Origin of the sequence: Parasaccharibacter sp. TMW 2.1884 (assembly GCF_023337695.1) — a bacterium.
Taxonomy (GTDB): Bacteria; Pseudomonadota; Alphaproteobacteria; order Acetobacterales; family Acetobacteraceae; genus Bombella; species Bombella apis.
Map to the genome: position 1 here is coordinate 570050 of NZ_QORR01000001.1, position 230686 is coordinate 800735.

A 230686-nucleotide genomic window follows, 5' to 3' on the forward strand; every position below is an offset into this window, starting at 1 on the left:
ACATCGACCGGGTCTGAGGAAGAGCTCCCCGTCCCTGTGCACATGGCGTACCCGCTGTCGGAAGCCTGGAGGGCATTGATGGAGAGCTGGTAACCGTTGGCCACGAGGGATGGCACAGTGATGGTGAAGCTGCTGGTCTGGCTGGCCCCGTCCGGGATGCTGACACTGTGGGCGTCGATGGCCAGCAGATGGCCACGGGAGCATGTTGTGAGGTTGAGCTTGCCGTTGAAATCGGCTCCCGTGGTGTTGGTCATCTCGATGCTGATGGTGGCCCTGTCTCCGGGCTGATAGAAGGCCCGGTCATCAATCACCCTCCTGATGAGGGGGCCGCTCAGGATACCGGCATGGGCGGACCCGGCCATGCCCAGCAGCAGGGCCGTGGCGGTCAGTGTCTTTTTCATCAGTCTTCATCCTCAATCTGATACCAGCCGGACAGGCTGATGGAGGCGGCATCCTCCACGTCACGGTCCGTCACGGCGTTGGCCGGCTCACCGGTGTCCTGTCCCTTGAAAGAGAAAGTTGATGGAGCAAGTATCTCAAGTTTGAAAGACGGTATACTGATACTATGTGTAGTCTAAATTTTATAAATGAGAATCTCAACAAAAGAGTAAAATTTATTAAATAAATAAGCTACAACTTAAAGTGTGTACGAAATACCCTATCGAGCCAAGGTACGCTAATAGCATAGTTATGCTCTTCAGTTCGATAATGATGAAGTAAATGGTGTCTTTTCCAAAGAGAAAAAGGAAAACGTTTCATTTGAAAGTTATGTGTTGCAAAATGTACAGAATCATAAAAAATATAACCAAGATAAAAACCTAAAAAGAGAGCACTCCCTAAACCAATTTTCAATAAGAAGACAAAAAGGGCCCAAATGACCAAACCAACGGGAAGGGTTACTATGACAGGCATCAAAGTACGATAAGGGTGATTGGGCTGAATGTGATGATTGCCATGGAAAATATAAACAAGACGTTGTATCATCTTTCTTTCACTTGAAAAGTGAAAGATAAAACGATGGAGTGTATATTCTGTCAAAAACCAGATAAACAAACCATAGACTATATATAGTATGGTATGCCAAAAGTGCACATTGTACTCTACTGTTATAGTTAACACTATGCTTTCAAATACAAAACAACAACACAGGAAGGTCCGAAAAGAGATAAATGTCAAAGACTCCATCCAATCCTGACGAAAAATTCGAACGGGAGGAGCTTTTTTTGAAAGCTTATGATGTGGAATCGAAGGCTGTGTTGGATCGGCTGTTCTAATAAGTCTGGAAGAAGATTCTGACATGACTACACTGCTCCAAACCGGCAACATCGACGATTATTAGCTACTTTTAGGATCGAAAGCTTACGCTCTTTGCGAGAATCCCGTCATAGGAAAACAGACTAATCCACCCTGCGTACTACTCAGAGTGACCTTCAATACCATATTTCAGATTCTTAACGAACACCATATAGACCAATAGTGGCGGCCTGTCCCATGAATGTGCCTATCAACATATCTATCTTGTAAATTGCATCCGTAGCAGCATCAGCAATCAAAATAGCATCATGATCCTTCATAGGAATTTTCTGAGCCAAGAAATATTGCGTAGGGTTCAGCATATCAATTTCATAAATGACTGGAGCTGAGTGCTCACCTTCCTTGATGGGTACCCCGAGACGACGACAAATTTCTGCATCTTCGTAGCGGATTAAGTAGACGGCATTTCCATCCGCTCTATTATCGGCTGGTCCGCCAATTCGAGCAATGGCTCCCGCTAAGCTTAGATTAGCCGTTCCAAACTGTACTTCGTTCCTTTGCTGGGTCTGTCCAACAGCTCCAAAAGCAGTGAAGGTTCGCGGTTGATAGATAACACGGATGCGGTCACCAGGATCAGCTCTAATATCTTCCTCAGGATGATCCTCGAGAGTTGCTAAATCAGTTGCGCCAATCTTGCCTTGTCGAACCAATTCCACCTGTGAATCTTTTGGTGGGTACTTGGCCCCTCCAGCGATAGCGATCACATCTGACAAATGTTCATTCGCTAGAGAAAGAACGACACGACCTGGGCGCAATATCTCTCCCGAAACTATTACAGTATTTCCTATATCATTCTGAATACGGACCATAACCTGTGGATCTTGAGATTTGTCTTTTAGATGACTTTGGATAATCATTGCCACTTGGCTTGGAGTTTTCCCCAAAACATTCATTCTCCCAACATATGGTACCATTATTGTACCATCTCCTTCCACTTGAGTGGGAGGGAGATTTTGCGATGAAATACGAGGTGCTGCGCCAATTACACTCTCACCATTGGAGCTGGTGCCGCTTACACTTCTGTCGGATGAAGAAAAGAGACCATTTCCTAGTTCGAATATAGTAATCCCCAAAATGTCTCCTGCGCCGATGTGGTCATTAAGAGAAACTCTAAGATTGCTTTTATCTAATGTCGAGATTAGTGGACGCACCTGGGAGGCGAGTATGTCGGCGATTTCGGGGGTTACGGGAAACAATCTATAATGAAGGGCCGTCGTATTGGCAGAAGATTTAGTATACTGGTGGACCTGTTTTTGTGTTGGGCTGGAGCGTGGAACCCAGCTGCAGCTGGCCAAAAGCAAAGCTGCCAAACCAGTTGTACCTCTGAAAAGCAACGCAGATGCTCTTACGTTATGAGCGAACGCTTTTCTACACGAGGAAAACCGGATCATTTTATCGTCCTGATGATGATAATTCTAAAAAGATGCCCCGTTCTTATCCATTTTTTATAAACGATGCAAGCCCAGCATGTATCGTCGGCATATAGGGAAGACCATATTAAGAGTGGTATTTTTGTAGGAAGCTTGACGAGTAAAGATTGGCATTGGTAAGAGCGTGCTGGCTACCGTCGGGATGAGTTCTGTGCGGATGATTGGGGAGGGCAGGAGATTGGGTGATACGGCTTCAGAGGTTGAAAGTGAGGGACGGATGATTTCTTCTCAGGAGAGAAACATTGAGCTTTCATCTGGATCTGCAAAATCAACAATCCGATACTTAGGTGAGTATGTGGTAAATGGGCTCATCATGAAGGTGCCAAGGTGGTTCCGCAAGCAATGGATGTTTTCTGTCGTTGTTTTGTTCCCAACCTTGCTGGTTGCTTCTTATTTGTGGTTTTTTGCCTCCCCCCAGTATGTTTCAGAAACACATTTTTTGGTACGTGGAAAATCATTAAATAGTTCAGGGTTTGGTGGAATGGTTGGTCTTTTGGAGGCTAATCATGGAGGTACGCAGGACACGTATGCTGTTCAAGATTATATGATGTCGCGTGATGCGCTGCGTATGCTGATTCAGAAAGTTGATCTAAGGGCTGTTTTTTCCCGGTCATATGCGGATTTTTTGGCTAAATTTCCTTCTATAGTTACCCGCAATGATTTTGAGAGCTTCTACTCTTTTTATTTAACACACGTGAAAGCCCAAATTGATGAGGAGACTGGGATTTCACATTTAAAGGTTCGTACGTTCTCAGCTGAAGACTCGCAAAAGGTGGCGCAAGCTCTCTTGGATGCTGGTGAAAAACTTGTCAATGAGATGAACGATCGGCAGCGCTATAATACTTTACACGCTGTACAGTCGGAGCTTGACGTAACCTTGAAGGAGCTGCACGAGACGGAGATGCAGTTGGCGGCTTATCGGTATAGCAATGAAACAATTGATCCAATGAAGCAGGCTGTTCCTATGATGGGAACAGCTCTTTCCTTAGAAGCAACGCTTTCCATGATGGAAGCCGAAAAAAAACAACTGGATCTTACGGCGCCGCATAGCCCTTTGAGGAAGGTATATGCCCAGCGGATTGCATCAATTCAAACGCAAATGAAAAATGCCCAGGCTCATATAACTGGTCATGAGATGAATTCTGGGTCGTTGGTACCTAAATTGCTTGGTTATGATGAACTGGCAGTCAAAAAAACGATAATTGAGAAAAAATTGGCAGCAGAGACGACGGCCTTGGAAATGGCGAAGGCTCAAGCGGATCGTCAAATGTTGTATGTCACGGTTGTAGCTCAACCCAGTCTGCCAGATTATGCTGCTTATCCACGAACTGCTGTATTTATTGTGTTGACCTTCATAACGATGCTGATTTTTTATGTTATTGGGTCTCTTCTTGTCTCAGGTGCGAAAGAGCATACTCTTCAGTGAGAGAAAAAATGGTTAATAAGAAGGTACGGAGCGCTAAAAAACATGTCAATTTGACATTGTCTCAGTCCATTTTAACGCAGTTGCGTGTGATTTATGCGTTAATTATGCGAGAAACGTTAACAAGGTATGGTCGTGAGAATATAGGATTTCTTTGGGTGGTGGGAGAACCTATTCTTTTTTGCGGAGGGGTGACAATTATGTGGACACTTGTTCGTCCTTCGCATGAGCATGGTCTTCGGATGACTGCTATGGTTGTTACGGGATATGTTCCTTTGGTACTTTTTCGGCATGCTGTTGTTAGATCAACGAAAGCTTATGCGGTTAATTCAAGCTTGCTTTATCATAGGTTGGTAACTCCTCTAGATATCATTACTGCACGTATTACTTTGGAAGTGATAGGTGTCATGATGGCTGCTATTCTTGTTCTCTGCGGTGCTGTTTCATTGGGGTACATGGAACTCCCAGAGGATTGGGCTTTAACACTTTCTGGGTTTGGATTTGTTGTTTTTTTTACTTATGGTATTTCGTTTATATTTTCCTATTTGACTGAACGTTCTGATTTGTTGGAGAAAACGGTTAGTGTTTTGACATACCTTGCCCTGCCGTGGACTGGGGCTTTTGTGATGATTGATTGGATCCCTCCAAAATATAGGTGGGTTCTTGAATATACCTCTCCTATAGCTAATGGAATTGAAATGATGAGGTCTGGATTTTTTGGTTCTAAAGTTGTTCCACATTATTCTATATGCTTTATGACTTATACGTCTCTACTTACGTTTATGGTTGGGTTGTATCTTTGTTTAAGAGTTAGACCTCATATAGAGTTATCGTAATATGGAGGCGAAGTTGATGGGTAAGTTGATATGTCAAGATCTTTCGAAAGCTTATCATGTTGGAAAAAAAAGAAGACTCATTTTAGATCGTGTAAATTTAGAGGTTAATTATGGAGATAGGCTGGGAATATTGGGACGAAATGGAGCAGGAAAATCTACTTTAATTAAGATGATTGGTGGAATTGAACAGCCGACTAGTGGAACAATTCATTATGGGATGACGGTTTCATGGCCGTTGGCTTTTGGAGGGGCTTTCCAAGGTAGTCTTTCTGGGCATGATAACTTGCGTTTTATTTGTCGTGTTTATCATTTAGATTATGAAGAGACCTTGGATTATGTGCAAGGCTTTGCCCAGTTAGGTAGACAGTTTTATGATCCTGTAAAAACATATTCATCAGGTATGCATGCGCGATTGGCTTTTTCGCTTTCTCTGGCGATAGAATTTGACTGTTATTTGATTGATGAAGTAATTATGGTTGGAGATGCACGTTTTGCGCAAAGGTGTGAAGATGAGCTTTTTGCAAAACGTGCGGATAGGACACTCTTGATTGTTTCACATAATACTGATTTTATTAAGCATACCTGCAATAGGGCCGCTCTGATTCATGACAAGAAGGTATTTCTCTCTTCTTCTGTTGACGAGGGAATTGAAAAATATTACAACTTATGAAAATTTGCTGAGGTGAGTGTTAATGAAAGCACATAAAATAGAAGCTGTTCATCAGATTTTAATTCTTGACAAGGGAAGTGGGAAACTTCCTGATTTCGTGAAAAATAATAGACAAGCGATCAAAAAGATATATCCGAAGGCGAAATATAGGCTGTGGAATGATAGGACGATTAAAAAATTTTTGAAGAAAAATTTTCCTGCTTCTGTCTTTGAGGCCTATGAGACGTTATGTCCATATGCTTATAAAGCAGATCTTGTCAAATATGCTTTGTTGTATGTTTATGGAGGGTTGTGTGTTGATATTGGTGTCTTGTTGTTAAAGCCTTGGAACATACCTTTCTCTAAGGATGTTGCGGCCTTTAAGGAGCCTTCTTTTATTTCTCCGAGTTGGTCGGCAATTCAAACTGGCCTTTTGTGGGCGTTGCCTCGACGGGAAGAATTCCGTTTGGCAATTGATCTCATAGTGGAAAACTGTCGTAAAAAATATTACGGCTTCAATCCGTTGTATCCGACAGGTCCGGTTTTGTTGGGAAAGGTCTTTTTGTCTGTCATGGCTTCTAGGAAGGATACTTTAGAAGCAGATAGTCAGTATGTAAGTCAGACACGTTGCGTTACTGCGGAGGCTGATATTATTAATATGACGTACGTATCAAGAGAGGGTATTGTTGTAGCGATTCGGAATAAGAAAACAGGTGGAGACTTGAAGGAGATAGGTCTCAAAAATTCTAATAATTATAATGAGTTTTGGCATACACGGCAGGTTTATGCTGAAAATCCTATGATATGGAATTCAGATGATCCTCTTATATTTGTAAAAGGTGGATTGAGTAAAACGGAAAGCGGGCAGATTATTTCCTTAGATAGGAAGGAGGGTATGACGTATGGGCCATACGTTTCTCTCCCAAAAGGGAGATATAGATTCTCTATTGTCTTTGAGGAGGAAAGTTTTTTTGATGAAATAAAGTTATCTATAGTGTCTAATTATTCTGAAATAGATCACCATTCTATTGTTTTTTCCTGTGATGAGCTTGTCTCCAATGTTTTTTCCTATACGTTTGATGTCGAGGAACTGTGGCGGAAGGTGGAATTTAAAATTTATACGCCAAATGGTTTTTTGGGGGGGATAAAGAAAATTCTAATAGAGAATCAAGAGAGGTCTTTTCCTCCCCCTCCAGGAGAAAGGGGGGTATCCTCTGGACTTTTAGGTGGTTTTTTAAAATTTGTGAGAGGAATTTAAAATGTCAAATGAGTTTCATGAAATAAAATATCTTCATCAAATATTTATTGTTGATGACTTTGTCTTGCCCCGTAGTTTTTCTCCTACTATTCAGCATCATATTGATGTGGCTCGTTCATTATATCCTCAAGCCGCATATAAAATGTGGTCTGGCAATGAAATAAGAGAATTTATTAAACGTCATTTTTCAAAAGATGTTTTGAAAGCTTTTGATACCTTAACGCCTTATGCCTATAAAAGTGATTTGGCTAGATATTGTCTAATGTATATTTACGGTGGGTTATATTTTGATCTTTCTATATACATGCTAAATAGATGGCAGATTCCGAGACAGTGTGGTGTAGCCGCTTTTTATGAAACATATGATGGAATGGAATGTTGGGCTAGTTTGCAAAATAGTCTTTTATGGTCTTTACCTAAACGCAAGGAGTGGAAGGTACTCATTGAAAAAATTGTAAGTAATTGTCGTAATAGATATTATGGTCCACATGATCATTATGTTACAGGCTCACCTCTTTTGGGACGTAGCTTTGCTACTGTTATTAGTGAGAATTCTAATATGTTGGATATCGACGATCAATATATTGGAGAAGTTAGATACATAACGCCTGAAAGGTTTGTGCAGAATGTTACTTTTGTAAGCCCTGATAGAAGGGTTGTCGCATTGAGAAACAAGAGCGTAGCGGGCAATATATCAGAATTGGGTGTTAAGGGAGCTAATAGTTACTGCCTTCTTTGGAAGCAAAAAAAAGTATTTGGAGAAAAAAATTATGAGTGGCTTGCTAGTGATCAGCATATTATTCCTATAGGGAATAAAAAAATAAAAAAGGAAAATGGGGTGATTTATGTTTCCCATGCTCGAGGAAGAGTTTTTTTTGGTCCGTATGTTGATTTGCCTGCGGGTAGCTATAAGATAACTCTTAACTTTTTGCCGAATACCAAGTATAGACGTATTTTTTTAGATATTGCAACCGAAAATACGATATATAGAGAATATGATTTTGACTATGGCTTTGTAAGTGAGCACAATAAAGAAGTTTTTTTCTTTAATTTTGATTCTAATAAAAAATCCGTTGAATTTAGGATGAGTGCTTTTGGAGATTTTTTTGGAGGGGTAACGGGTATAGTTATTGAAGATAATTCCAATTATGTTTGGGATGCTAGGCATCCTACTCTACGTCTGGCTGATGGAGGTAAGAAGGATGAGAATTCTATTCTTGTTACTAAAAAAGATCTTGGTAAGATTTTGTATGGCCCTCATGTTGATTTGGAAGCAGGATTTTATCGACTTAATATTAAATTCATTGAGGGAACAGTTTTTAAAAATCTAAAGATTGCAGTAACTGCTGCCTTTGCTCAGGAAACAATCGAAAATTTTGAAACCAGGTATCCCACTGAGGCGGAGCGTTCTGACGAGACGTATGATTTTTTTCTATCTGAGAGGAAAGAATTTGTTGAGTTCGTGTTGTACGTTGACGGGGATTTTCAAGGTGGAATTTCTCAACTCTCTCTTGAAAAGGTAAAGGCCGCCCCAGAGGAGAAATATGAAAAAAATAGTAAGTTTTCTTTCTTAAAATTTAGGACGAATCTATTTAGGTTTTCAGATTAGAAAAGGGGATGTTTTATGAAAATTGCGCCTAGAGTACTAGTTGATGGATTCAATTTAGCTCTTCCTAAAGGGACGGGGGTTGCTACTTACGGTCGCGTTCTTTCTAGGACATTGAGTAGTATGGGATTTAAGGTAAACGTACTATATGGACTAAATATCCCTAGGAGGTTGAATGAGAATTTACAGGAAGTTATGTTTTTTAATCAATTAGCTGCAGATATGCGATACAGGAGGCCTCGGCTGTATTCTCCTAGGTGGTGGCGACAAACGGCTTCCAATTTTTTGGGGCATAAAGCTGAGTTGATTAGATTTAATAATTGCGTGGAGGCACGATCCTTTGAGGAGCACATGCCTACGTTTGATTGTATTTTTAATATTCCTTTTATTTTCCAGATGGCAGCTGGTTTTTTTGAGAAAACTGGATGCTTTTTAAAAATAAAAAATACAATGAATCAAGATATAGTGCATTGGACGTATCCTTTACCTATTAAGGTTATTGGAGCAAAAAATATTTATACTATTCATGATATAGTTCCAATGAAGATGCCTTATACGACTTTAGATAATAAGATTTATTATTATAATTTAATGAATTCATTAGCTAATGAGGCTGATTATATCTGTACGGTTTCTGAATATTCTAAGGATACTATTGTTAATTTCTTTCCAAAGTTTCGAAATAAGATTTTCAATACATATCAATCGACACCATTTACTCTTTCTGATATCTCTTATGAACGGACAGAGCGAGAAATAAATAAACTATTTGGTATTTCTGATGGGGGGTACTTTATATATTTTGGCCAGCTTGAGCCTAAAAAAAATATCGGTCGTTTATTAGAAGCCTTCTTATTATCTGAAACTAATCGTCCTTTAGTATTGGTAGGGTCTAATGGGTGGAAAGAAGAAGAGGAATTGAGATTTCTTGAGCAGGGAATTGCTATGGGGGTGATTATTCATATTCCATATGTTCCCGTTAAATTACTAAGGTCTTTAATACAACATGCACGTGCTGTGTTATTCCCCTCCATATTTGAAGGTTTTGGTCTACCTATTTTGGAAGCCTTTAATTTAAAAACAGCTGTTCTCACCTCTAATACTGGAGCCTTGAAAGAAGTTGCTTCTGATGCAGCGCTATTGGTTGATCCATATGATGTTAATGCGATAAAAGCCGGAATCGAACGATTAGATAAAGATGATTTTCTTTGCAACTCATTAAAAGATAAGGGTAAGGAGCGTGCAGTTTATTTTGATGAAGAGAATTATAAAAAGAGGTTGTTGGAATTTTATAGTATAGTATTAGAAGGATAGCTTCTGATCTTTTCATAAAAAGAAGAAATATTTCTTTTATACAGGTTGGAAGAGAAGAATTTTGCTCTCTCTAATCCTGCCTTAATCATTCTTTTTTTGTCGTTCTCACTTAGCTGATCGAGTATATTTATGCAATTTGCCATCTCTACTATATTAGTAGGATCGCATAGCATGGCTGCATCACCGGAAATTTCTTCTGTAACACCTCCACGGCTGGTAAGAACTGGAACACCTAATGACATGGCTTCAATAATTGGAAGTCCAAATCCTTCTGCAAGGCTTGGAAAAAGAAGGGCTTTAGACTCTTGAAGAGTCCGTAACAGAGAGAAACGATTGCTCCATGGTAACCGAATTACTTGGCTACTTGAGCCATACGGCTTATAATTCGGTCTATCATCTCCATCAGGACCAATTAAAATAAGTGGGGTTTTTGTTCCACTAAGAGCATGGGCCTCCAATAATCTTTCAATATTTTTTCGATGTTCAATGCGACCATAAAATACAAATGAATCAGCTGGAGCAATTCGGGGAGCATTCGATATAGAATTTCTTACTTGTTTACTAAATTCAACGGGTTGATATAGAGTCGTTATACGATCTGGATGCACAGAAAGTAAATTAATTATTTGATTTCGAACTGTTTCTGAAACGGTGACAAAATGGACAGGACTTTCTATTAAAGAAGATAAAATTCTACGAAACCGAGTAGGATCGATACCTGTTAAGGAAGGATGTGTAAGCGGAATTATATCATGAATTGTAACTACATTTTGACATCCTTCCATAAAAAGAGGAAGCGGATATGTCCAGTGCATTATGTCTGGTGGAGAAAGAGGGGTTAGTCTTAAAAGTCGCTTATGATATCGATAATGAAGATGTGCTACACGATAGAGGTCGTTTGCTAGGAAAGCATCTCCCCAGACGGATTGAAACATATTGCTTATTGTAGGAGCACGGGAAAGTAGAGCAGCGATTATGCGAAATACAATCGATAGGCTAGAATATCCCTCCACGCTTTCTAATAGCCACGCTGTACTATAACCAAGTTCTCTAGTTACATTACTATGATTGATTGCGTAATACTGAACGCCAGTCCCATTTCTACGTCCAATATTGCGTCCATCAAACCATATTGTCGAGTGGCTTCTGTGGGATGAAAGAAAAGAATTATCCATTATTTTTATTAGTCGTTTTGGGTTAGTGTGAGACAGTGAGAGAGAGTAAGAGCTACGCTCTGAGACCATGAAAAGGGAGACCATTTTTTAAGGCGCTCTTTTTGAGCCTGCCATAGAGGGCCGTATTGTGAAAAGTCGTCTATTATTTTTTCCCACTCTGTTGCATCAAGTGGAGACACATAGGATGGAATATTTTGGCCTATCTCACGTAATGCAGGAATGTTGGAGCAAATACTGGGCACTCCCAGACTCATAGCTTCTGTGAGCGGTAAACCATAACCCTCTGTAAAGCTTGGGAAAAGAAGACCGTTAGAATGTCTTAATAAGGAGGCAACACATTCGTCAGAAAGACCACTTTCCTCTATAACAAGATTCTGCAAAGCTGGTGACCTTTCTAATAGGTCTAGAATATTTTCATTTTCCCATCCACGCTTACCAATAAGAATAAGATAAGGGACGGCCTCTTCCCCACGTTGCTGGACAAGGTAACGCCACAAATGGAGCAACAAAAGATGGTTTTTACGCGGTTCGATTGTACTGATATACACGAAATATGGCTTTTTATATCTATAATTTTTGCACTCTTGATTAGTATGATAGATGGCCTGCTTATGGACCCCATGTGGTGTTTTCCAAATAGGGATGCCATGGCGGTTTGCTTGGGAGAAAAATGGCTTTAATGATTCTCTCACAGAGTCAGTTGGTACAATTACAGCTCGAGCCAGTTCTATGACGCTATCAATACGGGCTTTGTGACGTATTTTTTCGCGAGGTCGTGAGTACTCTGGATATTCAATAGGAATAAGATCATGTACCATGGGTATGAAGTAGGATCCTGTCTTAGAAAGAAAATTTCTTATTATTTTTTTATGCATTAAATGATGGTGAGATACTAGAAAATAGAATTTTATACCATCAATATCAGGCAAAGAGTTAGGGAAAAACAAATATATTTTTAGTTTTTTTGCAATATTCTTTGCTTCCGCTATTTTCTCTTTGTGACCTAAATTCCATCCATTAAGTAAATTTGAGATAAACGTGGTAACAGTACTGCGTGGAAGTCTTCCAAGGCGTCCAGTTAAAGAAAGGGCGACAAAATAGGTTTGATCTTGATGATGTGTTAAAAGGTATTCAGCATAAGCGAGTTCAACTCGATCAATCCCCGTAGGAACTGCAGATCCTGCTCTTGAGAGCAAGCGTGATATGTCAAGAATAAATGAAATTGATGGTACTGTCATTTTATTGTACCCTTCTGCATGTGGAATAATTTTCCAAACGGGAAATGGTACTTAACGTCAGCTTTTCAAGCCCTTCTTCAGAGAAGAAACCTCCAGGGATTAGGCATTGATCTATCAGTACACGACGAAAAGCCGCAAAGATGAGTGGGTCAGGTCGCTGGGGTGCCTGCCAGAAAGCTTTCAATGTCGATTGCGCAGTCAGTCCCGGCATGTCGTAAATGGCGTGACCCAAGGTAATGACAGGGACATTATGAGCCAGAGCCAGGGTACCAGTCGTGCTGTTAACGGTTACGACCCCACGGGCATGACGCACAAGCCTGGCTATATCTCCAAGCTCCATGTAATCCACACGATTGCTGACACCATGCGCAGCAGCAAGTCGCTGGACAAGTTTCTTCCAGTCCTGCACACCATTGTCGAGCGGATGCTCTTTAATGACAAGACGCATCTCCAGTGGGGCATTTTTGGCAAAGGATACAAGAACTTCGGTGATGACTTCCGCCACGCCTGAATAGGAAGAATGCAGGCGTAGCTGGGCATCGGCATCCAGTTGCAGAGGGAGCAGCATGTAAGGCTTGGGCCCTTCAACCAGCCATTCAGTCAGTTCGTGACTGCGTTTTTTAGCCTTTTTACGGCGACAGAGGCGTCGCAACCACCCAACGCCTTCCACCAGGGGCGGCCAGGGACGATAATCTGTCCAATGCGGGAAACGCCACTTCAGAAGAATGGTGGCCGCATTATAGGCCACGCCTTCCAGTGCACGACGTGGGAAGGAAGAGGGGACAGGCTCATGTGGGGCGGCAGGAGGCAGCTGGCTGGCACGCTGATAGTACCAGTCAGGGTCTTTGGGTAGCGTGGAATTACCGTTAACGCCACCAAGTTCCAGGGTGACCCAGTCTGGCCGAATATAGCCTTCCTCAAAAACATGGACGGCAATATTCATTTCACGGCAGATGAGGATGGCCTGCCGATGGAGTTCCCGGCAGTCACCAAACAGCAGCACGTCCGTGATGTGATGTTTTTGCAGGATATGCCCCAGAAAGGCGGGCCATGTCCCATAATTGCTGCGGAAGGCAATACCACCTCCCAGACGCCAGAAAAGCTCATCCCCTCCATTGAAGTTGATCTTCCACACATTATGCCCCCGTTTTTTCAGGGCACGGCCAACTGATTGGAAAAAAGGCCCCATGAGCCCCTGGAGCAGCAGGAAATTGCGTTTTGTTTTTGGAGGGATCTGGAGCGACATGGGCACAAGCGTGCCGGTTTCTGTCAGGCTCGGATCTTCAAAAAAATTGGATGGATATTCGGCGTGTTCCGTCTCTTCGGGAGGGTGGCCAGAATATGTTGTCTGGGTATTGTCAAGCATGAGGGGCCCGGCATGATGAAATGAAATGTGTGAAACAACGGCGTAGCTGGCCCTGCTTCTGCCGTAATTTCATGGCGTATGTTGGCTTCCAGAGCTCAGTCTTGCCAAAACAGTCAATCAGCTCCTCCACGTCACATCGCTGTTCTGTCTCTGGATTGATATAGAGCGGATACAGAATAAGGGCGATTGCAGCAAGGTCTGTTACATCCAGTTGACGCCCCCGGCGGGGAAGAGATGGTCCCAGATGTGTTGTCAGTCCCCAGCCAGCGTAAAAGGGGGCACCGTATGTTGTAACCTTTTTGCCACGTATCAGCGCCTCAAAACCTGTCAGGGATGTGAGGGTGTGTACCTCGTCAACATGTGTAAGGAGCTGGCTCATGCTGCCACTGCGGTCAATGCTGTTGGCGTAGGCAAGAATGGTTGCTTCGGAAAGATGACCGGAACGATGGCCGGCCTCCACATCAGGGTGGGGCCGATAGATGATCCATGTTCCAGGATTCCTGCGGCGAACCTCACGCAGCAGGGCGAGATTATCCGTAATCTTGCCTCCGCCTCTTACGACAGACAGATCTCCAGCAACCTGCCCCGGAACCAGAATGACCGGCACGCCCTCAGGATGCTCTATTTTGGCGGGAGATGAATCAGGCGTAGCGGCATATTTGGAAACATGAAGCGTTTTGAGGCGCTCCATGAGAGTATCGGCTCTTCCACGGAGGGCCGGTGCAACCTTGATATCCCTCAGCATGTCCTCCAGATCACTGGGGTGGGAGGGATCAACATAAGCGCCCTGGCTGTCCAGGATAATGGAGCATGGAGGCAGAAACCCGCTTCCCAGCCCCATGGATCGGATGAAGCCATCTTCCACGAAGAAGAGGGGCACCCGCATGGCATAAGCCTGTGCCTGCAGGGCTGGTGTGATGCGGTTTGCCCAAACAGCCAGTCCAGCATTCTTTTTCCGGGCATAGGCCAGAGCCCGACGGGACGACCAGAAAAACCGGATGGGGTCTCTTCCTTCAAGAAAAGAACGAATGCGGCGCTGTTTCCACCATGCTATTCCATGGCAGGCTACGACAGGCCTGATGGCTCTGGCTCCAGACGCAGGGACATGGCATGACATGGTGAAATGGGGCCTTTTCCATACCGGACAGGTGGTAGAAACACTAGCTTGTTATCAGGAAGTCTTTTTTTTGGGAAGAGAGGGGTGGTGAATATAATTTAATTTCCACGGTTGAATAATAATTCGACCGATAAGTGGAGTTTATTGGCAAAATTTCCATTTCATTGATCAATCCATCTCTGAAATGTCCAGGGAAAACTTCATGAATCCGTGTATTCTGTCATTTATTTCGGAGTTTCAGTATCTTCAATGTCACATTATATTACAGAATTATGTTTGATGATTGTAGGGAGTCTTGTCATTGGAGAAGGTATCGACCTTTTTGTTCACCCTGTCCGTATTGTAAGAAAGCCCTCCCTGGTCCTTTTACGCTGTTTTCCAGTCATGATGGCAACCGGTATTTTTCTTTGCCTGACAGGTGTCATCTGGCTTTCCCTGCTGCTGAGTGCCATCCTGATGGGGGTGCTTGTAACGGCATCCAACCTGAAGCTGCGCCTGTTGAATGAACCTTTGGTTTTCACGGACTTTGCCCTGATCGATGCGTTCATGAAGCATCCACGTTTTTATCTTCAGGGCATTCCGCCTGCTGTGCGGTGTGTTGTCGTAGCTGGTGGTGCAGGGGTGCTCTACCTGCTTGCATGGGCTTCATCACTGTCTGTCGGGTTACGGCTGATGGGCTGTATCGAGGCAGTCGCCGTGGGACTATGCCTCTGGTGGCTCTTGGCAAGGGGAAGTCGTTCCGATGAAACAGGGCCGGACGTGTGGCGGGATGTGCGTGAGGGAGGGCTGCTGCCAACACTGCTGCTTTATGCCTGGCGCTGCCATGAGCTGGCACCGCTACCCGTCAGGCCTGCCTTGTTGCGGACGGCTGCCGCACCAGAGTCTGTCATCGTCATCCAGTGTGAATCATTTGCCGATCCTGCGGAGCTGAAGAATGAGTGGTCGCCTCTGCCAGAGCTCGTCCGATGTCGGCAGGAAGCGGTACAATGGGGAAGGCTCCTGCCTAGCGGATTAGGTGCCTATACGATGCGTAGTGAATATGGGGTTCTGTGTGGCGATGATGAGGAGATGCTCTCATATCGCCGGTTTGATCCATTCCTGACAGCGGATCAGTCTCCGTCCCATGCCCTGCCGAATCGTCTGAAACATTTTTATGAAACGGCTCTTTTCCTGCATCCCTATGATCTGCGTTTTTATGGTCGGAATCGTCTGCTGCCCTTATGGGGGTTCAATGACGTCATCGGGCGGGAATGTTTTTCCGAGCAGGACAGGGTTGGCCCGTATGTAGGTGATGCTGCGCTAACAGCACGGCTGCTGACATATCTCCAGAAAAACGATCATTTTCTGGCCTACTGTGTGACAATCGAAAATCATGGTCCCTGGAAGAAAGGGCGGTTGGAGCAATCGAGTGGTGCAGAAGCGTGGCATCAACACGTGCAGAATGGTGATGCCATGTTGCGGGAACTGCTTGCAGAGATCAAAGGGAGCGGGCGGGACATCATGCTGGTATTCTTTGGGGACCATCGTCCGGCGCTGGAAGCATTGCCCGCTGTTGAAGGACTGGAGAGGGGGACACCCTATGTCATACTGCGGCCCAATGGGCCAGAGGGAAGTCGCGTATCATCTGAGCCTGTAGATGTAACACCTGCCGAGCTCCATCGGAGCATTCTTCATCACGTCAGCTCCTGAAAAGATACGCTATAAAAAAAGGGCGCCTGATGAAGAGGCGCCCTTCTTCTTTTCATACGCCAGAGAGGATTACTTGGCTTTCCCCTGGTTGGCGACAGCTGCTGCCTTGGCAGCAATTTCCTCGGCATCACCCAGATAGTAGTGCTTGACCGGCTTGAAGTTCTCATCGAACTCATAAACCAGCGGCACACCTGTAGGAATGTTCAGGTTCAGGATTTCATCTTCCGTCATGTTGTCCAGATATTTCACCAGAGCACGAAGGGAGTTGCCGTGAGCAGCGATGATGACCTTCTCGCCCTTCTTGATGCGCGGCAGGATGGTCTTCTCCCAGTAGGGAATCACACGCTCAATGGTCAGGGCCAGGCTTTCCGTGACGGGCAGCTCATCAGCACTCAGATGGGCATAACGCGGATCATGACCGGGGAAACGCTCATCGGAACGCTCCAGAGCAGGCGGCGTGACAGCAAAACCACGGCGCCACTGCTTGACCTGCTCATCGCCATATTTCTTGGCTGTTTCAGCCTTGTTGAGGCCCTGGAGAGCACCATAATGACGTTCATTCAGACGCCAGTTCTTCTCAACGGGCAGCCATGCCTGATCCACACCGTCCAGAATGTTCCAGAGTGTATGGATGGCACGCTTCAACACGGAGGTATAAGCGTAATCGAAGGAATAGCCTTCCTTGTGCAGCAACTGGCCGGCAGCTTTGGCTTCGCTGCGCCCTTTCTCTGACAGGTCGACGTCATACCAGCCAGTGAAGCGGTTTTCCTGGTTCCACTGGCTTTCCCCGTGACGAACCAGAACAAGCTTTGTTACGGCCATGATGATCTCCTTAATGTATAAGGTTTTAGCAACACTGGGAGATTGCGCCACTACAGCCTGAACTGCAAGGGCTCAGCCTCACTTCATGCCGTCTGTCAGAGCATAGCCGTTATGAGGCATGACAGGGACGGAGAGAAAAAGGCCACCCGCAGGGGATGGCCTTTGTTCTGATCGGGCATGGAAGGGATGATCAGGGGGTTCCCTGCTTCTGTTCCTGCTCTTCGGTAAAACGGCGAGCCTCTGATGAAACGGTCAGTGTCATGGTCAGACCGGCGGTCAGCAGATAGATGATGGCAAATGTCCAGATGACGTAGGCCATGCCGACGCCGAAAATCATTTCGCAGAGGGAAACAATGGCAGGCCCTACCCATGTCGACGCTCCAGCGCCCAGCCCGAGTATGGACAGCGCAGCGGCTTTCTCCCGTGGGCAGATCTGGGGCATAAGACCGGAGAGAGGAACGAAGGCAGCGATGGAGGCTCCATAAAGTATGCCCACAACCGCAGCCGCTGCGAAATTGCCCGGATACCAGAGGGGAACATAATAGAAGAGGGGAATGGTGATGAAGCCACCGATACCTCCAAAAACAGCCACGACGAAGCGGTAGCCCATTTTGTCCGCCACCATGCCTGAAATCAGATTGACGATGATGTTGCTCAAAAAGATGAGTGACAGCAGGTTGAGCCACTGCCCGAGCGTGAACCCCAGATGATCGACAAAAAAGCCGGGCATGATGGCCAGAAAGGCATATTCCGATGATGTATCAACCGTGCGGACAATACCGGCAATGAGAGTTTTGGGCTCACGCCAGATGATGCTGATGGAGCCCAGAAAGATCTGTCGGGCAGGAACATCGGCAGGTAGAAGACGGCGATTGCCGGTTGGCTCCCTTGTGAAAAGCAGGGCGATCAGTCCGCCAAGAACAACCAGCCCCAGAGAGCACCAGAAGGTGTTGATTTCACCGATGGCAGGAATCGCAAAACGGGCAAACTGGGAGCCGAGAGTAGGCAGGCCGGCAGAGAAAGAGAACCAGAACCAGCCGGCTGCCGCTCCAAGCATGGATGTTGGTGTCGCTGCAGCAATCCAGACCAGGAAACCATAGGCGAACAGCGGGTAGGCAAACCCGCGGAGAGCATAGAACGTCAATATCCATGTACTGTTGTTGGGGGTAAGCCCAAAAACAAGGAAGCAGACCTCCAGGACAGCCCATAGGACCAGACCGCTCCACATGACCTTTTTAGGTCCCATGAGATCGGATAGTGGCCCGGCAAACCAGGCGGCAATCATCACGGTGATGCCGTAAAAAGTGAAAAGCTCGTTGACGAAACTCTGGGGGTGGCCGGTGTGCAGCATGAACGTATCCAGGTATCCCGCCTCGACACCATCGCCGACCATGAAGAGAAGCTGTCCGACAAAGGCCCAGAACAGGGCGGCCGGTATGCCTATTTTTTCAACAAAGTGTGGTTTCTTGTCTGGCGTGCCTGCCATGAAATCTCTCCATTGGTTGGGGAGGGATGAAAAAAGCCAGTCCGTGGCGCTTCATTCCTCAATAGATGATTGACTGGCCTTACGAGAGTGCTCAGGCCCCTTGAATTATCGTCCGTACAGGAAGCGTTTTATTAGAGCCCTGAAATAGGAATTCAGTATGCCTGTCCAGACGCAGAAGTATGTTTCTGATATCATAAAGATGATTTTTTTTCAATTTTGTATATTCAGCGACCAGTTCTCCCTTATCGCCCGGGATATCTGGCGAATGGTAGAGATATTCCATGGTCGTGTCATGAATCACTTTCTGTTTTCGGTGAAACCTGAATTTTTTCATACCCATTTCGCTATCATTCTGAAAAGCCTTCGAGAAAGAAAGGAGAGAATTAAGTTGCGAAAGAATGTCATTATCATTAGCGTCACAGGGGTGCAGCAGAATGGAAGGCGGGCTCCAGATGATTATATGCTCATGCAACGGATTGTCTGACAGGGACGTGCAGGCGGCCATTCAGGCCGGAGTTGTGAAAGTCTCCGAGGTTTACTCTGCCCGTAAGTGTCAGGTGAAATGCGGCAACTGTGTAAAGGGAGTCGCCTGCCTTCTGAAAGAAGCAAGGCGGAAAACCTGTCCCTGCCCGACAACTATGGCAATAGAGCAGGGGATGGCTGCACAGATAGCCAATGGTGATGACCCGATACAAAAAAAAGAAGCCTCCCTTTAAGAGAGGCTTCTTTCATCAGTCTGGCTTCTGACAGTGATCAGTGGCCGCTATTCTGGTCGGCGCTTTCAGAGTTCAGCGTAATGTAGCGTTCCAGGCCGATCTGCTTGATGAGGTCCAGCTGGGTGTCGATGAAGTCTTCATGGGCTTCTTCGTCAGCGAGGATGCGGAAGAGCAGGTCGCGGGACACGAAGTCACGGACGCTTTCGCAGTAGGCGATGCCCTCGCGGATTTTCTCCAGAGCCAGAGCCTCGACCTTCAGATCACATTCCAGGATCTCTTTGACATTCTCGCCAATGTGCAGCGGGTTCAGATGCTGCAGGTTCGGCAGTCCACCCAGGAAGAGGATGCGCTCGATCAGCCAGTCGGCATGACGCATTTCTTCAATGGACTCTTCATATTCCTTCTTGCCCAGCTTGGTGACGCCCCAATGGTTCAGGGTGCGGGAATGAAGGAAGTACTGGTTGATGGCTGTCAGCTCATTGGCAAGCTGAGCATTGAGATATTCAATTACTTTCGGGTCTTTTGCGGCCATTTTTCTCTCCATCGCATGAAGTATGAACTGTAGGATTATCTCCAACGAAGGTCGGTATAGTCTTCAACTTTGAGGATTGCAATATAAAAATTAAATTACGATGTATTCGTACTTGATAATCATTATCAAAGAGACTTTATAAGAAAGATTATCAAAATCGTACGGTGAGTATTTCATGGTTTTTCTTGTCATTTCGATATATATTTAAAAATCCTGTTTATCCCATAAGTTTTTCTTTTCATTGCTCCTGATGCCCACACCCCCCATCTTGATACTGGGAACAGGATGGAATCGTTTGCTGAATCCTTATTGTTTGATATAAATGGAACATATTCCCACATAACTGAAGGATGGATGTCATGGATCTTCTCCACGTTCTGAAAACACGGTACACGACCAAGGCCTACGATGCGGCTCGCCGTATCCCGGAGGAGACAGTGCAGCAGCTGCTGGCAGCCCTGCGGTACAGCCCGTCTTCGGTCAATGCCCAGCCTTGGCATTTCATCATTGCCGATGATGATGCAGGCAAGCAGCGTCTGGCCAAGGCAACACCAGATTCCGGGTCTCTGTCTTATAATCGGCCCAAGATCACGCAGGCCTCTCATGTAGTGGTTCTCTGCGCCCGCAATGAGCTGCCGGAATCTTATCTTGAGACAGTGCTCGACAAAGAAGAGCAGGACGGACGCTACGCTGATGCTGCGGCCCGTGAGGGTTTTGGTACAGCCCGTGCCGGGTATGTCCAGCAGCATCTGGATGCTGGCGATGTCGCCCACTGGAACCAGAAACAGGTTTATCTGGCACAGGGCTTTCTGCTGCTTTCCGCGGGGCTGTTGGGTGTTGATGCAACACCAATTGAGGGCTTCCTGCCGGATGTCATTTCAGAAGAATTCGGCCTGAAAGAAAAAGGGCTGACACCTCTGGTCATTGTTGCGCTTGGCTATCATTCTGACAAAGATGCCAATGCGACATGCCCGAAATCCCGCCTGGCACCTGAGAGCATCTTTTCGAAGGCCTGAGCAACACAAGGCTTCACCGGGGGATTACGATCTTCCGGTGGGGTCTACAGGCATGCACTCGGAGCGCTGAACGGAAAGCAGATTTTCAAGGGGAAGTGGCGGAGAGAGAGGGATTCGAACCCTCGGTACGCTATTAACGTACACACGCTTTCCAAGCGTGCGCCTTAAGCCGCTCGGCCATCTCTCCGCGAGCGATGGGGGGACAATACCATTATTCTTTGCGAGTGCAAGCCTTTTTCTGAGAATTTTTCACAAATTTTTCAATAAGAAGCGCAGACTTGATCCCAGGAGCTTCTTCCACTCCGGATGAGACATCAACGGCTTGGGCGCGGCTGACCCGTACAGCCTCGCTCACATTGTCAGGGGTCAGTCCACCGGCAAGAAGCCACGGAGCAGGAGCCTGCCACTGGCGTGTCAGCGTCCAGTCAAACACACGCCCCAGCCCACCGGGGCGGGTATCTCCTTTCTGGGCAGGTGCTTCGATGACATACCCATCCATGGCTTTCGAGACAGGCAGATCGTGCTGCTGGGCGACGCCACGGGCCAACCAGACGGGCCGACCTGTCTGCTCTTTCAGGGTGAAAGCAGTGGCTTCATCTGTATAGAGTTGCAGAATATCCAGAGGGATACGCTCCAGAACGGCAGCAATCTGCTCATGGGTTGGCCGCACAAAAAGCCCGACACGAAGAGGCCCCCCCGCAGAGGGAGACGCTATGGCCTCATGCAGCCGGGCTGCCTGTTCCGGTCGGACAAAACGGGGGGAGGCGGAATGGAACACAAGACCAACCCAGCGCACACCCGATACGGCACAGGCCTCCATATCTTCTGCCCGTGTCAGACCACAGATTTTGACATCAACCTTCACAAGGTCGCAGCCTGCAATTCATCCTGAATGGCCTGTGCGGCGGCGGCGGGATCATTCGCCCGGGTGATGGGACGGCCAACCACGATCCAGTCGGCACCAGCCCGTGCTGCCTGTGCTGGTGTCATGATGCGCTTCTGGTCATCCGTGCTGCTGCCTGCGGGACGAATGCCCGGAACGACAAGTTCTGGTCCGTCACCCAGAGCATCACGCAGCGCCGTAATTTCATGAGCTGAACAGACCAGACCATCAGCTCCGGCCCGGACAGCCATCCGGCCCAGCCGTACCACTTCCTTTAGCGGTGTGGTGTTGATGCCTATCTCCGCAAGGCTTTCCTCATTCATGCTGGTCAGTACAGTCACAGCAAGGAGCTTGGGGCGCTTCCGCCCGTCATCGAAAGCCTCTTCCAGAACTGCACGGGAGCGGCTGATCATCTCGGCACCACCAAGTGCGTGAATGGTCATCAGGCTCGGCTGGATGGGAGCCAGAGCCCGGAGGCCAGAGGCAACCGTGTTGGGAATGTCATGCAGCTTCAGATCCAGAAAAAGCTCCTGCCGGGCGGCCAGACTTTTTACGGCATCCAGCCCGCAGGCATAGGTGAATTCCAGACCAAGCTTGATGGCATCAACCTTGCCTTCCAGCGCTGCTGCCCAGTGCTGGGCCTGGTCGTGGGAGGCGGTATCCAATGCGGCAATGAGGCGGGTACGACGAATAGACATGAGGAAATGGTCTTATTTCTGTGAAGAAGGCTGGATCGCATCAGAAGTGGGAGCAACACTGCCCGCCTTGAGCTGGTCGAGCCGCTGATGCAGCTCGATCAGCTGTTTCTGGGATGTACGCAGCTGTGATTCGGCCTTGCGGGCGCGGCGACGCTGGCGCAGTTCGCCTGTCAGGCCAAGCAGCAGCCCCAGCACGAGGGACGGCACGGCAAGCAGGGTGATGAGTTTTCCCATTTTGATGGAGAAGCCGAATGACGCCAGCCAGACGGTGGCATCATCGAGATTGCTCATGGCGAAAATGGCCGTAAAAGCCAGAAAAAGAACGATGATCAGAAGGCGAATCATGCGGATTGCTCCTACCCTGCCTTGTGGCAGTAAACAAGATGGACCAAGAGGGTCATGAAGAATGCTGGTGAATGTTGTTGGCGGACTCTAGAAGAACTCGCCCATTCTGTCATCCATCTGTTTTGTCTTTACATGATCTTGATGAAAGGAGGTGTAGTTATCCTCCCTAAAAAGGGGAAACTCTGGTATTAGGCGCTCAGGCGTCGTCTCAATGCTGGAAAGGCTGGTAGAAGCAAGATGGACACGGATGGGACCTTTTTCGAGGCTGTAGCGAATGATCGGGCAAGGGCTCCTGTCTGGAGTGAATTTGATGCCGCCTGGTACCGTCGCCGTTATGCCCGGCAGCTGGCAGAGGCGGGGACGGTCTGGACGGACGGACAGCTTGCCGAGCGATGGCAGAGCGGTGAGGGACAGGAAGGAACTTCACCCAACAGGTATTTTGATGAAGAATGGTACCTGAATACCTATCCTGATGTCCGGCGTGGCGTGCAGGAGAAAGGTATCTTTCAGAGCGGGTTCCAGCATTATGTGGATGTAGGCTGCCAGAGCTGCTCTGGACACTGGCTTTTCTCGGCAGAATACTACTTCAAGGTGAATTCGGACTACAGTCTCCGGGCCATGCGTGAGGCAGGGTATGTCAATGCCTATGACCATTTTCTCCGTGTCGGGGATTATGGTTTCCGGTCGCCTCATTTCCTTTTCGATGCCGAACTCTTCATTCGTGAATGTCTGGGGAAAAACATTCCGTTTGATCCCTCCCAGGGGGCCTTCAGCCAATATCTGGCCCTCGAATCTCCTGACATGAAAACAGTCAGGACGTCCTGGTACTTCGATCCTGTCTGGTATCTTGAAAAATATCCCGATGTTCTCAAGCTGATAGAGGATGGCGTATTTACAGGGCCACTTCACCATTACATGGGATGTGACAATCCCAGCGCTTATGATCCGAACCCTTATTTTGATGAATCCTATTATCTGGCACAGAATCCTGACGTAGCTGATGCTGTGAAAAGCGGAATGTTCCGCAATGGTTATGCCCATTTCATCCGGGCAGGGATCAGTGAGCTGCGCAATCCATCGGCTGATCTGGATTTCAGGGCGTTTGTGGCCACGCTGGATATGCCCCAGTCACTCAACAAGGCACACGTGGACAATCCCTTTCTACTCTGGATTTTACAGCAGGAAGGGCGGACAGGCGTCGAAATTCCCGGGATTTCCATTACTTCCGCCAACAGGCTGGCGTTATGCAAGGTCGAAGCCAGTCTGCCCTCCCTGTTCAGGAAGCCTTTGAGATTCGTGAATCAGGCGTCTCCCCAGCTGAGTGTCGTTCTGTTTTCACAGGGCAATTATCTGCTCGATATTGCAACGCTTGCTTCCCTGCATGCGCAGGGTATTCCCGACATGCAGGTCGTCGTGGCCAGTACAGGCAACACCCTTTCCCGGCAACGGCTGGATCAGGCAGTAGAGGGGTTACGGCACGTTGTCAGCGACAAGCTCCAGCCCCTGGCGCAGCAGTTGCGGGAGAGTCTGCCTTTCCTTGCCGGTGAGCGCATCCTGCTTCTGGAATCCGGCGTGCAGCTGTTGCCCATGGCCCTGTCCTTTGCCATGGCTTCCATGATGGCTGAAGAAAGTGAGGGGGGCGGCAAACTTCTTACAAGCACCAATACCGTACTGGAAGCAGGTAGCGCTGTATGGCGTGATGGCAGCATCACGTGCCATGGTCAGGGAGAAAAAGGACAGGCCCAGTCTGTCAGTTTCCAGAAGATGGTGGAAGCCATTCAGGGGGGGCTGCTGTTCTGCCATCGCACAGCGATGGAACAGGCACTGCATTACCTGGAAGGGCACAGGGCGGAGCCTTTCTTTACCTGTTTTTCCATGGCGTTGCGGGCCACGGGGCGGACCCTGTCTTATTGGCCAACCGTACAGGCCAGACTGCTGAATGCCACGCCGGAAAGTTATGCGAGGCGGACCATGGGAAAGGATGCCTTGCGGCGTCTATTCCCCGTTTTTCTGCCCAGACATGCCGTGGCCCGAGGGGACGCCCGCATGGGCAAGAGCTATCGCCCTCTTGTCATGATGGTTTTCCCCCATCTTCCACGCCTGATTGAAGGTGGTTCAGCACGGCGGGTCATGCAGCAGATTGATGCTTTCCGTTGGCTGGGCTGGCAGGTGCTGGTTGTCGGTCTGGACCGGAAAGAAGAAGACAGGCTCGTCATTCCTCATGATTATCCAGCTGATGTGGAGTGCTGGCGAGGTGTGGATGATTTTTCATCCTTCCTGCGGGACCGCTTGACCGACATGAAACTGCTCTGGATTGGTGGAACGCATGTTCTGTCCCGTCTGGGGCCGGTTCTTGCCACAGGGGACATTTCCCTTCAGGACAAGCTGATCGTTCTTGATACTGTCAATCAGGACGGCACGGCCCTCAGAGCTGTGGAAGAGCATCTGCGACGTCTCGTTGGCATTGTGGATGAGCCGGCACGTCTCATGAGGGAAGCCAGAAAAGAACTGGATTATGCATGGCTCTGCCAAGGCATCGTGACGGGTGATGAGCAGACAACCGCACTGCTGCACAGGCTGGGCTACGGCAATGTCACAGCTCTGCCTTATGCTGTTTCGTGCCGGCAGCTGGGCAAACAGGACGAATTTGAACGGCGGCAGGGTATTTTGTTCCCTCTTTCCATCTACCGGGCAGGGGATTCCGGACATGACGGATTTGACTGGTTCTGCCTTGCCGTGATGCCCCACTTGCAACGTCATTTCAGTCTGCCACCTTCCATCGGGATCGGAGGGTATCATCATCCTTTGGTCGATCTGGGATTTTATGAGCGCCTGGCACCACTGGATGGCTTGGCCGAAATGGATACGCTGCCCAAGATGATGCAGCGATGCCGTATTCTCATGGACCCTTCGCGGGTCCCGGCCACACAGGCTACCGAGATACTGGAAGCCGCCGGTCAGGGCATCCCAGCCGTGCTGAACAAGGTTCAGATGGAACGTCTGGGCTGGAAGGATGAAGAAGAAGCTCTGGATGGTGGTTTCAACGATCCGCAGCATTTCGCCCGGCAGATCATCCGTCTGTATGAAGATCCGGCTCTCTGGGACCGGATACGGCGCAAAGCGCATGAAACGGTCAGGGAGAGGCACGGCCATGGTCGCCTGCATGAAGCTTTTGGGCGGTTCATCGAGGCATTGCTGAATGGGCCCGCTACGGTAGCCCCCCCTGCCGGGAAGGAAGGGGCACCGCTACATCGCTCCTTTGCACCGGCCCCTCTGCGCATCGTGTTGAAACCGGCTGGAGCCCCCCCTGCCGCCGAAGATAAAGATGAAGAGTCGGAAGACGGGCTGGAGGATGATTTCATGCCGCTTCCCACTCATCTGGGTGTGACATTGCCTGAAGAAGACCAGAATCAGAAGGAACAGGCTGACAATGACTGAACGTATGGCCGCAGTCCTCCAGCATGTGGAGGCCACCAAGGAGACGGCACTGGAGCGGCTTTGTGAACTGTTGCGGATTCCCAGCATTTCCACACAGAAGCAGCACAGGGATGATTGCCGGAAAGCCGCACGCTGGTTGGCGGAAGAATTGCAGGGGCTTGGCTTTACGACGTCTTTGCGGGATGTTTCATGGGCAGAACCGGGACATCCAATGGTTGTCGGGCATGATGATGCCAATGCAGAGAAGGTACGGAACGGGCAGACCCACGTTCTCTTCTATGGTCATTACGATGTTCAGCCGACAGACCCCGAAGCCCTCTGGTTAACGGATCCGTTCGAACCCTGCCTGAAGGAGACCGGCGATGGCCGGAAGGTCCTCGTGGCCCGGGGAGCGAGCGATGACAAAGGGCAGGTGATGACCTTCATCGAGGCCTGTCGGGCATGGAAAGCTGTTCATGGGGACCTCCCCGTGGCTGTCAGTTTTCTTTTGGAAGGTGAAGAAGAATCCGGTGGTGAGAATCTGCTTCCCTTTCTCAAGGAGAATCAGGAAGAGCTGAAAGCTGATATTGCCCTGATCTGTGATACCGCCATGCCGGACAGGGAAACCCCGGCCATCACGACCTCTCTGCGTGGCACAGTTGCCGAGGAAATCGAGCTCGTCGCTGCCAGCCAGGACCTTCATTCCGGGATGTATGGCAATGCTGCGGCCAATCCGGCTTTTCTGCTCTGCCAGATCATCAGTGGCCTGCGTGATGAGCAGGGGCGGGTCACACTGCCCGGTTTTTATGACGGTGTGACCGTGCCTGATGAGCATACCCGCCAGCAGTGGCGGACACTCTATCCTGATGATGCAGCCCTGCTGGAAGATGTCGGCCTGTCCCATGCTGCTGGTGAGCGGGGCTTCAGTGCCATTGAGCAGACATGGTGCCGTCCGAGTTTTGAGGTCAATGGCCTTGCTGGCGGGTATCAGGCGGATGGCTTCAAGACGGTCATTCCGGCTCGGGCTTCGGCGAAGGTATCATTCCGTCTGGTACCGGGGCAGGACCCACTCAGGATTCGGGACTCCTTCCGGGCTTATGTCCGTGCAGCCCTGCCGGAAGATGTCGAGGTTGTCTTTACGGGGCATGGAGCTTCATCCGGTTTTGCCGTGAATCAGGACAATCCCTTTCTTCTGGCAACATTGGACGCTCTGGGTAAGGAATGGGGCAAACAGGCCGTCATGACTGGTTGTGGAGGCTCGATCCCGGTAGCAGAGGAAATCCGTGAAGCTTTGGGCATGGATGCACTTATGGTGGGATTTGCTCAGGCTGATGATCGGATACACTCTCCCAACGAGCAGTATGGTCTTGATTCATTCTTCCACGGGATACGCTCATGGGTCCGCATCCTGGCTGCCCTGGCCCGATGAATCGTATAAGACCAGGCATGGCGCAACCTGTTGCCCTGACCATGGGAGACCCGGCTGGCGTGGGGCCGGAGCTGACACGCCGTGTCTGGGAGTGTCTCAGAACGGCTGGGCGACCTTTTTTCTGGATAGGGGACCCGGTGCTGCTGGGAGGCAACACACCCTACCGGGAAATAGGCCATCCGTCCGAGGCAGCCGCCTGTTTTGCAGAAGCCCTGCCCGTACTGGCGCTTTCCTGCCCGGAACCGGTCAAACCCGGGCATCCCTCAACAGGCAATGCCGTAGCGGTGATCGAGAGCATCAGAAAAGCTGTTCATTACGCTCTGTCAGGGGCAGCCGGAGCTGTCGTGACCAACCCGATTGCCAAGCATGTGCTGGCAGCTTCCGGTTTTCCCCATCCGGGGCATACAGAGTTTCTGGCAGCTCTGTGTGGTGCCAGTGGCAGGGAAGTCATGATGCTGGCCTGCCCGCAGCTCAAGGTTGCTTTGACAAGCATTCATGTCTCGTTGAGACAGGCCATCGAGACGCTTTCGGCAGACCGCATCATGGCTGTGAGCCGGGTAACGGCATCTGCCCTGCAACGTGATTTCGGTCTGGTCCAGCCTCGGCTTGCCATTGCAGGGCTGAACCCTCACGCAGGTGAAAATGGCATGATGGGGGATGAGGAAAGCCGCATCATAAAACCCGCTATAGAGGCCTTGCAGCGGGAAGGGCTGGAGGTAAGTGGCCCCATGCCGCCAGATACCATGTTCAGTGCCGCTGTCCGTCCCCGGTACGATGCGGCAATCTGCCTGTATCACGATCAAGGCCTCATCCCGGTCAAGACATTGGACATGGCTGGAGGTGTCAACGTCACACTGGGTCTGCCCATCATCCGCACATCGCCAGATCATGGAACAGCCTTTGATATTGCCGTCGGTCCGGGTGAGACAGGAAAGGCAAGCATTTCAAGCCTTTCATCAGCGCTTGCCATGGCCCATGATATGGCAAGCCAGCGTGTCATGAGTGATGCGCAGACTCCATGAAGAGGGAAAGGAACAGCCCATGATCCGTCTTGGTATCAATGTTGATCATGTTGCAACATTGCGGAACGCACGGGGTGAGCGCTACCCCGACCCTGTCCGTGCTGCTGAGCTGGCTCTGGAGAATGGGGCTGATGGTATTACGGCCCATCTGCGTGAGGACCGCCGCCACATTCGGGATGAGGATATCCGTCGCCTCCGGGCGCTTTCGGCTCCACTCAATTTTGAAATGGCTGTCACGGACGAAATGGTGACCATGGCCTGCGCACTGAAGCCCCACGCCTGCTGCCTTGTGCCCGAAAGACGGGAGGAATTGACAACAGAAGGTGGGCTTGATGTCGTAGGATTACGAGAAAGTCTGGCCCCGCATGTCAGCCGCCTTCTGGAAGCTGGCATCCGTGTTTCGCTGTTCATCGATCCAGAGCCGGAAGCCATTCGCACGGCGGCTGCTCTGGGAGCTCCGGTGGTTGAACTGCATACGGGAGCCTACGCTCTGGGGAAAGAAGGCGAGCTGGAACGTCTCCACAGGGCTGCCCATATGGCAGCTGAATGCGGGATTGAACTTCATGCCGGTCATGGTCTGACCTACGAGAATGTCTCTCCCATCACGAAACTGCCTGGGCTGAAAGAACTCAATATCGGCCATTTCCTGATCAGCGAAGCCGTCTTTGTCGGGCTGGGAGCTTCCGTACGGCGGATGAAAGATCTGCTTTCCTGAAGACTTCATCAACCGTCATGGAGAGGTCCCGTCACTGGGACCTCCCTCAGGATTCAGTTGGGCTGTGTGTTGAAGATGGGCAATCCATTATTGCCCTGCTGGATACTGAATAGCCCATTGTTACGACGGACCTTAGGGATGCTCCCGTCTTTAGGAGCTGGCTGGATAAGAGGTTCGTTCGGCTTATGATCGTAATTCGGAACAAATTTACTTGATTTGTCGGAATAGGTGGCCTCTGGCCGCTGCTCTTCCGTGGGCATGGAATGAAATGCCGAAATCGGCCCCATGGGCCAGACGCCCGGAGCATCACGCATTGTTCCTTCAGGCTGTCGTGCACAGCCGCGTGTCAGCATGGAGCAGATACCATCTTCGCCAATATATTCGTCATCGTCGCCCGCATAATGGATCTCGGCAACCCGATCATGATCCATACGGACAAGCATCCGGCAGCTTGAGCCAGCTCCACCGAAAATAGACTGATAGGCACTGATAGCCGAACTTACTGGAAGAAGGCCAGAGCTGGGGAGAGGGGCGATCGAACGGGAAATGTCGTATTCCCAGATCGCCGTACTGTCATTCAGTGATTTGGTCGAATTGGGAGCTCCCGCACAAGCCTGCAGATCATAGCTTGTCATGCCGATCATTTCATATTGAGCTTTGTGAGCCTCATGGGCATCCCAATAACCGCAGGCAGAGAGGCCGAGCGGCAGCATACAGGTAAGCCGGAACAGGATTTTCTGAAATGTCATTCTCTCTCCATCAGAGTAGAAAGGCAGGCAATGGGGGGACTGCTTTATCATGTTTTTCTTTCTGTCTGAAAGATGGGTTTTAGTCTCCAGTGCAATCGGTTAGAGAAGGAGGAGCCGTTTCCCTTTTTGGAGTTTGCTTTATGGCCGATATTTCCGCTGCTGAGGTTCCCCGCCTGCAAAAGGCACTGCGCCGTCTGCTGGGCTCTCCGGAGCTGACAGTTCAGGTCCCGCCACGCAAGGGCATGAGTGTGGAAATCGCAGTGGCTGGTGAAGTCGTGGGGACTGTGTATCGCGATGAGGATGAGGGCGAGGTCTCCTATGCCGTCAACATGACAGTGCTGGAAGAAGACCTCCCTCCTGCCTGACCTGTAGCGGTCTTACCGGTACAGCAGGAAACCTCTCATCCTTGATGGTGAGAGGTTTTTTTCATATGCAGGTACTGCTTTCAAAGCAGAGGTGCACAGCTCTGACGGAGCCACGGGTGCAGCTCATCTTCCAGCAGTGGCAGGAGCTTTTCCAGAACCGTGGCATGGTACTGGTCCAGCCAGTGCCGTTCTTCTGCTGTTAGAAGCTCCATGGCGATGAGACGGCGATCTATGGGGGTGTGGGTCAACACCTCGAACTCCAGGGAGGGCCGTACGGTTCCGGGCAGGGAACTTTCCCGAACGAGCAGCAGGTTCTCGATACGGATGCCGTAAGCGCCAACCTCGTAATAGCCCGGTTCGTTGGAAAGGATCATCCCTGGTACAAGGCCGGTCGGCCGTGGCGCTACGGAGATGGATTGAGGCCCCTCATGGACGGAAAGATAACTGCCAATGCCATGGCCGGTACCATGATCAAAATCCAGTCCCTGATTCCAGAGAGCCGCCCGGGCAAGAGTATCCAGCCTGTAACCTGCCAGTCCCATGGGGAAACGCTGGCGGCTCAGGGCAATATGCCCCTTCAGAACTGCCGTGAAAGCTTTCTGGATGGCGGCAGGTGCTTCATCCGGGCCAGTCCAGATAGTCCGTGTGATGTCCGTGGTGCCGAAAGGATATTGCGCCCCACTATCAACCAGATAGACGCTGTTTTTCTGGAGGATGCTGTCATGCCCGGCTTCGGCCCGGTAATGAGGGTAAGCGCCGTTGGGACCAGCCGCAGAAATTGTCTCAAAACTGGGGCCCCGATAATCAGGGGACATGGCCCGGAACGCCTCAAGGCGATCGGCCAATTCTGTTTCACGATGGCCGGGGCCATGTTCTTCCAGCCAGTGCAGGAACCGGGCCAGAGCGATGCTGTCCAGTTCATGCGCCCGACGGTTGCCATCCTGTTCCACGGTTGTTTTGATGGCTTTGGGAAGAGTGCACAGGTCCGGCCCATCAGCGATGTGAGCTCCGGCGTCCTTCAGGACCATGCTGAACCAGACTGGCGTCGTGGCAGGGTCCAGCCGTACGGTTTTTCCGGCCAGGGCCTGCAAGGCCTTCGACAGTTCGGAAGGAGGGAATGGACGTATGCCTGAATCTTCCGGGGCATCATGGAAACGGGTCACATCAGCAAAAATGTCGGCCGAACCATCAGCATGAAGCAGGCCGTACGCATGGGCGACAGGGGTCATGGCAATGTCACTTCCCCTGATGTTCAACAGCCAGGCGAGGGACGGGCAGTCCGCAAGGATCATGGCATCCTGCCCCGCTTCATGCAGCTGCCGGGCCAGACGATCCCGCTTGCTCCGGCTTGTTTCCCCTGTAAATTCGAATGGTTGGTGATGGATCAGATTGGCTGGTGAGGGAGGCTGATCATGCCATGACATATCTATTGGATTGTCAGACAGGGGTACGAGCTGAATACCATCCGTCTCCCATGATGAGAGGTCTCTCTGGCTGGTCAGCCGGGGGTCATACCCGATGCGCAGCCCTTGCGCTTTCTCAGCCAGCCACTGCCGGGGAGGATGCTGGCCGCCATGACGGGTTTCCCACAATGCGGCAGGAGCCTGCTCGGCCATCTGTACGGTGTAGCGGCCATCGGAAAAAACACAGCCGGTTTCTGCCAGCAGGATGGCAAGGCCAGCACTGCCCGTAAAACCGGTCAGCCAGGCCAGTCTTTCAGAATGGGGCGCAACATATTCCCCCAGATATTCATCACCCCGGGTGACGATGACACCGGAAATGCCAAGTCTGTCGAATTGCTGGCGGACGAGAGCAGGACGGTCCTGCAAAGGAATGGATGAAAGAGACACAGACGCCACCATGAAAAAACGGGAGAGAACAGTCAGGCTGGTTTCCGAAGGATCAAGGTACTCCAGGGGCCTTCCCTGAGCTGCTTTTCAAGGATCAGGCCCTGCCTCTGGTGGGCAACCAGCACCATGCGGGCCTGGGTATTGAGCAGTCCGGCCAGGATGGCTGTTCCCCCTGCCTGAAGGTTGCGGGCAAGATCCTTGGCCATGCGGCAGAGAGGACGAGCCAGAATATTGGCAAAAACAAGATCATAGGGAGCATTGCGGCGAACAGCTTCCGTATGCCAGCCATTGCCGAAGCGGCAGTCCAGCAGGGGGCCGAGCCTGTTCAGCCGGGCATTGGAAGCTGCAACACGGACAGACCATGGCTCGATATCCACGGCCAGAACAGGGCGATGCAGCAGGCGAGCCGCTGCCATGGCCAGAATACCGGACCCACATCCCATGTCCAGAATATGACGGGGGCGCCGATGGGCAATCTGTTCCAAGGCACGCAGGCACCCGCGGGTGGAACCATGTTCACCGGACCCGAAAGCGATCCCGGCATCCAGTATGATGTCCAGCCGATTGGAAGGTGACGTCTCCTTCAGATGTGTCCCCCGGATACAGAACCGCCGTCCGACATATTGGGGAGGGAAGGCTTCCTGCGTACGGGCCAGCCAGCCCTCGGCCTCGGTGTTCTGCCGGTGCAGGGGAGCGTCCACGCCTGTCATGGCACGGACAAGCGCCAGGGCGTTATCCAGCTCCTCCTCATTCCGCCCTTTTTCCTTGACGGCTTCCAGCCGCCAGTAACGCTGCTCATCATCCTCTTCGAACATGCCGACCGTGTCACAGACCCCAAGCAGGGCCTGCTCGAAAAGTGGAACGTGTATTTCCTCCACCACAATGGAAAGTGTCTCCAGCGCCCGGGCGTGGCGGGAACCAACATGGGTGGGGGCAATAGGGCTCTGTTTTGTCTTCACGATACGACCTCTATAAAACCGGCCATGATCCGCTTCAGACCGATATTTTCAAAATTGATGGACAGACGATCCCCTTCAACCCCGATGACCACACCTTCACCGTAACGGTTGTGGCGCACCGTCGCTCCGATGGGGACGGCAGGCTGCACAGCGGACGGTCTGGCCCGCTGCTGTCCTGACAGAACCTGAGCCCTGTGCCTGAAAAATGACCTTGAGGGCAGGGCGTGACCGGCTTCTGCAACATTCCGTAAAACCTGTTCTTCAGGCAGTTCATCCAGAAAGCGGCTTGGTATGGAATCCTGCCAGTTTGCATAAAGCCGACGACTGTTTGCATGGGATATGATTACCCGCTCACGGGCACGGGTAAGGCCGACATAAGCGAGGCGCCGTTCTTCCTCCAGAGCCTGGTTTCCACCTTCATCCAGAGAACGCTGGGACGGGAAAAGGCCTTCCTCCCATCCGGGCAGGAAAACCGTTGGGAACTCAAGCCCTTTGGCGGCGTGGAGCGTCATCAGGCTGACCTTGTCCGGATCGTCCTCGGCATTGTCGCTGTCCATCACAAGGGCGATGTGTTCCAGAAACGCATCCATTGTTGGAAACTCACCAATCGCCCGGATCAGCTCCCGGATGTTGTCCAGCCTGCCGGCGGCTTCTATGGTCTTCGGGTCATCCCGCCACATGGCGAGATACCCACTTTCTTCCAGCACCATGTCAGTGGCGACAACATGGCCTTCCTTGCTGACAGTGTCTCTGGCCCTGGAGAGGCTGTCCATCAGGTCCGACAACGTGGCGGCCGCCTTGCCCTTCAGCTGCCCCTGTTCCAGCTGATGCTGAAGCGTCTGTTGAAGGGACAGCCCCCTCTCTCTGGCAGCATTCCGCAGACGGGTCAGGGCAACACTGCCAAATCCCCGTTTGGGCAGATTGACGATGCGCTCAAAGGCCAGATCGTCAACGGGATACAGCACTGCCCGCATATAGGCGATGGCATCCCGTATCTCGGCCCGTTCATAAAAACGCAAACCGCCAATAATCTGATAGGGGATGCCCATTTTCATCAGGGCATCTTCAAAGGGACGTGTCTGGAAACCAGCCCGCATCAGGATGGCGATGGAACCGTAAGGATGACCTTTTGTGTGAAACTCCTGTATCCGGCGGCCAATGACACGGGCCTCGTCATCCGAGTCCGGCATGTTGATGACCTCGACAGGATCACCCTCCATGATGTCGAGCCCAGGCCGCAGAACCTTGCCCAACCGTCCCTCATTATGGGCAATGACCTGCGAAGCCACGGTCAGGATGCGGGGGGTGGAACGATAATTCTGCTCCAGCCGGATGATCCGTGCACCGGGAAAATCTTTCTCGAAACGGAGGATATTGGCGATGTCGGCACCACGCCATGAATAGATGGATTGATCGTCATCCCCGACGCAGGCAATGTTAGAGGGTTGTCCATCCTGCCTTCTGGCCAGAAGACGCAACCACAGATACTGGATGGTGTTCGTATCCTGATATTCGTCAACCAGAATATAGCGGAAGCGTTTCTGATACTGCTCCAGTACATCGGGATGCTGACGGAGGATGGTCACCACATGCAGCATGAGATCCCCGAAATCACAGGCATTCATTTCCTTCAGACGTATCTGATAGGCGGCGTAGATGGCCGGGAGCTGGCCATTGGCCAGTTCAGGTGTCTGCGCAGCAGTGATGCCATCGGGCAGCAGGGCCTGATCTTTCCATAACTGGATCTGATGCATGATCTGTGCCGGAGGAGAGCGCTTGAGGTCCAGTTTCCAGGGCTCTATGACCTGCTTGAGAAGACGGAGCTGGTCGTCCGTATCGAGAATGGTGAAGTTGCGCTCCAGCCCGACATGTGGCGCATGCTGCCGAAGCATGCGGGCACAGAGAGAGTGGAAGGTTCCCAACCAGAGGCCTTCCACTGGTCGGCCGAGGATGGCGCTGATGCGCTCCCTCATTTCCCGGGCAGCCTTGTTGGTAAAGGTCACGGCCAGTATCTGCTCGGGCCATGCCAGCTTTTCCAGCAGGATATGAGCGAACCGTGTTGTCAGAACCCGGGTCTTCCCGGTACCGGCACCAGCCAGAATCAGCAGGGGGCCTTGCGTCGTTTCCACGGCAAGACGCTGCTCTTCATTCAGCCCGTGCAGATAATCAGGACCGGAAGACGGAAAACGGGGGGAAAAAAGATCATCCATCACAATTATCTGGTATAATGCGGCTCATACCCGCTGGCTAGGACATAACCATAGATTGTGAAAAAAGCAGTTTCATCCAAACAGGGGCACAGGGCACGGATGAGAGAGCGCATCCTCACCCATGGAGCCGAGACCTTGGCCGACTATGAGCTCCTGGAGGTTCTGCTTTTCTACGCCATTCCTCGCAGGGACACCAACCCGCAGGCCAAAGCGCTGCTTTCCGCTTTCGGGTCGATAGGGAAGCTGTTGCAGGCATCTTCTGCCAGACTGGAGCAGCATGGTCTGAGCGAGCGCATCATGAGCCTTCTGGAACTGCCCGTATTGGCAGCACGCTCCCTCATGGAGAGTGATGAAGACATGCCGCTTCAGCTGGGCAATGCCAAGGCTCTGATGAATTATCTGAAAGGCACATTGCAAAGGACAGATGAGCCAGCCATCGGTCTGATCTGCCTGGACAGCAACAACGGCCTGATCATGGAAAAGCTGCTGCCAGCAGCCAGTAACCTTCATGCCCTCCACCGATCAATTGCACAGACACTTCTCAACTGCCACGCCACTGCGGCCATCGTCGTCTATTACCATCCACGCAGTCCAGCCACGGCACTGGCTCCAGAGGTACGGGGGCTGAGACAGGTCTTGCGGTCTCTGGATGTCATCGTCCATGAAGGCATCCTGATTGGTGAGGGATGGTATGTCAGCATGAGTGAATCCGGGCTTCTATAAGGAGGATGATCATTACGGACCGTCTGCCCTCCGTCAGGGAGAGCTTTCACAAAATCGCATCGTTTGTTGTTGCCGGGAAAGATGCCCGCAAGGAGCTGGTTGAGCGCCTTCTGCGGCATCATTCTTCACTGGCTGAACTCATTTCAGCTCAGCCAACGGACAGAAAGGCCATAAACCGGGATGATGTGCCTCTGGCCGTATTCTGTGCTGTGCTGAAAGAGCTGGCCCATCGGTATGGACGGTCCTTGCTGCCAGAGGGCAACCTGCTGGAGCAACCGGAATTGCTGAAGGACTATCTGATGGTCCAGATGGCCAGGGAAAGAGTGGAACAGTTCCGGCTGCTTTTTCTGGATGACAGGAAACACCTCATCCGCGATGAAGTGCAGAGCCACGGGACAATCAACCATGTTTCGGTCTATCCACGTGAGATAGCAAAACGATGTCTGGCGTTGGGCGCAGCCGGAATCATCATGGTCCACAATCATCCGGGAGGGCAGGTAAACCCATCCCGGGGAGACATCACCATGACCCAGGCCATTCAGAAGGCATTGGCTGTCATCGATGTCTGTCTGATAGACCATGTCATCATCACAAGAAAAACCCAGACCAGCTTCCGCCAGCTTGGGCTTCTTGATGATGACTGATCAGTCCTCAAGCTGGGGCTGATAGCGGGAAAGAACCATGCTTCCGGGCAGTCCTCCACGAGGGAAGATGCGGTTTACATGGCCCATCTTGCGCCCCGGGCGAGCTTCCTCTTTTCCATAGAGGTGGATGGAGGCATTTTCCTCCCCCACGATCTCTGGCAGGAGCGCCATGTCATCCGGGCCAATCAGATTATGCATGTAGGCATCAGAATGGCGTCGGGCAGGCGGCAGGGGCAGCCCGGTCACAGCCCGGACATGCATTTCGAACTGGTCTACCAGACAGGCACTCATGGTCCAGTGGCCGGAATTATGAGGGCGAGGCGCAATCTCATTGACAAGGAGCCTGCCATCCCGATCCTCAAACAGTTCCACCCCCATGATACCGATAAGCCCGAGTTTTTCAGCCAGCGTTGCGGCCAGGGTCTGCGCTTTTTCAGCCAGATCGGGCATGATGGGGGCTGGTGTGATGGAGACACGGAGGATCCCCTGGCGATGATGATTTTCCGTAACATCAAAGCAGCGCACAGTGCCTGCTGCATTGCGGACAACCATCACGCTGACCTCACGGGCAAAATCAATTTTCCGCTCCGCAACCAGCGGATAGGGGAGGGTGTCTGCCTCTGCTGCCAGAGAGTTGAAAGCGGCTTCATTCTCCAGACGGAACTGCCCCTTCCCATCATAACCGAAACGGGTTGTTTTCAGGATGCAGGGAAAGCCGAATAATGGGAGAGCATGAAACCCCTCTGCCGAACCGATTTCCCTCCAGGGGGCAACCGGCAGGCCGAAGGATTCCAGAGTGGTCTTTTCGGTGATACGGTCCTGGCTGGTTTCCAGAATATGACCGGATGGATGGACCGGACAGAACCGTGCCAGATGGGCCAGACCCTCTGCGCTGATATTTTCAAATTCAAACGTAATGACGTCACAGGAACGGGCGAACTGTTCCAGACACACCGGATCATCGTAAGCACCAACCGTGAAACGGGCCGATGTTTCCGCTGCCGGGCTTGGCTCACTGTTGGAGAGGATATGGACCCTGTAGCCCAACCGGGCAGCGGCCACGGCAGACATGCGACCAAGCTGTCCCCCACCAACAATGCCGATCCAGGCGCCAGGCTGTAATGCTTCCGTCTTCATCCTGCAGGAACCTCAGCCACGGAAGCCGTCTGCCGTACCCTGAAGGCTTCAAGCCTTTCGGCTATGCTGTCATCGGAGAGGGAAAGGACAGATGCAGCCAGCAGAGCTGCATTGATGGCTCCAGCCTTGCCGATGGCCAGTGTGCCGACAGGCACCCCGCCAGGCATCTGCACGATGGAGAGCAGACTGTCCTGCCCTTTGAGCGTGCGGCTTTCCACCGGCACTCCAAAAACAGGCAGGGTCGTCCATGCTGCACACATTCCTGGCAGATGGGCTGCGCCACCCGCTCCGGCAATGATGACCTTCAGGCCACGTTCACGAGCCGTTCTGGCATAATCAGCCAGCCGGTCCGGCGTCCGGTGGGCGGAAACGATCCGGGCCTCATAGGGGATGCCCAGAGCTTCCAGCTGCTCACAACCATGCTTCATGGTCTCCCAATCCGACTGGCTGCCCATGATCACACCGACTGACGGCGCTGGTGAGACACTCATCGTGTTCTGTCCTTCTTTGTCTCAGAAGCTGTTGCCGGTTTCATCACGGGACGGGAAGAGGCTCTCCGGGTCGATTGCCTCATGATCATTCTCAAGCGGCTTGCCTTCCCGGACGAGACGGTCATTGGCGGCCTGAACGGCAGCATTCAGGTCTGTCTGGGTGCAGAGGCCAAGGATGACGGGGTCACGAGGCTTGATGTTGGGGCTGTTCCAATGTTCACGGTTGCGGATTTTGGCAATCGTATCCTTGGTTGTGCCCAACAGGCGGACAATCTGGGTATCGTTCAGCTGCGGGAACTGGCGCAGGACAAAAGCGATGGCATCGGGGCGATCATGCCGCTTGGCCACTGGCGTGTAGCGTGCCCCCTTGGCACGACGGGCCACGGGATTGGGAGTGGCTGTCAGCTTGAGCCGGGCGGCGGGATTGGCCTCACAGCGCTTGATCTCGGCTTCAGTCAGCTGATTGTTTTTTACAGGATCATAGCCGTTGATCCCGCCGCCAACCTCACCATCAGCAATAGCCTGAATCTCCAGCGGGTGCATCCCGCAGAAAGTGGCGATCTGGTCAAAGGTAAGGCCGGTTTTCTCAATCAGCCAGACGGCAGTTGCCTTCGGCATTAGCGGCAGGGTCATGTCAACGCAGTCCTTTGCAGAGCGATAATATGGTCCGGCATCTGGCAGGGCCCGGGCCACTCTGGAAAAGAATCACCCGCCACCCGCATGAGGGGCGGTGCCTGCGACAATGCACGACAGTGCCGCCAAGATGCGTCAGAGACCATGAGAGGTCAAGATGGAAAGAAATAAAAAGAAACCCTCCACCCGAGGAAAAGGGTGGAGGGTTTCTCTATCCAGACATCCCGTAAAGGGAAACTGTCTTACTTCTTGATATTGCCAATACCGGAGAAGCGCTTGTTGAACTTGGCAACCTGCCCCCCTGTATCCAGAATACGCTGAACGCCCGTCCAGGCCGGATGGGTCTTGGGGTCAACGTCCAGACGCAGCTTCGCGCCGGGCTCGCCGTAGCAGGAACGCGTTGTATATTCGCTGCCATCAGCCATCACGACCGTGATTTCATGATAGTCGGGGTGGATACCGGGTTTCATAATATTTCCTGAACCTGATGAAAGAAGCTCCGATACCGACCGGAGCAGACGGAGCCCTCCATAAAGGATATGGCTCGGAAAATAAAGGTTGGGCATCATTCTTTTTGTTGATAAAGCGATTCTTAAAGACTTCATACAGTTTTGCCATAATACGCTGTATGCTACGGCAGGGCTCGGCTACATGGCACAGATCATGCCTGTCGTGCGGTCTAGATTCTTCAAATTTCAGGAAAAGGCTATATGAGTCCTATCAAAACACCTGGCTGGGTTTCTGATTTTCAGAAATTCATCATGCGCGGGAATGTCGTGGATCTGGCAATCGGTGTGGTGGTTGGCGCTGCTTTCAGCTCCATCGTCAACAGCGCCGTCAAGGATCTCCTGACCCCGATCCTGGGTCTTCTGACGGGGGGCGTGGACTTCAGCAACATCTTCATCACCCTGAAAGGGCCGGTCAAGGATACACTGGCAGAGGCACAGAAGGCCGGAGCCGTGACCATCAATGTGGGCCTGTTCCTCAATGCGGTCCTCCAGTTCCTCATCATTGCCTTCTTCATCTTCTGGGTAATGCGTCTGGTCGGCAAGCTGCACCGCAAGGAAGAAGCGCAGCCTTCCGCCCCGCCGGCTCCTTCCAAAGAGGAAGTGCTGCTGACGGAGATCCGTGACCTCCTGGCGGCACGCGCAGTAGAGAAATGACCCGTTTTTTCCCCATGAAAATGACGGCACGATGCGCCCTGGCGGGTCTTGCTCTGGCAGGCGTCCTGTCTGCCAGTTCCGCCAAGGCGGATGGTACAGCTTTCGGGGTCCCTCTGTCGCCCAATGCGCACCTTTATTCATATTTCATCATCAATGGAATGGCCCGTGGCGCTTTCCTTCTGGGCCAACTGCACCAGAAAGATATGCCCACGCTGATCCAGATGGATGAGGTGACCCGCAAGGCTGTGATCCACAATCTGGACTCACAGACAATCAGGTCGGACTTCAGGGCGGAACAGATACTGACCCGTTATCTTGGGCTTATCCTGAAATAGTTCCCGGGAGCTGGACAGGATACAGAAAAGGGGGCTCCAGAGCCCCCTTTTTTCTGACCATGTTCCGGTGAAAAGGCTGGTCTCAGCCTGCTTTGCGCAGTCGCTTCTGCCCCATCAGGAGCAGAAGTGGTGCGGCAATGAAGATGGATGATGATGTCCCCACGACAATGCCGAACAGCATGACCGTAGCAAAGCCGGTCAGCGTGCTTCCACCAAACAGTGCCAGAGGCAGAGCGGCAAGGAACACCGTCATGGACGTACCCAGTGTCCGGTTCAGTGTTTCATTGATGGAAAGATCCAGCAATTCCCGCAGAGGCATTGTCCTGTATTTGCGGAGATTCTCACGGATACGGTCATACACGACCACCTTGTCATTTGTGGAATAACCCAAGATGGTGAGCAGTGCCGCAACCATGACGAGGTCAAACTCGAACCGTGTAACTACTAGAAAACCAATGGTTTTTGTCAGGTCCAGCACGAGTGTGATGACAGCACTCAGGGCAAACTCGCGCTCGAAGCGGAACCAGATATAGATGAGAATCATCCCGAGGCTGAAGAGGAGGGCAAGCACACCATCCCGAAACAGTTCGGACGACACGGACCCGCCAACAGCATCAGCCCGCTGGATCTGGACACCAGGAACAGCCTGCACGATAACCGTGCGGACCTGATCCACCAGCTTCTGGGTAACATGCTCATCTTCACCCCCTGGCGGAAGGTTGATGGCAATGCGGACATCCTGCGGAGACCCGAAAGACTGTACGGAGGCCGCATTGATGTGACCAGCCTTGAGGACCTCCCGCATATGGGCAGGATCTTCCGCTGCTGGAGAGTGGGTTTCCACGATGATTCCACCCCGGAAATCAAGCCCCAGATTGAGGCCCGGCGTGATGAACAGCACCACAGAGGCGATGGAGAGAAGGGCGGAGACAATCAGACCGGCATGACGGCCACGCATGAAGTGGATCTGTCGGTCATCACGTACGAAACGGAGAAGAGGGCGAGAAAACATGGCGATCAGACCGGCAATTCCTGTGGACGTTTATGAGCATACCAACGGACAATCAGCATGCGGGACAGCACCAGCGTCGTGAACAGCGTGGTGACGATGCCAATGGTGATGGTCAGGGCAAAGTTGCGGACCGGCCCCGTACCAAAGACAAAGAGCATGACATGGGCGAGGAAGGCTGTAGCATTGCTATCGATGATGGTTCCTGTGGCCCGCTGGAACCCGGCCTGAAGCGCCTGAAGAGGTTTCCGGCCGTTCCTTACTTCTTCCCGGATACGCTCATTGATAAGAATATTGGCATCCACCGCCATGCCGAGGGTCAACAGGATACCCGCCATGCCCGGCAGGGTCAGTGTTGCTCCAAAAAGCGACAGGATGGCCAGGATCATGACCAGATTGGCAAACAGCGCAATGTCCGCATACAGGCCGAACCGGCCATAGAACAGCAGCATGAACAGTACGACCAGCACAAAGCCAGCCACAAGACTGACCACACCAGCATGGATGGAGGCCGCACCAAGGCTCGGCCCGATGCTGCGCTGTTCCACTACGGCAAGGGGAGCAGGAAGGGCCCCGGCACGGAGCAGCAGCGCCAGGTCGGAGGCGGAACGAGCCGTGAAGCGCCCGGTGATGATCCCGCGCCCCGCCGTGATGGGGCCGTTGATGACAGGGCTTGTCAGGATGTGACCGTCCAGAACGATGGCGAACGGCTTGCCGACATTCTCTGTCGTAATGCGGGCAAAGTCATCTGCACCTTTATTGTCAAACTTCAGTTCGACAACCCATTGCCCCTCATTCATTGTGGCAGCGGCGTCTGTCAGGTTGGCACCATCCACGTCGACCCTGTCCTCCACGGCGATTTCTCCACGCCCTTCAGGCAGGGGCAGCATGGTCGTGCCGGGACCAGCATGGAGCGGGTCTGGAGAGACGAGATGGAAGGTCATGCGGGCTGTTGTGCCCAGCAGGGTCTTGATACGCTGAGGATCGCTGATGCCCGGCAGTTCCAGCACGATGCGGTCTTCCCCCTCACGGGCAATGCTCGGGTCGATGGCTCCGGTGCTGTCGATACGGCGACGGACAATCTCGATGGAGCGTGACACAGCCTCCCGGGCCCGGGCCCGGATGGATTCCGGTGTCAGGCTGATGACGAAGCGGCCATCTTTCTCATTGATGGCCAGTTCACCAGGAATGGAGGGCGTCAGTTCTTCCAGAACCTTCCGGTCGCTCTCCTTTTCACTTTCGGAGCGGGGCGTGAGCAGCACGGAGGCCGTAGCATCATCCCGCTGGATGAGCCGATAGCCAAGGTGGGCACTAAGCAGCCCCTGACGGATCTCACCTTCCAGTGACTGAAGCCGGTCATGCTGGAGGGTTTTCGTATCCAGCTGCAACAGGAGATAGGAGCCTCCCCTCAGATCAAGCCCCAGATGTACCTGATGCCAGGGCAGGGATGATGAGGGAGATTTCATGAAATTGGGCAGGCAGAGCAGGGCACTGATCAGACAGATGCCCACCACGCCTAACATCCTGAGGCGGCTGTAATACAACATAAGGGGTCAGAGAACCTCAAAAACGTGGAAATGAAGAGGCCAGAACTAATCTCGCAGATGGGTGCGACCATGCCCTCTCCAGTATTTTATTGCAACCATTATGCATGGCTGCATGGCGCCTTGCACAAGCATTTCCGGGTGCTATGATTCCTTTCATGAAGACGGAAAAGCTCCTTGATGTCGCCATTGCGGGTACCGGGCATTTTGGCCGTTACCATGCCCTCCAGGCTGCCAGACACCCCCGGGAGCGGCTGGTCGGGCTGTACGACCCTGATCATGGTCGTGCCCAAAGCATTGCGGAAGAAACGGGAACCTCTGCCTTCAGAAACTACGAGGAGCTTCTAGAACGGTGTGAGGCTGTCATCATCGCTTCCCCTGCCGAAACACATTATCAGATGGCACAACAGGCCCTGATGGCCGGCTGCCACGTGCTGGTTGAAAAACCTCTCGCCGCCACAAAAGAAGAAGGGGCCGCACTGGTACGCTGTGCTGGAGAGCAGGGACGCATCCTCCAGGTCGGACACCTGCTGCGTTATTCGGCCGAGCATCAGGCCATTTCAGCCCGCATGAAACAGCCTCTGTACATCGAGGCCACAAGGATCGCTCCCTACAAGGAGCGGGGCACGGATGTATCAGTCGTGCTGGACCTGATGATTCATGATCTCGACTTCATCCTGTCCCTTGTGGACAGCCCCATCCTCCATATTGATGCGATGGGCGCCGCCGTATCCAGTGCTCATGAAGACATCGCCAATGCACGTGTCCGTTTTGCCAATGGCTGCGTTGCCTCCATTACGGCCAGCCGCATTTCTCTCAAGACCGAACGGAAAATGCGTCTTTTCTCTCAGGAAGGCTATCTCTCGGCGGATTTCATGAGTCGACAGCTGGTTTTCATAAACCGTCATGAAGGAATACCCCTCCCGGGCAGCAATGGCTTCCGGCGGCAGAGTGTGCGGTGGCATGACCATGACAACCTGGCTGCCGAGCATGATGCTTTTGTGGCGTCCTGTCTGGATGGTGCTCCCGTGATGGTGGATGGACAGGCCGGTCTCAGGGCTCTTGACGCTGCCCTGAGAGTTGGTGAAGAGATACGGGCTGCGCAGGAGTTGATCCGGCATGCAGGTCTGATCGACTGATCAGGACACTATAGTGCATTTCCTTACGACATGAAGGGACAATCATCATGGACATGACTGACTACACGCAGCAGATCAACGCCATAAATCCTTATCTGAGCCTGCTGATCTTCGCCATCCTCATGCTCTCCATGCTGGCGCTGTATTTCCTGCCCAGCATCATTGCCATCATGCGGCAGCATCCCCAGAAATGGCTTCTCATCGGTCTGAATGTCTTTGCTGGGTGGACAGGGTTCTTCTGGATCGGCCTGCTCATCTGGGCACTCTGGCCAAAAGAAAAACTGGTCGCATTTCAGGATGGACAGGGCTGGGGCCCCTATCAGGCACATGATCGGACCCAATCTTTTGGAGGATCATCTTCTGACCGGCCAACTGAAACGCTGGAGCAGCTCGCCCAGATGAAAGACCGTGGCGCCCTGACAGAAGCTGAATTCGCCAAGGCCAAGGAACGTCTCATCAACCGCCTGTAACGGCATGTCCTTCCAGCCCGCCATTGCAGGCTGGAAGGACCTTTGCCGAAGATCAGTTTTCCAGCAGTTCTTCCCGTTTGCTTTCAAGCTCAACCCAGCGCTCTTCCGCTTGGCGCAGCTTTGTCTCGGTGTCTTCCAGCGCAGCCGTAATCTTTTCAAACCGGACAGGGTCCCGGTTGTACAGCCCGGGGTCAGCCAGAGCATTCCGGCAAAGCGTGGCGTCTTTTTCAAGTTTTTCAAGAAGCTCAGGCAGCCGGTCCAGCTCCCGTTGTTCCTTGTAGCTCAGTTTGACGGTCTGTTTGACAGTACGTACAGGGGAAGAACCTGTATCGCTGGAGGAGGGGGCCGTGTCTTTCTGGCGTCTCTCTACGGGAGACCGGCCCCTGCGTTGGGCCAGCATGTCTGAATAGCCACCAGCATATTCAATCCAGCTGCCATCACCCTCTGCCACCAGAGTTGAGGTTGCCAGTCTGTCCAGAAAATCACGATCGTGACTGACGAGCAGAACCGTCCCAGCATAATCGCCCAGCATGTCCTGCAACATATCCAGCGTCTCAAGGTCCAGATCGTTGGTAGGCTCATCCAGCACGAGCAGATTGGAAGGACGGGCCAAGGCAGCCGCCAGCGCCAGCCGCCCCCGTTCTCCCCCGGAGAGATGGCTGACTGGCGTGCGGGCCTGTTCCGGCCGGAAGAGGAAGTCCTTCATGTACCCAATGACATGCCGTTTTTCCGTGCCGACCTGTACCATCTCGCCATGTCCGTCCGTCAGGAAGCTGGCCACACTCTGGTCGCCATCCAGGGCGCTGCGCTGCTGGTCCAGCGTCACCATCTGGATGGACGGACTACGCCTGATTTCACCGGCCTGTGGGGTCATCTCACCGGTCAGCAGGCGCAGAAGCGTCGTTTTCCCGGCCCCATTGGCCCCGCAGATTCCCAACCGGTCGCCTCTGGTCACCTTCAGCGTCAGATCACGGATGAGGGGACGCTCCGGATAGGCCCAGCCAACACCTTCCGCAGCCATGACAATCTTGCTGGTATTCTCCGTCTCACTGGCTTCCAGCTTCAGGGAGCCTCTCTGGCGGGAGGCAAGATCACGCCGCTCCGCCCTCAGGGCGGCCAGTTCAGCAACACGACGGACATTTCGCTTTCGGCGTGCTGTGACGCCATAGCGCATCCAGTCTTCCTCACGGGCAATCTGACGGTCCAGCTTGTGCGCTGCCCGTTCGGCAAGCTCAATCTGCTCGTCCCGCCATGATTCGAAATGGGCGAAGCTGGCGTCCAGCCTCTGCGTGCCCCCCTGATCCAGCCAAATGACTGCCTTGCACAATGTTTCCAGAAAGCGGCGGTCATGACTGATGATGATCATCCCCGCTCCCGAGGCCAGAAGCTCCCGCTCCAGCCAGGCAATGCAGGGGAGGTCCAGATGGTTGGTCGGTTCATCCAGAAGGAGAAGGTCCGGCTCAGTTGCCAGAGCCCGGGCAAGGGCGCTTCGGCGTGCTTCCCCTCCAGAAAGACTGGCACATTTTTCACGACCATCCATGCCGAGCTCACTCAGCATGGCTCGGGCCCGGTAATGGGCTGTCTCGTCCAGCTCCGCCGTCACATAATCGAAAACCGTGTCCCACTCAGAAAGGTCGGGTTCCTGCGGCAGATAATGTACTTTCAGCCCTGGCTGGAGGAAACGCTCGCCATCATCTTGTTCCAGCTCCCCCGCTGCAATGCGGAGCAGGGTGGATTTGCCCGAGCCATTTCGCCCGACAAGGCAGAGCCGTTCACCCGGCAACACGGAGAGCGTGGCACCGTCCAGCAACGGACGGCCACCCAGAGTATATGAAATGTTCTGTAGATTGAGGATTGGTGCAGACATGGGCCTGATGTGAAGAAACCGGAGCAGATTTGCAATATGGAACGGATGAAGAGGTGAAAGAAAGATTTTTCCGATGGAAAACTTTTACTCTGTCTGTTTTTCTTTTCCCCGCTTCCTCTGTATATGTCTCCCCATGAAGGCAGACAAGAAGATGCTCAAAGGCTGGGTACGGCAGCAGAATGGCGCCAATCGCCCAGCCACCATGTGTATGGCCCTGATCGGAATGTGCAACGTCCTTGCCGGAATGGTGCTGGTATGGAGCCTGGCCTCCATTCTGGCAGGCCTGCTGGCAGGCGGGGGGAGGCTGGATGCCCGCTGGTTGGGTATGTTCATCCCCATGTCTGTCGTCCGTGTCATTCTGGGATATGTGCAGGAACACTTGGCTGTCTCCAGTGGTGAGCTGGCCCGCAAACGCCTGCGGCGCGAGCTGCTGTCCCGCTTTTTTGCACAGGGGCCGGCGCTGCTCCGGCATCAGCACAGTGCTGCACTGGCGTCTCTGTTGACAGACCGCATCGAAGCGCTGGAGGGCTATTTTGCCCGCTGGTTGCCTGCCTCGGCCCTTTGGGTGGTAGCGCAGTGGTCTGTCGTTCTTGTTGTGTTCTGGCAGAATCACCGGGCAGGGCTCATTCTGGGGGGATGCTGCCTTTCCCTTCCTTTTTTCCAGGCCGTGTTCGGCATTGCTACAGCCATTGCCTCACGCCGTCAGCTTCTTGCCCTCAACCGCCTCCAGGTCCGTTTTCTGGACAGGATCAGGGGCATTGCTACCATCGTTCTTTCCGGCAATGCGGAAAAAGATGCCCAAGGCCTGGGGCAGGCTGCTGATGAACTGCGACAGCGGACCATGAAAGTGCTGCGTCTGGCCTTTCTGACATCAGCATCCACTGATGTTGCCATGATCGTTGCCTTGGTCTGGATCGTGATCGACCAGCGCCACGGTCTCATGCATGGCGGGTCTGTTGCGCAGACAACCAGCATCCTGTTTGCCGTGCTCATGGTACCAGAAGCCTTTGCGCCATTCCGTGCACTCTCAGCAGCCTATCAGGACAGGGCACAGATTACCAGCAGCGGCGAGGCCATACAGAAACTGCCGACCCTGCCAGAAATGGCAGCTGGCACATCTGCTGACCAGCCACGTGCCGAGCGGACGGCTCGGGGTATTGAGCTTGATGTGCAGGGGGTTTCCTATCAGTGGGTAAAGGATCGGCCACTGGCGCTTGACGATGTGTCATTCCAGCTCAAGGCGGGTGACGTGGCCCTGCTGACAGGCCCATCAGGAGCTGGAAAATCAACCCTCATTGAAATGCTGCTGGGTTTCATCAGACCCCTCGAAGGTTCCATACGTCTTGGCGGTGTCGACCTCCAGGCGCTGGGCCCGGCAGAAATCACGCAACAGATCAGCTGGATTGGTCAGAAGCCGGTCATTTTTGCAGGTACGCTGCGTGAGAATATCATGTTCGCTGCACCTGAAGCGTCTGAAAAGCAGCTTCAGGCGGCTTTGGAAGCATCTTCCATCACGGGATATCTGCCCCTGCTTCCTGATGGGCTGGAGACAAGACTGGGTGAGGGAGGATTCGGCCTTTCAGGTGGGCAGGCCCAGCGGATCGCCATCGCCCGTGCCTTCCTGAAAGATGCCCCGCTGCTCATCATGGATGAACCTACCGCCCATCTTGACCCCATGACGGAGCAGGACATCCTCATGTCTCTCCGGGGGCTGCTGAAGGGTCGTACAGCCCTGATTTCCACCCATTCGCCCCAGTTCCACAATATTGGTGAGACCGTGCGTCTTACCATGGAGACGGGACGGCTTACGGAACAGGAGACACTGGCATGAGGCAATTGCAGCCATTATGGAATGTATGGAAAGCCCGTGGGGGACGCCTGCTTATCGGGCTGGTTCTGGCCGAACTTTCCGTCTGTGCCGCTTTCCTGCTCATGGGGCAGACCGGCTCCCGCCTCGGGCTGATCGCCATTGGTGGGGTCGTTGCCTTTGGCATCCTCCGCTTTGCTGGCGCCGCCCGTATCATTCTCCGCTATCTGGAACGTCTGGCCACGCATGACGCCACCTTTCGGGTTCTTGCAGACATCCGCCTCTGGTTTTACAGAAATCTGGCCAAAGGAGCCGCAGCTGGGCTGGGCTTCCGGCGTTCTGGTGATCTGCTCTCCCGCCTCGTGGCCGATGTGCAGAGTCTGGACAGTCTCTATCTGCGTATTCTGGTCCCGCTGGCAACGGCGCTGTTCAGTCTGCCCATCGTCATCTGGGTTTGTCTGAAGGGAAGCCTGCTCCTGGCACTCAGTATCGGTGTCATTTTCTGCCTGGTCGCCTTTGCCTTGCCGGCACTCATGGCGAAACTGTCCTATCGCTGGGGGCCAGAGCTGCAACAGGCGCAGGCTGACATGAACAATCAGGCCCTTGATCTCGTGGGAGGGATGCGTGAATTGCGCATCTTCGGGCAGGAAGATGCCGCTGCAGAGCGGTTTCTGGCCGCAGAGGAAGCCTTTTACACCGTGCAGCGTCGACAGGGACAGGCCATGGCACACATCCATGCCATCTCCCTGTTGCTGACCCGCCTGGGGATCATCCTTGCTCTGGCAGGATGTGCGGGAGTCTTCTTCCCTGAAGAGCAGGCTGTCATGGGCATCACCATTCTTTTTGTTGTCATGACTGCTCTGGACAGCATCGTGGATCTACCAAGGGCAGGCCTTCTTTTCGGGCGCATCCGCCATGCGGCAGAACGTGTGGTGGATGCCACGGTCATGCCTGAAGGCACTCCCGCAGAAGGAACAGCGCCTGCCCCCGCTGGCCATGAGATTGAAGGGCGGGACGTCACCTTTGGCTGGACACCGGAAAAACCCGTTCTGCAGAATGTGAATTTCAGACTCCGGGCAGGGGAAAGGGCCGCACTTGTCGGACCATCAGGTGCCGGGAAGTCCAGTCTTGCAGCGCTGCTGCTCAAGGTCGTGGCGCCTCAGGAAGGAAGCATTACACTGGGTGGGCAGGACATGGCTTCCATCCAGACCGAGGCCCTGCGGGAGCAGGTGGCATGGCTCTCTCAGGCAAGCCATCTTTTTGACGACACAATCCGCTCCAATCTGCTTCTGGGACGGGAGGGCTTTTCTGACAAAGCCCTCTGGGCTGCTCTGGAACAGGCGCAGATTGCTGATTTCGTGCGTTCCCTGCCTGATGGGCTGGATAGCTGGATTGGTGAAAACGGGTCCCACATTTCCGGCGGGCAGGGGCGCCGCATTGCTCTGGCCCGCGTGCTGCTTTCTGAAGCCCCGGTACTGATCCTTGATGAACCCGGTACCGGGCTCGATCTGGAGACGGAACGTGCCTTTCTGGCAACACTCAACCAGCTGGACCGCTCCCGTACCATCCTGCTGATTACCCATCGTCTTACAGGAGTGGAACAGTTGGATCACCTCTGGACCCTCCATGAGGGACGCCTGAAGTCCCAGCCTCTTTGAGCCATGGATGCATTTTTACCACTCCCAGGGCCCAGACCCATATTGACCGGAGCTCAAAGCACGGGCAGTTAAAGATGATCATTTTCCATAGGTAACGAGAAGGATGCTCCCATGAAGAAGGTTTCTGCTTTCATGCGTCGTCTTGCTCCCGTGGGGGCGACCTCCCTCATGGTGGCCGGGCTTCTGGCTGGCTGCGTATCGCATCCGCCGCGGGATGATTATGTCGTGTTTTTTGATACGGAGTCTGTGACCCTCAGCCCCACAGGGGAGGCCATCATCGCCAGCGCCGTTGATGCCGCCCACAAACGGAATATCTCGCACATCACGGTTTCCGGTTCTGCCGGGAAAAATGAGGATGCGGACGTGCTGAAAAAACTCGCAGATGCCCGTGCGGATTCTGTGGTTGATGTGCTGGTGCGGGATGGCATCAAGCGTGAGGATATCCGCAAGGAACCCTTCGTGCCAACAGATGTCGAGAATTCACGCGTCGCCTTCCGTCGTGTCACGGTCCATCTGGGCGCACATTGATTCAGGAGCACGATCAGCATGACGGGGAACCCTGCGAAGGAATAGGGAACCCCATTGATCGCTTTCCCCGTCATGTTGGTGAAACTCCTGAAGCTGTCCTGCACCGGGTTTTTGGTTTTGAGAGCTTCCGGGGCCTTCAGGAGAGTGCCGTTCAGGCCGTCATGAAAGGGGAGGACGTTCTCGTCCTCATGCCAACAGGCGGCGGGAAGAGCCTGTGCTATCAGGTACCGGCTCTCTGCCGCAAAGGGGTTGGGCTCGTCATCTCCCCCCTGATCGCCCTGATGGAAGATCAGGTTGCCGGGTTGAGGCAGCTCGGGGTGAGGGCATCAGCCCTTCATTCCGAAATGGAGTATCAGGATCAGCAGACAGTCCGGGAGGATCTGCTCTGTGATCAGCTCGACCTCCTCTATATTTCACCCGAGAGACTGCTGACACCGTACAGCCTCAACCTGCTGCGGCGATGCAGCCTGTCGCTCATTGCTATTGATGAAGCGCATTGCGTTTCCGCCTGGGGCCATGATTTCCGGCCGGAATATCGAGAGCTGGCCAATCTGAAGCAGCTGTTCCCCAGAGTTCCCCGCATTGCGCTGACAGCCACGGCAGACCCTCGCACACGAAGTGACATGCTGGCGGCTCTGGACATGCCCCAGGCTCACATACTGATGGGCAGTTTCCACAGGAGCAACCTGTTTCTTCAGGCCCAGCCCAAACACTCGGAGACACGTCAGGTTCTGGATGCACTGGACCGCCATATGGGACAGGGTGCGGCCATCGTCTATTGCGGTAGCCGCAAGAAGACGGAAACACTGGCCCGGCAGCTGCGTGAAAAAGGCCATACAGCTTTTGCTTTTCATGCTGGCATGTCCCCCGCCGACAAGAAGAATGTCCTGTTGCGGTTCCGTTCTGGTGAGCCCATGATCGTTGCGGCAACCATAGCTTTTGGCATGGGCATCGACCGCCCAGATGTCCGCACCGTCATCCATCTGGACATGCCGACGTCACCAGAGGGCTATTACCAGCAGATAGGCCGTGCTGGACGTGACGGTGAACCATCGCATACTCTTCTGCTTTACAGCGGAGAAGGTGTCGCCAGAGCCCGCTACTGGCTGGAAGAAGCCCAGGTGCCGGAGGCGGAAAAACGGGCGATGCAGGGACGGCTGGAAAGCATGATTTCCCTGACAGAAACAACAGGTTGCCGGACCCAGGCCATTCTGGCCTGTTTCGGTGAAACGCTGCATGAACCCTGCGGCCATTGCGATAACTGTCTGCATCCTCCCTCTACCTTTGATGCCACTGAAGCAGCACAAAAGGTTCTCTCCACCATATACAGGACAGGCGAACGGTTTGGAGCCGTGCAGCTCATTGCTGTTCTCAAGGGCAAAATGACAGAAGCGGTGGAACGCCACGCCCTTCAGCACCTTTCAGTCTTCGGGATTGGGAAAGACAGAACGGATGTCTGGTGGCGCATGGTCATCCGGCAGCTCATAGCCCGTGGTGCGATTGGCATGGTGGGGGATCATGGCGGATTGGGACTGAAGCGGGAGACAGCACGGCCCATTCTCAGGGGAGAGGTGTCCGTCAGCCTGAGGGAAGATGCAACGTCACGCCACATGGCCAGCATGGGAGACACGCCACGGAATGACCCCAATGAAGGGCTTTCCGATGAAGAATATCGCCATTTCCTGGCGCTGAAGATGTGGCGGCGGGAAGAAGCCTACCAGCAGGAAATCCCGCCCTACATCATTTTTCGTGACGCCACCTTGCGGGAGATCATCCGGGCCCGTCCAACCAACAGGCAGGAACTGGGAGACATCCGTGGGGTTGGTCAGAGCAAGATCGAACGTTACGGCGATGCGGTTCTGGCCATTCTGCAGGAAGCTCCCTGAAAAGGGGAGCATCAGGGGCCGACGTGTTTTTCTTCCACAATCGGCTGCATGACAAACGAAGCCGTCACGTCTCCCACATCCTGAAAATGAAACGTGAAATCAAGTTTGCTGCCAGCCTGATAGGGGACTTTCAGTCCGTGGCAGATCAGATGATAGCCACTTGTCGGAAAAACGAGCGTCCCTTCATGCGGCACAGCCATGCGCTGGAAAATATCATATGTCTGCCGGGGAGACTGGATCGCAACCTGGCTGTTCCGGTTCGACGTGACGGAATTGCATCCGGGAGATGTGATACCGCGCAGCAGCATGTCCGTTACCCCATGATTGCTCAGCGAGAATGTCCCGAAAGCAAACGGAGCTTCCCTGTAGCGTGTGTGCAGCGCGGCATCATTGATGGTGATGCTCTTCAGGGAAAGAGGCGGGGGGGCTACACCGCTGTCGGTAGCGGCGGCACTTTCCAGCCCGAGACCGATCAGCAGGGCTGCTATTGTCAGGGAGTTGCGTCCTGTCCTGTTCATGATCCTCGCTCCTGCCATATGGCCTGGGAAAAGACAGGGCAATCATAAAGAAAAAAGCCCTTTCATATTCCTCAATGCTGCCATTTCCGATAAACTGTGCAGCAGGCGGGGTCAAGAAAGACCCTGCTCTGGTTGCTTTTCGGATTATGCCATGTACTGCCCTTTTTGCGGAAATCAGGAAACGCAGGTCAAGGATAGCCGCTCGGCAGAAGATGGTGCTGCCATCCGCCGTCGGCGTGTCTGCTGTGCCTGTGCGCAACGCTTCACCACCATTGAACGTGTGCAGCTGCGTGAACTGACCGTCATCAAGGCCGATGGTCGCCACATTCCTTTCGATCGTGACAAACTGGCCCGGTCCATCCGGATTGCCCTGCGGAAACGGCCTGTCGATGAGGTACAGCAGGAGCGCCTGCTGAATGGCCTTGTCAGACAGCTGGAAGCCTCCGGCGAACAGGAAATCCCATCCTACAGGATCGGAGAGCTCGTCATGGATGCGCTGCGTGAGATTGATGGCGTTGCCTATGTCCGCTTTGCCAGTGTCTATAAAGATTTTCGGGAGATTGAGGCGTTCTCCAAAATTCTTGTCGATATGAACAGCCCCGCCAATCCCCCCTCTCAGGAGACCCCATGACCGAACCGTCATCCACTACATCACGTAAACGCAGCCGGACAATTGCCCGCATGGCAGCCACGCAGGCCCTGTATCAGTGCGAACAGACAGGTGCCAATCCCGAGAGTGTCCTCATGGAGTTCATCCGGCACCGGCATGTTGCCTCTACGGCCTGTTTTGAAGATGGCCATATTCCTGATGCCGACCTGAACCTGCTGGAAGAGCTTGTCCGCAATGCCGTGCTGAAACAGGATGCCATCGACACGACTCTGACAGCACTGCTTCCTGAAAGCTGGCCGATGGACCGTCTTGACCCTGTCCTGCGTGCCCTGTTGCGCACGGCTATTGGAGAAATGATGACAGGGCTGCCAGCCCAGGTTGCCATCAATGAGTATCTGGATGTCGCCCATGGCTTTTTCAGTGGGGATGAACCGAAGATGGTCAATGGCATTCTGGACAGATTTGCCCGTCAGCTGGGCGGAGAGCAGGGCGCACGGTAAAGGACGGTACAGATGGGCGAGTTTGACTTCATAGCCCGGCATTTCCGTCCGCTTGCAGGGCCGGGCGCCATGGAGCTTCGCAATGATGGAGCAACCATGGCTCTCCCAGCAGGGGAAGAACTTGTTCTCTCCAGCGATACCATGGTTGAGGGGCTTCATTTCCTCCCAGATGATCCGGCAGGGACGATTGCCCGCAAGCTGCTACGCTGCAATCTCTCAGACCTGGCTGCCATGGGCAGCCGGCCACGCCATTACATGCTGAATGTCAGTGTTCCGCCAGGACGGCATTATGATGAAGCCTGGTTTACGGAATTTGCTGCCGGGCTGGCAGCGGATCAGAAACAGTATGACATTTCTCTTCTGGGAGGCGACACAACTGGCAGTCCTTCCCCGCTGATGCTGAATGTCACCATTCTGGGGTCAGTCCAGCGGGGACAGGTTTTACGCCGTGATGGTGCCAGAGCAGGAGATGGTGTCTGGATTACCGGCAGTCTCGGGCGGGCTGCGTTGGGATTGCAGATCCGACTGGGCAAACTGGCGACAGGGGACGCTTCTCTTGTAGAGGCCTATCGTATACCGACACCTCGTACCGGCCTTTCCCTGTATGGTATCGTCAGTGCCGCCATGGATATCTCGGACGGTCTGTTGCAGGATTCTGGCCATATTGCCGAAGAATCTGGTGTGGCCATCACCCTTTTTGAAGAAAAGCTGCCTCTTGTCCCTGAGGTTGCTGCCCATATGACGACTCACCGGGAGATAATCCTCCTCGGAGGGGATGATTACGAACTTCTACTGACCTGCCCCGCCGCCAGCGAGGACGCTTTGCAGGCCCATTGCAGACAGCACGGCGTGCCCCTCACCAAAGTGGGCATGGTGACAGAAGGCAAAGGCGTGACCATGCTGGACAGACAGCACGCCCCCATCAATTTCTCACGGACCGGCTGGCAGCATTTCTGATCACTGCCAGACCATGATGGAGGAAGAAGGGCACTTCCTCCACCCAGCCTCATCAGGCAGAAAGATTTTTTTCGTAAAGACGATGTGTTTTATGTGGATGAGGCACGAGAGATTCCGCCAGATTCCTCATTCCGACATCACTCTCCAGAACCCAGCCAAGTTCAACCCATTTGTAAGGCAGCGTATGACCACGACGCATCAGTTCCACAATGGCGAGAGAAGGCAGAAGCGACCCAAGCATCGTTCCGCGCATTTTGCTGGAAACACCCAGCAGAATCACACGGGCCGACCGAAAACGGTGCGTTGCCAGCCGGTAGCCAAGCCGCATCCACCCAAGAGGTGATGGTGCTCCTCCCAGATCCCCCGCAATGTCGTAGAGATTGGGAAGAACCATGGCCATGGCAACCGGTTCGCCATTCTGATCAATCTGGACATAATGCTCAGGGCGCAGGAGCGGCTTGATCTGCTCGATCATGGCCGTCATTTCGTAATCCTGCATGGGCACAAAATTGTACTTATGTGACCAGGCATCATTATACAGCTTCCGCAGCACCTCTCCCTGGGTAGTGATTTCCTTCTTGGAAAGATTGCGGGTCGTAATCGTGCTGAGCCGCCCTTCACCGAGTCTCAGATTGCCTGGAACCTTGAAGCGCTCTTCCGTCGTTCCATCCAACTCCAGCCGGTAGCTCAGCAGGTCCTGCGCCTTCTCATATCCACATTGACGGATGAGGGCATCCAGACCTTTCGGGTGCCAGGGAATGGCAATCATGGGGGCGGAGCGCTGCCCTTCCACCATGGTCCCGGTCTCCGCATTTCCGCTCAGCGTGACTGGGCCGCGTATCTTGGAAATCTGCCGTTTTTTCAGCCAATCCTCAACAGCCTGTAGAAGGGCTGAGACAATCTCCCGTTCAGGAATGGCATCAAGCGCACCAAACTGCCCAATAACTTCCTGCCAGTGATCAATTGCCTTATGATCGACAATCGCGGCGATTCGTCCAACGGGGCGACCATCGCACCAAGCCAAGAAATACTGTATCTCCGCATGGCGGAAAACCGGGGATTCCTTGGGGCTGAGCAGGTGCCTCTGCTCCATGTCCAGCGGGGGGACGAAGCCGTCCATTCCTTTATAGATATGGCGCGGAAGTGTGATAAAACGACGTAAATCTCCCCGTGTGGTCACGGGACGAACATCGACCTTGGCAGATTGAGAGTTTGGCGCTTCACATTGCATAGCAATGGCTATACTCGTACACGAGCCTTCCCGCTAGAGGGCAAAAATGAAAGGGGCTTCATGTCCAGACCAGAAAAAAACTCAACGATGCCTCGGCATCACATCCTCATAACTGGCGCTTCCAGCGGCATCGGGGCGGCTCTGGCGGAGTATTATGCCCGTCCCGGCGTACATCTGACACTGTGGGGACGGAGTGAAGAGCGGCTGGGAAAAACGGCGTCCGCAGTGCGTGCAAAAGGTGCCAGCGTGGACATCTTCAGCATCGACCTGACACAGGCCGATGAGGCCCTGAAAGCCCTTGCCTATACCGATGACCAGCTGCCGATCGACATCCTGATCCTCTCAGCCGGGATGGCGGACATCCGGCCTCATGGCGCCCTTGCTGAATCAGCAGAGACAGCCCTCAGAATGTCCATGGTCAATTTTGCCACCCCTGTGGCCATGGCCACCGAAATGGCAAACCGCATGGCAGCCCGTCGTCATGGCCGCATCGCCCTGATGGGGTCTGTCGCTTCCTTCCATGATCTGCCGCTGGCCACAGTCTATAGTGGCTCCAAAGCAGGGTTGGGACGCTTCAGCACGGCCCTCCAGGCAGCCATGACACCTCATAATGTCCGTGTCTGCCTGATCGCTCCAGGTTTTGTGGATACCCCCATGAGCCAGCGGCTGGACGGTGAGCAGGCTTTCCTCGTGCCGGTGGAGAAAGCAGCCCGCAAAATCGCCCGCAGCATCAATCAGGGCAGGGGGGTTCTCGTATTCCCGTGGGTGTTCCAGCTGACCCGTCTGCTGGAGATGGTCCTTCCCCGTCCTATCGCCCATCGCATCCTGCGGCGGCTGGATGTCATGCAGCATCCTGAACATGAAAAGACTGCCCACCAATAATTGAAGAAAACCTTACAGGTCAGGTGCTTGCAGACAGGAAGGGGGCATGGGAAAATGGGGCAGCACATCTCTCTGCGTATTGAAGGGATAAACGTATGAAAGAAATTGTTGCCGTTGATATCGGCGGAACCCATGCCCGCTTTGCCATCGCTGAAATCAAGGATGGTCGGGTGGTGTCTCTCGGGGAAGCAACGACACTCAAATGTGCCGAGCACGCTTCCCTGGCGCTGGCATGGGAGGCTTTTGGCCGGTCACTGGGGCGCCCCATTCCCCGGGAAGCGGGCATTGCCGTGGCCTGTCCGATCAATGGCGAAGTCCTCAAGATGACCAACAATCCGTGGATCATCCAGCCGGCCCAGCTTGGCAGCCGCCTGAAGCTGGATGATTTCGTTCTGGTGAACGACTTCGGAGCGATTGGTCATGCTGTGGCCCAGGTTGGCCCGGAATACATGAACCACCTGTGTGGTCCAGATGTTGATCTTCCCTCCGAGGGGACCATCACCATTCTTGGTCCGGGTACGGGGCTGGGGGTTGCAAGCCTTCTGCGTGGCGAAGATGGATATCATGTGATCGCAACGGAAGGTGGGCACATGGACTTCTCGCCTCTGGATGCGGTGGAAGATCATATCCTTCAGGCGCTTCGTGAACGTTTCCGTCGTGTTTCTGTTGAGAGAATCGTCTCAGGGCCGGGCCTGACCAACCTGTATGAAGTCATTGCAGAACTTCAGGATCGTCCCATCACCATCAAGGACAACCGCACCCTGTGGACCACAGCGATGGAAGGAACGGACAATCTGGCCGCCGCAGCACTGGAGCGCTTCTTCCTGAGTCTCGGAGCTGTTGCCGGGGACCTGGCTCTTGCCCATGGGGCTCATGGTGTTGTTGTGGCCGGTGGGCTGGGCCAGCGTCTGGCAAATATTCTACCGCATTCCGGCTTTGCTGAGCGGTTCATCGCCAAGGGGCGTTTCGAAACCATGATGAGCGAAATGCCGGTGAAAATCATCACACATCCGCAGCCTGGCCTGTACGGTGCTGCCGCTGCTTATGCCAGCAAAACAGCCAGCAAACAGGCAGAAACTGCTTGATCTGAATGAGGGGAAGGGAGTCATCCAGAAAGAGGATGCTCCCTTCCTTCATCATGATATGATTTTCTGAAAAAATGCAGGTCTGATCGAGGGCCCTGTTCCATTCGCTCCATGTTTTGCCAAGCCGCACCCTTTTTCGTCATGTTTCGGGAGAAACAGCTTGGACGAGGTAAAATCTGAAATTCCATGAAGCGCCTGTGTGGCCTGCGACCACACAAAAAACCGTCATCAAAAAGGGAAATTCCCCAGAAATATTACCCCCTGATATACCCCCAAAATTGTGGGATACACCGGGACTAATCGGAATAGTCGCTACCCCGAGAATGGCTGTTTCTCAACGTGTCTGGGACGTATCGGGATAACACCATGGAGGTCTGGGCGGGAATCGAACCCACATACGCGGATTTGCAGTCCGATGCATAGCCATTCTGCCACCAGACCTCAGGTGTGTGTCCTTAATAAGGATTATTACTCACAGGTCAATAGGGAGAAAACGATACAGGGCATTTTTCGCTTATTTTCAGTGAGATTCTCCCTTATAGTCCCTCTTGCACATCTTTTCCGAAACAGACGACCAAACCGGCAGATTAACGAGCATGAAACTCCCGCCCCATTTTTTTTCAAAAATTAGAAAATCGATGAAGATGGGGCTGGGCCTATGTGTTGGAGCCGGGCTCCTGTGCCAGCATGGCCATGCCCAGACAGCGGTTACAAATCCCAATGGCAACCCGGAGTTCGTCCCTCATACCCTGAAAGATGCCTTGGCTCTGACCTATCTGACGAACCCCCAGCTTCGGGAGGCCCGGGCGCAGCTCCGCTCTGTTGATGAGCAGATGTCCGCAGCAGAGGCGGGGTGGCGACCAACCATTACGGCCAATGGGTCACTGACCTACTACAAGGGCAGCAGCCGCTACACACAGCAGACCGAGATCAATGGCCAGACTGTCAGGCTGCCCAACATCCAGCATTATAACAGTGGCGGTTACAACACGACCGTATCGCTGACCCAGCCCATCTATCAGGGCGGAAAAACGGTTGCGAGCATCCATATGGCCCGCAACCAGATTTTTGCCCAGAGAGCTCGGCTGATAGAAACGGAGCAGGAGGTCCTTTACGGGGCCATGAATGCCTATGTCCGTCTGGTCGCCAATCTTCAGCTCCTCCAGGTCAGCATCAATAATGAGAGGGCTCTGCGGGCCCAGCTGGATGCAGCGAACAGGCGCTTCCGCCTCGGGGAACTGAGCCGGACAGACGTGGCGCAGGCGCAGGGTGCCCTTGCAACAGCCACGGCCGAACGTCATCAGACAGAAGGTGCCGTGCAGGCAGCCCAGGCCAGCTATCTCCAGGTCGTTGGTGTGCCGGCCCCACCAGACCTCGTTCCACCACAGCCTCTGGCCCTGCCTGTCCGTACGGAACAGGAAGCCGTAGCAGAGGCCGTGCGGAACAATCCGAACGTGATCGCCGCACTCTTCAATGAAGCACAGCAGAAAGACAACATCTCCCTCCAGATGTCGGCCATCATGCCCAAACTTTCTGCCGGAGTGGCTTATCAGCGTTCAAAAGATCAGGGGCAGGACCAGTCCCTGCAGGACAACAAATACGCCACGCTCAACCTCCAGATTCCCCTCTATCAGGGAGGGAGTGAATATGCAGCCGTCCGGCAGGCCCGCCAGACGGCCATCGCAGCCCGCAATGAGGTGGATGTCCAGCGCAGGTCTGCCCTGGAGCAGACATCAGAAAGCTGGCAGACCTACATGTCCATCAAGGACACGCTCCGCAGCCACCAGATTGCCGTTTCCTCCAATATGGCGGCCCTTGCCGGTGTCGAAAGGCAGGCTCTTGTCGGCACGGCAACAACCCTGTCCGTCCTCCAGCAGCAGGCGACATTGTTGCAGTCACAGCGTGCACTCATCCAGAGCGTGACATCCTTGGTCACCTCCTCCTACGACATTGCCCGTGCCATGGGCCATCTCACCGCTGTGGACCTGAAACTGAATGTCCCCCTGTATGATGAAAAAGCCTATTATCATGCCGTTAAAAACCGCCTCTGGGGCGTTGGGGATTATCAGGTGAACCAGCCAGGCCGATAAATGGGGGAGGGGTTTTTCGCCTCTGCCTATCGGCAAGTTTTCATGCCGGTGATATGAACATCACCCTCTGACACGCTACATCATGACCCGGGAAACCATGTCCGAACAGAATGCACACTCTTCTCTGATTCCTTCCGATCTGGAAAAGGCCTTCATCCCCGCCGATTACGAAACCACGCTTTACAGATTGTGGGAAAATGCCGGGACGTTCAGGGCGGACCCCGGGAAAGGTGGCTCACCTTATTCCATCATGTTTCCGCCCCCCAACGTCACGGGGACACTGCATCTCGGGCACGCCCTGACCTTCACTCTCCAGGATATTCTTATCCGCTGGCAGAGGGAGAAAGGGGCCAATGTTCTCTGGCAGCCCGGTACAGATCATGCCGGTATCGCCACGCAGATGGTTGTCGAACGGGCTCTGGACAAGGAAGGCATCAACAGGAAAGAGCTTGGTCGGCCCCGCTTCATTGAGCGTGTCTGGGACTGGAAGAATGAATATGGCGGGACCATCATCCAGCAGCTTCGCCGCCTTGGTGCCTCGGCAGACTGGACCCGTGAACGGTTCACCATGGATGAAGGTCTGTCACGCGCCGTTCGCAAGGTATTCGTCCAGCTGCATGAAGAAGGGCTGATCTATCGGGACCGTCGTCTTGTCAACTGGGACCCTGTTTTCCGCTCGGCCATTTCTGATCTGGAGGTGGAGAACAGGGAAACAAAAGGCTCCATGTGGCATATCCGTTATCCTCTGGAAAACGGTGGAACCATCACGATTGCCACAACCCGACCGGAAACCATGCTGGGCGACGTGGCTGTGGCCGTCAATCCGGAAGATGACCGCTATACCAGCATGGTTGGCCAGACCATCATCCTTCCCCTGACGGGGCGGCGCATCCCTGTCGTGGCAGACGAACATTCAGACCCGGAAAAGGGAACAGGGGCTGTTAAAATCACACCAGCTCATGATTTCAATGACTTCGAAGTCGGAAAGCGTCATGACCTGCCAGCACCGACCATTCTGGATGAAAGCGCCTGCATCTGGCTGGATGAGATCCGTGCCGAACTGGCTGACCACGCTGGCATAAGCGACATCGAGTTCGTCCAGGCTCTGGAAGGTCTCCACCGTGATGAGGCCCGTAAGAAGATCGTTGAAAAGCTGGAAGAGATGGGCTGGCTGGAAAAAATCGAGCCCCATGTGCTTCAGGTACCCACAGCCGAACGTGGCGGTGCCATTGTGGAGCCGAGACTGACGCTGCAATGGTACTGCGATGCGCCCAGACTGGCACAGCCCGCCGTTGAGGCTGTCCAGTCCGGTGAAATGGTCTTTGAACCCCAACAATGGGAGAATACCTTCTTCGCCTGGATGAGGGACCTTCAGCCGTGGTGCATCAGCCGTCAGCTCTGGTGGGGTCACCAGATACCGGCCTGGTATGGGTCTGATGGAAAAACCTACGTTGCAGAGACGGAAGAAGAAGCCCAGAAGAAGGCTGGCCCTTCCATCACCCTGACGCAGGATGAAGACGTGCTGGACACATGGTTCAGCTCGGCTCTCTGGCCGTTCACGACACTGGGCTGGCCGGACAGGACGGAAGAGCTGGAGTTCTATTATCCAACCAGCACCCTGGTCACCGGCTTTGACATCATCTTTTTCTGGGTATCCCGGATGATGATGATGGGGCTTCACTTCATGGGGAAGGTTCCTTTCCGCAAAATACTGATCCATGGCCTTGTTCGGGATGAGAAGGGACAGAAAATGTCCAAGTCCCGAGGCAATGGTATTGATCCTCTGGATCTGATTGCCGATTACGGGGCGGACGCTACCCGCCTTGCCATTGCTGCGGGTGCTGGGCTGGGACGGGACATCAAGCTGGGCCGTACCCGTGTTGAAGAACATAGAGCCTTCATCACGAAGCTCTGGAACGCCTCCCGGTTCCTCCAGATGAATGGCGTGAAACCGAATCCCGGTTTCACTCCATCTGCAGTCCAGTCCACCATGGCCCGCTGGATTCTGGAGGAAGCCCGCAAGGCCGTGACACAAGCCGATGCGGCACTGGAAGCCTCCCGTTTTGATGAGTACACACGCTGCTGTTACAATTTTGTCTGGAATATTTTCTGTGACTGGTTCGTGGAATTCTCCAAACCGACCTTCCGGGCCGGTGGTGTGGAGGCAGAAGAGCTGAAGGCAGCTGGTGCGTATGTACTGGGTATTATTCTGCGCATGATGCACCCCGTCATTCCATTCGTGACCAGCACGCTCTGGGAGAAGCTGGGTTATTCTGGACCGTTTGGGACCGACAGCTGGCCTGAGATTCCCCAGATTGCCGGTGCTGAAGACGCTGCGGATGAAGTCAACTGGGTCATCCGGTTGATCAGTGACGTGCGGACTGTTCGGGCAGAAATGAATGTTCCGCCATCCCAGAAAGCCCCGCTGCTGCTGCGTGATGCTTCGGAAAAAACGCTCGAACGGGCCCGTAAATGGCAGGCTGCCATCGACCAGATGGCTCGTGCCTCCGAAGTTTCACCACTGGCAGGGGAGCCGCCGAAAATGGCTGCCCAGCTCATTCTGGATGAAGCAACCATCTTCCTGCCGCTGGAGGGTGTGATCGACCTTGAGGCGGAAAAAGCCCGTCTCCAGAAGGAAATCACACGGCTTGAGGGGGAAATCGGCAAGGTCGAAAAGAAGCTCGGCAATGAGAACTTTGTTGCCCGTGCCAAGCCTGAGGTTGTTCAGGAAAATCGTGACCGGCTGGAGACGTTCCAGCAGGAGCTTGCCAAGCAGAAAACAGCTCTGGGGCGTATAAGCTGATTTCCCGTTGCCATCAGAGTAAAAAAAAGCCTGCCCTGAAACGGCAGGCTTTTTTTATTGCAAGGGATTTATCGAGAGGGACGGTACTGACAGCCGTCCCTGATATTACAGCTTCTTGACGATGATCTGGGACAGATCCCGAACAGCCCCATGGGCTGCACTGGTCGTCATGGCCGCATAAGCCTTCAGAGCCGTGGAAACGACACGTTCACGCTGAGGCTGCCAGCCTGCAGAGCCCTTCCCATGCATGGCAGCACGGCGCGCTTCAAGCTCTGTCTCCGACACTTCCAGATGCAGACGCCTTTCAGGAATGTCGATGATAATGGCATCACCTTCTTCCACCAGGCCGATCAGACCGCCTTCAGCGGCTTCCGGAGACATGTGACCAACAGAAAGCCCAGAACTCCCGCCTGAAAAACGTCCATCAGTAATCAGTGCGCAGGATTCTCCCAGCCCCATGGATTTAAGATAGCTGGTCGGGTAGAGCATTTCCTGCATTCCCGGTCCGCCTTTGGGCCCTTCATACCGGATGACCACGACATCACCCGGTATGATCTCCTTGCCCAGAATGGCATTCACAGCAGCATCCTGACTGTCAAAGACACGGGCACGCCCCTTGAACTTCAGAATATGTTCTGCAACCCCTGCCGTTTTGACGATGGCGCCATCCAGCGCCAGATTTCCATAAAGAACAGCCAGCCCGCCATCCTGCGAGAAGGCGTGGTTCCGGTCACGCAGAACACCGGTCCGACGGTCCCGGTCCAGCTCCCTGTACAGGCTGTTCTGGGAAAAAGCCTCAACCGTCCGCACACCACCAGGCGCTGCCCGGAACAGCTCTTCCGCCTCATCCTGATTCTGCATGATGTCCCAACGCCTCAGGGACGCCGCCAGCGTAGGAGAGTGCACAGTCGGCGTTCCCGCATCAATCAGGCCGGCACGATCCAGCTCTCCAAGAATGGCCGGAATCCCGCCAGCCCGGTGGACATCCTCCATATGTACATCAGCAACGGAGGGCGACACCTTGCAGAGGTGAGGGACCTTCCGGGACAGGGCATCAATATCACTCATCGTGAAATCGACTCCGGCTTCCCGGGCTGCGGCCAACAGATGCAGCACCGTGTTGGTGGAGCCCCCCATGGCAATGTCCAGCGTCATGGCGTTGGTGAAAGCCGCCTTCGTAGCAATGCCACGGGGAAGAGCCGTTGCATCGCCTTCCTCATACCAGCGCTTTGCCAGCTCTACGCTCAGGCGGCCAGCCCCAAGAAAAAGCTCCTTACGTTTGGCATGTGTCGCCAGAAGAGAGCCATTGCCCGGCAGGGAAAGACCAAGCGCCTCCGTCAGACAGTTCATGGAATTGGCCGTGAACATGCCCGAGCATGAACCGCAGGTCGGACAGGCGGATCGTTCCACACGTTCGGAGATGTCATCACTGACACGTTCATCAGCTGCCGCCACCATGGAGGTCACAAGATCAACCGCCCGCTCAATGCCGTCCATGTCTGCCTTGCCAGCTTCCATTGGCCCGCCAGACACGAAAACGGTCGGGATGTTCAGCCGTAGCGAGGCCATGAGCATGCCCGGTGTAATCTTGTCACAGTTGCTGATACAGACCAGCGCATCGGCACAGTGGGCATTGACCATATATTCCACGGAATCCGCAATCAGTTCCCGTGAGGGCAGGGAATAGAGCATCCCGCCATGCCCCATGGCGATACCGTCATCCACGGCAATGGTGTTGAATTCCCTGGCCACACCACCGGCTTCCTCCACAGCCGAAGCCACCAGAGCTCCCATGTCCTTGAGATGGACATGACCGGGCACGAACTGGGTATAGGAATTGGCAATGGCAATGATGGGCTTGCTGAAGTCCCCATCCTTCATGCCTGTCGCTCTCCAGAGCGCACGGGCCCCTGCCATGTTGCGGCCACGGGTGCTTGTATGGGAACGATAGGCAGGCATTCAGGAAACCTCTTTCAAAAAAAATATTTTCAGGGCGTTCTATAGTAAGAAACGGTAACATAAAACAAAAAAATTGAAAGATATGAAAAGCATGGCGATTGCCCCCTAGCGATACAGGCCGCTGAAGGCCATATGCAGGGCACTCACGATTTTACACGGACAGGAGCAACCATGACACAGACATCATCCATCATCCTTGGGGGCGGGTGCTTCTGGTGTGTCGAAGCCATCTTCAACGGCCTCAGGGGCATCATCTCTGCCAAACCGGGGTACGCGGGTGGTCATGTAGAGCATCCCAGCTACAAAGCTGTCTGTACCGGCAGGACCGGCCATGCCGAGGTAGTACGGGTGGTGTTCAATCCTGCTGAAATTGGTCTGGAAGATATTCTCCGGGTTTTCTTCACAACCCATGACCCGACCCAGCTGAACAGACAGGGCAATGACGTAGGCACGCAATACCGCTCCGTCATCTTTGGTGATGAAGCCCAACAGGCCGTTGCCCGGACAGTCCGGGACGACATTGCAGCCCAGAACATCTGGGAGGCACCGCTTGTCACCTCCATTGAGGGACCTGCCCACTTCTGGGAGGCGGAAGAAAGCCATCATGATTATTTTGCCCGCAACCCGGAAACAGCCTATTGCGCCGCTGTCGTGGCCCCCAAGATTGCCAAGGCCCGCAAGCTCTACCGGGACCGGCTGAAATAATCAGTTCTCCATCATGAAAACAGTGGAGGAGCGGAAAAAGGTTCCTTCACTCGTCATATTCCAGCAGCACACGGTCCGTTTCTTCATCATAGCCAAACAGATTGGCATAACGGGCCCATGATATGGCTGTATTCATTGTCTGCCGGGCATAGGTTGTGGACATGGTATCTTCCAGCTTGCGGCGGAATATATCAGCATCCATGGCATGGTTGCTCCGCTCATCCAGCGTACTGCGGATCAGCTTCAGCAGCGGGACGGAATGGAGCAGGGCTGTCCGCATGATGTCCCGGCGCGCATCGGCATCGCCTTCCACGAAGGTACGGCCCGTGCTGGTAAGCATGATGTCTCCATCCTCCAGCTCTGCAAAATCCAGCAATTGCAGGGTTTCACCCAGCGGGAAAAGGTCATCAAGAGTCATCTGGAGTTGATTGGCCAGCTCCGGCAGGTCTGCCCGACCAGAGAGGGGCGCATGTTCCAGCGATTCCATGAGGCCGACCAGAAGTTCAATGGAAATGTCGGGCAGCACGATGAAGGAATCACTTTCATCCTGAACCTCTCCCTGATCGGGCGTGGAAAGGTCAGCCTCCGAAACACTGGGCGCCCGAAGGGTCATCAATGTATATATCTGGTCCACAAAATGGCGAAAATCATCGTCCTGACGATTCCGGGGATGGGGGAAGGGCACAACAATCTCATGCGTGATACGCCCTGGCCCCGATGAGAACAGTAAAATCCTGTCACACATCAGCACGGCTTCTTCAATGGCATGAGTGGCCAGCACCATGGCTTTCAAAGGTCCCAGCCGATGTTCCTGCCACAGTTCTATCAGGTCTGTTCGCAGGTTTTCGGCGCTCAGATGATCGATATTGAGAAAAGGCTCATCAAGCAGAAGGATTTCAGGCTGCCGTGCCAGAGCACGGATCAGCGAGGCCCGTTCTGCCAGAGCATCAGAAAGCTCTCTCGGATAGGCACCTTCATATCCGTCCATATCGAGGACCTCGATGATGGCATCCGCAATTTTTTCCCGCTCTTCCCGGGGCTGACGTCTGGCCTCCAGAGCAAGAAGAACATTTTCCCGTACTGTCAGCCATGGAAAGAGAACATCATCCTGAAGGATGATGGACACCGTTTCGAGCGCCTGGGCAGTAGCTCGTCCTTCCCGCCAGAACACTTTCCCCTTTCGGGGCTGTTCCAGGCCAGCCATGATCTTCAGAAGGCTGGATTTGCCCGAGCCTGAACGTCCGACAAGCCCCAGAATTTCCCCCTCCCGAACATCCATGTTGACCTGTTCAACAATGGGAACGTCCTGATGGCGGGATTTATGTGCAAACTGTGCACAGTCGGCCAAGCGTAAGATAGCACTCATGAGCTAGATCCTATAACGGTGCGCCATGCGCTCCTGCAATGGAATGCAGATACCCCATCGGACAGACACAGCCATCAGCGTCATCAGGCACAGCAGGATGCCCTGTACACTATAGGCGTGAGCCTGAAGAATACGCAGATGGAGCGTTTTCCTTTCCAGCAGAGCGGCCAGATAGACATTGTCCCAGAAAAAAGGCAGCGCCACGACAGCTGCCTGCAGCAGAGGCGGGCAAAGCAGGGGCAGGCGGACATCCTTCCAGAATGACCACAGGGGCAAACGAAGATGATGCCCCATCACGATGAACTGACGCCCCGCAACGTCGGCTTCCCGAAGAAACGCCCAGCCAGTGATGCCCATGACCGCCAGAGCCGGCATGACATTCAGAGGGACGGGTACGGACAGTCCCAGCCAGACCATGAAAACAGGAAAAAGCGCTACCACCAAGCAGGCCTTCCGGATCCGCTTCTGCACCTGTACAGGAGCACCCAGCAGCAGGCCCCCCAGCCACCCCCAGACCCCACCAACCAGACAGACCGCTACCACAAGAGCTCCCAACGGCCCCGGTATGCCCCAGAACCCCCAGGAAAGGATCATGGTCAGCATGGTTCCGGCCCCTCCCAGCAGGCAGCGCCTCTTCCAGGAAGCGGAACGCTCCTCCAGCCTCTGTGTCTGCATCTGGTCACAGACGGCATAATGCCGACCGTATCCGCGCAGGGGCGCAATGAGACCATGCTGAACCAGCAGCACAGGCACCAGCATGAGAAGCAGTACGCCACAGGCGGACAACTCTCCGCCTGTTTTCAGGGCCGAGAGAAGTGCTCCCCCCAACCCGGAAGGGGTATGGGAAAGAAACAGTGCAAGAACCAGCTCCCCTCCCAGAATACGGAGCCAGAAATCGGGCAGGTCCCTCAGAACGGACCGTACGAGCTCAGGGAAGGCAAACGGGATGTGAAGGCGCCAGAAACCCTGCCAGCGCCCCAGCCGCAAGGCTCTTGCCGTTTTCAGAAAACTGGACGGGATTCCTGTTTCCGCTTTCAGGGTGGCGTGGACACTCCTGACCAGCAGGCTGAAGCAGCCCACCGCCACGACATCCCAGAACGGCGTCATGACCATACAGAACAGCCCGACAAGGCAAAGGGAGGGAATTTCTCCCAGTATGGCCGTCACACCAGCCAGCGCCCGACGCAGGCCAGTCGAACAGGCCGCCAAGGAGAGGAGAACACAATGCCCCGCAGCCGCCAGAAGCAGCGCCACCACTCCCTTGCCCAGGGTCCAGAACATATCATCCCATGGAGACGGGAAGACAGGGAAGGGCACCAGACCACATGCCCGCAGAAGCCCATACAGTCCCCCCAGAATCAGGACACAGCAGGAGAGACCACTTCCCTGATAAGCCAACAGCCAGTGCCTGCTTCTTTCCCCCAGTCTGGAAAGGTACGCAAAGGGCCAAGTATCCCGTCTCATGGCTGGCCCATGGCCGAATGAATCTTCATGACCGACCCCTCAAAAATCAGCCGCCGGGACTGGAAAACCGGTCAATGGCCGGTACTGCCGAAGCCCCCATGCCCTCGGTCTGTTGTATCAAGGCTGCTGCACTCCTGCCACTGCATTCTCACGACAGGCGCCAGAACCCCCTGGGCAATCCTCATCCCACGTTCGATGACAAAATCTTCCGCCCCGGCATTGATGAGGATGATGCGGATTTCTCCCCGATAATCTTCATCAATGGTGCCGGGACTGTTGGGCACCATGATGCCGTGCTTCAGGGCCAACCCGGAGCGGGGACGTATCTGAAGCTCATGCCCCTCAGGCAGGGCAACACACAGCCCTGTCGGCACCAGTTTCCGCTCCCCCGGACGAAGTATCAGAGGCTCCTGCACCGCCGCCTGGAAGTCAACACCGGCAGCTCCGGCAGTTCCATAGGCAGGCAGCTCCAGCCCCTCGGAATGGGGGAGGCGAAGAATACGGACTTTCACGACATCGGACATGGCTTGATCCCCTCACAGCTAAAGCCAGAGGACTGTTAATCCTGTTTCTGGAAAAAAGCCACCACCCGCTCTGCAAGCTGTTCTGCCAGAGCGGGTTTGGTCATTTCTGGCCAGCTCTCCGTTCCATTCTCTGTCAGGAACAATACCTGATTTTTCTGCCCACCAAACGGATGCCGGCTCACATCATTGGCAAGAAGCCAATCACACCCCTTGCGGCGACGCTTCTGCTCCGCATGACTCTGAAGATCATCCGTCTCCGCCGCAAACCCGACAACCAGTGCCGGACGTTTTGCAACATGGGACAGCGTGGCCAGAATGTCAGGATTCTCTCTCAGGGAAAGAACAGGCGGAGCCTCTGCCGTTTTTTTCATCTTCCGGCTGCTGACAGTCTCAGGGCGCCAGTCACTGACAGCTGCCACACAGATGGCTGCATCAGCCGGAAGCTGTGCAAGGCAGGCAGCCTTCATCTCTTCTGCCGTCCTTACGTCAATCCGCTGGACAGACGGTGGAGTGGGCAGAAAGACAGGACCACTCACGAGCCGGACGTCGGCACCTCTGGCCGCCAGAGCGCCTGCAATGGCATAGCCCTGAAGCCCTGATGAATGGTTGGAAATGAAGCGGACAGGGTCAATCGGCTCTACCGTCGGGCCGGCCGTGACAATGATACGGCGCCCCCTCAGGCCTGTTCCCCCCGACAGGGTTGAACGGACTGCCGCCAGAATCTCGTCCAGCTCTGCCAGACGTCCCATGCCGGTTTCACCACAGGCCACGGCACCATGCGCCGGACCAACGCATCGGACACCCCGCTGCTCCAACAGGGCAAGATTGGCCTGTGTGGCAGGATGGGACCACATGTGAGGATTCATGGCCGGTGCCAGAAGAATGGGAGCAGCCGTTGCCAGGAGAAGGGTCGTGGCCAGATCATCAGCCATGCCCTGTGCCATGCGAGCCATCAGATTGGCCGTGGCCGGGCAGACCAGCACCAGGTCGGCCGACCTGGCAAGAGCGATATGACCGATCTCACTTTCCTGCCCGGGGCGGAACAGCTCATCATGGACAGGAGCGCCACACAACACTTCCAGGGACAATGGCGTCACGAACTGCTTCGCCGCTTCCGTCATGACGGGCACGACCTCCATGCCCTCATGCCGGAGCTGCCGGGCGAGATCCAGCGCCCTGTAGGCAGCAATGCCACCTCCCAGAATGAGAATGACGCGGGCCATGCTCAAAGCCGCCAGCCAGAATGAATGGCCACGATCCCTCCCGAAAGATTCTGATAGGATACACGATCCATCCCCGCCGCCCGCATCATGCCTGCCAGTGTTTCCTGATCCGGGAACATGCGGATGCTTTCGGCAAGATACTGATAGCTCTCCGCATCACCAGCAATCATCTGCCCCATGCGGGGCAGCACCTGAAAGGACCAGAGATCATAAAGGGCCGAGAGGGCCGCCACATCCACTTTCGAAAATTCAAGGCAGAGAAAACGCCCGCCCGGCTTCAGCACACGACGGACCTCCCGCAGGACAGCATCCTTGTCCGTACAGTTGCGCAGTCCGAACGCCATGGAGACCCTGTCCATCGAAGCATCAGGAAAAGGCAGTGCCTCGGCATCAGCAACACAGACATCCATCTCCCCGATCAGCCCGGCCTTGATGGCCCGCTGACGGCCAACTTCCAGCATGGCCTCGTTGATGTCCGAAAGCACGGCATGGCCACCACCACGACGCAACCAGCCAAAAGTGATGTCTCCCGTACCGCCAGCAAGGTCGAGCAGCCTGTATCCCGGCTGCGGGGACAGCATGGTCACGAAGATGCGCTTCCAGACCCGATGGATACCGAGGGACATGGCGTCATTCATGACGTCGTATTTGCCAGCAACGCTTTCAAAAACCTGTCGGACCAGCGGTTTCTTTTCGCCCCGTGGCACATCACGGTAGCCGAAATCAATCGTATCAGCCTCAAAATCAGCTGACGAAGAAGAGGAGGTATGGGAAGAATGGTGTTCAGTCATATGCCACCGTTATCTCATTGCGGATATTTATGCCAGAACTCCCAGAAGTTGAAACCATTCTCCAGAGCATGAAGGCTTCGCTGAAGGGGCACAGCCTGTCCAGCGTGGAGGTCAACCGGCCTGACCTGCGTCTGCCTTTTCCGCCAGGTCTCTCCACAATCCTCCTCCATCAAACGATCATCCAGTTGAGACGTCGTGCCAAATATATTCTGATGGATTTCCAGCATGGCTGGACCCTTCTCATACATCTGGGCATGTCCGGCAGGCTGTTCATCGACCCTGCCCGCCAGAATCTGCCACCCCGCAAGCATGAGCATCTCGTCCTGTGGACCAGCAACGACCATCGTGTCGCCCTGGTGGATCCCAGACGTTTCGGCATGGTCTGTCTCTTCCAGACAGAACAGGAACACCAGCAGCCACAGCTTGCCCATCTGGGAGTGGAACCTCTTTCTGACCAGTTTACGGCAGAAACCCTTGCGGCAACCCTGGTCACGACACGGATGCCTATCAAGAATGCCCTGCTGGACCAGCGCCGGATTGTCGGACTGGGGAACATCTATGTCTGCGAAGCCCTGTTTCGGGCCCGCATCCATCCCGCACGGGCCGCTGACAGTCTGAGCAAGGCGGAGACAAAACGTCTCTGCAGCCTCATTGTGGAGATACTCCAGACGGCTATTGCAGCCGGAGGCTCCACATTGCGGGACTATGTGCACACTGATGGCCAGCCAGGGGCTTTCCAGACCCTGCATCTTGTCTATGGCAGGGAAGGGCAACCCTGCCCAGCATGCCTGGCAAAAGGGTATTCCATCCCCATACAGCGTATGACACAGAGCAGTCGGTCCACGTTTTTCTGTCCACACTGCCAGAAAAAGTTGCGTAAGTGACCCGTTATTGCCGCAGGATATGAAGACAGTGCTTGACGCCATGTCAGCGGAGCGGTAGAGGGGCAGACATTATTTTTTAGCGAACTATCCGCAGGAAACCTGAAGCCCATGGCAAACAACGCATCTGCCCGTAAACGCATCCGTCAGAACGAGCGCCGCCGTCTGCGCAACGCTTCCCGCCTGTCCCGTATGCGTACCTTCATCAAGAATGTTGAGAAGGCCATCCTGTCCGGCGACAAGAATGCAGCGGCAGAAGCACTCCGTGCGGCCCAGCCTGAGATGCAGCGTGCAGCTGGCAAGGGTGTGATTTCCCGCAACACGGTCAGCCGCAAGCTCTCCCGCCTCTCTGCCCGCATCAAGTCTCTTACCGCCGCTGCCTGATCGTCCGATCCAGGCAGAATGGCCCGTTTCATCAGGACCTGATGAAACGGCTTCGGGCGCGCCCACTGGGCGCGTTCTTTTTTTGCCCTCACGCAAGGCGGGGTCGTATCATGGCCCAAGCAGGCTTTCCCTTTCCTGAAGGTTAAGCTAGTGTGACAAGGCACCCAACGCCCCGGCAAAAACACTTGATTACCCCTTCTGGCGGGTTCTACCCTAGCCGAAGGCCTGCAAGACCATGAAGTACGGAGATCAGAAGTGGAAAAAGCTCAGTCCCAGGACGCTGCTATGGCCTCTTCTGAAAATTCTGCTCTCAAGGCATCTTGGCTGCGCATCTGCGATCGCCTGAAAGGTGAGGTCGGCGATGTGGAATACAGGATGTGGATCCAGCGCATTACGTTGGGCCCGCTGGATGATGATGAAATTACCCTCTACCTGCCGGAACGTTTTCTGAGAGACTGGGTCCGTGCCCAGTATGGCCAACGCCTTCAGTCCCTGTGGCGTGAAGAGAATCCAGCTGTCCAGCATGTCGAATTACGGATCGACAAGAAAGCACAGCGTGCCGCAAAAACCGGGGATGATGCTCCACAGGCTGAAGAGGGCGGGGGGGCTGCGAATCTCTCCATCAGCGCCATGGCCAATGAAGATGCAGCGGCCCTGGATCGTGAAGAGGCCGTTGCAGCCGCTTCGCCCTCGATGAATGAAGTGCGGAATGATCTTGCCGTCCCGCTGGACCGCCGCTTCACGTTCGACAATTTCGTGGTCGGCAAGCCCAATGAATTCGCCTATGCCTGTGCAGGGCGTGTTGCGGATCATCCCGCCAGCCCCGGTTTCAACCCGCTCTTCCTGTACGGTGGCGTTGGTCTTGGCAAGACCCATCTCATGCACGCTATTGGCCTCAAGCTGATCAGCCGCGGGAACATCTCGGTCGCCTATATGTCTGCCGAGAAATTCATGTACCGTTTCATTGCGTCCATGCAGTCCAAATCCCAGATGGAGTTCAAGGAACAGCTCCGGTCGGTTGATGTGCTGATGATTGACGACCTCCAGTTCCTGATCGGGAAGAACAGCACTCAGGAAGAATTCTTCCATACATTCAATGCGCTGGTGGATGCAGGGCGGCAGATCATCGTCAGCGCTGACAAGAGCCCCTCTGATCTTTCCGGTCTGGAGGACAGGCTCCGCACACGGCTGGGCTGCGGTATGGTAGCGGATATTCACGCTACGACCTTCGAGCTGCGCATTTCCATTCTGGAAGCCAAGGCCAAGGCCTCTGGCACGCCTGTCCCTCCCAAGGTGCTGGAATATCTGGCCCACAAGATCACCACCAACGTGCGGGAGCTGGAAGGTGCACTGAACCGCCTCATCGCCCATGCTGATCTGGTAGGCAGACCCGTCACGCTGGAATCGACACAGGATGTCCTCAAAGATATGCTCAAAGCTCATGAGCGCCGTGTTACGATTGATGAAATCCAGCGCAAGGTGGCCGAGCATTTCAATATCCGTCTGACCGACATGTCATCAGCCCGTCGTGCCCGGGCCGTGGCCCGCCCCCGGCAGATTGCCATGTATCTGGCCAAACAGCTTACAAGCCGCAGCCTCCCGGAAATCGGCCGGAAATTCGGCAATCGGGACCATACGACTGTCATGCATGCCGTGAACCGCATTTCGGAGCTTATGGAACAGGACCCCGGTCTGGCTGAAAGCGTCGAGCTGCTGCGCCACATGCTAGAAAGCTGAAGATGGCTTTTCAAGCATGTCCTTGTTTTGCTAGAGAGACATATTACTCTTCCCGATAAGGCTTTGGGGTTGTCATGAAGTTCACAGTTGATCGCGCGCCACTTCTGCGTGCACTGTCTCACATTCAGGGTGTCGCTGAAAAACGGAACACCATCCCCATTCTCGCCAATGTGCTGATGGAGCATGATGGCGAGGTTCTGCGCCTGACAGCGACGGACATGGAGATTGCCGTCGTCGAGGAAATTCCATCAGAGGCCACACATGCCGGGTCCGTCACTGTTCCGGCTGCCGTTCTCTTCGAGATCGTCCGCAAACTGACCGATGGTGCCCTGATCGAGTTCGAACAGAAGGATGCGGAAGGGCCCCTTCACCTCAAGGCCGGGCGGTACGAGACGAGCCTGAACGTTCTGCCAGTTGATGACTTTCCGGCCATGGTAGCAGGCGATCTGCCTCATCATTTTGCCATTCAGGCAGGTGATTTGCGTCGGCTGGTCGACCGTACCCGCTTTGCCATGTCCAACGAGGAGACCCGTTATTATCTCAACGGCATCTATCTCCATATCGTACTGGTGGACAAAAAGAACCATCTCCGGGCTGTGGCGACAGATGGACACCGGCTGGCCAAGGTCGACGTTCCAGCGCCTTTCGGCGTAAAAGAAATGCCGGGCATCATCATCCCCCGCAAGACCGTAACCGAAGTTCGGAAACTGCTGGATAATGATGGAGCCTCTGTAGAGGTGGCTCTTTCAGAGACGCGCATCCAGTTCCGTATCGGTTCCATCTTGTTGACCTCCAAGCTGGTGGATGGCACTTTTCCGGAATATACCCGTGTCATTCCCCAGTCCAATTCACGCATCCTGCGTGTTACCAAGCAGGATCTTGCGGCAGCCGTAGGTCGTGTGGCGGCCATCAGCCAGGAACGTTCCCGCCCGGTAAAGCTGACCATCACGAAGAACCATCTGACCCTCTCCGCAACCAGCCCCGATCAGGGCATTGCTCAGGAGGAGCTGGATGAAAACAGCGTCACCTACGACAATGACGACATGGAGATCGGCTTCCAGGCCCGTTACCTGACGGACATCACCGACCAGATCGACGCTGAAGCCGAGTTCGCCCTTGCCGACAGTTCATCTCCAACACTGATCCGCGATACGGCCGAGCCTGCGGCTCTGTACGTTCTCATGCCCATCCGGGTCTGAACGATCTCCTTGAACCTGCACCGTCTGACATTAACGGATTTTCGTAATTACAGACGGTGCGTCTGGGAGCCGTCCGCCACCCTGTCCGTCCTGACAGGGGAGAATGGCAGCGGCAAAACCAATTTTCTGGAAGCCCTTTCCCTACTTGCCCCGGGGCGGGGGCTTCTGGGCTCACCAGCTCATATGCTGCCCCGCCACGGAACAACCCAATGGGGCGTCGCCGCCCATCTGGAGCGGGAAGGACAACAGTTCCAACTGTCTACCGGCCTGACCGAGGGGCGGGGACGCCGCATCTTTCTCCTGGACGGAGAAAGAACACGGACCATGGCAGAAATTGCCCGACTTTATTCCTGCGTCTGGCTTACTCCGCAGATGGAACGTCTCTTTCTTGAAGGTGCTGGCAGCCGTAGACGGTTTCTGGACCGGCTGACCGTCGCTCTCCTGCCGGATCATACGCAGCAGCTCATGGCACATGAGCGGTCCGTCATGAGCCGGAACCGCATCCTGCTGGAACAGCCTGATGAAACGGCCTGGCTGACCTCCCTGGAAGAATCCATAAGCCGCCACGCAGTCGCCATAACGGCAGCCCGGCTGCATCTTCTCGAAACATTGGAAGAAACCCCTTTCGGCAATGAAGCTTTCCCCCAAACCCTTCTGGAGCTGCACTGCCCCATCGCCACAGCGCTGAAAGCCAGCCCGGCTCTGGAAGTGGAAGACAAGCTCCGCCACGCCCTGCAACAGTCCCGCCTTCAGGACAAAGCCCGCAAGAGCACCTCCATCGGAGCACACAGGGCTGACATGAGCCTGCGGGACGCCATGACAGGCCGTCAGGCAGCACACTCCAGCAGTGGACAGAAGAAAATCATGCTCCTGAGCGTCATCCTCTCCCATGCCCATGCCATCAGCAGGGTCTGGGGGCAGGCTCCCGTCATCCTTCTGGATGAACCTTTGACCCATCTTGATGAACGGCGGCGGATCATCCTGATGGACAGTCTCTCTGCCCTGAAAACGACCACCATCCTGACAGGAACCGAAGCTGAACCTTTTTCTTCCATCAGAAACATTGCAGCTTTCTTTCATGTTCAGAATGGCGCACTCCATCCGGCATGAGGCGGCCAGAATATGGCCTTTTCTCACGGTTATTTCGGGATAACCCCGGTGACAGCACTGGTCAGGAAAGGCTTCTGACAGTATATTCACTCATCAAAGCTCTCAGCCAACCGGAGTAATGCGCAGGCATGTCAGAATCCCATAACCAGCCGGAAATTCAGTCTTCCGATCATGAGGAATATGGCGCCTCTTCCATCTCCGTCCTGCGGGGGCTGGATGCTGTCCGCAAGCGGCCTGGCATGTATATCGGGGATACGGATGATGGCTCCGGCCTGCATCACATGGTCTTCGAGATCATTGATAATGCCGTTGATGAGGTACAGGCAGGTTTCGCCTCCTACTGCATTCTCACTCTGAATGGGGACGGCTCTGTCACAGTCCGGGATAACGGGCGTGGTATCCCGACAGACCTGCACGAGGAAGAGGGGATCAGTGCGGCTGAAGTCGTGCTGACCAAGCTGCATGCCGGGGGCAAATTCAATCAGAATTCCTACAAGGTTTCCGGCGGTCTGCACGGTGTGGGGGCTGCGGTTGTCAATGCTCTCTCCGAGACCATGGATGTACGCATCTGGCGACAGGGCAAGGAACATGCCATTCATTTCCGGCACGGTGAGCGTGTAGCTCCCCTGGCGGTCATCGGTGATTCGGACGAAGAAAACGGAACGGAAGTCACCTTCAAGCCGAGTGCGGAGACATTCTCCAAAACTGAATTCGAATTCAGTATCCTGGAGCGCCGTGTCCGTGAGCTGGCCTTCCTGAATTCGGGTATGAAGATCATCCTGCGTGATGAGCGTCACAGTGAGCCACGGGAGGTTGTCTTCCACTATGAAGGGGGGCTGACAGCGTTCGTCAAATGGCTCAACAGCTCCAAGACGCCACTGATCGACCCTCCCATCACCGGGGAGCTGCAGGATGAAACATCTGGCATCAAGGTGGAATTTGCTCTCTGCTGGAATGACAGCTTCCACGAGACCATGCTGTGCTTCACCAACAACATTCCCCAACGTGATGGCGGCACCCATCTGGCCGGTTTCAGGCAGGCCCTGACGAGGGCCGTCGGGAAATATGCCTCTCTGCTGGGCAACAAGAAAGAAACCAGCAATCTCACAGGTGAGGATATGCGGGAGGGCCTCTCCGCCGTTCTTTCCGTCAAGGTTCCCGATCCTAAATTCTCATCCCAGACAAAGGACAAGCTGGTTTCTTCCGAAGTTCAGCCTGTCGTGCACACCATTGCCGCCGACATGATCGGCCACTGGTTCGAGACGCATCCCAAGGAAGCCCGCATCATCATTGCCAAGATTGCTGATGCCGCCAGTGCGAGAGAGGCCGCCCGCCGTGCCCGGGAGCTGACACGGCGCAAAGGCGTTCTGGATGTCTCATCCCTGCCGGGCAAACTGGCCGACTGCCAGGAACGCAACCCGGAAGGGGCAGAACTCTTCATTGTGGAGGGGGATTCTGCCGGCGGAACAGCAAAACAGGGACGGGACCGCCGTTTCCAGGCCATTCTGCCCTTGCGTGGCAAAATTCTCAACATTGAGCGTGCCCGCTTCGACCGGATGCTTGGCTCTGCCGAAATTGGCACCCTCATTACAGCCTTGGGCACGGGGATCGGTCATGGTCCGGCCGAGCAGGGGGGCTTCAATATTGACAAGCTCCGTTACCACAAGATTGTCATCATGACGGACGCTGACGTGGATGGCTCCCACATCCGCACCCTGCTTCTGACCTTCTTCTTCCGGCAGATGCCCCAACTCATCGAAAACGGCCATCTCTACATTGCCCAACCGCCGCTCTTCCGTGCCAAACGTGGACAAGAGGAACGCTACCTCAAGGATGAACCTGCACTGGACAGCTACTTGCTGGACAAGGCCCTGAGCAATGCATCCCTGACCTGCCATGACGGAACCGTACTGGACGGTGCGGAACTCCGTGACGTGATTGACCGTTGCAGCCGACTGGCACAGGACATGCGGGCACTTTCAGCCCGTGTCCCGCTCTGGATCATGGAGCAGGCGGCTGTCAGCGGGCTCATCAACCCTGATGCAGCGATCCGACAGAAAGCAGTCGATGGCTTCCTGGCCAGACTGGAAGCAGCATCTCCCGAAAATGAGCGGGGCTGGGAAGTTGAGGCCGACAGCCAGGGCGTCACCTGCCGTCGTTTTCTCCGTGGTGTGGGGGAACGCTACACGTTTGAAGCCACACTGCTTCGCTCCAGTGAAGCACGCCGTCTTCTCGCGCAGTCCCAGTGGCTTGCTGAATTCTTCAGCAGGCCCGTGACATTGCAGCTTGACCAGAAGAATTTCGAATTTTCTGGCCCAGGCATGATGATGGAACAGATACTGGCCCAGGGGCGCCGTGGTCTGGCCATCAACCGCTTCAAGGGCCTGGGCGAAATGAATGATGAGCAGCTCTGGCACACCACGCTGGACCCGGCCACCCGGACCCTCCTGCAGGTGCAGGTTGGCGATGTCGAAGAAGCGGGGCAGGTTTTCTCCACCCTCATGGGGGATGTTGTCGAACCCCGTCGTGAGTTCATCGTGGATAACGCACTGAAGGTTGCCAATCTTGACGTCTGACACGCTTTCAATCCGCCGCTTCATCACTGGCCGCCTGCTGGCGGGCCTGACGCTGGCTTCTTCCTGTCTGCTGGCCCCGGGGGCTCTGGCAGAGCAGGCAGACGCGCCTGCACCGGCACCCTCACTGAAAAGCGCAGCCGACACCCTGCCTGCCGCACAGAACATACATCTCCGGTACGGTGTTTTCATTCATGGGTATCGTGCCTTGGGCGCTGATGCAGATTATGTCCTGCAACCTTGGGGCTACGGAGTGGAGACGCATCTTTATACCGTTGGTCTCGCCAGCTGGTTTTTGACACTGAATCTGCTGAGCAGTGCCCAGGGGCACTTCAACGGAGATAATGTTGCGCCGGTTTCCTTCAGCAACAGTGGATTTGCCCATGGCGAGGAAGAAAAAGCTCACATTGATTTTGATCTGACTGGCCCGCATGTGGCCGTCTTCCTGCCAGTAGACAAACAGCGGGAGCCATTGCCCGCTGCAGAGCTGAAGCAGTCTGTCGACATGCTCAGTTTTCTTGTTGCGCTGACACACCGGATGACGCTGAAACAGGACTGCACTTTCAGCAGACCTGTTTTCGACGGTATCCGTCTGTCCTATCTGGATGTTCATGGCCCCAGCCAGACGACCCTTCCCAAGGATCATGGGTCCTATTTTCGGGGGGACGCCCTGAAATGTGATTTCACGGGACGGCAGATTGGTGGTTTTTCCATCGGCACACGCTTCAAGGCCGCCCAGTCCAGTCCTCACAAAGGAACCGTCTGGTTTGTCCATGATCCTCAGGGCGGGTTCGTTCCAGCACGCATCGAATTCGATCACTACAAGATGGGGCAGATTCTTGTCGTTCTACAGGCAGCACCAAAAGTCTCTGCTGTCACACACACCCAGACCCGCTGAGCCTTCCCCTCATGCACCTGTCTTCATTCCATGGGAGGCCTGATCTATGAGTTCCATGACTACTGCCATCATTCTGGCTGCCGGTATGGGAACACGCATGAAGTCCCGGTATCCCAAGGCCATGCAGCGTCTGGGAAACCGCCCCATGATCTGGCATCTGATCGAAACAGCCCGGCAGGTCGTGGACCGCATTGTGGTCGTCATCGGCCCGGGAATGGATGATCTGGCCCGGCAGGTATCTCCCCACACAACTGTCATCCAGCATGAACGTCTGGGTACGGGACACGCCGCAAAAACAGGCGTGGATGGGTTGGAAGAGGGACGGGCTGTCATACTTTATGCTGATAACCCACTCCTGACAGCCGATACCATGCAGCGCCTGCTGGATGCCCAGGGAGAACAGGAGAACGTACTGTCCCTGTTGGGAATGCGCCCTGCTGTGCCCGGGCATTATGGGCGGATTGTGACAGGCCCCGATGGGCAGGTGGAACGGATCGTCGAGTTCAAGGATGCTTCCGACGCCGAAAGGCGCATTACACTCTGCAATGCAGGCATGATGTGTGCTGAGGTTGCGCAGCTGAAAGACTGGTTGAGCCGCATCACCCCCGAAAATGCCCAGAACGAGTATTATCTGACGGATATCGTCGCTCTCGCAGCCCGGCAAGGACGAGTAAGCTGCGTCGAGGGGACGGAGGACGAGCTGGCCGGCATCAACTCCCGGGCCGAGCTGGCAGAGGCCGAAGCACGGCTCCAACAGCGTCTGCGCCAGAAAGCATTGCAACAGGGCGCCACCCTAATTGATCCATCCAGCGTCTTTTTCGACCCTGATACCATCATTTCTGCCGATGTGGTGATCGAACCCAACGTGTTCATTGGGCCTGGCGTCACTCTCGAAGAAGGTTGCATAATCCGTGCCTTTTCTCATCTGGAAGGATGTGTTGTGAAGCAGGGCGTCGTGATTGGCCCTTATGCCCGGCTGCGTCCTGGCACTGTCTGCCATGAAGGCAGCCACGTCGGCAATTTCGTGGAACTCAAAAACACGACTCTGGGGGCCGGAAGCAAGGCAAATCATCTCAGCTATCTGGGGGACAGCCAGATAGGTGCGGGGAGCAATATTGGCGCTGGCAGCATAACCTGCAATTATGATGGCGTCTTCAAACACGGAACCGTTATTGGGGAAGGCTGCTTCATAGGGTCCAATACCATCATGGTGGCCCCCATCCAGATTGGCGATGATGCCATGACAGCGGCAGGCAGTGTCATCACGCAGGACGTTCCCGCCGAGGCCCTTGCATTCGGGCGGACACGGCAGGACAATAAGGCAGGCAAGGGGAAGGCTCTCCAGCAGGCACTGCGGAAGAAGAAGGAACAGGGCTGATGTGTGGTATTTGTGGCGTCGTCGGACACCGTCCTGCTACTCCGATCGTATTTGAAGGGCTCCGTCGGCTGGAATATCGCGGTTATGATTCTTCCGGCATTGCAACCGTGGAGCATGGTCGGCTCGCACGTTGCCGGGCTGCCGGAAAGCTGGATAATCTGGCCAAGGCTCTGGAGGAAACACCCCTTTCCGGTACCACAGGTATTGGCCATACCCGTTGGGCAACCCACGGAGCACCAACCACCAACAATGCCCACCCGCACAGGGTCGGAAAAGTGGCGATTGTTCATAACGGTATCATCGAGAATTTTTCAGACCTGAAGAAAACCCTTGAAGCCGGGGGGCGTACCTTCGAGACTGAAACGGATTCAGAAGCCGTTGCCCATCTGCTGGATGAGCATATCCAGAACGGTCTGCCTCCCAAGGAAGCTGCTTTTGCAACCATCCGTCAGCTCCAGGGTGCTTATGCCATTGCCATGATCTTTGAGGGACATGACAATCTCCTCATCGGGGCCCGTCATGGCGCTCCTCTGGCTATTGGCTACGGCGAAGGGGAGATGTTCCTCGGGTCGGACAGTCTCGCCCTGGCACCGCTCTCCAGCCAGATATCCTATCTTGAAGATGGGGACTGGTGCGTGCTGACGCGGGAGCATGTCGAGATTCTGGACGGGCAGGGCAGGGCTGTTGAGCGGCCGATCCAGACAGCCTCCCTGACAACAGGGCAGATTGGCAAGGATGGGTACCGGCATTTCATGGAGAAGGAACTCCATGAACATCCCGTAGCCATTGGCCAGACGCTCCAGCGCATCATCGACCCTGTCACACGCCGCATTGCTCTGCCAGACATGCCATTTGATGCCAGTACGCTGTCCCGTGCTACGATCACGGCCTGCGGTTCAGCTTTTTATGCTGGCATGGTCGGCCGCTACTGGCTTGAAGAGCTGGCCCGGCTGCCGGTTGATATTGATGTGGCCTCCGAGCTGCGCTACCGGAACCCGCCACAGCCTGACAAGGGGCTGGCACTGCTCATATCCCAGTCCGGTGAAACAGCCGATACACTCGGGGTGCTGAGGGAGCTCAAGACGGCTGGGCAGAGCATCGTCTCCATCCTGAACGTGGAACATTCCACCATGGGCCGGGAGAGTGATCTGGTTCTGGGCATGGTAGCCGGACCAGAAATATCAGTTGCCTCCACCAAGGCATTTACGGCCCAGCTTGCCGTACTTGCTGCCCTGACCATCGATTTTGCCCGCCAGCGCAACCTGCTGGATGAAAAACGGGAACGGGAGCTGACAGACAACCTGCTGGACCTTCCATCCCATGCCATGGAAGTTCTGGGCCTGTTTGACCAGATACGCACCATGGCACGGGTGATTGCCCAGGCCAGGGACGTCCTCTATCTGGGACGTGGAATCTGCATGCCTGTTGCCCAGGAAGGGGCGCTGAAGCTCAAGGAAATCAGCTACATCCATGCAGAAGCCTATGCCGCTGGAGAGTTGAAACATGGTCCCATCAGCCTGATCGACCCCAGTGTTCCTGTCGTGGCGATCGCACCTTCCACCATCCTGTTTGACAAGACACTTTCCAACCTTCAGGAAGCCCGGGCCCGTGGGGGACGCATTCTTGTCTTTACCGATGACAAGGGGGCTGAACGGCTGAAAGACATTGCAGAACACATGGTCATCCTGCCGGATGTCAGTGCCTTCGTGGCGCCCATCCTCTACACCATTCCGGTACAGATTCTGGCCTACGAAGTTGCCCTGCTGAAAGGTACGGACGTGGACCAGCCCCGCAATCTGGCCAAGTCCGTTACCGTGGAGTAACGACGACGCCCCGTTAATGCTTCAGAAAGGTGGAAAGCAGGTAATAACCCCCTGCAAGGCTTGCCTGACAGGGGTTTTGCGCTTACTCTCCGGGCAGCGTGATCAGAGGGTGAAAAAAGGGGATATCAGATGGAAATAGGGCTGGCAGCTGTACTTCTGACCCTGGTTTTCCTCCTTTTTCTCATCAGCTTCATTCCGCCCCTGGCCAAGAAGATCAACCTGCCTGAAACGGTCATCATTGCCGTATTGGGGATAGGGCTGGGGGCAGCGTCCTCTCTCGTCAACAATTCCATGGGGCTGGACCTGCTGGAAGGACCGGCAGGGGCTCTCCTGTCATTCCCCATCAGCAGTGAGGGCTTCCTGCTCATCTTCCTGCCACTCCTGGTCTTTCAGGGGGCCATGGGGATCAATGTCCGCAGTCTGACCCATGAAATCGCCACGGTGCTGCTGCTGGCCATCGTGGCTGTCATTGTCTCCACAGCGACTATTGGCTTTGCCCTCTATCCCTTTGCACAGCAGAGCCTCGTTGCCTGCCTCCTGCTGGGGGCCATCGTGGCCACGACAGATCCCTCTGCCGTGGCCAGCATTTTCCGTGAGATCGGCGCAGCGGCCCGCCTAAGCCGCCTTGTGGAAGGGGAAGCCCTGCTGAACGATGCAGCGGCCATTGCCATTTTCACCATCCTGGTATCGGCCATCACCGCCCATCACCAGATCAGTTTCAGTGAAGCCTGCATAGATTTTCTGACCAACTTTGCCGGAGCCGTCATCATCGGTGTGTCAGTCGCCCGACTGGCCCTCATCATGATTACTGCCATCAGCGGATTCCCCGCAGCTGAGATCACACTCTCCCTCGTGCTGCCCTATGGGGTTTACATCCTCTGTGACGATATCCTCGGGTTTTCCGGTGTGGTCGCCACGGCCTCTGCCGGTCTGACCATTTCGGCTTTTGGTCCATCCACCTTCCGTCCCCAGACGTGGCGCTTTCTCCGGGAATTGTGGGAGCAGATCGAGTTCTGGGCCAGTACGCTCGTCTTCATGCTAGCGGCCATGCTTGTCCCCCGTATGATGATCGGCATGACGAAGTGGGACCTTCTGCTGATCTTCATTGCCAGTCTGGCAGGGCTGATCGCCAGAGCAGCCGTCATCTTCGGCCTCCTTCCTCTCCTGATCCTCACCAGACTGTCGCCACCTGTTCCATTACGCTTCAAGACCACCATGGCCTGGGGTGGCCTGCGTGGCGCCATCACGCTGGCGCTGGCACTTGCTGTCAATGAAAACCCGCACATCAACGATTCCATCACCCATTTTGTCGGGATCGTAGCTACCGGATTTGTACTGACCACACTTCTCATCAATGGCACGACGCTACGCTCTCTGGTTCTTTTCCTGAAGCTCGACAGGCTGTCCCCCATTGATGAAGCCCTGCGAAACCAGATCATCGGTATCGGTCTCAGCCATGTGGCTCAGCGTGTGGCCCATGTGTCTGATGAACTCAGTTTTGGTGCCCGGACACGGGGCGGGGTCATCAGCCGGCTTGAACAGCGTGCTGAAAAGGAAAAAGCCAGCAACAATTTTGAGACAGCACTGACCGACAAAGATCGCGTCAACATGGCCCTGCTGACCATTGCCAACCAGGAGCGGACCCTGCTGCTGGACCTTTTCCGGGTTCAGGGAATGTCCAGCCGTCGGGTGATCGAGACCCTGCTGCGCGCTACAGAGGCCATCGTGGATGCCACCCAGCTGGAGGGACGGTATGGCTACGTCAAGACACGCCGCAAGAGTCTTCAGCCTTCCTGGCGTCTCCGCCTGGCACAGATGCTGCACAGGCGCTTTCATATTGATCGCCCGCTGACCGCCTGCATGATGGAGCGTTTTGAAACGCTGATCATTTCCCATCTGGTTTCCACATCCTTGATACGCTTTGTCCGGGAACGCATGGAACCCACTCTGGGACTCCGTATTACGGAAATCGTGTCTGAAGTGCTGGGACGGCAGCGCAAACTGCTGGATGATGCCCTGGCAACACTGAGGCTGCATTATTCCGGCTATTCAGAAGCGCTGGAGGGACGTCTGTTGCGCCAGATAGCCCTTCGTCTGGAAGATGAAGAATATGCTACTCTGGCAAAGGACAACCTCATCTCGCAGGAACTGCATCGGGAGCTTCATAAGTCGATCGAACGACAGAGGAATCGGCTGGACACGCCGTTACGCTTCAACCTGCGCAGTGGCATTGAGCAGCGTCTGAGGTCTTTCCCTGCCTTCAACGGGGTTCCAGATGCAGCCCTTCATGAACTGGCGGGCCGGGTCTTCATCTGTTTCCTCTCGCCAGGGGAGATACTGATCCGCAAAGGCGAGCGCATCCGCACGATCTATGCGCAGGTGGCAGGTCTTGTAGAAACATCCACCAGCACGGAAACCCAGGAAGTCATGCTGGGAGCAGGGGACCTGATTGGCGCCAACAGCCATATTCAGGGACAGAGAGCGCATAATACGGTCCGCTCCCTGCAATTTTCCCACATGCTGGCCATTCCAAAAGCTGATTTTGACAGGCTTCTGCAAGCCTTTCCCATCGTGAAGCGTCAGATCATGAAGCGGCATGACATGAGGCTGAAGGGCTCTCTCGGAGCCAACGTGGTCATTACCAGAGAAGGCAACACCATCTCTCCAGCCCATGAAGCCGGTTTCATCATTTCGCCGATCGTGGAAAAACGCTGACTTTTTCAGCCGTGGGAAGAACCTGCCAGAAACAGGCGACTGCCAATCCTGCTGGAGGCCATCAGGCCGAGCGTAGACAGGAAAGCAGCGCCTGAATGAAGCGACCAGAAAAGCGCATCAGGGATCTGGTGCAGCATCCCTGCCAGCTTGCCGACCATCAGGTTTCCCAGAAAAATATGCAATGTAAAGCAGGAAATCAGTGTCGTACTGTGCCGTGCAGGTGCATAACGGGAGAAGAGGGCCATTCCGATAGGAAAAGTCATCCCGCAGCCAATGTCATTGACGGTATGGAAGGCCACACCCCACCAGAGGCTGATCTGATGAGGGGCGGGGCAGACATATTCTCCTGCGATCAGGAATAACGGCCCAGCTGTCGCAATGGCGCTACCAATGATGATCTTTGTCATGTCATGTACGGGGCGGCCACGGCGGTGATCATACCAGCGCCAGAACCACAGGACCAGAAATCCCGTAATCATGCTGATGACGCTATCCAATGAAACCAGCGTACTGACGGGACACGTAATGCCCATGACAGTCAGGCGATAATGATCACTGCCCCAGAGAAGATAACCATCCATGATTTCCTGATTGGGAAGAACTCCAAGGGCAAACAGGCCTACCAGCCAGAGCAGAAAGACAATCCGTTTCTTTTCCACCACCGTGCAACCGACTGGCCGGATATCCTTGCCAACAGCAAAGGAGGCCGTTTCTTCTGGGAGATAACGACCCCCCATGAGATAACCAGCCAACCCCATCATCATCGCACAAGCTGTTGCCATGAAAGCCCAACGCCAGGCAATGGTTCCCAGAAAGGCGCAGAGAAGGGGAGAGATGATGGCCATGATCTGTATGCTCTGGCTGTAAAGCTGATAAGCATCAGAACGTCTACGGTCTTCCAACGTATATAGCGCTCCAACCTGCGCCTTCAGGCTGCCGGACAAAGCAACACCTGCCAAAAAGAGCCACAGGGCCAGAACAAAACAGCTTTCCGCCATCATGAGGGTAAAACTGACTGTCAGCAGACTGATGCCAATGACAGCAGAACGCGTCCGGCCAAGGCCGTGATCTGCCATGAAACTTCCCACAAATGGAGCTGCAAATATGACCGCCATGATGAGGCCCGAAAGACTCCCAGCTGTGGCGTCCAGACCACTGGGAGCGTACAGGCTATCATTGATGGACAGAAGGGACGGTAGGCCCAGAATATGCCGGGCCCGGTCTGTGTGCTGCAGGATGTCCTTCAGATACACCACCAATATGGAAAGCATCCCGTATTGGGCAAAGGAGAGCCAGCCTTCCGTCCAGAACAGAACCCACAAACCTTTGGGATGCCCAAGAAATTCAGTCTTCGGGTTTTTATATCTGGCTGGAAGGATATCAAATAATCTGTCAGTCATGGGTTGTCTTATAGCAGCGACAGAAATCTTGTGGGAGTTCCCTTCACAAAGGAAAATCGCATAATAAAGATTATGCAAACTCATATATGTTAAAACCAACCAGATAATCTAACGGCCAGCCATACATACCAGCAAATTCAACGTACCAAACATCCATGATGCCACAATCATAGTGCATCCCATGCTGCGACCATATGGTGCATTGGGCTGATCCAGCCCATACCATTACCCAGTTCTGTTCTTGGCCATCAACAGATCAGAAACTGACAGACAATTACCGGCACGAACCATTATAAAAACGATCAAACCTGTAGCCCAGAGACGTCAGCACCTCATAACCGATCGTACCCACACATTCGGCCATCGTAGCAATATCCTGCTGCGGCCCGATGAGTGTCAGCCATACACCCTCCCGGGCAACCTCATCCGGCAACTCCGTAACATCAACGGAAAGACTATCCATGGAAATCCGTCCGAGAACAGGCAGACGTCTATCTCCCCACCACAAGGCACCATCCCGGGCAAAAGAACGGAAGATGCCATCGGCATAGCCAATACCAACAGTCGCCACACGCCTGGGCCGCTCTGCACGATAGGTCAGGCCATACCCGATACTCCCCCCTGCCTCGACAGTCCTGACCTGCAATATCTGAGACTCAAGCCCAATGGCTGGCACGAGTGGGCAGCTCTCCCCATGCGGCGGAATGCCATAAAGCGCAATACCGGGGCGAACCATCTCGAAATGATAGTCAGCTCCCAGGAAAATGCCGGAAGAAGCCGCCAATGACCGAGGCACATCAGGAAAAACTGCACTCATGGCCAGAAAACGCTGAAGCTGCTCCCTGTTGGCAGGGTCATCCGGCTGGTCAGCACAGGCCAGATGGCTCATGACGAGGACCGGCTTCAACCCTCTCAGAACCTCGGTGCGAAGGTCATCTTTCGAAACCCCGAAACGGGACATGCCCGTGTCGAACTGGAGAGCCGCCGGATGATCCTGTCCCTCCCCATGACAGAAAGCCCGCCACTGCCTTACCTGCTCCAGACTGTTCAGAACCGGGATCAGACCATGCTCCACCATCGTTTCCGGCTGCCCTGTCAGGAAGCCATGCAGCACGAAAATCCTCTTGTCCGGCAGCAGTCTCCGCAGCTGGCATCCTTCCTCCGGCTGGGCCACAAAAAAGGTCTGGACCCTGTCAGCAAGACTGGAGGCAATCTCCCGCACACCCAGCCCATAAGCATCAGCCTTGACCACAGCAGCACATTCCGCACCCCGTACGCACTCCGCCAACCACGCATGGTTCCTCCTGATAGCGGCAAGATCCACCGTCAGACGGGCACTTGTCTGCTTGCAGAAATGCATCTCTCTGGCCTCTCATTCTCATGCTGTCCAAGATCAGGCGCCCTGATCTTACAGGAAATATCTTCCTTAGAAATTATTATTTAATGATAAAATCCCATACCGTTTTTTCCCTGTTTTCCGGGCTTTTCTCCCAGTTTTCAGGAAGGAAGACAAAGCCTCCCGCCAGAGGGCAGCAATTTTGTCGGTGAAAATCATGACATATGCTTGAGGCAGAGGGGTGTTCTGTATTAGAGACAGGGCACAGCATTACTGCTCTGCGGGCGCAGAGTGGTCTTTACCCTATGAACAGGGGTCAAGTTTTTTTGATTTCGCAGGGGCCTCAGGATGTTCAGTCCGATGGTCCAAACGGAGCTAGTCCAGGTTTGACCGAGGCCAATCAGAAACCCACTCCCACACTCTCCATCACCCCGAGCCGCTCCGGCATCGAGCGCCGCTATGGAGACTTCCCCAGCTTCCCCGCTGCCCTTGACTACGCAGCACAGGGGGCCAGTGGCTTCAATATCTATTCTGGACGGGGAACCTTGCTGGAAGTCCTCCCCTACAGCAAGCTGCGACAGCAAGCCCATGCCATGGCCCGCCGCCTGCTCGGCCTGGGACTGGAGCCGGGAGACAGGGTGGCCATTGTTGCGGAAAGTGACGGTGATTTCGCCCGCATTTTCTTCGGTTGCCAGTATGCCGGTCTCGTCCCCGCCCCCCTGCCCCTCCCTGTCGCTTTTGGTGGCAAGGAAGGGTACATCGAGACACTGCGTGGCATGATCACAAGTGCGGATGCCAGAGCCGTTGTCGTCCCCAAGGTCATCGGTGACTGGACAGCCGATATCGTCGCTGGTTTTTCCCTTCTCTTTGGCGGGTCCCCGGCTGAACTGACAGCCTGTGAGGAAAAGGATATTCCGCTGCCGGAAATCAGTGAGGATGCTCTCTCCTACCTCCAGTTTTCATCGGGCAGCACTCGCTTTCCCATGGGCATCAGTGTGACGCAGAAAGCCGGAATGGCCAATGCTCACGCCATTGCCCGTCATGGTCTCCAAGTCTATCCCAGCTCTGATGAGCGGGATGACCGTTGCGTCTCATGGCTGCCGCTTTATCATGACATGGGGCTTGTCGGTTTTTTCCTGACGCCCATGACCTGCCAGCTTTCTGTCGATCTCCTGCCCACACGGGAGTTTGCACGCCGTCCGCATATCTGGCTGGAGCTGATTGCCCGCAACAAGGCAACCATGTCCTACAGTCCTTCCTTTGGCTACGAGCTCTGCGCCCGCCGTGGCGCCCGGGAGGATATTGATCTTTCCTCATGGCGTGTGGCCGGCATCGGCGGTGACATGATCCGCCCGCACATCATCCACAATTTCGCCGAGACTTTTGCCAAACGTGGCTTTGATGAAAAGGCCTTCGTCGCCAGCTATGGCATGGCCGAAACAACTCTGGCCATCAGCTTTGCCCCGCTCAACACCGGGCTGCGTACAGATACGGTCGACCTCTCCATCATGGAACGGGAAGATTATGCGCAGCCGGCTAAGAAAGGTACCGATACAGCACGTGACTTCGTGCTGTGTGGCGTCTGCCTGCCCGGACATCAGATCGAAGTGCGTGACGGTTCCGGCAAAGCACTGAAGGAACGTCAGGTTGGCACCGTCCATGTCCGCGGCCCCAGCCTGATGAAAGGCTATTTCAACCGCCCGGACGAAACGGCAAAGGCCTTCTCCGGGGATGGGTGGCTGAATACTGGCGATATCGGCTACATGCTTGATAACCAGATCGTCATTACCGGGCGTGCCAAGGATCTCATCATCATCAATGCCCGAAACATCTGGCCACAGGACCTGGAATGGGCCGCAGAACATGAAGTCGACTCTCTCCGTTCCCGTGATGTCGCCGTCTTCTCGGTTGAAGATGGCCAGGGAGAGCGGGTTGTGGCGCTTGTCCAGTGTCGCTACACGGAAGAAGAACCCCGTAGCAGACTGAAAGAAGAACTGGTTGCCCTGTTCCGCCGTCTACATGGTATTGATGTGGATGTGGTACTGGTGCCGCCACGGTCTCTGCCCCAGACCTCATCGGGGAAGTTGACCCGGGCTCGTGCCAGGGCCATGTACCTCAACAAGGAATTCGCCTGAGAGCTGAAGAGGCCATTCCCAAATATGAGAAGGAAGGTCATGCTGGTCTTCCTTCTTCGCTTGGTCACAAAGGGACAAGACATGACAGACAGTGTTGCTGATATCTCTCACATGATTCTCCAGAAACTTCTGGAAAACCCGAAAGTGCCACGCGACATTTCCGAAGACAGTCGGATCGTGGAAGACTTGGCCTTCGACAGTCTCGCCGTCATGAATTTTGTGATGGAGATTGAGGATATGCTTGATGTCTCCGTCCCTCTCGACAAGCTTGCAGACATCCGTACCATCAAAGATCTCGCTTCCTGTCTGCATACCATCAAGGCAGAACAGGCATGAGCGCTGGCATTTTTGACAAATACGCCACTCTGAAGGGAAATTACGACTCCCTCATGGCTGCAAGCCCGAGGAATCCTTTTGGCGTCGTGATAGAGCGCCCTCTTTCCGCTACGGTCGGTATCATCGAGGGGCGGGAAACCCTTCTCTTCGGTACCAACAATTACCTTGGTCTCAGCCAATCCACCGCAGCACGGGATGCAGCCATCCATACGGCCAAAACCATGGGCGTGGGCACTACAGGCTCCCGCATTGCCAATGGTACGTTTGGACTGCATCAGCAGTTGGAAAAGGCTCTGACGTCCGTTTTCAGAAAAAAACACGCCATGGTGTTCTCGACAGGATACCAGGCCAATCTGGGGACGATTTCAGCCCTCGTGAACAAGGATGACATCCTTTTTCTCGATGCTGACAGCCATGCTTCCATCTATGATGGAGCCCGCCTTTCTGGGGCACAGGTCATCCGCTTCCGGCACAATGACCCGGCGGACCTGGAGAAGCGTGTCGCCAGAACAGCCAAAACGACCGGGGCCCGCCTGATCATCGCTGAAGGCATCTACTCCATGACAGGGAACATCGCTCCCCTCAAGGAGTTCGTCGAGGTCAAGAAGCGCCACAACATTCCCCTGATGGTAGATGAGGCCCATTCTTTTGGTGTGCTGGGCGAGCATGGCCGTGGCGTTGCGGAAATGCAGGGCTGTGAGGACGATATCGACTTTATCGTCGGAACGTTCTCCAAATCTCTCGGGACGGTCGGGGGATATTGCGTAACGGATCATGATGAAATTGATCTCATGCGCCTCTGCTCCCGCCCCTACATGTTCACAGCCTCGCTGCCACCTGAAATCATCGCAGCAACCCTGGCGGCTCTCGAGGAAATCCAGAACCGTCCTGATCTGCGACAGAAACTGCAAGATAATGCGGCCCGACTGCATCAGGGATTCAAGTCTGTCGGACTGAACACGAGCAACTTCGTCTCCCCGGTCATTGCCGTCACGCTGGAAGATATTCCGCAGGCCATTACCTTCTGGAACGCACTCCTTGATGCCGGAGTCTATGTCAATCTCTCCCTGCCTCCGGCAACGCCGGACAACAGGCCGTTGCTGCGCTGCTCTGTCATGGCGGCACATTCTGCTGCCGAAATTGACCGGGCCGTAGAGACATTCGGCACCATCGCCAAGGAACTGAAGCTGGTCTGATCCCGCCCGACAGGCCGAAGCCCCCAAAGCAGGATCATGATTCCGCTTTGGGGGCTTTTCTTTTGATAAGCATCCCCATCAGGCCGTTGTCATGATCTCCCTGACCGGAGATGCCGGGCCCGCCAAAGAAAAAGCGGCAGGGTCCAAATAGGGTGCCTTTTCTCAAAAGCCGATACGTAGATCGTCTGTCCCGTGTGCCTCTGTATTTTCCACAGCAAGTAGCTCACCCCATCCCTGAACGTAAACGCTGCCTTGATGAGACGTGCCACGTTCAACGGCTTCCCAAAGGCCTTCACCCTTCCCCAGTCCCGTGTTGCCTTGTCTCTCGCTGAAGCCGTAAGCTGGGGAAGCAGAACGTCTCCCTGCGCAGCATAGCTCAGGGAGGCCTGCCTCCAGGCTGCTTTCAGCAGGATTTCGTATCGCTCTTCTCTTCCTGCCAGAAGGTTGTGGCTGCGTCCCTTCTTTTCCACACGCAGCTCGGCAGCGTAGGTATGGGCAAACAGATCGTGCCAGTATACGTCCGCCCTGCCCTGCTCAGGTCCCAGCAAGGCCGCCCAGCAGGATGCCGTAACCACACATTGGCTGATGGCCTGTAAAAGACGATCAGCACTTCCAGCATCACGTACCCAGACCAGACGCACCGGCTGGCAGAAGCGGGCCCATATGGTCGTATCCACTGTAAAAAGCGTACTGCGCCCGAGAAACTGCGCTATGGACAGAAAGGCAACTTTTGCCCGTATGGTCCGCCCCTCTACCTCATGTTCCATGTAATAGACATTGGGGGGAAGAAGACGATTGGCCATACGGGCCAAGGCATGTCCACCCAGACTTTCCGGCCGGTCTGTGATGACATAGAAATCAACGATCCCCTCGGGATCAACCTTGCGGAGAACCGATCCATAAAATAGGACACCGAGCGGCGGCCTGCGCAGCCGGCTGGCAACAGCCTCTGCAAACTGGGCGAGCTCTCCAGCTACGGGCGTTGTCAGCTCATTGATGAGCGTCTTCCTGATGATGTCAGACATGGACAAACCGAAAGGCCGGTCCTTCTTCCAGTTTCAGGCGGCCACCGGCAGAAACTGGAAAGACCTCACCATCCAGAACAAAATCACTGTCTGTTTCAAGCTGCATCGCCCGGGCAGTAGCGCTCGTGTAATCCTTGTGTGCCCGCAGCCATTCCGGTGCCCGCCCCCTCAGAAGGTTGAAACAGGCCTTCGGCAACGCCTCAGGAAACGCATGGACATCAAGAAAATGGAACCCGTCCCTACTGGTATCTTCATTCCAGAATGGCCAGATGCCATGAGACAGTTTTTCCAGCGCTGTCGTCATGAAAAGGAAGCTGCGCCCCTCCCTGCCTGGCACAGGCAATCCCGTTCCCTCTGCCGACCAGGAGAGCCTGTCCCCATTCATCCAGGAATGGCGGCTGCGACGGAAAAGAAGGCTCGCCATGCTGCTGAAGAGCGTAAAGAAAACAGCAAGATCATGCGGAGCAAATTTCAGGACATTCGGCGAATGAGCGATACGGACAGCTCTGGCATATCCCGTACAGCCACCAAACATGCCCAGTACCGAAGGCCGTTCTCCATCCGGCCAGGACAATCTTATGGGCGTCCTAATACAGCTTTTCAGCCCTTCAGGGCGCAACAGACGATCAATGGCGGCCTCGCCATGCAGGCCGAACCCGACATCACCGGCTATGAGATTGGTATTGCCGGAAGGCAGAATGGCCACGGACGGCAGGGGACAGTCATGATAGACAGAAGCAATCGCTGTCAGACAGGCACTGACCGTACCATCCCCCCCACTGATGGCAATCAGATCCACACCCCGGCTTTTCAGTTCAGTCAGATGCGCAGGGAGATGGCTGTCATTTAGAGCAGATACGCAGAAATCCCCCATTTTTTGCCGTGCCATTCGCACGAACTGCCCTTTGTCCTGAGCATTTTTGCGGCTGTTGGGGTTATGTATCAGGGCCGATTGTACGACATTCATCAATTTCTGCATCTATCCACCACGCATCCGCCCAGAAACATAAAAAGCCAGGCTATTTCATACGCTGGCCGAACCCCTTTAACATGGCTATGCTAAGGGGGCCAGCAAGGAGTTTTTCTCCTGAGAGATCACCCGCCCCTTCATGGATATGGTGCAACAATGCTTTCCGACCCGTCCGCCACTGCATCTTCCCGGCGTGACCTTTCTGTCTGTCTGGCCCATATGTCAGACCCGCATCTGCCTCCCCCCACCATCGCATGGTCTGCCTTCCTCAACAAACGTCTGCTCAGCCGCATTCTCTGGGTCAGCAGACGGAAGCATGTCCTGCTGCCATCCGTCACAGCCGAGCTGCTCGAAAACATCGCCTCCCACAAGGAACTTTCTGCCCTGCTCATCAGCGGCGACATAACAAATTTCGGCACGAAGGAAGAATATCGTCAGGCGGCTGCCTGGCTGTCCACCTTGCCTCTCACTCCCGTCGTCGTACCAGGCAACCATGACTTCATGGCGCCCATTTCTTACAGGAACAGCCTGGCACAGTGGGAAACGTGGTCCGACAGTGCCTTTCCTTTTGTCCGTTTTTTCGGAAGGGTCGCCGTCATCGGGCTCAACTCCGCTCTGCCAACCCCTCCTTTTACCGCCTACGGACGCATCGACAGGAAACAGCGCCAAAAACTGGCAAGCCTTCTTGCGAAATTGGGTGAAGAAGGATACTGCCGGGTTGTCATGCTTCATCATCCCCCTCGCAAAAAGCTGCTGCCTTTCAGGAAATCCCTGATCAACACGCCAGCCCTGTCCAGCCTCCTGCGTCGCCATGGAGCAGACCTGGTCCTGCACGGACACTCTCACGATGCAACCATAACCACCGTCGAGGGGACAGACATACCCCTTCTGGGGGTCGGCGCTGCGGCCATGAACAGCCAGAATCCCGAGCGCAGGGCCTCATGGAACCATCTTACCTTTACCCCGCATGAAGAAGGATGGCAGATCAGGCTCATCCGCCGAGACCACACGGGGCACCCCTTTTCCCACATGGAATGGTTCTCCAGCATTTCGGCAAGGCAGCCTGCATGTTGATACGAAGTACCCTGCCAACACTGGATCGCTACCTGCTGAAGCAGCTGATTCCCCCCTTTACGATTGCATTGGGGACGATGCTTGTTGCCCTGCTGCTGGAGCGACTGCTGACGCTGTTCAACCATCTGGCCAGCAGCGGCAGCTCCATTGCCACACTGATCACGCTTCTCAGCGATCTCCTGCCCCATTATATGGGACTGGCGCTACCGGCTGCCCTCTGCATCGCAATCTTCATGACCGTCAACCGGATGAGCGATCACAACGAGATTGACGTGCTGTGTGCCGGCCATATTTCCCTGCTGCGCATCAGCCAGCCTTACATCAAGGTCGGGGCCATATTGGCCACCCTCAGCCTGCTCCTGTACGGCTACATTCAACCGATTGCCCGATATGACTACCGGGAAGGATTCTATTTCGCCAAACATACGGGCTGGGCACCCCACCTTCAGTCTGGCATGTTCGCCTCAACATCTTCCACCACCATGCTGACAGCAGACCGTGTCGACCATGGTGGGGCCCGTCTGAAAAACATCTTCATCCGCAATCTGAAGGATAATGGAAAAGCTGAGCTCATCACGGCTCCCAGAGGGCTGCTGACCATTTCTGAGCGGGACCAGGCCACCCAGCTCGACCTCTGGGATGGACAGGTCATTCACGTCAACACACCAGATGTGCCTGACGACCATGCTACCGTTACCCATTTTGAACATATAGCCCGTGTCATCGAACGCAGCAAAAGCCGAAAAGCTTTTCGATCCCGTGGTGATGATGAACGGGAAATGACCACACCCGAGCTGTTCCAGGCCCTCCGCCACGGCTCCCCACGCATTTCCTACATCGTGCTCCGCTCCGAAATGGATTTCCGTCTGGCACGGGCCATCAGCATCATGTTCATTCCACTGCTTGCCATCGCTTTCGCCATCGGGCGCAAGCGTCGCCGATCCGTGGTCGGGCAGATCGTGCTCGCCATCATTCTGGTCGGCTTCAATGAGGTTCTCCTTTTTGGGCACAGCATGGCCACAAATGGAAAAGCCTCCGTCTGGCTGACGATCTGGGTTCCCGAATTCCTCTTCTGCATTGGCTGCACAGCAGCCCTGCTGGCACGCTCCCAGGTCTCCTGGCGTCACAGAAAACCGGTACTCCTGAACAGGACGTCACCATGAGAGTCCTGCCCTCCAATCCCACCCTGCTTCAGGTCTTTCTCAAGCCGCTTCTGACAAAGATTCTCCTATGCTGTGGCGTGCTGACAGCCCTGCTCGAGATTCTTGCCCTGCTGGATGATGCCTCCACCATTCTGGACAGGCATCTGGGGATTAGTGGCCTGTTCCGATACATAGGCCTGCACCTGCCAACACTCATCGTTGAAATCATGCCCCTCTCGGTCATGATCGGGGGCCTGTTCACGCTGCTTCAGATGGCACTCTCCAGCGAGATTGCCGTGCTGCGGGCAGCCGGGCTCTCTACCCTCAACATGTTCCGCTACCTTCTGCCCATTCCACTCCTGCTTGGCGTCATCTGCATGGCCGTGCAACTATGGGTCATTCCCCCCTGTGAGCAGGAACTCAACCGCTGGTGGAACGAAGGCGCAACGCAGGCCAATGCCACTGACGATCTACACAGCCTGTGGTTCCGCCTCGGAACAGACATCATCCATGTTGAAACCATCAGCCATGGTGGAAGAAACCTTTCCAAGGTCATCTTCTACCGTCGTCAGGCCGAGAACGGAAACCTGACCGCAGCCCAGTATTATGAAAATCTGGTCCATGAAGGAGGACACTGGGTCAACCATGGCATCGCCAGGCAGCTGACCGTTTCCAACGAACAGACACAGGTTCAGCTGAGCAGCGAACCGCCCCCTCCCACCCTGACGGCATCCCCGCAGGAGATCATCAACATGACATTGCAGGGCGTGTATTATACCCCGCATCAGTTCTGGAAAATTTTCTCGGGAAAAGTGCCATCCAATTTACCTAGGTCAAATTATCTGATGGCATTATATGCTACACTGATGCTGCCGGTGCAGATGGCGGTGATGCTTCTCATCACTCTGCCCATCACCTACATTCCGCCGCGTGCGGGATTGCGGAACCCGTTGCCGGTGTACGTGATGGCGGCTGGTCTGGGAGTGGTCATTCTACAGGGCATGATCTCGGCTCTGGGAAATTCAGGTTCCCTTCCCATATTAATCGCTATAAGTTCGGGCCAGATCGTGGCAGCCCTGTTTGGTCTGGCATGGATACTGCGGATGGAGGAAAAATGAGTACGTTCAAACAATTTTTCCAGGGCACGACTCTCATGCAGAAAGGCAGGAGTTATGATCTGGGAAAAATGAATCTTTCGCAGTTATGGGCGGCTTACCTTACCTATCCGACAATCCTGCTCTATTTTGCCCTGATTATCGGTACGGCCATACTTAGCCTGTATCTGCGTCACAGCTGGTGGGGAGTCCTCATCCCCATTCCCGTCATTGTCGCTGTCTATCCGACAGCTTGGTACATCATCCACCGTTACATCCTGCACGGACGCTGGTTCTACCGGAACCCCATCACAGCCTCCATGTGGAAGCGTATCCATTTTGACCACCACCAGGATCCCCATCTGCTCGAAGTCCTGTTCGGCTCTCCTCTGAACACAGTTCCGACCATGATGGTCATCACCATGCCCATAGGCTGGCTGATTGGCGGCTGGGGTGGAGCTTTTTCAGCACTCTCCACAGCGCTGGTCATGACCTGCATCTATGAATTTTTCCACTGCATCCAGCATCTGGCCTACAAACCCCGCTGGCAGTGGGTGGTGTACATCAAGCAGCTCCATGTCCTGCACCATTTTCACGATGAAGATGGCAATTACGGCATCACCAACTATCTGCCAGATCGCCTGATGGGTACCTTTTACCGGGCCGCCAAGGAACGCCCCCGCAGCCCGTATGTCTTCAATCTGGGCTACACGGTCGAAGAGGCAGAGCGTTATCCTTGGGTCATGCGGCGGACAGGTGCCCCTCCCCGTGACCGGCCGGACCCTGCCCGTGCTCCCAAGAACGAAGAACTTTCCAAGAGCGCATGAACATTCCAGTCCTGATACTGGCCGGGTCGCGTGACGGCGAGCGTGACCCTCTGGCCCGCATGGGGCAGGTATCTCACAAAGCATTGCTACCCATTGCAAACAGCCCCATGATTGAGCGTGTTCTCCATACGCTTGAACAGGTTCCTGAAATCGGGCCAATATGGGTCAGTATCGAACAGCCCGGTCTATTGAGCCATTTGGGGGATCGCATCACTCTTTTGCGGTCTGCCCCCTCTCCAAGCGAAAGTGTTGCCCAGGCACTCGACGCCATCGGCACGCCCTGCCTCGTCACGACGGCAGACCATGCTCTGCTCCGCCCGGAGTGGGTCAGGGAATTCATCGAAAAGAGTCGGACAGCCAATGTCGACCTGACGGCCGGTGTCGCCTTGAAGGAGACAATCCTGCGGGACGTACCCCAGACCAAGCGGACCTACATCCGCTTGGCAGATATTCAGTTTTCAGGCTGCAATCTCTTCTGGCTGGCTACTCCACAGGCGAAAGCCGTAGTTGCGCTCTGGCAGCGTCTTCAGCGTTACCGGAAACAGCCTCTGCGCATGGCCATGATTCTGGGGCTGCCGACCATTCTGCGTACCCTTACGCGCACGCTCAGTTCCCGCAGGCTTGAAGAACGCATACATGCCCTTACGGGCGCCAGAATACGACTTATCCCTCTCTCTGACGGCCGGGCTGCTGTCGATGTTGACAAACCCGCTGACGCAGCTCTCGCAGAGCAGTTGCTGGGTCACCCCTGACATTTCCCTTCATGCCGCCCCATTCTGACAACGGCATGAAGAGAAACACGATCTTACTTCAAAATCTGTCTCTTGATATTGAAGAGAAGAGGTCCCAGTCCGCGGCGTATTTTCTTGAAATCCGCCAGCGTTACATCTCCAGCGGCAGAAAGAGTATGCATGCCGTCTGGATAGTCCCTGATTTCCGGCAGATGCACTGGGACGGAATCTCCCCCGCAAATTGACGGCCTCCCCTTACCAAAGCCACTGATCCGAAGCAGACGGATGCCACCGCCATATGTCTCCGAACAATCCTGCACTGGCAGGAACACTTCATCGCCCTCAACAAACGGCGTCCCTCCCGGACGGGCACCGCTGCGGTCAATCAGAAAATGCCCCATATCGCACCATGGGCCTGTCAGCTCTTCTGCAAGAGCAATGTGCAATGTGCTCTGCCGTGCCTGTTTAGGGGCAGGTGGTGTCCAGAACAGCCACCAGCGTCCAGCATAATGAAGTGGGGTAGCGTCAATCGCTCCAATGGGGAAGTCGAACATGGGCACACGCTGCCACTCATAGGGAAAGGATGTTGCCTTGTAGAGTGTCAGACGCCCGGACTTGTAGGCCTCCGGCAGCATGTAGGTCACTCCCTCGTGCCGGAACACATAGGGATAAGAGAGATGCCAATCCTCACTCAGGACACAGCGACGCTCCTGCAGGGCGAAGGCCTCATCGTAAATGAGAACCTCAATGACACCCTTGGCCTGGCTGTAATCATAATACTCAGCAAAAACATGCAAGCGTCCCCCGTCCCACAGACCAAAAGGATCTGCAAGAAACCCATCCTTTCCACAGGACGGCAGGAACGTCATGTCTATGTCGTCCAGACTGTTCTGCCGGATAACCTGCTCAAAAGGAGCATGAAGAATGGCCGAACGCCAATAGTCCATTTTAAACAGCTTCATCTCTTATCATCCTACGGATACATGCTCATAAAATCATCTTCCACCATACAGAGCTGCCCTCTCCAGTGGAAGAGCTACTGTTCCTCTGGAATGGCTGACAGCCGGAGCATCTTCCTGTACTTTTCTGCCCCAGAGACGTCGCAGCTGCCATATTCAAGGATTCATGAATGCCCATCACATACGATACGGATACCGCCATCGACATCCGCTTTCATGCGGCCTGTTCCATCATCAAGGAAGCTGCGGCCCTTGCCCTGAACATGCAGCCTGCCCCCGGTAAGCCAGCCGCTGATCTCAAGGGCCATCAGGACTACGTGACTGAAGCAGACAGGACCGTGGAACAGTTTGTCACGGCCCGTCTGGGAGCCCTCTTCCCCGAGGATGCCTTTCTGGGAGAAGAGCATGGCGGCAGCTCATCCGGGCTCTTCCGATGGGTCATAGACCCTATTGATGGCACATCCAATTATGCCAGAGGCCGTAATCGCTGGTGCATTTCTCTAGGCCTCATGCACCGGAATGTCCCGGTGGCAGGTATCATAGAAGCTCCAGCCATCCGGGAAAGCTTTACGGCAAGAAAGGGAAAAGGCGCCTTCCTCAATGGAGCCCCCATCAAGGCATCAACAACCGACAAGATGAATGAAGCCATGGTGGAAATTGGCTGGTCACCCTACGTCCCCGAAGGCTGGTACCCCGAAAAGATGCAGGCCCTTTTGCACAAGGGGGTCATGCCACGGTCGCTGGGGTCTGGCGCCCTCGCTCTGGCTGACGTTGCCTGTGGTCGCTCGGATGGTTATCACGAATACGTCATCTTCCTCTGGGATGTTGCTGCGGCCCTGGTCCTTCTTGATGAAGCTGGAGCCCACGTGTCACCTTTCCTGAAAATGGGCGGCCTGACGCAGCGTACGACCATCCTCGCCTGTGCCCCGCTGGTTGCGGCAACCCTCTCGAAGACACTAGGCGTTACACTAGATTAAGTTTATAGTTCCAACGTGCATCCGTTTTCAGCCTACAGAGAGGTTTCCGATGTCCAAGTCATTTTCCTACATCTCACGGACTGTTTCCATTGCTGCGGGTGTTGGCATGCTCGCCATGAGCGCCTGCGCCGGTGACGCAGCCGCTGCCAAGATTTCCAAACAGCAGGTTCTCGTAAACAAGGCTACATTCGCCGTGCAGTCCGCTCTGCTTGACTCCAAAGTCAAGGAAAAGACGGCCCATGTCCTTGGCGAGACAAAAGCCGTCGTGATCTGTCCCGACGTCACGAAGATGTCTCTCATCGTTGGTGGTACCGGTGGGCGTTGCGTCCTGCTGGCCCGTGGTGCCAACAATTCCTGGTCTGACCCGGCTTTCTATAACCTGAGCGCAGGCTCCTTTGGTCTTCAGGCTGGTTATCAGCACAGCCAGCTTTTCTTCTTCATCACGTCCCAGAAAGCACTCCTGAACCTGATGGATCACGAGTTCAGCTTTGACGCCAGTGCCGATGCTGCTTTTGGCAATGACAGCAGCAGCACGCAGAACACCCCCAAGGAAGTCTATGCCATGCAGAAGATGAAGGGGGTTTTTGCTGGTGTGTCCCTCGGCAGCAGCAAGCTGAAACCCGATAGTGAGGCGAACCGTTCCTATTACCATCAGGTCGTCGGGCCGGAAGACATCGTCGTGCGGATGCAGGTCAACAACAAGTCAGCCGATGCGCTGCGTCGTGTCGTCATGAAGGCCTTCAACCAGTAAGATTGAGGCAGATCATACGGTCTTCTCACAGATGGGGGCATTATCCAGAAGTGGATAATGCCCCTTCTTCTTTTCAGGTATCCCGCTGCACAGGAAAAATTACTGGGCTGCCGCTTTTTTCATACGGCGATAGGCACGGACGTTATCCGTCTGTTCGGCAAGGGTATGGGCAAAATTATGCCCCCCATGTCCTGTTGCGACAAAATACAGCGCATTACCCGAAGCGGGATGGGCTGCTGCCTCCAACGACTCACGACCGGGCGAACAGATAGGCCCCGGAGGCAGACCCGGATGAAGATAACTGTTGTAGGGGCTTTCTGTCTGCAGGTCCTCATGCGTCAAGGGGCGAGGCAGCACCCCATCTCCATCGCTCAACCCATAAATGACAGTCGGATCTGTCTGAAGCTTCATTCCCTGTTTCAGACGGTTCAGGAAGACCCGGGCGATCTGTGGTCTCTCCTCTGCCAAAGACGTCTCCCTTTCCACAAGCGAAGCCAGAATCAGAAGCTGTTCTGGTGTGGTTATGACACCCTGCAAGGCTGCTTGATCCCGCTGATCCCAGATCGCCTGAAGCGTCTTACCCATCAATTCTGTCATGTGATGCAGAAGTGCCTGTCGCTCCATGCCCCAGACATAAAAGAACGTCTGAGGTGCCACCTGCCCCTCCCCTATGGTGGGAAGGTCTCCTTGCAACGCAGGTGCCTGCATCAGTAATGTCCTGATGCGCTTTGCTGTCAGGCCCTCCGCTACGGTCAAACTGTGCGTGACAGGATGCCCATGACGGAGAATCTCAAGACTGTGAGCCATGGACACCCGCTCTGGAAACTTCAATTCCGCTGCGTGAATCGCTCCCTGTGAGCGGGTGGCATACATGGCTACCTTGAAGAACAGGGAAGACACACCACCCCGTGCCAGAATCCCATTTTCCTGAAGGGCTTCAATGACCCGACCAGTGCCACCCTTGGGGATGACAACCACACGCTCTGTCTGTAAAGGCCCCGGGTCTGTGTAATGGCCATACCCGGCGAAAACGGTTCCACCAGCAGCGGCCAGCAGCAAAGCAAAGACCCGTCCTTTTGTCAGGAGACGGAAACGCTTCCTTGCCCTGCTTCCACTCTCTTCTTCAGGCCCCTGTTTTCTGGAAGTGTCTAATGCAGGTTCCTGTGCCATCGTTTCAGTCTCCAGCGTCGAAAATCTGCATCAGACAGTCAGATCAGCCCCTGAACCGCTTCAGAACAAGACTGGCGTTGGTCCCACCAAAGCCAAAGCTGTTGGAAAGAGCAACATCCACCTGCTGCTCTTTCGCCTTGTGAGGGATACGGTCCATGGCGCTCTCACTGGACGGTTCATCCAGATTGAGCGTAGGAGGCAGGATACCATCACGCATGGCCTGAAGGCAGAAAATGGCCTCCACGGCGCCAGCGGCACCCAGCAGATGCCCGATCGCCGACTTTGTGGACGACATGCTCGTACCAGCAGCTGCATCACCAAACAGGCGCTCTACAGCCCCGAGTTCCAGATCATCCGCCATTGTGGAGGTCCCATGAGCATTGACATAGCCAATCTCGGCAGGGCTGACCCGGGCATCCTTCAGGGCAGCCTGCATGGCACGGAAGGCCCCTTCATGATTCTCCGCCGGAGCGGTGATGTGATAGGCATCCCCCGAAAGACCATACCCAACGACTTCGCCATAAATCTTGGCACCACGACGCTTTGCATGTTCGTACTCTTCCAGCACGACCACGCCGGCACCCTCACCCATGACAAACCCGTCACGCTGCCTGTCCCACGGGCGGGATGCTGTTGTCGGACTGTCATTGAAACTGGTCGAAAGGGCGCGGGCTGAACAGAAACCGGCAATACCGAGCTCGCAGATGGCCGACTCTGCGCCACCAGCAACCATTACCTTCGCATCGCCATGCTGGATCAGACGGGACGCATCACCGATCGCATGGGTACCGGACGCACAAGCGGTCACCACGGCATGATTCGGCCCCTTGAAACCATAACGGATGGACAAATGCCCCGCCGTGAGATTGATCAGCGATGAAGGAATGAAGAAAGGAGAAAGACGACGTGCCTTGCCTGCTGCCACAGCCAGCGAGTTGTCGTAGATCGTTTTCAGGCCGCCAATGCCAGAACCGATCATGACACCTGTTGCACAACGATCTTCCTCTGATTCCGGCTTCCAGCCTGAATCTTCCACAGCCTGGATACCCGCTGCCAGACCAAGATGGATGAACCGGTCCATCTTTTTCTGTTCCTTGACAGGCACCCAGTCGGAAAGGGTAAGTCCACCCTCTTCCGTTGGTCCGGCCGGAACTTCGCCTGCAATTCTCGCCGGAAGATCAGAAGCATCAAACTGTGTGATCGGACCAATGCCGGATTGAGAGTTGATAAGGCGCTTCCATGTCAGTTCTGCACCAACAGCCAACGGGCTGACTACGCCTATTCCCGTAACGACCACACGTTTTCTGTCCGTTCCAGAGCCGCTCATCGCCGCCTTACCTCACAATTCGTAAATACGCATAAAGCGAAACGGACTTGCTCCGCTTCGCTCTTTCAGAACGGAGCGGACTGATCCCCGACCAGCCCGTCCCGTCATCCAATCCCTACACCGGGAATCAGGCAGCTTTCTGCTTGGTGATATACTCGATGGCATCATTCACAGTAGCAATCTTCTCGGCGGCATCTTCCGGAATCTCGACGGAGAATGCTTCCTCGAAAGCCATGACCAGCTCGACCGTGTCCAGACTGTCAGCGCCCAGATCGTCGATGAAGGAAGCATCCGGCTTCACCTGGCTTTCTTCGACGCCCAAATGCTCGACGACGATCTTCTTCACCTTGTCAGCGATTTCGTTGCTCATCTGCCTTAAATCCTTGCTACCCCTACCGGGTGTTTCTAAGAAAAAAACCTGCCTGCCTGTCAGCTTCGGGACATCGGAATGCCCAGCAATGAAGCCATACTCTGAGCCTTTGCCAGGCCAAGCAGGCCGCGCTTAGCATGTTTTCCTGCAAACGCCAACTTTTTCAGACCATGGCCATCCCACCATTAACATGAAGCGTCGTGCCCGTCACCCATGCGGCCTCGTCCGAAGCAAGATAGACAACGGCTGCAGCAACATCCTCCGGGCGCCCCATACGGCCAAGCGGAATGTTACCCAGCAGCTTCTCCCGTACAGCTTCCGGCAGAACATCGGTCATCGCAGTCTCCACGAAGCCCGGTGCCACAACATTGACCGTCACACCACGGCGGCCTGCTTCCTGGGCCAGAGACTTGCTCATGCCCACCAGACCGGCCTTTGCAGCTGCATAATTGGCCTGCCCCGGATTGCCCGTTGTCCCCACAATGGAAGAAATGGAGATGATACGCCCGGTACGGCGCCGCTGCATCCCTTTCAGCGCAGCACGGGCCAGACGGAACGGACTTTCCAGATCGACCTTGAGCACCTGTGCCCAATCATCATCCTTCATCCGCACGGCCAACGTATCCCGTGTCAGCCCCGCATTGTTGACAAGAATATCCAGAGGCTGCCCTGCCACTTCCTCTGCACGGGCCACCAGAGCATCAGCCTGTGCATCATCCGACAGATTGGCCGTGACGACATGCACACGCTCACCACCCAGAGCCGCTGCCACATCCTGGAGGGCTCCCTCCCGTGTTCCGCTCAGCACGACAGTCGCACCACACTCATGCAGCTGACGGGCAATGGCCGCACCAATACCACCAGAAGCGCCGGTCACCAGAGCCAGCTTACCAGAAAGAGAAAACATCAGGACTACCCCCTTACAGGCTTTTCAGCATTGTTTCGATCTCTGCCGGAGTTCCAGCATGATCAGCCGCCAGATCAGGCACGATGCGACGCGCCAGCCCTGTCAGCACCTTCCCGGCACCCAGCTCATGCTGGCAGGTAACATCCTTGCCCGGCATGGAAAGTACAGTCTCCCGCCAGCGCACACGCCCGGTGATCTGCTGGCCCAGCAAGGTACGGATGTCATCAGGCTGAGAGACTGGTTCTGCCGTCACGTTGGCAATGACAGGAATGGCGGCAGGCCGGAACGCTGCCCCTGCCAGAGCCTCTTCCATCTCGGCGGCAGCCGGTGCCATCAGAGAAGAATGGAACGGGGCTGATACGGGCAGCTTCACCACACGGCGGATGCCTCTGTCCTTTGCCGCTGCCATGGCACGGTCCACCGCTGCCATATGCCCCGAAATGACGATCTGCCCACCACCATTGTCATTGGCGATTTCCAGAACATCACCTTCCGCACAGTCTGCACAGATCTCCTGCGCCACATCCGGCTCAACACCCAGAATGGCCGCCATGCCTCCCTGCCCTGCAGGCACGGCACGCTGCATCGCCTGGCCCCGCAGGCGGAGAAGGCGGGCACCCTCGGCAATCCCCATGACACCAGCTGCTGTCAGGGCAGCATATTCTCCCAGGGAATGGCCTGCCAGAAGCGTGGCTTTCTCTTTCAGGGCAAAGCCCCCTTCATGTTCCAGCACCCGCACGGTCGCCATGGAAACTGCAAAAAGAGCCGGCTGGGTGTTCTCCGTTGCCGTCAGCTCGGCGGGATCCCCCTCAAAAATCAGCCGGGAAAGATTGGCCCCAAGAGCTTCATCCACCTCTTCAAACACGGCACGGGCAACAGGGAATGCCTTGTACAACTCCAGCCCCATCCCGACAGACTGGCTGCCCTGACCAGGAAACACAAACGCATGACGAGCCATGCAAACACCTCCAGCTTTCAGTTTATCAACGGTGATGACAAAAGAACGTCAGCGGGGAATCAACCGCCCGCGCTGCCATGATTCCGCAGCGTCTCCGGGGCCCATTCCATCAATGCTTACGGCGTAGTCAAGAGCGCTCATGACCTTGTTGCTCAGCATCATGATGGACAGCTCATCCAGCATGTCTTCATCCACCTCCGCACGAAGCCCCTTGCGCAGAACAAGCCGGGCCGTCTGCACCTCGCCAGCAAGCAGGTCTCCATCAGGAAGACCCTCCAGCATCTCGACATGGAAAACGGCATGAGGCTGCCAGACAGCGACCAGAGGACAATCCCCTGCCTCTTCCGCCTGCTTCAACCGCGGGAAGACCTCTTCCGGCGCAACAACTTCAAGAGGGAGCTCCTTGAGGGCAGGACGCTGCTCAAAAGCTTTCTCCACAAACGGGCGTGCCTCGGCCGTGGTGAGAAGGGAGGTAAAGTCTGCAGCCTTCCAGCCAGCACCCTTCCCTGATTTTTTAAGGGCGGAAAACTGAAGTTCAGGATGATACAGGCTACCAATGGCTTCATGCCCATGAGACAGAATGACCTCATCCTGCGGGAACCATGCCGACACGAGAATATCGACCTCGCCATCGTCCAAAGCCTGTAAACGTTCATCCCGGCTCAGATCAGCATAGGCGACTTCCTCACCATTCGCCTCGATGACACGGGCCACGCCACTGGCACAGGCGGCATGCAACGCCGTGTAAAGATGACCAATAGTGAGATATGACATGAAACAGCCCCGCATGATGAAGAAACAGACCCGGGATAGCCATAGCCCGGCCGTTTGTGAAGCCCCGCCCCCATTTTTCCCTCAGGCAGGGGCTGGCTTCGCAGGACGATGGTCTGCTCCTGTTACCATATCTTGACCCGCTGCTCCGGCGGCAGATACAGCCTGTCTCCCGCTTTCACACCGAACACCTGATACCAGAGATCGATATTGTGAACCGGCATGTTCACCCGGCTGGCAGCTGGAGCATGCTCGTTGGAAAGAACCTGCCGTTTCAGGGCATCTGGCCTGTCCTTCTCACGCCAGACCTGCGCCCAGCCGAGAAACACTCTCTGGTCTCCCGTCCAACCATGAAGAGGTGCCTCCGTCCGACCATGAAGGCTGTCATGATAGGCCTGCACCGCCAGATTCAGCCCCCCAAGGTCAGCAATATTTTCCCCCATGGTCATCCTGCCATTCACATGCAGTCCGGGAAAAACTTCCTCGGCATCATACTGGGCACCGAGTCTTTTCGCTCTTTCCTCAAAAGCCTGGGAAGACCGGCTGCTCCACCAGTCATGCAGGCGACCATGCTCGTCATAATGACGGCCCTGATCATCAAAACCATGGCTCATCTCATGACCAATGACCCCGCCAATGCCGCCATAATTGACGGCCATATCACCCGTGGGGTCAAAGAATGGCGGCTGGAGAATGGCCGCAGGGAAAACGATCTCGTTCTTTACCGGGTCATTATAGGCATTCACTGTCTGAGGCGTCATGTCCCATTCGTCCCGGTCCACGGGACGGTCGAGCTGGTCCAGACGATGATGCCAGTTGAAAGCGATGCCACGTGAGGCATTGCCATAGACATCGCCCGGGCGAATATCCAGTGCGGAGTAATCCCACCATTTGTGGGGATAGCCCACCTGCATGGCAAAATGATCCAGCTTGACGAGCGCCGCCTGACGGGTCGGAGCATCCATCCATTCATTATGCTCCAGCCGCCAGCGGAAGGCCTTCTTCAGCTCCTGGACCAGCCCGGTGATCCGATCCTTCGCCTCAGGCGGGAAATAATGTTCTACATAGAGGCGCCCCAGCGCCCAGCCCATGGCCGTATTCGTAGCACGGACAGCACGCTTCCAGCGGTCGGGCTGGCGCTTCATGCCCATCAGAACCCGACCATTGAAATCAAAAGACGCATCTGAAAACTCACGAGAGAGATATGGCGCTGCATTGTCGGCCAGATGAAAAGACAGCCAGGCCTTGACCGTCCTCCTGTCAGCCCCGGCAATGATCCGGGCCATCTCCGCAATGGATTCCGGTTCACGCACATCGATCACACGCTCCATCAGACCTGCCTCTGGCACCCCCATGGTCCGCAGGTAAGTGACCCAATCCACATCGGGCGCCAGACCAACCAGCTCTTTTACCATCATCGGATTGAACATCTTCACGGGGTCCCGTGTCTGATCACGGGGAGTTTCCACCTTCGCCAGTGCCGTTTCCAGAGCCACAACAGCTGAGGCGTCATTGTCCGGATCAGGCCAGTCCAGCAGTTCCAACATTCTGGCAACATGAGCCCGGTAGGCATTTTTCTGCGGGGCCAGGGCAGGATTGCTGTAATAGCTGATGTCAGGCAGCCCAAGACCGCCACTGATGCCAATACTCATGCCCTGATCCAGCATCAGCATGTACTGTGTCGGATCCTTCTGGTTCTGTTCAATATCCAGAGCAAAAGGGCTGTACATGAGGGAGCTGGCCGAAAGACCGAACAGACGGGCCAAGGATGCCCTGTCATTCATGTCCCGTATCTGGCCCAGCTCCACCTCAAGCGGATCGCCACCTTTGGCATCAACAGTCTTCTGATCGAGAAAGCTGCTATAAAAGGTTGCCAGCTTGCTGCGTTCGTCTCCCACCTCCGCATACGGTAGCAAGGCCTCCAGAAGCGCTTTCTGCCTTACCTGAGACAGTTCAGCGAGAATATGGAAAGGCCCGTAACTGCTCATGTCGTCAGGAATCTTCAGCTGACCGATATAATGGCCGTTGGCATAGGTAAAGAAATCCTGCCCTGGCGGAGTGGCCGGATCCATTCCTGCCTGATCAAACCCCCAGCCATTCCTGTAGGCCTGAGGCGTCTGGGTCTGTGCGTGGCCAGCTGCCCCTGCGGCAAGCCCGCCCCCGATCACCATGAGCATGCTGCACTGTTTCAGGACGGTACGGAATGATGGAATTTTCATGAAAACATCCATTGTTGAAAAAAGGGTATGAAACAGCTCAGACCTGCTGAAGCTGACGGGCGAACGACCTCTGCTTCCAAGAGATCAGGGCATGCATCCCCTTCGCAAGCCACCGCTGCATGCGGGAATGGGGTGTCAGGCCCGATGTCTTCAAAATCATGGCCGTGACACGGTCCAGATGCTTCTGCTGGTAGAAGGACAGGGCCCGGGCCATGTAGGCAGCAATACAGTTCTTGTGATCATAAAAACGGAATTTCTCACTGTTCGTGATGTAAAAGGCTGTTGCAAGTTCGTCATCCTCACTTTCCATCACACGGCTCAGGGCAATCCGCAGACGGAACCAGCGCCCCAGCTTCTCACGTTCCAGATAACGATGCATATTGTCATAAAACAGTTTGAAATGACGGTATTCATCAGCAGCGATCTGCTTGCAGACTGCCTTCAGAACGGGCTCATCCGTAGCGTCAGCCAGTGCCGTATAGAAAGAGGATGTTCCCGTTTCCACCATGCAGCGGGCAATCAGCTCCCCCGTACGAGACCCCCTGATGGATGAGGACACGTCCGTATCTATCCTGTAAGCGTCCCGATATCGCTCAAAAGCTTTGGCGTAATCCCAGTCCGGGTCTGCCAGCATGGCCCATTTCCCAAGGGCATCTCCATGCTGGACCTCTTCTTCCGCCCAGTTCTGTGCGGCATCCCGGAAACCGGAATCGTCATGGAAAACATTCCTGAGGTAACAGGTATAGTCCCGTGCATTCCGCTCCACCACAGAAGCTGCCTTCACAAGGGCAAGGATATCAGGGTTCACCTTCGTCGCGTCAAAGGCGGCCCAGTCCATCTGATCAATCTGCCAATGTTTCATAAAGACACCCTGCATTTTCCGAAATGACGTTAACCCTTCATGCATCTATCATACTTTTCGGATGGCATAGCGTCCATCTTTTGGGTAGGTGTATGCAGCCAACTCTGGAGACAAAAGCTAGATGACTGAACAGACCTGCCCCTCGCCTCAGAAGGTCACGCTCCGGCACGACTGGGCTCGCGAAGAAGCAGAAGCCCTTCTTGCGCTGCCCTTCCCGGAGCTGATCTTTCAGGCACAGCTGGCACACCGGCAATTTTTTGACCCCACAAAGGTACAGATATCAACCCTGCTCTCCATAAAGAGCGGCGGTTGCCCGGAAGACTGCTCCTACTGTCCGCAGAGCGCCCACCACGACAAGCGCATGGCCGCTGAAAAGCTCATGCCGCTGGAGCGTGTCATCGCCGATGCCAGACGCTCGAAGGAAGCCGGTGCCGGGCGGTTCTGCATGGGCGCTGCATGGCGTGCCCCGAAGGACCGTGACCTGGATGCTGTCTGCCGCATGGTTGAGGAGGTCAAGGCTCTCGGACTGGAGACCTGCCTGACCATAGGGATGCTCACGCCCAGCCAGTCTGCCCGCCTGAAAGAGGCCGGTCTGGACTATTACAATCATAATCTTGATACGTCAGAAGATTTCTACGGCAAGATCATCACCACACGGACCTATCAGGAACGTCTGGATACTCTGGCCAATGTGCGTGATGCCGGCATCAAGGTCTGCTGCGGCGGGATCATCGGCATGGGTGAAGACACGCAGGACCGTGCCGGCCTGCTGACGACACTGGCCAATCTACCGACCCACCCGGAAAGTGTTCCCATCAACCTGCTCGTCCGCGTGGAGGGCACTCCGCTGGCTGATGAAGAGGCCGTGGATCCGATCACCTTCGCCCGCGTGATTGCAACAGCCCGCATCATGATGCCAGCCAGTCACGTCCGTCTGGCAGCGGGACGTGAAAACATGTCCGAATCAACACATGCACTCTGTTTTCTGGCAGGAGCCAACTCCATTTTCTGGGGGGAAAAGCTGCTCACGACGCCCAATCCGGCACAGAACAGGGACACAGAGCTTCTGGCCATGCTGGGCATGAGCCCCATGATGCAGAAAACGGCAACAGCCTGATCTGACCCCACCATGGATGCGCTCCAGAACGGTTTCTGGCGCGCATCCACCTGACCAGACAGGCAGCGAGCTTACAGGCTGGTCTGCTGCTTCCGGGCACTATCCCTGAAACGCTGCATGACACGCCCAGCGGCCTGCTCATTCCCCATGGCACGAAGAGCTTTGGCCTCCAGCAGCAGAGCCCGACGCATGGCTTCGTAATCCATGTCTTCCCTGCGTATTTTCACCAGCCCCTCGGCAGACTCTGCCGCTGGCTGCCAATCCCTGTTCAGGATCAGACGCAGGGTAAGAAGTTCTTTCAGGTTGGCCTGGTCCTTGTCATTCCTGCTGGGAGCAAGAGCGGTGATGGCTTCCTCCAGCCCAGCCCGATCAAACTGCGCAGCTGCTGCCAGACCACCCAACGCATAAGCGCTGAAACGTATCCGATCATCCGGACTGGTCCTGGCCAGCTTCGCCTCATCACCCGCATGCTGCCAATATGTCTGGGCATAAAAGACAGATGCCCGTACGAGATGCAGATCAGCCTGCCGTCCGCCAGTCCAGCCCCTCACCATCAATGCTTCAGACACCCGGCGTAATGTCTCCAGACTCGCCTGATAGTCTTTCAGACGCAGCTCGCTGGTAGCTAGGTTGAAACCGGCATCATGGATGGCCTGAACATCATCAATCAGAAACGCCCGCTCCAGAGCATCTGCGTAATGCTGCCTCGCCTGTTGGATATAGCCAAGACTGAACACACTGTCGGCAGCATCCATTCTTGTGGCGTAGCGCTGGTCTTCCCACTCACCGGGACCGCTGGAACAACCTGAGAGAAGCCCGGCGGAGAGGGAAAGAGAAATGATGACATTGCAAAATTTCATGGTCTCACCTCACGGGCCGGGAGCCTGCGGTCAGGCCGGTGCCTGTTTTTGCCGCCACCACCGCCCAGCAACCACAAACCCCGCAGCTGATCACTCAGCTTGCGCAGGCTGTCTGCCGTAGCCTCAGCTTCAGCCAGAACGGCGGGAAGCTGCTCCGTGGCATCAGCCACATTACGGACGCTCCGCTGCACTTCCGGGCCGGAATCTTTCAACCCCTTGGTCAGGCCGTGCACATTCTGCATCACGCCATTGGCTTCATTCAGCGTAATCTGCAACTTCTGTTCCAGTGGCTGCACAGCCTCAATGGCCTTGTTCAATGAAACTAGGATCGTATTTACACGCTGGGCCGTTTCCTCATTGGTCAGCAGGGCACCAGCTGTCCCCTTACCTGCATGAAGGTCCACCATGATGTCCTTGGCCTGCTTCGTGATCTCTTCCACATTATCCATGGCAGGAAGCAATCTGGCCCGCAGATCTATCAGGGTCTGGACAATCATGTCCGCAGGGTTGGGTTCCACGCTGGTATTCAACACGGCATAGTCCCAGTTGAGCGGCTCTCCCTGCCCACGGGTGATTTCAATATATCCCGCACCCGCCACGACAAGGCGACGTTTGATGGTAGCAATGCTGTCACTGCGAATATAGCGCTCGAAATGGGGTTCGATCGTTCCTTCCGCATACATACGGCCTGATTCATTGAGGTCCAGCCGCCGGATTTCCCCTACACGGACCCCCATGACTTCAATGTCATTATTGACAGCCAACCCCGCCACACCACTTTCCGGCAGCACGAAATGGAGACGCCCTGCCGGTGTCAGCCACTGCTTGAGAAAACCGGCCTCGACCAGAACAGCTGTCAGGATGACAAGAGCCAGCAGAACAAGCAGCCCGACCCACTCATCCACGAAAGAGCTCCTGAACAGAGGAGCTGCCAGACCGGAACGCCGACGTAAACGTAAAGGACGCATCACATATCTCTCACTTTACGAGACCATTACTACCGAGGCGAAAACGCTGCATGCCGGGCCCGGCATAACCAGCCCAGGCGGAGCGCTCCGAACCGATCCACACGACCGCACAGCCCCGCTCCCGTGCAGCTGTCAGTTCTGTCAGAAAAGCATTGTACAGCTCGACCGGTCCCCCAAGACTGATAGGATTTTCCAACAGAAGCAAGGACGGCCTGTTCATGAAGGTTCGCACATATTCCGAGCGTTTCCTGTCCAGCGGGGAGAGTTTTTCAGGCAGCTGCGTTGGCAGGCCGGGCATGCCGAATGACTGGGCCAGCTGGACGGCCTCCACCACCAGTCTGTCATAAGAGGCACGACTGTGATGCAGGCTAGGCCAGAGAATGTTCATATGCATCTCGTACAGGTCAATCCAGCCACTGTCCTCGGTTATGCGACCGATACGCCCCCGCAGTGCCTGCGCCCGTCTTTCATCCAGCTCCGCCCAGTTCAGCCCCATGCAGCTGACCGTTCCCTGTCCCCTGCCTGTCCTCGCATCCTGCCTGACGGGCAGAAGCCCTGCGCAGAAATCCGTAAACTGCGACGCCCTGAAACTGTCACGACACTCCACGAACACACATTCACCGGGTGCCAGTGCCAGATTGTATTTTACTGAAGGCAACCCTGTGGAATCAGACACCGGAACAGCATCATCCAGCTTCAGGACAAAACCATAATCCCCTTCTGAAAGAGTTGTGCCTTCCACCGTCAGAAGCTCCCCAGAATGACGTCGATCACCACATTGATGACCAGAATGGACATGATGCCACGCGCAAAGCCCCGTGGCATGAAGGTTGTCAGATTGTCCTCTGCCGTCACATCCATGCCAGACAGACAGCAGCACAGACCGACACAGGCCCCGCTCAGAAGAAATTTCAGAGGAATCCCGATATAATCACCCGGCTGCATGCTGTTGATCACATCGAAAATGAAAGACCAGATGGATGACGTGACGATTCCTTTCATCCAGCAGGCCACATACCCCATGCCCAAAGCGATGACGCTGAAAAAGGTACCCAGCGTGACCCCGCCCACCGTCGTCGCAATGGTTCGTGGCACGACAAGTGCCAGAAACGGATCAATGCCCATGCCATTCAGGGTCTTGAGCCGCCCGCTGGTTGTCAGAGTGCCCATTTCCGTCAGCATCAACATGCCAGAACGTCCCAGAAGAATGACGCCGACGAGAATGGGCGCAATTTCCCGCAGCAGGACGCTGGAGAGAAGGCTTCCGGTCATCTGCGACATGCCAGCAAAACCCAGCCAGTAAACAGCCTGCGAAACCAGCCCCAACCCCGTGATGACGGCCACCACCACTACGCTGAAAAAACCGCTACCTACCAGCTGACGCAGATTGCGACGAAACTCGATGATGACCGTCCGACGCCATGAGCTGGGGTGCAGCATCTCATAGACGACCCCCCATGCAGCCCCGATCATGATGAGGAAGAACCGGGGCTGGGACCGGGCAAAACGGCCCAGCATGGCCAGGCCACTATTAATGACGGCAAAGCGCTCGGAGAAATTCATGATCCCCCTGCCGCCGTGTTCTCACTCCTGCCTGCCAGAATGTAGCTGTTGGAGATCCCATTGTTGGGCAGGAAAAACTCTCCCCTCAGACGGAACAGGAAAATGCCCTGCAGGGCCTGATAGGCTCGCTCTGAGACCTGTATCTGCCCCCCATCAGGAGCATTGTGGGCCAAGGCTTCTGCCATGGTGAGCCCCTCTCCCCACAGATTGAAGATGTCCCGTCTCTCCCCAAAATAGGCAACAAGGACAGGCCCGACGTCAATCCCGATACGGAACATGAGCTGCGTGTTCATCTGGGCAATGACCATCAGGCAGGCTTCCCTGATTCCGATGGCTGCCTCTGCAAGATGGACGGCCCCCTCCGCATCAACGTTCTGGGAACAGCTGCCCAGGAAAATGAACCGATTCCCCGCCACCTGGGCCGAAAACAGACCACGCTCCCTGGCAATGCCTTCGATCTTCCCGCCAAGTTCGGCCACCAGTTCCAGCATGGCCTGGGCAGCATCGCGGTTGGAAGAATAAGCCTCGGAAAATTCCAGAACCATGATGGGCACCGTCGGATACAGGCCGGGCATGGGCGGTGTCCTGTCGGTTTCCTCTTCCGGATGAATGAGAAAGCCCTCGACAATACGCATCTGGGGTCTGGGGGACCGGCCAGCAGAATCGGCCATGGTGACAGGCCCGCCCTGAGCCTGCGCCGCCTTTTTCTCTTCCTCCTGAACATGACCGAAACGGACAGCCAGAATCGAAGCGATCAGACCAATAACACGGTCCGCCTCACCCAGCTGGTAGGGGTCCTCCAGCATGATGGCGCCCACCGGCCGGTGCTCTTCCATCACAGGCATGAAGAAGAGATGTCTGGCTCCGATCATCCGCATGACCACACGCTGAAGGCTCTGGAAACGCTGATCCTCCTCCGCATCTGGCAGATCAACGGCATGGCCGCTTTCCAGACATTCAAAGACGCCAGAGTGACCGTTTCTGGTCAGCTCCATGCCCGAACCGTGAGCATCCCTGCCACGGTCGAACATGTCCTCACACAGCAGCCTGTCCCCATCAGCCAGCAGCCGCCAGATGCTGGCCCGGCGTGCTACGGCACGTTCGGCCAGAGCCTCGCAGAAATAAGGCTGTTCCTGCTCTGGATCGAGCAGACCTTCCATGTTGGTGATCTTCAGAAGGACCGCATTGTCTTCCTTCTTTTTTTCATCAAGCACATTCAGGCCGGTCTGCAACCGTTCAACCCGCCGTCCCTGATAGATCAGCCCCATGGCGAGAATCAGCGCCAGCCCGACAATCACAACAGAAAAATAAACCGCCTGTTTCTGCACGGCATGTGTAAAACTGGCAAAGTCACTTTCAGGCGCATTCAGCAGCAGCACCCACGACCTCTTGGCCAGCGGCATGGCAGAGGCAATGGTAACATAGTTCTGTCCCCTGGCATGGACCATGCCCGTACCATCTCCCATGACACGAAACACATTGAGCGCCCGGACGAACACCGGCTGTGTCTTGGGGTCCAGATGGACATTCTCCGCATCGAAACCTGGCTTGCCGACATCCAGCATGTTGTGGCCCGCAATCACATGACCGCTCAGATCCACGATCACAGCCTGTCCGCTCTTGCCGACCTTGAGGCTGTTCACGAAGCGTGTCAGCTGATTCAATGAAATGCTGATGGCAAAAACGACGTGCCGTCCATCCAGTGTCCTGAAGGCCATGGAGGCCGTGACGATGAACTGATGCGTCGAGAGATAAGGATAAGGGTCGGTCCAGAACAGGCGCCGGTCCGGTGTCCTGTCCTCAAACCGGAGAGCCCCCTTGTACCAGGGGCGCAGCCGTGGATCATACCCTTCGGCAGAAAGCCTGTCCGTAGAGATGAAGCGGCCATCCTTGTCGGTGACCCTATGGCGGTAATAGGGGGCCCCGTCTTCTTCCTGAAGAGTCGTTTCCTCGTACTGCCCTTCCCGCCGGGCAGACATCCAGAAATGCCCCTGATCATCAGCCAGATAGAAACTGTCCACATGCGGAATGCCCCGCAGGACAGAGCGCCCCAACGACATGAAGGCACTGGCATTCGCCTTCATGTCATCACTGGCCAGCATTCCACTGGCCATGAAGGAAATACCCGTCGCCGGAGAGAGATAATGGCTGACTTCTTCCGTAATATAACGCTGCTGGCTTTTGAGCAGATTCCGCGAAAGGGTGATCGCCCCCTCCCGCATGGTCCTGTACGTGTAGAGCGTGACAACTCCGATGGTCATGATGACCAGGATCACGCCAAGGATTGGCCCTATGAACTGAAAAAGCTGCCAGCGCCGCCCTGTCGTATCAATGGCGGGATCTATGATCTCATCTGTCGGCAAGGCTCTAGAATCCCCCTCGGTCATCCGGTATCCCGAAATGATACCTTTTATGCCATGCTGGAATAGGGCGAAGGTCCCTTTCTTTTGCCACCACTATCATGCGGACACTGATGAAGCGCAACCATCTTTCACGCCGTTCTGTCATTTCACTCACAGGAAATGAACGGACCAGCTTTCTGAACGGCCTCATAACCAATGATGTACAGGCCCTTTCACAAAACGGAACCGCATGGGCCGCCATGCTCAATGCCCAGGGACGCATACAGACGCTCTTCTTCCTATGGAAAACTGAAGAGGCTCTCCTTCTCGACCTCCCGGAGACTGAAACGGACTCCCTCCTGAAAACCCTGCGTCGCTTCAGACTGAGAGCAGACGTACACATGGAACGGATGGACGCCACCATCCTGACAGGAGCGCCGGAAACCCCACGGCCGGACGGGGCACTCATCCATGCTGCAGACCCCCGGCATCCAGCACTGGGCTGGCGGGCCATCATTCCAGGCTCTCCCGCCAATGATGAAGCCGTCCAGCAGAGAGAAGCCGACGCCCTGCTTGCCCGGCGCCTTCAAACCGGTATTCCGGGAGATGAGGATATCGTCCCCGGCCAGACACTGGTGCTGGAGGCCAACATGGACCACCTCCATGGCGTATCATGGACCAAAGGCTGCTACCTGGGGCAGGAGGTCACCGCTCGGACCCATTATCGGGGGCTCATCAAGAAACGGCTGCTGCCGGTACGGTCTACCGATGGCCAGCCCCTACCCGATGAGGGCGCTGTGACACTGGACGGACAGGAGGTCGGTGAGCTCAGGTCACATGCCGGTCAGCACGGGCTCGCCCTGCTACACCGTCGGGCCTGGAACACCAGCGGGCTACAGCTGGACGACCACCCCATCACGCTGGACTGGCCTGACTGGCTCCCCAGAGATACGGAACAGACCCAAGAAAAGGACTCCTGACATGCCCTGGCAGCCTATCACCGATCCTACCCTGACAACCCTGCTGGATGAAGTTCATTTCAACAGCCGGGGCCTCATCAGCGCCATCGCACAGGATGAAAACGGCGAAGTTCTCATGCTGGCCTGGATGAACCGGGAGGCCCTGGCCGAAACATTGGCAACAGGGCGGGTCTGCTACTATTCCCGCAGCCGGAACACACTCTGGCGCAAAGGAGAAAGCTCCGGGCAGGAACAGCACCTTCTTGCCGCCGCTCTGGACTGTGATGCGGACTGTCTGCTCCTGACCGTCCAGCAGAAAGGCGTTGCCTGCCATACGGGTCGCCGCAGCTGCTTTTATCAGTCCCTCACCCCTGCCGGTTGTGTAGAGCTGACCAGCCCGGCCATTGCTCCTGAAGAACTTTACAGCACGAAAAAATCATCCTGATACAGAAAAGCCCTTTCCGACCCGAAGGTGGAAAGGGCTTCAGCCACGCCATAATCATGAATGATCAGAGCAGGCCTTCGGCATGATGTTTGAGATGGTCCTGTATGAAACTCTGCACGAACCAGTAAGAATGGTCATACCCCTCATGCCGCCGCAGTGTCAGGGACTGCCCAGCCGCCTTTGCCGCCTGTTCCAGCCGCTCCGGCTGCAAACGGGACAGGAATTCGTCATCCAGTCCCTGATCGACCAGCAGCGTGCCCGGATGGGTCATGCCGGCCTCCAGAAGAAGGCAAGGATCGTACTGCGCCCACTCGGCCTCGTGCCCGCCAAAATAGGCATCCGTCACCTTATGCCCCCAATCCACCTGCGAGGGTGAAGAAATGGGAGCAAAAGCTGACACAGTCTGCCACGCTCCAGCATCACCAAGCGCCACAGCCAGAGCCCCCATGCCTCCCATGGAATGACCCATGATTCCACGGCGTCCGGCCATGATGGGAAAATGCTCTTCCACCAGAGCAGGCAGCTCCCGGCGCACATAGGAGCCCATGCGATAATGGGCCGCCCATGGGTCTGTCGTGGCATCGACATAATAGCCGGCACCCGTGCCCAGATCATAGGCATCATCTTCCCCGGCCACGTCTGCACCCCGTGGGGATGTATCCGGCGCCACCAGGGCAAGGCCATGGTCCGCCGCATGACGGATGGCGTTGCTCTTGATGAGGAACGTCTCCTGCGTGCAGGTCAGGCCCGCCAGAACATGAATGGCAGGCACACGATCACCAGCAAGCGCCTTTGCCGGAAGGAAAATGCTGACACGGGCCGGTAACCCAAGTTCCTGCGACTGGTGGGAGAGGAAGTGTACCTCCCCTCCACAGCAGGGATGACGCTCAATCAGTGTGAATGGATTCCTGCCCATCATAGCCCGTAATTCACAATGTTGCGGATGCCTTCGCCACGCTCCATCATCTCGAAGCCCTGGTTGATGTCATCCAGTTTCATCTCATGGGTGATGAGATCATCAATGTTGATGCGCCCTTCCATGTACCAGTCCACGATCTTCGGAACGTCAGTCCGGCCACGGGCCCCCCCGAAGGCAGAGCCGATCCAGCGGCGACCTGTCACGAGCTGGAAAGGCCGCGTGCTGATTTCCTGCCCTGCACCGGCCACGCCAATCACGCAGGACACACCCCAGCCGCGATGGGCACTTTCCAGCGCCTGACGCATCAGGCTGACATTACCCACACACTCGAACGTATAGTCGGCGCCGCCCCCCGTCAGTTCGATGAGATGACCAACAAGATCACCATTCTCTCCCAGATCCTTGGGATTGACGAAATCCGTCATGCCGAATTTACGGGCAATGGCCTCACGCTCGGGGTTGATGTCGACGCCGATGATGCGGTTTGCCCCGACCATTTTGGCTCCCTGAATGACATTCAGGCCGATTCCGCCCAGACCGAACACCGCCACGGTGGAGCCGGCCTCGACCTTGGCCGTGAACAGCACGGCACCAATGCCGGTCGTCACGCCGCAGCCGATGTAGCAGACCTTGTCGAACGGAGCATCAGAACGGATCTTTGCCAGGGCAATTTCCGGCATGACCGTGAAATTGGCGAATGTGGAACAGCCCATATAATGGTGGACCGGCTTTCCCTTGTAAGAGAACCGTGTCGTGCCATCCGGCATCAGGCCTCTGCCCTGCGTACTGCGGATGGACGTGCACAGGTTGGTCTTGCGGGAAAGGCATGACGGACACTCACGACATTCCGGGGTGTAAAGGGGAATGACATGATCACCAGGCTTGAGGTGCTTCACCCCGGCACCGACCTCACGGACAATCCCGGCTCCCTCATGCCCCAGAATGGACGGAAACAGACCTTCAGGATCCTTGCCGGAAAGCGTGTATTTATCCGTATGACACAGCCCCGTGGCCATGATCTCCACCAGCACTTCCCCATCCCGGGGCCCTTCCAGCTGGACGGTATCAACAACCAGCGGTTTGCCTGCTTCAAGAGCGATTGCGGCGCGAACGTCCATTTTCATTACCCCTTATTAATTCTGTCTGTCGCTGTTTCTGCGGCCCGAATTGTGCCACAGAATGAACGGGCTTCAAGCCCTGACATATTCACCACTCGCCATGTGAGGAATCTGCCACCTTGATCATCAAACGCCGCTACGGACTTTCCATACTCTTCCGGGAGATACTCCCCCCTCTGGTCATCCTCACAGGATGGGACTGCGTGGTGGTCATCCTGTTCCAGATATTCCATCAGGAATGGATGGAACAGCCCGCCCTTCCCTTTTCTCTCATGGGGTCAGCCCTGGCCATTTTTCTGGGAATCCGCAACAACGCCGCCTATGCCCGCTGGTGGGAAGCCCGCACCCTGTGGGGCGCCATCACCAACAACTGCCGCTCTTTCGGGCGAGAACTGGAGTCCCTGCTCGGGGGGCAGCCCAGCCTGGCCCGGGCCATGGCAGCCTATCCCTATATCCTGAAATCCTCACTGAGCGGCAACGAGCCGGACAGCGCCATCCAGGGCCTGCTGGATGCGGACACCTACCGGTTTGTCTTCTCCTGCACAAATCCGGCCAATGCCCTGCTTTACAGAATCGGCCAGAAGGTCCGTACCCTGGTTGAGGAACGGCACATAGACGGAGCCGTACATGGTACGGTGGACCGTATCCTCTCCGACCTCGCCAATGCTCAGGGCGGACTGGAACGCATCCGCAACACGCCCCTGCCCGTGCAGTATTCACTTCTGCCAAAAGTCATCACGCATCTCTTCTGCATCCTGCTGCCCCTGTCCGCCGTGCAGACCCTGGGCTGGATCACCCCGCTGGGCTCCAGCATCATTGGCGTGCTCTTCCAGATGCTGGACCGGAGCGGGCAGAACCTTCAGGAGCCTTTCAAGGTCAGCCCCCATTCCCTGCCCATGCTGACAATGAGCCGCACGATCGAGCGGGACCTGCTCCAGCCACTGGGCATGGAATATCACCCATTGCCACAGCCCCGCTTCGGGCAGATGCCATGACAGACACCCATGGAAGACCAGTTTCAGGTTCTGCAAGACATATTCCCGTTTTTCTGCTATCCTCCCCGCCATGAACAACAGCTTCAGAATGTCCCAGAAGGGTGGTGTTACTGACGAGATGGCCCGCGCCGCCGCCGAGCACACTGCCCGTCAGAAAGACCCAGAGCAGGAAAAGAATCCTTTCCGCGAGGGTGATGCCATCGTTTACGCCGCCCACGGCGTAGGCCGGGTTGACCGTATCGGCGAAGAAGAGATCGCCGACACGAAGATCGAAATGATCCAGATTTCTTTCCCCGGCAACCAGATGACACTGCGTATCCCGCTTGCCAAGGCCCGCAAATCCGGCCTGCGCAAGATCGCCACGCGCGAGATCGTGGACAAGGCCATGTCCGTCATCAAGGGCAAGCCGCATGTCAGCCGTGGCATGTGGGCCCGCCGCGCCGTGGCCTACCAGGAAAAGATCAACTCCGGTGATCTTGTCCAGATTGCGGAGGTTCTGCGGGACCTGCGCCGCAATGTGGACAGCCTTGACGGCAGCTTTTCCGAACGTAAACTTTTCGAAGCCGCTCAGGAACGCTTCGTCGCCGAGCTGGCTGTACTTGAGAACAAGGATCCGGCCAAGGTTCTTGAAGATCTGACCCAGACCATGAAGAACGCCTGATCCCTCAGCCCCTCCCTCAGACCTGTCTCTCCGGGAGGGGTGCTTCCTCCAGAACCCTGACGGGAAAGGTTAGAGGTTATGTCCACAACTTCATCAAAGCGTTTTGCAGGGCAGAAGGTCCTGATTACCGGTGCCTCCCAGGGAATCGGTGAGGCTGCTGCTCAGTATTTCGCCAGACACGGGGCACAGGTAGCCATTAACGGACGCAAGGAAGACAAGCTGCGGACCGTTCTGGAAACCCTCCCAAAAGTGGCTGGCGGCGAGCATGTCATCGCTGCCGGTGACATCTCCAGTGAAGAAGCTGTCGAAAGCGTTTTCCAAAAGAGCATTGAAGGCATGGGGGGCCTTGATATCCTCATCTGCAATGCAGGCTATCAGATTCCCTCTCCCTCCGAAGACGTGAAACTGGCCGATTTTGAAGGTGTCATGGCCGTGAACGTGACAGGCGTCATGCTCTGTTGCCGTGCGGCCCTGCGCTATTGGCTGAAAACCGGCGTGAAGGGGCGAACCGTTGTTAACTCCTCCGTCCACCAGCTGATCCCCAAGCCTCATTATCTGGGCTATTCAGCTTCCAAAGGTGCCGTGGGCAACATCGTCCGTACCCTGGCTCTGGAATATGCCTCCCGTGGAATACGGTTCAACATCGTCGCACCCGGCGCCATCGTTACGCCGATCAACGATGCCTGGGTGAACGATCCCAAGCAGTATGAAGCAGTTGCCAGCCACATCCCTATGAAACGTCCCGGCAACAGCGACGAAATCGCTACGGCCATGGGATTCCTTGCCTCTGAGGAAAGCAGCTACATCACGGGCCAGACACTCTATGTCGATGGTGGCCTGACCCTTTATGGAGATTTTGAACACAACTGGTCATCATAAGACCAGAGACGGCTCCGGCGCAGATGTTCCGCCGGGGCCGTCTGCCTTTCACCTGTCATCCGATCCTGCTGGAACGGCCACGTCCTGCCGTTCAAAAGCGGCAGCGATCCTCAACTCAACTTCATCGCTGACATACGGAATGAACATCCTGACGCCAAAATCGCTGCGTCTGATGGTCGCTGTCGCATCAAAACCGACCGTATATTTCTTGTCGAGCATATTGACGCCCGCCCCAAGGAAATGAACACGCAGCGTCTCAGGATGCGTGATGCCGTGCAGTGTCAGGTTGCCCGATACGAGGGCGTCATTCGGTCCCGTCTGTTTGACACTGACAGAAACAAACTCAGCCTTGGGAAACTGGCCCGCCGCCAGCCATTCGCTCCCTTTCAGCTCCTCCATCAGTTTGCTGTTTGTCGTCAGGACAGAAGACACCGGCACGGAAACGGAAAGGCTGGAGGCTTCCGGCTGGCGGGGATCCAGCCGAAGCACACCAGAAGCCCCGGAGAAAAGCCCTTCAAACACGGAAAAACCGAAATGCAGCACGGTAAAGCTGACCTGCGTATGCTGGGGCTCGACCCTGTAATATCCCGGCTGGATCTGGGATGCATCCGTCACGACCTGTGCAGACGCCACTGCCGGAACCGAGCAGGAAAGAGCAATGGCCGTAAAAACAGACCGTAATGAGAAACGCATGGCAGGTCCTTCCCCTGTAAAAACGTGTGGCAGACTGAAGCCTCTGCCTCTTTTCTCTACAGGAGCAGGCTCTAATAATCTATCCCATAGGAGAGCCCGACGCTGGAGCCCGGATCATTCTCCGGAGTTGTAAAGCCTGTCACCTGTCCACCAGTGCCGACTGTCGTGTTCAGCTGCAACCGTTTTGTCAGATCAACCTTGACCTGCGCCTGCGCCCCCTTGCCGGACAGACCTTCCTTGGCACCGACATAGACACCCTTCATCACATATTTGCCTGCCTCCACACTGGCAGCCCCCTTGCCCACGCTGTTGCCCCCACCAATAGCCAGATGGTCCAGCCCCAGCGTGCTGCGGACCTTGCCCATCGGGTCAAAAGCAGAGCCACCACCAATCTGCACGATCGCCAACCCCAGAGATGCCAGCTGAGTTGAAGAAAGAGAGTTTCTGTCCGTCCCGAAAAGCAGGATGGAGAGGACCTCATCACGCGGACGGCTCGGATTGGAGACAAAATCAATCTTCGGATCACTCGCATAACCACGCACGAGCAGGCTTGCCAGAGTCCCATTGGCGTTGCGGTCCGCTCTGAAATCGATTGTCGGATCAAGCCGGTGGGCCGCACCACCACCAGTAAAGCCAACCTGCCCATGTGTGAAATTGAGATTGATCCCCGCCAGGTTGAAATTGCCCCTCTTCAGATTGATCCCGCCTGTCAGCAGGGGTGCCGTACTCACACCACCTATGTGCAGCTTGCCCTGCATCTCGGCAAACAGGCCATGCCCCCTGACGAACAGTCTGCCAGGAGAGATGAAATCAATATTCAGCCCCACGACCAGTTTCGGCTCCGGTCGGGGAGCCTCCCTGGCCTCTTCCGGCGTGATGATCTCCAGTTGCGGCACCGAAGCCGGCATGGAATCAGGCAGGGTGATCGAAGCCTCCGGCACCGTGATGTTACCCTCGACATCAAGCCTGGTCGTAGCCTGACCATGAATATGCAGATGACTGTTGATAAGCTCCGTCAACATGTCACTCTGTATCGGCTGGGCCTTCTCCATGAGGAACTCCAGGTCAACCGGCAGACCAGGCCGCAGGACACCCACCTGCCCCTTCATCCCCAATGTTCCCCGCCCCGCCCGGGCCGTGACATGATCCAGAACCAGCGTATCCCCATGAGCCATGAGCACGGCATCAATGGCCTGAAGATGCACCCCCTGAGCATAATGGTCGAACGAACCGCCATGCAGCTGCACACTCCCATCGATGCTGGGCTGCTTCATGGGACCTCTGATGCCAAGGTCGAGGCTCATCTGCCCACCGGCCGCCATGCCATCCGTCCCCAGAAACGCATTGGCAACCGACAGGACCAGCCGCCCTTTTGCAGCAAGGTCCATATCCCCTGCTGGCGACAGCGGCACACGGCCTGTCACCAGCAGGGCCATCGGCTCACCGGCACGCAGCTCCGTCCGCAGCTGGGCCTGTTTCCCATTCAGATCAGCCTGAACATGCAGTCGTCCCGCCGGGAAGGACGCCGTCGGCTCACTCATCAGGCGCAGGTCTGTCCCATCCAGCGTAATCCGGCCCGCTGGAGCTGCCAGACTGCCCTTCAATCTCGCTGAAGCAGCGAATTCACCTGCGGCATGAAGAGACGGAACAAATGGCTCTGCCAGGGCAGGTGTGACATGCTCCAGGCTGGCTTCAAGAGCCATCTCTGGCTTGAGACTACCATTCAGCATTACCCGTGCGGCAACACCATGAGGAGGCTGGACTTCAAGAGTCAGGTGGTCAACTGCCATGGCTGGCCCGTAATGCACAGTCACCGGCCGCAGGAGACGAAGGGTTTCACCTTTCAGAACAGCAGACAGTCTGCCCAGCTTCACGGCCTGCCCCGGAATGTCAGCCTGCGCCAGAAGCCCAAAACGGGCCGGAGCTTGCATGACATGCTCAAAAAGACCATCAGCCTGAATCCCCAAGGCTGTCTGTGGTCCTTTCACCCGCATCTTCAGGCTACCCGTCATGTCATTGACCTGCAGACCAGAAAGCTGGAAAGACATGTCCGCCACCGGGTCTTCCTGAAGATGCTGAAGCTCACCCTTCAGGCTCGCCATTTTCACGGCATAGCCATTCGTATGAAACTGGCCATCCAGCGCCAGAGTCAGGCGGTCAGGCGCTGGAGCTCCCGCAAGCCCTTTCTCCACCCCCGGTACCGTATGCAGACCCAGCTGGAGATGCCCGGCCATTGGCCGCCCCAGAAGACGGCTGAAACCATCCAGCCGGGCGATCCTCAACTCCACATCACCCCACGGGATGCGCTGCCCGGTCGGCAGAGCCAGGGCGGCCCGCCCCTGAAGATCCTTCCACGCCAGAGTATCAAGGTCGGCCACGACCTCGCCATCATCCTTGCGGGCAAACGTCATGTGCAGCTTCAGGGGCGCACGGTCCAGCGTGCCCTGCATCTGCACTGTCCCCTGCGGCCGGGAGGGAAGATGGGCCAGGTCCAGATGGATATCCACCGGCGCCATGGGCAGGGAAACACCAGGATGCACAACCCCCAGCATTCCTGCCAGATGGGCCTGTGTGGCAAGGTCCGTCACCGATCCTTCCACTCTGGTCTCCAGCGTGGCCTGCCCTCGCAGTGCCTCATGCAATGCGGACAGATCAGACAGGGCCAACCTGAGCGAGGCAGACACTACCTGCTGTGGGTCCAGCTGGCCTTTCCCTTCCAGCCGGAACGCTTTCCCTCCCAGAAAGAGCTGGTCCAGCTGGAGCAGACCCCCCCTGTCCCGCTTCGCCTGAAGGCGCAAGGCTCCCTGATCTCCGATCAGGGCCACTGCCTGTGCCGGGCCTTCCTTCAGGCCAAAATGCCCCTCCAGACGGGCCGTCATGTTGCCCGGTGCCCCCAGAGGAACGCTGAAGGCCCCACCAGCATGGAACGATCCGGCCAGCTTCTGGCCGAGCAGAGCAGCAAGTTCCGGCAACCGACCCACATCCAGCTGCATGTGTCCGTCCAGAACCGAAGTCATCGTTCCCGTAACATTCAGCCGTACCGCATCATGTTCCAGATGCACCTCATAGGGCCTGTCCACCCGATAGGGCTGCACTGTTGCTGCAAGAACCAGCGGAGCCTCCGCCAGCATGGCTGGGGCTTTTCCAGGTACCCGGACACCATCAAAACGTGCGGACAGGGAAAGCCTGCTTTCCCTGTTCTGCCCTCTGATGACCTTCCTGAACGTCATGGCATCCCGTGCCAGAAGGGCCTGCAGGCCACCTCCCTGCCCATCAAGCTGGAGATGCAGATGCCCTGCCCCGGTCCCTGCTGCCATCAGATTCACGCCATCAAGCCGGATAGTGCCATGAGGGTCCAGCATGGCGCCATCCAGAGCGGCAGCCAGATCAAGCTTCTCCCACCCCATACCGGGCAGAACCGTCATGGGCGGCGCATGGACATCCAGTGTCAGGTCATTCTTCAGATGGACAAGGTCGAGACGACCTTTCAGCAGGGCCGTCAGGGGGCTGTCCTGCTGGGTAGCAGCCCGGACATCCAGCTTTACGGCCAGTGCCCTGTAAGGCCCATGCAGGGAGAGATCGACCGAAAGAGGATCAAACACGGCCAGCCCGCCCGGCGAGGCTGCAAATCCCTGAGCATCTTCATCATAATGCAGCTGGCCATGTGTCCTGTGCCGCCAGGTTTGCAGATCAACCAGAAGATGGGCCGGCCTGTCGAGACGCTCTGCCTTCACCCAGAGCCGTAGGGCCGGCATTTTCTTGAATGAGGGCATACGGGTCAGCGCACTGAGGCTTTCCAGCCGGGCCTTGCCTTCAATCTTCAGACTGGCCGCCTGCCCGAACACAGTCGGCCCGACTGTCAGCAGGGAAAGGCCCAGATGATCGACCCGCACCCCCCAGTCTGGCAGACCAGTTGAAGGTTTTTCCTGCGCCTTCGGGTCCGGTGGGAAAGCAGGATTGCGGACATAGGCCAGCTGCTCCGCAGAGAGGTGCCGCACATGGACCTGCTTGTGCAGCAGGGACAACAGGCCGAGCCGGAGGTCCGCATTCCGCCCTTCCAGCCATATGCCCTGCGGGTCCCGCAGAACCACATGAGACAGCGCCAGATGCCAGGGCAGAATCCCTTCCATCCCCTCGACCTGAACCATGCCGCCTGACCACTCTGGCAATTTCTGCTCCACGAACCGTTTTGCCGGTGGCAGATTGATACCCACCAGCAGCACGGCCACCAGCAGGCACACACATCCCAGAAAGACGACGGCGTAACGGAGAATCCTGCGTCCCAGCGCCAGCATCAGAAAGTCTCCCCAAGGCCCAGATAGAGTTCCCACTTGTCACCACGGTTCGGCCGGTTGATCGGCATGGCCACATCCACACGAACAGGGCCGATCGGCGTGAAGTACCGGACACCCCCGCCACAACCGACACGCAGTCTCCCATGACCAGGCATGGAATTGCCACTGACCTGGCCTGCATCCACAAAGGCCGCCAGACCGAAATTCTTTGGCAGACGCTGCCGGAACTCCACTGTCCCGGCATCCATGCTCGTCCCGCCTATGGCATATTTGGTCGTTCCATACTGAGGCCCGACCCCCTGATAGCGGAAACCACGGATGGACCCCGGCCCTCCCGCATACAGACGCTGATCCGGCGGAAGATTCCAGGTGGAAGCCCCCTGGATCGACCCTATCATGACACGCATGGCAATGACGCTGGAGCCGGGCCTGGTCAGCCCCAGACGGGCCAGATCGAAATAGGTGGAAGCCTGCATGTTCATGGGAATGAAGAACGAGGTCTTGTGCTCCAGGGAAACAGATGGCGTCACACCCAGCGAAACACGGAAACCATGCGTCGCCGGTTCAATGGGGCTTGAGCGATGCGTCCCGTCATAATCCAGCTTGATGGGAACAGAAGCAATGAAATACTCCGCCTTCCTGCCAAACTGGCGGATATGTTCCTGCTCCAGCGTCATGCCTACACTGCCAGAAAAATCCTTCCACAAGGGGCGTTCCACACGCCCCTGAACCAGAAAAGCCGTCTGCCGGTAGGAATAAAGAAGCTGACGTATGGCTTCGATCCGGAGGTCAAGCGACTGGCTGCGCTGAAGGAAATCCGGCTTCATGAAATCCACATACCCGTCATAGCCAAGGCCCTGCTGGGCTGTTCCACCCAGCCCCGTGGCCATGGCAGCAACACGCAGCTGCTCACCACGGCCCAGCAGGTTCCTGTGCAGCCATGAAACGCCGGCACGCCCGCCAAGATCGGTCGAATAACCGACATCACCTGTCAGACGGTGTCGTTTGCCTTCGCTGAAATCAAAATCGATTGGCAGCGCCCCCTCCACTCCGGGAGGCAGAGGCTGTTCCGCCATTTTCTTCCCAGCCGACTTTTTCCCACCGGGGGCAGGTTTCTGACTGGGTAGGGGCAATACCTTGTCCCCATTCTTCTGTATGACCGAAGCAAACAGCCCCGTACTCCCCAGATCGAGACGTGCCTGCTCCAGCACGGACGGTTGATACAGCTGCCCCTCCCTGAGCAACATGCGGCGTCGGACATAATCCGGCTTCACACGCTCCAGCCCCTTCAGCGTCATGGGGCCAATGACCAGTTTGGGGCCCCGCTTCATCCTGATCTGCACATCGATCTGCTTCCGCTCCGGATGCAGGATGGCCTGAGGCGCCTGCACGTCGGAAAGCCCGTAGCCTTCTTCCTGAAGATATGTCAGCAGGCGGCCCTGTATGGCCAGCACATCCTCTGCAACAGCAGGGGCTCCCTCCTTCAGCCCCAGGCTGCTGCGCTCCCCCTCCGAGAGAGAAAGAACCTGCCGCACGGAAGGCTGGTCCGCCTTTTCCTGTTTCCCATCCGCAGCCTTGCCAGCCGTCCCCTGGTCATCACCATCTTCCCCGACAATGATGATCCGCCCAACCGTGAACTGCTCTCCCAATACAGCTCCCAGATGGATCGTGACCGCCTCTCCCGGCTGCACGGACGCCAGAAAACCAGCCAGATCCGGCGCACGGCCATCCACGGTCCTGCCTCCGGCCTCCACACTGATCCTCACATGCCCGCCATAATAACCACGCGACTGCAACGCCCCCTGCACCCGCTCATAATCAGCCCTTATCCGGCCAGCGAGAGCATATGGACCAACACTGCGTGTAGCCTGAAGACTGACCAGCTGGGACGCTGCCGCCATGCCATCCGTGACGGCCTTGTCATCAACCGGTTCAATCTTTGTCGTGTAAGGCAGGGCGTGCCGCACCAGTTCGTGCACGACAGGCATGCTGTCCTCACCCCATACCGGCATGGTCTCCCACCCCAGCACCACCACACACAACAGTAGCGTTGCAATACGCTCCGACCGTTTCCCCATCCTGCCTGCCAAATGATGACTCGTCATTTTTCCCGCTGATTCAACCAGTTCCGGCATATATTCCAGAACACTGGCTGTTCCGGCCCCTTATGACAGACAGTTCTGTTCTAAAAAAGTTTCTGTTCTGTCATATGAAGCATTCTTCACTGTCACGACAGGAAGATCGCCCTATCCTGCTGATAAAGATTGTCTCTCTTCCATAAAATGCCTATCTAGACGACTATGTCTGTTGCAGAGCCTCACCCAACAAAAAAACGAAAGAGCCATCGGCCGGTTTTCGACCCGGACCGTCTTTTTGCCGAGCAGAACCGTGCCTTGCAGGATACATTCACGGACCGTCTGCGGGCCCGCCTGCGGGCTGGTGCCCTGCTGGCTTGGGCTGCTGCCGGGTGCGTCGGGCAGGGGTCGTGCCTGCTCATGCCCGGCAAAATGTTCCGCCGGTTCCCTCTCTTTTTCTGGAGCGTGGCCTGCCGCATCCTCAACCTGAAAGTCCGCACGATCGGAGAGCGGGCGGGGTCCCTCACGCCACGGGCTGATGGACGACGGGTCATCTACGTGGCCAACCACTGCTCATGGCTGGACGTGCTGGTGTTGGGGAAAGTTCTTCCGGCCTTCTTCATCGCCAAACAGGAAGTCCGCCACTGGCCTGTCATCGGCTATCTGACCTTCCTTGGCCGGACAATTTACATCAACCGCAACCGGCAGGAAGCCGGACAGGATGTCGAAAACGTCATCAACCAGCTGCGCAAAGGGTATGACATCGCCTTTTTCCCGGAGGGTACGACCTCCAAAGGCAATGGTCTGCTGCCTTTCATGTCGTCACTCTTTGCCATTGCGAAACCAGTCCGCCGCCCCAGTGACCCGGCCACTGACGATCACCCCTCCTGCATCATCCAGCCCGTCACGGTGGCTTATGACCAGCTGGAGGGCCTGCCCGTAGGGCGGCACAGACGGTCTTTCGTCTTTTCGTGGTTCGGAGACATGGATTTTGGCCCCCATCTGATGGGCCTTGGCAAGTGGCGCTCCATGCGGGCCACTGTCGTATTCCATCCTCCCATCAAGCCGGAGGATTACCCGTCCCGCAAGGCCCTCTCCAATGCTGCACGGGCCGCCATCGAACAGGGCAGCGAAGACCTGCGGCAGAACCGTCTGCAGGATATCACCCCTTCCACCCGCTCATGACCTGCTTCTTTCTTTCATAGCCCGCTGATTCACGGACAGACTGCGATCATCATGCAAGAACAGATTTCCACCTCCCCATCACGGGGCCTGCACATCATCACATGGGGCTGTCAGATGAATGTCTATGACAGCGCCCGTATGGCGGATGTTCTGCGTCCGTTGGGTTACAGCCCGGTGGACCTGCCCGACAATGCGGACATGATCATCCTCAATACCTGCCATATCCGTGAGCGGGCGGCCGAGAAGGTCTTCTCGGAACTGGGGCGGCTGCGCCAGATCCGTGAGGCCCGCAAGCTGGAGGGGAAAGAGACCCTCATCGCTGTCGCAGGATGCGTGGCACAGGCAGAAGGCAAGGAGCTTCTGGCCCGGGCCCCCTATGTGGACCTCGTGCTTGGCCCGCAGACATACCATCGCCTCCCGGAGATGGTCGCCCGCATCGCCCGTGCCGGTGGCAGCGTGATTGATACGGATTTCCCCGTTGAATCCAAATTCGACCTCCTTCCGGAGGAAGCCGCCCCGCAGAATGAAGGCAACCTGACCGCTTTTCTCACAATCCAGGAAGGCTGTGACAAATTCTGCTCCTTCTGCGTGGTCCCCTACACCCGCGGGGCCGAGACAAGCCGCCCTGTCGCCTCCATCCTGGCCGAAGCCGAACGGCTCGTCGCCAGTGGTGTCAAGGAAATCACCCTGCTGGGACAGAACGTGAATGCCTTCCATGGCGACTGGAACGGCGGCACGGCCTCCCTGCCGGAACTGGCCGCCCTCCTGCATGAAAAGATTCCAGCGCTCAAACGTCTGCGTTACATAACGTCCCATCCCAGGGATATGGAGCAGGCACTGATAGATGCCCACCGGAGCAATCCCATTTTCATGCCGTACCTCCACCTGCCAGTCCAGAGCGGGTCCGACAAGGTGCTGAAAGCCATGAACCGTGGCCATACGGCTGATGAATACCGGGAGATCATCAGACGTCTGAGAGAAGCCCGTCCTGACATAGCCCTGACATCCGACTTCATCGTCGGTCACCCCGGCGAAACAGATGAGGATTTTGAAGCCACCATGCAGCTGGTGCGAGATGTACGATTCGCCAGTGCCTACAGCTTCAAATACTCCCAGCGCCCCGGCACGCCTGCTGCTGGACAGCCTTTCCAGGTGGCTGAAAATGTGAAGGAAAAACGGCTTGCAGCCCTTCAGGCTCTTCTGCGAGAACAGCAGGATGCATTCAATGCTTCCCTTGTCGGTACGGTTCAGGATGTTCTCGTCACAGGCCACGGTCGCAAGCCGGGGCAACTCAACGGACGATCACCCTATCTTCAGCCTGTCCATTTTGAGGGCTCCCCCTCCCTGATCGGCGAGATCGTCAAGGTTCGCATTACAGCGCCCTTCACCAATTCCCTTGGTGGCCACCTTCATGAACAGGAAAGCACAGCCATTTGAGCCGCTCCGCCCCAGCGTCCTTTTCTTCCGGTCAGGAAGGACACCGCACGACGACACTCCGCTTCGAGGACAATCATCGCCTGCAGAAAGTCCTCGGGGACCATGACCGTCACCTCATCCGGCTGGAACAGGGAACCGGCACGAGACTGGTCTGCCGCGGCAACCGTGTGGCCATTTCCGGAGAGACGGATGCCGTCAATCGGGCGCAGGCCGTCCTCCAGGCGCTCTACCAGCAGGCTAGCAAAGGCGTGACACTGGATGGAGACCAGGTTGATGGCGTCATCAGGCTGACAGCCCTGCCATCCCATCGCCGTAGCCCACGCCGCCCCACAGCTGAAGAAACTGCTCCACCCATGGATGCTTCCTCACTGGACAATCTCCCGCATATCCAGACAAAACGTGGAGCCATTGCTCCCCGCTCCCCCGGACAGAGCGCCTACATGAAGGCTCTGGCCAGCAAAGAGCTTGTCTTCGGCCTTGGGCCTGCGGGTACAGGCAAGACCTATCTGGCCGTGGCACAGGCCGTTGCCATGTTCCAGGCAGGACAGGTGGATCGCATCATCCTCTCCCGCCCTGCCGTTGAAGCCGGAGAAAGACTTGGGTTCCTGCCCGGCGACATGCGGGAAAAGATCGACCCCTATCTGCGCCCCCTTTACGATGCCCTCCACGACATGATGCCCGGTGACCAGGTCTCACGCCGCATGGCCAGTGGAGAAATCGAAGTGGCGCCACTGGCCTTCATGCGGGGACGGACACTGGCCCATGCCTATGTCATTCTTGACGAGGCCCAGAACACCACCCCTGCCCAGATGAAAATGTTCCTGACCCGCATGGGGGCTGGTACCCGCATGGCCATTACGGGCGACCTGAGCCAGATAGACCTGCCGCGTGGTGTGACATCCGGCCTGCGGGACGCCGTGGCCACGCTGGAAGGGGTCAAAGGCATTGCTGTCTGCCCGCTCACGGCAGCCGATGTTGTCCGCCACCCCCTTGTCGCCCGCATCGTCGAAGCCTACGATCAGAAGGGTGCCGATGCAGCGGCCAACCCCTACCACTCTTACCGGACAGATGATGAAACGCCCCGTTACTCCCCACGCTGAGGTTCTGGTTTCTGATCCACGCTGGCGGGCTGCATTGGGAGATGTGGAGCGGCTTGTCCGACAATCCTGCCAGATGGCCCAGCGCTATGGGAATGTCTTCCCTCAAGGCAGGCCGGGCCCTTCATTCGTCTTTACGGACGACCGCCACATCCAGCGGCTCAATGCGCAGTTCCGCAGCAAGAACAAGCCAACGAATGTCCTGACATTCGAGCCCCCTGCTCCCATGCTGGGTGGAGACATCATCCTTGCTTACCAGACCATGCACCGGGAGGCGTTACAGGCCCGCAAGAGCCTCCGGGCCCATACGGCACATCTGATCGTTCATGGCCTGCTCCATCTGGCCGGACATGACCATCATCATCCCGGTGAAGCCCGGCAGATGGAAGGGCTGGAAACTTTCATTCTCTGCCGGATGGGGTTCGGCGACCCATGGAGGCCACGCCCTCACTCCCGCCGCTGATCCCTGAAAAACCGTCACATTTTTCTTCCGCCCGCAAATAGGAACGTTCCGCACCCGATGAAACTTTTCCACCGCAAGGCACGCACAAAGACCATAAGGCAGCATATTGCTGACCTCGTCCGGGAAGCCGCCAGTCTGGGGAAGACCAATCCTGACTCTCCCGAGCTGGACAGGCAGGAACGGGCGCTCATCATGAACGTACTGCGCCTGCGTACCATCACCGCTGATGACGTCATGATCCCCCGGGCCGACATCATCGCCATGTCGGATGATCTCTCCTTTGATGAGGCTCTGGGACTGATGCGGGAGGAAAACCACTCCCGAATGCCCGTCTACCATGATGAGCTGGATGACATCGTCGGGATGATCCACGTCAAGGACCTTGTCGCCCATATCGGTACGAAAGAACCTTTCAACCTGCGTTCCCTTCTCCGCCAGCCTCTGCTCGTCGCACCCAGCATCCCGGTGCTGGACCTCCAGCTCCAGATGCGTCAGCGCCGTACCCACATGGCGCTTGTCATTGATGAATATGGCAGCATCGATGGCCTTGTGACTATTGAAGACCTCATCGAAACCATTGTTGGCGACATCTCTGATGAACATGACGAGCCGGTCACCACACCATGGTTCAACCGTCCCGATGGCACGATCGACCTTGATGCCCGGCTACCCGTCAAGGAGCTGGAAGAGCGCCTTGGCCCTGTTCTGACACGGGAGGAACGGGAGGCAGAAATCGAAACTGTCGGTGGTCTTGTCTTCCATCTGGCCGAGCATGTCCCGGCCCGTGATGAAGTGCTGGTTCATCCCAGCGGGCTGGAGTTCCGGGTGATCGATTCCGATGCCCGGCATATCCTGACCTTGCGGATGCGTGTCCCCGCCCACCTGCGGCGGCAGCCGGAAACGGCGGACGGGCAGACACCCTCCACCGGCCCATCCTCTTGACGGTACCACCTCTCTTGCCGTTCATGGCAGGATGAACCGTTGACCGATACCGCACCGTAGCCTTTCCCCCAGAACAAAGGAGCCGTCATGACCTCCCACCACCCATTTTCACGCCGTCATTTTCTGACCAGTGGTTCTGCCCTGCTGGCAACCGGGCTGACTGCCGGCACCCTCCTTGCCCAGAGTCCCGCTCTGGCACAGACACAGGCTGCCGCACCGAAAGACCCCCGCCTCTCTCCCCGCATCATCGGTGATGCCAAGGCTCCCGTGCTCGTTCAGGAATGGTTCTCCCTGACCTGCACCCACTGCGCCCATTTTGCGACGGACATCTTCCCCCAGGTCAAGGAACAGTTCATCGATACCGGGAAGATCCGTTATCAGTTCCACGATTTCCCACTGGATCAGGTTGCCATGATTGCTGCCATGGTGGCACGCTCCCTGCCTGAAGAACGTTACCTACCCTTCATCAGCTCCCTCTTCTCCCGCCAGATGCAGTGGGCCTTCTCTGGTGGAGACCCGGTTGCCCATCTCAAGCAGGAGGCTGCCCTGGCCGGAATTGCCCCGGATGAATTCGACAGGATCAGCAAGGACATGACCTTCGGGCAGGAACTGTATCAGCTGACCCAGCAGGACGGACAGACCTACGACATCAAGGGAACACCCTACTTCCGCTTCAACAGCACACCATTCGCTCAGGACCCTGAGACCGTGGAGAAATTTGCCGAGCTCGTCAGCAAGGCCTGATCCCCTCTTCCGCTTTCCTCCATCGCCACAGTCCACACGGGGTTCAATGACACAGCACAAGGCGATCACGACCCGCCTCGATATTGTCGGCTTCAAAAGCTTTGCTGATGAGGTCCATCTGGACATCCTGCCGGGCCTGACCGGCATTGTCGGCCCCAATGGCTGCGGCAAATCCAACATTGTCGAGGCCCTGCGCTGGACGATGGGGGAAAGCTCCGCCCGTGCCCTACGTGGTGGAGAGAGCGATGACCTCATCTTTGCCGGGACAGGCAGCCGCCCGGCCCGCAATCTGGCCCGTGTCACCCTCCATCTTGGTGCGGCTGCCGGTCTTGCGCCGCCGCCCTTCCAGCAATCGGAAGAGCTGGAAGTCTCCCGTCAGGCAGAACGTGGTGCGGGCAGCACCTACCGCATCAACAATCGTGTCATGCGGGCCAAAGACGTACAGACCATCTTTGCGGACCTGTCCTCCGGTGCCCGCAGCTCATCCATCATCAGCCAGAACCGTGTCAGCCAGCTCATCGCTGCCAAACCGGAAGAGCGTCGCCTCCTGCTGGAGGAAGCCGCCGGGATCACCGGCCTGCATGTCCGCCGCCGGGACGCTGAGCTGAAACTGCGTCAGGCTGAAAGCAATCTGGAACGGGCCGAAGAGCATCGCAGAACGCTGGACCAGCAGCTCAGCAGCCTCTCCACCCAGTCCGAACAGGCCCAACGCTACCGGCAGGCATCAGAGGATATACGCCAGCATGAACGGTCTCTGCTCATCCTTCAACATGCCAGAGCCGAAGAGCTCGTCCAGAGCCGCCGGGCTGCTCTGGAAAAAGCCAAAGAAGCCCTGGCCAGAAATGAGCAGGCTCTTCTGGATGCCAAAAAGCATGTCGAACTACAGGCAGAAAAACGCCAGCAGGAAAGCGAAGCTCTGGCCACGCTCCGCCAGCGGCTGGAGCAGTACCGCATCCATGTCGGCGTAGCAGAAGCTGCCCTCCAGCACATGCAGCAGGCCTCGGCCGACCATGCCAGACAGCGGGCCCAGCTGGAAGATGATCTGGCCCGACAGAAAAAAGAGCTGAGCCAGCTGGAAGAACAGCAGGCTCAGACCCGGCTGGCACTGGAACAGATCATGGACCAGCAACGGGCCACCGCCACGAAGCTCCCTGCGCTGGAAGAGACGATCACGGCCCTGCAACAGACAGAAGCCACCCAGCGGGCCGACCATGCTGCGCTGTCATCCCGTTATCAGGATGGAACACTCCAGCATGAACGGCTCCAGAGCCGCCAGCAGGAGCTGGCACGTCAGATTGCTGATGACAGGGAAAACCTCAACCATCTGGAAATCGAACTTCAGGCCATCGAACAGGACTGCACCCGGGAAGCAATTGCTGATCAGCTGCGCCAGCAGGTCTCCGCCAGCATGGAGGAAGCCAGCAGCTGCGAACGCAACGCCCGGGAGGCCGAAGCTCATTTTCAGGAACAGAGACTTCTCACCGACCGCACACAGCGTGATCTGCATGAAGCCAGAACCCGGCTTGAACAGCTGCAACAGCGTGAAAAAGAACTGACCCAGGCAGTGACCAGGCAGCAGTCCCGTCTGGAAACGGAACGAACCCAGAAGCAGGAAATCAGACACGGCCTGCTTGACAAGACCGCAGAAGAGCGGTTTCAGGCAGCCTGTCAGACCACACGGACACTGGCAGAACAGACCGCCCTTGCTGAAAAAGGTCTGATACAGAAGCGTGAACAGGCAGAGCAGCTCTGGCTCAGCGAGCAGGCTGCGCTGGAAAAATGCCAGCAGCGCCGCGAATTTCTGCAACAGGACGTCAAACGCCTGACCGAACAGCTGGCAGACCAGCAGGCACGCTCCACAGCAGCGCAGGCCGCTCTGAAGGACGCCCTTGACCGTGCGATCAGCATCGAAGAGCTCGATGGCGCACGGACCCGTCTCAACATGCTGGCAAAGCAGATCAACTCCCGCCTCGAAGCCATCACCCAGACCGAAGAACAGCACAATGCTCTTCTGGAACAGGAAAAAGAGGCACGGCAGGCCCTGCAACAGATCGAAACGGACCGGCTGCGTTACCAGAGCGAGCATGAAGGGCTGCAAAGCACCCTGCAAGGCAGTATCCTCGCCATCCCCCATCCCGTACTGGAACAGCTGGAAATCCCGGACGCCCTCATCAGGGCCGTTGCAAGCGCCCTGACAGATGGGCTGGAAGCGTCTCTCCCCCCTGAGGGAGAACCCCTGACTGATACGCCACGGCAATGGCGCCCTCTGCCCCCGCTTGGGAAACAGACACCCGCAGTCAAGGCACTGGCGGCCCTGCCCAGTCTGGCATCCCTTATCAATATACCGGCTCCACTTGAGCGGGCTTTCCGGGCCATTTTCCTGCTGGAAAAGACTGAAGACGGCCCTGCCCTCCACCACTATCTTCAGCCTGGTCAGGCCCTCGTCACAAAAGAAGGGGGCCTCTGGCGCTGGGATGGTTTCATCCGCCAGCCCAACACGCCCACGGCAGAAATGGTACGCCTCCAGCAGGCACAGGCCCTCAAGAAGACCGCTGCCGCCATTCAGACACTCGACCAACAGCACGCTGTCCAGAAAGCTGCCGCCGACACACTGCACACACAGTGTGAAACACTGGCACAGGCACTGGCAGAACAGCGCCAGTCTGCCCAAAACGAACGTGACGAACAGGCACGGCAGAAGCACCAGCTGGAAGGGCTTACGGAACGCCATGCCTTCCAGCAGGAGCAGATCTCCCTTCTCCAACAGGAAGCCTCCGGCCATGAGGCACAGCAGAACCGGACAAAGTCACAGCTTGCTGCGGTACAGTCAGAGCTGAAGGCCCTTCCCGTTTCAGACAAGGCCGTCTCCGACGCTGCGGCAGTACTCCAGACCATCCGGGATGAAGAACAGTCAGCCCGACTAGCCTCTGAAGAGGCCCGCTCCCAACACCAGAAAGCTGAAAACGAGCGACAACAGGCCCTGTTCAGGAACGATGCCCTGAAGAAACAGCTCGCTGAACGGACACAGACCATCGACCAGCTGGAGCAGGACATCAGGGAGCTGAGCGGACAGAAACAGACCGTACTGGACACACAGGCAAAGATCGACCTTCCAGCTCTTCAGTCGGCTCTGAAAACAGCAGAAGACGCACTCCATCATGCCCGACAGGCCGCAGCGGAGGCCATACAAAAGGCCGAAACAGTCCGCAAAGAGGCCACACGACAGGAACAGGCCCTTCAGGAGCGAAGCCGCCTTCTGGCTGGCCTGCAAGCCCGGCGGGAAAGCCTCCAGCAGCAGATCCAGACCCTGAAAATCACTCTGGAAAAACGCCTGACTGATGAGGCAGCCTGCCAGAAAAATCAGTCCGATCTGCCGGACATCGCCATTCTGAAAGAAGAACTCGACCGGACGAAGGCCGGGCTGACCAGCACCACGGATGCCCTTCAGCAGCACCGGGCAGACCATAACACCCTGTCGCAGACTCTTTCCCTGTTAAAAGAACGACACGGGCATCTGCTGACGGACAGCCAGAAACAGGCCGACCGGCATGCCCAGCTCCAGACCCTCACCAAGGACCTGACGGACCGCCACGCAGCCCTGATGACGGCCACCCCGGAGCAGGCGGAAGACTGCAGCCTTGCCCGCCATGAAGAGCAGCTCCAGAAGGATATGGAAACGCTCAGAACGCTGGAAGAAGAAGAGAAGGTCTTCACCAATCACCTGGCCCAGACCGAAGCCACCCTGCATGACCAGCAGGCCCTGCTGGACCACCACAAGGATGGCAGCAGCCGCTACCGTGAAGACACCATCCGGCTTGGTGAACGGGCCGAACAGGCAGAAGAGGCTCTGGCTCTCCTGCGCCATGATTCCCCCCTGCCAGACAATGCCGAAGCCCCGAACACTGTTTCAGCCGATGCTGAACAGGCCCTGCGGCAGGCCCTGAAACGGGCCCTGAAGCGCCGTGATGATCTGGGCCCGGTCAATCTCTGTGCCGAAGACGAGTTCCAGACAGCCCAGAAAGAATCCGAACGAATCGCCCGGGAGCATCAGGACCTCTCAACCGCCATTGCCCGCCTGCGTGGCGGGGTCGGGGCGATCAACCGGGAAGGCCGACAGCGCCTCATGGCCGTCTTTGCGGACATCAATGAGCATTTCCAGAAGCTCTTCACCCGCATGTTTGGTGGAGGCAAGGCACATCTCCAGATGGTTGGCAGCGACGATCCGCTGGAGGCCGGGCTGGAAATATTTGCCCAGCCCCCCGGAAAGAAACTCTCAACCCTGTCTCTTCTCTCCGGCGGAGAGCAGGCTCTCACAGCCCTCTCGCTCATTTTTGCAGCCTTTCACTGCACGCCAGCTCCCATCTGCGTTCTGGATGAGGTTGATGCCCCCCTTGATGATGCCAATGTGGAGCGCTTCTGCACGCTCATCCGTGACATCACCAAAGAAACGGGCACCCGTTTTCTGGTCATCACCCATCACCAGCTGACCATGGCCCATATGGACCGTCTCTATGGGATCACCATGCAGGAACGGGGCGTGAGCCGCCTGCTCTCTGTCAATCTGGATGAAAGCATCCGCATGGTAAATGGTTGACCTTCTCCCATTATCATCAGACAATTAGTGCCCTTTAAGGCAACTGGAGGCTGAGTTTACAAAACCGTGAGCGATCGACCTATCTTTTCAGAACCACGGCTTGACGAATCGGTTTTATCCCGCATTCGCGAGCATGGTCTTCGCATTGTGGGAGACGTGCACGGTGATCTCAACGCTTTCCGCCATGCCATAGCCACAAAGCGCTTCATCATCCAGCTGGGAGATCTCGTCGATCACGGGCCGGACAGTGCTGGCGTGCTGGAAACCATGCTGGACCTGCTGGAGACGCACAGGGGCATGTTCGTTCTCGGCAATCACGACCGCAAGTTGGGCCGAGCGTTGGAGGGGCGGCGGCTGCGCCGTGACCTCCCGCTGGAAACCACCCTGAAACAGATTCAGACCTCCACAGCCGAAGACCTCGCTAACCGTTCCCTCAAAGCCGTCGCTCAGGCACCGGCATGGCAGAGGCTGGGCAACATGCTCTTCGTTCATGGTGGGTTCCACACGGCCATGCTCTCCGGCCCCCCGCCACAGACAGGGCTTGCCGACATGTCCGCCCCTCTTTCACGGGCACTCTTCGGAGAAACGACAAGCCGCCTCCAGCCGGACGGGTATCCAGAACGACGCCTGAGCTGGATCAACCGTATTCCAGAAGGTATAACCGTTTATGTCGGGCATGACAGACGGTCCCTTGATGGCCGCCCACTGCACCGGACTGGCCGGCTGGGAGGAAAAGCCATTTTCATGGATCTCGGCGCCGGCAAAGGCGGCCATCTCGCATGGATTGACCTCAATGACCTCTAAAAATGACACATTGCCTGATCCAACCCGTCAGCTGACCGCTCTCCGCCAGCGTATCGACAATATCGATGCTGCCCTCATCTATATGCTGGCAGAACGTTTCCGCTGCACAGCCGATGTGGGGGCTCTAAAAGCCTCCTCCCACCTCCCTGCCTGCGACCCGGCCCGGGAGAAAGAGCAGCTGACCCGCCTGCATGCTCTGGCCCAGGATGCCGGATTGGACATTGACTTCACAAAAAAGTTCTTTGCCTTTCTTGTTGGGGAGGTCATTGCCAATCATAAAGCTATTGCTGCACAGTTTCAGGATACGCCACAAAATCCCGACCTGAATAAAGAATAGATTGATCCATTTTACCTATCATAAATATAAATTAACTTTATTTATCTATTTTTCTCCCATCCTGGATGGCCTCATAGTTACGACATGGTTTCTGCTAGACTGGAGATAATGTCGTGTCACCATCATCGTCCTCCAGACCGAAGCAAGGATTGGCAAGCCTGGCGACTTACGCACTGGCGCTTCTGATCCTGCTTTTCGGCCTTTATTTTGTCATTTTCGGCTCATGGCTCATTCTGCTGGGTGGGTCCTGGTATTACACCCCCTGCGGACTCCTTCTCTGCATTTCCGGCATCTATCTCTTCCGCCAGAGCCCCACAGGAGCATGGAGCTATCTTCTCGCCTGGGCCCTGACAATCCCCTGGACGATCTATGAGGTCGGTTTCAATTTCTGGGGATGGTTGCCGCGCCTCTTCGGGCCCACCCTGCTGGCGGTTGCCGTTGTTGCCTGCCTGCCTCACCTTCTCCGCAACCAGAAGGAACACTACAATGCGTAACCAGGCTTACCTTCTCGGTATCCTTCTGGGTGGCACCATCCTTGGCACCTCGCTCCCGGTCCATGTGGCCCATGCCCAGATTCCTCCCTCGCTGGAAACCCCCGGCCCGGACAATGACAGCGAAGCGCAGACGAGCTCCAGCATCTACCACGACCCTGAGCCGGGTACCCCCCAGCCAGCAGGCGTCAATGCCGCCAACCTGCCGGATATTGATGAGCTCCCCATCGACCAGCTCCCCCAGGCCGTCCCTCAGGAGAGTGCCAATCCCAAAGCTGAGGACTGGCCTGCCTATGGGCGTGATGACCAGGCGACACGCTATTCTCCGCTGACACAGATCACGCCGGAAAATGTCAGCAGACTGCAACGGGCGTTCGTCTACCATACCGGCAGCCTCCCTCCCAAAGGGAAGGCCAACAAGTGGGCTGCAGAAACCACGCCGATCAAGGTGGGTGATTCCCTGTATCTCTGCTCCGCCACGAATGACATGATGCGTGTCGATGCCGCTACGGGGCAGGAGAAATGGCACTTCCATGCCCATGAAAGCTACGATGCCATTCCCTATACGGCGGCCTGCAAATCCGTCACCTACTACACGTCATCCACCGCAGCGGATGGGCAGCCCTGCCATAACCGCATCATTGAATCGACACTGGACAACAGGCTGATTGCTGTTGATGCCGAAGATGGCAAGCTCTGCGAGACTTTTGGCCATGGCGGGCAGGTCAATCTCATGCAGGGCATGGGCTGGTCCGTCCCCGGTTTCGTGGCCATGACAACAGCTCCGCCCATCGTCAATGGCGTGATCGTCGTCAATCATGAAGTGCTTGATGGCCAGCGCCGCTGGGCACCATCAGGCGTCATCCGGGGATATGATGCCGAAAGTGGGAAGTTCCTCTGGGCTTGGGATGTCAATAATCCGGACAACCACCACCAGCCGGACAAGGACCATTATTACAGCCGTGGAACACCCAATTCCTGGGCGGCCATGACGGGTGACAATGCCCTGGGGCTGGTCTATGTGCCCACAGGCAACTCTGCGGTTGACTATTACAGCGCCATGCGCAGCGATGCGGAAAACAAGGTGTCATCCGCCGTGGTGGCGCTTGATGTCCGCACGGGTGAACCCCGTTGGGTCTTCCAGACCGTCCACAAGGATGTCTGGGATTACGACATTGGTTCCCAGGCAACGCTGTTCGACTATCATGCCGATGACGGAAGCATCATCCCGGCCCTCATCATGCCTACAAAACGGGGCCAGACCTTCATCCTCGACCGTCGGACAGGCAAGCCGCTGCCAGACTTCCCCGTCGTGGAAAAACCGGCTCCCAGCCCGGGCTTCGTCCAGGGTGATCCACGGGCTCCAACGCAGCCGTGGTCTGTCGGGGTTCCCCGTCTTGGCTTCCCGGAGCTGACAGAAGCCGCCACATGGGGCATCTCGCCACTGGACCAGCTGGCCTGCCGCATCAAATTCCGTCGGGCCCATTATGTCGGCGAGTTCACACCGCCTACCATCAAGCAGCCGTGGCTGGAATACCCCGGCTATAATGGGGGCAGTGACTGGGGCAGCATCTCCTATAACCCGCAGACGGGCATCCTGCTGGCCAACTGGAGCAGCCTGCCCATGTATGACCAGCTCGTCAGCCGCAAGAAAGCTGACAAAATGGGGCTGATTCCCATTGATTCACCCCAGTTCAAAGCTGGCGCTGGTGGGGCTGAAGGTAACGGGGCACAGGCGCAGACGCCCTATGGAATTGTCGTCACCCCGTACTGGAACAGCTTCACCCAGATGATGTGCAATGTGCCACCCTACGGGATGGTCACCGCCATTGACCTCAAAGCGCACAAGGTCCTGTGGCAGAAGCCACTTGGTTCGGCCCGTGCCAATGGCCCGTGGGGTATCGCCTCGCACCTGCCGCTGACAATCGGTACGCCCAACAATGGCGGTCCTGTCATGACGGCTGGCGGTGTGGCCTTCATCGGAGCATCGACCGATAACCAGATACACGCCATTGACCTCAAGACAGGCAAGACGCTCTGGACTGACGTGCTGCCCGGTGGGGGACAGGCCAACGCCATGACCTATGCCGTCAATGGTCGGCAATATGTCGCCATCATGGCCGGGGGGCATCACTTCATGCGCAGCCCGGTGTCTGATGCGCTGGTTGTCTATGCTCTGCCAGAGGCAGACAGCAAGTAACCTTGGGATCGTGCCGGTTGCATGAAAAAATCATGTAACCGGCATGTCCAGTGTATCAACCTGAGTTCCCTGACCAAATATATGGGTTGATCTTGTCAATCCGTTTTTATCCGAAACGTGTATCCCCATGGTTTCCTGATATTTTCTGGTCAACTGGAGATGGAACTGTGTCTTTTCTCTCTTATCCCAATGAAAAACCCAAAGGCGCAGATATAGCCATCTGGGCATTTGCCCTGCTGATTCTGCTTTTCGGGCTTTATTTCGTCATTTTCGGCTCATGGCTCATTCTGCTGGGTGGGTCCTGGTATTACACCCTCTGCGGACTGCTCCTCTGCCTCTCAGGCATCTATCTTTTCCGCCAGAGCCCTGTGGGTGCCTGGACCTATCTTCTCGCCTGGGCCCTGACAATTCCCTGGACGATCTACGAGGTCGGTTTCAATTTCTGGGGATGGCTGCCGCGCCTCTTCGGGCCCACCCTGCTGGCCATCGTGGTCGCTGCTTTTCTTCCCCGTCTCCTCCGCAACCAGAAAGTCACTCCCGATGCGTAATCAAGTCCGTCTTCTTGGTCTCCTTCTGGGAGGTACCATCCTCGGCACATCACTATCCGCCGTAAAAGCCCAGGAGGCCGCCTCCCCCAGCACGTCTCACGAGACGGCACCTGCGGAGGAAACGGTTTCCACCATCTATCATCCCCCTGCTCCCAACACACCTCAGGCCACAGGCGTCAATGCCGCCAACCTGCCGGATATTGATGAGCTCCCCATCGACCAGCTTCCCCAGGCCGTCCCTCAGGAGAGTGCCAATCCCAAAGCTGAGGACTGGCCTGCCTATGGGCGGGACGACCGGGCCACACGCTATTCCCCGCTGACCCAGATAACACCGGAGAATGTCAGCAGGCTGCAACGGGCGTTCGTCTACCATACCGGAGTCCTGCAACCAAAAGGCAAACTGAATCGATTGGCGCCGGAAACGGCCCCCATCAAGGTGGGTGATTCCCTGTATCTCTGCTCCGCCACGAATGACATGATGCGTGTCGATGCCGCTACGGGGCAGGAAAAATGGCACTTCCATGCCCATGAAAGCTACGATGCCATTCCCTTCACCTCTGCCTGCAAATCCGTCACCTATTACACGTCATCCACCGCAGCGGATGGACAGACCTGCCATAACCGCATCATTGAGGCCACGCTGGACAACCGGATGATCGCCGTTGATGCCGAAGATGGCAAACCGTGCGAGGCCTTTGGCCATGGCGGGCAGATCAATCTCATGCAGGGCATGGGCTGGTCCGTGCCCCGTTTTGTTGGGGTGACCAGTCCGGTTCCCATCATCAATGGCGTGATCGTGGTCAATCATGAAGTGCTGGACGGTCAGCGCCGCTGGGCACCATCAGGCGTCATCCGGGGATATGATGCCGAAAGTGGGAAGTTCCTCTGGGCTTGGGATGTCAATAATCCGGACAACCACCACCAGCCGGACAAGGACCATTATTACAGCCGTGGAACACCCAATTCATGGACGGCCATGACGGGCGACAATGCCCTGGGGCTGGTCTATGTCCCCATGGGCAATTCCTCGGCTGACTATTACAGCGCCATGCGCAGCGATGCGGAAAACAAGGTGTCATCCGCCGTGGTGGCGCTTGATGTCCGCACGGGTGAACCCCGGTGGGTCTTCCAGACCGTCCACAAGGATGTCTGGGATTACGACATTGGTTCCCAGGCAACGCTGTTCGACTATCATGCCGATGACGGAAGCATCATCCCGGCCCTCATCATGCCTACAAAACGGGGCCAGACCTTCATCCTCGACCGTCGGACAGGCAAGCCGCTGCCAGACTTCCCTGTCGTGGAAAAACCGGCCCCCGCCGGTGTCATGAAGGATGATCCCCGTACGCCGACGCAGCCATGGTCTGTCGGGGTTCCCCGCCTCGGTTTTCCAGACCTGAAGGAATCGGACATGTGGGGCGTCTCGCCGCTGGACCAGCTGGCCTGCCGCATCAAGTTCCGTCGGGCCAGTTATGTTGGCGAGTTCACACCCCCTTCCCTCAAAAAGCCATGGATTGAATCCCCCGGCTATAATGGGGGCAGTGACTGGGGCAGCATCTCCTATAACCCGCAGACGGGCATCATGCTGGCCAACTGGAACAATGTTCCCATGTACAACCAGCTTGTGAACCGCAAAACGGCGGACCAGCTGCGACTGATCCCTGTGGATGTTCCCGAATACACGCCACGCCATGGCATGACAGCCGGCAATGCCGCCCAGGCTGAGACGCCGTATGGCACTCTGGTTGGTCCCTTCTGGAACGAATTCACGAGGGTAATGTGCAACGCACCTCCCTACGGCATGCTCACCGCCATTGATCTCAAAGCACACAAGGTTCTGTGGCAGCGGCCCTTCGGCTCGGCCCGTGCCAATGGTCCATGGGGGCTGCCGACAGGTCTGCCCATCGAAATCGGCACGCCAAACAATGGCGGGTCTGTCATGACGGCTGGCGGTGTGGCCTTCATCGGGGCGTCAACCGACAACCAGATTCACGCCGTCGACCTCAAGACAGGCAAGACACTCTGGACGGACGTGCTGCCCGGTGGAGGACAGGCCAACGCCATGACCTATGCCGTCAATGGTCGGCAATATGTCGCCATCATGGCCGGGGGGCACCACCTCATGGGGACACCTGTTTCCGATCAGCTGGTTGTCTATACCCTGCCAGAGCAGGCAACAAAATGATCTGCTCCCTCTGGCTGTCTGCTTCTCCGGACAGCCAGAGGGCCTGAGAGATTTGATCAAAACTGAAAATATCAAAAAAGCGGAGAGCCATCCGGCACCCCGCTTCATCATGTGTCTCTGGCCCAAAGAGCGAAGGACAGCATCAGGCCATGTTGTGGCTTCAATGTGGCCTGGTTGGAGGGCAGTTACAGCCACGCGTAGGCGCAGCCGAACGCCGGACGATGTGATGATCTATCCACTCCGAGACGAGCAGCCGGGCTTCTGGCAGGGACGATTCTGGATGATGGATGCGATACAGGGTTGTGCAGGCAGCAAAAATACTCATCTCGCTTTGCCCCATATCATGCAGCTCCTGATAAGCTGTAATTACGGCGCGTTCGCATTTGCGACCAATGTGCCCGGTGTCGATTTTCATATCCCATAACCCCTACGATACCCTGTTTTCCCCAGGAAAAACCTCCATCAGGAAAGGCGGGCCACTATCATCAGCCCTACCAATAACAGAATAAAGCGTCACCAATAAGAGAATGGGCAAAAAAGACATCTTTGCCCTACCCCTCCTTCCTTCTAACGGGTAGATGTCTCCAAAGGAACCATTTTTCGAGATTACGGAGAGAATAATGCCTGCATCTGGCACAGCATCAAATCTGGGCATCCGCCCCACACAGTGGGACCGTGATGCTGCGCTGACAACGGCGCGCATTCTTCTGGAAATCAAAGCCATCAACTTCCGGCCCAGCGAGCCTTACACGCTGACATCCGGCTGGAAATCCCCCGTCTATATTGACTGCCGCAAGATCATCTTCTTCCCCCGCGCCCGCAAGAAACTGATGGAACTGGCCGTTGAAAAAATTGGCCGCCACATCGGCTATGAAAGCATTGATGCTGTCGTGGGCGGTGAGACGGCGGGCATTCCCTTCTCCGCCTGGATTGCTGACCGGCTGATGACACCAATGGCCTATGTACGCAAGAAGCCTAAAGGCTTTGGCCGCAATGCACAGATTGAAGGTGACGTGCCAGAGGGCATGCGCACCCTGCTGGTAGAGGACCTGACAACAGACGGCGCCTCCAAGATCCGTTTTGCCAATGCCCTGCGTGAAGCAGGTGCCATCGTGGATCACACCTTTGTTGTCTTTTTCTACGGCGTCTTCCCCGGCGCCCAGAAAACCCTTCAGGACATGGGCATCAGCCTGCATGCACTCTGCACTTGGTGGGATGTCCTGGAAGCCTGCGCCGATGGTCAGTATTTCTCTGCCGAAGACAGCGCAGAAGTTCGCCGCTTCCTTGAGGACCCATGCAGCTGGTCCAAAGCCCATGGCGGTGTCGGCAGCGCAGAAGAAGCACTTGCCTTCAAACGGGGCTGACCGTTTCACACCCAGCCTGAAAAGGACGATGAAAGGAGGGCAACCTTTCTCTCCTTTTCAGGCCCCACCATCACGTCTCAGCGGATACGCCCATGCCTGCACCATCCTCTCCCCGCATTCTGGTCTTTGATTCAGGCATCGGCGGGCTGGGTGTTGTTCAGGCGCTGCGCAGTCTGGCCCCTTCCCTGACAATAGACTACCTCGCCGATACGGCCCTGTTTCCCTATGGGGAACAGCCGGATGATATCCTGCGGGAGCGCATTGCCGACCTCGTCTGCAAGGCTTGCGATACACTGGAACCGGCTCTGGCCATCATTGCCTGCAACACGGCCAGCACCCTGGCACTGCCCATATTACGGGAGCGGCTCGATCTGCCTGTCGTAGGCTGTGTCCCGCCCATCCGCTGGGCCGGACGGGTCTCTGCCAGCCGCACCATCGGTCTGCTGGCTACAAGCGCCACGGCACGACGCCCCTATCTCAAACAGCTTCATGACGAATTTGCTGCCGATTGCCGACTGCTCATACATGGCTCCCGCCATCTGGCCAATCTGGCCGAGCGGGCTTTTCGGGGCGAGCAGCTGGATCCGGCTGAAGTGCAGCAGGAACTCGCATGCCTCTTTCAGCAGCCCGGTGGAAATGACATTGACGCTGTTGGGCTGGGCTGCACGCACTATACGTTTCTGCTACCCTACTTCCAGCGCCTCGGCCCTGCGGGCATCATGTGGCTGGACCCCGCCCCCGCCGTCGCCCAGCAGGCCCTCCGGCGGTTATGTGATGTAACGGAAGCCTCGCTTCCCGCCAGCCCGTCCAGCCCGGCGGACCGCTTCTTCCTGACAGCTCATCCACAGAACGGAGAGGAGCTTGCCAGAAACATCGCCTGGCTGGGATTCGCCAATGGCTGGGACGTTTTTTCTTAACGGGCCCGCTCGACCGTATAAAGCACCGTCTCACGCAACAGATTTTTCAACCCGCTCTCCGGGAAACAGGACAACGCCTCCACGGCCTGCGCCGCATAATCCCGGGCCTTTTCAATCGTCTTACGGATGGCATCCCTCCGGGCAATGATCTCCAGAGCATGAGGCAGATCAGCCTCTGTCTGCTCATTATCCTCGATCACACGTTTCCAGAACTGGCGTTCTTCCTCCGTACCCTGCTCATAAGCAGCCAGCACCGGGAGCGTGATCTTCCCTTCACGGAAATCATCCCCGACCGTCTTCCCCAGCACCTGCTGATCCGCTGCATAATCCAGCGCATCATCCACAAGCTGGAAGGCCATACCCAGGCTGGTTCCGTACTGCTCCAGCGCCAGCTCAGCCTCACGACCGTGCCCGGCCACGACGGCGCCTACCCGACAGGCCGCCGCAAACAGGGCCGCCGTCTTGCCATGGATGACCTCCAGATAACGCTCTATCGGGGTAGAAAGATCATTCTGGGTGGACATCTGGAGAACTTCACCTTCAGCAATCGTTGCCGAAGCAGCTGAAAGAATGGCCATGACCTCCAGCGATCCATCCGCCGTCATGAGCTGAAACGAGCGGGCAAACAGGAAGTCCCCCACCAGCACGGAAGCCTTGTTGCCAAAAAGGGCATTGGCAGAGGCCATGCCACGCCGCAGCGTGCTTTCATCCACCACATCATCATGCAGCAGCGTTGCTGTATGGATGAACTCCACACAGGCCGCCAGGCCGATATGGCGTGTTTCCCCCTCCTTCTCCCCATAACCACAAAGACGGGCAGAAGCGAGCGTCAGCAATGGACGCAGCCTCTTTCCACCAGCCGCCACGAGATGCGCTCCCAGCTGGGGAATCAACGGAACAGAGCTCTGCATCCTGTCAATGATGGCCTGATTGCAGGCTGTCATGTCATCGGCCAGATAGGCGGAAAGGGCCTTCAGGGCATCTTCCCCTTTGACCTCTCTACCCGCAGCCTCACCGCCAGATACAGTGTTGGGCTCTGATGAGGAAGAAACCAAAACGCACAACTCCAGTTCTCCCTGCTCCAGCACGCTGGAGCAGACAGTCTCGGGCGGCTGCCTTTCCTCCGGGATACGCCTTTTCAGAACGTATGGCCGGGCAGAACGCAGCCCATACCCCTATTAGAAAATACTTCCGTCCATATGAGCAGCAAAGCAGGCCCGGTCAAGACAGCCCTGTCATAAAAACCATTCAGATAACGGGTAATTTCCCTGCTTTCCTCTCAGGAGAACACACCACTTTCGAAGGCATCTTCCCATGTCCCCTGCGTGGAAGCACGGGAATATTCAGTCGCACGATTCTCGAAGAAATTCGTATGTTCCACCGCATTGAGCATGTCATCCACCCATGGCAGCGGATTTTCCTCGATGCCATAGATCGGGTCCAGACCAAGCTGGATCAGCCGGCGATCAGCAATGAAGCGGATGTAGCGCTCCACCTGCCCGGCAGACAGGCCCTCCACAGGCCCCATTTCGAAGGCCAGTTCGATGAAGGCATCCTCGTGGGCGACTGTCTGACGGCAGATTTCCACCAGTTCAGCCCGGAATTCTTCCGTCCAGAGTTCCGGATTTTCCCGAATGAAGGTGCGGAAAAGCCGGATCATGGAGAGGCAGTGCAGCGTTTCATCACGCACGGACCATGAAACGATCTGTCCCATCCCCTTCAGCTTGTTGAAGCGGGGGAAATTCAGCAGGATGGCAAAAGACGCAAACAGCTGGAGACCCTCCATGAAGGCTCCGAAGGCTGCCATCGTCTTGGCAACATCCCGCTTGCTGTTGATGTTGAAGGACTGCATGAAATCATACTTGTCCTTCATTTCCTTGTATTTCAGGAAGGCGGAATACTCCGTCTCCGGCATCCCGATCGTATCCAGCAGGTGGGAATAGGCCGCAATATGGATGGTCTCGATGTTTGAGAAACAGGAGAGCATCATGAGGACTTCGGTCGGCTTGAAGACCTGACTGTAATACTTCATGTAGGCGGAGTTCACTTCCACGTCCGCCTGCGTGAAAAAGCGGAAAATCTGCGTGACGAGATTCTGCTCGGCCTCTGAAAGTTTACGGTGCCAGTCCTTCACATCCTCGGCCAGCGGAACTTCCTCCGGCAGCCAGTGCAGACGCTGCTGGGTCAACCAGGCATCATAGGCCCAAGGGTAGCGGAATGGCTTGTAAACCGGGTTTTCAACCAGAAGATTGGCCTGCTCGGCCGCTTCCGGGGCCGGCGGCAATGGAGTGCCATCTGTCATCTCGCGAAACCTTTTTCCCTTGAGACACAGCCCTTCCAGGCTGAATCCCTCCAATATCCAGAGATGAGGCCATGCCGGGCAGACCCCACCTCACACCCTCCGCCTTACTGGCAGGAGAGACATTCCTCATAACTCCCGGCACCACTCTCCGCATGGCGTGGCGTAGCCTGCGGAAGATGATCGTCATCCCCCTCCATGATGTCACGCTTCACGGCAACATTGGACACCGTATCGGCCCTCTGGATGGAAAGGGAGCGGCAATAATACAGCGATTTGACGCCCTTCTTCCATGCCTCATAATGGATGCGGACAAGGTCACGCTTGTGCACATCCGCCGGCAGGAACAGATTGACCGACTGCGACTGGCAGATGAACGGAGCACGGTCGGCAGCATGCTCAATCACCCAGCGCTGGTCAATCTCGAAGGCCGTTCTGAAAACATCTTTCTCATCCTGTGTCAGGAAATCGAGATGCTGTACGGACCCCTTGCTCAATGTGATGGAAGACCAGACCTCATCCGTATCCCGCCCATACTTCTGGAGCAGCTTCGCCAGATGGCGGTTCCGCACCGTGAAGGAGCCGGACAGTGTCTTCTGGAGAAACACGTTGGCACTGATGGGATCAATTCCCGGGCTGGCATTGCCCGCAATGATGGAAATGGACGCTGTCGGCGCCACGGCCATCCTGTTGGAGAACCGTTCCTGAAAACCATATTCTTCAGCATCCGGACACGGGCCCCGTGTCTTTGCCAGCTCGCGGGATGCCTCAGCCGTCTGCTTCGAGATATGCTCAAAGAACTTCTTGTTCCACACCTTCGCCATGACACTACCAAAGGGCACCATCCTGGACTGAAGGAAGGAGTGGAAACCCATCACACCCAACCCGACCGACCGCTCCCGCATGGCGGCATAACGGGCATGGGCCATGTCATCCGGCGCATTGTCGATGAAGTCCTGCAGCACATTGTCGAGGAACAGCATCACATCCTTGATGAAGTGCGGGTCATCTTTCCATTCATCCCAATATTCCAGATTCAGGGATGAAAGACAGCAGACAGCCGTACGGGTCTTGCCATGATGGTCAATCCCCGTCGGCAGGGTGATCTCGGCACAGAGGTTGGAGGTCTTCACCTCCAGCCCTGCCAGCCTGTGATGTTCCGGCCGGGCACGGTTCACCGTGTCCGAAAACACGATGTAGGGCTCGCCCTGTTCCATGCGTGCTGTCAGAAGGCGTATCCACAGGCCACGGGCCGACACCTTGCGAATGACGCTATGATCCTTGGGGGAAACGAGTGGCCATTCCTCATCACCCGCCACAGCCCGCATGAAATCGTCCGTCAGCAGCACACCATGATGCAGATTGAGGGCCTTGCGGTTGGGATCACCACCAGTGGGACGGCGCATCTCGATGAATTCTTCAATCTCGGGATGCCAGATAGGCAGATAAACTGCAGCGGAACCACGCCGCAGGCTGCCCTGGCTGATGGCGAGCGTCAGGCTGTCCATCACCCGAATGAAGGGGATCACACCGGATGTTTTACCATTCCGGCCGATATTCTCCCCGATAGACCGCAGATTGCCCCAATAGGAACCAATCCCCCCTCCTTTGGCAGCCAGCCAGACATTCTCATTCCAGAGCCCGACAATCCCCTCGAGACTGTCCTCCGATTCATTGAGAAAACAGGAAATCGGAAGACCACGATTCGTCCCGCCGTTGGAAAGAACAGGTGTGGCTGGCATGAACCAGTGCTGGGACATGTAATCGTAAATACGCTGTGCATGCCCCTCATCAGCTCCATACCGGGATGCCACGCGCGCAAACAGCCCCTGATATGTCTCACCTTCCAGCAGGTAGCGGTCATCCAGAGTGGCACGACCGAAGTCTGTCAGGCGCTCGTCACGTTCCGGCGTCGTCCGCACAGGCGGATGCCCCGGCAGCTGAACAACATTGGGGAAGAGCTCGGGTTCTTCTGTCCCACCCAGCGGGTGAGCGAACGTCTGCGCATCATGCATGGTCATGAATCGAGCCCCTCATTTCGGCATCATTTTCGGCTTAAACAGTCCTCCCATCTCCCATGGATGAAGGGCATATTTCAAGGCTTGTTTTTCGTCAGGTTTTATGCATTTTCGCATATATAGGGTTAACCCGTTCACAATGAACACTATATATTGTAACGAGCTCTCACCCTTCCTGCTGAATAACAACAGTTTTCAGAGCCACCCACACTGGGCATGGTTACGCAGCAACTGGTCCGCCAGGATGCAGGCCATCATGGCCTCGGCCACCGGTACGGCCCGGATGCCGATGCAGGGGTCATGCCGCCCCTTTGTCCGGACATCCACCGCCTCACCATCCCGCGTGATGCTCGGTACGGGCAGCAATATGGAGCTGGTTGGTTTGATCGCCATGCGGGCCACGATAGGCTGCCCCGTGGAGATACCCCCCAGAATACCCCCGGCGTGATTGCTGAGAAATACAGGCTCCATCGGATTATCGGAGGGACGGATGGGATCCGCATTTTCCTCGCCATGGAGGGCGGCAACCCCCATGCCATCACCAATCTCGACCGCTTTCACACCATTGATACCCATGAGGCCGCCAGCCAGTTCGGAGTCCAGCTTGCCATAAACAGGCGCCCCCAGCCCGGCAGGAACGCCTTCCGCCACGACCTCCAGCGTCGCACCGATGGAGGATCCGGACTTTCTCACCTCTTCCAGCTGCTCGCTCCACGCCGGAACGATTCCCGCATCTGGAGAGAAGAACGGATTCCGTTCCACCTCATCCCAATCCCAGCGTTCCCTGTTCACGGACTGCCCACCAATACCCGTAAGGGCACCACGGATGAGCAGCTGCGGCCCGACAAGCTCCCGCAGGATGACCCGTGCCACGGCTCCCGCTGCGACACGCATGGCCGTCTCCCGTGCGGAAGACCGCCCGCCACCACGATAGTCACGGATGCCGTACTTCAGATCATAGGCAATATCTGCATGGCCAGGCCGATACTGCCGGGCAATCTCCCCATAATCCCGGGACCGCTGATCCGTATTCTCAATCATCAGGGAAATGGGGGTGCCCGTCGTCTGCCCCTCAAACACCCCGGAGAGAATCCGCACCTCATCCGGTTCACGCCGCTGCGTCGTGTAACGGGACTGGCCCGGCCGCCTTTTCTCCAGCCAGGGCTGAATGTCATCCTCCGACAGTTTCAGGCGTGGCGGACAGCCATCAATCACGCAGCCAATCGCTGGACCGTGGCTCTCTCCCCATGTCGTAACACGTAGCAGACGCCCAAAACTGTTTTCAGACATTATTCTTATTCCCCAGAGGAGAGGCTCATGTCGGGAGCTTCCGGGTTCTTCATGCCAATGATGTTGTAACCGCAATCCACGTGATGCACCTCACCCGTCACACCGCTGGAAAGATCTGACAGCAGATACAGGCCGGAACCACCGACATCCTTCAGGGACACATTGCGCTCCATCGGAGCATTGACCTGATTCCAGCGCAGAATGTAGCGGAAGTCCCCGATGCCATTGGCTGCCAGTGTCATGATCGGTCCGGCAGAAATGCCGTTCACACGGATATCATCACGGCCCAGATCCACCGCCATGTAACGGACGGAGGCTTCAAGTGCTGCCTTGGCAACACCCATCACATTATAATGCGGCATGACACGCTCTGCCCCCAGATAGGTCAGGGTCAGCAGGGAGCCACCGGCATTCATCATGGCCGCAGCCCGACGGGCCACTGCCGTGAAAGAGAAGCAGGAAATATCCAGCGCCTGGAGAAAAGCCTCACGGGGGGTATCCACATAGCGCCCGCGCAGATACTGCTTGTCAGCCCAGCCAATGGCATGAACGACAAAGTCGATCTTGCCCCAGGCCTTCTCGACCTCATCGAACGTGGCATTGATGGCAGCGTCATCACTCACATCACAGGGCAGGACCATGGTGGACCCCACACTTTCTGCCAGCGGACGTACACGCTTGCCCAGAGCCTCACCCTGATAGGTGAAGGCGATTTCAGCCCCCTGGTCCGCACAGGCCTTGGCAATGGCCCAGGCAATGGAGTTCTTGTTTGCCACACCCATGACAACACCACGCTTGCCAGCCATGAGTGTTCCCTTGGCTGTTTCCTGCTGCGTGTGCGCTTCCGTTTCTGACATGGTCAGCCCCCTTGAGGATAATCCTGGATATATAATAAGTGGGTCATCTCGTCGCACAAGGCTGGCCACTCGGCAAGGCCCTCCCGTCACGAGGAAAACGTTTTTACGCTTCCCTCTGCGTTGTGCTGGGGAGATGATGCGAAAATGCACCACCCGTGCCGCATGGAACACGCAATGGGCCGTTACCCTTCCTTCACGCCTCTGGCCGCCCCCCTTCTCACAATATGGTCGCTGATCGGCCATGCCGCCATGCCATGGCTCCGCCGTCATACCCGCAAAAGGCTGCAGCAGGGCAGGGAAAACAGAACCCGCCTGCCGGAACGTTTCGCCCTGGCAGGAATGCCCCGCCCCTCCCATGACGGACCGCTCCTTTGGATTCATGCTGCCAGTGTGGGAGAAAGCCGGTGCATCCTGCCTGTTGTCAGTCAGCTTCTGGCAGACAGCCCAAAGCTGACCATCCTCATGACAACAGCCACCCTGACCGGTGGAGAAACGGTCGCCGCCCATCCGGCCAGTCACACGGGGCGGCTGATCCATCAGCTCATCCCCTATGATGCCCCGCATCTCCTTGAGCGTTTCATGGCATACTGGCAACCGATCGGGCTGGTTCTTACGGAAAGTGAACTCTGGCCGGGCCTGCTCTGCCTGAGCCGACAAAAAAAACTGCCTGTCATGCTGCTCAATGCACGTCTCTCGCCCCGTTCTGCCGCACGCTGGCGGTGGGCATCACCCCTGCTGCGCCACCTCCTGGAAGCCTGCCACTGGATCATGCCCCGAAGCATGGATGATGCGCAGGCTTTTGCCCGATTCGGAATCGGGCCACTCCTGCCCCCGGCGGATCTGAAAGAAGATTCGCCCCCTCTGCCCTTTGATGCATCCGAGGCTGTCACCCTGCGCAGGCAACTTGGGGAACGCTCCATTTTTGTGGCGGCTTCCACGCATCCGGGCGAAGAAGAGATCATCATTGCAGCCGCCCGGCAGGCCAAAAAAGAACGCCCTGACCTGCTCACCGTCATCATCCCCCGTCATCCTGAAAGAGGCAAAGAACTGGCCCAGACCCATCAGGCTCCCTGCCGTTCCAAGGGACAGGTTCCTGGAGGTGGGGATGATGTATGGATCATCGACACGCTGGGAGAAGTCGGCCTCTTCTTTCAGCTTGCCGAGCGGGTCTTCATCGGCAATTCCCTTGTCCCACCCGGAGGAGGCCACAACCCTCTGGAATCCCTCCATTTCCGCCGCCCTACGGCCATCGGTCCATACATGCAGAACTGGACAGCACTCTGCGCCCGTCATGCAGGCTCACTCCATCCTGTTGAGCATCAGGAGGCACTCGCACGCTGGCTGAAAGCCCGCCATCTTCCCAGCCCTAGGCCCCCTCAGCAGAATCAGGCAGGCAGGCAGGCAATTCGCCTTATTAAGGACACAATTTTGACTAAAAAGGCATTTTGATGAAACTGACGGCCCCTTCTTTCTGGCAGACCCCTGCCCCGACCATGCTTTCCAATCTTCTTTTGCCTTTCAGTAAAGTGACGGGGTTCGTCGCCAGGCAACGTCAGACCCAGCCTTCACTCAGGCTGCCCGTTCCTGTTCTCTGCTGTGGAAACATCACCGTAGGCGGAACTGGCAAAACGCCCATGAGCCTCCATCTGCTCCAAAAGCTGATCCAGAGAGGACGGACTCCCCATGCCCTAACCCGTGGTCACGGTGGCCGGTCCAAAAAGACAGGACTGATCTCCCCCACACTGGACAGGGCCGTTGATGTCGGCGATGAAACCATCCTGCTGGCCCGCCTTGCCCCCACATGGCGAGGACCGGACCGCAGAGCCAATGCCCTGCGGGCCATCGAAGCAGGGGCAGACTGCCTGGTCATGGATGACGGTCTACAGGACCCTTCCCTCCACAAAGACCTCTCCCTGCTGGTCATTGACGGTCCGGCGGGGCTGGGCAACCAGCGCCTGCTTCCTGCCGGGCCATTGCGGGAATCACTTCCTGATCTCCTGCCCCGGCTACACGCCACTGTCATCCTCGGTGACGACCGCCAGCATATCGCCGGGCAGCTGCCTCCGTCCCTTCCTGTCCTGAAAGGAACCCTCTCCCCTGGCACCGCCATCCAGAAGCTGCGGGGCTATCAGCTCATTGCCTTTGCCGGGATCGGTCGCCCCCAGAAATTCTTCTCCACCCTTCAGGATGCAGGCCTTACCCTGTTGCGGACTCTCACATTCCCTGACCATCACATCTACTCGGCCCGTGAACTGAAGAAACTGGCCCAGCTGGCCCATATGCCAGAGACCGTTCTGGTCACGACGGAAAAAGATTTTGTAAAACTGCCCCCACTCTTCCAGAATTTCGTGGTTAGCCTTGATGTTGAACCCCGATGGAGCAACCCTAGGCTGATGGATGAACTTCTTGACCACTTTCTGGCAGAGTAACTGCCCCTCTCATGTCCCGGCCCCGCACCCATGAAACATTATCTTGAGGCATGGGGCCTGAAGGGGCTTCTCTGGTTTGCCAGCAAGCTGCCTGCGGGTCTGTCTTCCCGTTTGGGAGGAACCGTGGCGGCTCTTGTCGGGCCGTGCCTTCCCTCATCCCGCATTGCCGACATCAACCTGCACCGTGCCTTTCCCACGATGGACCGAAAGACACGCCGGAGGCTCGTCAGAGGCTGCTGGTGGAACATTGGCAGCACATTGGGAGAACTCCCCCACCTTCCTGACCTGCCGGAAGGGGCTGCTACAGGTCCCGGCTGGCGTGTCCTGAATGATGAACTCCTGCACCAGGCCCGCAAAAGCGGGCGCCCTGTCATTTTCTTTTCAGGCCATCTCGGCAACTGGGAACTCATGCCCCTGATTGTTGCCCGTTATGGCATGGCTTTTTCCCCTTTCTACCGTGCCCCCAACAACCCTCTGGTTGACCAGCTGCTCTGTCGGCTGCGACGCCACATTGTCGGCACACCCGTTTCATTCTTCCCAAAAGGGAAGCAGGGAGCACGGGATGCTGTCCGCCATCTCGCCAGAGGTGGATATCTTGGCGTGCTGGGGGACCAGAAAATGAACGATGGGATTGAGGTTTCCTTCTTCGGCCATCCTACCATGACAGCCCCGGCTGCTGCGGCCCTGGCCCTCAGATTCAATGCTCTGATCATTACAGGGCATGTCTGGCGGGAAGGCCCGGCCCGTCTGGTTCTGGAGGTGGGGTCCTGCCTTGACCCGAAAGATCATGCCAGCACAGCCCGTTCCCGCCATGACATGATTCGTCACCTGACCCAGCTCCTGAATGATGAGCTGGAACAATGGATTACAAAACGCCCGGAAAACTGGCTCTGGTTGCATCGGCGGTGGGCAAAATCCTGTTACCGGAATAAGAAAAAGTAAATTTTACCTAGCCATGCGTCCGAAACATGGTAGGATTGCAAAATGAGAACAAGATCATAGCAGCCAAGCCTTCCTGTTCAGTTTTCAGATAGCGCGCTTCGGCACCATGGGTTGTTCTGATTGTGATGCAGCAGGGGTTTCCCTGTTCCCATGAAGGAGATGCTGACATGGCTCAGAAAGCATTCCGCGTGGCAGAACACGCCACGGCCCCCTCCTCCAGCGCCCGGGAACATGCGGGCGGTGTTGTCGTCCCGTTCCGCCAGAAGCTCCTTTCCCATCATCGCCACTACCTGGCCACATGGCTCATTGCCAGCGAGAAAATGGGCATTCTTGATGCCTCCATTGAATCATCTCCGGACCAGCAGACAGCCGATCCCAGCCTGGTGGTCATCTGGGTTCGGGAAAATGCCGACCCTGCCTACCTCATCAGCCTGCGTGGTCCCTACTGGGTTCTCACGGACTGCCTGAGAGACAACGAGCTTGGCCGTTACCGGACCTTCTCCGAAGCACTTCATACCATCCGTCCCGTTCTGCCCCTGCATGCATCAGCCTGACATGACGTCCTGCTGAAGCGATTTTTCGTCCTACAGAAAAAGCCCGTCTGACATGCAGACGGGCTTTTTCCCATGGAAGCAGGCAAAAAGCCAAAACCTGTCAGGGTGTTGAGGACGTGCCGCTCCCAGCACCCGCATGACGGGATGGCGACCAGACCGCCACATCAGGAGCGGCCGGTTTCTTCCCAGCCTGAGCCTGTGCCGGTACTGCTCCAGCTGTCTGCTTTGCAGGTGACCATACGGCCATATCAGCCGATGCCGAAGCAGTCCCCCGCCCCGGCACGGCCGGCCCTACGGAAAGAGATGATGGCGATGTCAGATCACGGGAGGCTGGGACGATCAGCTGGCTGCCCCCACCCGGAGCAATCTGATAGATGCCCAGCGCCCGAATCATCCGGCCATCCGGACGCAGATGGAAGAGACCATTCACGCCCAGATAGCCTTCACGCTGGGTCAGTGTTGCCACATTCAGCTTGTTCTGGCGGATCAGGGCGCCAGCCAGGGCGGCCGCATCGTAGGCAAAATCTGCGACAGGAGAAGGCTTCTGCTGATAGGCATTCTGATAACTCTGCACATAGCCACTGCGCTGTTTCTCATCAAACGCCACATACCAGGCACCGCGCAGGTCCCCCAGTTTGGCGTCAAAGGAACGCCAGAGCATCGGACCAAGAATACGAACCTGAGGAACCAGAAGCTGGTTGTTCTTCAGCGCATCGATCACACGGGCCAGATCCAGCCCGGTATCACCCAGAAGCAGGGCATCAAATGGCGGCGGGCTGACCTCCGAAGGGGCCGAAGCGGTCTGATCCTTCTGGGCTGGCCGGGAGGAAGAAACCGTCATTTCATCACCCTCATTCAGAGGGTCAATGGCAGAAGGTCCGCTCTCCGCCGTGGCCAACCCCTGTGCAGTACCGGCAGATGCAACCGGCCGACGGCTCAGCTGCGCCATTTTCTGCATGATGTCATTGATGTCACTGCTGTGGAACGTAATCTGCGGGACATCCAGCCCAGCCTCCTGACAGGCCAGGGTCAGCCCTTCCCCCATGGCGTGCCCCAGCGCCGTATCTGGCAGAAACGCAGCAAAACGCTTCCGTCCTTCTACCCGGGCAGCGTCAACAAGACGACGAACCTGCTGCTCTGGCGTCAGTCCCATGACCCAGACACCCGGTCTGGCCTGAGCCACATCACTGGTGAAAGCCAGCTCCGGCACATTCGCTGGCTGCAGGACAGAGGACACGGCCTGCGTATCACCTGCCGTAAGCGGCCCCAGAACAATACTGTCTCCGGCCTCCAGAGCCTGCTGGGCGGCATGGGCAGGCCCTGCTGGCTGGGCACTGTCAAATACATCCATGGGAGGAGGCTGGTTGTCCGGCAGAGCCAGCCGGGCCGCATCCCTCAGGCGCAGGCCGATGGCAGCATGAGGGCCACTCAACGGTACGATCAGCCCGACACGGGCTGGTTTTTCCACTGGCTGCGGAGCGGCTGCCACCGGGGCCAGTTTCCTTTCATGACCATTTTCCCCGGAGCAGGCTCCCAGAAACATGAAAATACCAACGGCCAATGCTGCCTGGCCGTTTCCTCTCTTGCCGCGCCCCTGCCCACCACGGCTATAAAGGCCAGAGCGGCTCATTGAGGATAACGATGTCTGAGAAACCATATACTCCCCCCGATCACGGAACATTTCCTTCTTCTACCGGGCAGCTCGTGCTGGTGGCAACGCCTGTCGGCAACCTCGCCGACATAAGCCAGCGTGCCCTTGATGCTTTAAGGACCGCTGATGCCATCCTGTGTGAAGATACCCGCGTTACCACAAAACTGCTGCGGCATTATGGCATAAGCAACCAGCTCTTCCCTCTCCACGACCATAATGAACAGGACCGCATCCCCGCCCTCATTGAGCGCCTCCAGCAGGGACAATGTCTGGCCCTGGTCTCTGATGCCGGTACACCCATTGTTTCGGACCCTGGATACCGCCTCGTCCGGGCCGCACAGGCAGAAAATATCGCCATCACGTCCCTGCCCGGTGCCAATGCTGCCGTCACGGCTCTGACACTCTCCGGCCTACCTCCCATTCCCTTCATGTTTCTGGGCTTTCCTCCCCGGGGAGAGGCCCGCCGACACAGCTTTACCGCCCTGCGTGCTGCCGAACAGGCTGGTCTGGCTGCCACGCTCATCTGGTATGAATCACCGCACCGACTTCTGGAAACACTGAAAACACAGCAGCAGGTATTCGGCTCAGACCGCCCTGCGGCCGTAGGGCGTGAACTGACAAAACATTTTGAAGAAATGATCCGGGGCAGTCTTGCCGAACTCATTGCCCATTTTGAAGAAACAGCCCCACGGGGAGAGATCACCCTGCTTCTTGGTCCACCAGCCGCAGACGATACGGGAGCACAGGAGCTCGACCAGGCCTTGCAGGATGCCCTGAAAACCCACTCCGTCAAGGATGCCGCAGCGCTGATAGCAGGGATCGTCAACCTGCCCAAGCGCACCGTCTATAACCGGGCACTTGAGCTGGCCAGACAGAAAAAGGGCGGTTAGTCCTCATCCTTTGGCAGGACAAAACTTGAAGACGGAACGCTGATGCCGGTCTGCACGCTGGAAAAATGCACGATCGTCCTGTGCCCTTGGGCATCCAGCACTGTCCAGCCTTTCAGACTGAGCGGACGGGTGGAGAAAAAGAGCGTCATCTCGCCTTCACCCGGATTTTCCGTCCGTGTCACCCGCAACTGGATCTCGCTATTCTGCTGTTCGTACCCCAGAATGGATACATCCCCCGAGAAACGGGGATCCGGCCGCAGAAGAAGACCCAATGGCGTATGATCCAGAGGGATTGTCGTGATCTGACCGATGCTGCGGTCCTGAAACACGACCTTGCCTTCATTGGCCACAAGCAGAAGCGGGCTGGGAGGATCGTAAGAAAACCGCATCTTTCCCGGCCGCTCCAGCAGAACTGTCCCGGTGGATGCCCCGTCATGCTCGGTCACCTGCTCAAACCGGGCCTGAAATGTCTTCGTCGCCGCAAGGCTGGACTCAATTCTGTGAACCCATCCCTGCTGGGCCTGGGTCAGGGGAACGCCTGCCGCCAGTGCCGGATTCCCCAGCAGACCCATCCCCCCCACAGCAAAAGCCACGCCGCAGGCCATGACAAGACGCCGCACCACCATCACCACGCTTCCTTTCCTCACAAGGAAATATCCGCTTCCCGGAAAATGTGCCGGACATCACCCTGCCAGACATCATGGTACCGCTCCAGCCACCGCTCCGCCTGTGTTTTGGCACCATCAGCAATCTCATAGAGCGGAGCAAGATAATACTCCTCCCCATGGCCCCGTTTCTGAAGTCCCTGCTCGGCCAGTGTCAGAATACGCTTTGCCAGATGACGCAGCCCGCCCGGGAAAGGAGCATCCATGGCCTGTTCGACAACAAGCTCCGCCAGAGACTGATAATGCAGCCAAGACTGCTCCTTCACCACCCGTTCGGCTTCAGCCAGCACATCTTCGTCATATAGCAGCCCCACCCAGAACGCAGACTGGGCCACCATCATGTCTGGCCGTCCAGCATCGGCACCACGCATCTCAAGAAACTGCTTGAGCCGGACATCAGGGAACAGTGTCGTCAGATGGTCTTCAAAATCCCCGACCGTTGGGCGCAGGCCTGCCAACGGCTCCTGCTCGACACCATCGAGCCATTTACGGAACGAACAGCCTGCGGCATCAATATTCCGCCCTTCACGATTGACGAAATACATAGGGACATCCAGCGCCCAGTCCACGTAGCGCTCAAACCCGAAGCCTTCCTCAAAAAAGAACGTCGGCTGACCACTGCGCTGATTGTCCGTATCCAGCCAGATATAGGCCCGGTTGGACAGACGCCCTGTCGGCCTGCCATCAGCAAACGGCGAATTGGCCATCAGGGCCGTGATGAGAGGCTGGAGAGCGAGCGACACCCGCATTTTGCGGGCCATGTCTGCCTCGCTGGAAAAATCCAGATTCACCTGCACAGTGCAGGTCCGTGTCATCATGTCCAGCCCACGACGCCCGACCTCTGGCATGTAGCGGCGCATGATGGCATACCGGCTCTTGGGCATCCACGGCATGGCCTCCCGGGGCCAGAGAGGCTGAAAACCAAGAGGCGCAAAACCAAGGCCCAGCTCCTGCGCAGGCCCGGTGATCTGCCTGAAATGGGCAATCATCTCCTGTTCGGTTTCCTGCACCGTCCTGACAGGCGCACCGGAGAGCTCAAACTGTCCCGCAGGTTCCAGAGAGATGGACCGCCCCTTGTGCGGGCCCGCACCTTTCAGGCCTATCAAATGGCCATCATCACGGATGGCCTGCCAGTTCGGCCCTTCCAGAGCGCCAAGCAGGGCACCGATGCCATCCGGCTCATACGCTGGTGGCGCAAACGGCTTCAGCTCTCCTCTGGCCCGTTCTGGCAGACGGAACCCGAACTTTTCATGTTCTGTCCCAATACGCCATTCAGCCTTCGGCTTGCAGCCACGAGCCAGAACCTCGACAAGCTGCGCCCTGCTCTCGATCAGTGTCGTATTGCTTTCACCTGGATTGGACATGCACAAACCCTTATCGGCTAAAATTCACCACGCTATGCCGCAGGACGCTCAGACTGTCCGTAAGCCAGATACCCCCTATACTAGGGGGCATATTTACCTTCATTCAAGAGAACCGACACATATTCGAGCAGCCTCGGGCCGTTCATGCCTGCCGGTTGGCTGCTCCGATCTGGGCCAAGGCAGCACAGGCTGCCGTATCTGCCCGCAATATCCGGGGGCCGAGCGAAAAAGACTGTATGGCCTCATGCCGGGAAAGCCGTTGGACCTCTTCCTCCGCAAAGCCTCCTTCTGGCCCGATGAGCAATGCATCACAGCCAGCGGGAGGCCCTCCCTGCCCATGGCGCTCCAGCGCCACGGCAAGCCTGCGCCGAACCGGCCAGCGGGCCAGAACAGCCGCCAGAGGCTCCAGCGGCATGAGGGTCGGGACATCCAGCCGCTCACACTGTTCGGCAGCTTCCTGTGCGATCAGCCCCAACCGCTCAAGATTCAGGCGATGTGTGTTTGTCCGGGCTGTCAGGACGGGGCGAAAGCGTGTCACACCCAGCTCTGTCCCCATGCGGATGAGCAGCTCCGTCGCATCCCTCTTGAGTGGCGCAAAAAGAAGCTCCACCCCTTCTGTATCCTGCTGGGGCCGCAGACAGGACGTAACGCGCACCGTGGCCTGATTTTTTTTCAGCCCCTCGACAGTCGCCTGCCACTCGCCATCCCGGCCATTGAACAGCACCACACCATCGCCCGGCTGAAGACGCATGACCTTGCCCAGATAATGGGCCTGACCGGCAGACAGGGACACCGTCTCCCCTTCCTGCCAGGGAGACTCTGCATCAACAATAAAAAGGCGTGGATCAGTACGGCTCATGTTTCGGGCATACCGCTTTCCCCACTCACTTTCCAGCATCTGCGATAAAATATTGACCTCATCCTGTTTCTGGCCAATCACTCATCCCATGTCCCAGACCCATCTTCATACCGATATCCGCAGCAATGGCCTGATCGGCCGCCTGCCAGACCCCTGGCGATCCTATGCACTGCTTGCCCGGCTGGACCGTCCCGTTGGCACATGGCTGCTGCTGCTGCCCGGCGTGTTCGGCATCTTTCTTGCCCCACAAGGGCCCCCTCTGGAACGCCGGCTCTTCTATACGGCGCTCTTCGCCATCGGATCGCTGCTCATGCGTTCGGCGGGCTGTGTCATCAACGACATCTGGGATCGCAAAATTGATGCCCAGGTTTCACGCACGGCAGGCAGGCCCCTGGCCAGCGGCGCACTCAACCTGACACAGGGGCTGGCTCTGCTGGCAGTGTTGCTACTCGGAGGGCTGGCCGTATTGCTCGCCCTGCCGCCCATCTGCTGGATGCTGGCACCTCTGGCGCTGATCCTTGTCGCCTTCTACCCGGCCGCAAAAAGGCTGACATGGTGGCCCCAGCTTGTCATGGGATTCACCTTCGGCTTCGGCGCCCCCATGGGCTATGCGGCCAGCCAGAACACTCTGGACCTGCCGGGCCTGCTGCTCTACGGCGGCGTCATCATCTGGCAGCTGGGATTCGATACCATCTATGGTTTTCAGGATATGGAGGATGATGCCCGTATCGGGGTCAAATCCACCTCCCGCCTGATGCTGAACCATGCCCGCCTCTTCGTAGGCAGCTGTTACGCACTGGCCCTCTGCCTGTTTGCACTCTCGGCTCTACAGGCCGGGCTGCACCCACTCTTCTGGCTGCCTTTCCTGCTGGCCTGCCTCCTGCTGGGCCGTCAGACTGTCCAGCTTTCGCCCTATGATGCTCCTCTCTGTCTGCATTTCTTCCGGCAGAACGTCGCAATAGGCTTCGTCCTGGCAGCCGCCTTCATCCTGGGGGCCAGCCCGACATTCTGGCACTAAACCTGATCTGCTCCATGAGCGTGAGAGGGCCGACATGAAAAATCCCCGGGGCAGAACCAGCACCCCGGGGATTTTTCATACAACAGACTGACCTGTATCGAGCGACCTGCTCAGGTCGTACGCCTTCTGAAAAGCGTCCGCCCTGCACTCAATGCTGCTCCACAGAAAGCCACGGCAGCGGCGGCTCCGAGACAGATGAACGCAGGATGAGGAAACAGGGTGAACAGCCCGGCGACCAGCAATGCCCCTGTCGTCTGCCCTGAAAGACGGGCCACGGAAAGCATCCCGCTTGCACCGCCCTCCCGGCCGGGAGGGGCTGTCACCATGATGGCCCGGTTGTTCGGTGGCTGGAAAAAGCCAAACCCCATGCCAGCCAGAAGCGTCCGCCAGGCAATGGCCGTGTTATCGGCATCCAGCGGCAGGGTACAGAGAAGCACAAAGCCAAGGCATGTCACCAGCAGCCCAATGGAAGACAGCAGAGCTGCCGGAAAACGGTCGGCAATCTTTCCGACAATAAAAGACATCACCGCCACGCCCACAGCCCACGGTGCAATCAACAGACCGACTGTGGCCGGATTTTTATGAAAAGCCACTGCCAGCGTGAAAGGCATGGCCACAATATACAGGTTCGAAGCCACAAACCCACAGAAACTGACCAGACAGGCCAGCAGAAAGGGCACACGCTTCAGCAGGTCCAGCGGCACAATAGGCTCCTGCCGCTTTTTCTGCCAGCGCAGGAGAAGCCACCAGCTGACAAGGCTCCAGCCCGTCAACCCGGCACCCCAGCCCAGATCACCATGCATGAGGCTGTCCAGCCCGATCCCCAGTAGCGCGAAAGAGGCCACCGTGAGCAAGGAACCAGGGATATCGACCTTCACGTCGCTCCGCGGCGTTTTGGGCAGAGCCTTGCTGGCTAGAAGGATGGCAATGCCACCCAGCGGCAGATTCACCCAGAAAATCCAGGGCCAGGAGGCAATGGAGAGGATGAAGGAGCCGATGGTCGGCCCCAGCGCCACACCCAGGCCGATGAACAGCCCGTTGAGCGCAATCCCCTTGCCTATGAGCTTGTGCGGATAAATGAAGCGCACAAGCGCAATATTCACACTCATGATGCAGGAGCTGCCAACACCCTGAAGAGCCCGGGCAAGCGTCAGCTCCAGCATGTTCTGCGACATGGCACAGGCCACAGACGCAATGAGAAACAGGACAATTCCCAGCTGGCTCATCCGCCCGAAACCAACCCTAGCCCCAATGGCGGCCAATGGCAGGAGACAGGCCAGATTGGCCAGCTGGTAGGCATTGATGACCCAGATCGCCTGCGAAGCAGAAGAGTGGAGATCCGTTGCGATGGTGGGCAGGGCCACATTCGCAACGGAATAATCCAGGATCGAAAGCATCAATGCCAGAATGACAGATGACATCGCCTTGAAGCGTTGCATCCCGTAAAGGCCTGCGTGCCTCTCCGGGTCGTATTCTCCCTCAAGGCTAGGATCTGCCATCTTACTGCCCATTACCCTCTGGTTCTCCCAATTTACGCAGGGGCACCCCTGCAAAAAGATTCGCTTCGATCCGCTCCAGCGAAGCACCCTTCGTCTCCGGGACAAAACCCAGAGTAATCAGCACGAACAGGCCATTGAACGCTGCAAACAGGATGAAGGTCCAAGACGCACCCATCGCCAGCATCATCAGCGGGAAAATGCTGGAAACAACCCAGTTGGCCACCCAGTTTGTCACCGTGGAACAGCCGATACCAAAGTCACGGCCACGTGTCGGCTGAACCTCGGAGCACAGGGCCCAGACAAGCGGTCCCTCACCAATGGCAAAACCGGCCACAAAGACAAGGATCAGAGCGCAGAGCAGGATGGAAGCGGCCAGGCTGCCACCACCAAAAGCCAGCACTGCACCGACACCAACCAGCGAAGCACCAACGATGACACAGCTCGTCAACAGCAGCGGACGACGGCCCCACCTGTCGGCGTATCGGATGGCCACACCTGTGAAAACCATGTTGGTCAGCCCGACCAGTGTCGTGGCCCACACGGCAGCATTGGTCCCGAAATGGGCAGCTTCGAACACGCGCGGTGCGTAGTAAAGCAGGGCGTTGATTCCGCTCAGCTGCTGCATGATCTGGAGGGTGATACCCAGAAACACGGAACGACGGAAGTTCGGATTGCTGCGAAACAGCCCATATCCGGCATCACTGCTCTTGGAGAGGCGGTCGTTGATATCGGCCAGCTCTGCTTCCGCCACTTCCTCGTCAGAACGCAGCATACGCAGCACCTTGCGGGCACGCTCCGTATCACCACGCATCATCAGCCAGCGAGGGCTGTGCGGCAGAATCAGCACTACACCGAGGAACAGGGCCGCCGGAACGCCCATGATCCCGAGCATCCAGCGCCAGTGCCCACCTTCGGACAGGATGCTATCGGACACGAATGCCAGAAAAATCCCGAGCGTAACCATCAGCTGATAGAAAGAAATCATGGCACCACGGGCCGATTCGACCGTGATCTCAGAAATGTAGAGCGGCGCTGCAAATGCTGCCACGCCAACAGCCAGACCAAGCAGGACACGCCCTGTGATGAGCAGGGCCACCCCGGGAGCAAACGCACAGAAAAGCGTACCAACCAGAAAAAGGATCCCAGCGCCCAGCATGGCACCCGGGCGACCAAAAGAAACGGAAATGCGACCAGCAAATGTAGCACCAACAGCAGCACCAGCCATCATGGACGACACGATCCACCCCTGCATGGCAGCACCAGCATGGAAATCAGTCGCAATGAACGGCAAAGCACCAGCGACAACGCCTGTATCCAACCCAAACATCAACCCGGAAAGGGCCGCAAGAATGCCAAGAAACGTAGCACGCCCTGTCGTCTTCTGAGACGAAGAGGCACCGCCCCCACTCCTGGCTGCCGGCGTTACTCCTACCATGATAACTCCTCATTCATAAAGGTCACACACCCCTCCGGCATCGGGGCGTGCGGCGATTATGGACGTTATTGCTCCAAATTCAATAAATTATCGCTCATCCTGCTTCACGAATGGATTACGGCTCCCCCGCAGCAGAAGCCGGATCGGCGTGCCGGGAAGATGGAAGGTCTCCCGCAACCCATTTATGAGGTATCTTTTGTAACTGTCCGGCAGCTGCTCCGCCCTTGTGCCAAACAGCACAAAGGTTGGCGGGCGGCTTTTGGCCTGTGTCATGTAGCGTAACTTCAGTCGGCGCCCATCCACCAGCGGCGGCTGATGACGTTCCACCGCCTCCTCAAACCAGCGGTTAAGATCGCTCGTGCCCACACGGGCGTTCCAGACCTCGCTGGCCCTTCGGACGGCCGGCAGAAGGCGGTGCAGCCCCTCGCCTGTCAGAGCCGAGAATGTCACAACCTCGATCCCACGCATCTGCGCCAGTGAAATTTCGATACGATCAGAAATCGCCTTGCGTGTTGCCTGACGCTCCTTGACGGCATCCCACTTGTTGAGAGCAAGAACACAGGCTCTCCCCTCCCGCTCAATCAGACGGGCAATCTGGAGGTCCTGCTCATCAACACCACGATCTGCATCCAGAACCAGCACAACCACTTCAGCCATTTTCATGGCCTCAATAGAGGCTGAAACAGAGACACGCTCCAGCCCTTCCTGAACACGGGCACGCTTCCGCATTCCAGCCGTGTCAACGATTTCGATCGGCCCGGCCTCGTCCTCGAGCATGACACTGACAGCATCACGTGTCAGGCCAGCTTCCGGCCCCGTGATCATCCTCTCCTCGCCCAGAAGGCTGTTCAGAAGCGTTGATTTTCCAGCATTCGGACGGCCAATGATGGCAAGGCGCAGCGGTTTTTCTCCATCCTGCTCGGCGAGTGTCTCCTCATCCGGCAGAAGGCTGACGATCTCGCTCATCAGGTCGGCCAGTCCCTCACCATGTTCAGCAGACATGGCAAGCGGGGTTCCCAGCCCAAGAGAGAAGGCCTCCATGGCTGCTTCTGCACCGGCCCGGCCTTCGGCCTTGTTAGCAACGAGGAGGACAGGCCGGTTCTGCCGCCGCAACCAGTTGGCAAAATGTGCATCAGCAGGTGTAATGCCAGACCGTGCATCCACGCAGAAAACAACCAGATCAGCCTGTGCGATCCCCTGCTCGGACGAAGCCCGCATACGGCCAAACAACGTCTCGGGAGCTGCTTCCTCCAGCCCTGCCGTATCCACGAGCCGCACACGGCGACCACGCAGCATGGCCACGCCGTCCTTGCGATCCCGCGTCACACCGGGCTCGTCCGACACGATCGCCTGACGCCTCCCGACAAGCCGGTTGAAGATGGTGGACTTCCCCACATTGGGGCGCCCTGCGATAACGACGACAGGCAGCCTGCCTGTCCCAGCGGGATCAACCATAAGCGCGCAGAACACCATCTTCGCTCAGAACGAGCAGCTGTCCATCACAGACAATCGGCTGTACCTGGCAGGATGACGGTGTTTCTATCTTTCCTTCTTCCTGGCCCGTCCTGGCATTCACGATCACCATGCCACCACGGTTCATGCTGGAAAGACAGACAAGCCTGTTGTTCAGCATGATCGGTCCCATCCACTGGATGGGACCCTTCTCATGCTCCGGTTTTTTGAAACGGGGCAACTGTTTGACCCACCGTACCTGTCCCGTCACACGGTCCAGGCAGGCCAGCTGCTGGTCCAGGGAGATGAGATACAGCCATTCGCCACAAACACAGAGCGGCGACTGACCACTGACCTCCCGCTCCCACAGACGACGCCCCGAGCGCATGTCGATGGCCACAAGCACACGAGACAAAGATATGGCATAGGCTGTCCCGCCAACAACGACAGGCCCCCCACGCACGCAGGCGAAATCCAACATGGCGCCCAGCCCGTTGCCTCCGCCAAGGCTGTCACTCCAGACAACCTCGCCAGAAGCTGCACGCAGGGCCACCAGATCACCACTGCCGAAACCAGCCACCACAATGTCATTGACAATGGCCGGAGCCCCAGCCCCGAAGAGGGTCGTGCTGACATCGGTCGCCTGATAGGTCCAGCGCTGCTGGCCCGTTGCCGCATCCAGAGCGTACAGGCGGGCATCAATGGTCGTGAAAACCATCAGACCACCGACAACAGTCGGGGCGGAGCGCCCCGGCGTCCCGATATCCACGGCCCATTTCTGTCGACCCGTGGCAGCATCCAGCGCCAGGGCCTGCGCCACGCCATCAACGACATAAAGCGTATTCCCCACCAGGGCGAGGCCACCGCCAATATTGGTAGAACGGGTCTTGCGGGCTGGCTGGAGGTGCCAGAGCTGCCTGCGCTCCGGCCAGCTCCAGGCCCGGATGACGCCCTGGGCATCCACCGTGAACATGCGACCATCGCCAATCACGGGCGGGGACTGCAAGGCCCCTTTGCGATTGGGGACAAACGCCACCATGGAAAGCCAGCCAACCCGATTGACACCGGAGCCAACCGACTCACTCCATAGCTGTCGCGTACCATTCCAGACTGCATTGACCGCTTCATGCGACGCTGTCCGCCCTTCCTGCATCCATGCAGTGACGGGCTGTACGGCAGGCAGGGTGATGGGGGCTGTATCATGCGTGTCCACGGCCAGACCTGCCCCGGTTGACAGAACGTCAATCCGTCTGCCCGGCAGAACCGTTTTCTTCGGATCGTCCGAGAAGGCACCACAACCCGCCAGCCCCGTCATGGCAGCAAATGAACAGGCGCCCTTGAGAAGAGAACGACGGGAAGCCTTTACGCCCCCCATCCCCGGCAGTGAAGAAAAATGGCGGTTCATCCAGCCTCTCCCAAAGTCTGCAACAATAGTCCGGCCCGACGCCGTAAATCATCCGTGCTGTCCGCTGATGTCTGAACCTCCAGCAGCAGGCGGCGTGCCTCTGCCCGTTCCTCCGGTTTGGCATCGTCCCTCAGGTCCAGCACGGCCAACCCTTCCTTCGCCAGAGGGACCCAGCTTCCCCCTGTCTGAACGAGCGCCTGATAACCACGCCTCAGCTCATCCCTGGGAGCGATACCCATCCGGGCATTCAGGAGGCGATACTGCGCCATCAACGCCAGAGACCTTTCGGAAGCTCGATCATCCACCACCTGCTGCCACAGCTTCAACGCTGTGGAACGGTCATGATCCTGCTCTTTCAGCTCGGCCAGATACATGGCGGCATAGCTGCGTACACCCTGCGGGGCGGACTGGGCCAGATCCGAGAAAATGCCTTCGGCCTTCTGTCGTGCATCACTTTCAGCAGACGGCAGAGCATTCAGATCACCAAGAAGCTTCATGGCCTCGAAATAGCGGTCCGACGCCACGGCCTGAGCCGTATGGAGCCGGTGCTGCTGCCATCCCCATACACCACCGGCAACACCAGCCAGCACCAGAAGAACCACCAGCACGCCGCCCACACGGAGGGCCATGGATCTGAGCCGCAGGAGATGCTGCTCTTCTTCCACTTCCTTAATCAAATCGTCTGACACGCCATATCCTTGCTGGACCAATCATGATAATTCTGACACTCCTATAGCATGACGGACCAGCGGCAAACATCCTCCCCGACAAAAATTACCGCTCCAGCCCGCCCCCCCATCGTCAAGGTCATGATGATGCAGAAGGATGAGGGGCCCCGCCTTGCCCGCTGGCTGACCCATTATGCCTGCCTCTTCGGCATGGAAAATCTTCTCATCTTTGATAACGGATCGGAAGAGGTCACCACTCTGGCCCTGCTGGATGAAGCCGAACGATGCGGCGCCCATGTCCGGCGGGATCTGGATACGGCGTTTGATTTCCAGAACAAGGGCGGGCATTTCACGAACGTCATACGCTCCCTGAATCAGGATGCAGAGTATGATTTCGCCCTGCCGGTAGATTGCGATGAACTGCTCTGCGTTTTTACGGAGACCGGGCTTTCTCTAGGAAAGGCAGACATTCTGGCCGAGTTTGCACGCCTGAAGCCTTGGGGCTGCCCCTTCCGCATCGAGCTGAGCCTGTTCAACCTGCCTGGGGACGGACATGAAGGCTGGTACGCCCCCAACCGTCACTTTCACAAAGGCTTCGTGCCCGCCTACCACGACGCCACCATCGACAATGGGCACCATGCCCCTGCTCTGGCCAACACCACGGATGTGAAAATGACACGTTTTGTCTATCTCCACAGCCACAACCGGCCCTATCAGGAAATGATCGACCTCTCCCGGGCGAAACTGATGCCCGAAATGGAGAGCCCTGACGATGTATTTGACCGGCAGAAGATTCTTGCTCACCTCTCCAGACCACACTGCCCGGGCAGTCATCTCTGCCACATGCTTCTCCGCTCCCATGACGAGTATGAGACTCTCTACCGGGATGAGGTTCACATCTATTTTCGTGAGGGCCTGCCCCTGATCCGTTCCCGGTCTGGCAGGCTTCATGTCTGGAACAGCCACGCCTATCTGGCCCGTCACCCTGATGTGGCAGGCTATGAATCAGGACCACTGGCCCATTATCTGATGTATGGCTTTCCCGAAGGACGCAGCCTCCACTAACCGGAAAGGGGCCCCTCCCGCCGGAAGAGCCCCTCTTTTCCCCCCTCAGGGCTGGAAGCTGATGGGACGCCCCACATTGCTGGTGACGATCTCATCATCCTGCATCACGACCTGCCCCCGGACGATGGTCCCCACGGGCCAGCCCGTGACGGTCTTTCCGTCATAAGGTGTCCAGCCTGCGGGAGAGGCGATCCAGTCATTGGTGATGGTCCGCTGCTTCTTCATGTCCACAAGGGTGATGTCACCATCGAACCCGACGGCCAGACGGCCCTTGTTCGGCAGCCCATAGACCCGGGCCGGACCAGCGGCCATAACGTCCACGAGCCGGGTCAGGCTCAGACGCCCTGCATTGACGTGATCCAGCATCAGCGGAACGATCGTCTGCACGCCCGTCAGGCCGGATGGACATTCCAGCCACGGCAGTTCCTTGGCCTCTTTGGGGTGCGGCGCATGGTCGGAAGACACCACATCCACCCGTCCATCCCGCAGGGCGGCCCAGCCTGCCTCAAAATGGCGCCGCTCATTCCGCAGCGGAGGGTTCATCACGGCCTTGCCACCCAGACGCTCATAACAGCCCGGCCCTTCGTTGGTCAGATGATTGACCAGAACCTCCACCGTGGCATGACGGCGGTTTTCGCCCAGAAGAATGAACTCTTCTTCCGTTGAGACATGCAGGATATGGATGGGCCGCCCCGTCTTGCGGGACAGGGCCAGGATACGCTGCGTACCCCGAATGGCACATTCCGCATCCCGCCACTCGGCATGACAGTGGTAGGGCTGCCCCGGCTCGAACAGCTTCCGCCGCTCCCGCAGGCGGTATTCATCCTCCGAGTGGAAGGACACACGGCGATGGCCGGAGCGCAGGACCGCCTCGATCCCCTCATCATCCTCGATCATGAGATCGCCGGTCGAAGACCCCGCAAAAACCTTGACGCCACAGACACCCTCTTCCTGCTCGAACTCGGCCAGAAGGGGCGTGTTCTCCCGGGTCGCACCAATATACATGGCGACGTCAATATTCGCCGTCTCCACGATATGCTGACGCTTCCAGTCCAGCATCTTCCTGTCCGTGATGGTCGGGTTGGTGTTCGGCATGTCAAACACGGCCGTGATGCCACCCAGAGCCGCCGCCCGGGTGCCTGTCTCCAGCGTTTCAGCTTCCGGCTTGCCGGGATCACGCAGATGCACGTGAGAGTCGATCAGCCCGGGCAGGACATGCAGGCCCGTGGCATCAATGACACGGTCAGCCTCATCACTGGCGGAAACGGACAGGGAAGCGATCCGCCGATCACGGATGCCGATGTCGGCCTGTGCCTCACCCCATGGAAATACGCACCGTCCATTACGGATTATGAGATCAAAATGCATGATGTCTCCCTGAAAAATCTGTCATCGTTTCATCACAGTGATGACCGGTTCTTACCCCTCTCTGGACCATTCATAAAGAGAGAGGGCGGCCTGACAGACATCTTCAGCCTTCAGGCCCTCCATGTTTCCGGCACCGGGCGGGCCGGGAGCCTCAACCACAGCCGTCCAGCAGCCAGAAGGCGCATATTCTGCGGCACGGCTGGGACCGAACAGGCCCAGCGTTGGCACGTCCAGAGCTGCTGACAGGTGCATCAGCCCTGAATCACTCCCGACAAACAGGCAGCAGCGGGCCAGCAGGGCTGCGACCTGCGCCAGTGAATATCTCCCGCCAAGGTCCAGAGCCTCCGGCATGGCAGCCCGGGCCGGAGCGGCCAGCCTCGCCTCCCGCTCTCCCGGACCGTAGAACAGGACAGGACGCATCCCCTCTGCCCCCAGCCGGTCTGCAAGAGCCGCAAAAGATGAGGCAGGCCAGAGTTTCGTCTCCGTTCCTGCTGTCGGAGCCAGAGCCAGCCAGCGGATGTCACCGGGCAGGAGGCGGGCGGCCATGTCCTGCTCCTCCGGTCCCAGCCAGACATGCGGACGGAAGGGCTGCCTGAAGCCCAGCGACCGGGCCTGCTGCTCCAGCTTCAGCCCTGTCCGCCTGCCCCCCCTGACGACATGACGGGAACGGCTCCATACTCCATAGGCCAGAGGCGATGAACGGAGATCCACCACCACTTCCCAGCGATGGCGCACAACCTGCCACCACAGGGCCAGCCAGTGCCTGTTATGAGGCTTCTTCTCCACCACGATGATCCGCTCGCAACGGGGCATGTACCGGAACAGGTCCTGCACGGCCGGACCGCAGGCGATGGTGAATCGGGCCTGAGGATGACGCTCCATCATCCCGGCCAGCGCCCCCATGGCAATCACGGCATCACCAAGACGATGCGCCGTGATGAAGAGGATGCGTTTCACTCCTGCAACCAGATCGGGTCTGACAGGGTTGCGAGAAATTCGGCATGACGGGCCAGAGTGGCCTCATCCGGTGATGGCATGGGGCGGGCCTTGCGACCCGTCACGGCCCTGCGCTTTCCCGCCCCACCCGGGCCGGCAGCCTGCTGCCGGTCACTGCCCAGACCAAGGCCACGCTGCCGCCCCCCGATCAGCTCCACATACACGTCGGCCAGCAGGCGGCAGTCCAGCAGGGCATTGTGGGTGCCACGCTCGGAGAGGTCGATCCCGAAACGGCGGCAGAGGGCGTCCAGATTGGCAGGCATCCCGGGGAATTTCTTCCGGGCCATGATGACGGTATCAATGGCCCGACTGTCATAATCCAGCACGGGACGTCCGGCCCGCTTCAGCTCCGCATTGATGAACTTGAAGTCGAACGGTGCATTATGGGCGATCATCTTCCCGTCACCGATGAACTCCAGGAACTCATCAGCAATGTCAGCGAAAAGAGGTTTCCCTTCCAGGTCCGCCAGCGTGAAACCATGCACCTTCGTGGCCTCGGGGGGAATGTCCCGTTCGGGATTCACCAGCACATGGAAATAATTCCCCGTCCGCAGGTCATTCACCAGCTCCAGGGCGGCAATTTCGATCACCCTGTCCCCGGTATCCGGGTCCAGCCCTGTCGTCTCGGTATCAAAAAGAATGGAACGGGTCATGTCATCGTCTTTCACGCATCTGCCACAGGGAGGCCAGAATGGCACGGACCTGACGGGCCGCACAGGCACGGGAGAGGCCCGTCCTTATCACGATATCGGCCCGGCGTCGCCGCTCCCTGTCCGGCATCTGCCGGGCCAGCAGGGCTTTCGCATCCGCCTCGCTCATCTGCCCACCCCTCCTGTAACGCCGCCGGATGCGGGACAGACGGACAGACAGCGGAGCCGACACCACCATGACGAGCGTACAGTCCCGATCCGCCCCCGTTTCCCACAGAAGGGGAATGTCCAGAACACAGAACGGCACCTGACGGGACCGGCAACGCCTCAGAAAAGCCTGTCTCTCCTGCCGGACCATCGGATGGATGATGGCTTCCAGCCGGGGCAGGACGGTTGGATCGGCCGCTATGAGGCGACGCAGGGCTGCCCTGTCCAGCACGCCATCATGCACGATGCCGGGAAACGCCTTCTGCAGGGCAGGAACCGCCCGCCCATGAGGGGCCTGAAGCTGACGGACGCAGGCATCGGCATCAAAAACAGGCACACCCGCCCTGCGGAAGAGAGATGCCACCGTACTCTTCCCGGCGGCCATGCCACCCGTCAGCCCCAGAACCTTCACGAACAGGCCCCGACCATCACCATGTCAGGAAAGGCCATGCCGGGCGAGGTCCTGCGCCAGAAGGTCAAAACTGGCTTCATCGGCTTCTGGCAGCACGCCGAACCATTCCTGAAACCCGGCCCGTGCCTGACAGATCAGCATGCCCAGCCCGTCCACGGTGCGGAAGCCACGCTCCTGCGCTGCCTTCAGCAGAGGTGTCTGCCGAGGCGTATAGACGATGTCCGCCACGCTCAGCCCCTCCTGCCCCTTCTGCAGCAGGCTGGACCATGCCGTGTCATCACGTCCTCCCATGCCCAGTGATGTCGCATTGACGAGCAGATTCATCTCTCCCAGCCTGCTGGGCCAGTCTGTCCAGTCCAGCACGATTCCACCCCCCAGGGCCTGCACCAGAGCCTCGGCCCGGGAAGCTGTACGGTTGGAAATGAAGACCTCACAGCCACGATCCTGTAACGCTGCCGCTACGGCCCGGGCGGCTCCCCCCGCCCCGAGGATGAGAGCACGCCCTTCCAGCCTCACGCCATGAGCCAGAAGATTGTCGCAGAAGCCGGTGCCATCGGTGCAGTCGCCAATAACCCGCCCCTCCACAAAACGCAGCGTATTGGCTGCCCCGGCCCGGCGGGCCGTTTCTGTCAGTTCGTCACAGAGGCTGAAAGCCTCCTCCTTGTGTGGAATCGTGACATTCACCCCACGGAACCCCGCTGCCGCCAGCCCCTTCAGGGCCGTTTCCAGCTGTCCCGGCTTGACCGGCAGCGGCACATAGGCCCCGTTGACCTGATGCACCCGGCACCAGTGGTTATGCAACATGGGAGACCGGGAATGATCGACCGGCCAGCCTATCACGCCAGCCAGTCTGGTCCTGCCATCAATCGTCACGCCATCTCCTTCCGTCTTTCCCAGAAGCGGGGCAGCAGACGGGCCAGACGCTCCGCCCAGAGCTTCTGCCCCACTTCATCACTGATGAGGTCCTGCCTTATCTCAATCTCAAGGGCCGGCAGATTCCGCCGTCCGGCGTGATAGGGCACGCTGTATTCATTCTGGCTGTTCAGCACATAGGGCTGGTTGTCCCCCACATGGAGGCCGCCTTCCTCCTCCAGCAATGTCCGCATCAGGCGGGCTGAGTGAGGGTCATGATCGTGCAGCAGCCCGATGTCCCACGGGCGTCTCCGCCCATCCTGCATGGCAGGAGTGAAACTGTGCAGGGACACGAACAACGTCGTTTCCGGCTTCCGCCGGGACAGATGGCGTTCTATCTCATCGTGATAGGCATGGAGAATGGCCTCTTCCCGCTGCCGTCTCTCCACGGCTGACAGGCCCTGATTCCCCGGCACGGGCGCACCGTCACTGACGGGAGGAATGGAGGTCGGATGCCCGGCAGCCCGGTTGCAGTCGATCACGAGGCGGGAATAGACCTGCTCCACAAGCAGGCAGCCGAGAGCCTGCTGGAGGTGCCTCCCCACTTCCCGGATGCCAATATCATAGGCGATGTGCCTGTCCCATTCATCCACGGGCAGGCCAAGATCACCCAGCCTTTCTGGTACGGCACGGCCCGCATGGTCGCTGATCATGACGAAAGGACTGTCCGTCACCGCTGCATGGACATGATAAGGGCGGGCCTCACTCTCCCCCAGAAGGGGCATGGCCTCAGTCTGCCTGTTCATCACGCCCAGCCTCACTCAACCTGATGAAGAAGGGAGCGGACCGTGCTGGCCGCAGCGGCGTCCTTCCACTCCACGCCGCCATCAGAAATGGCCCGCACCTGCCCCTGGGCATCAATCAGCAGCGTCATGGGCAGTCCGGGTTCCCGAAGACTCTTCAGGAACGGATCCACAGCCTGACGCTCCGCCGTCCAGACGGGCAGGCCCTCGGCATGGAGACGGGGCAGGGCTGCCTGAACACGCTCCGGTGAACCACTGTCCAGAGCAACGGGGATCACGGGCAGATCGGGATTTCTGTCCAGGAAAGCGGCCAGCTGGGGCAGCTCTTCCCGACAGGGTGTGCACCATGTGGCCCAGAGATGCAGCATGTACGGCTTCCCCGCCTTCATGGGCAGGCTTGCCTTCGTGCCGCCCAGCCCCGCAATGGCCAGCGTGACCGGGGCTGACAGGGCCGGTTCCGGCTCCAGCTCCTGCAAACTCTGCAACGCTTCAGCCCGCACACAATTGTGCCACAGGCCCGCAGCCGCTACACTCAGCCAGCCCGCCAGAACGGCGCATGTACGAATCTTTTTCCAGTTTCTGATCATATCGGTCCTCATGACGCACAATAATACCAGCAACGCCTCCCCTGCAAACAGACCCGCCAGCACGGACGCCGCCAATCCCCAGTGGGGTGGCCGTTTCGCCAGCGGTCCGGCAGCCATCATGGAGGAGATCAACGCCTCCATCGGGTTCGACAGAATTCTCTGGCGGCAGGATATCCGTGGCTCCCTCGCCCATGCTGCCATGCTCCGCAAGGTTGGCCTGCTGACAGAACAGGAAGAAGCCGAAATCCAGCAGGGTCTGGCCGATATTGCCACGGAAATCGAAGAAGGCCGCTTCGCTTTCTCCCCGGCACTGGAAGATATTCACATGAATATCGAGTCCCGCCTGTCCGAGCGGATCGGGGAAGCCGGAAAGCGGCTGCACACCGCCCGTTCCCGCAATGACCAGATTGCCACGGACTTCCGCCTCTGGGTCCGGGATTCCATCGACGGCATCGTGGAACAGACGGAAGCCCTGATGCGCACCCTCGCCCGCCGTGCACTGGAATATCATGACACCCCCATGCCGGGTTTCACCCATCTTCAGGTCGCCCAGCCCGTCACCTTCGGTCATCATCTGCTGGCTTATGTGGAAATGCTGGCCCGTGATGCCTCCCGCCTGCGTGATGCCCGCCGCCGGATGAATGAATGCCCGCTGGGGTCTGCCGCCCTGGCAGGCACGTCCTTCCCCATCGACCGGGACATGACGGCGCAGGCCCTCGGTTTCGACCGCCCGACGTCAAACTCGCTGGACGCCGTGTCCGACCGCGACTTTGCGCTGGAATATCTGTCTGTCCTCTCCATGGAGGCCATGCATCTTTCCCGCCTTTCGGAAGAGATCGTGCAGTGGGCCTCTGCGGCCTTCAATTTCGTCCATCTGTCCGACGCCTTCACCACCGGCTCCTCCATCATGCCACAGAAGCGCAACCCGGATGCTGCCGAGCTGGTCCGTGCCAAGGTGGGCCGCATCACCGGCGATCTGATCGGGCTGCTGACGGTCATGAAAGGTCTGCCACTGGCCTATGCGAAGGACACGCAGGAAGACAAGGAACCCGTCTTTGACGCCACGACGGCCATCACCCTGTCCTTGGCCGCCATGGAAGGGATGATCCGGGACCTCAAACCAAACAAGGAACGGATGCGGGAGCTGGCAGGTGCTGGCTTCTCCACCGCCACGGACCTTGCCGACTGGCTGGTGCGGGAGCTGCGTCTGCCCTTCCGCACGGCCCATCATGTCACAGGGCGTCTTGTCAGTCTGGCCGAGCAGAAAGGCTGCGATCTGGCCGACCTTTCACTCGAAGACATGCAGGCCGTGGAATCAGGCATCAACAGGTCCATCTATGACGTCCTGACCGTGGACTCCTCCCTCGCCTCCCGCACCAGCCACGGCGGCACGGCACCAGCCAATGTGCAGGCACAGGCCAAGGGGTGGCTGGAACGGCTTGGACAGGCCTGAACGGAGAGATGATCATGCATCGGCTTCAATCCTCTTTCATGACGAGGGCCGTTCTGGCCCTCATGGGTGGCGTTTTCCTGCTGGGACTGAGCGCCTGCGGCCGACCGGGGGCTCCCAAGCCTCCCGGCCCGTCTGAGAAAGTGACGTATCCGCAGATATATCCACCAGAATGAAATGACGTGATTCTTCAGAAATTATGCGAGAGATTATCAAGAAAGGTGAAAGTGGGAGTTCCTGCTTTCACCTTTTCTCATGATTACAGGGCATTGACCGCAAAAACTGGCTATTTACCAATAAGCATGAATGATAACAGATAAAAGATTTTCCTTTCTTCACGCTTTATCAAGATGACCTTCCTAGAGTGACCCTGCAATCTGCCTTGTTCAGGATGGAGTGGTCATGATGGTAACGCTGACAGAAATCATTCTGAAGGATCCAGCCCGTTATGAGTACATGCGGGCTGGCAACACGACTCCCTTCTGGGTCTCTCCTGCCATGAAAACAGAACTTCGCCTGCTCGGCCCGACAGGCAACGTCATACCCTGCCAACACCACCACAGGGGATGGTTCAACTTCCTTCTCCCCGCTGAAACACCTCATGTCTTCCTGGACATGACGGCCACTACCCTGCTGGATCAGACCATCAGAGACGTGATCCTGTTCATGGGGGCTCAGGAATGGTCTCTACCCGTTCCTTCTGCTCTCACCCGTTCTCCCAGACAGAGCAACCAGGCCAGAACTGCCTGGGTCGGCCTCCCTCCCATGCCCCGCTGGGTACGGGGGCTCTTCTGCGTGCATCTTGAACCTGTGGTTCTTGAACGGGACAGATTGAACGCTGCCTGACAGGCAGTCTCCCCCAGTCAGAGGGTCAGGACCAGGCCATCCCGGGCTGGGCGGACGTCTTCGGGCAGGCTTTCGCAGAGCTGGCCGTAATCCATGTCCGGCCCCATGTGGGTCAGGACCGTATGCCGGGGCCGGAACTGCTGCCGCCATTCCATGACACGCCCCAACCAGCCATGAGATGGATGTGCCTCCCGCTGGAAGCACCCGACGACCCAGCAGGACAGGTCATGCAGAACGGCCTGTGATTCTGTGGGGAAACTCTCAACATCCGTGCAGTAGGCAAACGACCCAAGACGCAGGCCGAGACTTGTCGTCCAGCCATGCTTCTGCGGGAAGATGCAGCCTTCCAGCGGGCCGACCTTCAGCGGGCCATGGGTGGGAATTTCCTGCACGTCAAAAGCAGGACGATAGAAGGTGCCTCCCTCCCACGGCCGGAAAGCGTAGTCGAAACGCTGCCGCAGCTCGGCCAGAACCTCTGCCGTGGCCAGAAGCTGGATCGGCCGACCGATCACACGATTGACAGCCCTCAATTCATCCAGCCCACCGATATGGTCACTATGAGCGTGCGTATAGAACACGGCATCAATATGGGTCAGCCCGTTTGCCAGCATCTGCTGCCGCAGGTCTGGCCCACTGTCGACCAGAAGACGGAACCCCTCATGCTCGATCACGATGGATGAACGCAGACGGCGATTCCGCCTGTCTGTCGGATCGCACGTACCCCAGAGGCCCGTTCCGGCCCCTTCCTCACCCCCGATCATGGGGACGCCAGCGGAGCCACCACAACCGAGAATCGTGATCTTCATACGGCTACCCGTGTGAAAAGACGCCGTGTGTTGGCTTGCGTAATCTCCACCAGCCGCTCACCCGTCAGACCACGTTCTTCGGCCAGACGAGCCGCCGTATGCACGACATAGCCCGGCGTGTTCGGCTTGCCCCGCTTGGGAACGGGGGCCAGAAAAGGACTGTCTGTTTCCACGAGGATACGGTCCTCCGGCGCATGACGGGCCACGTCCCGGATTTCTTCACACTTCTTGAAGGTCAGAAGCCCGGAAAAGCTCAGGTACCCCCCCAGCTCCAGAGCGGCTCCGGCCAGCTTCGGACCGGAGGCAAAGCAATGGATCAGAAAAGGGAAAGCCCCCTTCTCATGCTCGTCCCGCAGAATGGCGATGGTGTCATCATCCGCCTGTCTCGTATGGATGACCAGCGGCAGACCCGTCACACGGGCTGCCTCGATATGACGGCGGAAGGATGCATGCTGGACTGGTTTTACCTCCTCCGTGCCATGAAAATAATCAAGGCCAGACTCCCCAATGGCCGCTACCTGCGGAGCCTCAAGCTCTGCCAGCATGTCATCAAGACTGGGAAGAGCCTCCTCATGGGCATGATCGGGATGTGTGCCCAACGCACACCAGATACGCAGGTCCGGACTGTCATGCTCCGTCAGGGCCTTCTGCCTGGCCCGTTCTGACCAGCGTGTCCCGATCGTGACCATTCCCGCCAGACCAGCCTGCCGGGCAAAATCCAGACTGGCAGGGAGGTCTTCCAGACGGTCCAGATGGCAGTGCGTGTCAATCAGCCCCTTCATGCGTCCTTCTCTTCCTCCACGAAACGGGGGAACAGACCTTGTGGCTTGGGCAGGGTACGCCCACCGGGCAGTGGTGTTTCCAGCGCAGCGATATGACGCTCGCCCTTCTCCACACCCAGCTGGTCCAGCATCTTCTCCATCGTATCTGGCATATAGGGCTGGAGGAGCGTCGCCACGGTGCGGATCACATCCACCAGAACCCGCAGCACATCCGCCATGCGGGCCGGATTTTCCTTCTTCAGCACCCAGGGGGCCTGCCGGTCGATATAGGCATTGGCCTCCCGGATGAGCTTCCAGATATCTTCCAGCGCATCACTGATGGCCAGACGCTCGATATGCGTGCGTGTGAGAGACGGCAGCAGGGTGGCCTGGGCCAGAATCTTCTCATCATCCTCTGTCAGGGCACCACGTTCCGGCAGGACACCCTGAAGATTGCGGGCCACCTGACTGAGCGTCCGCTGGGCAAGATTGCCAAGGTCGTTGGCCAGTTCGACATTCATCCGTGTGATGAGGGAACGGCGGCTGAAATTGGAATCCCCACCAAAGGGCACTTCCCGCATCAGGAAGAAGCGCAGCTGGTCCAGCCCGAACTCATCGGCCAGAGCCTTGGGGTCCAGCACGTTGCCGAGAGACTTGCTCATCTTCTCACCCTCGACCGTCCACCAGCCATGAGCGAAAACCCGTTTCGGCAGCGGCAGACCGGCCGCCATAAGGAAGGCCGGCCAGTAGATGCAGTGGAAGCGGATGATCTCCTTGCCCACCACATGCACGTCGGCGGGCCAGTGAACATGCCGGGGATCCTTCATGTCCGGGTAACCAACGGCTGTCAGATAATTCGCCAGCGCATCGAACCAGACATACATGACATGGTCCGGGTCACCCGGCACCTCCACGCCCCAGCGGAAGCTGGTCCGGCTGATGGAGAGGTCCCGCAGCCCCTGCTTCACGAAGCTGACCACCTCCCGTTTCGGACCATGCGGGCCGATGAAATCGGGATTTTCTTCATACAGCTTCAGCAGCCTGTCCTGAAAATCGGAAAGGCGGAAAAAGTAGGATGGTTCCCGCACCCACTCCAGCGGCGCACCGGAGGGAGCCGTCCGGCTGCCGTCGGGATGCCGGGTGATCTCATCCTCACCGACAAACATCTCATCCCGGGTGGAGTACCAGCCTTCATAGGCATCGAGATAGATATGACCATTTTCGGCAACCTTCTCCCAAAGGGTCTGGGCTGCCTTCTTGTGTCGGGCTTCTGTCGTGCGGATGAACTCATCCGTCTGGACCGCCATGTCCTTCTGCATCTGGCGGAAGCTCTGGGAGATGCGGTCCGCAAAATCCTGCGGAGGAACATTCTGCGCCTTTGCGCTCTGCTCCACCTTCTGTCCATGCTCGTCCGTCCCGCTGACGAACAGAACATCGTTGCCATCCAGCCGATGGAAACGGGCGATCACATCACAGGCGATGGAGGTATAAGCGTGGCCGATATGCGGCGCACCATTCACATAGAAAATGGGAGTCGTGATGGTGAAATGCCGCTTCATGATCTATCCGTCCTGTCGTCCAAATTTTACCAAAACCCACAACCGGGCCTGCTACCCCTGGCGGGCCAGAGCAAGGACTTCCCGGATGGCCTCGGCCCTGTCAAGGCTGAAGCGCTCACTCTGCAACCGCATCTGCCCCAACCGCCCGGCCCGATCCGCCATGAGAGCTGCCCGGGGCAGATCTCCCGCAAAGGCGGCATCCCGTGCCTGACCGGCCAGTGCCTCGCCTAGCAGATCGCACACTAACGCAAAACCCTCTGCTTCACGAGCGATCTGGCTGACGATCACCCAATTTTCATGATCCAGCTCTTCACCGGCCAATGCCCGCTCCACCAGCCCGGCACAGATGCCGTCCCGGTCCTGTGCCAGAAACAGGGCACGACCGGGAGACCCATGGGCACGGTGCAGGACATCATCCGGCACGTCAGGCAGAACGGCCTTCATGTCAGCCTCATCCAGCCCGGCCAGGGCCAGCACACGGCAACGGCTCCGCAATGTCGGCAGCAATGTGCCCGGTGAAGAAGTCGTCAGGAAGAGAGCGGTCTTCGGCGGAGGTTCCTCAAGAATCTTCAACAGCGCATTGGCGGCAAAACGGTTCAGACTTTCCAGCCCGTCCACGACCACGACCCGCCAGCCACCCTCCGTGGCCGTGTGATGCAGAAAATTCTGGATGGGCTGGACATCAGCAACCGTGATCTCCCCCTTCAGCTGTCCCTTGCGGGGGTCCATCTTCCGGGCAATCGTCAACAGATCTCCATGCGTCCCCGCAGAGATGCGCCGTCCAGCAGGACTTTCCAGATCGCTGCCCCCCAGCAGCCTGCGGGCCAGATGGAACGCCAATGTCACCTTGCCTACACCGGACGGGCCAGAAATCAGCCACGCATGATGCAGCCTGCCAGACGCAAAAGACTCTTCAAACTGCTGTATAGCTGCCTGATGCCCATACACATGGGCTGCCAGACGTGGTTCAGGCGGAGGCCCCCTCACGCAGCGCCCTCTCCAGCCATATGCTGCCGCACGAGAGCGTATAGGTGCGCCTGCACCTCTTCCAGCGACTGGCTGGCATCAACCCGCCGGATGCGGGCAGGATCCTTCTCGGCAATATCCTGAAAACCAGCCCGCACACGCTGATGAAACTGCATCTGCTGTCCCTCGTACCGGTCCAGCTTTCCACCCCGCCGGGAAATACGCTGACGGGCCACTTCGCAGGGCAGGTCCAGCCATAACGTTACATCAGGCTCTCCTCCCACGACCTGCCGCAGGGAGCGGATATACTCCAGAACCTCTGCCCGGCCCTCTCCGATTCCATACCCTTGATAGGCCCATGTGGAATCATGGAACCGATCACAGAGGACGATTTTCCCTTCTGCCAGAGCCGGTCGGATTGCCTTGGCGAGGTGATCCGCCCGGGCCGCCATATGAAGCATGATCTCCGCCTGCCAGCAGAAACTCTCCTCTCCAAAAAGGAGCAGGTTCCGCAACGCTTCGGCTGCTGGCGTCCCACCGGGCTCTCTCGTCTGGAAAACCGGGAAACCTGCGCCTTCCAGCTGCTCGGAAAGGCGGGCCAGCTGCGTGCTTTTGCCCGCACCTTCCCCCCCTTCCAATGTAATGAACACTCCCCCGGTCTTACTGCGGAGCATGACCGAACCGTGACAGGATCCGCCCTGCAAAGCCAAGCTCACCGACCGGAGACACCGTATAAAGTGGTGAATAGACCCTGGGCTGACCTGGCAGGCCAACGGAAACATGACCAGACTTCTGCCCTGCTGCCACCGGTGCCGGAATGGGGGACGGATAATCCACGCTGATCTGCACTTTCGAGGACCAGCCGACAGGGATGGTCAGGCTGACATCCTCCGCAACAGCCAGACCAACCGTGCGATGCTCCCCATTCCACACGGCAGCGGCCGGCTCCACAACCTGCCCCTTGTGCAGTAGCTGAACCGTCTCAAAACTGGAGAATGCCCAGCTCATCAGCCGCTCACCCTCATGAGCACGCTCATTGGTCGAGGCAGTCCCATTGATGACGACAATGACACGGTTGCCGTTCCGTTCTGAACTGGCACACAGGCCAAACCCCCCTGCATCGGTATGGCCAGTCTTCAGACCATCAGCCAGCCCCTTGTCGACCAGCACATTGCGGTTCCCCTGACGGATATGGTTGAAGGTGAATTCCTTCTCCCCGAAGAACCCGTAATAACGGGGGAAATCACGAATGAGATGCTGCGCCAGCATGGCCACATCCTGAGCGCACATGTAATGGCTGGCATCCGGCAGACCGGTCACGTTCATGAAATGAGAGTTGCGTAAGCCAATGCGCTGGGCTGCCTCGTTCATCAAGGCCACGAAACGCTCTTCAGACCCCGCAATCCCCTCCGCCAGCACGACACAGGCATCATTGCCGGACTGGATGAGCATGCCACGGATCAGATTCTCCACACTGACAGAACTGCCAAGCGGGACAAACATGCGGGAACCTTCCATCTTCCAGGCCCTGGAGCTGACAGGGAATTCCTGCTCCAGCCGGATACGCCCGGAGGCCAGAAAAGCAAAAACGACATAGGCCGTCATCATCTTGGTAAGGGATGATGGCGGCATCCGCTCTTCCGCATTGCGACTCAGCAACACCGTCCCCGTCGTGCTGTCGAGAATATAGGCCCAACGGGCAGAGGTCGGCATGGGGCCCATTGGAGTCACGGCATCCCCCACGACCGAATCGGTGGCCGGACCTGCTTCCTTCACCTGCCCTGCCGGACGCCCCCGCCCCTGCCTGTGCAGCCCGGCGGCCTGCCCGGCCCGTGATGATGCCAGCAGGGAACATGCCGTAAAACCGGCAACTCCCCCCATGAGAGAACGTCTTGTCTGCACGTCAATCCCCGCACTGCATGCCCGCCATACCGGCGGGGCCTTCATGAAAAAACCTGCGATGCCCGCCATGCGGGCCACCCGGCACCATGCCGGACGGCGTGATTATCGGGTCATCCTATCGCCCAGAATCCCGACCGCCAATGCATAATAATCGGAAGGATTGTAGGCCCGTATCGCACGGAAATTATGATAAACGAGGAAGGCCTGTCCACCAGGTCCATCCGGCTGGAGCAGGCTGCCCGTGGCCTGCGGTGCCAGGAACCCGGAAGACTGGACCGGCCTCACCCCCATAGCCTGCCACGTGCTGACAGGATGCACGGGGGCATGGCGGGATTTCGTGGCAGCCAGAGCCGTGAACTGCCCATTGCTCCCCAGCGGGACCACAACCTCTTCTCCCCAGGGTTCACCACGCCGCCAGCCCGACCGTCCCAGGTAATTGGCAATGGAGGCAAAAACATCCGCTTCGGAACTCCAGATATTCGCCTTTCCATCACCATCACCATCCGCCGCAAAACGCAGATAGGCACTCGGCATGAACTGAGGCTGCCCCATGGCACCGGCATAGCTGCCCAGCATGCTGGCCGGACTGATGACCCCTTGAGCCAATATCTGCATGGCCTTGATCAGCTCGCTACGGAAAAAGGCAGCCCGCCTGCCATCAAAGGCCAGAGTGGCCAAGGCCTCGATGACATTAAAACGGCCCTGATGCTCTCCAAACCCTGATTCCAGCCCCCATATGCCCATGATGGCGTTGTCATCACAGCCCAGCGTCTGCCCCAAAGGCGACAGTGTCCCCCGCACCCTCTGCCAGGCCTGCCGCCCTTTTTCTTCCCGGGCAGACGAGATCACGCGTGCACGGTACTGCGCCCATGTCAGGGTAAATTCCGGCTGGTGCCGGTCCAGCCGCAAAACCTCCTGATTGGGGGCCTGAGCCAGCGCAAGGGACTGCTCCACAATAGCCGACGGCACACCAGCCGACAGGGCCTGCTGCCGCACACCTCCCAGGAATGCTGCATAATCAGCCGTCCCCCGAGAGGCCACCGCCCGACCACCTGCCCAGGCAGGCAGACCGCCCATCATCAACCCTCCCGCCGTGGCAGCCAGAAAATGACGCCTCTTCATCATTCCACTTCCCATCACGCCTGATCTCCCCTTCATCATCCAAAGGAACGCCCCGATATACCCGGCACTGCCGATTGCGGACAGACGCATTTCATGGCACAGTCCCGCCAACCACAGCCAGGACCGTTCTTTGTGATCCGTATCAGCGCTATCATGGCGTCCCAGCCTGTCTGGCTGAAAGCCTTTTCTGTCATCCTTGGTACCTTTATCCTGGAAGATGTTGCAACCGTCCTGGCGGCCATTGCGTCCAAAGGAAACCAGATTTCCATCCCTCTGGCACTTGGCAGCCTTTATGCCGGGGTGGCCCTGGGTGACATGGGCCTTTATGCCCTCGGTCTGGCAGGAAGCCGATGGACGTTCCTGCGCCGTTTCCTGACCCTCCCCAGCGAGGAGCAGGCAAAACGGTGGTTCTCCCGCAACATCATAGGGGTTGTGGCCATTTCCCGCTTTGTTCCAGGCAGCCGCCTGCCGCTCTATACGGCCTGCGGTTTCTTCCGTGCGCCCTTTCTGGCCTTCGCCCTGACGGCCATAGGCGCAACGCTGGTCTGGACAAGCCTGCTCTTCCTGCTGGCACTGCATGTTGGCGGGTGGCTTCTGGCGCATCAGGGTGGCTGGCGCTGGGCGGGAATCATCGGCTTCATCCTCTGCATTTTCCTGATGGGACGTTTCATCAGCCACCTGCAACGTAGGAACACATAGTCCATGACAGCACCTTCTTCCCATCACAAGACGCTGTCCCTCTTCGAGTTCTGGCCCGACAGCATTTTCTATACCCCCATCGTCATCTACTGGATTCTCATGGGGTTACGTCATGGAGACCTCAGCATCTCCACGGCTGCCAATCCCCGTATCGAAACAGGTGGCCTCTGTGGCGAGAGCAAAAGCTCCATTCTGGACATGGTCGGCCCCACGGCCCGAGAGGCCATTGCCCCGTATCGGATCATTCATAACGGAGCTGATGCAGCCCGGGATGTGCTGGCCGCCATGAAGGAAATGGGGATCGACTTCCCGGTCGTGCTCAAGCCTGACATCGGCTGTAACGGTACGGGAGTGAGGCTGATCACCTCCCTGGCCATGCTCCACGAGGTGCTGCCACTCTTCCCGGCGGGTGTGGCCCTGATGGTGCAGCAGCTCATCACCTACCCGATGGAAGCAGGCATCTTCTATATCCGTCATCCTGATGAGCCTGTCGGCCGCATCACCTCCCTCACTTACAAGGAGGCCCCTGTCCTGACCGGCAATGGTCGCTCCACACTCAAGGAGCTCATCATGGCCGACCCCCGGATGCGACAGGTGCCACAGCTCTATCTGCCCCGTATCAGTGGCCGTGAAACCGAGATTCTGCCTGCCGGAGAAAAGCTGTCACTGGTTTTTGCCGGAAATCACTGCAAAGGGTCCATCTTCCGGAATGGGAGGCCGGACGTCACTCCGGCGCTCACGGAACGCATCAACGCCATCATGCTGGACATACCGGACTTCCATTTCGGCCGGATCGACCTCAAGATGGCTTCACCAGAAGCTCTGAAGCGTGGGGAAGACTTTCAGATCATCGAGATCAATGGGGTCGGGTCAGAGGCCATCCATATCTGGGACCGGCGCACGACTCTGATAGAAGCCTACCGCACCCAGATCTACCATTACCGGCAGGCCTTCCTCATCGGTGCTGCAAAAAAGAAAGAAGGCTGGAAAAGTTCCGGCATTCTGGGGATGCTCCGCTCCTGGCTGAAGCAGCGGCGCCTGCTGGCGTCCTACCCGACCAACGACTGAGGCAGGCAACAACCGGGCCAGATCCCGCCGGTCCTTTCCCGCCCGGCGGGAGCCCGGCGGGAAAACACAGCCTAAAGCCTGCCCGCACCAAATATGTAATTGCTGATCTGCTGCTCCAGAGACAGCAGGGGGTGGGCATCCAGAATGGTGGCACCAGCCGACAATGTCTGCCCTGCCTTGCCGGGCAGCAGCTGAAGGGCATTGTCCCCGCCAATGGTCGGTGCCGCAATGGCCACAGCCGTATCCTGCGGGAGCTTCAGATCATCCCGTACGGCAAACTGCACGTCCACGATGGCGGTTTCCGGATTCAGCGTGATGGAACGCACACGCCCCACGGTTACACCGCCAAGGTCCACGTCAGCCCCCTCATCCAGACCATTCGCGGAACTGAATGTCGCATGATAGCCTGTCATGTGGCGATCCGGCCCCTCCAGCAGGCCCAGCCCATAGGCAACGAACCCGCCGGCTGCCAGAAGAACACAGCTGCTGGCAATGAATGCTCCGCCACGCCCTTTAAGGATCGCCCACATAGATACCTCGAAATTCACGCCCCAGTCTGCTAGCCTTGCGACCGGAGAAGCTGATTTCATGAAAAACAACAGACCGTTACCGCTACCATAGATGGGACTTTCCCACCAGCATCCGTCACGGCTTTTCCTCAATCTCCCCCACCTCCAGACAGACCATGGTTCCGCATGACAGATCTCCAGGCCTTCATCCTCGCCATCATCCAGGGCATCACGGAACCCTTCCCTGTCAGCAGCCTTGGCCATGCCGTCCTTCTGCCCGGAATCCTTCACTGGTCGCTGGATGAACACAGCCCGACCTTCCTGCCCTTTCTGACCATGCTGCATGTCGGCACGCTGGTGGCTCTGGCGCATGTCTTCTGGGGGGACTGGCGGGCTATCCTGCTCGGCCTCTTCTCCCCCCGCAGAACAGCCAGAACCCGCAACAAGGCGATCCACCTGTGCAGCCTGCTTGTCGTGGCCACAATACCAGCCGTCATCATGGGCGGACTGTTTGAGCATCACCTGCGGCTCGTTTTTGCCAATCCGCTCATGGTGGCAGGATTCCTGACCCTCAACGGCCTGCTGCTCATCCTGACGGAGATCATGCGCCGCCGGGCCCTCCGGCATGAACAGGACAATGCCTACCAGACACAGGAACTCTCCTGGAAAGATGCCCTCATCATCGGCCTCTGGCAATGTCTAGCCCTGTTCCCCGGGCTATCACGCTCCGGTGCCACCATTAATGGTGGGCTGATGCGGGGACTGGACCATCTGACAGCGACACGCTTTTCCCTGCTCATGGCCCAGCCGATCATTCTGGCAGCCACGGCCAAAGAGGCCTGGCAGCTCCGCCATGTTCATCTCTCCAGCAGCATGATCACGCAGTCCCTCATTGGCGCTGTCGTGGCTGGCGTAACGGCCCTCATCTGCTCCCGGCTCCTGCTGCGCTTCTTCCATGATGACAACCGGCACACCCTGACAGGATTCGGCATTTACTGCATCCTTGCCGGCCTTGGCAGCGCCTGCCTTCTCCATTTTCACCCCTGAGCACAGAAAAACTCCGCAAGCATAATTTACAAAGGCTTTCCAAGGAGTCATGAATAAAAACATTCCGGTATCATACCGTTCCAGCCCCGTTATGCAGGAATCGTGACACTCATGCCCCAGCTGACCACGCCATGAACAAGACGCGCCGCAAGACCCTCTCCCAGATACAGTCCGCTGGTGAACAGCATAACTTCAAGCGCAGCCTTGGCGCCACGCAGCTCCTGCTCATGGGCGTGGGGACCGCCATTGGAGCGGGCGTGTACGTCATCACGGGGACGGCGGCAGCAGAGTATGCCGGGCCTTCCGTCCTTCTCTCTTTCCTGATTGCCGCTGCGGCGTGCCTGTTCACGGCACTCTGTTATGGGGAGCTGGCCTCCACCTTCCCTGTCTCCGGGTCAGCCTATGCTTATGCCTATCTCTCCATGGGCGAGAAAATGGCATGGGTGACCGGCTGGCTGCTCATACTGGAATATGGCATTGCCGGTACCGCCGTGGCGGCCGGCTTTTCGGGCTACCTGACATCCCTGCTCAGTGGGTTCGGCATCCATCTTCCGGCTGTCATTTCCCAGACAACCTTTCAGTCCATCCCTCATTCAAGTACCGGCCTGCTGGCCTTTCATCCCAGCTTCAACCTGATCGGCCTGGTTGTCATGCTGTTCATCAGCCTGGTCCTGACCCGTGGGATTGAGGTCGCAGCACGGTTCAACACGGCCTTCGTCAGCATCAAGATCGGCGTGCTGGCACTGTTTGTCGGGGTTGGCCTGTTCTATCTCCATCCTGCCTACTGGCACCCATTCATCCCGCCTTCGGAAGGGAATTTCCATTTCGGCGTGGCTGGCATCTTCCGGGCTGCCTCGATCATCTTCTTTGCCTATGGTGGTTTCGAAACCGTCTCCACCGCAGCGGCAGAAGCCCGCAACCCCACAAGAGATGTGCCCATAGGCATCATCGGCAGTCTCATCATCTGTACGTTGGTTTATGTCACCGTGGCGGCCGTACTGCTGGGCATTGCGCCCTATCAGATGCTGGATGTGCCAGACCCTCTGGCCATCGCAACGGGCCTCATGAATCAGCCGTGGATGGCCTTTCTCATCAATGCAGGGGCCACGGTCGGGCTGTTCTCCGTTCTTATCGGTCTGCTTTATGCAATTTCCCGCATGGTCCACGCCATCAGCCATGACGGACTTCTACCGGGCATCTTCAGCGTCGTGCATCCACGCTTCAGGACACCATGGCTGGCCACGCTGCTGCTGGGCCTCATCCTGGGGCTGATGAGCGCCACCATGCCCATCGCACTGCTGGGGGATCTGCTCTGCATTGGCACCACACTGGCCTTCAGCATCGTCTGCTTCACTGTCATCTGGCAACGCAACAGGGCACCGGAGACACACCGGCCCTTCCAGGTGCCACTCGGAGGAATCCGCATCCGGGGGGTCTGGCTGGGCATCACGCCCATGCTGGGCATTTTCTTCTGCCTCTGCATGATTGTTCCCCTGGGGCTGAACATACTGCACGTCACCCTGCAGGGTAACATCATCCCGCTGGCCTTCTTCATCCTCTATACAGGGCTGGGTTTTGCGACCTATCTGTTCTATGGACGGCATAACTCGACCATGAAGCAGCCTCCATCCTGAAGGGCGCAGGCTGCTGCATGGTTTCCATTTCCGATTACGAGGCGAGGATGGCCGCAGGGGCAACCTGCCCATCCATCAAGTCCGCTGTCTATTTCTGGATGATCCACCCTCTTTATGCGTAAACGTTCCTCCTCCTCCGCCAGGCGTCGTGATCCACGGCGCAAGACCATGAGCCAGATCACGGCAGAAAATGATTCCGTCACGCTCAAAAGAAGTCTGACAGCCACGCAGCTTCTGCTCATGGGGGTCGGAACGACCGTTGGGGCGGGCGTCTATGTCATGACGGGTACGGCGGCGGCTGAATATGCCGGACCTGCCGTGCTGCTCTCCTTCCTTGTAGCGGCGGCAGCCTGTCTCTTCACGGCTTTCTGTTATGGGGAGCTCTCTTCCACCTTCCCGGTATCCGGCTCCTCCTACTCCTATGCCTACATCTCCATGGGAGAACGGGCAGCATGGAATGTCAGCTGGCTGATGCTGCTGGAATACGGCATATCCTGCACCGCTGTAGCGGCTGGTCTTTCGGGCTACATGAACTCCCTGCTGGGCATTTTCAACATCCATCTGCCAGTCTGGCTGACACAGACAAGCCTTCAGCCGGTGCCCGGCTCCGAAGGAACAGCGCTGACAGCCGGATTCCGGCTGGACCTGATCGGCTTCATCTCCGTGTTGCTGGTAACCGCCCTGCTGGCCCGTGGTGTTGAAGAATCCGCCCGCTTCAACTCTCTCGTTGTCGCCCTGAAAATTGGTGTCCTGTTCCTCTTCCTCATCATCGGTGTCAGTTACATCACCCCGGCCAACTGGTTCCCCTTCATTCCACCGGCCCAGGCCCATTTCCACTTTGGTGTGGCTGGCATCTTCCGGGCAGCCTCCATCATATTCTTTGCCTATGGAGGGTTCGAAGCCGTTTCCACTGCTTCATCAGAGGCCCGCAATCCAACACGTGACATTCCCATCGGCATCATTGGCAGCCTGCTGATCTGCACGCTGATCTATGTTGCCGTAGCAGCCGTACTGCTGGGAATCGTGCCCTACAGCAAGCTGAATGTGGCTGACCCCCTGGCCGTTGCCACACAGGCCATGGGCAAACCGTGGCTGGCCCTGCTGGTGAATGGCGGCGCCACCATCGGCCTTTCTTCCGTCCTGCTGGGCCTGATGTATGGTCAGTCCCGCATCCTGCTGACCACCGGGCGGGACGGGCTCATCCCGTCCGTCTTTAGCAGGATCCACAAGCGCTACCGCACACCAGCCCGTGGGACATTCATCATGGGGGCCATCATTGCCCTGATGACAGCCACCCTGCCCATCGACATCATCAGCGATCTCGTTTCCCTCGGGACAGCACTGGCCTTCGCCATGGTCTGCTTTACGGTCATCTGGCAGCGCAATTATGCTGCCGATACCCGGCGCCCCTTCAGCGTGCCACTGGGAGGAATCCGTATCCGGGGATTCTGGATTGGCCTTACGCCTGTTCTGGGGATCATTTTCTGCCTGATCATGATCCTGCCACTGATCTTCAACATGATCCACGCCCTGCTGGGCGGCAATCCTGTTCCCGTCATTCTGCTGGTCACCTACTTCCTGATCGGTGCGCTGACCTATCGCTTCTACGGGTATCACAACTCCCGCATGGCCAATCCGTCAGCCTCAGCAGAATAATACCGCCCCCATCAGTCCTGACTTGCCCGAGACTGATGGGGGACCCTCCTTCGCCACACTATCTGCGCCCATCGGCCCTGCTACCGGGCCCCATGTAACTGCCCGGTGGCGGGCGATGTACTGGAGGAGACAAAAGGGTATCCGGGTCTGTCACATCCAGTTTTGCCCCTGTTTCCGGCGAAACGAACGCAACACGCCGCCGTGGCAGCGCCTGCGGGAACTCCGCCCGGATGCGGGCAATGGCTTTTTCCCGAATGTCACAACGCAGATCCCAGCTCTGCATGGCATTGCGGGCACTGGCAATGACACGGACCGACATGGCCTGATCTGTGCAGTCCGACACCTGGGCATCGAACACCTTGCCATCCCAGAGCGGGCAGCTTCGCACGATCTCCCTCAGCATATCCCGGATTTCATCCATTGGGGCATCATAATCAAGCCAGAGAAACACGACGCCGGTTATGGCGGCCGAGTTGTGCGTCCAATTTTCAAAGCGATTTTCAAGAAAATAGGAAATGGGCACGATATGGCGTCGCCAGTCCCAGACACGCAGCACGACATACGTTGCCGTGATTTCCTCCACCCAACACCAGTCACCATTGATGACGACCAGATCCTCCATCCGGATGGGCTGGGTGATGGCGATCTGCACCCCCGCTATCAGGTTCGTCAGAAGTCCCCGCGCCGAGAGACCGACAATCAGCGAGGCCGCTCCGGCAGAAGCAAAAAGGGACACACCATACTGTTTGACAGACGGAAAAAGCATCAGGGCCGAAGCAACCGTCACAAGGCCAATGAGAATCTCTCCAAGCCGCCGCAGCACCTTGATCTGTGTCTGATGAGCACGGGCCATGATGTCATCCGCATAATCCAACCGTGCCAGACGATTCAGATATGCCTCTGACATCAGGCGGAACATGCTGATGAGAGAAAAGCCGAAAACCAGAATCAGCAGAAAGAAAAAGAACAGCCTGAGATTCTGCTCCTCCTCATATGAAAAGCCCGTGGCCGCTGGCAGCGCTGCCAGAAGGACCAGCAATGTAACCATGACCTGCATGGGCCGACGCAACACGCTGACGGTGTTGCGGATCATCGCCCCGCTGCGTGTACCAGGAATACGCAGGATCAGCGCACTCGCCCCATGTCCGGCATAAAACGCTGTCAGACCAACGATCACGAGCATCAGGATCGATACGATCGCAGGTGGCAACCAGGAAAGCGCATTGCTGAACGCAAAGAGGATGTTTGTGAAATGCTGGGACAAAAGGAAAAGCCCTCTGACTGAAGGTGTAACAGGCTGTCAGCGAAAAATGACAGCCTCGCCTCAGGAAGTGAATAGAAAAGAACAAAAAAACATGATGATAGCCCACCTCCCTGTTGACTTCCTCATCTGCCTGCCATAAAAGCACCTTCATCGGAAGGCAGATGCCTCCTGAAGGACATGATGGCGGCGTAGCTCAGCGGTAGAGCAGGGGAATCATAATCCCTTGGTCGGCGGTTCAAATCCGTCCGCCGCTACCATCTTCCCTTCTCCCATCCCCTGAAAATTTGCTGAATGAGCCGTTGCGGATGCCGTGCATCTGGTGCTGGCAGGTATCTTCCCCATAATTTCAGAACACTGACAGCCTCATAAAAAGAAAGCAGGTTGACCTGAGCCAACCCGCCCTCTCTTGGTGCCGTACGGTCGGGAAAGTGGCCTCAGTCCTCGCTGTCCTGCTCGGCCTCTTCATCACGCTTTTCAGCACGACGACGACGCTCGGACGGACGACGCTCACTCGCCGGGGCCGGAGCTGCCGCCTCGTCCTCATGCTCCTGACGTTCCCGGCGCTCCTGACGTGTCTGCTCATAATTGCGCTGCCGTTCGGCACGCTCCTGCTGGGCCGCCTGAGCTGCCTGATTCATGGCATTGAGCATACGGAAATAATGCTCGGCATGCTGGAAATAGGCTTCCGCCTGCACCCGGTCCCCGGTACCGGTGGCATCACGACCCAGCTGAAGATATTTTTCGAACAGCTGCTGGGCAGTGCCACGAATGCGCAGATCAGGCCCGTTGCTCTCAAAAACATGGTTCCGGTTCAGAGGAATCTGACCATTATTGCCACGGGATGCTCCTCCACCGCCGCCTGAACGATGATGACGGTTCCTCATTCGCTTCATATTTTCAAACCTGCAATCTTGTCACAATGGCGCCTTCAGCAGCCAATCTGCCGTTTCTTCCCATATTGTCCGAAGAAACATCACTCCCAGAGGAAACGACACTTTACCGCCTGACCGACAGCCATCACCGTAACGCTGTCCATCCCCTGTATCTTCCTGCGGCAATCTATCAGGCATCAGCCCATAAGCCAACTGCTTTCCTAAGAAAAGGCAAGCACCAGGGCACGCTCCACACCTCCCAGGTCCTTCCGGCACTCCAGCACCGCAAGTCCTTCCGCTTCGGCCAGTTCTGTGACAGCATCTGCCTGTCCCATCCCCAGCTCCAGCACGGCACACCCGTTCGGCATAAGCAGATGTGGCAGGCTCCGGCACAGGATGCGATAGGCCACCAAGCCATCATCTCCCCCATCCAGAGCCCGATGCGGTTCATATGCCGCAACATCAGGCATCAGATGGGCCATGTCCGCATGTTCAATATAGGGAGGATTGGACAAAACGACATCAAAACGCCCTCCCACCGCAGCAGCCCAGTCTCCCGCCATAAAAGCCACCCGGTCCGACAGGCCATTGCGGCCTGCATTCCGTCGGGCAAGGGCGGCGGCGGCGGGAGCAATATCCACACCCAACCCCCAGGCTCGTGGATATTCACTCAGAGCAGACAGAAGCAGGCAGCCTGTGCCCGTTCCAAGGTCAAGAATGGATCTGACAGACTGACGATCCGGCTTATGGTCCAGCAGCGCTTCCAGCAGGGTCTCACTATCGCCCCGGGGGATCAATGTCTCCGGCGAGACATGAAAATCCAGTGTCCAGAAGCCCTGCTCCCCGGTAATGAAGGCAACCGGCTCCCGCTGGCTGCGGCGCTGAATGGCACGCTGGAAGCGGTCCACACCCTCGGCCGGAATCTCGTCATGCTGCATCAGCTCCATCCGGGTCCACCCGCAGGCCCAGCAGAGCAGCAAGCGAGCCTCGAATGCTGCCTCTTCAATCCCGGCCTGAAAAAGCCTCTCCCCGGCCTGCTGCAAAAGGTCTATTTTACGCATGAATTTCATTCCCTGACCTGTCGCCTCCCATCATCCAGGAAAACCAGACGATGACCATAGCCCGTTTCCTGCGCTCCCTGCCTGTTTCACTCTGCCTCGGCATCCTGATGCTGCCAGCCGCAAAGGGTGAAACTGTCGGGCCCATGCCGGATGGACCAACGGGGGGCAGTTTCACCGTTCATGACGGACGTGCGCCCGATGAGGTGTCAGAGTCGACACGCCTCTATCTCAATGGTCATCTGGCAGCGATATTCCACCTTGACCTCGCCCATGCTGATGATAGTGCCGTGATCCCTCTGCCTCTGGGCCGTGTTGATATTCCCTATACTCTTTGCGGCACCGTTACCGTCATGCATGATGGCAAGGCCGAAACACGGGACGTGAGTGGAGATGGTGTCCTCCATAATCCGGACGGCCATTATTTCGAAGCCGTGGGTAGCGAAAATTTCCGAGATTTCTTCCTGATGGATGAAAACGATCCGGCTGCTACCGATCACCACAACGGCAACTCCTCCCGCTGCCTCTCCTCCAACAGCTGATCACCCTGCCCAGGGGACTTGTCAGGAACTGCCGATTTCCGCCGCCAGCAGGGCCATCTGCTCATGGTGGGTCAGGGTGCTGACAATCTCGTCAAACTCGCCACCCATGACCTGATCAATCTTGTACAGAGTAAGATTGATGCGGTGATCTGTCACCCGCCCCTGGGGGAAGTTGTAGGTTCTTATCCGTTCAGACCGGTCTCCTGTACCAACCTGGGATCTACGGTCGGCTGCCCTGCTGTCATGCGCCTTCTGCCGTTCCGCCTCATACAGGCGGGCCCGCAGAATCTGCATGGCCTTGGCCTTGTTGCGGTGCTGACTTTTTTCTTCCTGCATGGCCACGACAACACCTGTCGGCAGATGCGTGATACGGACAGCACTCTCCGTCTTGTTCACATGCTGTCCCCCTGCACCGGAGGCCCGGAACACATCAATCCGCAGGTCTTCTTCATTCACCTGCACATCAACCTCTTCCGCTTCCGGCAGCACAGCAACGGTAACGGTAGATGTATGGATGCGTCCCTGGCTTTCTGTCGCCGGGACACGCTGGACACGATGCACGCCGGACTCATATTTGAAACGGGCAAACACGCCTCGCCCTGTAATGGTGGCCATGCCCTCCCGGATGCCAGAAAGCTCACTTTCCGTCAGGGACATGACCTCGAAACGCCAGCCATTGCTCTCGGCAAACCGACGATAGGCCTCGAAGAGTTCTGCCGCAAACAGCGCTGCTTCATCCCCACCGGCAGCGGGGCGGACCTCCAGAATGGCGCTCCGTTCATCAGCATCATCCCGAGGCAGAAGCGCCAGCTGCATGGCCTGCTCCAGAGCGGGCATCACGGCCTCGACCTCTTCCAGCTCAAGCTGGGCAAGCTCCTTCATCTCCGGGTCCTGCACCAGAGCCTGCGCCTCTTTCTGACGCTTCTGAGCAGCCTGCCACGCCCGGATGGCTGCCACAGGTTTTTCCATGGCAGCATAGTCCCGGGAAAGACGGGCAAACTCGTCTCCACTGGCCTCACCGGAGGCCATCATTGCCTGCATTTCCTCAAAGCGGGCAATGATCTGCTCCAGCTTATGCTCCATAGCCGCACTCATGAGGCTCGGGCACGCTCCAGGATAACAAGGATGTCCGTCACGGGCACTTCTTCCTGTTCCCGTGATGCCAGATGACGCAGCTGCACGACATCCCGTGCCAGATCATCATCCCCCAAGAAGAGCGCATGTGTCGCCCCGGACTGCACAACACGGTCCATGCGTTTCTTCATGTTGCCCCGTGTCTCGATCGAGACAGCCAGACCACCATCCCGCAACGCCCGGGAAATGGAAGCGGCCTTGAGCAGGGCAGCTTCCCCCATCGGCAGGATGGCCACATCACTGACCTCCTCAGCCGGAGCATCAATCAGAGCGGCGAGACGTTCAACACCAGCGGCCCAGCCGATGCAGGGCACGGCAGGGCCGCCCATTTCTTCAACCAGCCCCTCATACCGGCCACCGGCCAGAACGGTCCCCTGCGCACCAAGCTTGTCCGTAACAAACTCGAATACGGTATGGCTGTAATAATCCAGCCCACGAACAATTCGGGGATTCTCCACGAAAGAGACGCCGAAAGCCTCCAGACCAGCCTTCAGCTCCTCCCAGAATGTACGGGATTCCTCATTGAGATAGTCATCAAAAGCTGGCGCATCGGCCAGAAGGGCCCTGTCCTGCTCTGCCTTGCTGTCCAGAATCCGCAGCGGGTTGATTTCAAGCCGTGACCGACTGTCCTCGGAAAGGCGATCCTCATGCTGGCGGAAATAGGCCACCAGAGCCTCCCGCCATGCCATGCGGCTGGCCTTGTCACCCAGCGTGTTCAGCTCCAGACGCAGATCATCCGCCAGACCAAGCGAGACCAGAAAGTCCCGGGCCATGGCGATGATCTCGGCATCACGGAAGGCACTTTCCGCACCGATCAGCTCCGCACCGATCTGATGGAACTGACGGAAGCGCCCTTTCTGCGGCCGTTCATAGCGGAACATTGGGCCCGTATAGAAAATCTTCTGTGGCAGGGCCTGTGTCAGCGCATTGGAAACCAGCGCACGAGCCACACCCGCCGTTCCCTCCGGACGCAGGGTCAGACTCTCCCCTCCCCGATCCTCGAACGTATACATTTCCTTGGAAACAACATCCGAGCTTTCCCCCAGAGAGCGGGCAAAAACATGGGTGTCCTCAAAAATGGGGGTGGCCCACTGGCTGAAACCATAACGGCGGAAGACCGTCCTGCCCGTACCAACAACATGCTGGTGGCGACGCATCTCCTCGCCCAGCAGATCCCTCGTCCCCCGTGGCGGCTGAAACCGTGCCATCAGTGCGCTGCCTTCTCGGCCGTTCCGGCCTCAATGGCAGCCACACGGGCTTCCACCAGCTCCACGATATGGTCGATCATGTTCTCAGCCGGCATGGTATGGTCCTGCTTGCCCGCTGCATAGACCATGTGCCGACCAGACCCGCCACCTGTCACACCGATGTCCGTCATCAGCGCCTCACCAGGCCCGTTAACCACACAACCGATGATGGAAAGTGTCAGCGGTGTCTTGATGTGCTGAAGACGGTCCTCCAGCGTCTGGACCGTATCCACCACATTGAAACCCTGACGGGCACAGGACGGACAGGAAATGATCTTCACACCACGGTGACGCAGGCCGAGCGATTTGAGAATGTCCCAGCCCACCAGCACCTCTTCTTCTGGAGGAGCAGAGAGGGAAACGCGCATCGTGTCACCTACACCAGCCCAGAGCAGATTGCCCAGCCCGAGGGCAGACTTCACCGTCCCCGCCCGCTTGGAGCCAGCCTCCGTAATGCCGATATGCAGCGGATGGTCACAGCATTCTGCCAGCTGCTTGTAGGCCGCCACGGCCATGAAAACGTCAGAAGCCTTCACGCTGATCTTGAATTCATGGAAGTCATGATCTTCCAGAATCTTCGCATGTTCCAGCGCACTTTCCACCAGTGCTTCCGGCTTCGGCTCGCCATATTTCTCCAGCAGATGCCGCTCCAGAGACCCAGCATTGACGCCAATACGGATGGAGCAGCCATGATCACGCGCTGCCTTGACGACCTCACGCACACGATCGGCACTGCCAATGTTACCCGGATTGATGCGCAGGCAGGCCGCACCGGCCGCCGCTGCCTCGATAGCCCGTTTGTAATGGAAGTGAATGTCCGCCACGATCGGCGCATTGACTTCTTCCACAATGGTTTTCAGGGCCTTCGTGCTGGCCTCATCGGGACAGGATACACGGACGATATCCACACCGGCCATTTCGGCCTTGCGGATCTGAGCAATCGTTCCTTCGATATCCGTTGTCAGCGTGTTGGTCATGGTCTGCACCGAAACAGGTGCATCGCCACCAACGGCAACATTACCAACATAGATCTTCCGTGATTTACGGCGTTCAATATGCTGATAGGGACGTAAACTGCTCATCAATAACCTCTCCGGGTCCTGACTGGACTGACCCATGATAAACGTGACCGCCTCATGGACGGTCACAGAATTTTATTGGCTGCGCTTGTCCGCCGGTCCCGGCACCTCACCGGCCCCGGTGGCCAGGGAACCGTAACCATAATGGCCCTGCTCCACAGATGCTGCATCGACCGTCACGTTACGGACAACCCTGCCACGCAGCCCTAGGGGAGCGCTTACAACATTCCCCGCCTGAAAAACAACACCCCCGGCATTGCCGCTCGTCACACGATAGGTTTCACCAGCAGTCCCCTGCCAGCTCTCTCCCTTCTTCAGCACACGAACCAGCAGAACCTTGCCAGAGGCATCCGTAACCTGCACCCAGCTGTCTTCCCGGGCCAGTATTGCAACTCTGTCAACTGCTTCCTGACTCGGAGCAGGAGCCTGCTGCGCTGGCGTCGGCTGCGGGGACTGGGCCTTCGATGTCTCCATGGCAGACGGGGCATTCCCCGTCACACTGTCACCAGAAGACGAACCGGCCGGGTGATCACCCTCATTGTGAAGCACCTCATTACCCGCTGCATCAACAGTAGAAGGCATGGCCGTAGCAGAAGGAGAAACAGCCTCCGGCGCTGGCGGCAGATCAGGCGTATCTTTCGGAGTATCCCCTGCCCCCGTGGCCGCCCCCTGGGTACCAGAAGACAGAACCGGTGCTGTGGGCTGCGCCGTGGCAGACTGCCCGGCTGCTGGAGACGGAACAGTCGGCTGTGTGGCAACAGGCGGTACCGCAGCCGCTGGCGTTTCACCAGTCTCTGCCAGATGGGACGGCAGAACGGACGAAGCCAGCTGCCCATGGGAAGAGAAGTGATACCACCCGGCATATCCCCCGGCGATCACCACCAGACCAACAGCCAACAACACCCAGAGACCGGCTGAACGTCCTTCCTGAGGGCCGGGAAGAACCAGATGGACGCTCTGACGTGGCGGCGCAAGAGACGACAGCTCCTGCCTGGCCTGCTGCATGAACTCCTCGCTCTCCATCCCCAGAAGACGGGCATAGCTCTTGATGAAACCAAGGGCATAGACCTTGTCTGGCAGCTCGGCATAACGCCCGCCTTCAATGGCCTGAAGTGTTGCGAGCCTTACCTTCAGGTAAGCCTCGACATCCTCAAGCCTCCAGCCCAACTCCTTGCGTCGGGCCATCAGGCGAGCTCCCAGAGTGGCCGATGACTGACCGGCCATATTCTGCCCTGCTTTATCGTCCATCACGTCACCCCTCTTCCTCATCTGACCAGAGCTCCAGTCCGAACACAGCGCTGTCTGTCCAGTATCCTGCCGTTACCGTGCAACCGCCGCATGGAGGCGCTTCTCACGCTTCTGGAGGGCTTCTACAGCCTGATCCACCAGCGTGGTGATGATATCCGCTACCGGGCGGATCTCCTTGACCATGCCGACAGACTGCCCGGCCATCATGGATCCGTTTTCCACGTCACCTTCAATGACGGCCCGGCGCAGAGCCCCAGCCCAGAAATGTTCGATTTCCAGCTGGGCAGCTTCCCGCTCGATCTCTCCTTTGCGGAAACGCTCGATCACATCCGCCTGATGGGTCATGAAATGGCGCGTAGCTGCATTGGCCAAGCCACGCACGGGAATGACAGGAAAGCGCTCATCCAGCTGCACGGACATCACGGCATCACGGGCATTACCCCGACGGAAGGCCTCCTTGAAACGCTCATGGGCGATGCTTTCCCGGGAGGCTGCAAACACTGTCCCGAACTGGCCACCGGCTGCCCCCTGCTCCAGATAGGACAGGACGGCATCACCACGGCCAAGGCCACCCGCAACGAAAACGGGCACTTCCGTGATGTTGGGCAGGATTTCCTGCGCCAGAACATTCAGGGAAACCGGGCCGACATGACCGCCCGCCTCGGATCCCTCAATGACCAGAGCCTCAATCCCCAGCTTCACGAGCCGCTTGCCCAGAGCCAGCGCCGGAGCAAACCCCATGACCCTGGCGCCGCCATCCCGCACCCGGCGGATGGTCGCACCGGTCGGAACACCACCAGCCAGCACGACGTGGGTCACCTTGTGGGCCAGACAGACATCCACCAGCGCATCCAGCTTCGGATGCATGGTGATGAGATTGACGCCAAAAGGCTTGTCTGTCAGCGCCTGCGTGGCAACGATCTCTTCCTCAAGCCGCTCCGGCTCCATCGCACCGCAGGCAATCACACCAAAGCCGCCTGCGTTGGAAATGGCCGATACCAGATTCCGTTCACTGACCCAGGACATGGCCCCGCCCAGAATGGCATACCGACTGCCCAGGAAATCACATCCCGGTTTCCAGAGCTGGTCCAGCGTCTCGCGTGCGTTTGCTTCCCCGCTCATGCCTGTGCTCCCTCGGAGGCATCAAGCCCATAGGCGGTGTGCAGCGCCCGCATGGCCAGCTCCATATATTCTGCATCGATCAGAACGGAAATCTTGATCTCGCTGGTGGAAATGACCTGAATGTTGATCCCTTTCTCGGCGAGTGTCCGGAACATGGTGGTGGCCACGCCCGTATTGGACCGCATCCCCACGCCGACCACGCTGATCTTCACGACATTCTGGGATGTGCTCAACCCGCCAAAACCGATCTCGGCACGCATTGCCTCCAAAATCTGGCAGGCCCGGCTCTCATCCCCCTTGCTGACCGTGAAAGTCATGTTCGTGCTGCGATCCGCACCGATGCTCTGGACGATCATGTCCACATTCAGCCCTGCAGCGGAAAGAGGTTCGAAGATTCTTGCCGCAATGCCCGGCTCGTCAGGTACCTGTCGGATGGTGATCTTCGCATCATCCATGGAATACGCAATACCGGTCACCAGCTTCTTTTCCACGCTTTCGTCCTCATCCACTACAATGGTTCCGCTGCTGTCATCCGTCTCCACAAAAGAGGACAGGACACGCACATGCACCTTTTCCCGCATGGCCAGCCCCACGCTGCGGGTCTGGAGAACCTTGGCACCTACGGATGCCAGCTCCAGCATTTCCTCATAAGTGATCCGCTCGAGACGGCGGGCCTGCTTAACAATCCTTGGGTCGGTCGTGTAAATGCCATCCACATCCGTATAGATGTCACACTGGTCCGCCCTGATGGCAGCCGCCAGCGCAACGGCGGACGTATCGGAGCCACCACGGCCCAGTGTTGCAATACGGCCTCTGGCATCCACTCCCTGGAACCCGGCGATCACGGGCACGATACCTTCATCCATGCATTCCCGCAGGGCACGCCCATCTACATCCTCGATGGCGGCGCAGCCATGGGCTTCATCCGTCAGCAAGGGAATCTGCCACCCCTGGAAAGAACGGGCCGGCACACCCAGCGCCCCCAAAGCAATGGCAAGCAGACCGCTCGTCACCTGCTCGCCAGACGCCACAACAGCGTCATATTCCGCCGGATCAGCCTGTGCATCCAGCGAGCGGCAATAATCCACCATCTGGTTGGTCACGCCCGACATGGCAGAGACGACAACCGCAATGCGCTGTCCTCTGGCTCTCTCCTTCCGGACCTTCTCAGCCACGATGCGGATGCGCTCCAGATCCTTGACGGACGTCCCGCCAAATTTCATCACGACCGTGCGGGGCGCAGACCGTGTTACATCATCCGAACAGTCGTGTATGGACATCGGGGAGAAAGCTCCAACAATAAGGCTAGCATCACATAAATATCCGTTCCACATAGCTCTCCTGCCCTTTCGCGTCTAGCCACAACATGGCAGAAAAGCACCATGAAAGCCGGGAGGACCGCCAAGAATGTCTGTTTCATCACCATCATCATCCAACGGAGCAGGTAACGGAACATCATCTGTTATCAATGATGAAATAATTCAGTTCAGTGCACTGGCCAAAGACTGGTGGAACCCGAAAGGACCCATGGCCCCGCTCCATGCCATGAACCCTCTGCGCACCTCCTGGATTGTCCGGCATCTGCCTGCCTCGCTTTTCCATCTCCCCGAACTGCCAACCCTGCTGGATATTGGCTGCGGTGCCGGACTGGCGAGTGAGCGCTTCGCCACGCTTGGTTTTGATACTCTGGGCGTTGATGCCAGCGAAGACGGCATACAGGCCGCCCGGGCACACGTCGCCCTTCACCCCCTGCCGCCGCAGGCCGCCCCCCTGCACTATCTATGCAGCAGTGCCGAAACCCTTCTTGAGGAAGGTCGGCAATTTGACGTGATCTCTGCCCTGGAGATCATTGAACATGTACGGGACCCGCAAGTCTTTCTCTCCCTGCTATCAGGCCTGGCAAAGCCGGGCGGGTATGTCGCCATTTCCACCATGGACCGCAGTCTGCGCTCATTCCTCATGGCCAAGCTGGGGGCGGAATATGTGCTGCGCCTTCTCCCTGTCGGTACCCATGACTGGAAAAAATTCATCCGTCCGACAGAACTGGACAGCATGGCCCGGCAGGTCGGGCTACGCCTGCTGGACCTCAAGGGGCTGTCCTTCCGGCCGCCACACTGGCAGGAGAGCCACGATACCAGCATCAATTACATCGCCCTCTTCCAGAAAGACTGACACTACCAAAAGAAAAGGCGCCACAAACAGGCGCCTTTTCTACTTCACGAGGGAAGAGACCTCTCAGGAATCCGCCACCATGAAGGCAAACGTCGTCGGGCTGCCGACGGCGGTAAAGTGGTTCATGAAGACAGGCTTGCCGGTCTCACGATCCACACGGAAAGCCGTGACGGAGTCAGAGCGCTGGTTGGCACAGAACAGGAATGAGCCGCTCGGGTCGAACATCATGGCACGGCCATAGTCGGCATGCATCCAGACCTCATCCTCCAGCGTCAGCGTGCCATCCATGCCAACGGAGAAGACCGCCAGGGAGTCACCCAGACGGTTGGAAACATAGACAAACCGCCCGCTCTCAGCGATCAGGATTTCCGCAGCCAGCGTGGACCCGCGGAAGTGGGAGGTCACGGTGCTGACGGACTGAATCTGCGTGATGGCGCCTGTCTGCGGATCAAACTTGGACACCACGACCTTGGAGTTCTGCTCACAGAGGTTGTACAGCACACGACCCGAATGATCGAACACGAAGTGACGGGGGGCAGAACCCGGTTCCATGTCGTAGAACGGCTTCTGTGCCGGGATGAGCTTGCCTGTGGCCAGGTCCAGCTTCCAGACATAGACACGGTCCAGCCCGGCATCATCCACCAGAACGAACGCACCGCTCGGATCGGTCGCAATCATGTGCGGATGGGCACTGGAATGATCGGAAACGGCAAAATTGCCTTCCGGATTGTCTGCCGCCCGTTCCGGCTGCTTCGGCCCGCTGTTGTGGACCACATCCGTGGCCTTGCCCAGTGACCCATCAGCATGGATGGGCAGGACAGCCACACTGCCACCCATGTAATTGGCAACGAGCAGATACTTCCCGGATGGATGGACACTCAGATGGGCCGGGACAGCACCACCGGAGCTGACAGTGTTGATCTTGGCCAGTGTCCCATTGCGGGTATCCACGGAGAATGCCGTCACAGAGCCACTGCCAGCCTTGTCGTAATCATTGATCTCGCTGAGAGCGTACAGGAACTTCCGGTTGCGGCTCAACGTAATGAAGGATGGGCTGGGAATGTCCATGAACGTGGCAACCGGTGTCAGAAACCCGGTATCACGGTCCATCTCGAAGACAGAGATTCCCTTGCCGTTACCAGCTCCCCCCGGAGGACCATGCTCCGTATAACCACCAACAAAGCACAGGATACGGGGCAACGGCCCCTTCTGGGCCTGGGCTGCCCGCAGAGGCGACAGGGCCGTGGCGGCCCCTAATCCAGCAAGCGCCAGAGTAAACCGGCGCCGGGAAAGACTCTGTGACATAACGTATTACTCTCCTTCAACTTTGCCCCTACGGGAAGAACGGGCCAACGCTACCAAAAAAGGCCTCTCTCCATAAGAGCCATTCATCATAGGAAGAAAAATGACTGGAAAATCAATCAGTTTATCTTCATGCGGCACTGCCTGCCGATCACCGGGGCCGCAATGCGGCTCCATGTCTGCGTTTCACCAAACAGACTCAGCCCTACATAGCCACGCAGCTTGAGAGTATCTCCCTTCCCCTGCCACATGATCGCCTGGTAGGTCCGCCCGCTCCTCGGGTCCAGAATCGTCCCATGCCACTGTCCATTCTTGCGGCGCTTCATGTTGCTGATGATCTCGAGCCCACATTCCGAACGTCCCCAGACATCCTTTTCCGGCTCGGCCTCCGTATAATCCATGCCCACCAGCCAGCCGCAGAGACGGCTGGCATCCGACGGACAGGGCGCAATACTGAAAATGCCGTCTTTTTCCTCTACCAGCCATGTCCCGACCAGACTGGATGCCGCCTGAGCCTGCGCACGGGATACCGTGACCATCACACCCCCAGCAAGAACAAGAACAGCGGCGAACAACGCCCTAGCCGCGGCCCAGCAAGGCATCAAGCTGTCCATCCTGCTCCAGCTGCATGAGCTCACTGCACCCTCCTACCGCTTTGCCGCCAATGAAAATCTGCGGCACTGTCGTCCCTCCTCCTGAACGTTCCCGGGCTATTTCCCGCTCCGCAGAACCACGAGGGGCATGGATTTCCTCAAAGGGAACATCCTTGGACTGAAGCAGGCTGATGGCCCGGACACAGTAAGGGCACCCTGGCTGCGTGTAGATTTCAACTTTTGGCATGTAACAATCCTTTCTGGTCTCAAAGCCGGATGTCATGCCAGTGTCACCCGGGCTGCCACAAGAATATCCACGGAAAGGCAGCCATGCTCAAGCAATGCTTTTACACAGACCTCTGCCGTAGCCCCTGTTGTCAGGATATCATCAACCAGCACGACCCGGCGCCCACGCAGCAAACTCCAGTAACGGGGCCGCAGCGTGACAGCTCCCGCCATCTGCCTCCGCCTCCCCTGCCGGGAGAGCCCTGCGAGAGATGCAGTCCTGAACCGCCGTTGCAGCGCATCTGGATAGCAGGCAAGCCCTCCCCGTCGGGCAAGGGCCATGGCCATCAGGGCCGCCTGATTATATCCACGCTGCCACAAACGCCCACGATGCACAGGAACAGGCACAAGCACCACATCCGGTCCTATCAGGTCCCCCCCTGCCCGGGCCATGAAATGGGCCAGAGCTGCAGCATGTTCTGTCCGGCTTCCATATTTCAGTCCCATGACAAGGCTACGGGCCTGTCCTTCATACAGAAAAGCCGCCCGTGCCCTGTGCCATGGCGGTGGAGACCTTTCACAGTCTGCACAAAGCATCCCACGCTCGGCCATCTCCTCCTGCGTGATGGGCAGGGCACAGGCATCACAGAAGGGAGAATGGACAAACCGGAGCCCAGCAAAACAGCGCCCACACAGAAAGCCACCACCCGACGCCACTTCCTCCCCGCATGAAACGCAATTGGGCGGAATGAGCCAGTCCAGCACATTCCGCCCAAGCCATTTACTTCTGCAAAGCCAGTCCACCTTTTCTCAGAGCACCGCCATCCTCAGAAACGAGATGGCGGTGCTTCCCCCGAGGTCTCAGTGTCCGGCAGCGGCAGCGTCAAAATCCGGCGCCTGAAGCCCAGAGGCCTCCAGCTGACTGACAAACGCCTTCTTCAGGCGGGCCAGCCCCTCATGAGACTGCGCCTCAATACGCCCGACAAGAACCGCCTGCGTATTGGAAGCACGAAGCAGCCACCAGCCATCAGGCGTATTCACACGCACGCCATCCACGGAAGACACATCAGCCCCTTCCTTCTTCAGGCGCTCGGCCACTTCCTTGATGACATCAAACTTGCGGGTGTCATCGCAAGGGAAGCGCAGCTCCGGCGTGTTGACCATCTGTGGCAGGGCCTCCCGCATGTCTGCCAGAGTGCCGGGCAGACGGGCGACGATCCCAAGAACACGGATCGCCCCATAGAGGGCATCATCGAATCCATACCACTTATCGGCAAAAAAGATATGCCCGGACATCTCACCCGCCAGAGGAGACGACGTCTCGGCCATCTTGCTCTTGATGAGGGAGTGCCCGGTCCGCCACATCAGAGGCTCACCACCAGCCTTGCCGACTTCATCAAACAGCACCTGACTGGCCTTGACGTCTGCAATGATGGTCGCTCCCGGGTGTTTCTTCAGCACGTCACGGGCCAGCAGAACGAGAATCTGATCCCCCCAGAGAATCTCTCCCTTGCCATCCACGACGCCAACCCGGTCGGCATCGCCATCAAAGGCCACGCCAATATCCGCTTTTTTCTCACGGACGGTCCTGATCAGATCCTGCAGGTTCCCCTCGACGGTCGGGTCTGGATGATGATTCGGAAAGGTTCCATCAATTTCAGGGTACAGGACCGTATGCTCACCAGGCAGCTCCTTCACCAGGCGGGTCAGCACCTCACCAGCAGCGGAGTTGCCATTGTCCCACACGACCTTCAGCGGCCGCTCCCCGTCATAATCCTTGAGAAGACGCTCAATATAGGCTTCAGAAGGATCAATCGTCTCGACCTTCCCTTCTGCCTTGGGCACGACGTCACCCGCTGCGGCCAGACGGCCAACCTCACGGATCTGCTCGCCAAAAAACGGCTTGCCCTTCAGCATCATCTTGAAGCCGTTATGATCCGGTGGATTGTGGCTGCCCGTCACCATGATGGCACCGTCAGACTCCCCCGTGACAGCCGCATAATACAGCATCGGGGTCGGCCCACGCCCGACACGGCGCACCGTCACACCGGAATCCACGGCACCACGGACCAGTGCCTCCTCCAGTTCCGGCGATGACAGGCGGCCATCATAGCCCACCGTCACCACGCTCCCACCGTCCCGGCGGATCATGCTCGCAAAAACACGGCCCAGCGCATAGGCATCCTCGGCATGAAGGGTTTTCCCCACAATGCCGCGAATATCGTATTCCCGCAGGCTGGTCGGCTCAAAATGATGCTTGAATCCCGTCATGAGCTCACATCCTCTCAGGCATATTTCTTCAGGAAGGCACGCACGTCATCTTCCAGGTCTTCACGCTGGAGCGCCAGAGCAACCTGAGCCTCGAGGAAGCCCAGCTTGCTGCCACAGTCAAACCGCGTGCCTTCATAACGCAGACCATGGAACGGCACCTTGCCGATCATCTCGGCCATGGCATCCGTCAGCTGCACTTCACCACCCACGCCGGTTTTCAGAGCGGACAGTGGCTTGAGCACGTCAGCTGTCAGGACATACCGGCCAATGATGGCAAGATTGGAAGGAGCATCTGCCGGAGCGGGCTTTTCAACCAGTCCCTTGACCTCCACCTTGCGCCCATCATCCTCGCCAATTTTCAGAATACCGTAGCGGTCCGTCCACTCCCGGGGGACCTCATCCACAGCAACCACATTTCCCCCTGTCTGATGGTAGACATCAGCCAGCTGGGCCACACAGCTGCGCCCACCCTGGACGATGTCATCCGGCAGAAGAATGGCGAACGGGTCATTCCCGATGAAGTTGCGGGCGCACCAGATGGCATGACCAAGCCCCAGAGGATTCTGCTGGCGCACAGCCACCAGTGAACCAGCCTCCACACTGCTGCTTTCCAGAGCCTTGATGGCGGACGTCTTTTTCCGCTCTTTCAGGGTACTTTCAAGCTCGTAGGCAATATCAAAATAATCAATCAGATTGTCCTTGCCACGGGCCGTAACCAGACAGAACTCCTCAATGCCGGCAGCACGGGCCTCATCGATGGCATACTGGATAAGCGGCTTGTCCACGACGGGCAGCATCTCTTTCGGCATGGCCTTCGTCGCTGGCAGGAAGCGTGTCCCCAGACCTGCAACAGGCAGAACGGCTTTTTTCAATGGCTTGATCATCTCGGCTCTCTCTCGGTCTGTCTGCCCTGCCTTCCATCATCCGACAGAGCACTCATCCATCAATCTCGGCACAAGGCGGCTGCTCACAGGTAAACAGGCCGCCACGCAAGATGTAACCTAAAGTACATCTTCGATACAGGGGCCATCCCGATGCCAACAATCAGTTTTTCATGAAAAAGACGTAACACGGTGGAACCCATGTTACAGACCATATCCTCAAATTGCAGAAGAAATATGGTGCGGCCGAGAAGACTCGAACTTCCACGGGGTTTCCCCCACAAGCACCTCAAGCTTGCGCGTCTACCATTCCGCCACGGCCGCTCCGTGATCAGCAGTCCCGTTTTCCCTCGTCTGAGGCGTGACCGCTTCGGTGAAATGGCCTATAGCCCATCAGAACAGGGAGGGCAATGGTCATGACACGGTTTTATAAAGAAATTATCTGGCAGGCGGATAAAAAACTCTGCCCATATCCCGAAGCCCTGTCCTTCATGCGCCAGCAGGTGGAGGCCATCCACCATCAGCAGGCCCCCCAACGTATCTGGCTGACAGAACACCCCCCCCTCTATACCGCCGGAACCTCTGCCAGGGCTGAAGACCTCATCAACTCTCAGGGCTATCCAACGTTCGAAGCCGGACGGGGTGGCCAGTGGACCTATCACGGTCCCGGACAACGCATCGCCTATGTCATGCTGGACCTCACGCAGCCGCACGGCCCCCTCCCCGCACGGGACATACGGGCCTTCGTCCAGCTGCTGGAACGCTGGCTCATCATGAGCCTTCAGGAGCTGGGAATTGACGCCTTCACCCGAGAAGGCCGTATCGGCGTCTGGTGTTTCGATAGGGAAAGCGGGCTGGAAACTAAGATCGCCGCTCTGGGAATCCGTGTCACACGCTGGGTCAGCTGGCACGGAATTTCACTGAATGTCTCGCCACGACTCAGTGACTTTGACGGGATCATCCCCTGCGGCATCCGGGACTATGGCGTGACCAGCCTGCAACGCTTCAACCCAGCCCTACAGATGGAAGATGCCGACAGGGCCCTGTTGAAAAGCTGGACGGCCCTGTTCGGCCCTGTGATCCATCCAGCTGCTACTCCGGCAGACTGAAGCTGCTTTCGGAAACAGGCTGGTTCTCCTGCACGTCGAACAGGGAGAGACCAAAATGATGGTGACGGGCATCCACCCCCTGTATGCCAACAAGGGTCAGATGGCCACGCACGTCAGAAAACTGGAGGGTCAGCAGCCCCTGGGAAGGATTGTCAGCCTCTGCCACGGAAAGCTGGAGCGATTCTGTCCCACGGGAGACATTCGTCACCTGAACATCCCTGTCAAAACTGACAGGATGACGGAGCAGAAGTCCGAGCGGATTCCGCTTGAGAGAGAGGTGCGTCACGGCACCATTATCAGCATTCCGGAGGACAAACCGACCATCACGGGCCACGGCCCTCATGGCATGAGGAACCTCATACACCATCTCGAACCGTCCGGGCACATAGGTGAAATGTCCATCCCCCTGCTGCTGGGCCGGGCCATCCTGCACAAATGACGCCTGGAGGGACGACAACCCGTTGAGATAGGTCTCCACCCGACGGATATCGTGCCTGTCATTCGTGACAAGATGATCATAGCCTGATGTGGCACACCCCGTGAGACCAGAAACAGCCAACGGAGCCGCCACCATGCCGGCCCAGAACAGCAGGCTGCCTGCCATCATGCGCTTCATGGCTGGCTCTCCCCTTCCAGAGACAGGGAGAGGGCATGAAGGCCCGTCTGGAACTCCCCGGCCAGCAGGTCATTCACAAGCCTGTGTCGGGCTAGGGTCTTCATCCCGTCAAACCGGCGGCTGACGACATGCAGATGATAATGCGTCTCGCCCACCTGCTCCGGCCCCCGGCTTTCCTGGGCCTGGGTACGCATGGCTGCATGATGCCGGTGGCGTGCACTGTCATCCCGTATCTCCAGTATGGACGGGCTCAGGGCCTCCTCCAGTACTGCCCTCATGCGGTCGACTCTTTTCATCGGTTTTCTTCCACGCTCATCCACGGAGTTACAGGTTCCATCTGTCCTGCCCATAACAGGAATCTTTCCCCACCAGGAAAAGGATGCTTGCATCCATGCCAGACCTCTCCCCATATCGTCCATCATGCAATGCAAACCATCCAGACACAAAGCCTTCGCACCGGACCCGGACGCCCCCCAGCAATGCTGCGACCACCCGGACTGTGACAGGCCGGCAGGGTACCGGGCCCCCCGGGGGCGGGACAACCTGCGCAGCTATTACTGGTTCTGCCTGGAGCATGTCCGCCAGTACAATGCCAGCTGGGACTATTACCGGGGCATGACGCCGGGGCAGATCGAACGCCACCTGCGGGAAGATACCTCCTGGCAGCGCCCTTCATGGAAGATGGGCACGCCAGGCAACGATTCGGCACGGGCTTCCTTCACACTGGATGATCTGCATGACCCTCTGGACATCCTGAACCGGCACCGTCGCCCTTCCCGGGCAACCGAAACGAGACGGCAGGCCCCGCCAGCCCTACGTGAGCCCCTGGCCCAGCTTGATCTTGAATGGCCGACCACGCTTGAAATCATCAAGACCCGCTACCGTGTCCTGGCCCGCCGTTATCACCCTGATGCCAACAGGGATGACCCAAAAGCGGAAGAACGCTTCAAGGTCATCGGAACGGCCTACGCCACATTGCGGGACCATTTTGCCAACAGCACCGAGCAGGCAACGGCCGGAGCCGGATAGCTGCCTTGCCTTCCCTGCATCTTTTCATGACCGGGTGATTGTGTAATCGTACCTGTAGAGTCCTTAATAGGATAGACACTCATTCGGTCTTCCATGTACCACCCTACTTAGTGACAGGAATCATGTCATGGCTCTCCCTTCAGCACAGTCCCTCTCCGAGACACTGCCCCAGACACCTGACAGCCTGAAAGCCGCCCGGGAGCTGTTTGGGCTCGACCTTGATCTCGAAGTCCCTGTCTGGTCACAGAAGACGGACCATGTCCCCGAGATCGACTCCGCCTACCAGTTCGACCGGGATACGACCCGGGCCATTCTGGCCGGTTTCATGCATAACCGCCGTGTTCTGGTGCAGGGCTTTCACGGGACCGGAAAATCCTCCCATATCGACCAGATCGCCGCACGGCTGAACTGGCCCTGCGTCCGCATCAATCTCGACAGTCACATCTCCCGCATCGACCTCATCGGCAAGGACGCCATCACGCTGGAAGATGGCAAGCAGGTCACGGAATTCCGTGAAGGTCTGCTGCCATGGTGTCTCCAGAATCCATGCAGCCTGATCTTTGACGAATATGATGCCGGACGGCCCGATGTGATGTTCGTCATCCAGCGCGTGCTGGAAGCCAACGGGGCCCTGACCCTGCTGGACCAGAACCGCGTCATCCACCCACATCCGTCTTTCCGCCTCTTCGCCACGGCCAACACGGTCGGGCTGGGCGATACAACAGGGCTGTATCACGGCACCCAGCAGATCAACCAGGGCCAGATGGACCGCTGGAACATTGTCACCTCCCTGAATTACCTGCCCAAGGAACAGGAAATCCGCATCATCAAGGCCAAGATGGGCGATGCTCTGGAGGAGACCCTCATCGGCCAGATGGTGGAACTGGCCGACCTGAGCCGTGCCGGTTTCATGAACGGGGACATCTCCACCGTCATCTCCCCCCGGACGGTCCTCTCCTGGGCAGAAAACATCACGATCTTCAATGATGTTCCCTTCGCGTTCCGCCTGAGTTTCCTCAATAAATGTGATGAAGCCGAACGCAGCATCGTGGCTGAATATTATCAGCGCTGCTTCAACTCCTCGCCGCTGGGTTAAGTCTCATGTCCGATCCGCACGAACTCTTCCGCAAGGCAACTTTTGCCACGCAGCGCGCCCTGAGTGGTCATCAGGATGTTCCCATGACACCCGCTCTGGCTTCTCTGGAGCGTGCGGCTCTCACTCCCGAGGACAAGACCTATATCCGGGGGGCCACCGATGCCGTGGCCCTGCGCCAGCGTCACCACGACCCGGAAAAACGCATCACCATCCCCGATGCCCAGACCCAGACCATCACCGATGGCATGGAGCAGGCCCGTTGTGAGGTCTATGGGGCCCGCCACATGGCCGGGGTGCAGGCCAATCTGGAAGACTATCTGGGGCGGCGGCTTCATGCCCTCAACAGCGCAAAAATGATTGTGCAGGACGACATGCCCATGCCGCTCGCACTGGAACTGCTGACGCGGGAGGCCCTCTCTGGCCGCAAACTGCCGGAAAGCATGACCGGGCCGGCATTGGCCGCATGGCGCCAGTCCCTTACCCCCAGGGCCCGGGAGGCTCTGGCCCGTCTGGCTGACGTGCAGAACGACCAGACACGCTTCAATGAAGCCTCCCAGCGTTTCGTGCATGTTCTTACCTTGAAGGAGACAGGCGAAGCCGAAGAAGAGCCGGACCCTTCAAAATCCCGTGGGCAGAGCCAGGACGACCAGACAGAAAGTGGCGAATCCTCTGCCCCTGACCCGGACGGGCAGGAAGAAGAAGACAGCACGGCTGAAGATGCCCAGGCAGCCCTGAGCGACGATTCCGACGAATCAGCAAACCCGGAAGGTCTGTCCTCTGATGAGATGGAAGCCATCCTGACAGAGGGTGAAAATGGATACGAACAGCCAGCAGGTCCTTCTGCCCAGCCGGAAGAGGAACGGCCCTGTCCCGTAAAGGGGCTTGGGGGCTATCAGGCCTATACGCAGGAATTTGACGAAGAGGTCCATGCGAGCGATCTCTGCGACCCGGCCGAGCTGGACCTGCTCCGTGAAAGACTGGATGAGCAGCTCCAGCAGACGCAAGGTTTTGTTTCCCGTCTGGCCCATCGACTGCAACGGAAGCTGCTGGCCCAGCAGCAGCGTCGCTGGCATTTCGATCAGGAAGACGGCATCCTTGATGCAGCCCGTCTGCCCCGCATCATCAGCAACCCCTCCCTGCCACTCTCCTACAAGCAGGAAGGCAAGATCGACTTCCGGGACACGACCGTCACACTGCTGATCGACAATTCAGGCTCCATGCGGGGCCGTCCCATCACGACAGCGGCCATCTGTGGGGACATTCTGGCCCGCACGCTGGAACGTTGCGGCATCAAGGTCGAGGTTCTCGGGTTCACCACACGGACATGGAAGGGCGGAGAAAGCCGTGTGAAATGGACACAGGACGGCAGGCCACCAAAACCGGGACGGTTGAATGATCTACGCCATATCATCTACAAATCGGCAGACACGCCATGGCGGCGGGCACGCCGCAACATCGGCCTCATGCTACGGGAAGGCCTGCTGAAAGAGAACATCGATGGCGAGGCCCTTCTCTGGGCATGGAAACGCCTGAAACACCGTCCGGAACATCGTCGTATCCTCATGGTGATTTCCGATGGCGCACCAGTCGATGACAGTACCTCCTCCGCCAATGGGCCAGAATATCTGGACCTGCATCTGCACCGTGTCATCCATCAGCTGGAAAATGATCCATCCGGGGAACTGCTGGCCATTGGCATCGGTCATGACGTCACACGATATTACGCCAACAGCGTAACCATCAGTTCAGCCGAAGACCTGGGGGACACCATGGTAGCCCAGCTAACAGCCCTTTTTGCCCCACGCTCTGCCCGACAGGGACGGAGAGGATAATTTTCCTCTCCCCCATTGTCAGGCGCCCCGGACTCCGCCACTCTCAAAAACATCATGCGACATCATCCTGCCCGTCCTTTCCGCACGCTGGCCGCTGCAGCCAGCCTCTCCCTGCTGGCATTGAGCAGCCAGTCCCTCCTGCCCACGGCAGCGGCCGATACGCTGCCGCACCTTTCGGCGGACTGTTTTACCTACTCTCCCGGCCAGGTCATCAGGACCGGCCATGGCGTAACCATCCAGGGCATGAAAGCCGAGCTGACAGGCACGCAGCACCGCATCTCGGTCGTCTCCGCCACGGCTGTTGATCATAAGCAGAAAATGGATGAGGCCGCCCTGACCCGCCTCAATGCGGCGGTCGCCTATGCTGCCCTGACAGCCTATCACCGTGGCATGACGGATGTCTGCTCTACACAGCCTCTGCCCGAAGTGGAAGAGGTGAAAAACACCCTGCCGGAACTGCACTGGAGCGGCATCACCATGACCCGGCCAGACCGGGTCTCCACCGCCAGCTCGGCACATGTGAATGTCCTCAGCACCACACCGACCATTCATGTCGTGTTTGATGCCAGTGGTCTTCATTCCCCCGGCGCCATCCTGCTGCCACCGACCCTGTCTGGCGATGTCAGCTTCACACCGGCAGCCCAGCCCCCCTATCATCTGACCATCAACAGGTTCCAGACCGTCATCAACGGCAGCGATGTGACTGGAACGGGCACGGTCGTGGCAGGTGAAGGAACAAAAAACCTCAAGGCGGATGTTCACCTTTCCATTGGGCGGATCGGCGAAATGATCGATCGGGTCAACAGGGTAGCCCCGACAGAACTCAAAGCCGCCCTGCTCATTGCCCGCTTCATGAGCGCCAGAGAGCCCGACCACCATGTTGGCTGGCACATCGTCGTGAAGAATGGCACCGTCAAGGTCAATGGTGTCGAACTTCCCATCCCCTTCTGATGCCACAGCGCCCCGCCCTGACAGGCGGGGCTTTCTGTTTCAGGCCTGTTCCAGCTTTCTGATTCCTTCCAGTGTGTGCATCTGCTCCGCCAGACGGGGCGTGACACGATAGAAACCCGGCAGCCTGATCTCAATCGCCTGCGTCTCCTCAAGAGTAGGCAACAGCACGACACGCCCCCGCCCGCCCCTGACCTCTGCCAGCATGTCATGAAGGGGGGCCAGAGCTGCCTCATCATCAATCCAAATACGCAGCTCTCCCTGCTCATTGGCTGCGGCTGTTTCCAGGTCCTGCACGCTATTGGCCGTGATGCGCAGGGCATCTCCATCCAATTTCAGCTCCGCCTGCACCAGGACAGCCTGCCCAGCCACAAGCATGTCCCGGCAACTCTGCAATGTTTCCGAAAATAACGTGACTTCGCAGCCACCGCTGGCATCCGTCAGGGTGACCCATGCCATCTTCTTGCCGGTCTTGGTGGGACGCTCCTTCTTGTCCACCACACAGCCCGCAATGGAAACACGTGATACACCCTGATGCGCCCTGCTCTCCAGCTGGAGAGCAGGCGTGATCCCCAGTCGGCGCAGCACCTGCCTGTAAGCATCCAGCGGATGGGCACTCATATGGAACCCGATTACCCCGGCCTCATGAGAGAGACGCTCAAAATCCGGCCAGGGACGGACCTTCTTCAACCGCAGGACCTCCCGCAGGCTGCTATCGACACCCCCACCGAACAGACCGGCCTGTCCCACTTCCTTCTCCTGCGCCCGGGACTGCGCCCGCCGCAGGATGATCTCCGCACTGGCAAACACGGTGTGACGGTCTGGCTCCAGACTGTCGAACGCACCTGCCTTGGCCAGACTCTCCATCTGTATCTTGTTGATGTGCCGGGAATCACACCGTTCGGCAAAATCGGTGAGATCGCAGAACGGCTTTTCTCCACGGTCCCGCACCAGCCCTTCCATAGCCACGAAACCAACCCGCTTGACCGCTGCCAGGGCGTAACGGATGCCCAGCTGCCCGTCCTCCATCCTCTCGATGGAAAAATCGGCCTGGGATTTATTGATGTCCACCGGCAGGACAGGGATCCCCATGCGTCTGGCTTCCTGGCAGAGAGCCGCCAGCTTTTCCGTCTTTTCCCGTGCCAGAGACATGCAGCCTGCCAGGAAGGGAACAGGATGGTTCGCCTTCATCCAGGCCGTCTGATAGGACACGAAGGCATAAGCGGCAGCATGAGACTTGTTGAAGCCATAATTGGCGAATTTGGCCATGAGGTCGAACACCTCTTCGGCTTTCTCGGCAGGGATGCCCCTCTTCGTAGCCCCTTCGCAGAAAATGGCCCGCTGTTTCTCCATCTCCGAGGCGATCTTCTTGCCCATGGCCCGCCGCAGCAGGTCGGCCCCGCCAAGGCTGTAGCCTGCCATCTTCTGGGCAATCTGCATCACCTGTTCCTGATAGACCATGATGCCGTAGGTCTCTTCCAGAATCGGGCGGATTTCCTCGTGAGGCGGCTCCCACGGTGCCCCATGCTTGCGGCGGCAATATTCAGGAATGTTTTCCATCGGGCCGGGGCGGTAGAGCGACACGCCGGCAATCAGGTCTTCCAGACGGCTGGCAGCCATCTGCTTGAGCATGTCCCTCATGCCCGCCCCTTCGAACTGGAACACACCCGCCGTGTCTCCCCGGGCCATCATCTCGAAGGTTTTCTTGTCATCCAGCGGAATATGAGAGAGGTCCACCTCTTCCCCCAGCTCCCGCAGGAAATCGACCCCCCGCTTGAGAATGGTCAGGGTCGTCAGCCCCAGAAAGTCGAACTTGACCAGCCCGGCCTGCTCCACAAACTTCATGTTGTACTGGGTGACCAGCATCTCACTTCGTGGATCGCGGTAGAGAGGCACAAGCTCCACAAGATCACGGTCCCCGATCACCACACCGGCCGCATGGGTCGAGGCGTGGCGGTACAATCCCTCCAGCTGAAGGGCGATCTCCAGCAGGCGGCGGATCATCTCATCCGTGTCCCGCATCTCCTGAAGCCGGGGTTCTTCCTCAATGGCCTGGGCCAGTGGTGTCGGTTTGGCCGGATTGTTGGGGATCAGCTCCGCCACACGGTTGACCATGCCATAAGGCAGACCCAGCACACGCCCTACGTCCCGCACGGCCGCCTTGGCCTGGAGTTTCCCGAAGGTGATGATCTGCGCCACACGCTCGTGGCCATATTCATTCCGCACGTAGCGGATGACCTCATCCCGCCGGTCCTGACAGAAATCGATATCAAAGTCCGGCATGGATACACGTTCGGGATTCAGGAACCGCTCGAAAAGCAGCCCGAACGGAATGGGATCAATATCCGTGATGGTCAGCGCATAGGCTACCAGTGATCCAGCACCGGACCCACGCCCCGGACCCACCGGAATGTCATGCGCCTTGGCCCACTGGATGAAGTCCGCCACGATGAGGAAGTAACCGGGGAAGCCCATATCGGCTATGATTTTCAGCTCGGTCTCCAGCCGCTCCTCGTACTCGGCCCGACGGTTCTCCCCATCCTTCATGACAGCCAGACGTTTCTCCAGCCCTTCCTGCGCCATGGCCCGCAGGGTTTCCTCTTCCGTGCTGCCTTCACGAACTTTCGGACAGACAGGCAGGAGCGGCTTGCGGGTATTCACCGCCACGGCACAGTGACGGGCGATCACCAGCGTATTGTCGCAGGCCTCCGGCAGGTCATGGAAGAGCTTCCGCATTTCATCCGGAGTCTTGAACCATGCCTGACGGGAAACACGCCAGCGGTCTTCCTCCGCCATGGTACGCCCCTGGGCGATGCAGAGCAGCGCATCGTGCGCCTCATGCAGTTCCGGTCGGGGAAAGAAACATTCATTGGTCGCCACAAGCGGGAGGTCCAGCTCATCGGCCAGAGCGATCAGCTGCGGCTCCGTGATCTCCTCACCAGCTTCATCCAGCCGGTTGATCTCGACGGCCACATACCCCCCAAAGGCCTCCCTGAGACGCTCGAGCATCTGCTTCGCCGCAGCCCTCTGCTCCCCCAGCAGGAGCCGGTTGATCGGCCCCCGGTTGCCACCCGTCAACAGGAACAGCCCACCGGCACGGCTGCACAGCACGTCCAGCGGCATGGACGGGTCTGCCGAATCCCCATTCAGGAAGCCCTGCGTGGAAAGATACTGAAGATTCTCCAGCCCTTCTTCCGTCCGGGCCAGAACGACCAGCGGTTCCGCCGGGACACCGGGCCTGCCCGAAGCTGACGGCAGGGCCAGCTGGCACCCGATGATGGGCTGCACACCGGCCTTGCGGCAGCTCTGGGAAAATTCCAGCCCGCCAAACATGTTGCCGCTGTCCGTCAGGGCGGCGGCGGGCATGGCATTCTTTTTGGCCAGCTCCACAAGCTCGGAGACACGAATCGCCCCCTGGCTGAGGGAATAGGCGGAATGATTACGGAGATGGACAAAGCTGGCATAGGACATGCCGCCCATTTACCACGCCCCCACGCCGGGGCGGAACAGAAAACGCCCTACCCCTGAAAAGGAACGATCCGCCCTTCATCCAGCGTGACGGTACGGTCCATCGCCGCCGCCAGAGCCTCATTATGGGTGGCGATCAAAGCCGCCACGCCCTCTTCCCGCACCACACGCATCAGCTCGGCGAAGACGAGATCGGCGGTTTTCGTATCCAGATTGCCCGTCGGCTCATCGGCCAGCAGCAGGCTGGGCCGGTTCGCCAGCGCACGGGCGATGGCCGTACGCTGCTGCTCCCCACCGGACATGCGTCCCGGCAGAGCCTCCAGCCGATGGGACAGCCCAAAACGGACCAGCAGGTCTTCTGCCCGCTTCCGGGCCTCGGCAGGTTTCACGCCTGCCGCAAGCTGGGGCAGCATGACATTCTCCACGGCCGTGAATTCCCGCAGCAGATGATGGAACTGATACACGAAGCCGATTTCATCCCGCCGCAAGGCCGTCCGTCCCGCCTCGCCCAGTCTGGATGTGGCCTTCTCCCTGATAAGAACCTCTCCCCTGTCGGGGCGTTCCAGAAGGCCAGCCAGATGCAGCAGCGTGGACTTGCCCGTGCCGCTCGGGGCCACGAGGGCAACCAGCTCACCACTTTTCAGGGAAAGATCAGCCTCCCGGAGAATGTGCAGTTCTTCATCCCCGGAACGGAAGGACCGCCCCAGCTTCTCAAGCGTCAGAACCGTGGTCTGTTTCGTGTCACTCATGACGCAGGGCCTCCACCGGGTCGGTCTTCGCCGCACGCCATGAGGGATACAGCGTGGCCAGCAGGGACAGGGCCAGCGACAGCACGGCGACTTCCACAACCTGCGACCAGACCAGACGGGCCGGCAGCCGGGCCAGGAAATAGACCTCAGGATTGAACAGGTCCGTGCCCGTCAGGGATTCCAGAACGTGACGGATCCGCTCGATGTTCAGGGCGAAGCAGATGCCCAGCCCCGTCCCCACCACGGTCCCCACGACGCCAACAGACGCTCCGCACATGAGGAAAATGCGCATCACGCTGCCCCGGCTGGCTCCGAAAGTCCGCAGGACGGCGATGTCCCGTGTCTTGTCCTTGACCATCATGATGAGCGAGGAGATCACGTTGAAGGCCGCCACCAGAATGATGAGCGTAAGGATGAGGAACATCACGTTCTGTTCTACCGTCACGGCATCCAGAAAACCGTTGGCACTCTGTGTCCAGTCCAGCACCTGAAGACGGGGATCATTCAAGGCCTCCGTGATCTGGCGGCTGACCGGCCTGACATTCAGCGGGTCGGAGGTGCTGACCTGCATCAGCGAGACCCCGTCTCCCATCATCAGGAATTTCTGGGAGGCTGCCAGTGGCATGAGAATGATGTTGCTGTTGTAATCATTCCAGTTGGCATCAAAGACCAGGGCCACGTGCAGTTTCCGCACCCGTGGCATCGTGCCGAATGGCGTGGCCTGCCCGTTGGGCGAGAGAATGGTCAGCGACGAACCGACATGCAGCCCGGCCCGCTCGGCCAGCGTGACCCCCACGGCAACGGCGGAATCCCCTTGGAAGTCATCCAGACTGCCTTCCATGATTCCATCGCTGAGAGCCTTCCAGTTCCGCAGGTCCTCCTGTGCCAGCCCTTCCAGCATCGCCCCGGTGGAATAACGCCCCGCCTCCGCAAGGACCGTGCCCTGCGTCATGGGCAGGACCTGCGTCACGCCGGGCACCCTGCGGATCAATGCGGCATCATCCTTGTAGTCCCGGATGACCTGCCCATAGGCATAGACATTCAGGTCTCCATGCAGGCCGAGAATCCGGCCCATGAGGTCGGCCTTGAAGCCGTTCATCACGGCCATGACGATGATGAGCGTCGCCACCCCCAGAGAGATGCCGACAAGGGAGAACAGCGCAATGACCGACGCAAAACGCTCCCCCTTGCGGGCCCTCAGATAACGCAGGGCAACCGTTCGCTCAAACCGCCCGAACATGCTCAACCAAGCCCCAGTTTCGCCAGAGCTTCATCAAGAGGCAGTTCGCTGCGTTCGCCGGAGGCACGATGCTTCAGCTCCACCATGCCCGCCTTGGCCCCACGGGGACCGACAATGATCTGCCACGGATGACCCATCAGGTCGGCATCATTGAATTTCACCCCGGCACGGTCGGACCGGTCATCATAGAGCAGCCCTTCCGGGTCACGGCTGTAGATGGTTTCACAGAGCTGGTCGCACAGCTCATCACCAGGGCGGAGGTTGAGCAGAACCGCCCGATAGGGAGCCACCTCTTCCGGCCAGATGATCCCGGCTTCATCATGAGACGCCTCGATGATGGCTCCGACCAGACGGGACACCCCGATGCCATAGGACCCCATGTGCGGATGCAGGGGCGCACCATCGGCACCGCTCACTTCCACACCCATGGATTCGGTATATTTCGTGCCGAAATAGAAGATGTGGCCGACCTCGATGCCCCGGCCACCACGACGGCGGTCTTCCGGCACAGCCTCCCAGGCGGAAAGGTCATGTTTTTCATCCGTGGCGGAATAGGTCGTCTTCACGATCTCACGGAGTTTCTGAAGGTCTTCCTCCTTCTGCGGGTCCAGGCCGATGCTGTCCCAGTCAATCTCGTCCCAGCCAGCATCATAGAAGACCTCACTCTCCCCTGTCGGAGCAAGAACGAGGAACTCATGGCTCAGCTCGCCACCAATCGGCCCCGTATCGGCCGCCATCGGCACGGCCTGCACACCAAGACGGCGGAAAATCTTCAGGTAGGACAGCATGATGCGGTAATAGCTGCTCACCGCATCCTCATAGGACAGGTCGAAACTGTAACCGTCCTTCATGTAGAACTCACGGCCACGCATCACGCCGAAGCGGGGGCGGACCTCGTCCCTGAACTTCCACTGGATGTGGTAGAGCATCTTCGGCAGCTCACGGTAGGATTTCACCGTGCTGCCGAAAAGGTCCGTCACCATTTCCTCATTGGTCGGGCCGTAAAGCATCTCACGCCCGTGCCGGTCCTCAAGACGCAGCATCTCCGGTCCGTACGCATCATAACGGCCGGAACGCCGCCACAGATCGGCGGACTGAACGGTCGGCATCAGGATTTCCTGTCCGCCAATCCGGTCCTGCTCCTGCCGCACGATGGTGGCGATGTTCCGCAGGACACGCAGCCCGGCGGGCAGCCATGTATAGATGCCCGAGGATGTCTGCCGCACAAGCCCCGCCCGCAGCATCAGCCGGTGTGAGGCAATCTGCGCCTCGGCGGGGACTTCTTTCAGAGTAGGCTGGAATGCCTGACTTAACCGCATGTTCTTTTTCCCTCAGACGCGCAGGAGATGGACATCAACCAGCGGACGCTTCCGCAGCTTGCGGCCGAGTGCCCGCCGCAGGGCTGTGCGGGCCACATCCCGGAAGGCCTGATCGTCCTGACGGAATTCATCAGGAATCTCATCAATGGCATAGGCGAATTCTTCACGGATGCGGGTGCTTTCAGGGTCATCCCGCTCCAGAAGACCTGGTGCACTGATGCGTGGTTCGCCAATGACATAACCCTCATCATCCACGGCAAAGCTGGCCAGCACCACGCCATTGAAAAGCATCCGGCGACGGGCCGCCAGCACACCGCCCGTCATGGGCAGAAGGCGGTCACCATCCAGAGCCAGAAGGCCCGTCGGAGCCGTATCGACCACCTCGACCGGCCCCGGCCCCAGATTGAGGATGTCACCATCCTCCAGCAGCACGGCCTCAGCACCGGCCTCACGGGCCAAAGCCCCGTGGGCTGTCAGATGGCGCCATTCCCCATGGGTGGGAATGCTGTAACGGGGGCGAACAAGGCTGTAGAGATGGCGGATATCCCCACCCGTTGCATGGCCGGATGTATGCACCATGCCATCCTTGTCCGTCAGCACGGTCACGCCACGACGTGTCAGATTGTCCTGCACCGTCATGACGGCCTGCTCATTCCCCGGAATGACACGGGAGCTGTAAATCACCGTGTCCCCTTCCCCCAGGGAAATGGTGGAATGGGTATCACAGGCGATACGAGACAGGGCGGAGCGGGCCTCACCCTGGCTCCCCGTAATGATCATCAGCAGGTTTTCATCAGGAACATCCTTGATGTCATATTCCGTCAGGAAAGGCGGCAGATCGGCAAAGTAGCCACATTCCCGGGCGGCGGCCTCCAGATTGCGCAGGGAGCGTCCCACCACCATCACCTCACGGCCAGAAGCGAGCGCCGCCTTGGCGATGCTCTCCACACGGGCCACGTTACTGGCGAAGCACGTCACGGCCACACGTCCTTCCAGCCCGGCAATCATTTCCGTCAGGCCGACACGGACATCCGCCTCAGACTGGGACCGCCCCTCCTTCATGACATTGGTGCTGTCACCCACCATGGCCAACACGCCTTCATCACCCAATGCACGGAAGGCATCCTCGTCCGTCACGGGGCCGACAAGCGGAGTCGGGTCCAGCTTCCAGTCCCCGGTATGAATGACAATGCCATACGGACTGCGAATGGCGACGGACTGGGCTTCCACAATGGAGTGGGTTACCGGGATGAACTGGAGATCGAACGGCCCGACCTCAAACCGGGAACCCGGCATGATGATGTGGATGACGACCTGGTTCTGAAGGTTCGCCTCGCTCAGCTTGCGCCGCAGCACGGCCGCCGTGAACGGCGTGGCGTAGACAGGACAGCGCATCTGCCGCCAGAGATGAGCTACAGCCCCCACATGGTCCTCATGGGCGTGGGTAATGACCAGCCCGTGCAGACTGTCTTTCCGTTCTGCGATGAAGGTCGGATCGGACATCAGCACGTCGGCTTCCGGCGTATCATTGCCGGAGAAGCCGATGCCACAATCGATGGCCAGCCAGTGTTCCTCACCATTTTCGCGCAGGCGGTAGAGATTGAAATTCATGCCGATCTCGCCCGTCCCTCCCAAGGGAAGGAAGGCAAAATCACTCTTCTGGTCTGTCATAAACGCATCAGTTCCTGTTCAAGAATTATCAGGGTGCCCGAAGGCGGTATGGGCCTGTTGCCCGGAAAAATCGGTGATGAAACGGTCCCTGTTCTGCCCGGCCAGGAGGCGCAGTCCCTCCAGCGTCAGGTCGGGTGCCACTTCATCAAATAACGTTGTCCCCTCGGAGAAGAGCGGAGCCAGACCGCCCGTCGCCACAACCCGGGGACGTCCATCCATCTCACCGGCAATGCGGTGAACAATCCCTTCGACCAGACCTACATACCCCCAGAAGAGGCCTGATCGCATCGCAACACTTGTGCTGCGGCCTATTGCTTCCACCGGCCGGCCAACACTGACACGGGGCAGACGGGCCGCTGCCTGATGCAGGGCATCCATCGAGAGATTGACCCCCGGTGCAATCGCTCCACCGCAATAGCGGCCCCGAGCATCGACAACATCGAAGGTTGTCGCCGTACCAAAATCCACAACCACCAGCGGGCCCCCGCCGTAAAGCTGCCGGGCGGCAAGGCCGTTCAGCAGGCGGTCAGCCCCAAGCTCTGCCGGCGTATCCACCAGCACATCCATGTTCCAGTCCAGCTCATGATTGGCCACAAGAGGCTCCACATGCAGCCAGCTACGGCACAGGCGCCGCAGATCATACAACGCAGCCGGAACCACCGTCCCGATAATGGCCTGCGTTACACAATCCGGACCCAAACCTGCCCGTTCCATCAAGGCCAGCAGCCAGACGGCATATTCATCCGCCGTTCTGCGATCATCCGTCGAGATGCGCCAGCGTCCTACCCATGCTTCGCCATCATGAACGGCAAAAACCACATTTGTATTGCCAGCATCAATGACGAGCAGCACATCCCCTCCCTTACTCACAGATCACATCACCCGTCACGACCGAGGTCATGCCACCATCGTCCAGTGCGAGCAGAAGATGTCCCTGCGCATCAAGCCCGGCGAATTGTCCTGCTACTTCCCTACCATGTCTTCGAAGGATCAGTCGAGTACCCAGAGGATGAGCACGCTCCATCCAGCTCTCCCAGATCACACCGTTGCCCTCACGCTGCCAACGTTCCATCCATCCATCGAACGCTCGCACGATGGCCTGGGCGCAGGCCTGGGCATCCGGCGGAGAGCAGACCTCGGAAAGGGCTGCGAGTGTCCGGCCTTCCATGATCGGAGCCTGCCGCAGATTGGCCCCCATGCCTATGACCGCCCAACAGGGCAGCCCCTTTGCCCCGGCTGCCAGAAAACCGGTTTCAATCAGAATACCTGCCATTTTCCGGCCTGAAAGCAGAAGATCGTTCGGCCATTTCAGCCATAGCGAGGCTGAAGCCTCCCCCGACAGATCCGCTGCGGCCACGAGCCCATCACGAAGGGCCAGAGCCACCATATAGGGCAGAACCGCCCGCATGGCCTGATTTTCGGAAAAACGGAAAAGAAAGGAAAATGCCAGATTTCCCTCGCCACTCTGCCAGCTACGCCCCCGGCTTCCCCGGGCTGCGCTCTGTCGCTCTGCCACAACGGCCAGCCTGTCTTCTTCGCCGGCTTCAGCCCGTTCCCGACAGAGATCGGAAGTGGATGCCAGCGTTTCATGATATTCGAAACGCCAGGTCATAAAAAAACTTGAATGTAAGATGGTGGGCAATGACGGGATCGAACCGCCGACCCTCTCGGTGTAAACGAGACGCTCTACCGCTGAGCTAATTGCCCGCCCCGGTTTATAGGCAAAAGCCTCACGGAGCGCAACGGGGAATTCTCATTTTTTTTCAGAAAATTATCTTCCCCGTTTCCACGATGCCAGCTTACTTGCTGACGGCATCCTTCAGGCCCTTGCCCGGCTTGAAACGCACGGACGTGGAAGCCGGAATGTCGATCTCTTCACCCGTACGCGGGTTGCGGCCCTTGGCAGCCTTGCGGGTGGCTGTCACGAAGCTGCCAAAGCCTACCAGGCGAACTTCCTGCCCCTTGGCCAGGGTCTTCTCGATGGTGCCGAACACGGCATCCACGACATCACCAGCCTTCGCCTTGGGAAGATCAGCAGCCTCGGCAACGGAAGCAATGAGTTCCTGCTTGTTCAGAGGTTTCTCCATGGTAAGCCTTTCAACGTTTGGTGAGACAGCCTCGCAAAGAGGCCAGAATCACATATTGCGATTTACACCTGCACTATGAAGCGGTTTTCGTCCGCGTCAACAGCCTGAAGCCAAGAATACCCTTACTTAATGTTGAATTGAGCGAGAAATTCCTTCCCCGTTCACTTTCTTGGCACTCCTGCCCGCCATCTGCCCCGCTGCCAAAGCCTTCGGCGGCTCTGTCAAGGCAATATTCAGCACTTCATCCATATGCTGGACGGGAATGATCTGTAACCCTTCTTTCACATTTTCAGGAATCTCAGCCAGGTCCTTGACATTCATTTCCGGGATGAGAACCGTCTTGATGCCAGCCCGCAGAGCTGCGAGCAGCTTCTCCTTCAACCCACCAATCTCCAGAACACGGCCACGCAGGGTCACCTCCCCCGTCATGGCAACATCATGCCGGACCG

General features: G+C 57.0%; 206 protein-coding genes and 5 tRNA genes (2 of these 211 cut by a window edge). 96 read left to right on the forward strand and 115 right to left on the reverse strand.

Annotation, left to right across the window (positions count from 1 at the left end; translation table 11 throughout):
* Nucleotides 1–401: the 5' portion of a glycoside hydrolase family 66 protein gene (locus tag DTI93_RS02530; RefSeq protein ID WP_249079553.1), read on the reverse strand. Its footprint begins 1957 nt before the window's first position; only the first 401 of its 2358 coding nucleotides appear in the window; the start codon lies at nt 399–401; the stop codon falls past the left edge of the window.
* Between DTI93_RS02530 and DTI93_RS09490 the strand changes: the two genes are divergently transcribed.
* Nucleotides 389–523 (forward strand): hypothetical protein, encoded by a 135-nt coding sequence (locus tag DTI93_RS09490; RefSeq protein ID WP_276830201.1) that lies wholly within the window; start codon nt 389–391, stop codon nt 521–523. The two genes, DTI93_RS02530 and DTI93_RS09490, sit on opposite strands and share 13 nt — an antisense overlap.
* Nucleotides 524–630: 107 nt before the next feature.
* Here the strand turns inward: DTI93_RS09490 and DTI93_RS02535 are convergent, their stop codons facing one another.
* Nucleotides 631–1299 (reverse strand): sterol desaturase family protein, encoded by a 669-nt coding sequence (locus DTI93_RS02535; protein ID WP_249079554.1) that lies wholly within the window; start codon nt 1297–1299, stop codon nt 631–633.
* Between the two features lie 152 nt (nt 1300–1451).
* Complete coding sequence (locus tag DTI93_RS02540) at nt 1452–2705, reverse strand: polysaccharide biosynthesis/export family protein (protein ID WP_249079556.1); 1254 nt, start codon at nt 2703–2705, stop codon at nt 1452–1454.
* 217 nt (nt 2706–2922) lie between these two features.
* On the opposite strand from DTI93_RS02540, the gene DTI93_RS02545 reads away from it, so the two are divergent.
* The 6 genes from DTI93_RS02545 to DTI93_RS02570 are packed head-to-tail and all read left to right on the forward strand — an operon-like array spanning nt 2923 to nt 9830.
* Nucleotides 2923–4170, forward strand: coding sequence for a capsule biosynthesis protein (locus DTI93_RS02545; protein ID WP_192848173.1), 1248 nt, complete (start codon nt 2923–2925; stop codon nt 4168–4170).
* Nucleotides 4171–4178: 8 nt separating this feature from the next.
* A complete protein-coding gene (locus tag DTI93_RS02550) occupies nt 4179–5003 on the forward strand; it encodes an ABC transporter permease (protein WP_248460613.1) in 825 nt (274 codons plus the stop codon).
* Between the two features lies 1 nt (nt 5004).
* The gene (locus DTI93_RS02555; protein WP_283162703.1) at nt 5005–5673 is read left to right on the forward strand and encodes an ABC transporter ATP-binding protein; all 669 of its coding nucleotides are present in this window, start codon (nt 5005–5007) and stop codon (nt 5671–5673) included.
* A 22-nt stretch (nt 5674–5695) separates the two neighbouring features.
* Nucleotides 5696–6910 (forward strand): glycosyltransferase family 32 protein, encoded by a 1215-nt coding sequence (locus DTI93_RS02560; RefSeq protein ID WP_249079557.1) that lies wholly within the window; start codon nt 5696–5698, stop codon nt 6908–6910.
* 1 nt (nt 6911) lies between these two features.
* Nucleotides 6912–8519, forward strand: coding sequence for a glycosyltransferase family 32 protein (locus DTI93_RS02565; protein ID WP_249079559.1), 1608 nt, complete (start codon nt 6912–6914; stop codon nt 8517–8519).
* Between the two features lie 15 nt (nt 8520–8534).
* Nucleotides 8535–9830 carry a glycosyltransferase family 1 protein gene (locus DTI93_RS02570; RefSeq protein WP_249079560.1) on the forward strand — a complete coding sequence of 432 codons (1296 nt, stop codon included), beginning with the start codon at nt 8535–8537 and terminating at the stop codon, nt 9828–9830.
* Here the strand turns inward: DTI93_RS02570 and DTI93_RS02575 are convergent.
* From DTI93_RS02575 to DTI93_RS02590, 4 genes are read right to left on the reverse strand one after another with little or no spacing between them, the layout of a single operon-like run.
* Nucleotides 9806–11089: a glycosyltransferase family 1 protein gene (locus DTI93_RS02575; RefSeq protein ID WP_349292520.1), complete on the reverse strand. Its 1284-nt coding sequence runs from the start codon at nt 11087–11089 to the stop codon at nt 9806–9808. The genes DTI93_RS02570 and DTI93_RS02575 overlap by 25 nt on opposite strands.
* Nucleotides 11014–12243: a glycosyltransferase family 1 protein gene (locus DTI93_RS02580; protein ID WP_249079562.1), complete on the reverse strand. Its 1230-nt coding sequence runs from the start codon at nt 12241–12243 to the stop codon at nt 11014–11016. Before DTI93_RS02580 ends, DTI93_RS02575 begins: the two co-directional genes overlap by 76 nt.
* 1 nt (nt 12244) lies before the next feature.
* Nucleotides 12245–13609 (reverse strand): capsule biosynthesis protein, encoded by a 1365-nt coding sequence (locus DTI93_RS02585; protein WP_408902093.1) that lies wholly within the window; start codon nt 13607–13609, stop codon nt 12245–12247.
* A complete protein-coding gene (locus DTI93_RS02590; RefSeq protein WP_249079564.1) occupies nt 13602–14726 on the reverse strand; it encodes a hypothetical protein in 1125 nt (374 codons plus the stop codon). The genes DTI93_RS02585 and DTI93_RS02590 overlap by 8 nt, the downstream gene beginning before the upstream one ends.
* Nucleotides 14727–15110: 384 nt before the next feature.
* Here DTI93_RS02590 and DTI93_RS02595 point away from each other — a divergent pair, with 384 nt between their 5' ends.
* Nucleotides 15111–16415: an LTA synthase family protein gene (locus DTI93_RS02595; protein ID WP_193599730.1), complete on the forward strand. Its 1305-nt coding sequence runs from the start codon at nt 15111–15113 to the stop codon at nt 16413–16415.
* A gap of 69 nt (nt 16416–16484) precedes the next feature.
* On the opposite strand, the gene gpmA is transcribed toward DTI93_RS02595, so the two are convergent.
* Together gpmA and DTI93_RS02605 are read right to left on the reverse strand one after the other, a co-directional pair.
* Nucleotides 16485–17237 carry a 2,3-diphosphoglycerate-dependent phosphoglycerate mutase gene (gene gpmA / locus DTI93_RS02600; RefSeq protein WP_081563131.1) on the reverse strand — a complete coding sequence of 251 codons (753 nt, stop codon included), beginning with the start codon at nt 17235–17237 and terminating at the stop codon, nt 16485–16487.
* 190 nt (nt 17238–17427) lie between these two features.
* Complete coding sequence (locus tag DTI93_RS02605) at nt 17428–18723, reverse strand: MFS transporter (protein WP_249079566.1); 1296 nt, start codon at nt 18721–18723, stop codon at nt 17428–17430.
* 452 nt (nt 18724–19175) lie between these two features.
* Between DTI93_RS02605 and DTI93_RS09550 the strand changes: the two genes are divergently transcribed.
* The gene (locus DTI93_RS09550; protein ID WP_408902059.1) at nt 19176–19439 is read left to right on the forward strand and encodes a bacterioferritin-associated ferredoxin; all 264 of its coding nucleotides are present in this window, start codon (nt 19176–19178) and stop codon (nt 19437–19439) included.
* Between the two features lie 37 nt (nt 19440–19476).
* Here DTI93_RS09550 and bfr read toward each other — a convergent pair whose 3' ends face one another.
* Nucleotides 19477–19971: a bacterioferritin gene (gene bfr, locus DTI93_RS02610; protein ID WP_081563135.1), complete on the reverse strand. Its 495-nt coding sequence runs from the start codon at nt 19969–19971 to the stop codon at nt 19477–19479.
* 359 nt (nt 19972–20330) lie between these two features.
* Here bfr and nfsB point away from each other — a divergent pair, with 359 nt between their 5' ends.
* Nucleotides 20331–20987: an oxygen-insensitive NAD(P)H nitroreductase gene (gene nfsB / locus DTI93_RS02615; protein WP_081563470.1), complete on the forward strand. Its 657-nt coding sequence runs from the start codon at nt 20331–20333 to the stop codon at nt 20985–20987.
* A 96-nt stretch (nt 20988–21083) separates the two neighbouring features.
* On the opposite strand, the gene DTI93_RS02620 is transcribed toward nfsB, so the two are convergent.
* From DTI93_RS02620 to DTI93_RS02635, 4 genes are all read right to left on the reverse strand, one after another.
* Nucleotides 21084–21174: transfer RNA gene (locus tag DTI93_RS02620), tRNA-Ser, on the reverse strand.
* Between the two features lie 24 nt (nt 21175–21198).
* Nucleotides 21199–21852 carry a phosphoribosylanthranilate isomerase gene (locus tag DTI93_RS02625; protein ID WP_081563136.1) on the reverse strand — a complete coding sequence of 218 codons (654 nt, stop codon included), beginning with the start codon at nt 21850–21852 and terminating at the stop codon, nt 21199–21201.
* Nucleotides 21849–22568, reverse strand: a complete 720-nt coding sequence (pyrF, locus tag DTI93_RS02630) for an orotidine-5'-phosphate decarboxylase (RefSeq protein ID WP_043560210.1) — start codon at nt 22566–22568, stop codon at nt 21849–21851. Before pyrF ends, DTI93_RS02625 begins: the two co-directional genes overlap by 4 nt.
* A gap of 12 nt (nt 22569–22580) precedes the next feature.
* A complete protein-coding gene (locus DTI93_RS02635; RefSeq protein WP_043560207.1) occupies nt 22581–22913 on the reverse strand; it encodes a hypothetical protein in 333 nt (110 codons plus the stop codon).
* A 237-nt stretch (nt 22914–23150) separates the two neighbouring features.
* On the opposite strand from DTI93_RS02635, the gene DTI93_RS02640 reads away from it, so the two are divergent.
* The 4 genes from DTI93_RS02640 to DTI93_RS02655 are packed head-to-tail and all read left to right on the forward strand — an operon-like array spanning nt 23151 to nt 29496.
* The gene (locus DTI93_RS02640) at nt 23151–26351 is read left to right on the forward strand and encodes a glycosyltransferase (RefSeq protein ID WP_249079568.1); all 3201 of its coding nucleotides are present in this window, start codon (nt 23151–23153) and stop codon (nt 26349–26351) included.
* The gene (locus DTI93_RS02645) at nt 26344–27759 is read left to right on the forward strand and encodes a M20/M25/M40 family metallo-hydrolase (RefSeq protein WP_249079569.1); all 1416 of its coding nucleotides are present in this window, start codon (nt 26344–26346) and stop codon (nt 27757–27759) included. Before DTI93_RS02640 ends, DTI93_RS02645 begins: the two co-directional genes overlap by 8 nt.
* A 17-nt stretch (nt 27760–27776) precedes the next feature.
* The gene (pdxA, locus tag DTI93_RS02650; protein ID WP_249079571.1) at nt 27777–28781 is read left to right on the forward strand and encodes a 4-hydroxythreonine-4-phosphate dehydrogenase PdxA; all 1005 of its coding nucleotides are present in this window, start codon (nt 27777–27779) and stop codon (nt 28779–28781) included.
* A gap of 19 nt (nt 28782–28800) precedes the next feature.
* Entirely contained in the window at nt 28801–29496 is a 696-nt protein-coding gene (locus tag DTI93_RS02655) for a pyridoxine 5'-phosphate synthase (RefSeq protein WP_248630470.1), read from the forward strand.
* A 53-nt stretch (nt 29497–29549) separates the two neighbouring features.
* On the opposite strand, the gene DTI93_RS02660 is transcribed toward DTI93_RS02655, so the two are convergent.
* The gene (locus DTI93_RS02660) at nt 29550–30245 is read right to left on the reverse strand and encodes a hypothetical protein (protein WP_227431435.1); all 696 of its coding nucleotides are present in this window, start codon (nt 30243–30245) and stop codon (nt 29550–29552) included.
* A 140-nt stretch (nt 30246–30385) separates the two neighbouring features.
* On the opposite strand from DTI93_RS02660, the gene DTI93_RS02665 reads away from it, so the two are divergent.
* Nucleotides 30386–30610, forward strand: coding sequence for a DUF3126 family protein (locus DTI93_RS02665; RefSeq protein WP_043560191.1), 225 nt, complete (start codon nt 30386–30388; stop codon nt 30608–30610).
* An 80-nt stretch (nt 30611–30690) separates the two neighbouring features.
* Here the strand turns inward: DTI93_RS02665 and DTI93_RS02670 are convergent, their stop codons facing one another.
* The 3 genes from DTI93_RS02670 to DTI93_RS02680 are packed head-to-tail and all read right to left on the reverse strand — an operon-like array spanning nt 30691 to nt 35629.
* Nucleotides 30691–32460 carry an aminopeptidase P family protein gene (locus tag DTI93_RS02670; RefSeq protein ID WP_249079573.1) on the reverse strand — a complete coding sequence of 590 codons (1770 nt, stop codon included), beginning with the start codon at nt 32458–32460 and terminating at the stop codon, nt 30691–30693.
* A gap of 32 nt (nt 32461–32492) precedes the next feature.
* Complete coding sequence (locus tag DTI93_RS02675; protein ID WP_043561252.1) at nt 32493–33398, reverse strand: 50S ribosomal protein L11 methyltransferase; 906 nt, start codon at nt 33396–33398, stop codon at nt 32493–32495.
* Nucleotides 33399–33415: 17 nt separating this feature from the next.
* Nucleotides 33416–35629 (reverse strand): ATP-dependent helicase, encoded by a 2214-nt coding sequence (locus tag DTI93_RS02680; RefSeq protein WP_249079575.1) that lies wholly within the window; start codon nt 35627–35629, stop codon nt 33416–33418.
* Nucleotides 35630–35728: 99 nt separating this feature from the next.
* Between DTI93_RS02680 and DTI93_RS02685 the strand changes: the two genes are divergently transcribed.
* Together DTI93_RS02685 and DTI93_RS02690 are read left to right on the forward strand one after the other, a co-directional pair.
* Nucleotides 35729–36352 carry a JAB domain-containing protein gene (locus DTI93_RS02685; RefSeq protein ID WP_052349065.1) on the forward strand — a complete coding sequence of 208 codons (624 nt, stop codon included), beginning with the start codon at nt 35729–35731 and terminating at the stop codon, nt 36350–36352.
* A gap of 5 nt (nt 36353–36357) precedes the next feature.
* Nucleotides 36358–36996: a RadC family protein gene (locus DTI93_RS02690; RefSeq protein ID WP_086431389.1), complete on the forward strand. Its 639-nt coding sequence runs from the start codon at nt 36358–36360 to the stop codon at nt 36994–36996.
* Here DTI93_RS02690 and DTI93_RS02695 read toward each other — a convergent pair whose 3' ends face one another.
* The 4 genes from DTI93_RS02695 to rpmE form a co-directional block, all read right to left on the reverse strand.
* Entirely contained in the window at nt 36997–38133 is a 1137-nt protein-coding gene (locus tag DTI93_RS02695) for a 5-(carboxyamino)imidazole ribonucleotide synthase (RefSeq protein ID WP_249079577.1), read from the reverse strand.
* Nucleotides 38130–38624: a 5-(carboxyamino)imidazole ribonucleotide mutase gene (purE, locus tag DTI93_RS02700; RefSeq protein WP_248460635.1), complete on the reverse strand. Its 495-nt coding sequence runs from the start codon at nt 38622–38624 to the stop codon at nt 38130–38132. Before purE ends, DTI93_RS02695 begins: the two co-directional genes overlap by 4 nt.
* Before the next feature lie 21 nt (nt 38625–38645).
* A complete protein-coding gene (locus tag DTI93_RS02705) occupies nt 38646–39257 on the reverse strand; it encodes a DUF1013 domain-containing protein (protein ID WP_052349063.1) in 612 nt (203 codons plus the stop codon).
* Nucleotides 39258–39499: 242 nt separating this feature from the next.
* Nucleotides 39500–39727 carry a 50S ribosomal protein L31 gene (gene rpmE, locus DTI93_RS02710; RefSeq protein WP_043560174.1) on the reverse strand — a complete coding sequence of 76 codons (228 nt, stop codon included), beginning with the start codon at nt 39725–39727 and terminating at the stop codon, nt 39500–39502.
* Nucleotides 39728–39967: 240 nt separating this feature from the next.
* On the opposite strand from rpmE, the gene mscL reads away from it, so the two are divergent.
* Entirely contained in the window at nt 39968–40420 is a 453-nt protein-coding gene (gene mscL, locus DTI93_RS02715) for a large conductance mechanosensitive channel protein MscL (protein WP_043560173.1), read from the forward strand.
* Nucleotides 40417–40755 carry a hypothetical protein gene (locus tag DTI93_RS02720; protein WP_043560170.1) on the forward strand — a complete coding sequence of 113 codons (339 nt, stop codon included), beginning with the start codon at nt 40417–40419 and terminating at the stop codon, nt 40753–40755. The genes mscL and DTI93_RS02720 overlap by 4 nt, the downstream gene beginning before the upstream one ends.
* An 82-nt stretch (nt 40756–40837) precedes the next feature.
* Here DTI93_RS02720 and secF read toward each other — a convergent pair whose 3' ends face one another.
* Both secF and secD read right to left on the reverse strand, forming a co-directional pair.
* Nucleotides 40838–41767, reverse strand: coding sequence for a protein translocase subunit SecF (secF, locus tag DTI93_RS02725; RefSeq protein ID WP_086441623.1), 930 nt, complete (start codon nt 41765–41767; stop codon nt 40838–40840).
* A 5-nt stretch (nt 41768–41772) separates the two neighbouring features.
* Nucleotides 41773–43311: a protein translocase subunit SecD gene (secD, locus tag DTI93_RS02730; RefSeq protein ID WP_192848197.1), complete on the reverse strand. Its 1539-nt coding sequence runs from the start codon at nt 43309–43311 to the stop codon at nt 41773–41775.
* A 155-nt stretch (nt 43312–43466) separates the two neighbouring features.
* Between secD and DTI93_RS02735 the strand changes: the two genes are divergently transcribed.
* Nucleotides 43467–44447: a Gfo/Idh/MocA family protein gene (locus DTI93_RS02735; RefSeq protein WP_043561244.1), complete on the forward strand. Its 981-nt coding sequence runs from the start codon at nt 43467–43469 to the stop codon at nt 44445–44447.
* A 47-nt stretch (nt 44448–44494) separates the two neighbouring features.
* Complete coding sequence (locus DTI93_RS02740; RefSeq protein WP_052349062.1) at nt 44495–44917, forward strand: superinfection immunity protein; 423 nt, start codon at nt 44495–44497, stop codon at nt 44915–44917.
* A 52-nt stretch (nt 44918–44969) separates the two neighbouring features.
* On the opposite strand, the gene DTI93_RS02745 is transcribed toward DTI93_RS02740, so the two are convergent.
* A complete protein-coding gene (locus tag DTI93_RS02745) occupies nt 44970–46784 on the reverse strand; it encodes an ABC-F family ATP-binding cassette domain-containing protein (RefSeq protein WP_249079579.1) in 1815 nt (604 codons plus the stop codon).
* Between the two features lie 133 nt (nt 46785–46917).
* Between DTI93_RS02745 and cydD the strand changes: the two genes are divergently transcribed.
* The 4 genes from cydD (at nt 46918) to recQ (ending at nt 52663) form a co-directional block, all read left to right on the forward strand.
* Nucleotides 46918–48615: a thiol reductant ABC exporter subunit CydD gene (gene cydD, locus DTI93_RS02750; protein ID WP_249079581.1), complete on the forward strand. Its 1698-nt coding sequence runs from the start codon at nt 46918–46920 to the stop codon at nt 48613–48615.
* Nucleotides 48612–50249 (forward strand): thiol reductant ABC exporter subunit CydC, encoded by a 1638-nt coding sequence (cydC, locus tag DTI93_RS02755; protein ID WP_043560159.1) that lies wholly within the window; start codon nt 48612–48614, stop codon nt 50247–50249. Before cydD ends, cydC begins: the two co-directional genes overlap by 4 nt.
* Before the next feature lie 111 nt (nt 50250–50360).
* A complete protein-coding gene (locus tag DTI93_RS02760; RefSeq protein WP_043560156.1) occupies nt 50361–50777 on the forward strand; it encodes an OmpA family protein in 417 nt (138 codons plus the stop codon).
* 41 nt (nt 50778–50818) lie between these two features.
* Nucleotides 50819–52663, forward strand: a complete 1845-nt coding sequence (recQ, locus tag DTI93_RS02765; protein WP_052349192.1) for a DNA helicase RecQ — start codon at nt 50819–50821, stop codon at nt 52661–52663.
* Between the two features lie 11 nt (nt 52664–52674).
* On the opposite strand, the gene DTI93_RS02770 is transcribed toward recQ, so the two are convergent.
* Nucleotides 52675–53181 (reverse strand): copper chaperone PCu(A)C, encoded by a 507-nt coding sequence (locus tag DTI93_RS02770; RefSeq protein ID WP_052349061.1) that lies wholly within the window; start codon nt 53179–53181, stop codon nt 52675–52677.
* A 151-nt stretch (nt 53182–53332) separates the two neighbouring features.
* Between DTI93_RS02770 and nrdR the strand changes: the two genes are divergently transcribed.
* The 3 genes from nrdR to thiL are packed head-to-tail and all read left to right on the forward strand — an operon-like array spanning nt 53333 to nt 55248.
* On the forward strand, nt 53333–53812 hold the full coding sequence (gene nrdR / locus DTI93_RS02775; protein ID WP_043560151.1) for a transcriptional regulator NrdR: 480 nt from the start codon (nt 53333–53335) through the stop codon (nt 53810–53812).
* Entirely contained in the window at nt 53809–54291 is a 483-nt protein-coding gene (nusB, locus tag DTI93_RS02780; RefSeq protein WP_043560149.1) for a transcription antitermination factor NusB, read from the forward strand. Before nrdR ends, nusB begins: the two co-directional genes overlap by 4 nt.
* A 12-nt stretch (nt 54292–54303) precedes the next feature.
* Nucleotides 54304–55248: a thiamine-phosphate kinase gene (gene thiL / locus DTI93_RS02785; RefSeq protein WP_249079583.1), complete on the forward strand. Its 945-nt coding sequence runs from the start codon at nt 54304–54306 to the stop codon at nt 55246–55248.
* A 52-nt stretch (nt 55249–55300) separates the two neighbouring features.
* On the opposite strand, the gene DTI93_RS02790 is transcribed toward thiL, so the two are convergent.
* The gene (locus tag DTI93_RS02790; protein ID WP_043560144.1) at nt 55301–56479 is read right to left on the reverse strand and encodes a hypothetical protein; all 1179 of its coding nucleotides are present in this window, start codon (nt 56477–56479) and stop codon (nt 55301–55303) included.
* Between the two features lie 87 nt (nt 56480–56566).
* Here DTI93_RS02790 and DTI93_RS02795 point away from each other — a divergent pair, with 87 nt between their 5' ends.
* Nucleotides 56567–57361 carry an SDR family oxidoreductase gene (locus tag DTI93_RS02795; RefSeq protein WP_043560141.1) on the forward strand — a complete coding sequence of 265 codons (795 nt, stop codon included), beginning with the start codon at nt 56567–56569 and terminating at the stop codon, nt 57359–57361.
* A gap of 95 nt (nt 57362–57456) precedes the next feature.
* Nucleotides 57457–58446 carry a glucokinase gene (glk, locus tag DTI93_RS02800; RefSeq protein WP_043560138.1) on the forward strand — a complete coding sequence of 330 codons (990 nt, stop codon included), beginning with the start codon at nt 57457–57459 and terminating at the stop codon, nt 58444–58446.
* A 367-nt stretch (nt 58447–58813) separates the two neighbouring features.
* Here the strand turns inward: glk and DTI93_RS02805 are convergent.
* A tRNA-Cys gene (locus tag DTI93_RS02805) sits at nt 58814–58887 on the reverse strand.
* Nucleotides 58888–59084: 197 nt separating this feature from the next.
* Here DTI93_RS02805 and DTI93_RS02810 point away from each other — a divergent pair.
* A complete protein-coding gene (locus DTI93_RS02810) occupies nt 59085–60536 on the forward strand; it encodes a TolC family outer membrane protein (protein WP_081563152.1) in 1452 nt (483 codons plus the stop codon).
* A gap of 97 nt (nt 60537–60633) precedes the next feature.
* Entirely contained in the window at nt 60634–63339 is a 2706-nt protein-coding gene (locus DTI93_RS02815) for a valine--tRNA ligase (RefSeq protein ID WP_249079584.1), read from the forward strand.
* 105 nt (nt 63340–63444) lie between these two features.
* Here DTI93_RS02815 and ilvD read toward each other — a convergent pair whose 3' ends face one another.
* On the reverse strand, nt 63445–65298 hold the full coding sequence (gene ilvD / locus DTI93_RS02820; protein ID WP_249079586.1) for a dihydroxy-acid dehydratase: 1854 nt from the start codon (nt 65296–65298) through the stop codon (nt 63445–63447).
* Nucleotides 65299–65469: 171 nt separating this feature from the next.
* Here ilvD and msrA point away from each other — a divergent pair, with 171 nt between their 5' ends.
* Nucleotides 65470–66003 (forward strand): peptide-methionine (S)-S-oxide reductase MsrA, encoded by a 534-nt coding sequence (gene msrA, locus DTI93_RS02825; protein ID WP_249079588.1) that lies wholly within the window; start codon nt 65470–65472, stop codon nt 66001–66003.
* Nucleotides 66004–66049: 46 nt separating this feature from the next.
* Here the strand turns inward: msrA and DTI93_RS02830 are convergent, their stop codons facing one another.
* The 5 genes from DTI93_RS02830 to ubiE all read right to left on the reverse strand — a co-directional run bounded on the left by DTI93_RS02830 (nt 66050) and on the right by ubiE (nt 71371).
* Nucleotides 66050–67369, reverse strand: coding sequence for an AAA-associated domain-containing protein (locus DTI93_RS02830; RefSeq protein WP_081563154.1), 1320 nt, complete (start codon nt 67367–67369; stop codon nt 66050–66052).
* Between the two features lie 3 nt (nt 67370–67372).
* Nucleotides 67373–68650, reverse strand: coding sequence for a hypothetical protein (locus tag DTI93_RS02835; protein ID WP_143539834.1), 1278 nt, complete (start codon nt 68648–68650; stop codon nt 67373–67375).
* Nucleotides 68651–68904: 254 nt separating this feature from the next.
* Nucleotides 68905–69357 (reverse strand): dUTP diphosphatase, encoded by a 453-nt coding sequence (dut, locus tag DTI93_RS02840; RefSeq protein ID WP_043560125.1) that lies wholly within the window; start codon nt 69355–69357, stop codon nt 68905–68907.
* 35 nt (nt 69358–69392) lie between these two features.
* Nucleotides 69393–70580, reverse strand: coding sequence for a bifunctional phosphopantothenoylcysteine decarboxylase/phosphopantothenate--cysteine ligase CoaBC (gene coaBC, locus DTI93_RS02845; protein WP_081563157.1), 1188 nt, complete (start codon nt 70578–70580; stop codon nt 69393–69395).
* 2 nt (nt 70581–70582) lie between these two features.
* Nucleotides 70583–71371: a bifunctional demethylmenaquinone methyltransferase/2-methoxy-6-polyprenyl-1,4-benzoquinol methylase UbiE gene (gene ubiE / locus DTI93_RS02850; protein ID WP_081563158.1), complete on the reverse strand. Its 789-nt coding sequence runs from the start codon at nt 71369–71371 to the stop codon at nt 70583–70585.
* A gap of 29 nt (nt 71372–71400) precedes the next feature.
* On the opposite strand from ubiE, the gene mutM reads away from it, so the two are divergent.
* From mutM to DTI93_RS02900, 10 genes are all read left to right on the forward strand, one after another.
* On the forward strand, nt 71401–72255 hold the full coding sequence (mutM, locus tag DTI93_RS02855; RefSeq protein WP_249079590.1) for a bifunctional DNA-formamidopyrimidine glycosylase/DNA-(apurinic or apyrimidinic site) lyase: 855 nt from the start codon (nt 71401–71403) through the stop codon (nt 72253–72255).
* Between the two features lie 108 nt (nt 72256–72363).
* The gene (rpsT, locus tag DTI93_RS02860) at nt 72364–72636 is read left to right on the forward strand and encodes a 30S ribosomal protein S20 (RefSeq protein ID WP_043560115.1); all 273 of its coding nucleotides are present in this window, start codon (nt 72364–72366) and stop codon (nt 72634–72636) included.
* A gap of 285 nt (nt 72637–72921) precedes the next feature.
* On the forward strand, nt 72922–74373 hold the full coding sequence (dnaA, locus tag DTI93_RS02865; protein WP_249079593.1) for a chromosomal replication initiator protein DnaA: 1452 nt from the start codon (nt 72922–72924) through the stop codon (nt 74371–74373).
* Nucleotides 74374–74447: 74 nt separating this feature from the next.
* Complete coding sequence (gene dnaN / locus DTI93_RS02870) at nt 74448–75572, forward strand: DNA polymerase III subunit beta (RefSeq protein WP_043560108.1); 1125 nt, start codon at nt 74448–74450, stop codon at nt 75570–75572.
* Between the two features lie 9 nt (nt 75573–75581).
* Nucleotides 75582–76682, forward strand: a complete 1101-nt coding sequence (gene recF, locus DTI93_RS02875) for a DNA replication/repair protein RecF (protein ID WP_081563160.1) — start codon at nt 75582–75584, stop codon at nt 76680–76682.
* A gap of 128 nt (nt 76683–76810) precedes the next feature.
* Nucleotides 76811–79258 (forward strand): DNA topoisomerase (ATP-hydrolyzing) subunit B, encoded by a 2448-nt coding sequence (gene gyrB, locus DTI93_RS02880; RefSeq protein ID WP_081563161.1) that lies wholly within the window; start codon nt 76811–76813, stop codon nt 79256–79258.
* Complete coding sequence (locus DTI93_RS02885) at nt 79248–80153, forward strand: hypothetical protein (RefSeq protein ID WP_249079594.1); 906 nt, start codon at nt 79248–79250, stop codon at nt 80151–80153. The genes gyrB and DTI93_RS02885 overlap by 11 nt, the downstream gene beginning before the upstream one ends.
* Before the next feature lie 46 nt (nt 80154–80199).
* Nucleotides 80200–81531 carry a bifunctional UDP-N-acetylglucosamine diphosphorylase/glucosamine-1-phosphate N-acetyltransferase GlmU gene (glmU, locus tag DTI93_RS02890; RefSeq protein WP_249079597.1) on the forward strand — a complete coding sequence of 444 codons (1332 nt, stop codon included), beginning with the start codon at nt 80200–80202 and terminating at the stop codon, nt 81529–81531.
* A complete protein-coding gene (glmS, locus tag DTI93_RS02895; protein WP_154981436.1) occupies nt 81531–83354 on the forward strand; it encodes a glutamine--fructose-6-phosphate transaminase (isomerizing) in 1824 nt (607 codons plus the stop codon). Before glmU ends, glmS begins: the two co-directional genes overlap by 1 nt.
* Nucleotides 83355–83483: 129 nt before the next feature.
* Nucleotides 83484–86069 (forward strand): cation:proton antiporter, encoded by a 2586-nt coding sequence (locus DTI93_RS02900; RefSeq protein ID WP_043560096.1) that lies wholly within the window; start codon nt 83484–83486, stop codon nt 86067–86069.
* Nucleotides 86070–86074: 5 nt separating this feature from the next.
* Here the strand turns inward: DTI93_RS02900 and DTI93_RS02905 are convergent, their stop codons facing one another.
* A complete protein-coding gene (locus tag DTI93_RS02905) occupies nt 86075–87469 on the reverse strand; it encodes a peptide MFS transporter (RefSeq protein ID WP_198027142.1) in 1395 nt (464 codons plus the stop codon).
* Nucleotides 87470–87743: 274 nt separating this feature from the next.
* Nucleotides 87744–88829, reverse strand: a complete 1086-nt coding sequence (gene alr, locus DTI93_RS02910; RefSeq protein WP_249079599.1) for an alanine racemase — start codon at nt 88827–88829, stop codon at nt 87744–87746.
* Nucleotides 88830–89191: 362 nt separating this feature from the next.
* Here alr and DTI93_RS02915 point away from each other — a divergent pair, with 362 nt between their 5' ends.
* The 3 genes from DTI93_RS02915 (at nt 89192) to spt (ending at nt 92472) form a co-directional block, all read left to right on the forward strand.
* Entirely contained in the window at nt 89192–90940 is a 1749-nt protein-coding gene (locus DTI93_RS02915; protein WP_154981433.1) for a fatty acyl-AMP ligase, read from the forward strand.
* An 81-nt stretch (nt 90941–91021) separates the two neighbouring features.
* Nucleotides 91022–91276 carry an acyl carrier protein gene (locus DTI93_RS02920; RefSeq protein ID WP_043561221.1) on the forward strand — a complete coding sequence of 85 codons (255 nt, stop codon included), beginning with the start codon at nt 91022–91024 and terminating at the stop codon, nt 91274–91276.
* Nucleotides 91273–92472: a serine palmitoyltransferase gene (spt, locus tag DTI93_RS02925; protein ID WP_043560089.1), complete on the forward strand. Its 1200-nt coding sequence runs from the start codon at nt 91273–91275 to the stop codon at nt 92470–92472. Before DTI93_RS02920 ends, spt begins: the two co-directional genes overlap by 4 nt.
* An 89-nt stretch (nt 92473–92561) precedes the next feature.
* Here the strand turns inward: spt and DTI93_RS02930 are convergent, their stop codons facing one another.
* Nucleotides 92562–93497: a hypothetical protein gene (locus DTI93_RS02930; RefSeq protein ID WP_249079743.1), complete on the reverse strand. Its 936-nt coding sequence runs from the start codon at nt 93495–93497 to the stop codon at nt 92562–92564.
* The gene (locus DTI93_RS02935) at nt 93490–94476 is read right to left on the reverse strand and encodes a diacylglycerol kinase family protein (protein WP_248460666.1); all 987 of its coding nucleotides are present in this window, start codon (nt 94474–94476) and stop codon (nt 93490–93492) included. Before DTI93_RS02935 ends, DTI93_RS02930 begins: the two co-directional genes overlap by 8 nt.
* Nucleotides 94477–94623: 147 nt before the next feature.
* On the opposite strand from DTI93_RS02935, the gene DTI93_RS02940 reads away from it, so the two are divergent.
* The 5 genes from DTI93_RS02940 to DTI93_RS02960 are packed head-to-tail and all read left to right on the forward strand — an operon-like array spanning nt 94624 to nt 99356.
* A complete protein-coding gene (locus tag DTI93_RS02940) occupies nt 94624–95541 on the forward strand; it encodes a metallophosphoesterase (RefSeq protein ID WP_052349057.1) in 918 nt (305 codons plus the stop codon).
* The gene (locus DTI93_RS02945) at nt 95535–96704 is read left to right on the forward strand and encodes an LptF/LptG family permease (RefSeq protein ID WP_249079601.1); all 1170 of its coding nucleotides are present in this window, start codon (nt 95535–95537) and stop codon (nt 96702–96704) included. The genes DTI93_RS02940 and DTI93_RS02945 overlap by 7 nt, the downstream gene beginning before the upstream one ends.
* Nucleotides 96701–97801, forward strand: coding sequence for an LptF/LptG family permease (locus DTI93_RS02950; protein ID WP_052349056.1), 1101 nt, complete (start codon nt 96701–96703; stop codon nt 97799–97801). Before DTI93_RS02945 ends, DTI93_RS02950 begins: the two co-directional genes overlap by 4 nt.
* A complete protein-coding gene (locus DTI93_RS02955) occupies nt 97798–98604 on the forward strand; it encodes a sterol desaturase family protein (RefSeq protein WP_043560082.1) in 807 nt (268 codons plus the stop codon). Before DTI93_RS02950 ends, DTI93_RS02955 begins: the two co-directional genes overlap by 4 nt.
* Nucleotides 98601–99356 carry a nucleotidyltransferase family protein gene (locus tag DTI93_RS02960; protein WP_249079604.1) on the forward strand — a complete coding sequence of 252 codons (756 nt, stop codon included), beginning with the start codon at nt 98601–98603 and terminating at the stop codon, nt 99354–99356. Before DTI93_RS02955 ends, DTI93_RS02960 begins: the two co-directional genes overlap by 4 nt.
* 53 nt (nt 99357–99409) lie before the next feature.
* Here the strand turns inward: DTI93_RS02960 and DTI93_RS02965 are convergent, their stop codons facing one another.
* Nucleotides 99410–100297 (reverse strand): hypothetical protein, encoded by an 888-nt coding sequence (locus DTI93_RS02965; RefSeq protein WP_249079605.1) that lies wholly within the window; start codon nt 100295–100297, stop codon nt 99410–99412.
* 167 nt (nt 100298–100464) lie between these two features.
* Here DTI93_RS02965 and DTI93_RS02970 point away from each other — a divergent pair, with 167 nt between their 5' ends.
* A complete protein-coding gene (locus tag DTI93_RS02970; protein WP_192848220.1) occupies nt 100465–101271 on the forward strand; it encodes an inositol monophosphatase family protein in 807 nt (268 codons plus the stop codon).
* Nucleotides 101272–101320: 49 nt separating this feature from the next.
* On the forward strand, nt 101321–102022 hold the full coding sequence (locus DTI93_RS02975; protein WP_052349055.1) for a lipid-binding SYLF domain-containing protein: 702 nt from the start codon (nt 101321–101323) through the stop codon (nt 102020–102022).
* A 99-nt stretch (nt 102023–102121) separates the two neighbouring features.
* On the opposite strand, the gene mltG is transcribed toward DTI93_RS02975, so the two are convergent.
* From mltG to DTI93_RS03015, 8 genes are all read right to left on the reverse strand, one after another.
* Entirely contained in the window at nt 102122–103192 is a 1071-nt protein-coding gene (gene mltG, locus DTI93_RS02980) for an endolytic transglycosylase MltG (RefSeq protein WP_249079608.1), read from the reverse strand.
* 43 nt (nt 103193–103235) lie between these two features.
* Nucleotides 103236–104519, reverse strand: coding sequence for a beta-ketoacyl-ACP synthase II (fabF, locus tag DTI93_RS02985; protein WP_043560074.1), 1284 nt, complete (start codon nt 104517–104519; stop codon nt 103236–103238).
* Nucleotides 104520–104646: 127 nt separating this feature from the next.
* On the reverse strand, nt 104647–104889 hold the full coding sequence (locus tag DTI93_RS02990; RefSeq protein WP_043560073.1) for an acyl carrier protein: 243 nt from the start codon (nt 104887–104889) through the stop codon (nt 104647–104649).
* A gap of 163 nt (nt 104890–105052) precedes the next feature.
* Nucleotides 105053–105796, reverse strand: coding sequence for a 3-oxoacyl-[acyl-carrier-protein] reductase (fabG, locus tag DTI93_RS02995; RefSeq protein WP_043560072.1), 744 nt, complete (start codon nt 105794–105796; stop codon nt 105053–105055).
* A gap of 13 nt (nt 105797–105809) precedes the next feature.
* On the reverse strand, nt 105810–106754 hold the full coding sequence (gene fabD / locus DTI93_RS03000) for an ACP S-malonyltransferase (protein WP_043560071.1): 945 nt from the start codon (nt 106752–106754) through the stop codon (nt 105810–105812).
* 48 nt (nt 106755–106802) lie between these two features.
* The gene (locus tag DTI93_RS03005) at nt 106803–107528 is read right to left on the reverse strand and encodes a glycine betaine ABC transporter substrate-binding protein (protein ID WP_043560070.1); all 726 of its coding nucleotides are present in this window, start codon (nt 107526–107528) and stop codon (nt 106803–106805) included.
* 122 nt (nt 107529–107650) lie between these two features.
* Nucleotides 107651–109744 (reverse strand): M13 family metallopeptidase, encoded by a 2094-nt coding sequence (locus DTI93_RS03010; RefSeq protein WP_249079611.1) that lies wholly within the window; start codon nt 109742–109744, stop codon nt 107651–107653.
* Between the two features lie 37 nt (nt 109745–109781).
* A complete protein-coding gene (locus DTI93_RS03015) occupies nt 109782–110606 on the reverse strand; it encodes an acyl-ACP desaturase (RefSeq protein ID WP_249079612.1) in 825 nt (274 codons plus the stop codon).
* Nucleotides 110607–110727: 121 nt separating this feature from the next.
* On the opposite strand from DTI93_RS03015, the gene bioB reads away from it, so the two are divergent.
* Entirely contained in the window at nt 110728–111723 is a 996-nt protein-coding gene (gene bioB, locus DTI93_RS03020; RefSeq protein ID WP_043560069.1) for a biotin synthase BioB, read from the forward strand.
* 71 nt (nt 111724–111794) lie between these two features.
* Here bioB and DTI93_RS03025 read toward each other — a convergent pair whose 3' ends face one another.
* From DTI93_RS03025 to DTI93_RS03045, 5 genes are read right to left on the reverse strand one after another with little or no spacing between them, the layout of a single operon-like run.
* On the reverse strand, nt 111795–112583 hold the full coding sequence (locus DTI93_RS03025) for a hypothetical protein (RefSeq protein ID WP_086431416.1): 789 nt from the start codon (nt 112581–112583) through the stop codon (nt 111795–111797).
* On the reverse strand, nt 112580–113551 hold the full coding sequence (locus tag DTI93_RS03030; protein WP_043560066.1) for an MlaD family protein: 972 nt from the start codon (nt 113549–113551) through the stop codon (nt 112580–112582). Before DTI93_RS03030 ends, DTI93_RS03025 begins: the two co-directional genes overlap by 4 nt.
* A 10-nt stretch (nt 113552–113561) precedes the next feature.
* Nucleotides 113562–114293, reverse strand: a complete 732-nt coding sequence (locus DTI93_RS03035) for an ABC transporter ATP-binding protein (RefSeq protein WP_081563177.1) — start codon at nt 114291–114293, stop codon at nt 113562–113564.
* 2 nt (nt 114294–114295) lie between these two features.
* A complete protein-coding gene (locus DTI93_RS03040) occupies nt 114296–115114 on the reverse strand; it encodes an ABC transporter permease (protein ID WP_154981426.1) in 819 nt (272 codons plus the stop codon).
* Nucleotides 115111–117501 carry a cache domain-containing protein gene (locus DTI93_RS03045; RefSeq protein WP_227449700.1) on the reverse strand — a complete coding sequence of 797 codons (2391 nt, stop codon included), beginning with the start codon at nt 117499–117501 and terminating at the stop codon, nt 115111–115113. The genes DTI93_RS03040 and DTI93_RS03045 overlap by 4 nt, the downstream gene beginning before the upstream one ends.
* 86 nt (nt 117502–117587) lie before the next feature.
* On the opposite strand from DTI93_RS03045, the gene DTI93_RS03050 reads away from it, so the two are divergent.
* Both DTI93_RS03050 and hisI read left to right on the forward strand, forming a co-directional pair.
* A complete protein-coding gene (locus tag DTI93_RS03050; protein ID WP_249079615.1) occupies nt 117588–118436 on the forward strand; it encodes a folate-binding protein YgfZ in 849 nt (282 codons plus the stop codon).
* Nucleotide 118437: 1 nt separating this feature from the next.
* Complete coding sequence (hisI, locus tag DTI93_RS03055; RefSeq protein WP_081563179.1) at nt 118438–118860, forward strand: phosphoribosyl-AMP cyclohydrolase; 423 nt, start codon at nt 118438–118440, stop codon at nt 118858–118860.
* Between the two features lie 64 nt (nt 118861–118924).
* On the opposite strand, the gene fghA is transcribed toward hisI, so the two are convergent.
* Nucleotides 118925–119776 carry an S-formylglutathione hydrolase gene (gene fghA / locus DTI93_RS03060; protein ID WP_373364567.1) on the reverse strand — a complete coding sequence of 284 codons (852 nt, stop codon included), beginning with the start codon at nt 119774–119776 and terminating at the stop codon, nt 118925–118927.
* Nucleotides 119776–120897 carry an S-(hydroxymethyl)glutathione dehydrogenase/class III alcohol dehydrogenase gene (locus DTI93_RS03065; protein WP_081563478.1) on the reverse strand — a complete coding sequence of 374 codons (1122 nt, stop codon included), beginning with the start codon at nt 120895–120897 and terminating at the stop codon, nt 119776–119778. Before DTI93_RS03065 ends, fghA begins: the two co-directional genes overlap by 1 nt.
* A gap of 119 nt (nt 120898–121016) precedes the next feature.
* Here DTI93_RS03065 and DTI93_RS03070 point away from each other — a divergent pair, with 119 nt between their 5' ends.
* From DTI93_RS03070 to DTI93_RS03080, 3 genes are all read left to right on the forward strand, one after another.
* Complete coding sequence (locus DTI93_RS03070) at nt 121017–121892, forward strand: bestrophin family protein (RefSeq protein WP_086431419.1); 876 nt, start codon at nt 121017–121019, stop codon at nt 121890–121892.
* Between the two features lie 88 nt (nt 121893–121980).
* Nucleotides 121981–122553 carry a CarD family transcriptional regulator gene (locus DTI93_RS03075; protein WP_227431438.1) on the forward strand — a complete coding sequence of 191 codons (573 nt, stop codon included), beginning with the start codon at nt 121981–121983 and terminating at the stop codon, nt 122551–122553.
* Between the two features lie 78 nt (nt 122554–122631).
* Nucleotides 122632–123432, forward strand: a complete 801-nt coding sequence (locus DTI93_RS03080) for an SDR family NAD(P)-dependent oxidoreductase (RefSeq protein WP_081563181.1) — start codon at nt 122632–122634, stop codon at nt 123430–123432.
* Nucleotides 123433–123480: 48 nt separating this feature from the next.
* Here the strand turns inward: DTI93_RS03080 and DTI93_RS03085 are convergent, their stop codons facing one another.
* The 3 genes from DTI93_RS03085 to DTI93_RS03095 all read right to left on the reverse strand — a co-directional run bounded on the left by DTI93_RS03085 (nt 123481) and on the right by DTI93_RS03095 (nt 130525).
* Nucleotides 123481–124125 (reverse strand): YceI family protein, encoded by a 645-nt coding sequence (locus DTI93_RS03085; RefSeq protein ID WP_043560048.1) that lies wholly within the window; start codon nt 124123–124125, stop codon nt 123481–123483.
* Nucleotides 124126–124196: 71 nt separating this feature from the next.
* A complete protein-coding gene (locus DTI93_RS03090; protein ID WP_249079618.1) occupies nt 124197–128420 on the reverse strand; it encodes a translocation/assembly module TamB domain-containing protein in 4224 nt (1407 codons plus the stop codon).
* Nucleotides 128420–130525 carry an autotransporter assembly complex family protein gene (locus tag DTI93_RS03095; RefSeq protein WP_249079620.1) on the reverse strand — a complete coding sequence of 702 codons (2106 nt, stop codon included), beginning with the start codon at nt 130523–130525 and terminating at the stop codon, nt 128420–128422. Before DTI93_RS03095 ends, DTI93_RS03090 begins: the two co-directional genes overlap by 1 nt.
* A gap of 195 nt (nt 130526–130720) precedes the next feature.
* Between DTI93_RS03095 and DTI93_RS03100 the strand changes: the two genes are divergently transcribed.
* From DTI93_RS03100 to DTI93_RS03160, 13 genes are all read left to right on the forward strand, one after another.
* On the forward strand, nt 130721–131680 hold the full coding sequence (locus DTI93_RS03100; RefSeq protein WP_043560044.1) for a 1-acyl-sn-glycerol-3-phosphate acyltransferase: 960 nt from the start codon (nt 130721–130723) through the stop codon (nt 131678–131680).
* A gap of 51 nt (nt 131681–131731) precedes the next feature.
* On the forward strand, nt 131732–133117 hold the full coding sequence (gene miaB / locus DTI93_RS03105; protein ID WP_081563185.1) for a tRNA (N6-isopentenyl adenosine(37)-C2)-methylthiotransferase MiaB: 1386 nt from the start codon (nt 131732–131734) through the stop codon (nt 133115–133117).
* Nucleotides 133114–134217, forward strand: coding sequence for a PhoH family protein (locus DTI93_RS03110; protein WP_249079623.1), 1104 nt, complete (start codon nt 133114–133116; stop codon nt 134215–134217). The genes miaB and DTI93_RS03110 overlap by 4 nt, the downstream gene beginning before the upstream one ends.
* Nucleotides 134189–134677, forward strand: coding sequence for an rRNA maturation RNase YbeY (gene ybeY / locus DTI93_RS03115; RefSeq protein ID WP_086431423.1), 489 nt, complete (start codon nt 134189–134191; stop codon nt 134675–134677). Before DTI93_RS03110 ends, ybeY begins: the two co-directional genes overlap by 29 nt.
* 57 nt (nt 134678–134734) lie before the next feature.
* Nucleotides 134735–135619 carry a hemolysin family protein gene (locus tag DTI93_RS03120; protein ID WP_081563187.1) on the forward strand — a complete coding sequence of 295 codons (885 nt, stop codon included), beginning with the start codon at nt 134735–134737 and terminating at the stop codon, nt 135617–135619.
* A gap of 87 nt (nt 135620–135706) precedes the next feature.
* Nucleotides 135707–136363, forward strand: coding sequence for a thioredoxin domain-containing protein (locus tag DTI93_RS03125; RefSeq protein WP_043560036.1), 657 nt, complete (start codon nt 135707–135709; stop codon nt 136361–136363).
* 46 nt (nt 136364–136409) lie between these two features.
* Nucleotides 136410–140957, forward strand: a complete 4548-nt coding sequence (locus DTI93_RS03130) for an AAA family ATPase (protein WP_249079624.1) — start codon at nt 136410–136412, stop codon at nt 140955–140957.
* 147 nt (nt 140958–141104) lie between these two features.
* Nucleotides 141105–141761 carry a metallophosphoesterase gene (locus tag DTI93_RS03135; RefSeq protein WP_081563190.1) on the forward strand — a complete coding sequence of 219 codons (657 nt, stop codon included), beginning with the start codon at nt 141105–141107 and terminating at the stop codon, nt 141759–141761.
* Entirely contained in the window at nt 141751–142098 is a 348-nt protein-coding gene (locus DTI93_RS03140) for a chorismate mutase (RefSeq protein WP_249079626.1), read from the forward strand. Before DTI93_RS03135 ends, DTI93_RS03140 begins: the two co-directional genes overlap by 11 nt.
* Nucleotides 142099–142211: 113 nt before the next feature.
* The gene (locus DTI93_RS03145) at nt 142212–142592 is read left to right on the forward strand and encodes a hypothetical protein (RefSeq protein WP_052349052.1); all 381 of its coding nucleotides are present in this window, start codon (nt 142212–142214) and stop codon (nt 142590–142592) included.
* Entirely contained in the window at nt 142585–144789 is a 2205-nt protein-coding gene (locus DTI93_RS03150) for a pyrroloquinoline quinone-dependent dehydrogenase (RefSeq protein WP_249079627.1), read from the forward strand. The genes DTI93_RS03145 and DTI93_RS03150 overlap by 8 nt, the downstream gene beginning before the upstream one ends.
* A 167-nt stretch (nt 144790–144956) precedes the next feature.
* Nucleotides 144957–145337: a glycerol dehydrogenase gene (locus tag DTI93_RS03155; RefSeq protein ID WP_227431441.1), complete on the forward strand. Its 381-nt coding sequence runs from the start codon at nt 144957–144959 to the stop codon at nt 145335–145337.
* Nucleotides 145330–147522, forward strand: a complete 2193-nt coding sequence (locus DTI93_RS03160) for a pyrroloquinoline quinone-dependent dehydrogenase (RefSeq protein ID WP_249079631.1) — start codon at nt 145330–145332, stop codon at nt 147520–147522. The genes DTI93_RS03155 and DTI93_RS03160 overlap by 8 nt, the downstream gene beginning before the upstream one ends.
* Nucleotides 147523–147682: 160 nt before the next feature.
* Here DTI93_RS03160 and DTI93_RS03165 read toward each other — a convergent pair whose 3' ends face one another.
* Nucleotides 147683–147937 (reverse strand): hypothetical protein, encoded by a 255-nt coding sequence (locus DTI93_RS03165; protein ID WP_081563192.1) that lies wholly within the window; start codon nt 147935–147937, stop codon nt 147683–147685.
* A gap of 205 nt (nt 147938–148142) precedes the next feature.
* Here DTI93_RS03165 and DTI93_RS03170 point away from each other — a divergent pair, with 205 nt between their 5' ends.
* Both DTI93_RS03170 and murI read left to right on the forward strand, forming a co-directional pair.
* A complete protein-coding gene (locus DTI93_RS03170) occupies nt 148143–148886 on the forward strand; it encodes an orotate phosphoribosyltransferase (protein WP_052349051.1) in 744 nt (247 codons plus the stop codon).
* Between the two features lie 92 nt (nt 148887–148978).
* Nucleotides 148979–149803, forward strand: coding sequence for a glutamate racemase (gene murI, locus DTI93_RS03175; protein ID WP_081563193.1), 825 nt, complete (start codon nt 148979–148981; stop codon nt 149801–149803).
* On the opposite strand, the gene DTI93_RS03180 is transcribed toward murI, so the two are convergent.
* The 5 genes from DTI93_RS03180 to fabI form a co-directional block, all read right to left on the reverse strand.
* Nucleotides 149800–150867 carry a polyprenyl synthetase family protein gene (locus DTI93_RS03180; RefSeq protein WP_373364575.1) on the reverse strand — a complete coding sequence of 356 codons (1068 nt, stop codon included), beginning with the start codon at nt 150865–150867 and terminating at the stop codon, nt 149800–149802. The genes murI and DTI93_RS03180 overlap by 4 nt on opposite strands.
* A gap of 215 nt (nt 150868–151082) precedes the next feature.
* Complete coding sequence (locus DTI93_RS03185) at nt 151083–152105, reverse strand: ribonucleotide-diphosphate reductase subunit beta (protein ID WP_043560023.1); 1023 nt, start codon at nt 152103–152105, stop codon at nt 151083–151085.
* 104 nt (nt 152106–152209) lie between these two features.
* Nucleotides 152210–154117, reverse strand: a complete 1908-nt coding sequence (locus tag DTI93_RS03190) for a ribonucleoside-diphosphate reductase subunit alpha (protein WP_373364576.1) — start codon at nt 154115–154117, stop codon at nt 152210–152212.
* A 198-nt stretch (nt 154118–154315) separates the two neighbouring features.
* Nucleotides 154316–155410, reverse strand: a complete 1095-nt coding sequence (aroC, locus tag DTI93_RS03195; RefSeq protein WP_043560020.1) for a chorismate synthase — start codon at nt 155408–155410, stop codon at nt 154316–154318.
* A gap of 5 nt (nt 155411–155415) precedes the next feature.
* Nucleotides 155416–156267: an enoyl-ACP reductase FabI gene (gene fabI / locus DTI93_RS03200; RefSeq protein ID WP_043560018.1), complete on the reverse strand. Its 852-nt coding sequence runs from the start codon at nt 156265–156267 to the stop codon at nt 155416–155418.
* 174 nt (nt 156268–156441) lie between these two features.
* Between fabI and DTI93_RS03205 the strand changes: the two genes are divergently transcribed.
* From DTI93_RS03205 to DTI93_RS03220, 4 genes are all read left to right on the forward strand, one after another.
* Nucleotides 156442–157716 carry a 3-deoxy-D-manno-octulosonic acid transferase gene (locus tag DTI93_RS03205; RefSeq protein ID WP_249079632.1) on the forward strand — a complete coding sequence of 425 codons (1275 nt, stop codon included), beginning with the start codon at nt 156442–156444 and terminating at the stop codon, nt 157714–157716.
* A complete protein-coding gene (lpxK, locus tag DTI93_RS03210) occupies nt 157716–158696 on the forward strand; it encodes a tetraacyldisaccharide 4'-kinase (RefSeq protein WP_192848232.1) in 981 nt (326 codons plus the stop codon). The genes DTI93_RS03205 and lpxK overlap by 1 nt, the downstream gene beginning before the upstream one ends.
* 30 nt (nt 158697–158726) lie before the next feature.
* A complete protein-coding gene (locus DTI93_RS03215) occupies nt 158727–159638 on the forward strand; it encodes a lysophospholipid acyltransferase family protein (protein ID WP_154981413.1) in 912 nt (303 codons plus the stop codon).
* A gap of 167 nt (nt 159639–159805) precedes the next feature.
* The gene (locus DTI93_RS03220) at nt 159806–160192 is read left to right on the forward strand and encodes a hypothetical protein (protein ID WP_227449703.1); all 387 of its coding nucleotides are present in this window, start codon (nt 159806–159808) and stop codon (nt 160190–160192) included.
* A 100-nt stretch (nt 160193–160292) separates the two neighbouring features.
* Here DTI93_RS03220 and DTI93_RS03225 read toward each other — a convergent pair whose 3' ends face one another.
* Nucleotides 160293–161681 (reverse strand): penicillin-binding protein activator, encoded by a 1389-nt coding sequence (locus DTI93_RS03225; protein ID WP_249079635.1) that lies wholly within the window; start codon nt 161679–161681, stop codon nt 160293–160295.
* A gap of 152 nt (nt 161682–161833) precedes the next feature.
* On the opposite strand from DTI93_RS03225, the gene rsmI reads away from it, so the two are divergent.
* Nucleotides 161834–162733 (forward strand): 16S rRNA (cytidine(1402)-2'-O)-methyltransferase, encoded by a 900-nt coding sequence (gene rsmI, locus DTI93_RS03230; protein WP_181005206.1) that lies wholly within the window; start codon nt 161834–161836, stop codon nt 162731–162733.
* On the opposite strand, the gene DTI93_RS03235 is transcribed toward rsmI, so the two are convergent.
* From DTI93_RS03235 to DTI93_RS03245, 3 genes are all read right to left on the reverse strand, one after another.
* Entirely contained in the window at nt 162730–163359 is a 630-nt protein-coding gene (locus DTI93_RS03235; protein WP_249079637.1) for an outer membrane lipoprotein carrier protein LolA, read from the reverse strand. The genes rsmI and DTI93_RS03235 overlap by 4 nt on opposite strands.
* 17 nt (nt 163360–163376) lie before the next feature.
* Nucleotides 163377–164762: a glutamate--cysteine ligase gene (locus DTI93_RS03240; RefSeq protein ID WP_043560012.1), complete on the reverse strand. Its 1386-nt coding sequence runs from the start codon at nt 164760–164762 to the stop codon at nt 163377–163379.
* A gap of 142 nt (nt 164763–164904) precedes the next feature.
* Entirely contained in the window at nt 164905–165621 is a 717-nt protein-coding gene (locus DTI93_RS03245; protein ID WP_103765607.1) for a 16S rRNA (uracil(1498)-N(3))-methyltransferase, read from the reverse strand.
* Nucleotides 165622–165709: 88 nt separating this feature from the next.
* Between DTI93_RS03245 and ubiA the strand changes: the two genes are divergently transcribed.
* On the forward strand, nt 165710–166639 hold the full coding sequence (gene ubiA / locus DTI93_RS03250; RefSeq protein WP_043560008.1) for a 4-hydroxybenzoate octaprenyltransferase: 930 nt from the start codon (nt 165710–165712) through the stop codon (nt 166637–166639).
* 110 nt (nt 166640–166749) lie between these two features.
* On the opposite strand, the gene DTI93_RS03255 is transcribed toward ubiA, so the two are convergent.
* From DTI93_RS03255 to DTI93_RS03275, 5 genes are all read right to left on the reverse strand, one after another.
* A complete protein-coding gene (locus tag DTI93_RS03255; protein ID WP_043561164.1) occupies nt 166750–168138 on the reverse strand; it encodes an MFS transporter in 1389 nt (462 codons plus the stop codon).
* Between the two features lies 1 nt (nt 168139).
* The gene (locus DTI93_RS03260; protein ID WP_043560006.1) at nt 168140–169573 is read right to left on the reverse strand and encodes a sugar porter family MFS transporter; all 1434 of its coding nucleotides are present in this window, start codon (nt 169571–169573) and stop codon (nt 168140–168142) included.
* Between the two features lie 87 nt (nt 169574–169660).
* The gene (gene der, locus DTI93_RS03265; protein WP_043560004.1) at nt 169661–171028 is read right to left on the reverse strand and encodes a ribosome biogenesis GTPase Der; all 1368 of its coding nucleotides are present in this window, start codon (nt 171026–171028) and stop codon (nt 169661–169663) included.
* Nucleotides 171021–172430, reverse strand: coding sequence for a PQQ-binding-like beta-propeller repeat protein (locus DTI93_RS03270; protein ID WP_227449706.1), 1410 nt, complete (start codon nt 172428–172430; stop codon nt 171021–171023). The genes der and DTI93_RS03270 overlap by 8 nt, the downstream gene beginning before the upstream one ends.
* Nucleotides 172427–173119 (reverse strand): tetratricopeptide repeat protein, encoded by a 693-nt coding sequence (locus DTI93_RS03275; RefSeq protein WP_249079639.1) that lies wholly within the window; start codon nt 173117–173119, stop codon nt 172427–172429. Before DTI93_RS03275 ends, DTI93_RS03270 begins: the two co-directional genes overlap by 4 nt.
* 120 nt (nt 173120–173239) lie before the next feature.
* Here DTI93_RS03275 and DTI93_RS03280 point away from each other — a divergent pair, with 120 nt between their 5' ends.
* Nucleotides 173240–174163, forward strand: a complete 924-nt coding sequence (locus DTI93_RS03280; protein ID WP_248460714.1) for a glycosyltransferase family 2 protein — start codon at nt 173240–173242, stop codon at nt 174161–174163.
* A 45-nt stretch (nt 174164–174208) separates the two neighbouring features.
* Here the strand turns inward: DTI93_RS03280 and DTI93_RS03285 are convergent, their stop codons facing one another.
* From DTI93_RS03285 to DTI93_RS03315, 7 genes are read right to left on the reverse strand one after another with little or no spacing between them, the layout of a single operon-like run.
* Nucleotides 174209–175531: a dihydroorotase gene (locus DTI93_RS03285; RefSeq protein WP_249079642.1), complete on the reverse strand. Its 1323-nt coding sequence runs from the start codon at nt 175529–175531 to the stop codon at nt 174209–174211.
* Nucleotides 175532–175582: 51 nt separating this feature from the next.
* On the reverse strand, nt 175583–176488 hold the full coding sequence (locus DTI93_RS03290; RefSeq protein WP_249079643.1) for a glycosyltransferase family 9 protein: 906 nt from the start codon (nt 176486–176488) through the stop codon (nt 175583–175585).
* Nucleotides 176485–177180 (reverse strand): DNA polymerase III subunit epsilon, encoded by a 696-nt coding sequence (gene dnaQ, locus DTI93_RS03295; protein ID WP_043559997.1) that lies wholly within the window; start codon nt 177178–177180, stop codon nt 176485–176487. The genes DTI93_RS03290 and dnaQ overlap by 4 nt, the downstream gene beginning before the upstream one ends.
* Nucleotide 177181: 1 nt before the next feature.
* Nucleotides 177182–177796: a dephospho-CoA kinase gene (coaE, locus tag DTI93_RS03300; RefSeq protein ID WP_081563202.1), complete on the reverse strand. Its 615-nt coding sequence runs from the start codon at nt 177794–177796 to the stop codon at nt 177182–177184.
* A 24-nt stretch (nt 177797–177820) separates the two neighbouring features.
* Nucleotides 177821–178669 carry a shikimate dehydrogenase gene (locus tag DTI93_RS03305; protein ID WP_248460721.1) on the reverse strand — a complete coding sequence of 283 codons (849 nt, stop codon included), beginning with the start codon at nt 178667–178669 and terminating at the stop codon, nt 177821–177823.
* The gene (locus DTI93_RS03310) at nt 178666–179454 is read right to left on the reverse strand and encodes an N-formylglutamate amidohydrolase (RefSeq protein ID WP_043559992.1); all 789 of its coding nucleotides are present in this window, start codon (nt 179452–179454) and stop codon (nt 178666–178668) included. The genes DTI93_RS03305 and DTI93_RS03310 overlap by 4 nt, the downstream gene beginning before the upstream one ends.
* Nucleotides 179455–179465: 11 nt before the next feature.
* Nucleotides 179466–180038, reverse strand: a complete 573-nt coding sequence (locus DTI93_RS03315; protein WP_181005608.1) for a TlpA disulfide reductase family protein — start codon at nt 180036–180038, stop codon at nt 179466–179468.
* A 10-nt stretch (nt 180039–180048) separates the two neighbouring features.
* On the opposite strand from DTI93_RS03315, the gene argH reads away from it, so the two are divergent.
* The gene (gene argH / locus DTI93_RS03320; protein WP_081563486.1) at nt 180049–181491 is read left to right on the forward strand and encodes an argininosuccinate lyase; all 1443 of its coding nucleotides are present in this window, start codon (nt 180049–180051) and stop codon (nt 181489–181491) included.
* A 399-nt stretch (nt 181492–181890) separates the two neighbouring features.
* Nucleotides 181891–182334, forward strand: a complete 444-nt coding sequence (locus DTI93_RS03325) for a hypothetical protein (RefSeq protein WP_043559988.1) — start codon at nt 181891–181893, stop codon at nt 182332–182334.
* A 17-nt stretch (nt 182335–182351) separates the two neighbouring features.
* Here DTI93_RS03325 and DTI93_RS03330 read toward each other — a convergent pair whose 3' ends face one another.
* Genes DTI93_RS03330 through DTI93_RS03360 form a run of 7 tightly spaced genes read right to left on the reverse strand, consistent with a single transcriptional unit; the run spans nt 182352 to nt 189453 of the window.
* Complete coding sequence (locus tag DTI93_RS03330; protein ID WP_043559986.1) at nt 182352–183140, reverse strand: MBL fold metallo-hydrolase; 789 nt, start codon at nt 183138–183140, stop codon at nt 182352–182354.
* Nucleotides 183137–183922: a TatD family hydrolase gene (locus tag DTI93_RS03335; protein WP_043559984.1), complete on the reverse strand. Its 786-nt coding sequence runs from the start codon at nt 183920–183922 to the stop codon at nt 183137–183139. The genes DTI93_RS03330 and DTI93_RS03335 overlap by 4 nt, the downstream gene beginning before the upstream one ends.
* Nucleotides 183919–185460: a methionine--tRNA ligase gene (metG, locus tag DTI93_RS03340; protein ID WP_043559982.1), complete on the reverse strand. Its 1542-nt coding sequence runs from the start codon at nt 185458–185460 to the stop codon at nt 183919–183921. The genes DTI93_RS03335 and metG overlap by 4 nt, the downstream gene beginning before the upstream one ends.
* Before the next feature lie 51 nt (nt 185461–185511).
* On the reverse strand, nt 185512–186447 hold the full coding sequence (locus tag DTI93_RS03345; protein WP_081563205.1) for a DNA polymerase III subunit delta': 936 nt from the start codon (nt 186445–186447) through the stop codon (nt 185512–185514).
* Nucleotides 186444–187100: a dTMP kinase gene (gene tmk, locus DTI93_RS03350; protein ID WP_043559977.1), complete on the reverse strand. Its 657-nt coding sequence runs from the start codon at nt 187098–187100 to the stop codon at nt 186444–186446. Before tmk ends, DTI93_RS03345 begins: the two co-directional genes overlap by 4 nt.
* The gene (locus DTI93_RS03355) at nt 187087–188373 is read right to left on the reverse strand and encodes a D-alanyl-D-alanine carboxypeptidase family protein (RefSeq protein WP_043561153.1); all 1287 of its coding nucleotides are present in this window, start codon (nt 188371–188373) and stop codon (nt 187087–187089) included. Before DTI93_RS03355 ends, tmk begins: the two co-directional genes overlap by 14 nt.
* A gap of 57 nt (nt 188374–188430) precedes the next feature.
* Complete coding sequence (locus DTI93_RS03360; protein ID WP_043559976.1) at nt 188431–189453, reverse strand: lytic transglycosylase domain-containing protein; 1023 nt, start codon at nt 189451–189453, stop codon at nt 188431–188433.
* A 150-nt stretch (nt 189454–189603) separates the two neighbouring features.
* Here DTI93_RS03360 and DTI93_RS03365 point away from each other — a divergent pair, with 150 nt between their 5' ends.
* Both DTI93_RS03365 and DTI93_RS03370 read left to right on the forward strand, forming a co-directional pair.
* On the forward strand, nt 189604–190149 hold the full coding sequence (locus DTI93_RS03365; protein ID WP_086431524.1) for a DedA family protein: 546 nt from the start codon (nt 189604–189606) through the stop codon (nt 190147–190149).
* A gap of 3 nt (nt 190150–190152) precedes the next feature.
* Entirely contained in the window at nt 190153–191217 is a 1065-nt protein-coding gene (locus tag DTI93_RS03370) for a D-alanine--D-alanine ligase (RefSeq protein ID WP_249079645.1), read from the forward strand.
* A 71-nt stretch (nt 191218–191288) separates the two neighbouring features.
* Here DTI93_RS03370 and DTI93_RS03375 read toward each other — a convergent pair whose 3' ends face one another.
* The gene (locus DTI93_RS03375) at nt 191289–191747 is read right to left on the reverse strand and encodes an MlaD family protein (protein WP_249079648.1); all 459 of its coding nucleotides are present in this window, start codon (nt 191745–191747) and stop codon (nt 191289–191291) included.
* 165 nt (nt 191748–191912) lie between these two features.
* Here DTI93_RS03375 and DTI93_RS03380 point away from each other — a divergent pair, with 165 nt between their 5' ends.
* The 3 genes from DTI93_RS03380 (at nt 191913) to DTI93_RS03390 (ending at nt 196063) form a co-directional block, all read left to right on the forward strand.
* Nucleotides 191913–192773, forward strand: coding sequence for an undecaprenyl-diphosphate phosphatase (locus tag DTI93_RS03380; protein WP_043559970.1), 861 nt, complete (start codon nt 191913–191915; stop codon nt 192771–192773).
* Between the two features lie 131 nt (nt 192774–192904).
* Nucleotides 192905–194407 (forward strand): APC family permease, encoded by a 1503-nt coding sequence (locus tag DTI93_RS03385; protein ID WP_249079649.1) that lies wholly within the window; start codon nt 192905–192907, stop codon nt 194405–194407.
* 114 nt (nt 194408–194521) lie between these two features.
* A complete protein-coding gene (locus DTI93_RS03390; protein ID WP_043559966.1) occupies nt 194522–196063 on the forward strand; it encodes an APC family permease in 1542 nt (513 codons plus the stop codon).
* Nucleotides 196064–196121: 58 nt separating this feature from the next.
* On the opposite strand, the gene DTI93_RS03395 is transcribed toward DTI93_RS03390, so the two are convergent.
* Complete coding sequence (locus tag DTI93_RS03395) at nt 196122–197327, reverse strand: mechanosensitive ion channel family protein (protein ID WP_081563210.1); 1206 nt, start codon at nt 197325–197327, stop codon at nt 196122–196124.
* Nucleotides 197328–197509: 182 nt separating this feature from the next.
* Between DTI93_RS03395 and DTI93_RS03400 the strand changes: the two genes are divergently transcribed.
* Nucleotides 197510–197584, forward strand: a tRNA-Met gene (locus DTI93_RS03400).
* A 177-nt stretch (nt 197585–197761) separates the two neighbouring features.
* Here the strand turns inward: DTI93_RS03400 and DTI93_RS03405 are convergent.
* Together DTI93_RS03405 and prmC are read right to left on the reverse strand one after the other, a co-directional pair.
* Complete coding sequence (locus DTI93_RS03405; RefSeq protein WP_043559964.1) at nt 197762–198220, reverse strand: DUF4167 domain-containing protein; 459 nt, start codon at nt 198218–198220, stop codon at nt 197762–197764.
* A 200-nt stretch (nt 198221–198420) separates the two neighbouring features.
* Nucleotides 198421–199260 (reverse strand): peptide chain release factor N(5)-glutamine methyltransferase, encoded by an 840-nt coding sequence (gene prmC / locus DTI93_RS03410; RefSeq protein ID WP_154981401.1) that lies wholly within the window; start codon nt 199258–199260, stop codon nt 198421–198423.
* Between the two features lie 50 nt (nt 199261–199310).
* Here prmC and DTI93_RS03415 point away from each other — a divergent pair, with 50 nt between their 5' ends.
* Nucleotides 199311–199799: a hypothetical protein gene (locus tag DTI93_RS03415; protein ID WP_081563212.1), complete on the forward strand. Its 489-nt coding sequence runs from the start codon at nt 199311–199313 to the stop codon at nt 199797–199799.
* Between the two features lie 21 nt (nt 199800–199820).
* Here the strand turns inward: DTI93_RS03415 and prfA are convergent, their stop codons facing one another.
* The 6 genes from prfA to DTI93_RS03445 form a co-directional block, all read right to left on the reverse strand.
* Nucleotides 199821–200894 (reverse strand): peptide chain release factor 1, encoded by a 1074-nt coding sequence (gene prfA / locus DTI93_RS03420; protein ID WP_249079652.1) that lies wholly within the window; start codon nt 200892–200894, stop codon nt 199821–199823.
* Nucleotides 200891–202141 carry a histidine--tRNA ligase gene (hisS, locus tag DTI93_RS03425; protein WP_043559956.1) on the reverse strand — a complete coding sequence of 417 codons (1251 nt, stop codon included), beginning with the start codon at nt 202139–202141 and terminating at the stop codon, nt 200891–200893. The genes prfA and hisS overlap by 4 nt, the downstream gene beginning before the upstream one ends.
* The gene (gene ispG, locus DTI93_RS03430) at nt 202141–203262 is read right to left on the reverse strand and encodes a flavodoxin-dependent (E)-4-hydroxy-3-methylbut-2-enyl-diphosphate synthase (protein WP_043559955.1); all 1122 of its coding nucleotides are present in this window, start codon (nt 203260–203262) and stop codon (nt 202141–202143) included. Before ispG ends, hisS begins: the two co-directional genes overlap by 1 nt.
* Nucleotides 203263–203334: 72 nt before the next feature.
* The gene (locus DTI93_RS03435; protein ID WP_249079745.1) at nt 203335–204507 is read right to left on the reverse strand and encodes a RodZ domain-containing protein; all 1173 of its coding nucleotides are present in this window, start codon (nt 204505–204507) and stop codon (nt 203335–203337) included.
* Between the two features lie 72 nt (nt 204508–204579).
* A complete protein-coding gene (locus tag DTI93_RS03440) occupies nt 204580–205629 on the reverse strand; it encodes a nitronate monooxygenase family protein (protein ID WP_043559951.1) in 1050 nt (349 codons plus the stop codon).
* On the reverse strand, nt 205626–206909 hold the full coding sequence (locus DTI93_RS03445; RefSeq protein WP_043559949.1) for an aspartate kinase: 1284 nt from the start codon (nt 206907–206909) through the stop codon (nt 205626–205628). Before DTI93_RS03445 ends, DTI93_RS03440 begins: the two co-directional genes overlap by 4 nt.
* 127 nt (nt 206910–207036) lie before the next feature.
* Between DTI93_RS03445 and ubiG the strand changes: the two genes are divergently transcribed.
* Entirely contained in the window at nt 207037–207801 is a 765-nt protein-coding gene (gene ubiG / locus DTI93_RS03450; protein WP_043559948.1) for a bifunctional 2-polyprenyl-6-hydroxyphenol methylase/3-demethylubiquinol 3-O-methyltransferase UbiG, read from the forward strand.
* 63 nt (nt 207802–207864) lie between these two features.
* Here ubiG and DTI93_RS03455 read toward each other — a convergent pair whose 3' ends face one another.
* From DTI93_RS03455 to DTI93_RS03485, 7 genes are all read right to left on the reverse strand, one after another.
* Nucleotides 207865–209106, reverse strand: a complete 1242-nt coding sequence (locus tag DTI93_RS03455; RefSeq protein ID WP_081563215.1) for a lactonase family protein — start codon at nt 209104–209106, stop codon at nt 207865–207867.
* Between the two features lie 116 nt (nt 209107–209222).
* Complete coding sequence (locus tag DTI93_RS03460) at nt 209223–209705, reverse strand: DUF2147 domain-containing protein (protein ID WP_166651602.1); 483 nt, start codon at nt 209703–209705, stop codon at nt 209223–209225.
* Entirely contained in the window at nt 209683–209943 is a 261-nt protein-coding gene (gene grxC / locus DTI93_RS03465) for a glutaredoxin 3 (protein ID WP_154981398.1), read from the reverse strand. The genes DTI93_RS03460 and grxC overlap by 23 nt, the downstream gene beginning before the upstream one ends.
* A gap of 32 nt (nt 209944–209975) precedes the next feature.
* On the reverse strand, nt 209976–210725 hold the full coding sequence (locus DTI93_RS03470; RefSeq protein WP_249079654.1) for a ComF family protein: 750 nt from the start codon (nt 210723–210725) through the stop codon (nt 209976–209978).
* Nucleotides 210726–210782: 57 nt separating this feature from the next.
* Nucleotides 210783–212192, reverse strand: coding sequence for a phosphoglucomutase/phosphomannomutase PgmG (gene pgmG, locus DTI93_RS03475; protein WP_081563218.1), 1410 nt, complete (start codon nt 212190–212192; stop codon nt 210783–210785).
* Nucleotides 212193–212206: 14 nt separating this feature from the next.
* Complete coding sequence (gene galU / locus DTI93_RS03480) at nt 212207–213076, reverse strand: UTP--glucose-1-phosphate uridylyltransferase GalU (protein ID WP_043559938.1); 870 nt, start codon at nt 213074–213076, stop codon at nt 212207–212209.
* Nucleotides 213077–213311: 235 nt separating this feature from the next.
* Nucleotides 213312–213397: transfer RNA gene (locus tag DTI93_RS03485), tRNA-Leu, on the reverse strand.
* A 92-nt stretch (nt 213398–213489) separates the two neighbouring features.
* On the opposite strand from DTI93_RS03485, the gene lipB reads away from it, so the two are divergent.
* Nucleotides 213490–214182, forward strand: a complete 693-nt coding sequence (lipB, locus tag DTI93_RS03490) for a lipoyl(octanoyl) transferase LipB (RefSeq protein ID WP_249079655.1) — start codon at nt 213490–213492, stop codon at nt 214180–214182.
* Here the strand turns inward: lipB and DTI93_RS03495 are convergent.
* Nucleotides 214166–214798, reverse strand: a complete 633-nt coding sequence (locus tag DTI93_RS03495) for an outer membrane lipoprotein carrier protein LolA (protein ID WP_227449710.1) — start codon at nt 214796–214798, stop codon at nt 214166–214168. The genes lipB and DTI93_RS03495 overlap by 17 nt on opposite strands.
* Nucleotides 214795–215076 carry a BolA family transcriptional regulator gene (locus tag DTI93_RS03500; RefSeq protein WP_227431452.1) on the reverse strand — a complete coding sequence of 94 codons (282 nt, stop codon included), beginning with the start codon at nt 215074–215076 and terminating at the stop codon, nt 214795–214797. Before DTI93_RS03500 ends, DTI93_RS03495 begins: the two co-directional genes overlap by 4 nt.
* Nucleotides 215077–215218: 142 nt before the next feature.
* On the opposite strand from DTI93_RS03500, the gene DTI93_RS03505 reads away from it, so the two are divergent.
* From DTI93_RS03505 to DTI93_RS03520, 4 genes are all read left to right on the forward strand, one after another.
* The gene (locus tag DTI93_RS03505) at nt 215219–215827 is read left to right on the forward strand and encodes a J domain-containing protein (protein ID WP_249079657.1); all 609 of its coding nucleotides are present in this window, start codon (nt 215219–215221) and stop codon (nt 215825–215827) included.
* A gap of 127 nt (nt 215828–215954) precedes the next feature.
* Nucleotides 215955–216923: an AAA family ATPase gene (locus tag DTI93_RS03510; RefSeq protein WP_249079658.1), complete on the forward strand. Its 969-nt coding sequence runs from the start codon at nt 215955–215957 to the stop codon at nt 216921–216923.
* A 5-nt stretch (nt 216924–216928) separates the two neighbouring features.
* A complete protein-coding gene (locus DTI93_RS03515) occupies nt 216929–218755 on the forward strand; it encodes a cobaltochelatase CobT-related protein (RefSeq protein WP_249079659.1) in 1827 nt (608 codons plus the stop codon).
* A 54-nt stretch (nt 218756–218809) separates the two neighbouring features.
* Complete coding sequence (locus tag DTI93_RS03520; RefSeq protein WP_248460746.1) at nt 218810–219706, forward strand: hypothetical protein; 897 nt, start codon at nt 218810–218812, stop codon at nt 219704–219706.
* 39 nt (nt 219707–219745) lie between these two features.
* Here DTI93_RS03520 and dnaE read toward each other — a convergent pair whose 3' ends face one another.
* From dnaE to lon, 10 genes are all read right to left on the reverse strand, one after another.
* Nucleotides 219746–223174: a DNA polymerase III subunit alpha gene (gene dnaE / locus DTI93_RS03525; RefSeq protein WP_249079661.1), complete on the reverse strand. Its 3429-nt coding sequence runs from the start codon at nt 223172–223174 to the stop codon at nt 219746–219748.
* A gap of 47 nt (nt 223175–223221) precedes the next feature.
* Nucleotides 223222–223920, reverse strand: a complete 699-nt coding sequence (locus DTI93_RS03530; RefSeq protein WP_043559924.1) for an ABC transporter ATP-binding protein — start codon at nt 223918–223920, stop codon at nt 223222–223224.
* Nucleotides 223913–225160, reverse strand: coding sequence for a lipoprotein-releasing ABC transporter permease subunit (locus tag DTI93_RS03535; RefSeq protein ID WP_043559921.1), 1248 nt, complete (start codon nt 225158–225160; stop codon nt 223913–223915). The genes DTI93_RS03530 and DTI93_RS03535 overlap by 8 nt, the downstream gene beginning before the upstream one ends.
* Before the next feature lie 2 nt (nt 225161–225162).
* Nucleotides 225163–226479, reverse strand: a complete 1317-nt coding sequence (proS, locus tag DTI93_RS03540; RefSeq protein WP_192848252.1) for a proline--tRNA ligase — start codon at nt 226477–226479, stop codon at nt 225163–225165.
* Between the two features lie 12 nt (nt 226480–226491).
* The gene (locus DTI93_RS03545; protein ID WP_043559916.1) at nt 226492–228150 is read right to left on the reverse strand and encodes a ribonuclease J; all 1659 of its coding nucleotides are present in this window, start codon (nt 228148–228150) and stop codon (nt 226492–226494) included.
* Between the two features lie 18 nt (nt 228151–228168).
* On the reverse strand, nt 228169–229002 hold the full coding sequence (locus DTI93_RS03550; protein WP_043559914.1) for a type III pantothenate kinase: 834 nt from the start codon (nt 229000–229002) through the stop codon (nt 228169–228171).
* Nucleotides 229003–229012: 10 nt separating this feature from the next.
* Nucleotides 229013–229762 carry a biotin--[acetyl-CoA-carboxylase] ligase gene (locus DTI93_RS03555; RefSeq protein WP_249079663.1) on the reverse strand — a complete coding sequence of 250 codons (750 nt, stop codon included), beginning with the start codon at nt 229760–229762 and terminating at the stop codon, nt 229013–229015.
* Between the two features lie 20 nt (nt 229763–229782).
* Nucleotides 229783–229857, reverse strand: a tRNA-Val gene (locus tag DTI93_RS03560).
* A 92-nt stretch (nt 229858–229949) separates the two neighbouring features.
* Complete coding sequence (locus tag DTI93_RS03565) at nt 229950–230237, reverse strand: HU family DNA-binding protein (protein WP_043559910.1); 288 nt, start codon at nt 230235–230237, stop codon at nt 229950–229952.
* Nucleotides 230238–230363: 126 nt separating this feature from the next.
* Nucleotides 230364–230686, reverse strand: the end of a protein-coding gene (gene lon, locus DTI93_RS03570) for an endopeptidase La (protein WP_249079665.1). It continues 2281 nt past the right edge of the window; the window shows 323 of its 2604 coding nt (coding positions 2282–2604); its start codon lies off the right edge, out of view; the stop codon is at nt 230364–230366.

Bases quoted from the DNA above. Each gene is read 5' to 3' on its own strand.
- hisI (WP_081563179.1), top strand. From the start codon at position 118,438: ATGCCCTGGCAGCCTATCACCGATCCTACCCTGACAACCCTGCTGGAT.
- DTI93_RS03165 (WP_081563192.1), bottom strand. From the start codon at position 147,937: ATGAAAATCGACACCGGGCACATTGGTCGCAAATGCGAACGCGCCGTA.
- DTI93_RS03380 (WP_043559970.1), top strand. From the start codon at position 191,913: ATGACAGATCTCCAGGCCTTCATCCTCGCCATCATCCAGGGCATCACG.
- DTI93_RS02905 (WP_198027142.1), bottom strand. From the start codon at position 87,469: ATGACTGACAGATTATTTGATATCCTTCCAGCCAGATATAAAAACCCG.
- lipB (WP_249079655.1), top strand. From the start codon at position 213,490: ATGACACGGTTTTATAAAGAAATTATCTGGCAGGCGGATAAAAAACTC.
- glk (WP_043560138.1), top strand. From the start codon at position 57,457: ATGAAAGAAATTGTTGCCGTTGATATCGGCGGAACCCATGCCCGCTTT.
- DTI93_RS03220 (WP_227449703.1), top strand. From the start codon at position 159,806: ATGGCTCAGAAAGCATTCCGCGTGGCAGAACACGCCACGGCCCCCTCC.
- DTI93_RS09550 (WP_408902059.1), top strand. From the start codon at position 19,176: ATGATTATATGCTCATGCAACGGATTGTCTGACAGGGACGTGCAGGCG.
- DTI93_RS03015 (WP_249079612.1), bottom strand. From the start codon at position 110,606: ATGAAACATTGGCAGATTGATCAGATGGACTGGGCCGCCTTTGACGCG.
- DTI93_RS03285 (WP_249079642.1), bottom strand. From the start codon at position 175,531: ATGCATTTTGATCTCATAATCCGTAATGGACGGTGCGTATTTCCATGG.
- DTI93_RS03260 (WP_043560006.1), bottom strand. From the start codon at position 169,573: ATGGTAGGAGTAACGCCGGCAGCCAGGAGTGGGGGCGGTGCCTCTTCG.
- DTI93_RS02770 (WP_052349061.1), bottom strand. From the start codon at position 53,181: ATGAACAGGACAGGACGCAACTCCCTGACAATAGCAGCCCTGCTGATC.
- DTI93_RS02835 (WP_143539834.1), bottom strand. From the start codon at position 68,650: ATGTTCTGGACCCTGGGCAAGGGAGTGGTGGCGCTGCTTCTGGCGGCT.
- secD (WP_192848197.1), bottom strand. From the start codon at position 43,311: ATGTTGTATTACAGCCGCCTCAGGATGTTAGGCGTGGTGGGCATCTGT.
- pgmG (WP_081563218.1), bottom strand. From the start codon at position 212,192: ATGACGGGATTCAAGCATCATTTTGAGCCGACCAGCCTGCGGGAATAC.
- miaB (WP_081563185.1), top strand. From the start codon at position 131,732: ATGCAAGAACAGATTTCCACCTCCCCATCACGGGGCCTGCACATCATC.
- dnaN (WP_043560108.1), top strand. From the start codon at position 74,448: ATGAAGTTCACAGTTGATCGCGCGCCACTTCTGCGTGCACTGTCTCAC.
- metG (WP_043559982.1), bottom strand. From the start codon at position 185,460: ATGAAGCGGCATTTCACCATCACGACTCCCATTTTCTATGTGAATGGT.
- prfA (WP_249079652.1), bottom strand. From the start codon at position 200,894: ATGAGTGCGGCTATGGAGCATAAGCTGGAGCAGATCATTGCCCGCTTT.
- DTI93_RS02970 (WP_192848220.1), top strand. From the start codon at position 100,465: ATGCCCATCACATACGATACGGATACCGCCATCGACATCCGCTTTCAT.
- DTI93_RS03205 (WP_249079632.1), top strand. From the start codon at position 156,442: ATGGGCCGTTACCCTTCCTTCACGCCTCTGGCCGCCCCCCTTCTCACA.
- DTI93_RS02735 (WP_043561244.1), top strand. From the start codon at position 43,467: ATGAAGACGGAAAAGCTCCTTGATGTCGCCATTGCGGGTACCGGGCAT.
- gyrB (WP_081563161.1), top strand. From the start codon at position 76,811: ATGTCAGAATCCCATAACCAGCCGGAAATTCAGTCTTCCGATCATGAG.
- DTI93_RS03355 (WP_043561153.1), bottom strand. From the start codon at position 188,373: ATGAAGGCCCCGCCGGTATGGCGGGCATGCAGTGCGGGGATTGACGTG.
- DTI93_RS03370 (WP_249079645.1), top strand. From the start codon at position 190,153: ATGACAGCACCTTCTTCCCATCACAAGACGCTGTCCCTCTTCGAGTTC.
- DTI93_RS02690 (WP_086431389.1), top strand. From the start codon at position 36,358: ATGATCATTACGGACCGTCTGCCCTCCGTCAGGGAGAGCTTTCACAAA.
- nfsB (WP_081563470.1), top strand. From the start codon at position 20,331: ATGGATCTTCTCCACGTTCTGAAAACACGGTACACGACCAAGGCCTAC.
- DTI93_RS02955 (WP_043560082.1), top strand. From the start codon at position 97,798: ATGAGTACGTTCAAACAATTTTTCCAGGGCACGACTCTCATGCAGAAA.
- DTI93_RS02815 (WP_249079584.1), top strand. From the start codon at position 60,634: ATGTCCGAACAGAATGCACACTCTTCTCTGATTCCTTCCGATCTGGAA.
- DTI93_RS02635 (WP_043560207.1), bottom strand. From the start codon at position 22,913: ATGATTCGCCTTCTGATCATCGTTCTTTTTCTGGCTTTTACGGCCATT.
- DTI93_RS03545 (WP_043559916.1), bottom strand. From the start codon at position 228,150: ATGACAGACCAGAAGAGTGATTTTGCCTTCCTTCCCTTGGGAGGGACG.
- hisS (WP_043559956.1), bottom strand. From the start codon at position 202,141: ATGGCACGGTTTCAGCCGCCACGGGGGACGAGGGATCTGCTGGGCGAG.
- DTI93_RS03080 (WP_081563181.1), top strand. From the start codon at position 122,632: ATGTCCACAACTTCATCAAAGCGTTTTGCAGGGCAGAAGGTCCTGATT.
- ybeY (WP_086431423.1), top strand. From the start codon at position 134,189: ATGAAACGCCCCGTTACTCCCCACGCTGAGGTTCTGGTTTCTGATCCA.
- proS (WP_192848252.1), bottom strand. From the start codon at position 226,479: ATGCGGTTAAGTCAGGCATTCCAGCCTACTCTGAAAGAAGTCCCCGCC.
- murI (WP_081563193.1), top strand. From the start codon at position 148,979: ATGCCTGCACCATCCTCTCCCCGCATTCTGGTCTTTGATTCAGGCATC.
- DTI93_RS03095 (WP_249079620.1), bottom strand. From the start codon at position 130,525: ATGACGAGTCATCATTTGGCAGGCAGGATGGGGAAACGGTCGGAGCGT.
- DTI93_RS03025 (WP_086431416.1), bottom strand. From the start codon at position 112,583: ATGAAATTTTGCAATGTCATCATTTCTCTTTCCCTCTCCGCCGGGCTT.
- DTI93_RS03515 (WP_249079659.1), top strand. From the start codon at position 216,929: ATGTCCGATCCGCACGAACTCTTCCGCAAGGCAACTTTTGCCACGCAG.
- DTI93_RS03125 (WP_043560036.1), top strand. From the start codon at position 135,707: ATGACCTCCCACCACCCATTTTCACGCCGTCATTTTCTGACCAGTGGT.
- DTI93_RS03335 (WP_043559984.1), bottom strand. From the start codon at position 183,922: ATGAAGGGGCTGATTGACACGCACTGCCATCTGGACCGTCTGGAAGAC.
- dut (WP_043560125.1), bottom strand. From the start codon at position 69,357: ATGTCCGATGTCGTGAAAGTCCGTATTCTTCGCCTCCCCCATTCCGAG.
- DTI93_RS03050 (WP_249079615.1), top strand. From the start codon at position 117,588: ATGAAGCGCAACCATCTTTCACGCCGTTCTGTCATTTCACTCACAGGA.
- DTI93_RS02680 (WP_249079575.1), bottom strand. From the start codon at position 35,629: ATGGATGATCTTTTTTCCCCCCGTTTTCCGTCTTCCGGTCCTGATTAT.
- DTI93_RS02810 (WP_081563152.1), top strand. From the start codon at position 59,085: ATGAAGATGGGGCTGGGCCTATGTGTTGGAGCCGGGCTCCTGTGCCAG.
- DTI93_RS03405 (WP_043559964.1), bottom strand. From the start codon at position 198,220: ATGAAGCGAATGAGGAACCGTCATCATCGTTCAGGCGGCGGTGGAGGA.
- DTI93_RS02555 (WP_283162703.1), top strand. From the start codon at position 5,005: ATGGAGGCGAAGTTGATGGGTAAGTTGATATGTCAAGATCTTTCGAAA.
- DTI93_RS02535 (WP_249079554.1), bottom strand. From the start codon at position 1,299: ATGTCAGAATCTTCTTCCAGACTTATTAGAACAGCCGATCCAACACAG.
- prmC (WP_154981401.1), bottom strand. From the start codon at position 199,260: ATGCGTAAAATAGACCTTTTGCAGCAGGCCGGGGAGAGGCTTTTTCAG.
- DTI93_RS03120 (WP_081563187.1), top strand. From the start codon at position 134,735: ATGAAACTTTTCCACCGCAAGGCACGCACAAAGACCATAAGGCAGCAT.
- DTI93_RS02795 (WP_043560141.1), top strand. From the start codon at position 56,567: ATGCCTCGGCATCACATCCTCATAACTGGCGCTTCCAGCGGCATCGGG.
- DTI93_RS03255 (WP_043561164.1), bottom strand. From the start codon at position 168,138: ATGGCAGATCCTAGCCTTGAGGGAGAATACGACCCGGAGAGGCACGCA.
- coaBC (WP_081563157.1), bottom strand. From the start codon at position 70,580: ATGGCCCGCGTCATTCTCATTCTGGGAGGTGGCATTGCTGCCTACAGG.
- DTI93_RS02740 (WP_052349062.1), top strand. From the start codon at position 44,495: ATGGACATGACTGACTACACGCAGCAGATCAACGCCATAAATCCTTAT.
- DTI93_RS02685 (WP_052349065.1), top strand. From the start codon at position 35,729: ATGAGAGAGCGCATCCTCACCCATGGAGCCGAGACCTTGGCCGACTAT.
- glmS (WP_154981436.1), top strand. From the start codon at position 81,531: ATGTGTGGTATTTGTGGCGTCGTCGGACACCGTCCTGCTACTCCGATC.
- galU (WP_043559938.1), bottom strand. From the start codon at position 213,076: ATGATCAAGCCATTGAAAAAAGCCGTTCTGCCTGTTGCAGGTCTGGGG.
- DTI93_RS02585 (WP_408902093.1), bottom strand. From the start codon at position 13,609: ATGCTTGACAATACCCAGACAACATATTCTGGCCACCCTCCCGAAGAG.
- DTI93_RS03365 (WP_086431524.1), top strand. From the start codon at position 189,604: ATGGCGTCCCAGCCTGTCTGGCTGAAAGCCTTTTCTGTCATCCTTGGT.
- DTI93_RS02665 (WP_043560191.1), top strand. From the start codon at position 30,386: ATGGCCGATATTTCCGCTGCTGAGGTTCCCCGCCTGCAAAAGGCACTG.
- spt (WP_043560089.1), top strand. From the start codon at position 91,273: ATGAGCGCTGGCATTTTTGACAAATACGCCACTCTGAAGGGAAATTAC.
- alr (WP_249079599.1), bottom strand. From the start codon at position 88,829: ATGCATTTCTGCAAGCAGACAAGTGCCCGTCTGACGGTGGATCTTGCC.
- pdxA (WP_249079571.1), top strand. From the start codon at position 27,777: ATGGCGCAACCTGTTGCCCTGACCATGGGAGACCCGGCTGGCGTGGGG.
- msrA (WP_249079588.1), top strand. From the start codon at position 65,470: ATGACACAGACATCATCCATCATCCTTGGGGGCGGGTGCTTCTGGTGT.
- DTI93_RS03510 (WP_249079658.1), top strand. From the start codon at position 215,955: ATGGCTCTCCCTTCAGCACAGTCCCTCTCCGAGACACTGCCCCAGACA.
- DTI93_RS02950 (WP_052349056.1), top strand. From the start codon at position 96,701: ATGAGAGTCCTGCCCTCCAATCCCACCCTGCTTCAGGTCTTTCTCAAG.
- ispG (WP_043559955.1), bottom strand. From the start codon at position 203,262: ATGAGCAGTTTACGTCCCTATCAGCATATTGAACGCCGTAAATCACGG.
- DTI93_RS02540 (WP_249079556.1), bottom strand. From the start codon at position 2,705: ATGATCCGGTTTTCCTCGTGTAGAAAAGCGTTCGCTCATAACGTAAGA.
- DTI93_RS02945 (WP_249079601.1), top strand. From the start codon at position 95,535: ATGTTGATACGAAGTACCCTGCCAACACTGGATCGCTACCTGCTGAAG.
- DTI93_RS02595 (WP_193599730.1), top strand. From the start codon at position 15,111: ATGATGGCAACCGGTATTTTTCTTTGCCTGACAGGTGTCATCTGGCTT.
- DTI93_RS03130 (WP_249079624.1), top strand. From the start codon at position 136,410: ATGACACAGCACAAGGCGATCACGACCCGCCTCGATATTGTCGGCTTC.
- DTI93_RS02560 (WP_249079557.1), top strand. From the start codon at position 5,696: ATGAAAGCACATAAAATAGAAGCTGTTCATCAGATTTTAATTCTTGAC.
- DTI93_RS03555 (WP_249079663.1), bottom strand. From the start codon at position 229,762: ATGACCTGGCGTTTCGAATATCATGAAACGCTGGCATCCACTTCCGAT.
- cydC (WP_043560159.1), top strand. From the start codon at position 48,612: ATGAGGCAATTGCAGCCATTATGGAATGTATGGAAAGCCCGTGGGGGA.
- DTI93_RS02790 (WP_043560144.1), bottom strand. From the start codon at position 56,479: ATGCAATGTGAAGCGCCAAACTCTCAATCTGCCAAGGTCGATGTTCGT.
- DTI93_RS03435 (WP_249079745.1), bottom strand. From the start codon at position 204,507: ATGGACGATAAAGCAGGGCAGAATATGGCCGGTCAGTCATCGGCCACT.
- secF (WP_086441623.1), bottom strand. From the start codon at position 41,767: ATGTTTTCTCGCCCTCTTCTCCGTTTCGTACGTGATGACCGACAGATC.
- DTI93_RS02575 (WP_349292520.1), bottom strand. From the start codon at position 11,089: ATGGTCTCCCTTTTCATGGTCTCAGAGCGTAGCTCTTACTCTCTCTCA.
- DTI93_RS02990 (WP_043560073.1), bottom strand. From the start codon at position 104,889: ATGAGCAACGAAATCGCTGACAAGGTGAAGAAGATCGTCGTCGAGCAT.
- DTI93_RS02660 (WP_227431435.1), bottom strand. From the start codon at position 30,245: ATGACATTTCAGAAAATCCTGTTCCGGCTTACCTGTATGCTGCCGCTC.
- argH (WP_081563486.1), top strand. From the start codon at position 180,049: ATGACGCACAATAATACCAGCAACGCCTCCCCTGCAAACAGACCCGCC.
- DTI93_RS02695 (WP_249079577.1), bottom strand. From the start codon at position 38,133: ATGAAGACGGAAGCATTACAGCCTGGCGCCTGGATCGGCATTGTTGGT.
- dnaQ (WP_043559997.1), bottom strand. From the start codon at position 177,180: ATGACCCGTTCCATTCTTTTTGATACCGAGACGACAGGGCTGGACCCG.
- DTI93_RS03170 (WP_052349051.1), top strand. From the start codon at position 148,143: ATGCCTGCATCTGGCACAGCATCAAATCTGGGCATCCGCCCCACACAG.
- fabG (WP_043560072.1), bottom strand. From the start codon at position 105,796: ATGTTTTCTCTTTCTGGTAAGCTGGCTCTGGTGACCGGCGCTTCTGGT.
- DTI93_RS03235 (WP_249079637.1), bottom strand. From the start codon at position 163,359: ATGGTGGTGCGGCGTCTTGTCATGGCCTGCGGCGTGGCTTTTGCTGTG.
- DTI93_RS03090 (WP_249079618.1), bottom strand. From the start codon at position 128,420: ATGCTGGCGCTGGGACGCAGGATTCTCCGTTACGCCGTCGTCTTTCTG.
- rsmI (WP_181005206.1), top strand. From the start codon at position 161,834: ATGTCTGAGAAACCATATACTCCCCCCGATCACGGAACATTTCCTTCT.
- DTI93_RS03565 (WP_043559910.1), bottom strand. From the start codon at position 230,237: ATGGAGAAACCTCTGAACAAGCAGGAACTCATTGCTTCCGTTGCCGAG.
- DTI93_RS03385 (WP_249079649.1), top strand. From the start codon at position 192,905: ATGAACAAGACGCGCCGCAAGACCCTCTCCCAGATACAGTCCGCTGGT.
- purE (WP_248460635.1), bottom strand. From the start codon at position 38,624: ATGAGTGTCTCACCAGCGCCGTCAGTCGGTGTGATCATGGGCAGCCAG.
- DTI93_RS03505 (WP_249079657.1), top strand. From the start codon at position 215,219: ATGCAATGCAAACCATCCAGACACAAAGCCTTCGCACCGGACCCGGAC.
- DTI93_RS03190 (WP_373364576.1), bottom strand. From the start codon at position 154,117: ATGCATGATGCGCAGACGTTCGCTCACCCGCTGGGTGGGACAGAAGAA.
- bioB (WP_043560069.1), top strand. From the start codon at position 110,728: ATGACTGAACAGACCTGCCCCTCGCCTCAGAAGGTCACGCTCCGGCAC.
- aroC (WP_043560020.1), bottom strand. From the start codon at position 155,410: ATGTCTGAAAACAGTTTTGGGCGTCTGCTACGTGTTACGACATGGGGA.
- grxC (WP_154981398.1), bottom strand. From the start codon at position 209,943: ATGCCAAAAGTTGAAATCTACACGCAGCCAGGGTGCCCTTACTGTGTC.
- DTI93_RS03460 (WP_166651602.1), bottom strand. From the start codon at position 209,705: ATGCCTTGCTGGGCCGCGGCTAGGGCGTTGTTCGCCGCTGTTCTTGTT.
- dnaE (WP_249079661.1), bottom strand. From the start codon at position 223,174: ATGTCCTATGCCAGCTTTGTCCATCTCCGTAATCATTCCGCCTATTCC.
- DTI93_RS03520 (WP_248460746.1), top strand. From the start codon at position 218,810: ATGCGACATCATCCTGCCCGTCCTTTCCGCACGCTGGCCGCTGCAGCC.
- DTI93_RS03010 (WP_249079611.1), bottom strand. From the start codon at position 109,744: ATGAAAATTCCATCATTCCGTACCGTCCTGAAACAGTGCAGCATGCTC.
- DTI93_RS03270 (WP_227449706.1), bottom strand. From the start codon at position 172,430: ATGAACCGCCATTTTTCTTCACTGCCGGGGATGGGGGGCGTAAAGGCT.
- DTI93_RS03075 (WP_227431438.1), top strand. From the start codon at position 121,981: ATGTCCCAGAAGGGTGGTGTTACTGACGAGATGGCCCGCGCCGCCGCC.
- DTI93_RS02975 (WP_052349055.1), top strand. From the start codon at position 101,321: ATGTCCAAGTCATTTTCCTACATCTCACGGACTGTTTCCATTGCTGCG.
- DTI93_RS02745 (WP_249079579.1), bottom strand. From the start codon at position 46,784: ATGTCTGCACCAATCCTCAATCTACAGAACATTTCATATACTCTGGGT.
- ilvD (WP_249079586.1), bottom strand. From the start codon at position 65,298: ATGCCTGCCTATCGTTCCCATACAAGCACCCGTGGCCGCAACATGGCA.
- DTI93_RS02565 (WP_249079559.1), top strand. From the start codon at position 6,912: ATGTCAAATGAGTTTCATGAAATAAAATATCTTCATCAAATATTTATT.
- DTI93_RS03065 (WP_081563478.1), bottom strand. From the start codon at position 120,897: ATGGACGTTCGCGCCGCAATCGCTCTTGAAGCAGGCAAACCGCTGGTT.
- DTI93_RS02900 (WP_043560096.1), top strand. From the start codon at position 83,484: ATGGAAATAGGGCTGGCAGCTGTACTTCTGACCCTGGTTTTCCTCCTT.
- DTI93_RS02550 (WP_248460613.1), top strand. From the start codon at position 4,179: ATGGTTAATAAGAAGGTACGGAGCGCTAAAAAACATGTCAATTTGACA.
- DTI93_RS03185 (WP_043560023.1), bottom strand. From the start codon at position 152,105: ATGACAGATGGCACTCCATTGCCGCCGGCCCCGGAAGCGGCCGAGCAG.
- DTI93_RS02590 (WP_249079564.1), bottom strand. From the start codon at position 14,726: ATGTCATGCCATGTCCCTGCGTCTGGAGCCAGAGCCATCAGGCCTGTC.
- DTI93_RS02930 (WP_249079743.1), bottom strand. From the start codon at position 93,497: ATGTCTGACATCATCAGGAAGACGCTCATCAATGAGCTGACAACGCCC.
- nusB (WP_043560149.1), top strand. From the start codon at position 53,809: ATGACCGAACCGTCATCCACTACATCACGTAAACGCAGCCGGACAATT.
- DTI93_RS03315 (WP_181005608.1), bottom strand. From the start codon at position 180,038: ATGATCAGAAACTGGAAAAAGATTCGTACATGCGCCGTTCTGGCGGGC.
- tmk (WP_043559977.1), bottom strand. From the start codon at position 187,100: ATGCTCCGCAGTAAGACCGGGGGAGTGTTCATTACATTGGAAGGGGGG.
- rpmE (WP_043560174.1), bottom strand. From the start codon at position 39,727: ATGAAACCCGGTATCCACCCCGACTATCATGAAATCACGGTCGTGATG.
- DTI93_RS03280 (WP_248460714.1), top strand. From the start codon at position 173,240: ATGATGATGCAGAAGGATGAGGGGCCCCGCCTTGCCCGCTGGCTGACC.
- DTI93_RS03440 (WP_043559951.1), bottom strand. From the start codon at position 205,629: ATGAGCGGGGAAGCAAACGCACGCGAGACGCTGGACCAGCTCTGGAAA.
- DTI93_RS03500 (WP_227431452.1), bottom strand. From the start codon at position 215,076: ATGAGGGCAGTACTGGAGGAGGCCCTGAGCCCGTCCATACTGGAGATA.
- mutM (WP_249079590.1), top strand. From the start codon at position 71,401: ATGCCAGAACTCCCAGAAGTTGAAACCATTCTCCAGAGCATGAAGGCT.
- ubiA (WP_043560008.1), top strand. From the start codon at position 165,710: ATGTCCCAGACCCATCTTCATACCGATATCCGCAGCAATGGCCTGATC.
- fghA (WP_373364567.1), bottom strand. From the start codon at position 119,776: ATGGGCAGGAATCCATTCACACTGATTGAGCGTCATCCCTGCTGTGGA.
- DTI93_RS02760 (WP_043560156.1), top strand. From the start codon at position 50,361: ATGAAGAAGGTTTCTGCTTTCATGCGTCGTCTTGCTCCCGTGGGGGCG.
- DTI93_RS02940 (WP_052349057.1), top strand. From the start codon at position 94,624: ATGCTTTCCGACCCGTCCGCCACTGCATCTTCCCGGCGTGACCTTTCT.
- fabF (WP_043560074.1), bottom strand. From the start codon at position 104,519: ATGAGCGGCTCTGGAACGGACAGAAAACGTGTGGTCGTTACGGGAATA.
- DTI93_RS03375 (WP_249079648.1), bottom strand. From the start codon at position 191,747: ATGTGGGCGATCCTTAAAGGGCGTGGCGGAGCATTCATTGCCAGCAGC.
- DTI93_RS03535 (WP_043559921.1), bottom strand. From the start codon at position 225,160: ATGTTCGGGCGGTTTGAGCGAACGGTTGCCCTGCGTTATCTGAGGGCC.
- DTI93_RS03310 (WP_043559992.1), bottom strand. From the start codon at position 179,454: ATGAACAGGCAGACTGAGGCCATGCCCCTTCTGGGGGAGAGTGAGGCC.
- cydD (WP_249079581.1), top strand. From the start codon at position 46,918: ATGAAGGCAGACAAGAAGATGCTCAAAGGCTGGGTACGGCAGCAGAAT.
- DTI93_RS02640 (WP_249079568.1), top strand. From the start codon at position 23,151: ATGGACACGGATGGGACCTTTTTCGAGGCTGTAGCGAATGATCGGGCA.
- DTI93_RS02605 (WP_249079566.1), bottom strand. From the start codon at position 18,723: ATGGCAGGCACGCCAGACAAGAAACCACACTTTGTTGAAAAAATAGGC.
- DTI93_RS02580 (WP_249079562.1), bottom strand. From the start codon at position 12,243: ATGACAGTACCATCAATTTCATTTATTCTTGACATATCACGCTTGCTC.
- DTI93_RS03215 (WP_154981413.1), top strand. From the start codon at position 158,727: ATGAAACATTATCTTGAGGCATGGGGCCTGAAGGGGCTTCTCTGGTTT.
- DTI93_RS03030 (WP_043560066.1), bottom strand. From the start codon at position 113,551: ATGCGTCCTTTACGTTTACGTCGGCGTTCCGGTCTGGCAGCTCCTCTG.
- ubiG (WP_043559948.1), top strand. From the start codon at position 207,037: ATGTCTGTTTCATCACCATCATCATCCAACGGAGCAGGTAACGGAACA.
- DTI93_RS03390 (WP_043559966.1), top strand. From the start codon at position 194,522: ATGCGTAAACGTTCCTCCTCCTCCGCCAGGCGTCGTGATCCACGGCGC.
- fabD (WP_043560071.1), bottom strand. From the start codon at position 106,754: ATGGCTCGTCATGCGTTTGTGTTTCCTGGTCAGGGCAGCCAGTCTGTC.
- DTI93_RS02830 (WP_081563154.1), bottom strand. From the start codon at position 67,369: ATGAGTGCTATCTTACGCTTGGCCGACTGTGCACAGTTTGCACATAAA.
- DTI93_RS03005 (WP_043560070.1), bottom strand. From the start codon at position 107,528: ATGTCATATCTCACTATTGGTCATCTTTACACGGCGTTGCATGCCGCC.
- DTI93_RS03100 (WP_043560044.1), top strand. From the start codon at position 130,721: ATGTCTGTTGCAGAGCCTCACCCAACAAAAAAACGAAAGAGCCATCGG.
- DTI93_RS03445 (WP_043559949.1), bottom strand. From the start codon at position 206,909: ATGTCCATACACGACTGTTCGGATGATGTAACACGGTCTGCGCCCCGC.
- DTI93_RS03495 (WP_227449710.1), bottom strand. From the start codon at position 214,798: ATGAAGCGCATGATGGCAGGCAGCCTGCTGTTCTGGGCCGGCATGGTG.
- DTI93_RS03240 (WP_043560012.1), bottom strand. From the start codon at position 164,762: ATGTCCAATCCAGGTGAAAGCAATACGACACTGATCGAGAGCAGGGCG.
- DTI93_RS03245 (WP_103765607.1), bottom strand. From the start codon at position 165,621: ATGAGCCGTACTGATCCACGCCTTTTTATTGTTGATGCAGAGTCTCCC.
- DTI93_RS02645 (WP_249079569.1), top strand. From the start codon at position 26,344: ATGACTGAACGTATGGCCGCAGTCCTCCAGCATGTGGAGGCCACCAAG.
- DTI93_RS03085 (WP_043560048.1), bottom strand. From the start codon at position 124,125: ATGCGTTTCTCATTACGGTCTGTTTTTACGGCCATTGCTCTTTCCTGC.
- DTI93_RS03150 (WP_249079627.1), top strand. From the start codon at position 142,585: ATGCGTAACCAGGCTTACCTTCTCGGTATCCTTCTGGGTGGCACCATC.
- DTI93_RS03330 (WP_043559986.1), bottom strand. From the start codon at position 183,140: ATGAAGATCACGATTCTCGGTTGTGGTGGCTCCGCTGGCGTCCCCATG.
- dnaA (WP_249079593.1), top strand. From the start codon at position 72,922: ATGGCCTCTTCTGAAAATTCTGCTCTCAAGGCATCTTGGCTGCGCATC.
- DTI93_RS02705 (WP_052349063.1), bottom strand. From the start codon at position 39,257: ATGACCCTGCCGCTAATGCCGAAGGCAACTGCCGTCTGGCTGATTGAG.
- ubiE (WP_081563158.1), bottom strand. From the start codon at position 71,371: ATGACTGAACACCATTCTTCCCATACCTCCTCTTCTTCGTCAGCTGAT.
- mscL (WP_043560173.1), top strand. From the start codon at position 39,968: ATGAGTCCTATCAAAACACCTGGCTGGGTTTCTGATTTTCAGAAATTC.
- DTI93_RS03040 (WP_154981426.1), bottom strand. From the start codon at position 115,114: ATGAATTTCTCCGAGCGCTTTGCCGTCATTAATAGTGGCCTGGCCATG.
- DTI93_RS02935 (WP_248460666.1), bottom strand. From the start codon at position 94,476: ATGCAGAAATTGATGAATGTCGTACAATCGGCCCTGATACATAACCCC.
- DTI93_RS02965 (WP_249079605.1), bottom strand. From the start codon at position 100,297: ATGAAGCTGTTTAAAATGGACTATTGGCGTTCGGCCATTCTTCATGCT.
- DTI93_RS02570 (WP_249079560.1), top strand. From the start codon at position 8,535: ATGAAAATTGCGCCTAGAGTACTAGTTGATGGATTCAATTTAGCTCTT.
- DTI93_RS03455 (WP_081563215.1), bottom strand. From the start codon at position 209,106: ATGTCACAGAGTCTTTCCCGGCGCCGGTTTACTCTGGCGCTTGCTGGA.
- nrdR (WP_043560151.1), top strand. From the start codon at position 53,333: ATGTACTGCCCTTTTTGCGGAAATCAGGAAACGCAGGTCAAGGATAGC.
- DTI93_RS02720 (WP_043560170.1), top strand. From the start codon at position 40,417: ATGACCCGTTTTTTCCCCATGAAAATGACGGCACGATGCGCCCTGGCG.
- DTI93_RS02655 (WP_248630470.1), top strand. From the start codon at position 28,801: ATGATCCGTCTTGGTATCAATGTTGATCATGTTGCAACATTGCGGAAC.
- gpmA (WP_081563131.1), bottom strand. From the start codon at position 17,237: ATGGCCGTAACAAAGCTTGTTCTGGTTCGTCACGGGGAAAGCCAGTGG.
- DTI93_RS03325 (WP_043559988.1), top strand. From the start codon at position 181,891: ATGATGGTAACGCTGACAGAAATCATTCTGAAGGATCCAGCCCGTTAT.
- DTI93_RS03045 (WP_227449700.1), bottom strand. From the start codon at position 117,501: ATGACCGAGGGGGATTCTAGAGCCTTGCCGACAGATGAGATCATAGAT.
- rpsT (WP_043560115.1), top strand. From the start codon at position 72,364: ATGGCAAACAACGCATCTGCCCGTAAACGCATCCGTCAGAACGAGCGC.
- DTI93_RS03415 (WP_081563212.1), top strand. From the start codon at position 199,311: ATGACCATAGCCCGTTTCCTGCGCTCCCTGCCTGTTTCACTCTGCCTC.
- fabI (WP_043560018.1), bottom strand. From the start codon at position 156,267: ATGTCAGAAACGGAAGCGCACACGCAGCAGGAAACAGCCAAGGGAACA.
- DTI93_RS03160 (WP_249079631.1), top strand. From the start codon at position 145,330: ATGCGTAATCAAGTCCGTCTTCTTGGTCTCCTTCTGGGAGGTACCATC.
- DTI93_RS03140 (WP_249079626.1), top strand. From the start codon at position 141,751: ATGACCTCTAAAAATGACACATTGCCTGATCCAACCCGTCAGCTGACC.
- der (WP_043560004.1), bottom strand. From the start codon at position 171,028: ATGGTTGATCCCGCTGGGACAGGCAGGCTGCCTGTCGTCGTTATCGCA.
- pyrF (WP_043560210.1), bottom strand. From the start codon at position 22,568: ATGTCTATTCGTCGTACCCGCCTCATTGCCGCATTGGATACCGCCTCC.
- glmU (WP_249079597.1), top strand. From the start codon at position 80,200: ATGAGTTCCATGACTACTGCCATCATTCTGGCTGCCGGTATGGGAACA.
- DTI93_RS02960 (WP_249079604.1), top strand. From the start codon at position 98,601: ATGAACATTCCAGTCCTGATACTGGCCGGGTCGCGTGACGGCGAGCGT.
- thiL (WP_249079583.1), top strand. From the start codon at position 54,304: ATGGGCGAGTTTGACTTCATAGCCCGGCATTTCCGTCCGCTTGCAGGG.
- DTI93_RS03360 (WP_043559976.1), bottom strand. From the start codon at position 189,453: ATGATGAAGAGGCGTCATTTTCTGGCTGCCACGGCGGGAGGGTTGATG.
- DTI93_RS02920 (WP_043561221.1), top strand. From the start codon at position 91,022: ATGACAGACAGTGTTGCTGATATCTCTCACATGATTCTCCAGAAACTT.
- mltG (WP_249079608.1), bottom strand. From the start codon at position 103,192: ATGGCACAGGAACCTGCATTAGACACTTCCAGAAAACAGGGGCCTGAA.
- bfr (WP_081563135.1), bottom strand. From the start codon at position 19,971: ATGGCCGCAAAAGACCCGAAAGTAATTGAATATCTCAATGCTCAGCTT.
- DTI93_RS03530 (WP_043559924.1), bottom strand. From the start codon at position 223,920: ATGAGTGACACGAAACAGACCACGGTTCTGACGCTTGAGAAGCTGGGG.
- lpxK (WP_192848232.1), top strand. From the start codon at position 157,716: ATGAAACTGACGGCCCCTTCTTTCTGGCAGACCCCTGCCCCGACCATG.